General features: G+C 38.1%; 187 protein-coding genes, 6 tRNA genes, 1 pseudogene and 1 riboswitch (2 of these 195 only partly in view). Of the genes and pseudogenes, 101 read left to right on the top strand and 93 right to left on the bottom strand.

What is annotated here, in order from left to right; translation table 11 throughout:
* Positions 1-1209 carry the 5' portion of a pyridoxal phosphate-dependent aminotransferase family protein gene (locus RCC89_11785; protein ID WMJ73836.1) on the bottom strand. 36 nt of this gene lie to the left of the window's left edge, so 1209 of the gene's 1245 nt are visible here — the first part of the coding sequence; it begins with the start codon at positions 1207-1209; the stop codon falls past the left edge of the window.
* 148 nt (positions 1210-1357) lie between these two features.
* On the opposite strand from RCC89_11785, the gene accC reads away from it, so the two are divergent.
* The 5 genes from accC (at position 1358) to RCC89_11760 (ending at position 9287) form a co-directional block, all read left to right on the top strand.
* A complete protein-coding gene (accC, locus tag RCC89_11780; protein ID WMJ73835.1) occupies positions 1358-2845 on the top strand; it encodes an acetyl-CoA carboxylase biotin carboxylase subunit in 1488 nt (495 codons plus the stop codon).
* A gap of 249 nt (positions 2846-3094) precedes the next feature.
* Positions 3095-4888 carry an SLC13 family permease gene (locus RCC89_11775; GenBank protein WMJ73834.1) on the top strand — a complete coding sequence of 598 codons (1794 nt, stop codon included), beginning with the start codon at positions 3095-3097 and terminating at the stop codon, positions 4886-4888.
* Positions 4889-5457: 569 nt separating this feature from the next.
* Positions 5458-7461 carry a hypothetical protein gene (locus RCC89_11770; protein ID WMJ73833.1) on the top strand — a complete coding sequence of 668 codons (2004 nt, stop codon included), beginning with the start codon at positions 5458-5460 and terminating at the stop codon, positions 7459-7461.
* Positions 7462-7474: 13 nt separating this feature from the next.
* Positions 7475-8350: a DUF2490 domain-containing protein gene (locus tag RCC89_11765; GenBank protein ID WMJ73832.1), complete on the top strand. Its 876-nt coding sequence runs from the start codon at positions 7475-7477 to the stop codon at positions 8348-8350.
* 49 nt (positions 8351-8399) lie between these two features.
* Complete coding sequence (locus RCC89_11760) at positions 8400-9287, top strand: hypothetical protein (GenBank protein ID WMJ73831.1); 888 nt, start codon at positions 8400-8402, stop codon at positions 9285-9287.
* Between the two features lie 938 nt (positions 9288-10225).
* Here the strand turns inward: RCC89_11760 and RCC89_11755 are convergent.
* Positions 10226-12211, bottom strand: coding sequence for a hypothetical protein (locus tag RCC89_11755; protein ID WMJ73830.1), 1986 nt, complete (start codon positions 12209-12211; stop codon positions 10226-10228).
* A gap of 177 nt (positions 12212-12388) precedes the next feature.
* Here RCC89_11755 and RCC89_11750 point away from each other — a divergent pair, with 177 nt between their 5' ends.
* The 7 genes from RCC89_11750 to RCC89_11720 all read left to right on the top strand — a co-directional run bounded on the left by RCC89_11750 (position 12389) and on the right by RCC89_11720 (position 20846).
* Positions 12389-13609, top strand: coding sequence for a DUF1015 family protein (locus RCC89_11750; protein ID WMJ73829.1), 1221 nt, complete (start codon positions 12389-12391; stop codon positions 13607-13609).
* Positions 13610-13644: 35 nt separating this feature from the next.
* Entirely contained in the window at positions 13645-14805 is a 1161-nt protein-coding gene (locus tag RCC89_11745) for a tetratricopeptide repeat protein (GenBank protein ID WMJ73828.1), read from the top strand.
* Positions 14805-15386, top strand: coding sequence for a Maf family protein (locus RCC89_11740; GenBank protein ID WMJ73827.1), 582 nt, complete (start codon positions 14805-14807; stop codon positions 15384-15386). The genes RCC89_11745 and RCC89_11740 overlap by 1 nt, the downstream gene beginning before the upstream one ends.
* Positions 15387-15632: 246 nt before the next feature.
* Positions 15633-16409, top strand: a complete 777-nt coding sequence (locus tag RCC89_11735) for a sulfite exporter TauE/SafE family protein (protein WMJ73826.1) — start codon at positions 15633-15635, stop codon at positions 16407-16409.
* Positions 16410-16454: 45 nt separating this feature from the next.
* The gene (locus tag RCC89_11730; protein WMJ73825.1) at positions 16455-17867 is read left to right on the top strand and encodes a hypothetical protein; all 1413 of its coding nucleotides are present in this window, start codon (positions 16455-16457) and stop codon (positions 17865-17867) included.
* Between the two features lie 6 nt (positions 17868-17873).
* Positions 17874-18245 (top strand): response regulator, encoded by a 372-nt coding sequence (locus RCC89_11725; protein WMJ73824.1) that lies wholly within the window; start codon positions 17874-17876, stop codon positions 18243-18245.
* A gap of 9 nt (positions 18246-18254) precedes the next feature.
* Positions 18255-20846 carry an ATP-binding protein gene (locus RCC89_11720; protein ID WMJ73823.1) on the top strand — a complete coding sequence of 864 codons (2592 nt, stop codon included), beginning with the start codon at positions 18255-18257 and terminating at the stop codon, positions 20844-20846.
* 34 nt (positions 20847-20880) lie between these two features.
* Here RCC89_11720 and RCC89_11715 read toward each other — a convergent pair whose 3' ends face one another.
* Together RCC89_11715 and RCC89_11710 are read right to left on the bottom strand one after the other, a co-directional pair.
* The gene (locus RCC89_11715; protein WMJ73822.1) at positions 20881-21264 is read right to left on the bottom strand and encodes a hypothetical protein; all 384 of its coding nucleotides are present in this window, start codon (positions 21262-21264) and stop codon (positions 20881-20883) included.
* A 108-nt stretch (positions 21265-21372) separates the two neighbouring features.
* Positions 21373-22383, bottom strand: coding sequence for an NAD(P)-binding domain-containing protein (locus RCC89_11710; GenBank protein WMJ73821.1), 1011 nt, complete (start codon positions 22381-22383; stop codon positions 21373-21375).
* 82 nt (positions 22384-22465) lie between these two features.
* On the opposite strand from RCC89_11710, the gene RCC89_11705 reads away from it, so the two are divergent.
* Both RCC89_11705 and RCC89_11700 read left to right on the top strand, forming a co-directional pair.
* A complete protein-coding gene (locus RCC89_11705; protein ID WMJ73820.1) occupies positions 22466-23287 on the top strand; it encodes an aminotransferase class IV in 822 nt (273 codons plus the stop codon).
* Between the two features lie 74 nt (positions 23288-23361).
* A complete protein-coding gene (locus RCC89_11700; GenBank protein WMJ73819.1) occupies positions 23362-23784 on the top strand; it encodes a response regulator in 423 nt (140 codons plus the stop codon).
* A gap of 31 nt (positions 23785-23815) precedes the next feature.
* Here RCC89_11700 and RCC89_11695 read toward each other — a convergent pair whose 3' ends face one another.
* Complete coding sequence (locus RCC89_11695) at positions 23816-27910, bottom strand: chemotaxis protein CheB (protein ID WMJ73818.1); 4095 nt, start codon at positions 27908-27910, stop codon at positions 23816-23818.
* A gap of 506 nt (positions 27911-28416) precedes the next feature.
* Between RCC89_11695 and RCC89_11690 the strand changes: the two genes are divergently transcribed.
* A complete protein-coding gene (locus tag RCC89_11690) occupies positions 28417-28785 on the top strand; it encodes a response regulator (GenBank protein WMJ73817.1) in 369 nt (122 codons plus the stop codon).
* 228 nt (positions 28786-29013) lie between these two features.
* On the opposite strand, the gene RCC89_11685 is transcribed toward RCC89_11690, so the two are convergent.
* Positions 29014-29226 carry a hypothetical protein gene (locus RCC89_11685; protein WMJ73816.1) on the bottom strand — a complete coding sequence of 71 codons (213 nt, stop codon included), beginning with the start codon at positions 29224-29226 and terminating at the stop codon, positions 29014-29016.
* Positions 29227-29413: 187 nt separating this feature from the next.
* On the opposite strand from RCC89_11685, the gene RCC89_11680 reads away from it, so the two are divergent.
* A complete protein-coding gene (locus RCC89_11680; protein WMJ73815.1) occupies positions 29414-30643 on the top strand; it encodes an NAD(P)/FAD-dependent oxidoreductase in 1230 nt (409 codons plus the stop codon).
* A gap of 340 nt (positions 30644-30983) precedes the next feature.
* On the opposite strand, the gene RCC89_11675 is transcribed toward RCC89_11680, so the two are convergent.
* Positions 30984-33170: a glutamine synthetase III gene (locus RCC89_11675; GenBank protein WMJ73814.1), complete on the bottom strand. Its 2187-nt coding sequence runs from the start codon at positions 33168-33170 to the stop codon at positions 30984-30986.
* A gap of 371 nt (positions 33171-33541) precedes the next feature.
* Between RCC89_11675 and mtaB the strand changes: the two genes are divergently transcribed.
* Complete coding sequence (gene mtaB, locus RCC89_11670) at positions 33542-34864, top strand: tRNA (N(6)-L-threonylcarbamoyladenosine(37)-C(2))-methylthiotransferase MtaB (protein WMJ73813.1); 1323 nt, start codon at positions 33542-33544, stop codon at positions 34862-34864.
* A gap of 399 nt (positions 34865-35263) precedes the next feature.
* Positions 35264-35800: a DUF4468 domain-containing protein gene (locus RCC89_11665; protein WMJ73812.1), complete on the top strand. Its 537-nt coding sequence runs from the start codon at positions 35264-35266 to the stop codon at positions 35798-35800.
* A gap of 34 nt (positions 35801-35834) precedes the next feature.
* On the opposite strand, the gene RCC89_11660 is transcribed toward RCC89_11665, so the two are convergent.
* Entirely contained in the window at positions 35835-36806 is a 972-nt protein-coding gene (locus tag RCC89_11660; GenBank protein WMJ73811.1) for an aldo/keto reductase, read from the bottom strand.
* A gap of 134 nt (positions 36807-36940) precedes the next feature.
* On the opposite strand from RCC89_11660, the gene RCC89_11655 reads away from it, so the two are divergent.
* Positions 36941-39181, top strand: coding sequence for a glycoside hydrolase family 3 N-terminal domain-containing protein (locus tag RCC89_11655; protein WMJ73810.1), 2241 nt, complete (start codon positions 36941-36943; stop codon positions 39179-39181).
* Between the two features lie 177 nt (positions 39182-39358).
* On the opposite strand, the gene RCC89_11650 is transcribed toward RCC89_11655, so the two are convergent.
* Entirely contained in the window at positions 39359-39736 is a 378-nt protein-coding gene (locus RCC89_11650) for a hypothetical protein (protein ID WMJ73809.1), read from the bottom strand.
* A 130-nt stretch (positions 39737-39866) separates the two neighbouring features.
* Positions 39867-41141: an acetyl-CoA hydrolase/transferase C-terminal domain-containing protein gene (locus RCC89_11645; GenBank protein ID WMJ73808.1), complete on the bottom strand. Its 1275-nt coding sequence runs from the start codon at positions 41139-41141 to the stop codon at positions 39867-39869.
* Positions 41142-41428: 287 nt separating this feature from the next.
* Between RCC89_11645 and RCC89_11640 the strand changes: the two genes are divergently transcribed.
* A complete protein-coding gene (locus RCC89_11640) occupies positions 41429-42565 on the top strand; it encodes an ATP-binding protein (GenBank protein ID WMJ73807.1) in 1137 nt (378 codons plus the stop codon).
* Between the two features lie 127 nt (positions 42566-42692).
* Here RCC89_11640 and RCC89_11635 read toward each other — a convergent pair whose 3' ends face one another.
* The 3 genes from RCC89_11635 to RCC89_11625 form a co-directional block, all read right to left on the bottom strand.
* Positions 42693-43472, bottom strand: coding sequence for a hypothetical protein (locus RCC89_11635; GenBank protein ID WMJ73806.1), 780 nt, complete (start codon positions 43470-43472; stop codon positions 42693-42695).
* A 67-nt stretch (positions 43473-43539) separates the two neighbouring features.
* The gene (locus RCC89_11630; protein WMJ73805.1) at positions 43540-44604 is read right to left on the bottom strand and encodes a type IX secretion system membrane protein PorP/SprF; all 1065 of its coding nucleotides are present in this window, start codon (positions 44602-44604) and stop codon (positions 43540-43542) included.
* Complete coding sequence (locus tag RCC89_11625) at positions 44601-46295, bottom strand: gliding motility-associated C-terminal domain-containing protein (GenBank protein WMJ73804.1); 1695 nt, start codon at positions 46293-46295, stop codon at positions 44601-44603. Before RCC89_11625 ends, RCC89_11630 begins: the two co-directional genes overlap by 4 nt.
* A 175-nt stretch (positions 46296-46470) precedes the next feature.
* Between RCC89_11625 and RCC89_11620 the strand changes: the two genes are divergently transcribed.
* The 4 genes from RCC89_11620 to RCC89_11605 all read left to right on the top strand — a co-directional run bounded on the left by RCC89_11620 (position 46471) and on the right by RCC89_11605 (position 50254).
* The gene (locus RCC89_11620; protein WMJ73803.1) at positions 46471-46950 is read left to right on the top strand and encodes a gluconokinase; all 480 of its coding nucleotides are present in this window, start codon (positions 46471-46473) and stop codon (positions 46948-46950) included.
* Positions 46947-48362 carry an NADP-dependent phosphogluconate dehydrogenase gene (gene gndA, locus RCC89_11615; GenBank protein WMJ73802.1) on the top strand — a complete coding sequence of 472 codons (1416 nt, stop codon included), beginning with the start codon at positions 46947-46949 and terminating at the stop codon, positions 48360-48362. The genes RCC89_11620 and gndA overlap by 4 nt, the downstream gene beginning before the upstream one ends.
* Before the next feature lie 13 nt (positions 48363-48375).
* On the top strand, positions 48376-49719 hold the full coding sequence (locus RCC89_11610; GenBank protein WMJ73801.1) for a gluconate:H+ symporter: 1344 nt from the start codon (positions 48376-48378) through the stop codon (positions 49717-49719).
* 100 nt (positions 49720-49819) lie between these two features.
* Positions 49820-50254 carry a nucleoside deaminase gene (locus tag RCC89_11605; GenBank protein ID WMJ73800.1) on the top strand — a complete coding sequence of 145 codons (435 nt, stop codon included), beginning with the start codon at positions 49820-49822 and terminating at the stop codon, positions 50252-50254.
* A 101-nt stretch (positions 50255-50355) separates the two neighbouring features.
* On the opposite strand, the gene RCC89_11600 is transcribed toward RCC89_11605, so the two are convergent.
* Complete coding sequence (locus RCC89_11600) at positions 50356-50565, bottom strand: hypothetical protein (protein ID WMJ73799.1); 210 nt, start codon at positions 50563-50565, stop codon at positions 50356-50358.
* A gap of 188 nt (positions 50566-50753) precedes the next feature.
* Here RCC89_11600 and RCC89_11595 point away from each other — a divergent pair, with 188 nt between their 5' ends.
* The 4 genes from RCC89_11595 to RCC89_11580 all read left to right on the top strand — a co-directional run bounded on the left by RCC89_11595 (position 50754) and on the right by RCC89_11580 (position 54615).
* The gene (locus RCC89_11595; protein WMJ73798.1) at positions 50754-52058 is read left to right on the top strand and encodes a hypothetical protein; all 1305 of its coding nucleotides are present in this window, start codon (positions 50754-50756) and stop codon (positions 52056-52058) included.
* A gap of 272 nt (positions 52059-52330) precedes the next feature.
* On the top strand, positions 52331-53020 hold the full coding sequence (locus RCC89_11590; protein ID WMJ73797.1) for an NADH-quinone oxidoreductase subunit F: 690 nt from the start codon (positions 52331-52333) through the stop codon (positions 53018-53020).
* A gap of 143 nt (positions 53021-53163) precedes the next feature.
* Positions 53164-54027 carry a rhomboid family intramembrane serine protease gene (locus tag RCC89_11585; GenBank protein ID WMJ73796.1) on the top strand — a complete coding sequence of 288 codons (864 nt, stop codon included), beginning with the start codon at positions 53164-53166 and terminating at the stop codon, positions 54025-54027.
* Positions 54028-54120: 93 nt separating this feature from the next.
* Complete coding sequence (locus RCC89_11580; GenBank protein WMJ73795.1) at positions 54121-54615, top strand: hypothetical protein; 495 nt, start codon at positions 54121-54123, stop codon at positions 54613-54615.
* Between the two features lie 109 nt (positions 54616-54724).
* Here the strand turns inward: RCC89_11580 and RCC89_11575 are convergent, their stop codons facing one another.
* The 7 genes from RCC89_11575 to RCC89_11545 all read right to left on the bottom strand — a co-directional run bounded on the left by RCC89_11575 (position 54725) and on the right by RCC89_11545 (position 61969).
* On the bottom strand, positions 54725-55075 hold the full coding sequence (locus RCC89_11575) for a hypothetical protein (GenBank protein ID WMJ73794.1): 351 nt from the start codon (positions 55073-55075) through the stop codon (positions 54725-54727).
* A gap of 174 nt (positions 55076-55249) precedes the next feature.
* A complete protein-coding gene (locus RCC89_11570) occupies positions 55250-56200 on the bottom strand; it encodes an SH3 domain-containing protein (GenBank protein WMJ73793.1) in 951 nt (316 codons plus the stop codon).
* A gap of 108 nt (positions 56201-56308) precedes the next feature.
* Positions 56309-56908, bottom strand: a complete 600-nt coding sequence (locus RCC89_11565) for a DNA-3-methyladenine glycosylase (GenBank protein WMJ73792.1) — start codon at positions 56906-56908, stop codon at positions 56309-56311.
* Positions 56908-58221, bottom strand: a complete 1314-nt coding sequence (locus tag RCC89_11560) for a nucleoside recognition domain-containing protein (GenBank protein ID WMJ73791.1) — start codon at positions 58219-58221, stop codon at positions 56908-56910. Before RCC89_11560 ends, RCC89_11565 begins: the two co-directional genes overlap by 1 nt.
* Before the next feature lie 80 nt (positions 58222-58301).
* The gene (locus tag RCC89_11555; GenBank protein WMJ73790.1) at positions 58302-60242 is read right to left on the bottom strand and encodes an AAA domain-containing protein; all 1941 of its coding nucleotides are present in this window, start codon (positions 60240-60242) and stop codon (positions 58302-58304) included.
* 18 nt (positions 60243-60260) lie between these two features.
* The gene (locus RCC89_11550; GenBank protein WMJ73789.1) at positions 60261-61313 is read right to left on the bottom strand and encodes a type IX secretion system membrane protein PorP/SprF; all 1053 of its coding nucleotides are present in this window, start codon (positions 61311-61313) and stop codon (positions 60261-60263) included.
* A 143-nt stretch (positions 61314-61456) separates the two neighbouring features.
* Entirely contained in the window at positions 61457-61969 is a 513-nt protein-coding gene (locus tag RCC89_11545; GenBank protein WMJ73788.1) for a peptidylprolyl isomerase, read from the bottom strand.
* A 144-nt stretch (positions 61970-62113) separates the two neighbouring features.
* On the opposite strand from RCC89_11545, the gene RCC89_11540 reads away from it, so the two are divergent.
* Entirely contained in the window at positions 62114-63115 is a 1002-nt protein-coding gene (locus tag RCC89_11540; GenBank protein ID WMJ73787.1) for an enolase C-terminal domain-like protein, read from the top strand.
* Complete coding sequence (locus RCC89_11535) at positions 63112-63573, top strand: hypothetical protein (GenBank protein ID WMJ73786.1); 462 nt, start codon at positions 63112-63114, stop codon at positions 63571-63573. Before RCC89_11540 ends, RCC89_11535 begins: the two co-directional genes overlap by 4 nt.
* Positions 63574-63764: 191 nt before the next feature.
* Here RCC89_11535 and RCC89_11530 read toward each other — a convergent pair whose 3' ends face one another.
* The 3 genes from RCC89_11530 to RCC89_11520 are packed head-to-tail and all read right to left on the bottom strand — an operon-like array spanning position 63765 to position 65726.
* Positions 63765-64457, bottom strand: coding sequence for a hypothetical protein (locus RCC89_11530; GenBank protein WMJ73785.1), 693 nt, complete (start codon positions 64455-64457; stop codon positions 63765-63767).
* A gap of 34 nt (positions 64458-64491) precedes the next feature.
* Positions 64492-64995, bottom strand: a complete 504-nt coding sequence (locus tag RCC89_11525; GenBank protein ID WMJ73784.1) for a TlpA disulfide reductase family protein — start codon at positions 64993-64995, stop codon at positions 64492-64494.
* 11 nt (positions 64996-65006) lie between these two features.
* The gene (locus RCC89_11520; GenBank protein ID WMJ73783.1) at positions 65007-65726 is read right to left on the bottom strand and encodes a phosphatase PAP2 family protein; all 720 of its coding nucleotides are present in this window, start codon (positions 65724-65726) and stop codon (positions 65007-65009) included.
* A 181-nt stretch (positions 65727-65907) separates the two neighbouring features.
* On the opposite strand from RCC89_11520, the gene RCC89_11515 reads away from it, so the two are divergent.
* Positions 65908-67728, top strand: coding sequence for a potassium transporter TrkG (locus tag RCC89_11515; GenBank protein WMJ73782.1), 1821 nt, complete (start codon positions 65908-65910; stop codon positions 67726-67728).
* A gap of 9 nt (positions 67729-67737) precedes the next feature.
* Positions 67738-68412: a TrkA family potassium uptake protein gene (locus RCC89_11510; GenBank protein ID WMJ73781.1), complete on the top strand. Its 675-nt coding sequence runs from the start codon at positions 67738-67740 to the stop codon at positions 68410-68412.
* A 48-nt stretch (positions 68413-68460) separates the two neighbouring features.
* Here the strand turns inward: RCC89_11510 and RCC89_11505 are convergent, their stop codons facing one another.
* The 8 genes from RCC89_11505 to RCC89_11470 all read right to left on the bottom strand — a co-directional run bounded on the left by RCC89_11505 (position 68461) and on the right by RCC89_11470 (position 73368).
* A complete protein-coding gene (locus tag RCC89_11505) occupies positions 68461-68907 on the bottom strand; it encodes a DoxX family protein (protein ID WMJ73780.1) in 447 nt (148 codons plus the stop codon).
* 125 nt (positions 68908-69032) lie between these two features.
* Complete coding sequence (locus tag RCC89_11500; GenBank protein WMJ73779.1) at positions 69033-69860, bottom strand: hypothetical protein; 828 nt, start codon at positions 69858-69860, stop codon at positions 69033-69035.
* Positions 69861-69988: 128 nt separating this feature from the next.
* Positions 69989-70381, bottom strand: a complete 393-nt coding sequence (locus RCC89_11495; GenBank protein WMJ73778.1) for a hypothetical protein — start codon at positions 70379-70381, stop codon at positions 69989-69991.
* A 239-nt stretch (positions 70382-70620) separates the two neighbouring features.
* Entirely contained in the window at positions 70621-71013 is a 393-nt protein-coding gene (locus tag RCC89_11490) for a hypothetical protein (protein WMJ73777.1), read from the bottom strand.
* Between the two features lie 88 nt (positions 71014-71101).
* Positions 71102-72697 (bottom strand): peptide chain release factor 3, encoded by a 1596-nt coding sequence (locus tag RCC89_11485; protein WMJ73776.1) that lies wholly within the window; start codon positions 72695-72697, stop codon positions 71102-71104.
* Between the two features lie 267 nt (positions 72698-72964).
* Positions 72965-73038: transfer RNA gene (locus tag RCC89_11480), tRNA-Arg, on the bottom strand.
* Between the two features lie 24 nt (positions 73039-73062).
* Positions 73063-73137: transfer RNA gene (locus tag RCC89_11475), tRNA-Pro, on the bottom strand.
* Positions 73138-73279: 142 nt separating this feature from the next.
* Positions 73280-73368 (bottom strand) — tRNA-Ser (locus tag RCC89_11470).
* A gap of 769 nt (positions 73369-74137) precedes the next feature.
* Here RCC89_11470 and RCC89_11465 point away from each other — a divergent pair.
* The 6 genes from RCC89_11465 to RCC89_11440 all read left to right on the top strand — a co-directional run bounded on the left by RCC89_11465 (position 74138) and on the right by RCC89_11440 (position 80315).
* Positions 74138-75313, top strand: a complete 1176-nt coding sequence (locus tag RCC89_11465) for an acetyl-CoA C-acyltransferase (GenBank protein WMJ73775.1) — start codon at positions 74138-74140, stop codon at positions 75311-75313.
* Between the two features lie 192 nt (positions 75314-75505).
* Complete coding sequence (locus tag RCC89_11460) at positions 75506-77044, top strand: toxin-antitoxin system YwqK family antitoxin (GenBank protein ID WMJ73774.1); 1539 nt, start codon at positions 75506-75508, stop codon at positions 77042-77044.
* A 144-nt stretch (positions 77045-77188) separates the two neighbouring features.
* Positions 77189-78133 (top strand): phosphoribosylaminoimidazolesuccinocarboxamide synthase, encoded by a 945-nt coding sequence (locus tag RCC89_11455; protein ID WMJ73773.1) that lies wholly within the window; start codon positions 77189-77191, stop codon positions 78131-78133.
* A 39-nt stretch (positions 78134-78172) separates the two neighbouring features.
* On the top strand, positions 78173-78556 hold the full coding sequence (locus RCC89_11450) for an STAS domain-containing protein (protein ID WMJ73772.1): 384 nt from the start codon (positions 78173-78175) through the stop codon (positions 78554-78556).
* Between the two features lie 2 nt (positions 78557-78558).
* Positions 78559-79473, top strand: a complete 915-nt coding sequence (locus RCC89_11445; protein ID WMJ73771.1) for a ribonuclease Z — start codon at positions 78559-78561, stop codon at positions 79471-79473.
* A 17-nt stretch (positions 79474-79490) separates the two neighbouring features.
* Entirely contained in the window at positions 79491-80315 is an 825-nt protein-coding gene (locus tag RCC89_11440; protein ID WMJ73770.1) for a queuosine precursor transporter, read from the top strand.
* Between the two features lie 1772 nt (positions 80316-82087).
* Here the strand turns inward: RCC89_11440 and dacB are convergent.
* Positions 82088-83608: a D-alanyl-D-alanine carboxypeptidase/D-alanyl-D-alanine-endopeptidase gene (dacB, locus tag RCC89_11435; GenBank protein WMJ73769.1), complete on the bottom strand. Its 1521-nt coding sequence runs from the start codon at positions 83606-83608 to the stop codon at positions 82088-82090.
* 14 nt (positions 83609-83622) lie between these two features.
* Between dacB and RCC89_11430 the strand changes: the two genes are divergently transcribed.
* Complete coding sequence (locus RCC89_11430) at positions 83623-85623, top strand: PAS domain S-box protein (GenBank protein ID WMJ73768.1); 2001 nt, start codon at positions 83623-83625, stop codon at positions 85621-85623.
* Between the two features lie 82 nt (positions 85624-85705).
* On the opposite strand, the gene RCC89_11425 is transcribed toward RCC89_11430, so the two are convergent.
* Genes RCC89_11425 through RCC89_11410 form a run of 4 tightly spaced genes read right to left on the bottom strand, consistent with a single transcriptional unit; the run spans position 85706 to position 88503 of the window.
* Positions 85706-86083 (bottom strand): methylglyoxal synthase, encoded by a 378-nt coding sequence (locus RCC89_11425; GenBank protein WMJ73767.1) that lies wholly within the window; start codon positions 86081-86083, stop codon positions 85706-85708.
* 55 nt (positions 86084-86138) lie between these two features.
* Positions 86139-86741, bottom strand: coding sequence for a bifunctional nuclease family protein (locus RCC89_11420; protein WMJ73766.1), 603 nt, complete (start codon positions 86739-86741; stop codon positions 86139-86141).
* Positions 86742-86754: 13 nt separating this feature from the next.
* Complete coding sequence (locus tag RCC89_11415) at positions 86755-87720, bottom strand: electron transfer flavoprotein subunit alpha/FixB family protein (protein WMJ73765.1); 966 nt, start codon at positions 87718-87720, stop codon at positions 86755-86757.
* 45 nt (positions 87721-87765) lie between these two features.
* Entirely contained in the window at positions 87766-88503 is a 738-nt protein-coding gene (locus RCC89_11410; protein ID WMJ73764.1) for an electron transfer flavoprotein subunit beta/FixA family protein, read from the bottom strand.
* Between the two features lie 75 nt (positions 88504-88578).
* Between RCC89_11410 and RCC89_11405 the strand changes: the two genes are divergently transcribed.
* Positions 88579-88914 carry a tetratricopeptide repeat protein gene (locus RCC89_11405; protein ID WMJ73763.1) on the top strand — a complete coding sequence of 112 codons (336 nt, stop codon included), beginning with the start codon at positions 88579-88581 and terminating at the stop codon, positions 88912-88914.
* Between the two features lie 100 nt (positions 88915-89014).
* Here the strand turns inward: RCC89_11405 and dnaB are convergent, their stop codons facing one another.
* A complete protein-coding gene (dnaB, locus tag RCC89_11400; GenBank protein ID WMJ73762.1) occupies positions 89015-90586 on the bottom strand; it encodes a replicative DNA helicase in 1572 nt (523 codons plus the stop codon).
* A 186-nt stretch (positions 90587-90772) separates the two neighbouring features.
* On the opposite strand from dnaB, the gene RCC89_11395 reads away from it, so the two are divergent.
* From RCC89_11395 to RCC89_11380, 4 genes are all read left to right on the top strand, one after another.
* Complete coding sequence (locus tag RCC89_11395) at positions 90773-92107, top strand: Mur ligase family protein (protein ID WMJ73761.1); 1335 nt, start codon at positions 90773-90775, stop codon at positions 92105-92107.
* Between the two features lie 18 nt (positions 92108-92125).
* Positions 92126-92950, top strand: coding sequence for a 3'-5' exonuclease (locus RCC89_11390; protein WMJ73760.1), 825 nt, complete (start codon positions 92126-92128; stop codon positions 92948-92950).
* 50 nt (positions 92951-93000) lie between these two features.
* Complete coding sequence (locus RCC89_11385; protein WMJ73759.1) at positions 93001-93456, top strand: Rrf2 family transcriptional regulator; 456 nt, start codon at positions 93001-93003, stop codon at positions 93454-93456.
* Positions 93457-93955: 499 nt separating this feature from the next.
* Entirely contained in the window at positions 93956-94861 is a 906-nt protein-coding gene (locus tag RCC89_11380; protein WMJ73758.1) for an endonuclease/exonuclease/phosphatase family protein, read from the top strand.
* Between the two features lie 197 nt (positions 94862-95058).
* Here the strand turns inward: RCC89_11380 and RCC89_11375 are convergent, their stop codons facing one another.
* Positions 95059-95499: a hypothetical protein gene (locus RCC89_11375; protein WMJ73757.1), complete on the bottom strand. Its 441-nt coding sequence runs from the start codon at positions 95497-95499 to the stop codon at positions 95059-95061.
* Between the two features lie 264 nt (positions 95500-95763).
* Here RCC89_11375 and RCC89_11370 point away from each other — a divergent pair, with 264 nt between their 5' ends.
* The 11 genes and pseudogenes from RCC89_11370 to RCC89_11320 all read left to right on the top strand — a co-directional run bounded on the left by RCC89_11370 (position 95764) and on the right by RCC89_11320 (position 106345).
* Positions 95764-97059 (top strand): O-acetylhomoserine aminocarboxypropyltransferase/cysteine synthase, encoded by a 1296-nt coding sequence (locus RCC89_11370; GenBank protein ID WMJ73756.1) that lies wholly within the window; start codon positions 95764-95766, stop codon positions 97057-97059.
* 363 nt (positions 97060-97422) lie between these two features.
* Positions 97423-97764, top strand: a complete 342-nt coding sequence (locus RCC89_11365) for a helix-turn-helix transcriptional regulator (GenBank protein ID WMJ73755.1) — start codon at positions 97423-97425, stop codon at positions 97762-97764.
* Positions 97745-98977, top strand: coding sequence for a DNA (cytosine-5-)-methyltransferase (gene dcm / locus RCC89_11360; GenBank protein WMJ73754.1), 1233 nt, complete (start codon positions 97745-97747; stop codon positions 98975-98977). Before RCC89_11365 ends, dcm begins: the two co-directional genes overlap by 20 nt.
* A complete protein-coding gene (locus tag RCC89_11355; GenBank protein WMJ73753.1) occupies positions 98943-100253 on the top strand; it encodes an MvaI/BcnI family restriction endonuclease in 1311 nt (436 codons plus the stop codon). The genes dcm and RCC89_11355 overlap by 35 nt, the downstream gene beginning before the upstream one ends.
* Before the next feature lie 258 nt (positions 100254-100511).
* Positions 100512-100760 (top strand): hypothetical protein, encoded by a 249-nt coding sequence (locus tag RCC89_11350; GenBank protein WMJ73752.1) that lies wholly within the window; start codon positions 100512-100514, stop codon positions 100758-100760.
* Between the two features lie 397 nt (positions 100761-101157).
* A complete protein-coding gene (locus tag RCC89_11345; GenBank protein ID WMJ73751.1) occupies positions 101158-101922 on the top strand; it encodes a hypothetical protein in 765 nt (254 codons plus the stop codon).
* A gap of 305 nt (positions 101923-102227) precedes the next feature.
* Positions 102228-102668, top strand: coding sequence for a hypothetical protein (locus RCC89_11340; protein WMJ73750.1), 441 nt, complete (start codon positions 102228-102230; stop codon positions 102666-102668).
* Between the two features lie 303 nt (positions 102669-102971).
* Complete coding sequence (locus tag RCC89_11335) at positions 102972-103766, top strand: tetratricopeptide repeat protein (protein ID WMJ73749.1); 795 nt, start codon at positions 102972-102974, stop codon at positions 103764-103766.
* A 125-nt stretch (positions 103767-103891) separates the two neighbouring features.
* Positions 103892-104338 (top strand): UPF0158 family protein, encoded by a 447-nt coding sequence (locus tag RCC89_11330; protein ID WMJ73748.1) that lies wholly within the window; start codon positions 103892-103894, stop codon positions 104336-104338.
* Positions 104339-104617: 279 nt separating this feature from the next.
* A pseudogene (locus tag RCC89_11325) lies at positions 104618-105478 on the top strand (Rpn family recombination-promoting nuclease/putative transposase).
* Between the two features lie 198 nt (positions 105479-105676).
* Complete coding sequence (locus tag RCC89_11320; protein WMJ73747.1) at positions 105677-106345, top strand: hypothetical protein; 669 nt, start codon at positions 105677-105679, stop codon at positions 106343-106345.
* Positions 106346-106422: 77 nt separating this feature from the next.
* On the opposite strand, the gene RCC89_11315 is transcribed toward RCC89_11320, so the two are convergent.
* Genes RCC89_11315 through RCC89_11300 form a run of 4 tightly spaced genes read right to left on the bottom strand, consistent with a single transcriptional unit; the run spans position 106423 to position 109686 of the window.
* Positions 106423-107061 carry an outer membrane beta-barrel protein gene (locus RCC89_11315; protein WMJ73746.1) on the bottom strand — a complete coding sequence of 213 codons (639 nt, stop codon included), beginning with the start codon at positions 107059-107061 and terminating at the stop codon, positions 106423-106425.
* A 58-nt stretch (positions 107062-107119) separates the two neighbouring features.
* Positions 107120-107893, bottom strand: a complete 774-nt coding sequence (locus RCC89_11310) for a patatin-like phospholipase family protein (GenBank protein WMJ73745.1) — start codon at positions 107891-107893, stop codon at positions 107120-107122.
* A complete protein-coding gene (locus RCC89_11305) occupies positions 107893-108732 on the bottom strand; it encodes an MBL fold metallo-hydrolase (GenBank protein ID WMJ73744.1) in 840 nt (279 codons plus the stop codon). The genes RCC89_11310 and RCC89_11305 overlap by 1 nt, the downstream gene beginning before the upstream one ends.
* Before the next feature lie 6 nt (positions 108733-108738).
* Positions 108739-109686: an acetyl-CoA carboxylase carboxyltransferase subunit alpha gene (locus tag RCC89_11300; protein WMJ75655.1), complete on the bottom strand. Its 948-nt coding sequence runs from the start codon at positions 109684-109686 to the stop codon at positions 108739-108741.
* Between the two features lie 335 nt (positions 109687-110021).
* Between RCC89_11300 and RCC89_11295 the strand changes: the two genes are divergently transcribed.
* From RCC89_11295 to RCC89_11285, 3 genes are all read left to right on the top strand, one after another.
* A tRNA-Asp gene (locus tag RCC89_11295) sits at positions 110022-110098 on the top strand.
* 75 nt (positions 110099-110173) lie between these two features.
* Positions 110174-110247: transfer RNA gene (locus RCC89_11290), tRNA-Asp, on the top strand.
* Positions 110248-110449: 202 nt separating this feature from the next.
* The gene (locus RCC89_11285; GenBank protein WMJ73743.1) at positions 110450-112231 is read left to right on the top strand and encodes an SLC13 family permease; all 1782 of its coding nucleotides are present in this window, start codon (positions 110450-110452) and stop codon (positions 112229-112231) included.
* Between the two features lie 342 nt (positions 112232-112573).
* On the opposite strand, the gene RCC89_11280 is transcribed toward RCC89_11285, so the two are convergent.
* From RCC89_11280 to RCC89_11265, 4 genes are all read right to left on the bottom strand, one after another.
* Positions 112574-114109, bottom strand: a complete 1536-nt coding sequence (locus RCC89_11280; GenBank protein ID WMJ73742.1) for a bifunctional GNAT family N-acetyltransferase/carbon-nitrogen hydrolase family protein — start codon at positions 114107-114109, stop codon at positions 112574-112576.
* A 64-nt stretch (positions 114110-114173) separates the two neighbouring features.
* Entirely contained in the window at positions 114174-116141 is a 1968-nt protein-coding gene (locus RCC89_11275) for an amylo-alpha-1,6-glucosidase (GenBank protein ID WMJ73741.1), read from the bottom strand.
* Between the two features lie 107 nt (positions 116142-116248).
* Positions 116249-117127 (bottom strand): hypothetical protein, encoded by an 879-nt coding sequence (locus RCC89_11270; GenBank protein WMJ73740.1) that lies wholly within the window; start codon positions 117125-117127, stop codon positions 116249-116251.
* A 321-nt stretch (positions 117128-117448) separates the two neighbouring features.
* Entirely contained in the window at positions 117449-117898 is a 450-nt protein-coding gene (locus RCC89_11265) for a hypothetical protein (protein ID WMJ73739.1), read from the bottom strand.
* A gap of 416 nt (positions 117899-118314) precedes the next feature.
* Here RCC89_11265 and RCC89_11260 point away from each other — a divergent pair, with 416 nt between their 5' ends.
* A complete protein-coding gene (locus RCC89_11260) occupies positions 118315-120528 on the top strand; it encodes a bifunctional alpha,alpha-trehalose-phosphate synthase (UDP-forming)/trehalose-phosphatase (protein ID WMJ73738.1) in 2214 nt (737 codons plus the stop codon).
* A gap of 381 nt (positions 120529-120909) precedes the next feature.
* On the opposite strand, the gene RCC89_11255 is transcribed toward RCC89_11260, so the two are convergent.
* On the bottom strand, positions 120910-122697 hold the full coding sequence (locus RCC89_11255; protein WMJ73737.1) for a glycoside hydrolase family 15 protein: 1788 nt from the start codon (positions 122695-122697) through the stop codon (positions 120910-120912).
* Between the two features lie 352 nt (positions 122698-123049).
* Here RCC89_11255 and RCC89_11250 point away from each other — a divergent pair, with 352 nt between their 5' ends.
* Both RCC89_11250 and RCC89_11245 read left to right on the top strand, forming a co-directional pair.
* On the top strand, positions 123050-124300 hold the full coding sequence (locus tag RCC89_11250) for a competence/damage-inducible protein A (GenBank protein ID WMJ73736.1): 1251 nt from the start codon (positions 123050-123052) through the stop codon (positions 124298-124300).
* Positions 124301-124404: 104 nt separating this feature from the next.
* Positions 124405-125715: a dihydrolipoamide acetyltransferase family protein gene (locus tag RCC89_11245; protein WMJ73735.1), complete on the top strand. Its 1311-nt coding sequence runs from the start codon at positions 124405-124407 to the stop codon at positions 125713-125715.
* A 195-nt stretch (positions 125716-125910) separates the two neighbouring features.
* Here the strand turns inward: RCC89_11245 and RCC89_11240 are convergent, their stop codons facing one another.
* Complete coding sequence (locus RCC89_11240) at positions 125911-126573, bottom strand: hypothetical protein (GenBank protein ID WMJ73734.1); 663 nt, start codon at positions 126571-126573, stop codon at positions 125911-125913.
* Positions 126574-126822: 249 nt separating this feature from the next.
* Between RCC89_11240 and RCC89_11235 the strand changes: the two genes are divergently transcribed.
* The gene (locus tag RCC89_11235; protein ID WMJ73733.1) at positions 126823-127263 is read left to right on the top strand and encodes a DUF2267 domain-containing protein; all 441 of its coding nucleotides are present in this window, start codon (positions 126823-126825) and stop codon (positions 127261-127263) included.
* Positions 127264-127334: 71 nt separating this feature from the next.
* Here RCC89_11235 and RCC89_11230 read toward each other — a convergent pair whose 3' ends face one another.
* The 10 genes from RCC89_11230 to RCC89_11185 form a co-directional block, all read right to left on the bottom strand.
* Entirely contained in the window at positions 127335-128024 is a 690-nt protein-coding gene (locus RCC89_11230) for a T9SS type A sorting domain-containing protein (GenBank protein WMJ73732.1), read from the bottom strand.
* An 848-nt stretch (positions 128025-128872) separates the two neighbouring features.
* Complete coding sequence (locus tag RCC89_11225; protein WMJ73731.1) at positions 128873-129295, bottom strand: response regulator; 423 nt, start codon at positions 129293-129295, stop codon at positions 128873-128875.
* 191 nt (positions 129296-129486) lie between these two features.
* Positions 129487-129966 carry a hypothetical protein gene (locus RCC89_11220; protein WMJ73730.1) on the bottom strand — a complete coding sequence of 160 codons (480 nt, stop codon included), beginning with the start codon at positions 129964-129966 and terminating at the stop codon, positions 129487-129489.
* A 113-nt stretch (positions 129967-130079) separates the two neighbouring features.
* Positions 130080-131888 (bottom strand): glycosyltransferase, encoded by a 1809-nt coding sequence (locus tag RCC89_11215; protein ID WMJ73729.1) that lies wholly within the window; start codon positions 131886-131888, stop codon positions 130080-130082.
* A 479-nt stretch (positions 131889-132367) separates the two neighbouring features.
* Positions 132368-133837, bottom strand: coding sequence for a rubredoxin (locus RCC89_11210; GenBank protein ID WMJ73728.1), 1470 nt, complete (start codon positions 133835-133837; stop codon positions 132368-132370).
* 5 nt (positions 133838-133842) lie between these two features.
* Positions 133843-137349 carry a molybdopterin-dependent oxidoreductase gene (locus RCC89_11205; GenBank protein WMJ73727.1) on the bottom strand — a complete coding sequence of 1169 codons (3507 nt, stop codon included), beginning with the start codon at positions 137347-137349 and terminating at the stop codon, positions 133843-133845.
* Positions 137350-137377: 28 nt separating this feature from the next.
* Positions 137378-138763 carry an MFS transporter gene (locus RCC89_11200; GenBank protein WMJ73726.1) on the bottom strand — a complete coding sequence of 462 codons (1386 nt, stop codon included), beginning with the start codon at positions 138761-138763 and terminating at the stop codon, positions 137378-137380.
* A gap of 434 nt (positions 138764-139197) precedes the next feature.
* Positions 139198-140607, bottom strand: a complete 1410-nt coding sequence (locus tag RCC89_11195; protein WMJ73725.1) for an alginate export family protein — start codon at positions 140605-140607, stop codon at positions 139198-139200.
* A gap of 794 nt (positions 140608-141401) precedes the next feature.
* A complete protein-coding gene (locus tag RCC89_11190) occupies positions 141402-142061 on the bottom strand; it encodes a response regulator transcription factor (GenBank protein WMJ73724.1) in 660 nt (219 codons plus the stop codon).
* Position 142062: 1 nt separating this feature from the next.
* On the bottom strand, positions 142063-143901 hold the full coding sequence (locus RCC89_11185; protein WMJ73723.1) for a PAS domain-containing protein: 1839 nt from the start codon (positions 143899-143901) through the stop codon (positions 142063-142065).
* A gap of 243 nt (positions 143902-144144) precedes the next feature.
* Between RCC89_11185 and RCC89_11180 the strand changes: the two genes are divergently transcribed.
* A complete protein-coding gene (locus RCC89_11180; GenBank protein ID WMJ73722.1) occupies positions 144145-145434 on the top strand; it encodes a hypothetical protein in 1290 nt (429 codons plus the stop codon).
* 103 nt (positions 145435-145537) lie between these two features.
* Entirely contained in the window at positions 145538-146644 is a 1107-nt protein-coding gene (locus RCC89_11175; GenBank protein ID WMJ73721.1) for a glucose 1-dehydrogenase, read from the top strand.
* Positions 146645-147248: 604 nt separating this feature from the next.
* Here the strand turns inward: RCC89_11175 and RCC89_11170 are convergent.
* The 3 genes from RCC89_11170 to RCC89_11160 form a co-directional block, all read right to left on the bottom strand.
* Positions 147249-147602 carry a hypothetical protein gene (locus tag RCC89_11170; GenBank protein WMJ73720.1) on the bottom strand — a complete coding sequence of 118 codons (354 nt, stop codon included), beginning with the start codon at positions 147600-147602 and terminating at the stop codon, positions 147249-147251.
* 326 nt (positions 147603-147928) lie between these two features.
* Positions 147929-149299: a ferric reductase-like transmembrane domain-containing protein gene (locus RCC89_11165; protein ID WMJ73719.1), complete on the bottom strand. Its 1371-nt coding sequence runs from the start codon at positions 149297-149299 to the stop codon at positions 147929-147931.
* Positions 149300-149361: 62 nt separating this feature from the next.
* Positions 149362-150291, bottom strand: coding sequence for a D-2-hydroxyacid dehydrogenase (locus RCC89_11160; GenBank protein ID WMJ73718.1), 930 nt, complete (start codon positions 150289-150291; stop codon positions 149362-149364).
* A gap of 297 nt (positions 150292-150588) precedes the next feature.
* Here RCC89_11160 and RCC89_11155 point away from each other — a divergent pair, with 297 nt between their 5' ends.
* The 3 genes from RCC89_11155 to nirD all read left to right on the top strand — a co-directional run bounded on the left by RCC89_11155 (position 150589) and on the right by nirD (position 154777).
* Positions 150589-151542 carry a glycosyltransferase gene (locus RCC89_11155; protein WMJ73717.1) on the top strand — a complete coding sequence of 318 codons (954 nt, stop codon included), beginning with the start codon at positions 150589-150591 and terminating at the stop codon, positions 151540-151542.
* Between the two features lie 308 nt (positions 151543-151850).
* Entirely contained in the window at positions 151851-154376 is a 2526-nt protein-coding gene (gene nirB, locus RCC89_11150) for a nitrite reductase large subunit NirB (GenBank protein ID WMJ73716.1), read from the top strand.
* A 50-nt stretch (positions 154377-154426) separates the two neighbouring features.
* Positions 154427-154777, top strand: a complete 351-nt coding sequence (gene nirD, locus RCC89_11145; protein ID WMJ73715.1) for a nitrite reductase small subunit NirD — start codon at positions 154427-154429, stop codon at positions 154775-154777.
* Positions 154778-154936: 159 nt separating this feature from the next.
* Here the strand turns inward: nirD and RCC89_11140 are convergent, their stop codons facing one another.
* Positions 154937-156073: a glycosyltransferase gene (locus RCC89_11140; protein ID WMJ73714.1), complete on the bottom strand. Its 1137-nt coding sequence runs from the start codon at positions 156071-156073 to the stop codon at positions 154937-154939.
* Between the two features lie 217 nt (positions 156074-156290).
* On the opposite strand from RCC89_11140, the gene RCC89_11135 reads away from it, so the two are divergent.
* Positions 156291-156698, top strand: a complete 408-nt coding sequence (locus tag RCC89_11135; GenBank protein ID WMJ73713.1) for a response regulator — start codon at positions 156291-156293, stop codon at positions 156696-156698.
* Between the two features lie 18 nt (positions 156699-156716).
* Positions 156717-157229 carry a hypothetical protein gene (locus RCC89_11130; protein WMJ73712.1) on the top strand — a complete coding sequence of 171 codons (513 nt, stop codon included), beginning with the start codon at positions 156717-156719 and terminating at the stop codon, positions 157227-157229.
* Positions 157230-157239: 10 nt separating this feature from the next.
* Here RCC89_11130 and RCC89_11125 read toward each other — a convergent pair whose 3' ends face one another.
* The gene (locus tag RCC89_11125) at positions 157240-158640 is read right to left on the bottom strand and encodes an ATP-binding protein (protein WMJ73711.1); all 1401 of its coding nucleotides are present in this window, start codon (positions 158638-158640) and stop codon (positions 157240-157242) included.
* A 1-nt stretch (position 158641) separates the two neighbouring features.
* On the bottom strand, positions 158642-159313 hold the full coding sequence (locus tag RCC89_11120) for a response regulator transcription factor (protein ID WMJ73710.1): 672 nt from the start codon (positions 159311-159313) through the stop codon (positions 158642-158644).
* Positions 159314-159507: 194 nt separating this feature from the next.
* On the opposite strand from RCC89_11120, the gene RCC89_11115 reads away from it, so the two are divergent.
* Genes RCC89_11115 through RCC89_11105 form a run of 3 tightly spaced genes read left to right on the top strand, consistent with a single transcriptional unit; the run spans position 159508 to position 162506 of the window.
* Positions 159508-161121 carry a DEAD/DEAH box helicase gene (locus RCC89_11115; GenBank protein ID WMJ73709.1) on the top strand — a complete coding sequence of 538 codons (1614 nt, stop codon included), beginning with the start codon at positions 159508-159510 and terminating at the stop codon, positions 161119-161121.
* The gene (locus RCC89_11110) at positions 161122-161835 is read left to right on the top strand and encodes a 16S rRNA (uracil(1498)-N(3))-methyltransferase (GenBank protein WMJ73708.1); all 714 of its coding nucleotides are present in this window, start codon (positions 161122-161124) and stop codon (positions 161833-161835) included.
* 2 nt (positions 161836-161837) lie between these two features.
* Positions 161838-162506 (top strand): DUF4159 domain-containing protein, encoded by a 669-nt coding sequence (locus RCC89_11105; protein ID WMJ73707.1) that lies wholly within the window; start codon positions 161838-161840, stop codon positions 162504-162506.
* 22 nt (positions 162507-162528) lie between these two features.
* On the opposite strand, the gene RCC89_11100 is transcribed toward RCC89_11105, so the two are convergent.
* A complete protein-coding gene (locus RCC89_11100) occupies positions 162529-162855 on the bottom strand; it encodes a hypothetical protein (protein WMJ73706.1) in 327 nt (108 codons plus the stop codon).
* Between the two features lie 211 nt (positions 162856-163066).
* Here RCC89_11100 and RCC89_11095 point away from each other — a divergent pair, with 211 nt between their 5' ends.
* From RCC89_11095 to RCC89_11065, 7 genes are all read left to right on the top strand, one after another.
* Positions 163067-163795 (top strand): acyl-CoA desaturase, encoded by a 729-nt coding sequence (locus RCC89_11095; GenBank protein WMJ73705.1) that lies wholly within the window; start codon positions 163067-163069, stop codon positions 163793-163795.
* Positions 163796-163923: 128 nt separating this feature from the next.
* Positions 163924-165624 (top strand): DUF262 domain-containing HNH endonuclease family protein, encoded by a 1701-nt coding sequence (locus tag RCC89_11090; protein ID WMJ73704.1) that lies wholly within the window; start codon positions 163924-163926, stop codon positions 165622-165624.
* Between the two features lie 302 nt (positions 165625-165926).
* Positions 165927-166388 carry a hypothetical protein gene (locus RCC89_11085; protein ID WMJ73703.1) on the top strand — a complete coding sequence of 154 codons (462 nt, stop codon included), beginning with the start codon at positions 165927-165929 and terminating at the stop codon, positions 166386-166388.
* Between the two features lie 78 nt (positions 166389-166466).
* Positions 166467-167768 carry a TolC family protein gene (locus RCC89_11080; GenBank protein WMJ73702.1) on the top strand — a complete coding sequence of 434 codons (1302 nt, stop codon included), beginning with the start codon at positions 166467-166469 and terminating at the stop codon, positions 167766-167768.
* Between the two features lie 5 nt (positions 167769-167773).
* A complete protein-coding gene (locus tag RCC89_11075; GenBank protein ID WMJ73701.1) occupies positions 167774-168868 on the top strand; it encodes an HlyD family efflux transporter periplasmic adaptor subunit in 1095 nt (364 codons plus the stop codon).
* Between the two features lie 28 nt (positions 168869-168896).
* Positions 168897-170159 carry an ABC transporter permease gene (locus RCC89_11070; protein ID WMJ73700.1) on the top strand — a complete coding sequence of 421 codons (1263 nt, stop codon included), beginning with the start codon at positions 168897-168899 and terminating at the stop codon, positions 170157-170159.
* A 2-nt stretch (positions 170160-170161) separates the two neighbouring features.
* Positions 170162-170830, top strand: a complete 669-nt coding sequence (locus RCC89_11065) for an ABC transporter ATP-binding protein (protein WMJ73699.1) — start codon at positions 170162-170164, stop codon at positions 170828-170830.
* Positions 170831-170938: 108 nt separating this feature from the next.
* Here the strand turns inward: RCC89_11065 and RCC89_11060 are convergent, their stop codons facing one another.
* Entirely contained in the window at positions 170939-172123 is a 1185-nt protein-coding gene (locus RCC89_11060) for a TMEM43 family protein (GenBank protein WMJ73698.1), read from the bottom strand.
* A 370-nt stretch (positions 172124-172493) separates the two neighbouring features.
* Here RCC89_11060 and RCC89_11055 point away from each other — a divergent pair, with 370 nt between their 5' ends.
* Positions 172494-173972 (top strand): carboxypeptidase-like regulatory domain-containing protein, encoded by a 1479-nt coding sequence (locus tag RCC89_11055; GenBank protein ID WMJ73697.1) that lies wholly within the window; start codon positions 172494-172496, stop codon positions 173970-173972.
* Positions 173973-174024: 52 nt separating this feature from the next.
* On the opposite strand, the gene RCC89_11050 is transcribed toward RCC89_11055, so the two are convergent.
* Complete coding sequence (locus RCC89_11050; protein ID WMJ73696.1) at positions 174025-175356, bottom strand: glycosyltransferase; 1332 nt, start codon at positions 175354-175356, stop codon at positions 174025-174027.
* A gap of 174 nt (positions 175357-175530) precedes the next feature.
* Complete coding sequence (locus RCC89_11045; protein WMJ73695.1) at positions 175531-176082, bottom strand: hypothetical protein; 552 nt, start codon at positions 176080-176082, stop codon at positions 175531-175533.
* Between the two features lie 303 nt (positions 176083-176385).
* Here RCC89_11045 and RCC89_11040 point away from each other — a divergent pair, with 303 nt between their 5' ends.
* From RCC89_11040 to RCC89_11030, 3 genes are all read left to right on the top strand, one after another.
* Complete coding sequence (locus RCC89_11040; protein WMJ73694.1) at positions 176386-177141, top strand: hypothetical protein; 756 nt, start codon at positions 176386-176388, stop codon at positions 177139-177141.
* A gap of 122 nt (positions 177142-177263) precedes the next feature.
* Entirely contained in the window at positions 177264-180791 is a 3528-nt protein-coding gene (gene smc / locus RCC89_11035) for a chromosome segregation protein SMC (GenBank protein WMJ73693.1), read from the top strand.
* 90 nt (positions 180792-180881) lie between these two features.
* Complete coding sequence (locus RCC89_11030) at positions 180882-181658, top strand: polysaccharide deacetylase family protein (protein ID WMJ73692.1); 777 nt, start codon at positions 180882-180884, stop codon at positions 181656-181658.
* 73 nt (positions 181659-181731) lie between these two features.
* Here the strand turns inward: RCC89_11030 and RCC89_11025 are convergent, their stop codons facing one another.
* From RCC89_11025 to argS, 3 genes are all read right to left on the bottom strand, one after another.
* Positions 181732-184293: a PAS domain S-box protein gene (locus RCC89_11025; GenBank protein ID WMJ73691.1), complete on the bottom strand. Its 2562-nt coding sequence runs from the start codon at positions 184291-184293 to the stop codon at positions 181732-181734.
* Between the two features lie 113 nt (positions 184294-184406).
* On the bottom strand, positions 184407-184934 hold the full coding sequence (locus RCC89_11020) for a glutathione peroxidase (protein ID WMJ73690.1): 528 nt from the start codon (positions 184932-184934) through the stop codon (positions 184407-184409).
* 99 nt (positions 184935-185033) lie between these two features.
* Entirely contained in the window at positions 185034-186824 is a 1791-nt protein-coding gene (argS, locus tag RCC89_11015) for an arginine--tRNA ligase (protein WMJ73689.1), read from the bottom strand.
* A 271-nt stretch (positions 186825-187095) separates the two neighbouring features.
* On the opposite strand from argS, the gene RCC89_11010 reads away from it, so the two are divergent.
* Both RCC89_11010 and RCC89_11005 read left to right on the top strand, forming a co-directional pair.
* Positions 187096-188490, top strand: a complete 1395-nt coding sequence (locus RCC89_11010; GenBank protein WMJ73688.1) for an arginine decarboxylase — start codon at positions 187096-187098, stop codon at positions 188488-188490.
* 262 nt (positions 188491-188752) lie between these two features.
* Positions 188753-188902 carry a hypothetical protein gene (locus RCC89_11005; protein ID WMJ73687.1) on the top strand — a complete coding sequence of 50 codons (150 nt, stop codon included), beginning with the start codon at positions 188753-188755 and terminating at the stop codon, positions 188900-188902.
* Here the strand turns inward: RCC89_11005 and RCC89_11000 are convergent.
* Entirely contained in the window at positions 188899-189447 is a 549-nt protein-coding gene (locus RCC89_11000) for an HAD-IIIA family hydrolase (GenBank protein ID WMJ73686.1), read from the bottom strand. The genes RCC89_11005 and RCC89_11000 overlap by 4 nt on opposite strands.
* 79 nt (positions 189448-189526) lie before the next feature.
* On the opposite strand from RCC89_11000, the gene hemG (RCC89_10995) reads away from it, so the two are divergent.
* Entirely contained in the window at positions 189527-190816 is a 1290-nt protein-coding gene (gene hemG / locus RCC89_10995; GenBank protein WMJ73685.1) for a protoporphyrinogen oxidase, read from the top strand.
* Between the two features lie 28 nt (positions 190817-190844).
* Positions 190845-191585, top strand: coding sequence for a polyprenol monophosphomannose synthase (locus RCC89_10990; GenBank protein WMJ73684.1), 741 nt, complete (start codon positions 190845-190847; stop codon positions 191583-191585).
* Here the strand turns inward: RCC89_10990 and RCC89_10985 are convergent.
* Entirely contained in the window at positions 191575-192333 is a 759-nt protein-coding gene (locus tag RCC89_10985) for an RNA methyltransferase (protein ID WMJ73683.1), read from the bottom strand. The two genes, RCC89_10990 and RCC89_10985, sit on opposite strands and share 11 nt — an antisense overlap.
* A 16-nt stretch (positions 192334-192349) precedes the next feature.
* Here RCC89_10985 and RCC89_10980 point away from each other — a divergent pair, with 16 nt between their 5' ends.
* Genes RCC89_10980 through RCC89_10965 form a run of 4 tightly spaced genes read left to right on the top strand, consistent with a single transcriptional unit; the run spans position 192350 to position 197680 of the window.
* On the top strand, positions 192350-194743 hold the full coding sequence (locus RCC89_10980; protein ID WMJ73682.1) for a BamA/TamA family outer membrane protein: 2394 nt from the start codon (positions 192350-192352) through the stop codon (positions 194741-194743).
* A 1-nt stretch (position 194744) separates the two neighbouring features.
* Complete coding sequence (locus RCC89_10975; protein WMJ73681.1) at positions 194745-196211, top strand: hypothetical protein; 1467 nt, start codon at positions 194745-194747, stop codon at positions 196209-196211.
* On the top strand, positions 196208-197098 hold the full coding sequence (hemF, locus tag RCC89_10970; protein WMJ73680.1) for an oxygen-dependent coproporphyrinogen oxidase: 891 nt from the start codon (positions 196208-196210) through the stop codon (positions 197096-197098). Before RCC89_10975 ends, hemF begins: the two co-directional genes overlap by 4 nt.
* Positions 197099-197101: 3 nt before the next feature.
* A complete protein-coding gene (locus tag RCC89_10965; GenBank protein WMJ73679.1) occupies positions 197102-197680 on the top strand; it encodes a phosphatase PAP2 family protein in 579 nt (192 codons plus the stop codon).
* Here RCC89_10965 and RCC89_10960 read toward each other — a convergent pair.
* The 3 genes from RCC89_10960 to RCC89_10950 form a co-directional block, all read right to left on the bottom strand.
* Complete coding sequence (locus tag RCC89_10960) at positions 197667-198350, bottom strand: LytTR family DNA-binding domain-containing protein (GenBank protein ID WMJ73678.1); 684 nt, start codon at positions 198348-198350, stop codon at positions 197667-197669. The two genes, RCC89_10965 and RCC89_10960, sit on opposite strands and share 14 nt — an antisense overlap.
* A 180-nt stretch (positions 198351-198530) precedes the next feature.
* A complete protein-coding gene (locus RCC89_10955; protein ID WMJ73677.1) occupies positions 198531-199130 on the bottom strand; it encodes a riboflavin synthase in 600 nt (199 codons plus the stop codon).
* 2 nt (positions 199131-199132) lie between these two features.
* Complete coding sequence (locus tag RCC89_10950; protein WMJ73676.1) at positions 199133-200533, bottom strand: sugar transferase; 1401 nt, start codon at positions 200531-200533, stop codon at positions 199133-199135.
* A 167-nt stretch (positions 200534-200700) separates the two neighbouring features.
* On the opposite strand from RCC89_10950, the gene RCC89_10945 reads away from it, so the two are divergent.
* Positions 200701-201348, top strand: coding sequence for a protein-L-isoaspartate(D-aspartate) O-methyltransferase (locus RCC89_10945; GenBank protein WMJ73675.1), 648 nt, complete (start codon positions 200701-200703; stop codon positions 201346-201348).
* Positions 201349-201437: 89 nt separating this feature from the next.
* Here RCC89_10945 and RCC89_10940 read toward each other — a convergent pair whose 3' ends face one another.
* The 4 genes from RCC89_10940 to RCC89_10925 form a co-directional block, all read right to left on the bottom strand.
* The gene (locus RCC89_10940) at positions 201438-202877 is read right to left on the bottom strand and encodes a hypothetical protein (GenBank protein WMJ73674.1); all 1440 of its coding nucleotides are present in this window, start codon (positions 202875-202877) and stop codon (positions 201438-201440) included.
* Positions 202878-203105: 228 nt separating this feature from the next.
* The gene (locus RCC89_10935; protein ID WMJ73673.1) at positions 203106-205877 is read right to left on the bottom strand and encodes a 7TM diverse intracellular signaling domain-containing protein; all 2772 of its coding nucleotides are present in this window, start codon (positions 205875-205877) and stop codon (positions 203106-203108) included.
* Between the two features lie 280 nt (positions 205878-206157).
* A tRNA-Pro gene (locus RCC89_10930) sits at positions 206158-206231 on the bottom strand.
* Positions 206232-206332: 101 nt separating this feature from the next.
* The gene (locus RCC89_10925; GenBank protein ID WMJ73672.1) at positions 206333-206968 is read right to left on the bottom strand and encodes a YceI family protein; all 636 of its coding nucleotides are present in this window, start codon (positions 206966-206968) and stop codon (positions 206333-206335) included.
* Between the two features lie 385 nt (positions 206969-207353).
* Here RCC89_10925 and nagB point away from each other — a divergent pair, with 385 nt between their 5' ends.
* Entirely contained in the window at positions 207354-209360 is a 2007-nt protein-coding gene (gene nagB / locus RCC89_10920; protein ID WMJ73671.1) for a glucosamine-6-phosphate deaminase, read from the top strand.
* A gap of 74 nt (positions 209361-209434) precedes the next feature.
* On the opposite strand, the gene RCC89_10915 is transcribed toward nagB, so the two are convergent.
* Positions 209435-209848, bottom strand: a complete 414-nt coding sequence (locus RCC89_10915; GenBank protein WMJ73670.1) for a response regulator transcription factor — start codon at positions 209846-209848, stop codon at positions 209435-209437.
* A gap of 500 nt (positions 209849-210348) precedes the next feature.
* Between RCC89_10915 and RCC89_10910 the strand changes: the two genes are divergently transcribed.
* Entirely contained in the window at positions 210349-210843 is a 495-nt protein-coding gene (locus RCC89_10910; protein ID WMJ73669.1) for a DUF892 family protein, read from the top strand.
* A 52-nt stretch (positions 210844-210895) separates the two neighbouring features.
* Here the strand turns inward: RCC89_10910 and RCC89_10905 are convergent, their stop codons facing one another.
* Entirely contained in the window at positions 210896-211384 is a 489-nt protein-coding gene (locus RCC89_10905) for a cytochrome c (protein WMJ73668.1), read from the bottom strand.
* A gap of 233 nt (positions 211385-211617) precedes the next feature.
* Here RCC89_10905 and RCC89_10900 point away from each other — a divergent pair, with 233 nt between their 5' ends.
* The gene (locus RCC89_10900) at positions 211618-211980 is read left to right on the top strand and encodes a putative zinc-binding protein (GenBank protein ID WMJ73667.1); all 363 of its coding nucleotides are present in this window, start codon (positions 211618-211620) and stop codon (positions 211978-211980) included.
* A complete protein-coding gene (locus tag RCC89_10895; protein ID WMJ73666.1) occupies positions 211973-213238 on the top strand; it encodes a hypothetical protein in 1266 nt (421 codons plus the stop codon). The genes RCC89_10900 and RCC89_10895 overlap by 8 nt, the downstream gene beginning before the upstream one ends.
* 152 nt (positions 213239-213390) lie before the next feature.
* On the opposite strand, the gene RCC89_10890 is transcribed toward RCC89_10895, so the two are convergent.
* From RCC89_10890 to hemG (RCC89_10850), 9 genes are all read right to left on the bottom strand, one after another.
* Entirely contained in the window at positions 213391-214740 is a 1350-nt protein-coding gene (locus tag RCC89_10890; protein ID WMJ73665.1) for a voltage-gated chloride channel family protein, read from the bottom strand.
* Positions 214741-214748: 8 nt separating this feature from the next.
* On the bottom strand, positions 214749-215012 hold the full coding sequence (locus tag RCC89_10885) for a hypothetical protein (GenBank protein ID WMJ73664.1): 264 nt from the start codon (positions 215010-215012) through the stop codon (positions 214749-214751).
* A 112-nt stretch (positions 215013-215124) separates the two neighbouring features.
* Positions 215125-215187, bottom strand: a riboswitch (Fluoride riboswitch).
* Between the two features lie 42 nt (positions 215188-215229).
* A complete protein-coding gene (locus RCC89_10880; protein WMJ73663.1) occupies positions 215230-215664 on the bottom strand; it encodes a DUF3995 domain-containing protein in 435 nt (144 codons plus the stop codon).
* A gap of 1 nt (position 215665) precedes the next feature.
* Complete coding sequence (locus RCC89_10875) at positions 215666-216787, bottom strand: FAD-dependent monooxygenase (GenBank protein ID WMJ73662.1); 1122 nt, start codon at positions 216785-216787, stop codon at positions 215666-215668.
* Between the two features lie 91 nt (positions 216788-216878).
* Entirely contained in the window at positions 216879-217472 is a 594-nt protein-coding gene (locus RCC89_10870) for a Crp/Fnr family transcriptional regulator (protein ID WMJ73661.1), read from the bottom strand.
* Positions 217473-217509: 37 nt separating this feature from the next.
* Positions 217510-219603, bottom strand: a complete 2094-nt coding sequence (locus tag RCC89_10865; protein ID WMJ73660.1) for a PAS domain-containing protein — start codon at positions 219601-219603, stop codon at positions 217510-217512.
* A 182-nt stretch (positions 219604-219785) separates the two neighbouring features.
* Positions 219786-220178, bottom strand: a complete 393-nt coding sequence (locus RCC89_10860; protein WMJ73659.1) for a PD-(D/E)XK nuclease family transposase — start codon at positions 220176-220178, stop codon at positions 219786-219788.
* A gap of 82 nt (positions 220179-220260) precedes the next feature.
* Positions 220261-221133, bottom strand: a complete 873-nt coding sequence (locus RCC89_10855; GenBank protein ID WMJ73658.1) for an Rpn family recombination-promoting nuclease/putative transposase — start codon at positions 221131-221133, stop codon at positions 220261-220263.
* Between the two features lie 322 nt (positions 221134-221455).
* A complete protein-coding gene (gene hemG, locus RCC89_10850) occupies positions 221456-222775 on the bottom strand; it encodes a protoporphyrinogen oxidase (GenBank protein ID WMJ73657.1) in 1320 nt (439 codons plus the stop codon).
* 215 nt (positions 222776-222990) lie between these two features.
* On the opposite strand from hemG (RCC89_10850), the gene RCC89_10845 reads away from it, so the two are divergent.
* Genes RCC89_10845 through nadB form a run of 3 tightly spaced genes read left to right on the top strand, consistent with a single transcriptional unit; the run spans position 222991 to position 226027 of the window.
* Positions 222991-223542 carry a cytochrome c gene (locus RCC89_10845; GenBank protein ID WMJ73656.1) on the top strand — a complete coding sequence of 184 codons (552 nt, stop codon included), beginning with the start codon at positions 222991-222993 and terminating at the stop codon, positions 223540-223542.
* Positions 223539-224471, top strand: a complete 933-nt coding sequence (gene nadA, locus RCC89_10840) for a quinolinate synthase NadA (GenBank protein ID WMJ73655.1) — start codon at positions 223539-223541, stop codon at positions 224469-224471. The genes RCC89_10845 and nadA overlap by 4 nt, the downstream gene beginning before the upstream one ends.
* 2 nt (positions 224472-224473) lie before the next feature.
* Complete coding sequence (gene nadB, locus RCC89_10835) at positions 224474-226027, top strand: L-aspartate oxidase (protein ID WMJ73654.1); 1554 nt, start codon at positions 224474-224476, stop codon at positions 226025-226027.
* On the opposite strand, the gene RCC89_10830 is transcribed toward nadB, so the two are convergent.
* The gene (locus RCC89_10830; GenBank protein ID WMJ73653.1) at positions 225994-226455 is read right to left on the bottom strand and encodes a 6-carboxytetrahydropterin synthase; all 462 of its coding nucleotides are present in this window, start codon (positions 226453-226455) and stop codon (positions 225994-225996) included. The genes nadB and RCC89_10830 overlap by 34 nt on opposite strands.
* A 376-nt stretch (positions 226456-226831) precedes the next feature.
* Here RCC89_10830 and RCC89_10825 point away from each other — a divergent pair, with 376 nt between their 5' ends.
* Positions 226832-230128, top strand: a complete 3297-nt coding sequence (locus RCC89_10825; GenBank protein WMJ73652.1) for a vitamin B12-dependent ribonucleotide reductase — start codon at positions 226832-226834, stop codon at positions 230126-230128.
* 12 nt (positions 230129-230140) lie between these two features.
* Positions 230141-230686 carry the 5' portion of a biotin synthase BioB gene (bioB, locus tag RCC89_10820; protein WMJ73651.1) on the top strand. Its footprint extends 423 nt past the window's final position, so only the first 546 of its 969 coding nucleotides appear in the window; its start codon is at positions 230141-230143; its stop codon lies off the right edge, out of view.

Raw genomic sequence — 230686 nt, 5'->3', positions numbered from 1 at the left:
ACCGTTTTTAAGCTTAACAGCCACTTCCTCAAACGCCTTGATCGTTACATTCACATCTTCAAGGGAATGTTCAGCAGTAGGTATAATACGAAGCATCATAACATCCTTAGGAACAACAGGGTAAACAACAATAGAACAAAAGATACTATAATTTTCTCTTAGGTCTATAATCATTTGAGCAGCTTCGCTCTCAGTACCGCTAAGAATAACTGGCGTAACTGGAGACTCGGTACGGCCTATATTAAAGCCCTTCTCCTTTAGGCCTTTCTGAAGTGCATTAACAACAACCCAAAGTTTATCTTTAAGTTCAGGGGACGATTTCAACAATTCAAGCCTTTTTCTTAAACCTATAACAATAGGCATAGGTAAGGTTTTAGCAAAAATTTGAGAGCGTGTATTATATCTTAAGTATTCAATCACTTGCTCATTGCTAGAGATAAAAGCCCCTATACCAGCCATAGACTTAGCAAAGGTAGAAAAGTAAAGATCTATTTCATTTTGCACCCCTTGCTCCTCTCCTGTACCAGCACCAGTTTTTCCCAAAGTTCCAAAACCATGCGCATCATCTACAAGTAACCTAAAGTTAAATTGCTTCTTAAGTTCTACAATTTCCTTAAGTTTACCCATATCACCAGCCATCCCAAACACACCTTCTGTAATTACCAAAATAGCACCATTAGTCTCTTTGACTAATTTAGATGCTCTTTCCAATTGCTTCTTAAGATTATCTATATCATTGTGTGCAAACACAAACCTTTTGCCTTGGTGCAGCCTTACCCCATCCACGATACTTGCATGCGACTCTGCATCATAAACAATAACATCATGCCTTCCTACCAAAGCATCTATTAACGACATGATACCCTGGTAGCCATAATTTAGCAACATGGTATCCTCTTTCCCAACAAATTCAGAAAGTTCAGCTTCAAACTGCTCAATAATGTTTGAATTACCAGACATCATTCTAGCACCCATCGGATAAGCCAATCCATATTCTTTAGCGCCTTCATAATCTGCCTTTCTAACTTCTGGGTGATTGGCTAGCCCCAAGTAATTATTAAGACTCCACGTAAGAACTTCTTTTCCTCTAAATTTCATTTTTGGAGCAATCTCGCCCTCTAGTTTAGGAAAAGCAAAATATCCATGGGCAACCTGAGAGTGTTTACCCAGAGGGCCACGGTCGGTAAGTAATTTGTCAAATAGATCCAATTTTTTAAGCAGTTTTAATGTTCTACTACATTTATTGAAAACAAAGTTACAATTTATTAATGATTTCTTATAAATCTAAATTAAAATTAAGTATCCAAATTCTTATTTTTTTCATACCATTGTAATATAAGGAAACTAAAAAGCGCATATGAAGAAAGTATTAGTTGCTAATAGAGGAGAAATTGCCTTAAGAATTATCAGGTCTTTAAAAGAAATGAAAATTCAAACTGTAGCTGTTTATAGTGAAGCGGATAGAGAAGCGCTACATGTTCGCTTTGCAGACGAGGCATATTTATTGGGACCTGCCCCTTCTTCAGAATCTTATTTGAAAGCGGACAAAATTATTGAGGTTGCCTTAGCTTCGGGTACAGATGCTATCCATCCTGGCTACGGTTTTTTGTCAGAAAATGCAGTATTTGCAGAAAAAGTAAAAAATGCTGGTTTAATATTTATAGGCCCCGATCCAAAATCAATAGAGATCATGGGCAATAAACTTGCTGCCAAAGCCGCAGTCTCCAAATATAACATCCCAATGATTCCGGGAGGCGACAAAGCCATCAGTGATTTGAAAGAAGCTAATAAAATTGCGCAAGCTGCAGGTTACCCCATTCTTATTAAAGCAGCTGCAGGTGGTGGTGGGAAAGGTATGCGCATCGTTGAAAAACCTGAAGACTTGGAAGAGCAAATGAAACGTGCTGTAAGCGAAGCCCAATCTTCTTTTGGAGATGGAGCTGTATTTATTGAAAAATATATTTCTTCGCCTAGGCACATAGAAATACAGATCATGGGAGATCAGCATGGGAACATCGTTCACTTGTTTGAAAGGGAGTGCTCTGTGCAAAGACGCTATCAAAAAGTAGTGGAAGAAGCACCCTCTTCGGTTTTGACACCTGAAGTAAGAGAAGCAATGGGAAAAGCAGCCATAGACGTAGCCCGTTCATGCAATTACTATGGAGCCGGAACTGTAGAATTTATCCTGGATCAAAACCTCGACTTTTATTTTCTTGAAATGAATACCAGGCTACAAGTGGAGCACCCTGTTACAGAAATGATCACCGGTAAAGACTTGGTAAAAGAACAAGTACTTGTTGCCAAAGGAGAAAAGCTCTCATTTTCACAAGAAGACTTGTTCATCAATGGACACGCTATTGAATTAAGGGTATATGCAGAAGATCCAGCCAATGACTTCCTGCCAGACACAGGGACCTTAAACACTTATGTAGTGCCCCAAGGGCCAGGTGTAAGAGTAGACGATGCTTTTCTTCAGGGAATGCCCATTCCCGTGCACTACGATCCAATGATTTCAAAACTCGTTGTATGGGGAAAAGACAGGCAAGAAGCTATTCAAAGAATGATCAGGGCAATTGACGAATACCTTATTACTGGGATAGAAACCACTTTGCCTTTTGGAAAACTGGTCATGAACCATAAGGATTTTACCTCAGGAAAGTTTGACACCCACTTTGTAGCCAAGAACTTTAAACCTCACAACCTCCATCAGGCCAAAGGAGGGCAAGAAATAGAGGTAGCAGCCGCTTTGGCAGGCTTTCTGGTCAGCAGCACAAAGACACAAAAAGAAACATCTCAATTCCTCCAAAAGTCTAGCAAATGGAAGTCGCAGCGTAGAAGAAAATAGGAATACATCTATATCTGGGAACATACCCAATTGCCATAAGCCGTAGCATCTTTGCTACGGCATTTCAAATTACATATAATATCCTGTTTGCATTTAATGCATCATTTCCAGTATATGTCAAAGTTTTATAAGCTCAACAACTACCAGCCATAACACCCCAATGAATAATCAGGGCTAAAAAGTAAACTTTGTATCGTCCAACAGGTTAAGAAGTAAAGTGATTTTTCAAATTAAGTTTCTTGATTTTTTATGACCCCGGATGTCATCATTGTTTTATGTGTAATGGTTGCGGCCATAATACTTTTTGCCACAGAAGTACTTTCTGTGGATTTAGTTGCTGTGCTTATTATGACTTCTTTAATTCTTTCTGGAGTGATTAGTCCAGAAGAAGGGGTTTCGGGCTTTAGCAATGATGCCACTATCACGGTAGCCGTCATGTTTGTCCTGAGCTCTGCCCTCTTTAAAACAGGTGCAGTCAACAAACTGGGAATATATTTGGCGGCAGCTATTAAAGTAAATTTTTGGATGGGGGTAATCGCCTTAATGATCAGTGTAGGTGTAATCTCGGCCTTTATCAACAATACCCCAGTTGTTGCTATTTTTATACCTATAGTGATCAATGCAGCAAGACATTCCCGCTTTCCCCCGAGCCGATTGCTCATGCCACTATCATTTGCTTCTATGTTTGGGGGTGTTTGCACCTTAATTGGAACTTCCACCAATATTCTTGTCAGCAGTATTGCTGTACAATATGGACATGAGCCAATAGGTATGTTTGAAATGACAGGCCTGGGAATAATCTTTTTCTCTATCGGCATTTTATACATGTGGTTGGCAGGAATACGCCTTATCCCAGAAAGAGGCAAGGACAGGGAGCTAACCGAAAAGTTTGGGCTAGGCGATTATTTAACTGAAATAATCATCCTCCCCGACTCCCCTTCTGTCGGAAAACGGATCAATGAGACTCCTCTGAATACCAAATTAGACATGGATGTCATTGAGATACAAAGAGAAGACCAAAAGTTTTTTATGCCCTCCAGTAAAATGACCTTAAAAGCAAATGACGTCTTAAGGGTCAGGTGTAAAGTTGAAAAGATCAATGAAGTAAAAAATAAAGAAGGCTTTGCCTTAAAATCTGACATGAGGTGGAATGATCAAGACCTCAAGAGCAAAGACATGACATTAATGGAGGCGGTGATAGCCCCAAACTCTGAATTTGAAGGAAGAACGCTTAAGCAAATTGGTTTCAAGTATAAATACCACGCCACGGCGTTGGCTATAAGGCATAGAGGGGAACTCATGCGCGAAAGGCTTGCGGATACTCCTTTACGGGCAGGTGACACCTTGCTTCTAGAGGTTAAAAAAGAAAACCTTAAAGAGTTGAAGCGGCAAGGCTATAAAAGGAACAGTCCATTCCTTTTAATTTCCGAACTAGGGCTACCGGAATTCCGAAAGAATAAAATTGTACTGGTACTTGCAATTTTAGCTTGCATTGTAACTGTTGCATCTTTAGAGATCCTTCCTGTCATGGTAGCTGCCATTGCAGGCTTTGCTTTGCTTGTTCTTACTAAATGCATTAGCATGAACGAAGCTTACGAAGCCATAGACTGGAAAGTAATATTTTTATTAGGAGGAGCTTTAAGCTTAGGCATTGCTTTAGAAAATAGTGGGGCGGCCAAATTGCTCTCAAAGTTTTTAATAGACTATGCTGGGCAACTAGGCCCTATAGCCATAGTTTCATTGCTGTACATTATTTCTTCGTTAATGACCGAAACCATGTCTAATAACGCCAGTGCAGTTCTACTTGCCCCCATTGCCATAGCCGCGGCCAATGTCATGGAAGTAGACGCAAGGCCTTTCTTAATGGCAATAACCTTTGCTGCATCTGCCAGCTTTATGACGCCTGTTGGATACCAAACCAATACCATGATTTATGGTGCGGGTGAATTTAAGTTCAGAGACTTTATAAAAGTGGGCGGCCCTCTGAATCTCATATTTTGGGTGCTTGCCACTTTTCTTATACCTGTATTTTTCCCTTTTTAAATTACAACAGACCTAAAAAAACCTTTTAAGGTCAGCTATATGCTACATGGATAATCCTGCCAAAAATATATAGATAAACACAAAAGTCTTCAGGAGAGATTGCAACGTGCCAAACGACAGAAGTCAATTTTAATGTAGGGTATTTATTCTGGGACTAGTAAAAAAACAGCAATTTTCCACTGATTTTAAACAGCTATTGTTAAAATTTAGCCCCGATTTACTTATTAGGTTAAATATTTTTTAGCATATTTGCGTCAAACAGACTAATTGTGACAAACAAAACATAGGAATCCGTCATTTAAAATGACAATTAAAGTCGTGATAATGTACAAGTTAAATATAAAACCACAGATTATAGCATCAAAAAAGTTGTTGAATTAATATAGAATCACCTTGACTTATCGTTAATTTTCAATATACGGCTATTAAAACATTTTGTTTCATTTTAATAAAAAGTCTTGGTTTGGTGTATAAACACATAGGCAATCAATACCTAAAAATTATTTAACCGACCAACCTTAATTTTGTTCAGCAAAAGTCTTAATATTATTTAATCATTAATCAGCTATATGAAGTATAACCTGATATATATATATTCAACTTCTGTTTTTATACTATTAAATCTTTTATTTACGTCCAATACCCAAGCACAAAAACAAAAAGAGTACTCAGGCAACTACCTGAACAAGCTAAAGGAAGAAGGTATTGCAACTTTTCAGTACACTCCAGACAAACAAAGTGACCATAAAATACTTAATGGTTCATTCCATTTTTCCATAAACAAAATAGACTCTACCTTTCCTTTAGGCCTCATAAAAAAATCTTACGAGGGTAATTATAAGGAAAATCTTAAAAATGATTTTTGGAATTACGAATACGCTAACCTGAACCTAATTCTTGGAAAGGTAAAAGGCTATAATGTAACCACATCAACAGAAGGTATTGCAGGAAAACTTCAAGGTTTATATAAAAAAGGTGCACCAGAAGGCATATGGACGCTCAGAGAAGAGTATATGGTGAATGGTGAGAGGAAAAAACCTGTTAAAGAAGGAAATGTACACTTTGACAAAGGTACAATGACCGGAAATTTTGAAATGGAAAAAAATTCCGATCAAGCTTATTCCGTCCTTGGAAGTTTTGATGATCAAGGCTTTATGAATCAAGAGTGGCATTTAGAATATGTGGACTCTGACGACAGCACTAAGGTTATTGAAAACAGACAGTATGAAAATGGTTTTCTTCTGAGCATCCTCAAACAAAACAAGACTACAGGCGATACCATCTCCTTAGTTATTTATCAAGATGTCATAGACCAGCTTGCGCTTGTAAAAGCTGATACCTTTTACTCTATAAGCAATAAAAGATTTGGGATTGACTTTGACAATGGCTACATGCCACACTTCAAAAAGAAAAGTATACAAGAAATTGGCAATACATACATTAAGAACTCCATAGAAGCTTTTTACGGCCCCAGTTCTATTAATAGAGACCTTCCAGGAATTAAAGAAGTAAAATCTGGTGCTACAAGAAGATTTGTATATCCACTTACAGAGAAGGAGGAGCTGCTTGTCCGGGAACTATCAAAAACAGCCGATTCCCTAAGAAAGTCTTTAAACGAAAGCGTATCAGATCCCATATTTAAAATTTACCATCAACAGTCAGATAGCCTTTCCCTTACCTTTAGCTATTTTGAAAAAGCAATTTCAAAGGCTAAACAAATGCAAAGTGTTTTAGAAGACATTAAATCAGAAGAGTTTAGGTTTAAAAATATTGACATCTATTATGAAGGTGGCATTGAGGGGCTTTCCACATTAGATTCTGTTGTATATGAATATGACGGAAGTAAGGAAATGGTGGATTTCAAACCTAGACTCTCTATAGATCCAGAAATAGGAGTCATTAAATCTATTTCTAAGTACCAGGAGGAACTAAAGGCTACTGTTCTAAAACACCAGAAGAACACAGAAACAGCCTTGGCAGAAATCAGAAAGGTAAAATATTCACATGAGCTAGAAAACCTTATCAGTGAAAACATGGATAAGGTTACCAAAGCGTACTTCGGAACCAAAACCGAAAGTAAAGAGCCAAATGCATTGCAAAAGCGTATCTATGAAAACTTTGCCGTAAGGGAACAAAATAGGATGATCCAAACTTACTCGCAACTAACAGATACAGAGGAAAAAAATAAAAAAGGAGAAGAAATAATTGAATTACAAACACAGTTGATCTCCATTCATGATGCATTGGGCAAGCTTCCTAAGTTAAAGAAAGAAATTGACGAAGCTTACTCTTACTACTCTTACAACCCTTATATGGGGAGACATGATATAAAAAATCGATTAAAACCAAGGCTCTACAATATCCTAGTAAATAACTTATGGGCTTGTTTTGAAAAAGACCTTTGGTATGAAGAAGATTACACTATGCTTGATGACCACATAGACATGTTGAAACGCCTTCACCACAGAGCTTTAGAACTAAAAAAGTATGACAAAAAGGAAACACGGAGACTAGAAAAGAAGTTGCGCCGGGAAAAGGACATCGATGTTTTCATTTACGTTTTAAATATTTAAGAAGAAGAATCTCATGTATAAGTATATAGGAATAGTTATAATTCTCCTTAATGGTTTCGTTATATTTCCAACCAAAGCTCAGTTCCAGAACCAGAACTCGGACAGAATGGATCAACGAGTGCTTTATACAAAATATATCGTTCAGGACTTTATGGATAAAGATAAAACATGGTTCTGGATGATGGACATTGTATACAGACGGCAAAGTGATTTTGGAGACGATTTTAATGTAGCAGCAAACCCTCTCAGGCTTAGCGTAAGACCTTATATTGGACGGATGTTTGGTAGATTCCTTGCCATACAAATAAATCCCCTAGGCTATTTTAGAAGTCATGGCAGGTTGGGTAATGAAAATGATCAACTTCTCCCTTTAGAGCATGAGTTAAGAACAACTTTGGAAATTCTAAAATATGGCTATATTCACAGACGAGGCAAAGAGTGGATTAACTATACACACCGGTACCGGTTTGAAAGTCGTTGGCGTGATGTTTGGAACCCTGAAGGAGATGTTGTATGGAACTGGAGGTTTAGGTACCGTATTCGTTTCAGAGTTCCGTTAAACGGTAGGCACTTTTATGAGAATAATGTGTTTTACTTAGTAAACTATCATGAATTACATATTGAGAACGGCCCTGAATTTGGAATAAATAACTTTGCTCAAAACAGGAACTTTATTGGTGTAGGGTACAGGTTCTGGGATTGGGTAAGGGTTGACGTTGGATATGTTCATCAATACAACTGGAGAAATAGCTTTAACCCACAAACAGGCAACCAATGGGTTGACATGTCTCGAGGGCCTATGGTTTATCTCTTTGTAGATTACTTGTCTAAAGTAAGATTGCCTGGCAAGGACAAAAGGCTAATGCCTCAAATCCATCTGCACGATTAAACCAAAAAGTTTTCTTATAACCCAACAAAGGTTTTAAAAAGAATATAGTATGAAGATTAAGCATTTTGTAATTTTTGGAGTAGTTATTGCAGCCTTGGTTGCATTACATTTTTATCGGGTAAATTCTTACAAAGAGTTGCTCAAAAGTGAGCTGACCAGCACAGAATTTACAAGCGATTCATTAAACTACTACCGGTATAAGTCTATAGCAGACTCCTTAACGCTGTATGGTAAAATTGAAGAAGCCAGGAGGTACTACGAGAAGTCTGACAGTGTTTCAGGGATCAAAAGAAACCACCAAGAAAAACTACAACTTGCTGAAAACTATAGAAATAGAGGAAATCTATCGAAGCAATTGCGCAACACATTAGATAAGACCCGAAAAGAATTAAAAGAAAGGCAAGACATGTTGCAAGAGGAAGCACAAAAGAAAGATTCCTTATACAATGCGTCAGAGCTTAAAGTCCAAAACTTGCAAAAAGAGGTTGCACACCTTCAGGAGCAATTAGCAGATACGGAATTAAACGCCAAAAACAGCTCGAAAACCGGAAAGGTCGAGTTTGAATCCCTTAAAGGTGTAAAGGTATATTATGTCGGGGATATGCGAAATGGCAAAGCCCATGGCCAAGGTTATGGTTTGTTTAATACTGGCGGAGTTTATGAAGGAGAGTGGAAAAACAATTTAAGACATGGCAAAGGTGTTTATAGTTGGAAAGACGGAAGCCGTTATGAAGGTGAATATTACGGAGACCAAAGACAAGGAAAAGGAACATACTTCTTCGCATCAGGAGAAAAGTATATAGGAGAGTGGATGAACAACAAAAGAAGTGGAAAAGGAACGATGTACGACAAGGAAGGTGAAGTTATTGTAAGCGGTATATGGAAGGATGATGAAATTAAAGAGGAAAAAGAAATAACCCAGAATAATGTAAACTAGCCTAAGTTATAAAAGATATAAGATAAAAACCCTGAGTTAATAAAACTTAGGGTTTTTATCTTATATATAGCTAGGGCCCTGCTGAAAAAGTCACAATAGCAAAATAGGTAAGTTATTATAAAAAAATTTCAGCAATACACCTGCCCTAGAGCTATTGATTCACCCATAGAAAGAGAAAATGTAGAATGCTGAAGTTTACATTAGGGTCTCCTGAAAAAGTCACAAGTGTGCAAGATACGCATGGCCTTACATGAAGACGTATTGGAATACTTCGAATGTAAGGCCATAAAGTAGATTGTGCGCTTGTGGCTAGCCCAAAAAAGTATTGGGTTAAAAGCTTGTTACTTTAATGTGCACGGAAAAATAAGAAATAACCGGAAAACCCTTGCACCTACACCTCCTAATTTTTATGCAAATTTCAACAGGTCAATGTTTTGGGCGTTTTTCAGCGCGCCCTACATTAGACAGATAGACTTTGTATTTCAGGCGCATTGGGAAACGTATTTTACTTGTAAAGTTTTTCAGGAAATATTAGAAAAAAAAGGCTTCAGTTATTTTATATTTTTTTGCTCAAAAAAATTGGGATAGTATCATCAAACAAAGAAAGCCCTGCTAAGGGCGAAATATCGGTATGGATTTCGATCCAACACCAACTAGCCCCGTTGGGGGCGGAACCAAGTCCAGTGCTAACAAGGAATAAAAGCTGGAATGGTTGCCTTGGCAATGGCTCTAAATCATCAATTGCGTGACAAAATAACTTCAAATCAGACGCTTCGCTCGCATTCTCGCATTTGGTTTTTAACCATAGAACCACTATGCTTTGCAAACCCAATACGCTGATTTTTTGTTCTTATGCCCCTCATAACGAAATCTAATGCATAATCCAGGTAAAATTAGAAAAGAGGAGGAACTTATCCCTCGCCAGTTATTATTGAAAATTAGATATCCAACATTTGTATAATCTTCATAATGTCCCTTTCTCTTCGAATCTTTCGTTCTAGTTTTGAAGCCTCCTTATCATCACGCTTTCTCAATTCTATCGCTTTGTAGTACAGCCTATCAATCATATCAACCCTTTCTTCCAAATTAGTAAAATCATCTTCTGTCAACAAAGCATCTTCAAGACAAGGCCATACATCGTGCACTAATGCATTATACAAACGAGGTTTTACCCTTACCTTGATATCATGTCTATCCATATAAGGATTATAGGCCCATACAGTATAAACGCTGTCTAGTTTTTCACGACGCTCAGGTAAATTGCCCAATGGTCTATGAATATTCTTTAAAGTGGTCTGTAATTCAATAATTGTTTTGGCTTTACTTTTTTTCTTATCAAGTTCCGTCAGCTGTGCATATTCTTGTTTCATCCTGTTCAGTTCACTTACAGCAAACCTATCATATATTTTCCGTTGAAGATAATTTGGTTTGACAGGCATGGTATCCTTGCCCACATACATTTCTTCAATTTCATCAATGTTCTCACTAATAATATTTTCTAATTCTGTAGAATAACGCTGTCTTTCAACATCGTCAAGAGCTGGCAGTAAAACCCTTTCGTAACTTTCAATTTTTGCAATAAGTTCTGAGAAGTAACCATCGATTATCGATAAAGGACTGCTATCAACACTAAATGTTAATTGAGGTTCAAACAAGCGCCTTTCTTCTTGTCCATCAAACTCATAAACCACAGAGTCTTTGGTTGACAATCCGGATATGCCCTCTGAAAAATAATTATTAATATTTTTAAAACGGAAGTCATCTTCCATAATTTGAGCTGAAAGCAGAGAAACTTTTTCAGCTTTACTGACTGCTAAACTATAATAGTTAAATATATAAGCTAAAGAGTCACTCTGCTGGTGATAAATTTTAAAAACAGGATCGTTCAAACGTTGAGTCAACAACTCTTTAATTGAATCTCCTTCTTGTCTAATTTTCTGAAGTAGAAATTCATCCTCCTCAGAAAGCGGATAGTAAAAACGTTTAGTAGCTCCTGTCTTTATTTCCTTCCCTCCTTTTACTTCAAAAGTAAGGGAATCTCTGCCAGAGAAAGACTGCATTGCTTTCACAATAATGTCATTTCCGTCTATTTGTGCATGCGATTTTTTGGAATCGGGTTGATAACCATTATCGAACATAAGCCCAAACCTTTCATCGCTAATAGAGTAGTCATCCTGATTATCTATATTGTCAAGTTGAAGCTTTACATCTTCATACAATACATGGGTCAATGTATCACCCGTAGTCTTGTTTTGCTTCAACAAAAAAAGTAAAAAACCACTCTCATACTGCCTATGTTCTACCACCTGAATACTGTCATTGTCTAAATAAGTAACTGTCCAAAACCCATCAAGAAAACCATACTCATCAAAACCTCCCTTAACTTCATAAGCCTTCTCCCCTTTTGCGCTGACATCAATATTCCCAGTAATAAACCCTTCTCTAAAATTAGCAGAACCAGTTTTTAAAACCTTTTGAATTTCCCCAGCTTTCATCAGATCCTCATGTACTGACCATGCTCCATCTGCAAACCCATTGCTGTATATAGCATTTAAATGACCAACTACCCCTTCTGTGGAAGTAGACACAGTATAATCCTGTACTTCTTTAACTTTGAGAAGCAAGTCAGCATATTCATACCTCCAAGAGCCATGTTTAAAGTTGTTGGAATATTTTCCAGTGTACATTTTTTTAATGACACCAACAGGCAATGACGAGTCTATTTTGTTAATAATAAATTCAAAATCTCCATGAAGGACTATGTCATCTTCATCCTCACCTGGAACCCATTCAAACTTTGCTTTACCAGATTCAGACTTAAGATTATTGTATTTCCCGGAAAAGTGGCGAGGTTGTTGTCCAAAACTTTGAAAAGAAAAACAAAGCAAAACCACTGACCAGATAAACAGTTTGTCAAAACGCATAAATACCATTATTTTTATTTGAGGCATGCAGATAGCAGCTCTACACAATTTACTTACGAACAAAAGTAAATATTTAACACCAAAGAGAAAATTACACTTATATTATAAGTAACGAAATTTTATTGTTTTTTTTCTATATTATTAGGTATAAAAAACACTTTTCATTATAAATAAAGTATGGCCGAAATTGAAGGGTTTAAAGGATGGAGATACAACACTGGCAATGAATTAATTAAGAATATAGCCATAAATCCTGACAAAAATTACCCTAGTCAGATACCTCAGGTACTAAATGATAAAACAGACCTTAGCAAATCAAGCTTCAGGGCCTATTGGGAAGTTCTGAAACATGAAAAATTTATTATTCAAGACACTGAACCAGGTATATATATCTGCAAACAGACTTTTGGGGACTTTGACAATAAACAAAAAGTTACCAGAAACAGCTTTATCTGCTTGGTAAAGCTCCCCTCGTCCAATAGCAATCACATAATGATGCATGAAAATGTGATTGATCGGTATGTACAAGAAAAACTGGACTTTTTGACACTTAATAAAATAGAGGAAAGTCCATTACTTGGTTTATATCAAGATGAAGCACATATAGTCGAGACAGCTATAGAAGATGCCAGAAAAAAGCTTGTCTATGAATTTAAAGACTTGGAGGGTACCTTTACCCAATTATACAATTGCACTGAGTCTAGCGCAATTAAGATTATTAAAGATTTTTTAGTTGATCAAAAGATCATTTTGGCAGATGGACACCATCGTTACAACGCAGCTCTAACAGCTAAAGATGTCTTCAAAGGATCCCACTACCAAAACGCTTCTGAATATGCCATGATCATGTTGACCAACATGGAAGCGCCAGGCTTAACCATAAAACCCATCCATAGGGGCATTTCAAACTTAGAAGGTTTTGACCAAGAAGAAGTTATTACGAAATTACAAAATTTTTTCAACCTCAGGACGTTTGACCATGCTGAAGGCCTTTACCATGAGCTAAAAACTAAGAATAAAGCATTTGGGCTAATGTTTCCTAAAAACTTATATTTGGCAGAACTTAAAGATGGCTTAGAAAAAAATATCCCATGGAATTTTCCGGAGAAAATAAAGTCACTGTCATATACTATCCTGCATTATTATATTTTAGAAAAAGGGTTTGGCATAGAAGGAAAAGAACAAAAAAATTCTAAAAAAATAAAATATATAACTATATTTGATGAATGTAGAAGGTTTCTTGAGACTAATGATTGTCAGGCTGTTGTTTTAGCCAATCCTGTAACAAAAAACGAGCTCAAGGAAGTAGTCGAAAGCGGGTATATATTACCACAAAAATCAACAAATTTCTTTCCCAAAGCACTAGATCGTTTAGTCAACCGTGACTGGGAAAACTAATAAAAAAAAGCATTTAAGAAATAAGCATCCGGAATATGAAAAAAATTGTGTTATTTATGGCTATCCTGCTGTCTACAGCAGTCATATCGCAAGCAAACGGCACAACTCTTACTGATTCAACTTTACAAGAAGGCATAAAAAAGTACAAGGAAGGAAATTTCATTGGGGCCATTAGCATCTACGATCAATTAATTGCTGAAAATAGCCGTTATACCGAAGCCTACCTCGAAAGAGCAAAATGTAGGATAGCCATTGAAGATCATGAAGGTGCCATAGACGATCTGGACAAAGCCTTGGAAAATGAATCTTCTGACTATGATGCCTATTTCATGCGTGGTCAATCTAAAGCTCATACAGGAGACCACAAAGGTGCTATTGAAGATTTTAGTCACGCCATTAAATACAATCCTAAATTTCATGAAGCTTATGTCCAAAGAGCGCATGAAAAATTTTTAATGAGTGATTACGCAGGGGCTATAAAAGACTACTCCACAGCAATTAAACAAAACCCTCCTAACCAAAACAACTTTGAACTTTACCATAAGAGAGGGTTGGCAAGAAATGAGTACGGAAAGTTTAAAGAAGCGATTGATGATTTCTCAAAGGCCATAGAGCTTTACCCAAAATACAATTACGCTTACTTCTATAGAGGTTTCGCCAAAAATCATATCGGTGACTTCAAAGGCGCTATAGATGACTTTACCAAGGTAATCTCGCTAGACCCTAATGACAAAAACTCCTATTTTAACAGAGCATGGTCAAAAAGGGAATTAAAAGATTTTAAAGGAGCTATAGCAGACTATACAAAAAACATTGAAATAGACCCAAAAGATGAAGAGGCTTATTATCAGCGCGCCATTGTCAAGTTTTTAGCTGGAGAAAAAGAGGATGCAAAAAAAGATTATGCCTTAGCCATTGAGCTCTTTCCCGACAATAAAATGTCGTATATGCACAGAGGACTGTTCTTGTTGGAAGTAGGAGACTTTAAAGAGGCTATTGAAGACTTCTCTAAAGTAATAGAATTGAGCAAAAACGACAAAGAAGCCTACTACTACAGAGGTATTGCCAAATCGAGCAGCAAAGATAACGAAGGCGCATGCCTGGACATGAGAAAAGCTGAGCAATTGGGCGAGCAGAGAGCTTCTGATGAAATAAGGAGAGTTTGCAAAAGGGCAACCCCAAACCTTTTAAAATAATGTTTATAGATTACCCATTAATATTAGCCTCGGCATCCCCGAGGAGACAACAAATCCTTGCTGATGCAGGGATTTTTTTTACCATAAAAACTAAGTCGGTGCCTGAAATCTACCCCAAAGACATGCCAGCACCAAAAGTTCCCGAATTTCTGTCAAAGCTTAAAGCAGATTCTTTAAAGGAAGAGCTGAACAACGAAGTAGTCCTTGCAGCAGATACGATTGTTTCTCTCAATGGTCTTATTTTAGAAAAACCCAAGGACAGGCAGCATGCCATAGAAATGTTATCTATGCTATCAGGTAAAATGCATGAAGTTTATACCGGCGTAACCATACTGAATAAAGAAAAATCCCTTTCCTTTTCCGATGTTTCTGAGGTTTATTTTAAAGACTTATCCCAAAAAGACATTGAGCATTATATAGATAACTTCAAACCCTATGACAAAGCTGGTGCATACGGTATTCAAGAATGGATAGGCATGATTGGGATAAGAAAAATAAACGGTTCATTTTACAATGTTATGGGCCTACCGATTCACCTTGTCATTGATGAGTTAGTGAAGTTTAAGGAAGCCACTTATTAAAAATTTCTAAGACGAAAGTTGACGGTTCTTCTAACTTGACAACATTTGATTAATTGCCCAAACAAATAAACACCAGTTGGTTAAATTAGGCGCCCCCATTGGCCGTTACAACCTATACCCTCTCCCCCTTTTATAATGAACCTTTTGCCACCTCTTTTCAAGTAATAAAGGGTCAACACCTGGCAATTTTGGCATGGTTCTAGCGTATAATATAGGAAATAGTATTTTATACCTAAAAAGCACTTAATGCTAAATATCTTTTTACTGGTTATAGGGTCATTTATAGTTTTTGTTCTTAGTACAATTAGTGGAGGCGGAGCCAGTTTGTTGCTAATGCCTCTCATTGCCTTAACAGTCGGTGTAAAATCTGTCGCACCCATCATGACATTAGGCATAGCAATGAGCAGTAGCTCAAAAGTCTACTTTTTCTGGCAGAACATTGACTGGAATTTGTTCAAATGGTTGTTCCCCTCTACTATTATAGGCTCAGTGTTGGGAGCAATGATGTTTGCCTATCTTTCATCGGAGTATCTACAAATAATCATAGGCGTATTTTTGGTGTCAACAATTTTTCAACTTAGAAAAAAAGAAGGGCCGACAAAAAGTAGGATAAAAACCTGGCACTTTGTTCCCATGGGATTTGGCATTTCATTTCTTTCAGGCCTAATTGGAGGTGTGGGCCCTCTTATGAACTCAGCCTACTTAAGCTATGGAATGTCTAAAGAGTCGATGATTGGAACCAGAGCGGCCAATGCAGTGGTTCTACATATTACAAAAATTATCAGCTACGCATGGCTAGGCTATGTTACGCAGGAAGTGTTGTTGTTTGGCTTGCTCATTGGTGCATCAGCGACTTTTGCTACTTACACGGGTAAAGTAATTCTTAAAAAAATATCTGATTTATTTTTCAAAAAGGTAGTAGTAATTACCATGGTGGTAAGTGGCGCTATTATGCTTTGGCGGCATAAAGAAGCCATTAATGGCTTTACAGAATATGTGCTTTCAGTTTGCCAAATACAGTAAGAACGATTCGCAGAAATGCCTTATTAAACCTAAAAAATAGTTTACATGAAGTTATCCATATCAAGAAACATTCATTTAGTAGAACCGGGAGATTTTGAAGCTTCTGACCATTGGTACCCACGGGCATTAAATTCTAACATCCACCCGCTGGTATCTCACTTTTTAAATTTATCCAAAGAGCAGATTATAGAACGGTATCACCGAATAGAACCTCAAGCAGACCCAGCAGAGCTTGAAAGGATCTTAAGCTACCAACCAGTCTACTTTAGGTGGGCGGGGGCAGACCTGATGCACGTAACCAACAACATAGGCCAAAGGAAACTTACTGTCATTGAAACAAATTCATGCCCTTCGGGACAGAAAAGCATGCCCTTGCTCGACATGCACGATGAGCAAGGAGGATATAGGAGGCTGCTTGAACAGACCTTTAAGCCCATGGTTGAACAACATACAGAAGACGGGGTATTGGCAGTTGTTTATGACAAAAACCCTATGGAAAACGTTGGCTATGCAGCAACTATAGCTGATATTTTTGACAAAAATGTGTATCTTGCACAGTATAAGATACATAACGGTGAACCAAATGTAAGGTTTGAGAATAAAAAAATGCAGCTTTATATCGAAGATACAGGTTGGGTAGATGTTAAAGCAGCTTTTAGATATGTTACTCAAGAGCCATGGGATTTGATACCTGAAAACTCAAGGACCTTACTGCTAAACCCTATTGAAGCCTGTTTGGCAGGTGGCAGAAACAAAGAGGTTGCAAGTTCTGCCTATGCCAGGTTTAACAAAGAACATGCTCCAAAAGGACTCGAGATATTTACCCCTGGCACATTTACCAACATAAAATACAAGGATTTACCTGAGTACTTCCTGAAATTATCCGGTTGTATGGTTATAAAGGTACCTGATAGCAATGCTGGCCAAGGTGTATATACCATTACAAGCAATGAGGAACTGGCAAATGCTATGAAAAATTTGGAGGGGTATCAGGATGATGAGTATATAGTGCAACAGCTCATTTACAGCAACCCTTTAAATAGCCACGAGGAGGAAAATGTATGGTACCATGTAGGAACAATACCTGATACAAAAGGCAGAAGCTATGCCTTTGACATAAGAATGATGATCCACCATACTAGCGAAGGGTTTAAACCTTTAGCCGTATACTCCAGAAGGGCCAGACAACCGTTAAACAAACCATTGCCTGAAGGAGTAGATTCATGGGAGGTTTTTGGTACCAACTTATCTGTTAAAAGTGAAGAGGGCTGGTCTTATGATGACAGCAGGTTAATGCTCTATGATATAAGAAATTTTGGCTTACTTGGTATTGGTATAGATGAATTGATAAAAGGTTATATCCAAACGTGCATGTCAGTATATGCAATAGACCAGCAAGGGATAGCAATGTTTGGTGAAAAGACAAAACAAAATGTAGAACAAAGCACTAACTCTTAAAATATTATGAACAATAAAAATATCTTAATTGTAGAAGACGATATCGTTTTTTGCAAAATGCTCAACAAGTTCCTGAACAAGAACAGCTATTTGGCAGATGACGCCCAAACAGCAGAAGAAGCCATAGAGGTCATGCAAAACAAGCATTACGATATTGCCATTATTGACTACAGGCTGCCAGGCAAAAACGGGATTGAACTTCTTGAGTGGATCAAAGACAACCAAAAGTCTACTAAGGTATTCATGGTTTCAAGAACCGACGACAAACAAATAGCAGACAAAGCTTTACAACTAGGTGCCAAGGAATACATCAATAAACCAATTGACCCTGCTGAATTACTTGGTAAAATAAAAAGCTTAAATACCGAAAGCGTTTAAAAGCTTAAGATGGGTTCTGTAAAGTTCAAAATATTGCTCGTATACCTTTTAGCTTCCGCATGTCTAATAGGCCTTGGCTATTATTCATGGAGAAGCTTTCAGGGCTTGCATGGAGAAATTAAGGAACTTTCAAAGCCCAATATAAAGTCTCAGTTGTTTAACAACATCGCAACAGACATTGGCAAGTTAAACACTTTTTATTTAAAGCATTCTGTATCAGAGTCTCTTGATACCATGTCAAACCACCATTCTTTAATTGAAAATATCAAAAACCATGTCGTAAAACTAAAGAGCGAATACAATGAAGAAGATACCAGTAGCATAAACACCTTGGATAAGATTCCTGAACTGCTAGACCAAATTGAAACTGAGTACTTTGATATTCATAAAAAAAAGAAGGAAAATAAGAACAAGTTTATTCAACAACTTGAAAAAGAACTGTCAAAAGCATTAGGAGATTATAACCATATTGACCCTGTCTATGTGATCAAGAGTATTAAATCTGAAATACTCATGAAACATGAACTTGATTCTATTTATTATAGAAGAGAACCGCCACAAAAGAAAAAGAACAGTTTCCTTTCAGATATTTTTAGAAAGAAGGCTGATGCAGAGGAAGAAGAGAAAGAAGGCAGTATGGTTATCACCCAAAGTATAAAAAAAGATACCCTTACAGAGGTTTCTCTTGATACTATTTCACCTGCACCTCCTCCTATAAAATTAGAAGAAACTGTCTATCAAGTAATAAACCGGTTATATAATGATGAAATTTCAAGGGCCAGTTTACTTCAAGATAATGCCAGGAGAGCTTATGCAAAAAACTCTCTTGTTTCACACAAGATCGAAACTGTTATTAACAAGTTTCGTGAAAAGGAAAATGAAAAGAGAGAGACAAAAGCACAAATCCTATACAATCATGCTAAAAAATTTAACTATATAATTTTAGGGACAATTGTATTTTTTGTAATCTTTAGCCTCGTTTTCTTGTATTTGATTTTAAAAGACATTGAAAAAAGTAGGTTTTACCAAAATAAACTATTGCTCAACCAGCAAAGAGTAGAAAGGGAAAGTTCGGCCAAACAAAAATTTCTCACCACTATGAGCCATGAGTTAAGGACTCCTTTAACTTCCATAATTGGTTATGCTGAACTGTTGGACAACAACAACGAATTTGTTAAGGCCATTAAATCTTCATCTAAACACCTGCTACACGTTACCAATGAAGTGCTAGACATGGCCAAAATAGTGGCAGGAAAGATTGAAATACATCCCAAGCCTGTCAATATCACTCAATTATTGAATGAAGTAAGGCAAAACACCATTGTTCTTAAAACTAATGACGAAGTAGAGCTTCTATTTGACCTCCCTTCAAAAGATCACTTAGTAATATCTGACGAGGTGCGTTTCAATCAAATCTTGTATAACCTGCTTCACAATGCTTTAAAATTCACCAACAGGGGCTATATAAGTTTATCGGCAAAGGTAACACCTATTTCAAGCGAAGAGACTAACCTAATAGTTGAGGTTAAAGACACTGGTATAGGTATAAAAAAGGAAGACCAACAAACAATATTTGATGAATATAATCAAGCTGGTACTCATAAAAATGACAACAAAGGAAATGGCCTTGGCTTAGGAATTGTAAAAGAGCTGGTCAAACGACTTGGCGGTACAATAAGTTTGGATTCAGAACCAGAAAAGGGGACTTCTTTTAAACTAGACTTTGTCATGAAAACTGCTCAGAAGCTTAGGGAAGCCAGTGACAAAGAAAATCAAGTAATAAGAGAAGATCTCTTCAACAACAAATCTATTTATATTATAGACGACGATCCGCTGATTGCGAAACTTTACAAAAATATTTTTGAAGGCTATAAAGCAAAGGTTATAACACAAAGCAATTCTACGACAGCATTGGAACACCTTCTCAAAAACCATACTAAATATGATTTAGTGATTACAGACTTAAGGATGCCTTTGCTCTCCGGAATCGAGCTTCTTAACCGTTTAGTAAAGCATGATAAAAGGCCTTCAAAAATTGTTGCATCAACAGCCAATGTCCTTCTTACCAGTGAAGAAAAAACTCAACTGCAAATGTTTGACGAGCTGCTTATCAAACCAGTGAACAAAAGCACATTACTGCTTAAATCTGCAAACGTACTAGGCTTAGAGGATACTATCAGCCAAAGCAACACTAAAGAGGCTGGCATTAAAAGCGACTTTCAAGAAGAAACCACTTCACAAAGCAATAACAATAAGTCCCTATATAACTTAGACACAATAAAAGGCTATGCAATGGGCGATGAAGAACTCTTAGAAGAGTTGATAAACGACTTTATCCATGAGAACGATAAAGACCTGGCAATAGCCAAACGCTTGTTTTCTGAGAATCAAAATAAGGAACTAGGAGAGCTTATTCACAAGCTTTCGTCCAGATACCGCTCTGTTTCTGCTATTCCACCAGTTGATGCTAAAAAGCTTGAAAAAGATTTACTCTCAGCAAACCCTGTAAACAAAGAAGAGGTTCTGCAACTATTTGATTTCTGGGAAAATATCAATAAGGTCATCAACGCTGATTGTAAAGCACAATCTAGCAAACACTAATTAAAAAAGCAGTATTGAACATACTCGTCCCTATCTATTTTTTATGGAACTTATATCCAAAACCTACTGACCAAATCCATTCATTAGTTAAGTCTCTATGAAAAAAAGGAACTATAAAAACAAAATTCTTATAGTCTACTCTTGGAGAAACAGCTAACCTAGCTCCTAATTGCCCTTCTAATAAATATAAAGAAGGCAAAGCTCCTACCCCAATCTTCCAATCTTTATTCAAATTTAAAAATAAGCTCGGCCCCCCTACATTTAAGGAATAAAAATCATTACCTACAGAAAAGCCTATCATTCCTTCTAAACTCACAGAAGCCCTTTTTACTTGGGTAGTATCTTGCCGCTGCCCAAAAGCAGAGCTACCCAAAAAACATAAGGCTATCACAATGGAAATCAAAAAACAACTTTTCATTATATATTTAATTAAGAAACTAAAATAACTTATGATTAAATCGCCAAACTTTTGTCACAAATCAATACCCCCCATGTCTATCCTAAATTACTCAAAGCTATGAATTCTTTAACGCATGAGCTTTTCAAGCTTTTTAAACTCTACCGAAGGACATATTTTCTCATAGAGTATATTATAAACAGCATTAACTACAGGTAAATCAAGGGCATTGTCTTTACTGATCTCATGAATGCTTTTGACTCCAAAGAAACCTTCTGCAATCATTTTCATTTCAATCATTGCCGTTTTTAGAGAATAGCCCCTCCCTATCATATTACCAAGCGTCCTGTTTCTGCTAAATTGGGAATATGAGGTTACCAACAAGTCCCCCAAGTAAGCAGAAGCATATAAGTTTCGTTGTTGAGGACAAAGTGTATCTAAAAACTGCTCGACTTCTTTCATAGAGTTTGAGACTAGAACAGCCTGAAAATTGTCTCCATAATTAAGACCACGAGCCACTCCACACGCAATAGCAATAATATTCTTCATAATAGCGCTATATTCCACACCATAGAGGTCTTCGACAACGGTAGCCTTAACAAATCTACAAGAAAAGAGGCCTGCGACCAATTTACCTACTTCTGGACTCTTTGCCGCAATGGATAAATAAGACTGCTTTTCAAGCGCTACTTCTTCCGAATGGCATGGTCCTCCTATAGCACAAAGACTTTCTTCTTTGACACTAAACCTTCTATTAATATATTCAGAGATTAATAAGTTTTCATCAGGTATCATACCTTTTACGGCAGAAACTACAATTTTTTCACTGACGCTTAAATCAAATTGATCAATAATACTTTTAATAAAGGCTGAAGGTACAGCAAGTATAATAATATCTGATGCTTGAGTAGCCTTTAAAATATCTGATGAAGGAAATACCTTTTGAAGGTTGATGGCAATATCGCTTGCGTAGCTTGGGTTATGGCCAAATTTGAGGATATGCGCCACATCTTTCTCATTCCTTAGCCACCAGTGAATAGCTACGTGCTCCTGCTCACTAAGAATCTTTATTATAGCAGTAGCCCAGCTGCCCCCTCCTATTACGCTAATTACTTTTTTATCTGTATGCTTATTTTCCAATATTCTATGGTTGATTTTTATCAAACATTCAGGCAAATTTACGTATTTCGTGGTTTAAAAAAATCACAAAGTCAAAAAACCTATGTGGAGCTTTTACAATAATGAATTTATACACGAAGAAAATATAGGCATATCTCTAAATGACAGAGCCTTTCAATATGGGGATGGGGTTTTCGAAACAATGAAGGTCAACAACGGGAAGATATTATTTTCCGACGACCATTTTGAACGTTTGACTATAGGACTTAAAGTTTTACAATTAACTTTGCCAATAGACCTGCAAACCATATACCACACAACTACAACGCTATGCAAAAAAAATAAAATAGATAATGCCCGTGCCAAAATAATGATATGGAGAAAGCCTGGAGGGCTTTTTACGCCTACAGCAACAGAAAGCAATATTCTAATAGTTTGCAAACCTTTTTCGCCTGCCCCCTTACAAAAGAAGGATGTATTGTTTGCCAAGAAAAGCAAACTGACATATACACCCACTTCACAATTTAAAACCTTAAGTGCTTTGCCATATATATTGGCTGGACTTGAAAAAAAAGAAAGAAACTCAGAAGATCTTATTTTAACAAACACTTCTGGAGAAATAGCTGAATGCATAAGTTCTAACATCTTTTGGGTCAAAAACGACATTGTCTATACACCCGCTATAAACTCTGGTTGTATAGCAGGAATAGTAAGAAAAAACATTATTAAAACATGTCATGAGAAAGGAATACCTATTCAAGAAGGGCTTTACCAGCCAAAAGACTTATTATCTTCAGATATTGCTTTTTGTAGCAACATAGCAGGGATAAGTATAATAAAAAAAATAGAAGACCGTAGCTTTGAACAAAAAGCCATCATTTCTGATAAAATTATTGCAACGATTAACAAAAAGTTAATTTTTTAAAAAAATATTAATATGTTATAAACATTTTTCTATAATTTTAATTATTAAATCTATCCAATACATTTACCAGACCTATGAAAAAACTCAATTGTGTAATGCTGATAGACGACGATGGTGTTACCAACTTCATAAACCATCGATTAATCAATAGACTCGATGTTGCCGACAGTATAGAAACAGTCATTAATGGAGATGAAGCTTGGCAGTTCTTACAGCACTATACATCAAAAAATAATCAAAACTGTCCAGAGCTAATCTTATTGGACTTAAATATGCCTGTAATGGATGGTTTTGAATTTTTAAACCTTTTCAAAAGTTTTGAATGTAACAATAAAAGCCAAGCCAAAGTGGTCATTTTGACTACCTCTACCCATCAAAAAGATATTAAAGCGATTGTTAAAGACAAAAGCGTTGGGTATATAACCAAACCTTTAACAAAAGAAAAGCTTCAGCCTTACATAAATGAAATTGTAAAGAATCTTAAAGCCCTAGCTTGAAGCATGCTTATCAGAAAAAGTGAACAAGAGATTACAAAGTTTTTCTTGACAAGCTTTTGGTGTTGCCATCTCCATCAATGCTCTTTTTAAAATACATTCTAAACACAGAACCTTCACCAGGAACACTGTCCACTTCTATTTTACCTTCTGCATTTTCAATAATACGTTTTACGATATACAGGCCTATACCAGTCCCTTCTACATGGTCGTGAAACCTTTTAAACATTGAAAATACTTTTTCTTTGCTTGCATCGTCTATACCTAAACCATTATCCTGAACAGAGATCACATCGTACTCTTGTTCTGAATATCCATCAACTTTTATATATGGAGGTCTATTGGGATGCCTGTATTTAATAGCGTTTGACAGCAGGTTATAAAAGATACTTTTTAAATTCTTTTTAGAAAACTTAATTATTCCGCAAGCACTGACATCTACCTCAATTTTGGCTTTGGTATCTAGTATCAAATCCCTAACAGAAAGTTCGATATCTTGAATAAGTTCCTCCAAATTTACATCTTGTACATCTTCTTCAAGGTTTTTTTGGGTTTTGACAATATCCGTTAAGTCTTTAATAGTTTCCTTAAACTTTTCGATTGACTCCTTGATAAGAGCGAGCACATAGTTCACATTGTCATCTTCGTGCTTCAAGTCCTCCTCCAAAGTTAAAACAAGCCCTTCTATATTTGAAACTGGTGCCCGCAAATCATGCGAAGCGGTATAAATAAAGTTATCCAGATCGTTATTGATTTTACGAAGGTTTTTATTGGTAACAATTAAATCATCCTGTACCTTTTTCAAACTAGTGAGGTCAATAAGGGAACTTATAATCCTGATTACTTCTTCATTTTCATCCGTAATAGCAAAACTCCTGTGCATAATATAGGCATAGTCACCATCTTGCTTTTTAAACTTATATTCTCCTGACCACTGAGTCCTTTTATTTTCTACCAATTCATTAAGTCCTTTCAGAACATTATCACGTTCCGATGGGTGAATACGCTTTTGCCAAGAGTTTATAAGCCTTTCTTCGTCCTGAAGCTTGTAGCCAAACAAATTTGTAAACCCGGTATTCCACCATAGAACCCCCGTTTTGAGGTTCCAATCCCAAACCACATCATTGGTTGCTTCAGAAATCAGACGGAACCTTTCTTCGCTAATACCCAAGGCACGCGTTCTTTCCTCTACACGGTTTTCCAGCTCATTGTTTAGTTTCTTTAGGTTCTCCTCAGCTTTTTTCAAGTCGTGGTAAGCCGTAGCTAATTGCTGTTGTGAATTTTTCCTTAATGTAATGTCAGAAAACGTAACAGCAAAACCATCGTCTAATTTGACAGCTACTACATCAAACCATGCTTTCTTAGAGAAAAGAAACTCGGAGTGGTATGTGAACCCCGACTCTGTAACATTTATAAAGGCTTCTAACAAACCACTTTTTTTATAAGCAGGCCAGATTTTAGAAAAAGTCTTCTTTTTAAGCTTGGAAAAGTTTTTGTCAAGAAGTTTCTCAGCAGATTTGTTAGACAAAATAAGGTCAAAGTCCACAATTTCACCCTTAGACCGGACAGCTTTAAAAGCCATAATTCCACTTAAAGAGCTATTTATAACACCCGAAACAAAAGAATTCATTTCTTTTAAAGGTGTAATGTCTACAAATGAAACAATAACCCCGTCTGTGCGCTTATCTTGTCTGATATAAGGAAATATCTTCATCAGGTACCATTTACCAGAATTAATCTCTACTTCCTTATGGATGGTTCTCCCTTCTTCAATAACTTCTTGGATATCTTCTATAAGACTTCCATACTTAATATTGTTGGAAATATGCCCTATAGACCTTCCAATGTCAGATTCTATTAAATTGATTTGTTTGGTTACTTCAGGGGTAAACTTCCTAATGGTCAAATCTTTATCAATAAAAACCTGCCCGATATCCGTACTTGAAAAATAATTAGAAAGGTCGTCGTTTAACTCAATAAGCTCCTTAATCTTGAGCTGATGCTCTGCATTGACAGTATGCAGTTCTTCATTTAAGGACTGAAGCTCTTCATTGGTACTTTGAAGTTCTTCATTTGCAGACAATAGTTCTTCATTCGCTGACTGAAGCTCCTCGTTGGAAGTTTCGAGCTCTTCTATAGCTGACTGCAAGTGTTCTTTTGTATCCTTCAGTTCAGCTTCTAAATCTTTTACCTTTTGATTTTCATTTTTAAAGTGATCCCATTCAGACTCACCACCTTTCAATCGCTCTTGGTGATTGACCTCATGAATCAGCACTAGCAAGAATTTTTGTTGAAGCTTGTTATTTGACAAATAAGGTTTTACAGAAATATTAACAATATAAGATTGCTTTTCTTGCTTCACCCTAATATTTCTTATCACCACCTTTTCTTTATTCTTCAGTGACTTCCTAACCGCCGTTCCCATAGCGATATTTAGATCTTCTGGCACCATCTTTAGCAAGTTTAGCGATAACGATTTGTCGGGCAGGTGCAAATATTTCTTAAAGTTTCCTAATGCATGTAAAAGATCAAAGTTTTCGTCAATGTAAAGTCCTGCATAGCTTACTTCCTCTAATAATGCTTCATTTAAAAGTTCCGCAACATGGTTTTGCAAAGCATTTTTAGTAGATGACACTTGTTGTGATTGTAATGTTTTATGCGAAAACGCCGGAGATATTATTTTATCAAAATTTGAAGTTTTAGAATTTTCTATATTCTTATAGATTTTCCACTTCTTGCTTATATCAGAAAAATTCTTTTTAAATTCTCCAGGAGATTCACTAGAACCTAAAAACAGCGCACCTCCCAAATTTAAAGAAAAGTGGAACCTTGCCATCACCTTTTTTTGTAAAACAGGGTTGAGGTATATCAAAAGGTTGCGACAAGTAATCAAATCCACCTTGCTAAAAGGAGGATCTTTAATTAAGTCATGGTGCGCAAAAATCACCAATTTTCTAATATGCTGATTGATCACAAAATGATCACCTTCTTTATTAAAGTATTTATTTAACAAGTACTCATCTACCTGTTCAGCAATGTTTTCAGAAAACACCCCGCGCGAAGCAAGCTCTACAGCATTTTTATCTATATCTGTAGCAAAAATTTTCACGTCCAGGTTTTTCTTGATTTTCATCAACTTTTCATAAATCAAGATGGCAATACTATAAGCCTCTTCACCGGTACTACAGCCAGCTACCCAGATTTTAATAGGTTCACCAAAACTTTTAGACTCAACTAAAGGTTCAAGCACTTTGGCGTTTAGTGCTTCAAAAGCTTCTTTGTCTCTAAAAAACTGTGTTACACCTATTAAAAACTCTTTTCTTAAATTATCTATTTCATCCGTGTTAAACTTTAAAAATGAATAATAAGCCCCTAAGTCAGGAATACTCAACAGAGCCATCCTTCTTAAAATCCTCCGCGTAATAGTAGGTTTTTTATAAGCAGTAAAATCAACACCAGATGTGTCACGTATAAGCAGTAAAATATTGTTTAGCTCCTGGTCTTTATCACTATAATCAATGGCAAGTGGACTTGTAAAACCATTTCCTTCTTTATAATACAGAAGTTCATCAGCGATCAGGTCTAAAGGGAGAATTTGGTCAACATTACCAGAATTGATAGCATTGTTAGGCATTCCATCAAACTTTGCAGTTACAGGATCCTGTACAATAACCTTACCACCAGCCGCTTGAATAGCACCTATACCTTTAGTCCCATCTGAACCGGTACCAGACAAGATTATACCAATAGCATTCTTACCCGCATCTTTGGCAAGAGATTCAAAAAACACATCAATAGCTGTGTTAGGTGCGGGTGTCAAAACCTTATCACTAAGTTCAAGTTTACCATTTCTAATGGTCATCACTTTTCTGTGAGGCATGACATATATACAACTAGGCTGCACTTCCATATTATCTACAGCTTCATATATTGCCATAGCTGTATGTTTAGAAAGCAGCTCAACCATCAAACTCTTATAGTCAGGGGACAGATGTTGAATAATAACAAAGGAGATACCTGTATCAGATGGTATATGATCAAATAGTTCCTGAATGGCTTCCAGTCCACCTGCCGAAGCTCCTACTCCGACAATGATATGTTTATTAATTTTATTTAAAGAACTAATCATGCAAAGGTGTTAATGCACTCCAAATATATGCAAATCAGAGAAAAATGTTACTATACACAGGTAAAAACAACTAAAACCATGCCTTGGTTTTTAAAAAAAATAATTTCACACAGATTACAACTGTATATCAAACACTTGAAGGGTAAAAAATGTTATTTTTGTACATTAATTTCTTGAATTAATAATAAAAACACATTCTAAAACAGAACTTCTACAAGAAGTCTGACGTAAAATAAAACATGTACCAACATTAAAAACGACTAAAAATTTTATAATATTTTATCGAGAAAGTATTGTTTTATAACCAATTCATTATCTAACTTTATGGTCAGAAAAGAATAAGGTAATTCCTGTTTCCCAAACCGCCAGATCATTCACAGGAAATACCTATGCCCTATTAACATTGTGTGGGCATAGGCGTTGCATGAACAGGGTCCTGGCGGTACCTGGGAAAGAGCAAACCTATGTCCCACACAAATTTTTTTTATAAGTTACCAGCTGGAACTATGCCATATAATGAAGTTTACGTAATAGATGATGATTATATCTACTCCTTTGTAGCATTTAAAATACTGGAAAAATCGAATATTTGTAAGAAAGTTTCCATTTTTAATGACGGGACAAAGGCTATTAACCACCTAAAGTCTTTACCTCCAAACAAATACCCTTCTGCAATTTTTCTCGATATTATTATGCCAACTATGAATGGGAAAGAATTTTATGAAGCCCTAAAGAGCCTCCCTGCTGCTGAAAAAATAACATTATTTATACACTCCGGTACTATGAACGAAAGGGAACTTCAACCCTTTAGGGATGCAAATATTAAAATTTTTCAAAAGCCTCTTAATATGGAAGAGGTAAAAAAACTATTATAAAAAAATAAATCCCGGAACTAAGAGCGGAGAACTCTTGTTAAGGTTCCGGGATCTTTCAACCAGCTATGAAGTACAAATATATGCATCTATATAACCTCTCGCTTATTTTTTAGATTAAATCCACTTCATTATAGATATACTCCAATTACACATTTCTTTGAAATCAATCTTAGACATTGCTTTTGAATGTCTAAGATATTGTATACGAAACGATTACCAAGTCCTTTATTACTTTCTACCCTTTTTAGGCTTTTTGGCTTCATGCTCTATTGGAACAGGTACAGTTTGTTTATCCGTAAGATATCCATTTTCCCACGACACCCTTAATTGATGTAGTTCACTTAACAAATGCTTGGTTTCTTCAATAATCTCACCTGCAGTCTTTGAAATTTGACTCCGCTTCTCAAATACTTCCCTTCTTTTGTCTTCTAATTCTCCCATAGTATTATTGTGATTAAAATTATCTTAACCTTATAAGCAAAACAGGGTAATGAAGATTTTGTTAATGGATAACCCCTATTCTATATAAAAATATTACAAACAAACACATAATAAATAACATATACTTTAACCTTAACATGAAATAAGTTATATTTAAAAAGAAAAAAATATATACTTTAAAAGTACAATGAGCAAAAAAACACGAGTTGCTGTGATCGGAGGTGGGGCCGCTGGCTTTTTTGGAGCAGTAACCTGTGCCCACCTAAACCCTTATCATGAAATATCTATATTTGAAAAGTCTAATAAATTACTATCAAAAGTATTGGTTTCTGGAGGAGGGCGTTGCAATGTTACCAATGCTTGCTTCGACAACAAGCAATTAGTCAAGAACTATCCCAGAGGAGAAAAGTTTCTTCGTAAAGTTTTTGCCACTTTCTCTGTAAAAGATACAGTTAACTGGTTTGAGAATAGAAATGTAGCATTAAAAACCGAGCCAGACAATAGAATATTCCCTAAATCTGACTCGTCCGCTACTATAACAGATTGCTTAATAAGCGAAGCAAGAGTAAATGGTGTAAAAATATACACTGGGTTTGGAGTTAGTGCTATAAAGCCACACGGTGACGAGTTTCAATTGGTTTTGCGGGGCGGAGAACAACTTGTTTTTGACAAAATAGTGATTTCTACAGGAGGTAATCCCAACCCGGCATCATGGCATTGGATTAAAGAGTTAGGACATAACATAAAGCATCCGGTACCTTCGCTTTTTACATTCAATATTCCGAACTCAAGATTGAATGGGTTACAAGGTATTTCGGTACCAGAGGCAAAAGTAAAAATAGACGGTACGCAAATGCATGCCACAGGTCCTTTACTCATTACACACTGGGGCTTTAGCGGTCCGGCAGTATTAAAACTTTCCGCTTTTGCTGCTAGAACCTTGAGCGATAAAAATTACGACTTTTATATCAGTATTAATTGGACTCCTAGCTATAGTGAAGAAGAATTAAGGACTTTATTTATCGACTTTAGGGAGAAACACCCTAAAAAACAAGTCTACTTGCACTCGCCGGTCAATCTGCCAAGGCGCCTATGGGAAAGAATTACTTCTATAAACGGCATTGGCCCAGATTTAAAATGGGGTGACATCAATAATAAGTCAATTAACAAGACAATTGAAGAATTGCTCAGAGGCCGTTTTCATGTAAAAGGGAAAACCACCTTTAAAGAAGAATTTGTGACTTGCGGAGGGGTAGACCTCAATGAAATCAACCCCAATACCATGGAAAGCCTGAAATGTCCAGGCATATATTTTGCAGGAGAAGTAATGGATATAGATGGTATAACAGGCGGGTTTAACTTCCAAGCAGCTTGGTCTACAGGTTATATTGCTGGAAAGTCTATTGCAGGTATATAATCAGCGACCAAGTGGATTTTTCGGAGTCTTCCTGAATCAACTATGCTTATGAGAATAATCAGTGCTCTTAAAAATGGGCTTGTAAACCTGGATTATAAATTATATTTCGTTATGAGGGGCAAAAGAACAAAAAAACAGCATATTGGCTTTGCTAAGCACAGTGGCTCTATGATTAAAAACCAAATGCTATCGAAGCGTCTGATTTGAAGTTATTTTGACACGTAATAGAAAGCTATAATGCATATTTCAGGTTAACCCAAACTCTTGGAGGTTGAGGTTATCAAATAAAAAAAGCTCAGAAATTAATCTGAGCTTTTTTTTTATAGAACATTAACAGGAATTATTTCATGAACAATAACTCTCTGTACTTCACTAGTGGCCAATCTTCGTCATCAACAAGAAGCTCTAACTTGTCTACAGCATAGCGAATAGTTTCAAAGTACTGCTTCACGTCTGAACCGTACAAGAGCGCTCTTTCTCTAACGTCCTCAATCTTGTTTGCTCTTTTTCTGGCTTCCACCATTTGATCTACATCCGTTTGAATAGTCTTAATGAAACGAGACATATCCTTAATAGCATCGATAACAGTAGAACACTCAGCTTCAAGGCCAATATCTTTCATTCCTTTAACATTGTTTATCAATTTGTTTTGATAAGCAATTGCAGTAGGAATTACATGGTTAAGCGCCAAATCGCCCATCACCCTTGATTCAATCTGAATCTTCAGGATATAATTTTCAGCCATGATTTCATATCTAGCCTCAAGCTCCCTCTCTGAAAGCACCTTGTGCTTAGCGAAAACTTCTTTAGCTTTATCAGATAGATAGAAGTCTAACGCTTGGCAAGTAGTCTTAACGTTGTTAAGACCTCTACCTGCTGCCTCCTCTACCCATTCATCAGAATATCCGTTGCCTTCAAATCTGATTTTCTTAGTAGCAATTACATACTCTCTAAGAACATTGATAATAGCAACTTCTTTCTTGTTACCATTCTTTATTTGCTTGTCAACATCCTCTTTAAATTTCACTAAGGTCTCTGCCATAATAGTGTTAAGTACAGTAAGAGGAGCGGCAACGTTTGCATGTGAACCTACAGCTCTAAATTCAAACTTATTACCAGTAAAAGCAAAAGGAGAAGTCCTGTTTCTGTCGGTGTTGTCCAATAAAATTTCAGGTATTTTACTGATACCTAATTTCATGTAAACATTATCACCTTTATCAATTTTAACGTTACCGTTTTTCTCTAGCTCTTCAAGAACACCAGAAAGCTGCTCACCGATAAATACTGACATAATAGCTGGAGGCGCTTCGTTGGCTCCAAGTCTGTGATCATTACCAGCAGAAGCAATAGACGCTCTCAACAAGTCATCATAATCGTGTACAGCCTTAATAGCATTAACAAAGAAAGTAAGGAAAATAAGGTTTTCCTTTGGTTTGCTGCTTGGCCCTAAAAGGTTTTTACCAGTATTGGTGCTAAGAGACCAGTTGCAGTGCTTACCACTACCGTTGATACCAGCAAAAGGCTTTTCATGGAAAAGAACTTTAAGGCTATGTCTTTCCGCAATTTTAGACATCAAGTCCATTAAAAGCTGGTTATGGTCTGCTGCCAAGTTACACTCTTCAAAGGTAGGAGCCACTTCGAACTGACCTGGAGCCACCTCATTGTGACGGGTTCTTACCGGCATACCAAGTTTAAGAGCTTCAATTTCGAAGTCTACCATAAACCTGTGTACCCTTGGAGGGATAGAACCAAAGTAATGGTCTTCAAGCTGCTGACCTCTTGCTGGAGAATGCCCGAAAACAGTCCTTCCAGACATCACGATATCAGGTCTGGCAGCATAAAGTGCTTTATCGATCAAGAAATACTCTTGCTCAGTTCCTAAAGTGGCAGTAACTTTAGTAATATCTTTGTCAAAATACTGACACACATCAACAGCAGCTTTATCAACAGCAGTCAAAGCTTTTAGAAGAGGTGTTTTATAATCTAGCGCTTCTCCGGTATAAGAAACAAATATAGTAGGTATGCAAAGCGTGGCACTTCCTCCACTTGTCATGATAAAAGCAGGAGAAGAAGGATCCCAAGCGGTATATCCTCTAGCTTCGAAAGTATTTCTAATACCACCATTAGGGAAAGAAGAAGCATCAGGCTCTTGTTGAACAAGTGCACTTCCTCTGAATTTTTCTATTGCTTTTCCTTGCTCATCTATTTCAAAGAAAGCATCATGTTTCTCAGCAGTAGCATCTGTCAAAGGTTGGAACCAGTGGGTATAGTGCGTTACTCCTTTTTCCATAGCCCAAGATTTCATAGCAGCAGCAACAGCTTCTGCAGTTGCGCTATCTACTTTCTCTCCTTTAGATATGGCTTGCTGAACTTTCTTAAATATACTTGGCGACAATGTTTTTTTCATTGCATCAATTCCGAAAACATTCTCACCATAATAATCAGAAACCCTTATTGAGGGATGTTTTACTTTAACAGGTTTTCTTCCTGTAGCTGTTTCTAAAGCTTTAAATCTTAAATAAGCCATATTGGTTAAGTTTGGATAATGGTTTTTTAATTTTGAGTAAAAATAGAGATTTTTTATTTAAATCAGCAAACTTTGATCTAAATTTTAATGCAAATTTAAATTATTTACATGTTTTCCCCAACAACCGCCTTATATTTTCACCCTTTGTGCATAAATTACATTTTTAACTAAAAGGTTCATATCTTTTAACAACACAAAAAATATTAATAGAACATTAGATAGTTAACATATTGCAAATTCAAAGAAAAGAAAAACTACCCCGCCTAGCGGTTGTTCAAAAATTCACAAAAGTTTTTAATAAACATCTATTTTTTTCTACGCTCCTACCATAAAATAAGGTAACATTTGCCTAAATTTGCTATATGAATAAAATGGTAGCGTTTTACACACTAGGCTGTAAGCTAAATTTCTCCGAGTCTTCTACGATATCCCGCCTTTTTGAAGAAAAGGGTTACAAAAAGGTAGCATTTCATAAAAAAGCAGACATTTATGTAATCAACACCTGTTCTGTAACGGACAATGCTGACAAGAAATGTAAAAAGGTGGTTAAAGAGGCATTAAAATTTAACCCTAATGCTTTTATTGCTATTATCGGATGTTTTGCACAGCTAAAACCTACAGAAATCGCAGAAATTCCAGGTGTTGATGCCGTATTAGGCGCCTCTGAAAAATTTAAGCTACTGGAACTCATTGACAATTTTGATAAAAAAGACAAAGCACTGGTCTTGGCTAGCGACATCTCTGAAGCCAAAGACTACTACTGCTCTTATTCTGTAAATGACCGTACTCGAACTTTTCTTAAAGTTCAGGATGGTTGTGATTATGTCTGTTCTTTTTGTACCATTCCCCAAGCAAGAGGTAAAAGCCGTAGCGATTCGGTGGACAGTATCCTCAGAACGGCAAAAGAAATTGCCACTCGTGACGTAAAAGAAATTGTTCTTACAGGGGTAAATATTGGAGACTATGGTATAACAAACGGCAAAAGAACCACTTCTTTTTATACTTTGGTCAAAGAGCTTGATAAAATCGAACAGATTCAGAGATTTAGGATTTCTTCTATAGAGCCCAATTTGCTTACCGACGAAATTATCGAATTTACAGCGCAGTCAAAAAAGTTTGTTCCGCACTTTCACATACCATTACAATCTGGCTGCAACAAGATCCTGAAAATGATGCGCAGACGGTATCTCAGAGAGCTTTATGAAGAAAGAATCAGCAAGATTAAAGCAACAATCCCTAACTGTTGCATTGGCGTAGATGTAATTACAGGTTTTCCGGGAGAAACGGACGAAGACTTCAAGGAGACTTACAATTTCCTAAATGAGCTTGACATTACTTATTTGCACGTGTTTACTTATTCTGAACGGGCAAATACGCATGCGCTGTCTATCAAGCCTACTGTTCCCCAAAAAGAAAGAAGCAACAGAACTAAAATGCTTAGAAGCCTTTCTGAAAAAAAGAAAAGGTTCTTTTATGAGCAGTTTGTAGGAACGGAACACAATGTTCTATTTGAGGCTGACAATGAAGACGGAATGATGTTTGGCTTTACAGACAACTATATTAAAGTAGCCATACCTTATGACCCTTTACTTATTAACGAAATAAGAAAAGTGAAAATCAACGGTATTAGCGAAAACTGTATAGCTGAAAGTACCATAACAGGCATGTGCGTAAATGCGCATGAAAAAGTTTAACCTGAACTATGCGATAGATTTCGGCATAAAGAGCAAAATAACATTAAATCAGTACTTTTGCATCGCACAGCACAGCAGCGCTATGGTTAAGGCACAACTGTGAGCAAAGCGACTGAGTTAATTTATTTTGCTACTTAATAGAAAGCTCTATGAAGTATTTCAGATTTAAGCCCCTCCCCTATCTTTTTATAGTGCACATGACTATAAACCTCTCTAAAATTTTTACGTAAGCATAATTAGCCTTGACTACAACAGCAAGGGGAAACAACTGATTTCAAATCAATTACCCATGCATACTAAGTTCTATTGCAATTTATGAGTTTAATTATTTATATTTAAACTTGGAAAATTGCCATACCAAAAACTCTTATTTAATTAACTATATTAAAAGTATCGTTTATGCATTTAAAATACATTGGAATATTTGCCTTATTGCTATTTACCGGCAAAAGCCTTATCGCCCAAACATTTCCGACCGATCCGGATAACCAAAAGATTACCTATCAAGAAACTGTAGAGATAGAAGGTCAAGATCAAAATGAAATATTTGAGAAGACCAGAAAATGGCTAGAAGTATATTTTTCTAATAAAGAAAAAGTAAAAGAAGACAAAGAGAAAAGTGAAGTAAGCAGAAAAGGCTCCTTTGAAGTAATCATCACTTATGATTACAGATACAAACACAAACACACCGTATTGTTTAACATGAGCATAGCACAGAAAGACGGGAAATACCGCTATACTTTGACGGACTTCTCCATTTATGACAATAAAAATGATGAAAAATCAGCCGTGCCTTTAGAAACGTTTTATCAGAAACAACGCCATCAGAACAAAACAGAGCTTTACAAAAACTTTAATAAAGAGATGACCTCGTTATTAGAAGCCCTACAACAAGCAGTAGAGTCTGGAGAAATTAAAGATGAAGATGATTGGTAATAAAAAAAGGCCGGAGAAATCCGGCCCTTTTTATTTATTGAGACCAAGCAGTAGGTTGCCTATCCCACCGGTGCTCCCTAAGCTTATTCAACAAAGCTTGTTCTATAGGTGCAGAATCGCTTACACCAATGTTAGCCCGCACATGTTTTTCCCTTCTCATACCAGGAATAGTTGTACTTACTGTTTTATTGCCAAGAATAAACTTCAGCGCCATTTCAGGCATAGTCATATTTTCTGGCACAACAGGTTTTAACCGATCTGCATGCTCCACACTGCTATGAAGGTTTTCCGGAACAAAATAAGTACTACGCCAGTCATCTTTAGGAAAAGTAGTTTCTTTAGTAAAGGTGCCAGTCAAAGTACCTTCATCAAATGGCACCCTGGCTATTACCCCAATATTTTCCTGTTCACATAGAGGGAAAAGCTTATCTTCTGGTGCTTGATCAAAAATATTGTAAATAACCTGTACAGCATCTATATGGCCATCTTTGATAGTCTCCAAACTGTTTTCAGGTTCCCACCGGTTGATACTGATACCAGCAGCCCTAATTTTACCGTCTTTCTTAAGTTTTTCCAAAGCTTCTTTCCAACGGTCATCATTAACCCAAGCGTCTTCCCAAACATGGAACTGTAGAAGGTCTATGGTTTCAACACCAATATTTTTCAAGCTTTTCTCGGTATACTCAATGATATGTTCAGGCGGGAAACACTCATCAAGCGTATATTCTCTTTTAGAAGGCCATTTAAAATTTGCAGGAGGTACTTTTGTGGCTGTATATAATTTCTTGCCAGGAAACCTTTTTACCAGGTCTCCGAGAATCCGCTCACTGGCTCCCTCTGCATATCCCCAAGCGGTATCAAAGAAGTTACAACCTAACTCAACAGCCAAATCTAAACAATAATCACATTCTTTTCTATCCCAGCCTGTCCATCCTGCCATGCCCCACATGCCATAACCAATTTCACTGATTTTCCAGCCTGTTCTTCCAAAAGTTCTGTATTTCATAAAAAAGGATTTAAAGATTTACTAAAAATTTGAGCAAATATCCCTAAAATCAATCAAAAAGAATGATATTATCCATCTTTTTTAGACTTGATTTATATATTTTTGGAGTTAATACCGTATATATATTATAAAATATGCTCTCCAGAACACTTTTCTTCCTCATAGTACTTTCCACAGGCTTGCTAGTCAGTTGCAGTAGCGAACAAAACAATGACCCTGTGGAAAACTTGCTTTCCCAAATGACCCTTGAAGAGAAAATTGGGCAAATGACCCAATTAAATATTACCACTATCATGTCAGATTCCATACAGGAACACTATGACTCCGTTACCACTTTTGTACTCGACACCAATAAACTTATCGATTTTGTAAAGAACCACCATGTAGGTTCATTTCTCAATGGCCGCGGCGTAGATCCTGAAAACTGGTTTGAATATATAAATGGTCTTCAACGGACCAACATGAAACACTCGAGGCTCAAAATTCCTATTATCTATGGAGTAGATCATGTTCATGGCAGTAGCTATTTAAATGGTGGTACGATTTTCCCTCACAACATTAATTTAGCAGCCACATTCGACACTACATTTGCCTATGAAACCGGTAAAATAACGGTTATAGAAACTGCTGACTTAGGACATAGCTGGTTGTTTGCACCAGTCCTGGACCTAGGAAGAAATAAATTTTGGGGAAGGTATTATGAAACTTTTGGTGAAGATCCAATGGTAACAGCAGAGTTTGGAACTGCATTCGTCAACGGTATCCAAAACTGTCAAGAAGCAGCCCCATATAAGGTAGCAGCCTGCGCCAAACATTTTATAGGATATTCAGACCCTAAGTCAGGCTGGGACCGCTCACCAGCCGAAATTCCGGATCAGGCACTTAGAGAGTTTTTCCTTCCAGCATTTCAAAAAGCTATTAATGCAGGCGTCAAAACTGTTATGATAAACAGCGGGGAAATAAATGGGATTCCCGTACATGCCAATAAAGAAATTTTAACCGGATTGCTTAGAAAAGAGCTGGGCTTCGAAGGGGTGGCGGTTACAGACTGGCTAGACATCATTGCGCTAGAAAAAATGCATTTTGTCGCTGAAAATGAAAAAGAGGCCACTTTTTTGGCTATAGATGCAGGTATTGACATGTCTATGGTGCCTTACTCCACCAGCTTTTGTAAATACTTAAAGGAATTAGTAGAAGAAGGCAGGATATCAGAGGAAAGAATTGATCAGTCGGTCAGGAGAATATTAAAACTAAAGATGGACTTGGGCTTATTCGACAATCCATATCCTAGAAATGACCGTTTTGAAAGAATTGGAGCCGAAGAACACAAAAAAGTAGCCCTTAATGCCGCCAGGGAATCTATTGTTCTGGTGAAAAATGAGAAAAATGTACTACCACTTCAAAAAGATATAAAAAAAATAGTTTTGGCAGGGCCTAATGCCGATAGGAAGGTCCCTCTTTGTGGGGGCTGGACGTACAGATTTGCTCCTCAGAGCGATATATGGTTCCCAAAGGATATGCCCACCATTTATTCTGCCCTAACTAAAGAGTTGGAAAACACTACAGTAGAACTTGCTGAACTTTCAACACTCAGCAATAAGGCCGTAGACGCAGACGTAGTTATACTAGCTTTGGGAGAAGAAACAGCTTATGCAGAAACCGATGGAAGCATAGATGACCTTGAGCTTCCTGAACATCAAATAGCTTTAGCAAAGGAAGCTTTTATGACCGGTAAGCCTGTCATATTATTACTTACCGAAGGGCGTCCTTTAATTATACATAAAATTGCAGACCGTTGCGATGGGATCATCTTTGCCGGTCTACCAGGCAATGAAGGGGCAACAGCCATTGCTGAAATTATTAGCGGCAATATAAACCCTTCGGGAAAAATGTCATTCACTTATCCATGGAAACAAGGCCACGTTATTCCTTATAACCATAAGCGTAGCGAATTTTCGGAGTTACGTCCTGTTAGTGAGGATTTGCAAAGGTATAGCCTCATAGATTTTGGACAGGGCTTAAGCTATACAAACTTTGAATACTCAGACATTACCATAAGCGACACAGTAGTTTCTGTTAATTCTACCGTAAAGTGCCAGGTTACTGTTACGAATACAGGCAACAGAGTTGGTAAAGAGTCTGTCCTTTGGTTTGTAAGTGATGAGGTTGCCAGTATTACACGCCCTATAAAAGAGTTAAAACATTTTGAAAAGCAGCAGCTAAAGCCAGGGGAAAGCAAGACATTTACATTTGCTGTAAACCCATGGAAGCATTTGAGTTTCCCAGACAAACATGGGGACAAGAGATTAGAAGAGGGGTATTTTACAATTTCTACAGGAGAACAAACAAAAAGATTTAAGCTAGAGCTGCAATAAGGCTTGGCCAAAAGAAGTATTGGAGTTGCTCTTTTACGCCCTACCAGCACCAACGGTTGTAAAACATTACTGCCCGAATATATATTCAGGCAGTAATTCTAAATAGCTTGGTGCTTTTTGTATTTTAAGAATCAATCACGATCTACTCATTTTGGTATGGTTGCCACTTACGGAAGTCTAATGCATTACCATTGCCCCTCTCCTTATCCAGGAAACAGCTTCATCCATGCCTGTGAAAACCTTCAAAGGAAGGGCTGGTTTATGGACACGGACAAAGAAGTTAATTAGTAACTTTTGAATGTTACCCTTTACTATAAATGCACTCGACTTAATTCCTCTAACGCCGTCATAAGTGGACAAATACTCCCTTGCTTCTTTGGTGATCACCTTTAGGTTCCTGCAATCAATGACAACAGCATAACACTTTCCCTTAGAAAACCTATGTCTATCAGCAACCACACTTTTTGCAACAGCCAAATCAATTACAAAACCAGGCTTATAAAAACAGAACAAAAGTCCATCCTCTATTTCATATTTTGCATATTCACTTTCCATCTTGAATTATACTGGATAAAAAAGCTTGCGGTATAAAGTTCTATACTAAAAAAGTAGTAGAGAAACTTTTACACTAATTAGAAAGTGCTAAATATACAAAACTTGCAGTATCAAGAACCAATTAACATTATTAAAGTTTTCCAAAACGTTCAAAAACAGCTTTCTCCAAGGCTTCTCTATGGTCAGGGTGTGCAATACTGATAAGTAACTCGGCACGTTGTCTTAACGACTTTCCATATAAATCTACAACTCCGTATTCCGTAACTATATAGTGTACATTAGCCCGTGTAGTAACTACACCTGCCCCTTGTTTCAGATAAGGTACAATTTTACTTACGCCCTTAGAGGTAACAGATGGCATAGCAATAATAGGTTTACCTCCGTCAACATACGATGCACCACGAATAAAGTCTATTTGCCCCCCAACCCCTGAATAATGTTTGGTACCTATAGAGTCAGAACACACCTGGCCAGTAATATCTATTTCAATGGCGCTATTGATAGCTGTCATTTTATGGTTTTTCCTAATGATGGACACGTCATTAACAAAGTTCACTTCCATCATTAACACCTGAGGGTTTTCATTAATAAAGTCATAGGTTTTGTTGGTACCCATGACAAAAGTGCTGACAATTCTATTTGGGTAAACCGTTTTTTCAGAACCAGTAACCACACCTTTCTCCACAAGAGGAATTAATCCATCAGAAAACATTTCTGTATGAATACCCAAGTTTTTATGGTTATCCAAATGGCTAAGGACAGCATTAGGAATAGCACCAATTCCCATTTGCAAGGTAGCACCATCCTCAATGAGTGAAGCTACATGATAACCAATCTGTTTTTCTATATCGGTAGGCGGTGCAGGAGGCACCTCGTGAAGCGGGCACTCATGATCAACTAAAATATCAAAGTTCCTAACATGCATCAATGCATCGCCATAGGTACGTGGCATTTTAGGGTTTACTTGGGCTATAACAACTTTTGCCATTTCTACTGCTGCCTTACTGGCATCAACAGAAGTACCCAATGAACAGTAACCAAATCTGTCAGGCGGGGATATTTGTACAAGTGCAACATCTAAAGGAAGTACGTTTTTCCTAAAAAGGCCAGGTGTCTCAGAAAGAAAGACAGGAATATAGTCTGCACGACCCTCTTGGGTAGCTTTACGAACATTTTCCCCCACAAATAATGAATGAAGCCTAAAAGTATCGGCATTTTCATGTTGAACATAAGGTGCATTCCCTTCTGTATGTAAATGCACAACCTCCACTTTTTCCAACTCATGCGCCCGTGCTGTCATGGCCTCTGTCAAGATTTGTGGTGCTGCAGCAACACTATGAACAAATACCCGGTCTCCAGATTTAATTACTTTTACGGCTTCCTCCGCTGTAATATTCTTAGGCATAACTTTTAAAAATTTATTATATTATATATATGCAAATAACCTTCAAATTGTTAGAAGAAATTATGATATTTCTCAATCAAATAGTTATTCCTGACCGTTGCTATCATCATATTTTTTTTCATTGAAATATTTTTTTCTGACAATAATACCAATTGGTTTATTCTTAGTATACTAGCAGCAAATTTTACCATATCAGAAACTTGAACTTTTATAAAGGCATCTACTTTGTGGAAAGAACAAAAATTTAAACAATTTGTATTATACATAATGTATAATAGTAAAACTTTATGAGTGTAAATAAAAATCCATTTTTTCTAACCGGCTACCATGGCCCAAACTTCTTCTGTGACCGAAAGCAAGAGACAGAAAGGTTAACTTCAAACTTGCTCAATGGAGTGAATTCTACCCTGTTGTCAATAAGGCGAATGGGAAAGACAGGATTGATACACCATTGTTTTCACCTCTTAAACAAAAATTCAAAAGTAAAACCTGTTTACATAGATATTTACTCTACTCAAAACTTTAAAGAATTTACCAATACAGTAGCAGCAGCAGTAGTTCAAGCTTTTCCTGAGTCAAATCCTATAGGGAAGAAATTGATGAAATTAATAAAAAGTTTTCGCCCTATTATAAGTTTTGACCCTCTCACAGGCCTACCGGAAATAAACTTAGAGTTTTCCCGGTCAGGAGACTATGAACAATCTTTAACAGGTATATTAAGTTTTTTAGAACAGCAAAAAATAGAGGTTCTTATTGCTTTTGATGAATTTCAGCAAATTGCAACTTATCCAGAGCGCAATATTGAAGCTTTTCTTAGAACATTGATCCAACCCTTAAAAAATGTCCACTTTATCTTTAGCGGCAGCAACAAACACCTTCTGTCTGAAATGTTCAATGACAGTAAAAGGCCTTTTTTCTCTAGCACACAAGCTGTTTATCTTGAACCTATTCCCCATCAAGAATACTTTGCTTACATACTGGAAAAGTTCAAGCAAAATAAAAGAAAAATAGACGACGATTCAATCAATTTCATATTGGACTTTTCCAAACTACATACATATTATACCCAAGTTATCTGTAACCGTTTGTTTGCATGTGGAGAAAGCAAAATTAATTTGGAAACAACCAAGCTAAAATGCAGTGAAATACTCAAAGAGCAAGAGTATATATTCTACCAATACCGCAGCCTTTTGACCAACATTCAATGGAACTTGTTAAAAGCAATAGCAAAAACAGATAAAGTATACCATCCGACTTCAAGTGATTTTTTAAAGATATTCAAGGTAGGCACAGCCACTAATGTACAAAGGGCATTAGAAGCGCTTTTAAATAAAGAAATGATATACAAAGATATGGATGGACAAGGTCAATATTACAGAGTATATGACTGTTTTTTATCCAGGTGGTTGGAACAACAAAACTAAGAGAACAGAAAGCTCCCAAGTTCTCTTAGCCCCCCTTACTATACTTTTATCATGTGCTTGAATAAATAGAAAATGCCCTAGATTCCTAAAGAACCTAGGGCATTTATTTACACAACTTAATTATGCATTAGTGATTAATTGGAATAGTTATTCCTCCATCACCGTCATCTCCTGATCCACTGTCGCCTGATCCACCATCACCGTCACCATCATCATCTGATCCACCGTCGCCAGATCCAGACCCATCAGAACTTCCAGATCCTCCCCCACTACCAGATCCAGAACCTGTTCCAGAGCCACCAGTTCCAGTACCATCATTAGATCCGGAATCATCATTAGAACTTTCACATATACAATAATCAGAATACGTCGCCCAGCTACCTCCGTCTGAAATTGGACTTCCAGCACTCCAAGCAGTTTCCGCTTGTTTTACTTCACCATTGTCACCTAACAATACAGCTTCTGCATGAGCTGCTATAACAATACATTCATCAGCAGGCAATGAACTTCTTGGAATCGTGTATGTATAATTTGCAACAGCAGGATCATGAGGGGTACTATTTGGGAAGTGACCAATCCTAGGGTTACCAGAACTATTAACAGGCATATCACCACGAGGCCCAACATAAAGGTGCGTATGCTTTACAGCCCAGCCATCTTTAGTATTAAAAGAAACATATATATTTTCCTGATCATTTGAAACCGTAACATCTCCTATAAGGATATGCTGCCCGGCATAAAGGTCAAATACAGAAGCAGGGCAAGAAGGGTCGCCATGATGATCAAATTCAGCAGACGTTCCTGATGCGCTACTTTGGCTAGAGGAAGGCCTCACGTCGTCTCTATCTTTCTTGCAACCTGCAAGAAGAAAAAACAAAAGCATTGATGAGAGTATAATTTTTTTCATATTGTTGTTCCTTTCGTGTAATATTTTATAAAAATAATATAACTAATTTAAAGTTAAAAGTCAAACACTAGAAACCTTTAGAGTTCCATTTATGTTTTTTACTTCTTTTAAAATCTGGACATGATGGTTTTCGCACATGCTTGGGAGGCTTCTTCCCCTTATTGCGTGGCCAATCCATACAAAACTTGTATAACAAGCTTATTTCGTGACTACCCCAGGTATTTCTTATATGTAAACGGGAAATGGTATAATCGTAGCTATAAATTATTGAAAAATCTTCGTATTGAACACCTACCTGCATAGAGATGGCATCATTGTTAGGGATATTCTCATCGACCTTAAAAGGAATCCCCCTGTACCACACACCCGCCATCAAGTAAGATTTTATGACATAAACCCCTAGATCAAATTGATCAAATTCGGCTTGTCTCTTGTACATAAAGGTGGGTATTATATATACCCAATTATCTTTTTGGTATGATCCATTCTTATGTATAAAATTATAGCCGCCATGCACGGAATATTTTATGGGCAACCTGCTTTCCGGCAAAAAAAACGCCTGCTCGGGCCTGGTTAGGTGATGTGCAGAAAAACCTAACCAATAAGTGTCTTCTCCATAAATTAACAATCCAGCAGATACGTCGCCATAGTTTACATTCGTATGGTCCCTGGCAGGGTCATTGGTGGTTGGGTCCACGATAGTCGTACCCCTAAATTGGTCTTCAAAAATAAGTCTGCTATAATCTAAGCCCCTCGAAGCAAATGTCCCTTGTAAGCCGAATCGAAAATTCAAGTTTCGGTTTACAGGAGCCAGAAAACTATAAAAAAGGCTAATTTCACTTGAAGACATTCGCGGTGTACCTATTTGATCATACAGCGCCATTAAACCAAACCCACTTCTTATATCAGGCATATTCATGTCCACAAACATAGAGCCGGTATTAAAAGCGCCACCAGGCAAACCTACCCACTGTGTACGTGCATTGAAGCCAGCACGAATACAATCTCCTGAACCAGCCATGGCAGGGTTTAACAACAAGGGAGCTGCATAATATTGCGAAAACTGTGGATCTTGAGCAAAGGCAGTTTGTTGAATAAACAACAGGACGATATATAATGCTTTTCTACTCATCGTACCAAAGTTACATCGCCTACCCGCTGATGTTTTACCATATTTCCGTTCTCATCAGGGCACTCCCAGTCCAATATAAAGGGATAAACTCCCACAGGCGCTTCAACACCCCGATAGATGCCGTCCCACCTTTTTTCTATTTCGAAAGTCCTAAAAATAACTTCGCCCCACCGGTTAAATATCTTCAGTTCAACCTTCGGGGCATACCCTAGTATTCCTATATCGTCATTAATACCGTCGCCATTAGGGGAAAAAGCATTGGGAAACTCAATACCGCAATCATAACAGTCCTCTACATTAAACAATACAGTGTCCAACACCAAGTCACTGTACCACCACGTATTAATGGTTTCCTGTCTATAGTACGCACTTTCATCATCTATAGCACCTCTGTATTCCCAGCGGTGACAGCCCGTTTCAACAGAGAGGCATCCACTTAAGTTGACCAATGGATCTCCTAAAGTATTCCCATCTACAATATATTCATCATCCCAAAAAAGCAAAGGAGGTTCACTATTTTCAGGCCTAATAATGTTAACTTTATACCCGTTCCGGTTGTGCTCTACATCATATAATGGCTTATGGGTAATTCCAAATCCAAAAGAAGCAATTACCCGGTATTGACCATCATCCACTGGGTTTCCAAAACTATCATTTCCATCCCACTCAATGCAATTTTGTCCACCATCAGGATAATGCTCTCCAAAATATACCTCACCAATACCGGCATCATACACACCATTATTATTAAAGTCAATAAACCCGGATATGTACCCTCCCGTGCTGGTGGTAAATTCCATACAATATTCCGTAGTAGTACACTCCACTCGCTTAACCTCTGCACTCATTTCTGCAAAAACCGGATTGACAGGGTATAAAGACTCGTCAGGAGGATTAAGAAACACCTCAAACTCAGGAAGCATATAGTTTCCAATTTTACTTTTCCTGTCCTCCAAAAAGTCGCCAGTATAATCTGTCCCTACAGAGTTAAGTACTACCACAAAAACAAAAGGCTCCATGCCATTAAAGTCTACTTCATATACAGCACTCCCCCCATCATAAGGGTACATTTTGCCCCAAAAGCCATTATCAAAACGTTCAGTGGTTATTTGCCAAGCCTGACTGTGCAGCCTACCAGGGATAGGATTGTTGTTTGCATCAGCCACAGTAATATCAAAAAGGTGAATATTTAAACGTATCATCCACTCCCCGTTTACCAGCATAGGGTCAGGGTTGAATTCTATATAATAATCGCCGGTTTCCGGCAAGTTATCAAGCATAATGGCATCGAAACCGTCTGGATTTCCTAGTTCGACAGGACCAGCCACCGCCTGTTCATAAGTAGCCACATGCCCTTCCTCGCCTGGTGCAGGTATGACACTTTCATAAATAGTAACATCAGATGGAGTCCTTATCCGGAAAGGAACATTGGGAACAAAAGGGCCATCGTCTAGTGGTATATGAAGCCCCTGTTTGTTATTAAGGCCAATGTAGATTTTCTCATCTAAAGACCCTATCCTGATTTTAATACGATTTTCCACTGGGGCATCATACATACCAAACTCGGTAAACCCGCCTTGGTTGTACAACACAAGGTTTCCATGATGCGATTCATTAGGACGAAGTTCTTTTGTTCCTTCTGCCAACAAAAGACATGGACATAACAACAAAAGAAGTAAGTTTTTGACCATACAGAAGCCTAAATATAAATATTTTAAAGCCTAAAGTTCTACAAATATAAATTAAGAAAGAAAAATTATAATTATTTTTTATTCAAATTCTACGAAAAGCATTAAAACAAGTTCCCCCTATACTGAATTATTTAATCAAATTATCCTCATATCTATATTTTGCATAAATTCGCTTATGATAATCATAGTAATGGGTATATCTGGGTGTGGCAAAAGTACCATCGGCAGGTTATTGGCCCGTCGGCTTCACTTGCCTTTTTATGATGCAGACGACTACCATCCTGAACAGAATATAGCAAAAATGAAGAATGGGATACCTTTGACGGATGAAGACCGGCAACCATGGCTAGAGCAACTGGCTGCCCTTACGGAACAATGGGAGAAAAACAAAGGCGCCATACTAGCTTGTTCTGCCCTAAAGGAAAAGTATCGTCAGTTGTTACAAAAAAACGTAGTAGCGCAGTGGGTATATTTAGAGGGAGACCCTGAAACAATACACTTAAGATGTAAAGACCGCAAGGGACATTTTATGCCTGCCAGTCTCATTCAATCACAATATGACACTTTGGAAAAACCTGCATATGGTATACACCTGGACATAAAACTTTCGCCAGAAGACTTGGTTGAAAAAGTGATTAAAGAATTAAACTTATGAAAAAAACTTCAGCAATTGGCATTATAGGAATGGGCACTATGGGTAAAAGCCTTGCCCTCAATTTAGCCACCAAAAATATTGCTGTTTCTATATATAATAGACATGTAGCAGGTAAAGAAGAAGGTATTGCCCAGAAGGTGCTTGAGGACAACCCAGAGCTTAAAGTACTATCTGGCTTTGACAACCTTGCAAATTTTGTAAGCTCCCTTGAAAGCCCACGAAAAATATTGCTCATGATTCCGGCAGGAAGTGCCGTGGATCAACAGATAGAAGCACTAATCCCCCACCTTTCACCAGGTGATTTGGTTATTGACGGCGGAAATTCATTTTACAAGGACTCTTCAAGAAGGTTCCATATGCTTGCTGAGAAGAAAATTAACTTTATCGGAGCAGGAATCTCTGGTGGCGAAGAAGGTGCCAGGAAAGGCCCCTCCATAATGCCAGGTGGGTCCAGGGAAGGCTTTGAGCTGATAAGTCCATACTTGTACAAGCTATCCGCGACTGACAAAAACGGTATGCCATGCACTGCCTGGATAGGCCCTGAAGGAGCTGGACATTTTGTAAAAATGATCCACAATAGTATAGAGTACAGCGAAATGCAGGCTATAGCAGAGGTTTACTATTTACTTAACAACTATCTTGAACATACGCCTGAAGAAATAGCCAACACTTTTGGTCAATGGTGCAAAAATGGCGCCTCAGGATACTTGCTGGAAATAACGGTAAAGATCCTACAAAAAAGAGAAGGGAACACGTTCTTACTAGACCTTATCTTAGACCAGGCAGAGCAAAAAGGTACCGGTAGCTGGTCTGTAAACACTGCACTGGAAAATGGCGTACCTTACGGACCATTGGCAGAGGCGGTAATGGCAAGAAACTTGTCTGCTATGAAAGCGCAAAGGGTAGCAGCGTCCAACATATATACCCGACAAAAAAAAGTTTTAAGTTCTGAAAAGCAAGCATTCTCCCAACTGTTGTTTGAAGCATATCAATTTACCCGAGTTATTAACCATGCCGTTGGGTTTGGCTTAATCCATGAGGTGTCAAAGAAAAACAAATGGCAGGTAGACTTAAGCGAAGTTGCAAGGATTTGGACCAATGGATGTATTATCCGTTCCTCCTTCATGGAAGACTTAGTAACTATTTTCAAAGAAAGTGATGAACTGTTGCTAGCTCCAGGCTTAGTTCCAAAAGTAAAAATGTGGGAAAAATCTGCCAGAGCGTCTGTAGCACAGGGACTATCCAATGGCTATCCCCTACCGGTAATGTCCGCGGCATTAAACTATTTTCTAGGATACATTACAGCAGACTCACCAGCTAACTTAACTCAAGCGCAAAGGGATTATTTTGGTGCACATACTTACAGACGAAAAGATAAACCTTTAGACCAGTACTTTCATACCCTTTGGTAGACCAATTATTGAAATGGATTACTCCTTACTTTTCGCAGTTCTTACAGGCATTACACTGTTACTCATACTTATCCTGTACTTTAAGTTACAGGCTTTTCTTTCCCTATTAATATCTAGCATAGCAGTTGGCTTATTAGCAGGCATTCCTGGCCCTCAAATCATATCCAGTATGCAAGAAGGTATGGCAGGAACCTTGGGGTTTATAGCCATAGTCGTAGGTCTAGGAGCTTTATTTGGAGGCATTTTAGAAAATTCTGGAGGAGTGCATTCGTTAGCAAACTATTTAATAAACAAGTCTGGTCAAGAAAAAACACCCTTAGTCTTAATGGTAACGGGTTTTCTTATCAGTATTCCAGTATTTTTTGATGTGGCCTTTGTGATTTTAGCCCCTGTGGTGTACGCTCTTCAAAGAAAAACAGGCAAACCCTTACTTTACTTTGGTGTACCCTTACTAGCAGGTCTGGCTGTTACACATGCTTTTATTCCCCCTACACCGGGACCAGTTGCCGTTGCAGACATACTTCAGGCCGACCTAGGTTTGGTAATTATTTCAGGACTTATAGCAGGCATTCCCGCTGCTTTATTAGCAGGCCCGTTGTTTGGAAAGTTTATTGCAAAGAGAATTAAAAACATAGCCCCTCCAACTACATCAACAAGCGTAGACACAGCTACCCTTCCCTCTCCCAAACAGATAACAGTTATTATTGGTCTCCCCATTTTTTTAATCCTTACCAACACCGTAGTAAATACTTTTCAGGACTCTTTACAACTGAGTTCCCTAGCTCTAAACACCCTAACGACTGTAGGACACCCGTTCATAGCACTGCTTTTAGCTAATCTTGCAGCCTGGTATTTTTTAGGAATAAAAAGAGGACAATCCAGAAAACAACTATTACAATTAAGCAACAGGTCTCTTGAACCTGCCGGTATAATAATCCTGATAACTGGTGCAGGAGGTGTGTTCAAACAAATGTTAACAGATACTGGGGCAGGAAAAATGTTAGCTATGACATTGGCTGACCAAGGTTTGTCAATCATGTTTTTTGCCTTCCTCTCTGCCGCTGTCATCAGGATATTACAAGGGTCATCTACAGTGGCCATGATAACGGCTGCCGGATTAACTGCTTCATTGCTGGAAGGTACCATCTATTCTGATATGCAAAAAGCACTATTGGTTATTGCTATAGCTTCAGGAGCTTCCATAATGTCACATGTGAATGATAGTGGCTTTTGGTTGGTAAGCAAGTATTATGGACTCAACGAAAAGCAGACTTTGCAAAGCTGGACAATTATGACAACCATTATCGCTTTTACTGGTTTTACAACAGTATTTATCATTTCTTTAATAATTCAATAAGAATTATGCCATAGTAACTTGTATGAACGGCAATTAAACCTTCGTCAATTGTTTGTCTCAACAGAAAACTTAGGGTATAATTCTGTTAAAAAATATTGGTATGGATGTATTTATGAAAGCGGCCATTGAGCAGGCCAAAAAAAGCCTTAACGAAGGCGGTATCCCTATTGGGTCTGTATTGGTCAAAAACAATGAAATTATATCAAAGGGACATAATAAGCGGGTACAGGAAAACAACCCGATTTTACATGGTGAAATGGACTGCTTGAATAATGCTGGACGTATAGGCAGTTATAAAGACACAGTCATTTACTCTACCTTAATGCCATGCTATATGTGCGCCGGAACCATAGTCCAGTTTAAAATACCCAAAGTTATAGTAGGTGAGTCACAAACATTTTCCGGTGCCAGGGCGTTTATGGAATCTCATGGTGTGGAGGTAGTAGATTTAAACCTTCCAGAATGTATAGACATGATGCAAAAGTTTATAGAAAATAAACCTGCACTATGGAATGAAGACATTATGGAAGATTAGATTCATCAGCCGTGGTAACGTCTGATCCAAGCAACGACCTGACCACAAAAATTGAATTAGCAGGTAACTAATATATACATGGTGGTAGAATTCAAGACAAGTCAAAATCCAATTTTTTGCCTGTCTTCTTTCTTACTCAGAGCAAAACTTACGTACTGAAAGTCTCCGACAACAGTAATCGATGGATTTTTTTCTAAAAGATTATAATCTTGAGAAAGCTCTTCTACCATTTTTGATATATCTATTTGACAAACAGCATTATCGTCAAAAACAAGAGGGAACTTTTTTGTATAAAGTATTATATTTTTCATAGAGTTACAAGTTTAAAATAGCTTCTTAATGAAAATTTAGTCAACAAGGTTTTATAAAAAAGTACATTACTTGACAAAAAGTTATTGAATATTAATATTCTTTGAGTAAATTAGACTCTCTTTAGAATAATATTTATTAAAAAACTAACTATTGTACAAAATTTTACAAAAATTAAATAAGTATAGTTATGGCAAGACCTCCTAAAATAAAAGGTCCAAGACCTGTTGTCAGAAAGGTTGTAAAGAAAACTGTCAAGAAAAACCCAGAAGCTTCTGATTCCGTTGCAAAGAAGCCGGATCCTGCTCCCCAGAGCACCCCAGTTTCTAAACCAGAGGTAAAAAAAGAGCCTCAAGTTGCCAAACCAGCGGAACAACCGGTTCAGGAGTCTAAGGCTACAGAACCGAAGGCACCGGCTCCAGCCACTCCACCAGCAGCAAAGTCAGAACCTATTGCCAAAGCTGAACCTACGCCTGCGGCTGCAAAAACTGAAACAAAAGCAGAAGTCAAAGCAGAACCGAAGGCTCCTACAAAAAAAGAGGAGTTAAAGTCTAAAGCGAAAAAAGAAAGACCTGCAAAACCAGAAAAAGAAAAAACCAAAAGAAGTGGTACCGGAGCCATTATAGTATTAAGTCTATTGGTTCTAGGTTTAGGAGGTGTTATAGGCTTCTTGTTATTTGAAAAACAGGAAACAGAAACAGTACTTGCACAGGAAGAGCAAAAGTCAGCATCATACAAATCTGATGTTAAAAACAAGCTGGATGAAATATCCCGTCTACAGGACAGCATCAAGATGGTTATTAGAGAAAAAGAAGCGCTAGGCATGGAGTTGGCAGAGGAAAGACAGAAATTAGCCCAACTTGATGAGCTAAAAGCTGAAATCCAAAACAAAAACATCTCGATCAGGAGCCTGAACAATAAACTGGCAAACTATCAGAAGAACTACAATGTAGCACAGGCCAACATGTCATCTCTAGAAGAGGAAAACCAAAAACTAAAAGCGTTAAAAGACACTTTAGAAGCTAGAATGGCAGCACAAAATGACTCTATTAAAGCTTTGGCTGAAGTTAAAACAGAACTTTCTGAAAAAGTCGCTGTAGCATCCGCACTAAAGGCTGAAAATATCGATGTTGCTGTTTTTAATACAGCAGGAAAAGAAGTGAAGCCTGGTTCTATCAAATCACAGTATATTAAAAGAGTGAAGGCTTCATTGACATTAGCTGAGAACAAAGTGGCGCAGCCAGGCAAAAAGGACATTTACATGCGACTAATTGAACCAGGAGGAATAACCTTGTTTACCGGTCAAAAGTCCTTCGAAGTTGACGGAAGGGAGTTGGTTTACACAGACAAGCAAACCATTGACTTTGACAACACCAACCAAACCATTACTTTCTACTACGATAAAGGCAGTAAATATAAGCCTGGCACCTACAGAATTGAGTTCTACTCAGAAGGCCAGAAAGTTGGTGACGGGAAAATGGTTCTTAAAAAATAATACATAAACTTGCTTAACTATAAAAAGGCGCACTTTCCAAAGCTGCGCCTTTTTTTTTCTGCATAGGCAATAAATTTCGTCATGAGGAGAAAATAACAATAAATCAGCATTTGAACGGCAAAGCAGCAGCGCTGTGGTTAAGGCACAAATGCGAGCTAGGACGGTTTAAAGATATTTTGAGGTAATAGAATCACTATTGCATATTTCAAACTTATTTTGCCTATGCCCCTAAACCCTGAAGTAAAAGGAGGGTTTTACAAAGAAAAGACTTTATGCGGACAGCAAATATAATCGGAACAACAGGTTTAACCGGCCACTTTCTTCTAAACCAGATACTAGAAGACGAGCATTTCGAAACTGTGAGGGTTTTTACTAGGAGACCGACTGGCACAAAGCACCAAAAGCTAGAAGAACATATCATAAATTTTGATTCGCCAGATGAATGGAAGCATCTTGTTCAAGGCGATGTCCTTTTTTCTACTTTAGGAACTACATTAAAAAAAGCTGGGAGCAAAGAAAATCAGTTTAAGGTAGACTTCCAATATCAGTATGAGTTTGCCAAGGCAGCAGCAGAGAACAAAGTACCGGTTTATGTATTGGTCTCTGCCCCTGGAGCAAACCCCTCCTCCATTTTCTTTTATTCTAAAATCAAAGGAAAACTAGAGCAAAAAGTCATAGATTTAGACTTTAAAAGTATACATATTTTGCATCCCAGCATTCTAGAAGGAGACAGAAAAGAAAATAGGTTCTTTGAAAGCTTGGGCATCAGGTTCATGAAACTAGTCAACAAACTAGGTTTATTAAAAAGCTACCGTCCTATTCATGGCAAAACTCTGGCCAGGGCCATGCTAGAGGCGAGCTTTAAAACCTATACGGTAATGAGGATTTATGAACCTTATAGGTTATTCATAATGGCAGATCAATATCTGGACAGAAAGCGAAAAGGCAATACCGAAGGGTGACTTCGTCTTAAGAGCAACAATTGAATAATTCTTAGAAAAACCGGAACAAGCATTTTTAAGATACGTACATGATAGTAACAAAATATGCGTATAATTCATTATAATTACATATAGTTAACATTTTTAAGCAATTTTTGAATAGCATGTCTGAAGAAGAAAATTACCAGAACCCAGAGCGAGTAAGTGAAGTACGACCAAAAAAATTAGCGGATGTTGTTAAATTTCTGGTAATTATTAACATTTTGGTATTTCTTGCCCAGCTTTACCTTGACAACAATGGCTTTGGGATTACAGAAACATTCGCACTGTTCAGTTTTGAATCCGAACATTTTGCTATTTGGCAATTAGTTACCCATATGTTTCTGCATGGAGGGTATTTGCACTTATTTCTAAACATGTTCATCCTATGGATGTTCGGATCTGCTCTTGAGTATGTATGGAAACCTAAGAAGTTTATATTTTATTACTTTTTCACAGGTATAGGTGCAGCGCTTCTCCATGGTGCAGTAACGATGTTTACAATTAGCCAGCTAGAATCTGAAGTAAACGATTACAAACAAGACCCAAGCTACTCAGCATTTTCAGAGTTTGTCCATGAAGAAATTGGAGAACTGCCAGAAACCGTTCCACAACAGGCACGTGTATTGCAGGAAATGCATGAACTAGAAGAAAAATGGGCTGAAGATCCAGAAAATGAAGCTTACGCCAGACGCTCAGAAGAGCTTATGCAAGGCTACCTTCAATTCCACATTAACAGGCCATCTTTAGGTGCATCAGGTGCTGTTTTTGGTATACTATTGGCTTTTGGATTTCTTTTCCCGAACCAACCAGTCTATATCTATTTCCTATTCCCAATCAAAGCAAAATACTTCGTCATTTTCTTAGGGGCGCTAGAACTTTATGTTGGGGTTTTTGAAGAAAATAATGTGGCAAACTTTGCTCACCTTGGTGGTATGATATTTGGTTTCATACTTGTGAAGATATGGGGTGAAAAACCTAGAATTTAACCAACGAACTATAAAGGATTACAATCTGATAAATTATCCATCAGCGCAAATCATGGCATTTGCGCTGTTTCTGTAAATACAAAACACTAGCCGATGAGTAATACAAACCTGGTAAGAATAATAAACATAACATTACTCCTTACTTTTTCAGGACTGTTTCTGTCAATTTTCTTTCATGAAGCACTATTAAGAAGTATAGCGGGTGTTTCAGGAGCTTTATTCATTCTATCAGGAACTTATGCATTGCTTAAAAATGGTACTTTTATCAAAAGCGAAGCATTTCCTTATGCAGGCATAGGTTTAGTTATATTCATGATAGGCACATCATTTACTGTTCTAAATTGGCCATATGCCGAAATAATTATCGCTATTGGTTTAATAGGCTTTACAAGCGTTTATTTTTTTGAGTTTTTTAAGAGAAGCAATATCAAAAATGTAGAATATGGTAAACCAATATTCCTTCTACTTTTCCTTTCTGGCCTATATGCCAATCTGATGAGATGGCCATATGCTTCTGTTATGACTATTTCTGCTATAATTTGCCTGATTTTGCCAGTTTTTTACTTTGTCAAACAACAGAAGTCATAAACATGAAATATACATTAGAACTTTCTAATGCATAATCTAAGCAAAAAAAAAGCAGGCTGGGAACCACCCCAAACCTGCATCCAGAATTAACCACTTAAAATTAACCACTTTATATATTCACTAGGTGAATCAAAATTAAAGAAAGCATTGCCACTAAATTAAGTCCAAAAACAATCATATTTGTTTTCATTCCCAAGCCTGAGATATTCGTAACCAATACAGCCATAGTTGAGAGCGAAGCTACTAATGCGGTAATATCAGAAATTCCAATACTATAGAACTGAGTCATAAGCAATAGAACTGGAACCAAGATACATCCTTGAAAAAACAATATTCCTGAAACCGCCAGATACCGATAATTCTCAAGCACCTCACATAGTTGAGAAAACTTAGAATTGTTGTGTACTGCCTCAGAAGTGTTGATACTAGTACCGTGCGCTAATCTTGTTGCTGTTGCCATAGTTGTTTGCTTTTATTTGTGTCATTTACTTTATAACATCAAAAGTACAGCATGAAGCGACGATTTATAATGATGATAGTCAGGGCTACAGTTGATCCTAGTCACCCCTCGAAAAAAAAGAAAAGCAGGTTCAGAAACCCCAAACCTGCTTTTTTTATAAGAAAACCCATTAATTTAAAAGTTAAACCGTCCTCCTATTCCAAATTGTCCGATAAAACCAATATCACGGTATAGGACCGTATACAGGTTAGCATCTAAAAAGAAAGATAATGGTATATCTGGAATGGTATATTCAAGACCGATTACAAAGTCCACTCCCAAGTCTACATCATTGACTCGGGACCGCTCATGCACGTATCTTCCTCCTCCATAAGGATAAGGAACCCACCTACGATAATGATAGCTATAACTCCAATTTCTTAATTGTACTCCTCCTCCATAATAAAACTGAAGCCCTTCAATTCCCTCTCCCTCTAATAAATTTTTATGAATTAAATAATGTACCTGTAGCGCTATAGAGAAATGACGTTCAATATCGTCATAATAGTAACTATAATGATGGTGATGATTATAGTTATAATAATCATAATAGTAATCTCTAAAACGATTATGATAATAGCGGTCAGAGTACCACCAACCAGCAGGGCGACCAATGCTAATTTCAATGGCACGATCTCCAAAATACTTTTTCGCAGTTATCCCCGTTGGGTCTCCACCCCGAACTCCAATACCAAGATCTCCATCTCCAGAGCCTCCCCCACCACTATTGCCTGAACCTGAAGAAGAATCGTTCCTATTAGAATTTGAAGACGACCTGTTACTAGACCTAGAAGAGGATTTTCTTCTGCCACTGCCTCTGGGCTTATCCTCGCTTAAATATTGAGAAGAAACATAACCGACTTTAAAACCTTCGCTATCTTCATACTTCACCTTGTACCACTCAGGATTGCTATTATCCAACACTTCCACCTTAGTACCATGAGGCACCTTGCTTACTACATTGTTCCCAACACTGGCATTGCTCCGCAAATTTAGACCATTTTCAGGAGTCACATACAACTCCTGCCCTATACCTTGTTTTATTAAAAACAAAACGAAGAAAAAAGTGAGATAAAGATTTTTCATGTTCCCAGATTAAACCGGAAACAAGTTAATAACAAGCGGAAAATTTTACAAACATTTAAGGAATGAATATAATTATTTCTAGGTAATATTTACGCTAAAAAAATTAAATTACTTTGCTTTGCTAACCCATTTGTTGCCACTAATACTAAACCTCCATGGTTTCAAAGCATACTCTTCTGCATAAGCAATCCCGACTCTGGGGCGTGCTGTGATATCATTGGCATCAACAACTTTGCCTTGGTCTTCAATCCATATAGCATCACCTTGTAAAGACAGGTTATTGTGCGACTTAGTTATTCCTAAAGCCTGAGACAATGCTCCGGGGCCGGCAGTTAAAGTGTAGTCCAGTTTTTTCTTCTTCCTACGTTCCATCATAATATCGAGTCCCTCTATTGGCTCTATGGCCCTTACCAGAACTGCATGGGGCACGTCAACTTTATTAGTTATAATATTAAAAAGGAAATGGATTCCGTAGCACATATAAACATAACTTACCCCACCTGCCTTATAAAAAGTTTCTGTTCGGGAAGTCCTTTTATTTCCAAAGGCGTGCGAAGCCTTATCTTCTGGTGCTTTGTAAGCTTCTGTTTCAACGATAACTCCTCCTGTTACCTTACCGTCAATGCAAGTTAGCAATTGCTTTCCCAGCAAGTCCTGGCTAACCTGTAATACATCGTCACGCTGGTAGAAGTCATTAGAAAGTTTCATTATCTAAAAAAGATATAAGCCACAAATATGGCAGCTATAATTCCAGCAAAGTCAGCGATAAGACCAGCCCCTAATGCGTAGCGTGTTCTTTTTATTCCAACAGAACCGAAATAAACAGCTAGTACAAAAAAAGTGGTTTCTGTACTTCCCTGAAAAGTTGCTGCCAATCTCCCAACAAAAGAGTCTACACCATAAGTTTCCATTGTTTCAGCAAAAAGCCCACGAGCACCACTGCCTGAAAGCGGCTTCATCAGTGCGACAGGCAACCCCGGTATAAAGTCGGTATTGATTTGCCATGTGAAGCCTACTGCTGCTAGCACATAATTCAATCCATTGAAAATTCCTTCTATTCCGGCCAGCAGTAAGTCCATAGCGCCTGAAGCCCTAAAAACACCAATAGCTACTAGCATGGCTACCAGGTAAGGAATAATCTTTATAGCAATCCCAAAACCATCTTTGGCGCCATCTATAAAAGTATTAAATAAATTAATTTTTTTACGCAGCCCCATCAACAGAAAAGCAATGATAATTGAGAAGATAATACCATTGCCCAATAGACTACTAATAGGTCCTACTTGCTCATCGGGAAGATTAACAAAGTAATAAATTATACCGCCCATCAACACTATACCACCTAAAAGGTAAGCCAAAATCACTTTGTCCAGAAGATTTATTTTCTGAATAATTGAAACTGCAACTAAACCAGTGATAGATGAGAAAAAAGTAGTAATCAGAATAGGTATAAAAATATCCGAAGGGTTGACGGATCCCCCTGCCGCACGTAGTGCCATGATGCTTACCGGAATAAGTGTCAGCCCAGAGGTATTAAGTACCAAAAACATGATTTGGGCATTGGAAGCCTTTTCCTTGTCTGGGTTAATTTCCTGAAGCTGGTTCATGGCCTTAAGCCCTAATGGCGTCGCCGCATTGTCCAACCCCAACAAATTGGCTGAAAAATTCATCAACATAGAACCATTGGCTGGGTGTTCCTTGGGAACCTCAGGAAACAAACGGTGAAAAAACGGCCCCATCAGGCGTGCTAACACATTGACCGCGCCACCCTCTTCTCCAATTTTCATGATTCCCAACCACAAAGCCATAGCGCCGATAAGCCCGATAGACAAAGTCACACTGGCTTGTGCCGATGAGAAAACACTGCCAATAATGGTGTTAAAGATATTCAGGTCTTCGGTGGTAAAAACGATATTCCAGTTTTGGAGAAAAAACTCCCGGAAGTAATACCCCACTACCCGAACAACAGCCATTAAAAAGCCTAAAACAAAGAATGAGACCCAAATATAGTTTAATGCCATTTATAAAAACTGCTTATTAAAAACGGATCTTGTTAATCCTGACAATATATAGGAAGAAATCTGAGAGTGCAAAATATGAGTTACATAAATTCCCACGCACTTTTATAAACGCCCTGTTTTTCGGAATATTCAAGAAATTTCCCATAAAAATCATGTTGTCCAATGGTAGCGCTATCGCCTACTACCACTAATTTCTTTTTTGCGCGCGTCATGGCTACATTCATCCGGCGAATATCACTAAGAAAACCTATTTCTCCCCTGTCATTAGAACGAACCAAACTTATAAGCACCAAATCCCTTTCTTGGCCTTGAAACCCATCTACTGTATTTACAGACAAATTCTTCCCAAAAGATTTAAAAAACTCATCATTTTCTTTCATAGATTCGAGCAAATGCACCTGTGCCTTATACGGAGAAATAACCCCTACCCTAAACCTTTGCTGATCTGCTACACTTACATATTGCTTCACTTCATTTAAAATCGTACGAAGGTATGCAAAAAGAATATTCGCCTCCCCCTCATTGATCAGGCTCCTGGTATTTTCTCCAAACGCTTCTTCAAAACCACAGCCTGCAGTATCAATAAATTCAATAGGCGCTGACAAAAGTGGAGATTGGTCAGAAATAGACCAGTCTGCTACTGAATCATGGGCTTTTAAAGCGCCTTTATAAAAAGCTTCACCTGAAAAACCCATTATTCTTTTGTTCATTCTGTATTGCACATCAAGCATTACCCCAACCTCTTGTCTTTCTATGCATTTTTCAAAAAGTGTTACAGACAATCCCCTTCTTGCTGCTTCCTCAGATTTGACAGTGGGAGGCAACTGGCAGTGGTCACCTGCAAGCACTACCCTATTGGCTTTTATAATAGGGATCCAACATGCGGGTTCTGGTGCCTGTGCAGCTTCGTCAATAAAAACAGTTGAAAACTCTTTGCCTTTCAGAAAGTGACCGGCGGCACCCACCAAGGTACAGGTAACCACCTGCGCTTCATTGACCAAAGAGTCTGTAATAAACTTTTCAATTTTTTCAGCGTCGGCTTGTAACCTTCTGGCTTCTGACAAAATTAGCCTGCGTTGTTCCCGCTCTTCCTTACCAAATTTACGCTTATACTTCAAAGCCATATTTCGATATTCTATGGCCGAGCGTTTTAGTTCCTTAATAAGCTTGAAGTCCCGATGTTTAGCTATACGTACATCCAAGGTGTGGCTTAATATCTCTTCTGTGACCCTAGCGGGGTTTCCTAAGCGCAATACATTGACACCTTGCGCATCCAAACGTTCTGTCAAAAGATCAACAGCCGTATTGCTAGGAGCGCAAACCAGCACCTGTTTTTCATCTTGAAGGGTTCGCACGATAGCCTCTACCAAAGTAGTCGTTTTTCCCGTACCAGGAGGGCCATGTATAATGGCTACATCACTAGCAGAAACAACGGAATGTATAGCCTCCTTCTGACGATCGTTCAGTGTGGCAGGGATTTTTTCAGGGTGCACGTCTTCCCTGATGCTTGGCGTCTTATCCCCCAACAGTATATCTCGAAGATCTGCCAAACGACAGTTTCGCGCTTTCCTGACAAGTTGAACGGCTGCTTCCATCTCTCGATAACTACTTTCGTCAAATAGCAAGTCAAGCCCCAGTTTACCATCATCAATCCAGTCTGGAAGCTCATCAACAAAAAGAGTCAGTTTTATTATATCAGGTCTCGATGCAGAAACAACGCCTGATATCCTCGGCAAATCTTTATTATCACTTGAAGTGTTACTGAACAAGGAGGCAACCCGTCCTGCCTGAAACTGATGCGGTATATCAGTATAAGAAGTTCTTTCCAGTTCCAAAATAAGCCGCTGGCCTGTGCCATAAAACGATTCTTTAATTACTACAGGGTAACAAGAAAGCCCAGCTTCTCTACGCTCCTTTAGTGGTGTATTTAAAACATGCTCTTCGTAATACTTCCGGTCTTCTTCCTGCTCTAGCTGTAAAAGTTCAAGTAACAGGTTCAGTTCTTCTACTGCTCCTTGCATAGCATAAAAATTAAGTTTTTAGAATGTTGCAGGTTGATGCAAAAAAGGGAAAGGAGTTCTCGCGCTTTTCCCTGGCTTTCTTCTTTTCCGTTTATTGTAAAGCAACTCCCATGAATAAATGACAGATAGTTCATGCGCCCCACCGCTCGCTGGAGTAAACTTAGAAATTGTCACATCATAACTATACGAGACCATAAGTCCCTCGTGACGAAAGCCTGCCATAAAAACCAAAGATTCATGGTTATGTATAGACTCATTATATTTCTTTACCGGTAGTCCGCGGTACCAAAAACCGAATAAAACCGGATCCATTACTGCATAGGCACCGACATCAAACCTATCAGCCACACCTTGTCTCATATAAAGAAAAGTAGGCGTAATGCTTATTTCTTGAGGGTTATGCCTTTGCGACGGCATCGAATTTGTCAGATTGAATTTGTAGCCACCATGAACAGTATAGCGCATGTCCAAGCGTCCTGATCCGTCAGTAAAAAAAGACAGGTCGGGGCGGTTGAGGTGAAAAGCAGAAAAACCTACCCAAAGGTTAGGGTTATAGACCAAACCACCGGTGGCAAAACTTAGGTTATGGGTATTAAGCCCTCCAAAAGACTCTCCGGTTGGCGCACCAGTATATCCGCGGTCATCTATTTGGTCTCCAAAAGTCATATTTCCGGCATCCACACCTCTAGACATATAAGAAGCCTGTAAAGCAGGCACAAACTTCCATTTGTCTGTAATATTTACATGGTATGAATAAATCAAACCAATATTGTTGGTTCGAAAACCAATATCCCCTTCTTGGTCTCTGCGAAAAACCACCCCAATACCACTGTTATAAGGTTCTATAAAGTGATCAGCCGATGCTGCATAAGAAACAAATGGAGTAGTCACATTAGGCCACTGTACCCTATAGTTCAAGGCAGCCCTGGTATTTTGTGCAGTACCCGCAAAAGCCGGATTTAAAAATAAAGGGGCATTGTAATATTGCGAAAATTGTGGATCCTGAGCCAAGGTTTCCGTGGCTTGCAACACTATCGTTGCCCAAAGCAGTATCTGTAATAATTTTTTCATTCTCAAGGACCACAAAAATAAGAAATAAAGCCACCTAAACAATTACCCTACAGGTAAGGCTTACTGGCTAGAACGCTTTTTTTGTGGAAAGATTATAAAAAAATCCCGCTGGTGTGGCGGGATTATAAGTTTTTCGGTGTTCATTAATGTTGAACGCCTCCAGGCCCATGGGCATGGCCATGAGAAAGCTCTTCTTCAGTAGCCTCTCTAACTTCTTTAACATTTCCTTCAAAGTGAAGGTCATATCCAGCAAGAGGGTGATTGAAGTCCATTTCAACTTCTGTAGGAGTTACTTCTAAAACTCTTCCCCTTAATACATTGCCATCAGGATCAGACATAGGTATGATTGCTCCAGGCTTAAAAGTTTCAGTATCTACTACGCCATCTTGCGCAAATACATTAGATGGAAATTTAACAATAGCATTTTCATCAATATCTCCATAGGCTTCATTTGAAGTCAATGAAAATTCAAAAGCATCACCTTCCTGTTTTCCATCAAGGTTTTCTTCAAATTTTTCAGGAAGTCCACTTTGACCGAAAAGAAAAACCATAGGTTCTTGCCCCTCAGTTTTTTCAACCAGTTCAAGACCTCCACCCTCACTTTTTACTTTGAGCTCATAATCTATGGCTACTACTTTGTCTCTGGTAATTTTCATTAAAAAAAGTATTTATAAGTTATCAGATGTTTAAAGTTAACTAAATAATAACGCAGATGTTTAGATTACACCATTTTTTTTCTACTGACGATAAATATTGATAACTTATAACTCAATAAAAGTCTTACTAAAAAGAAGAACACAATGCTTACCTGGTCTGCCGAAAAAATCAATTTAAAGCTACTCTATAGCTGGAAAATTTCAAGAAATGAATCTTCTGAGAAAACCAATATTATAGTTACTGTCAGCGATGGAAAAATATACGGCCGTGGTGAGGCTGCCCCTAATATCAGGTACGGCGAATCACCGGAAAAGCTCATGGAAGAGTTTTTACAGTTTCAGCAAAACGCTCCTAAAGCCATTAATTCTATAGAACAGTTAGCGGTTGACTTAAAGTTGATGAACATAAGCAATTCATTAAGATTTGCCATAGAGTCAGCTGCCTTACATTTTGAATCATTAAGCCAAGGCAGACCTTTAGAAACTTGGGGACTACGCCCAGCTTCAGGCATCAGAACCTCATACACCCTTCCGATAATGGACCTAGGACAGGTAAGTAGGTTTATTGAAGAATACAAACTTTCAAGATTTGTACCACTAAAATTAAAAGTAAATGCCGAAAATGCCGAAGGGTTGATAAAAGAGGTTAGACGCATTTATGATGGGGATATATGCATTGATGCAAATGAAGCATGGAGAAACCCAGATGACGTTTTAAGGCTTATGGAAAAGGTAAAAAACAGCAAAATTCTATTTTTTGAACAACCTTTTCCCCATGAACTGGTTGTAGAATATAAATACCTGAAGAAAAATTCGGACTTTGACATTATAGCAGATGAATCGATAACTGATAAAGTGGAAGACATTCCAGGCTTTAGCGAAATGTTTCATGGTATCAACATGAAGTTAATGAAAGCTGGTGGATATTTGAATGGGTTGAAGATACTAGATGAAGCGAACAAGCATAACATGAAAACCATGGTCGGTTGTATGATTGAAACCACCTTAGGAATTTCTTCTGCTTTGAACCTCGCATCTGGTTTAGATTATGTTGATCTGGATGGCTTTTTTGTTGTGGGAAATGAGCCTTTTGGTTTGGTTAAAGAAGAAGATGGATTACTTTTTAAAAATGATTTAAAATTATGAAAGTACTTGAGAAAAAAGATATAAAAGTTGGCTTACTGAAAAAATGTGTCGATATGCAGACACAGGTTGTAAAAAATGCAAAAAAAGCAATGGACGAGGCACAAGAAAGTGCCAATGAAGCACAGCATGCCACTGAGGAAATGACAGACTCCTTCCGTGAAACAATGCAAAACACAAGAGACATGTTTGCCAAAAGATACTTTCAGGCACAAAACGAGCTTGATGTACTGAAAAGAATCCCTGTAAATGAAACCGATAAGGTAGAAACCGGTGCTGTAATACATACCAACCAACATAATTACTATGTTTCTATAAGCCTTGGAGCAGTAGATGTGGATGGCACAAAATATTTTGCTATTTCTAGCCAATCTCCAATTTATAAAGTAATGGAAGGCAAGAAAAAAGGTGATGAGTTTACCTTTAGAAACCAAAAAATTAAAATAACTGAAGTTTTCTAAACTTGAACAATAGGGTTTAAGGCATGAAGATCTAAAAAAACTGTAATTTATTTCAGGTAAAAATAACCACAAACAATTAAAAGCCGAGCATCAACAAATGCTTGGCTTTTTTTATCCCTCATGTAAAATAGATTTTAAAAGCTTTTAAAAGTTATTTCCAAGACCCGACTGCCCTATTTCAAATACCAAGTTTAATGTGATTTTAAAGGATTTTCCCCATTCCAGGTCCCCCAAGAATCTACTACTGCAAAACGGGCAAAAAGCTCCTCCTTATACCAGTTGCGTGTTCTAGTCTTTACTACCACATCTTTATGCTGCTCCATCTTATAGGCATATTCCTTTACTGACTCTAAATCCTTCCAGATACTAAGTGTCGCTTGTTTAAACACAGGTACCTCTCCAATGCCTATAGATGCAATAAGCCCTTTGGCATCTAATAACGACTCGCTTACAATGGGCACATGATTCCAAAAATCCCTGATCTTACTAAGCCGTATAGTAGCTCTGGTCAAAACCACTATAGGGCTAGGTTTCAGGTTTGCATTATGTATATTTTCAAAAGGGTTTACACCCGACCAGGCACCCTTACTTTGTATGGTAGCTAATTTGAGGTGATACTGCTCTGAAGATAATTTCTTATAAATGGCATATAAAGTTGAGTTTAGAAATTTGTCAAAAGCTTCGTTGCTTTCCCAAACCGCCATGAGGCCATATCTGCCATAATCAGGTTTAAGGCTAAAACCAATACCTGCACCACAGCCAACCAATTTCCAAAACACCAGCCCCTTCCTAAAGAATAAAAATGGCCTGGCCAGCCCCATCATGCTTAATGCCAAAAATTTGGACCATGAACTTTGGTAGGTAAATAAAGAAAAGGTAACCATTTGGCTACCTTTTATAGTTTGTTCTCGTTCCAACTTAGTTCCTTAATTTATCTATATCTTTGATAATCTTCTTGTCAGATGGGTTTCTAGCATCAAAGTCCACTATTTTTCCCGATTTGTCTACAAGCATAAAACGAGGAATGGCTTCTATACCAAACTTCTGCAACAAATTATCTTCTTTGCCCTCTAAGGATATTAAATGTGTACCTTCTATTCCCTTCTTCTCAACCATTTTCTTCCACTTTTCTTCATCCTTATCTATAGATACATACAAAAAGACCACATCATCTGCATCAGCATAGTGCTCTTTAAGATACTTTGACTTGTTGATTTCAACCAAACAAGGCATACACCAAGTAGCCCAATAGTCTATAAAAACAACTTTCCCCTTAAAATCGCTCAATGAAACGTTTTTACCATCGATATCCCTTAAGGTAAAGCCTTCATCATCTTTACTGTGTTGGGCTTCCAGTACATTGGTAGAAAAAATTACTGCTAGTGCAACTAGCACAGTAAACAACTTTAGTGATAACTTCATATTGTAACAATTTATAATACAGGTTCAATTTTCCTGCCAGAAAACTTTTCAACTTTAACAAGCACAAACAAGGATAGAAAAAGCCATGCGGCCCCCAAAGCCAACCCCGCCACTACATCAGTAGCAAAGTGTACCCTCAAGTATACCCTACTCAGGGCTATCAAATGTATTAAGATAAACAAGAAAATACACGTCAGATACCTTAAAATTTTATTACTGATACTTCTATATGAAATATAAATAAGCAAACCATAGAAAGAAAAAGCCATCATGGCATGTCCGCTAGGGAAACTAAGGCCAAAGGCTTCTATCAGGGGCATAGTAGGCCTGGCCCGCCCTATCATTTCTTTCAGAATAATATTTAAAGTAATACACCCCAGTGCCACCACTGGAATTTTCATACTAAACCATTTGTGCTTTCTAATAAACAAGAAATACAGAATAAGTATAACCGAAGCTGCGATAATAAAATTCCGATTAGCCAGAACTGTAACAATTTCCATAAAAGTAGTCATACCTGGTCCAGACCATGATTCTATCCATTCAAAGACTCTTTTGTCAAAAACTGTATAGCCTTCCAGCTCCTCACCTTGAAAAATCACATACCGCCATACCAGGTAAAATATATATAAGGATACAGAAAAAATAAGAGTGACAAGCGCAAGTTCTAAAGAAAACAAAGCAAGTACGGCAAGACTTTTTCTGTATAACCGCTTAACGTTCTTTTTCATTAATGTTCCAACAGTTAATCCCAAGTTGAAGTTTTCCTTCCTTATAAATAACTCACTATACTGTAATTGTTTAAGCTTATTATAAAGTTAAAACATTTTCACCTTCCCAATATCTGCTAAAGAGGCATTTCATACTTTGATCTTAATCATTAAATTGCACCCCTAAATTTTACCATTATACATGGGATACAAAGTATACTTTGCAAAGCTTGCTGATTTTATTGAAAGGACCAATCAAGTTCTGTTATCTGTTATAAATCGCACCATCTTATATCTCTCGTTAGTAAACCTACTACTTATAGTATACCGCTTTGGTTTTGAAAAACCATTGGCTACAGATCTCAGGTTAATCCGTTTTTTTGAAATTTCTCTGGTCATATTGTTCTTATGCCTGCTATACCGACTATTAACCGGTATTGGCACCCGAACAAACTTGAACAAACTTTTTTCAGAGTATCTGTTAGCCCTATTTGTATTTGCCATACTCAGCGTAAGGTTATTTTTCCCCAATTGGTTTACACAAACCCTTCCATGGATTGATTTCCTAAATGAAAATATCTTTCTCTATATATCCATTACAGCTATATTTTTCATAGAAGTATCTCGGCAAAGTCTCAGTTTTTTCACAAAAAACCTTAACCCTGCAAGGATATTCATCTACAGTTTTCTTCTTTTAATATTTACGGGCACAGGTCTCCTCCTTCTCCCTAGATCTACAGTGGAGGGAATAAGCTTAATTGACGCTTTATTTACTTCGACTAGCGCAGTGTGTGTAACAGGCCTTGTTGTTCTGGACACCGCCAAGGACTTTACTTTAATGGGTAAGATAATTATTATGTTTCTTTTCCAAACTGGGGGATTAGGCATAATGACATTTACAAGTTTCTTTGGTTTCCTTTTTAAAGGAGGGTTTTCTTTTCAAAATGAAATATTTCTCCAAAACATGGTCAATGAAGACAAAATGGGAGAAATATTTAAAACCATATTTAAAATTATTGCAATAACTTTAGGCATAGAGTTTATAGCGGCTATATTCATTTATTTATCAGTAGACCCCTATTTATTTCAAAACAATACAGAAAGAGCCTTTTTTTCTATTTTTCATGCGGTATCAGCTTTTTGCAATGCGGGTTTTTCAATTTTATCTGATGGACTCTATGATATAAACTTCCGCTATAACTACAATATGCAGTTAGTAATAGCTTTTACTATAATTCTGGGAGGTTTGGGTTTTCCAATAGTATTTAACCTTTATAAATACCTAAAACACTATTTTTCCAACAAATACAGGCATTTAATTCTAAAAAAGATTTACAAACATGAGCCAAGAATTATTAATGTAAATACCAAAATAGTAATACTAACAACAAGCAGTTTATTAGCTTTAGGTTTTGTACTATATTTTATAACTGAGTATAATAACACCTTGGTCGAACATTCGTGGTATGGGAAAATAGTTACGGCATTTTTTGGTGCAGTCACTCCAAGAACAGCAGGATTTAACACAGTAGACACAAGCATACTTTTGCCAGGCACTGTACTTATATACATCTTCTTAATGTGGGTTGGAGCTTCTCCTGGGTCTACAGGAGGCGGAATTAAAACCAGTGCTTTTGCAGTAGCAGTATTAAACACTTTAGCTATTGCCAAAGGTCAAAACAGGCTAGATGTTTACAAAAGAGAAATTTCTGATGAATCCGTAAAACGTGCTTTTGCAATTATATTATTATCAGTAATGGTAATTGGCCTTGCGATTCTTTTTGTTACCATAACTGATGCAGAAAAGCCTCTTATTTCCGTAGCATTTGAATGTTTTTCAGCATACAGTACCGTAGGGCTATCTCTTGGTATAACTTCTGAGCTTAACCTATGGGGGAAGATTATTATAATAATTACAATGTTCCTTGGAAGAGTCGGGACACTTACTATAATTATCAGCTTTGTCACCATTACCGGAAGCTTAAGGTATAAATACCCGCAAGAAAATGTATTTATCAACTAAACATATCATATGAAATATATAGTAATTGGATTAGGGAATTTTGGCTCTTCGCTGGCCATGCGCCTAACCGAACTTGGACATGAGGTCATTGCAGTAGACAAAAGCATGCAAAAAGTTGATGCTTATAAGAATAAAATTACCCATACCATCAATATGGACTGCACAGACGAACATGCCATAAGCACCCTACCTCTTAAAGATACAGATGTCGTAATAGTAGGTATAGGTGAAGATATAGGATCGTCTTTGATGGCTACCGCCACTTTAAAACAGTTAAAGGTAAAGCGCCTCATCAGCCGATCCATATCAGCATTGCACAGAACTGTAGTAGAAGCTATTGGAGTAGATGAAATTATCAGTCCTGAAGAGGATTCTGCAGAGCGGTTAGCCAAAAGACTAGAAATGAGAGGAGTCATAGACTCTTTTTACATAACAGAGGACTACAATATTATTGAAGCCAAAGCCCCTACAAGATATATTGGACAAACCATTGCGGAAACGGATTTCCGTGCGCGATATAAAATAAACGTACTTACCATTATACGCATGAATACCACAGCGTCAAAAGACCATCGCAAAGGTGAAGTTTTAGGGGTAGTCACGCCAGATATGAAAATTGAAGAAAATGACATTCTTGTGCTTTTTGGTAGGTTATCTGACCTTGAAAAACTCCTTCATTTTTAAAATAAAGGGTAAAAAAAATAGGGAACCTAGTAAGGAACCCTATTTTTATTAACTATAATAATGTTCATTATATCTTTGCTCTTGCTCAAGCTTAGTCCTGAAGGAGTGTACACCAGATCCATAGTATAAAAAGAACAGTGCGCCTATTAACACAATAAGTGCCAGATACCATTCAGAAACCATTCCTAAAGGGCCTTCTCCAACAAACAAAGCCCCTATCAAAATCGGCAACTGGAACAGTATGGCTACCCGGGTAAGTGCTCCCGCAGCAATTAATAAACCTCCTGCTATATGTACCAAAGCAATATAATGGGCTAAAAACACTGCCCCCCACCTTATTTCGCCTGAAGAAATCAAGGAGGTAATAGCATCTGTATTTGATAGAAAGAACACGCCTTTTACGAGCAATATTACACCTAACAACACCCTAAGTACCGCAAATATGGCAAAAGGGTGCTCTTGAGCGAACTTGTCTCCTCTTCTTGTAAATCCCATAACACAATTTGTTTTAAAGTTTTCGAAACAACCTTACATTTAAAACAAAACCATCAGTAAGTTAGTTTACATGAGGAGCTACTGTAGATCAACAGCTTGCTCTTTCCCAAAAGCCTACCTTGTTATTATTCTGGATTAAAAAGTTTATACAAATAGCTAATCACTTTGTGCTCTGCTTTCTTAGAAGCCATAAAAGCATCCATAGGTTTGCTATACATCTGGTCGAAATAAGGATCGTCAATTCTGCCAAGCTTGACTATATAAGAATTGTAAAGCCTGAGCAAGAACACTTCAGTAAAGTTTATGTTTCGGCCATTCATTAGAGGGTTCTCTGCGACTGCACGTTTATCTGCTCTGAAAACTTTTGCACAATCATAAAAACTAAAACTGGCCACAGGTTCATGAATACCTTTTGGACTGATACTGGCAGGTATGAACAATGTAATGTACTTAGGGTCATAAACAACATCAGATACGATTTTGTCAACCAATAAATCCTCACCATATTCGATCCTAAAAAGTTGAGAAGGCAAGTAATATTGATCTTCAATAGTTTCCCCGGAAGGAGCCTCAGGCAAAACCTCTTCCCAAGCTGATTTTTCTATATCGCTTTCAGCCCAATAGCCGGAATAATCGCTATAGTCGCTTTCTTCTTGGATTTTTAAACGTTCCCAAAATTCATCTACAGAAAGTGCTTTCTCCAAATGTGGTGTTTCATAAGGTTGCAATTTCCCATTTTTAACAGCATCCAATAAAATCTCTACCAAGGCATTAGAGTTGCCGAAAATTTCATTGTTATCAAATTTGCTTAAGTTAATGCTCCTTACAATATGCTTCCGGTAAAGAATGTCATGCTCCCTATATTTTCTTTTAGGGTATGGGTCTGGCGAACCATGCACAACAGAAGAGATACATGCAAAGATGAGAAGAAGAATAAAATATTTACTTTTCATGGCTTAACATATGGGTACAGCCACTTAACGAAAGCGAAGAGGTATAATTATATACTACCCCCTATTACAAAAAAAAGCACCGCCCCATATGGAAGTAGTGCCTAAACCAAACGAACAACTGTTACAACCTAGTTTTTTTCAGTAAAATCCATCACTTTACAAAATGACAGGTTTTCATCAATCACGATAGCATTAAAATTTTTATTTCCTAATTGGAGGCGGGTCTGAGAGATAAGTTCTTCTAACTGCTTGTTAAATATTTTTTGACCATGAAGGCTGCCACTTTGCAAGTCTGCATTGTTAGGCAAATCATTTTTATCAATGGTTCCAATAGTATACTGACTAAACCAAGGTTTGTCTTTTGTGTATATCCAAACCCCATTTACCTGCATTACGGAAGAGTTTTGTCTGTGGGATACTTCGCCAGATGATTTTGACATACCCATTTGATCAACTATTAACACAAACGAGAAGGCTAGAAGAATTCCTACCACTAAATATAATATAGATCTGGATTTCATAGAAGTATTGTTTTCGACATTTAAAGTTCCTAAAATATTAGTGACTTGAATTGAATTTTACGAAACACATCACCCATGGTTACACTACAATCATCTTTTTTTTATACAATTATTTATAAGAAAACCACAAGCTTTTAAAATTAAGCATTTTATAATATCCTGATTCATTTATCACTTTAACCAAAAAAATTTGGGGATAATAAGAGAAGGTAAAAGACAAAAAAATAAACCTTAAAATTTTAGTGTAGCGGCATTGCCAAGCATTGTTCTTCTGTTTGGTAAAAAACATTGAACTTTGACCTCAAAACGGAGTTTTCACTTTTGCTATAAGCTGTCCTTAAAGCTTGTAAAACAATCTCGTCAAAATCATAAGATTCAATTGATTCCCAAAGCTCTTCCAACAACACAAATATACCTTTTTCATCAAAGACTTCTTCTGATTTAGAACTATAGGCTGAAATAAAAAGACTTCCGTTAGTCGCATCAATAAAAATTAATAATTCAGAACTAGCTTCAAATTCATGTCCCTCAATTTCAGAAAAAAGATCTAATAAACCTTCTGCCAGTCCGTCTTCCGAAACTGAATGTATTATATAAGTCTTTTGATTAGAAACTTTGTCTTCCCAAGCCATTTCTGATATTTCTAATGAAATTTACTTTGAATAAATTACCCCGAGAATTAGTATGTTTATAAATCGGAAGTCATTCATTACCGCTATACTAACCATCCAAATGACTATTATGCTCAGAAATAAAAGAAAATTTTAAATTTGGACGGTTTTCCACCACTACATCCAGTGTCCATTTAGAGTCAGCGAGGAATACGTATTTGTTGTCTTTGTCCCTGGCAATGTTAGAAGCTTTAAAAGACACGAACTCTTCAAGTGCTTTTTTATCTTCAGAATCTACCCAACATGCTTTGTACAGGTTTAATGGATAAAAATCACAAGAAGCTCCATACTCATGCAGCAGGCGATACTTGATCACATCAAATTGCAGCTCTCCGACCGTGCCAATAATTTTCCTATTACCTGGCTGTTGTATAAAAAGCTGCGCAACACCTTCATCGGTCAATTGCATCAAACCTTTGTCTAGTTGCTTAGCCTTCATCGGGTCTTTATTGATAACTTCCCGGAATATCTCAGGGGAAAAACTTGGAATACCTTTCACCATTAAATCTTCCCCCTCGGTCAATGTATCTCCTATTTTAAAATTACCTGTATCATACAAACCAACAACATCTCCCGGGTATGCTTCTTCAACAATGCTTTTATCCTGGGCCATGAAGTTTACCGGAGCAGCAAACCGAAGCTTCTTATTTAGCCGAACATGGTGGAAAAACTTGTTACGTTCAAATTTCCCAGAACAAACCCTCACAAAAGCAATCCTATCTCTATGTCTTGGATCAAGGTTAGCGTGAATTTTAAAGACAAAACCCGTAAAAGGTTTTTCTAAAGGTTCTATTTTACGCGTATTGGCTTCCCTTCCCCTTGGTCTAGGGGCAATATCAATAAAGGTTTCGAGCAGTTCCTTAACACCAAAATTATTGATAGCACTACCAAAGAAAACCGGCGCAAGCTTTCCGTTCAAGTAGGCTTCCCTATCAAAAGGTTCATATACACCCTCTACCAGTTCTACATCTTCCCTAAGCTGATCTGCAAATTTATCCAACTTCTCATCAAGCACCTCATCGCTCAGGTCTTTGATAGCCATTACATCTTTCTCTATATTCGTTTTATTTGGGTTGAACAAGTAAAGGCTTTGATTGTACAAATTGTAGACCCCTTTAAAAGTGCTGCCCATGCTTACCGGCCAGCTTAGCGGTCTGGTCTTAATATTCAGCTTTTCTTCTAGCTCATCTAAAAGGTCATAAGGGTCGCGTCCTTCACGGTCCATTTTATTGATAAAAATGATAACAGGTGTATTTCTCATCCTACACACCTCCATCAAGCGTTCAGTCTGCTCCTCCACACCCTTTACACAGTCTATGACAAGAATTACACTGTCCACCGCAGTCAATGTACGGTAGGTATCTTCTGCAAAATCTTTGTGACCTGGCGTATCCAACAAGTTAATTTTAGACCCGTTATACTCAAAACCCATTACAGAAGTCGCCACAGATATACCTCTCTGTCTTTCTATTTCCATAAAGTCAGAGGTTGCCCCTTTGGTAATTTTATTGGATTTTACCGCACCGGCTGTTTGAATGGCGCCTCCAAACAAAAGAAACTTTTCCGTAAGGGTAGTTTTTCCAGCATCAGGGTGACTAATAATTGCAAAGGTTTTCCTTTTTTCAATTTCAGATAAAGTACTCATGTAGGTGTAACAGAAAGAACAAGAGAATAATTTAATATAATAAACCTAAATAGTAATTCAGGCAAAAGCATAAATCAAAGCGACATTAAGCCGAGTTAAAGGCTATGTTTAAGTATGTTTGCCAATCATGACAAATAGGGGTTTTAACCTAGATTATGCATTAGAACTTTCTATTGCATAATCTAGGTTAAAGAAAGTGTTTTTTTAGTTGAAGCTAAATAAAAAAACCACTTATTAAAGAATAAGTGGTTTCAATGTTTTTAATCGTGAACCCGTCTGGATTCGAACCAGAGACCTACTGCTTAGAAGGCAGTTGCTCTATCCAGCTGAGCTACGGGTCCATTACAGCTAAGCTGTAAAATTAGTCGGGGTGGCAGGATTCGAACCTGCGACCTCCACATCCCAAATGTGGCGCGATAACCGGGCTACGCTACACCCCGAACTACTATTTTTTTCTCTTTTTAGAGTCTTTAAAAGCCCTTTTGAAAATTGTTGTGCAAAGGTAGTGATTATTTTTAAACTTGCTACTCTTTTTTTACTTTTTTTTAGAGCTTTTAAAATCAATAAATTATGAAAATTGTGCGGAGAGAGCGGGATTCGAACCCGCGGTCCGGGTTACCCCGGACGACAGTTTAGCAAACTGCTCCTTTCGGCCTCTCAGGCACCTCTCCTTTTTTAGAACATTCCCTTTTCGTTTCCCCGAAAAAGTGCTGCAAAGATAGCATTATTTATTTTTACGAAACAAGCCCTTTTTAAAAAAAATTCTAAAAAATATTCTCCAATAAAGCTAAAAGGACCATTGTCCAATCGCACACCAAATGTAACCGTCTCAGTTGTCAGCCATTAACCGCGTGTCAGCAAAAACGTATATTACTTACTAGTTTCAAAAAATTATTCTTTAGGATTACCCATTTGAGCCTATTAGTTTTTTACTTGTATGATATTATGCCTTTAAGCTGTCTTCTTTAAATGGCGGTATGTGCAATTGTTAGAAAATAAGGCGGCCATTGATGAAATTGCGTTAAGAACTTTCTAAGCATGAAGCGGCCAAAAAATTTGCTGTTTGAGCCCGACGCAAGGAGGGTGAGTTTCATCCCGATAGCTATCGGGATAGCGTAATGGTTATAAAGTTTAGCAAATTTCATCACAGGCCTTGACTTTTTTGCTTACTTTTTTTGTCTAAGAAAAAAAGTAAGGCCCTGCCGGCGAGGCAAAAAGTAACTAAGCGAACCTTGGTCAGCTAATAACATTTAAGATAACTAAATCGGCGCCTCAATTATTCTTTATAGATAATTGTTAGTAAAAACAAAAGAAGGCAACTATATTTCAAAGCGAAAAGTTGTTAATGAAAAACAAGCCAACATATAGAGGTTTGTTTCCAATGGATTATCACCTGCTTCAAAGGGTCTGTCCTATCGTTCACTTTTAAAAAAGACATTTATGAAAGAAGTATATGTAGTTTCAGCCGTCCGTACCCCTATCGGAAGCTTTGGGGGCACACTAGCTGCTTTATCTGCCACTCAACTAGGCGCTGTTGCCATAAAAGGTCTATTAACCAAAGCAGGAATAGACCAATCGGAAATAGAGGAAGTAATTATGGGCAATGTGCTGTCAGCTAACTTAGGCCAGGCACCAGCAAGACAAGCGGCCATATTTGCAGGCCTTAACCCAAGTGTACAATGCACTACCGTAAACAAAGTCTGTGCATCTGGTTCTAAAGCAGTAATGATGGCCGCACAATCTATTATGACAGGCCAAGCGGAGGTAGTTATAGCAGGAGGCATGGAAAGCATGTCAAATGTACCCTACTACCTTGACAAAACCAGGTTTGGGCAAAAGTTAGGACACGGACAAGTTATAGACGGCATCATAAAAGATGGGCTTTGGGATGTTTATAAAGATTTCCATATGGGAAATGCAGCAGAAATTACTGCCAAAGAAATGAGTATTACCCGTGAAATGCAGGATAATTTTGCCATAGAGTCTTACAAAAGAGCAACAAGTGCTTCCTTGGAAGGAAAGTTCAAAAATGAGATCGTCCCTGTAGAAATCACTTCACGTGGCAAGACCAATACTGTTGAAGAAGACGAAGAAATTTCTAAAGTAAACTTTGATAAAATTCCAGCCCTAAAGCCAGTATTTGAAAAAGAAGGAACAGTAACCGCTGCCAATGCTTCTTCTCTGAATGATGGTGCGTCAGCTGTATTGCTGGTCAGCAAAGAAAAAGCTGAACAGCTTGGTTTAAAACCTATTGCTAAAATCATTGGTTTTGCAGATGCCGAACAAAGCCCTGAAAAGTTCACCACCACCCCTGCCCTGGCCATTCCCAAGGCCCTTAAAGTAGCAGGATTAGATAAAAGCGATGTAGACTATTTTGAAATAAACGAGGCTTTTTCTGTAGTTTCCCTTGCCAATAACCAGCTTCTTGACTTACAACCAGACCAAGTCAATATTTGGGGAGGAGCAGTGGCTTTAGGCCATCCAATAGGTTGCTCAGGGGCAAGAATAATCACTACTTTGCTCAATGTACTGGAAAGTAACAAGGGAGCTATAGGCGTTTCAGGCATATGCAATGGCGGAGGCGGCGCATCAGCCCTTGTTTTTGAAAAGGTTTAGTTTTTATTCTCCTGAAAAGCACATAATTAACTGTTTAAGTGACCATTACACTCACTGCATTGCTGGCAAATTAGGGAAGTGCTGGCAATGCAAACCAATAGACAAATAGGGGTTTTTCTTGCAAAATGTCAGTTACACCCCTATTTATAAACTAAAGATCATTTTTTTATCGTTAATCAGAAAATTCAGTTTATGAAGTTTCTACTGTCAATATATTTTATTTTTATATCCACCATAGGCTTTTCACAAGAGGTGGTCCGTACTTATTTCGAAGGAACCGAGCAGGTAAAAGAGGAGTATTCTATCCTTTCTCAAGGAAACCCCATTATGCATGGAGAGTACCGTAAGTTTTCTGCAGAAGGAACAACCGTTGTCTTAGCTTGGTATGAAAACGGACAGTTAGAAGGAGAATATACCGAATATTTCGAAAACGGGCAGGTAAAGACAGAAGGCGCATACAAAAACGGTGTTCAAACTGGGGAGTTTAAATACTTTGACATCTCTGGCAATTTACTGCACCGTGAGCATTTCGACCATAAGCACAAAAATAAGTTTACCAAGTTTTATGCAGACGGGCAATTGGCTGCCGAAGGAACCCTCAAGGAAGGAAATCTTGACGGCACCTATAAAGAGTACTATCCCAATGGCAACACAAAAGCGGAATACACCTACAATGACGGCGTCCGTGATGGAGCCGTGCTTGTTTATGACCAAAATGGCAACCTTTTGCAAAAAGCTAACTATGAGGAAGGTGAGCTGATAGGTGAAATAACAACCTATTTCCCTAATGGGAAAGAAAAAGTAATAGCCAATTATATAGATGGAAATGTGGAAGGAGCTATGAAAGAATTTTTCAAAGACGGAACGTTGAAATCGGAGGCTGAATACAAAAACAACAAGCCCAACGGGATAACACGTACTTTTTACAAAAATGGGAATATAAAAACAGAAGAGAAATACAAAAAAGGTGTACTTCATGAGTACTTCAAAACCTACTACGAAGATGGAGGAATAGAAACAGAATCTTCCATAGTAGAAGGCAAAAAAACAGGTCGGTTTAGAAACTATAACCGCGAAGGAACATTGGTTCTTGAAGGCCATCAAGTAAATGGAAAGCTACACGGCCCCAACACAGGCTGGTATGACGATGGCACCATAAAACATAAACTTAATTATGAACATGGTAAAAAATCCGGCAAGAATTACACATACTTCCCCAACGGAAAGGTTAAGGAACTTCAAGATTTTGGCAAAGAAAAAAGGCTAACCATAAAAAGCTATTATGAAAGTGGCAACCTAAAGGAAGTCCAACATTTTGAAGACGGTAAGAAAAATGGAGAGTGGATATCTTATCATGAAAATAAAAACATCAAGGAGAAAGCTTTTTATATAAAAGATAAATTGCACGAAGAAAAGGAGGTATATCATGAAGATGGTTATTTAACAGAAACCCAAAGCTATTCTCACGGAATAAAAACGGGTATTTGGAAAAAATACTATCCGGACGGAACAGTGAAAACAGAAACCAATTACAAAAACAATACCCCCTATGGAAACTATAAAAAGTTTCACAGCAATGGAACACTGGCCATAGAAGGGCAATATATCAATGGGAAAGAGTCAGGAAAGTGGAACCATTATTCAGAAAATGGAGATCTGATCAAGAAAGAAGTATATAAAAACGGAGAAAAAATCTCAGAAAAAACAATAGAAGAATCTGCTGAAAATTAACCATCTGCTTTTCAGAAGATAGTTATTAATAAAAAAACACCCATCATTTTCTTATATCCTTACATAATTAATAATTATGTTTGCACCAATTAGCTTTGGAGCTTCTCAATAATTGTTAATTTTGTCGATTCTAAAGAAAAAAATATGGATGCAGTAAAGGAAACCAGCTTTAGTTTTCCAGGCCAAACAGGATTTTATAAGGGCAAAGTCAGAGATGTCTACTTTTTTAACGATAAAATCGCTGTAGTAGTAACCGATCGTATATCTGCATTCGATGTGGTACTTCCCCGTGCTATCCCCTACAAAGGACAGGTACTTAACCAAATTGCATTAAAGTTTTTAAAAGCCACTGCCGATATAGTGCCCAATTGGGTAACCGGCGCACCAGACCCATGTGTAACCATAGGTCACAACTGCGAAGGCCAACCCGTTGAAATGGTCATCAGAGGTTATCTGGCAGGTCATGCATGGCGTGAATATAAAGCTGGCAAAAGGACTTTGTGTGGTGTATCTCTGCCAGAAGGTTTAAAAGAAAATGACAGACTTCCCGAACCAATCATTACGCCTACTACAAAAGCAAAAGAAGGACATGATGAGGATATTTCCAGAGAAGAAATCCTAGAAAAAGGGCTGGTTCCTGAAGAAGATTACGTGCTGATGGAAGAATATACCCGAGCTTTATTTAAAAGAGGCACAGAAATGGCCGCAGCACAGGGGCTTATATTGGTAGACACCAAATATGAGTTTGGAAAGAAAAACGGGAGAATCTACTTGATAGATGAAGTACACACCCCAGACTCTTCCAGGTACTTCTATACCGAAGGTTATGAAGAACGTCAAAGTAAAGGTGAAAAACAAAAGCAGCTTTCCAAAGAATTTGTCCGGGAGTGGTTGATTGAAAATAATTTTCAAGGAAAAGAAGGGCAGCAAGTGCCAGAAATGACCGATGAACGGGTACAAATGATTTCTGAAAGGTATATTGAGCTGTATGAAAAAGTAACGGGGGAAACCTTCAAAAAAGACGAAAGCAGTGAACCGCTTTCAAGAATTAACAAAAATATTACAGCCTTTTTGCCAGAGTTGAAATAAAATTTTATATTTAATAAACTATTATCAATATTTATATCAATGCAGTCTTCAGTAGAAAAAAACGAAAAGTATTGTCTCATTAAGTTAAAAGAAGATAAACTGACATCTGTGATTGCACCAGATCTTAAGTCAGAAATTGTAAAACTTAATGCAGAAGGTTGTAAGAACATCATTCTGGATATGGAAGATGTGAAATATGTAGATTCTTCAGGTCTAAGCTCCATCTTAGTTGGAAATAGGTTGTGTGAAAATGAAGAAGGGATGTTTGTGCTAGCTAAAACATCAGACCACGTAATGAAGATGATCAAAATTTCACAGTTGGACTCCATTCTTAACCTACTGCCAACAGTAGAAGAAGGTGTAGACGCCATTTTCATGAATGAACTAGAAAGAAATCTTAGAGCTGAAGATAAAGAGGAGTAAGATTGTCTTTTGAAATAAAAATTTTAGGGTCAAGTTCTGCAACGCCAGTTTACAACCGCAACCAAACTGCACAAATAGTCACTATTAACGGTGAACATTTCCTAATCGATTGCGGAGAATCTACCCAAGTTCAGTTAATGAAGTTCCGCATTAAGTCCGGAAAGATTAACTATATATTCATAAGCCACCTTCATGGCGACCACTTTTTTGGCCTTATAGGCCTTTTAAGTACTTTGCACCTGCACGGCAGGACTAAAGACTTATACATCTTTGGTCCTGCCGGTCTTGATGAAATCATCACATTGCAGCTAAAATACTCTGAGTCCAACCTTAACTACAAAATCATTTTTCAAGTCCTTGATCCAGCTACTCCTGATACTGTTTTGGATCTGGACAAGCTTACTGTCAGTACGATCCCACTGCAACACAGGGTTCACTGCTGTGGCTTTCTGTTCCAAGAAAAGCCTAAGAAAAGGAGGATTGATAAAGAAAAGCTGCCAGAAAACCTCTCTTTGCTCAATATAGCCAACTTAAAAAAAGGCTTAGACCTCCAGCTTGAAGATGGCTCAACGATCAAAAATGAAGAAGTTACTCTTCCCCCTAAAAAAAGCAGGTCTTATGCCTATTGTTCTGATACTATATACAATGAAAGCATAATACCGCTAATCCAAGGCGTGGATGTCCTGTACCACGAAAGCACTTTTCTGCATGACATGTTACAAAGGGCAGAAGCTACTTATCATACCACTGCGCTGCAGGCAGCTACGATTGCCCAAAAAGCAAAGGTAGGCAAACTGCTCTTAGGGCATTACTCTGCCAGATACAAAGACCTCAGGCCTTTCCAAGAAGAAGCAAGGACTGTTTTTCCTAAGTCTTACCTTTCTATAGAAGGAGAATCTCATTATATTGAGGAATAGGCTTAAATCTTATAAAAATGGGGCGACTTATTAACCCGCAAGGTAAAAAAGCAACAAACCTATTTATTATTTTAAGTGGAATATTCCTTACCAATGCCATTATAGCAGAAATCATTGGAGTCAAGATCTTTTCGGCAGAACCACTAGTGGGCGCTGACCCTGAAGGCATAGAGCTTTGGCAAGGTTTCTACCTCAAGTTTACCCTAACAGCAGGTGCGGTAATATGGCCTATCGTTTTTATTACTACAGACATTATCAATGAATATTTTGGAAAGCCAGGAGTTCGAAAAATAAGCTGGATTACCGCATTTTTCATTGCCTACTCCTTTCTGATCATATGGTTTGCCACTTACCTCCCTCCTGCCCAATTCTGGCTGGATGTAAACGCACCAGAAGGCGAATCAAGCCAATATAACATTGATTATTGGTACAATATAATTTTCACACAGGGGCTAGGTATTATTGTAGGATCCATTACCGCTTTTTTACTGGGGCAATTACTAGACATTTATGTTTTTGATATGATAAGGTCTGCAACGGGCAAAAAATACCTGTGGCTCAGAGCTACAGGGTCTACGCTCGTTTCTCAACTGGTGGATAGTTTTGTTGTTCTATATATTGCTTTCAATTTGTTTAGCAGAACAAATCCCTGGAGTATGGACATGATCCTATCAGTAGGTACCAACAACTATTTATTCAAAATATTTATGGCTATACTCCTGTCGCCACTACTTTACATTGCCCATTTTTTAATAGACCGTTACCTGGGTGAAGAAGCTACCAGAAGCAAGAAGGAAATTTTAAACACTACGCCATCAAACCCGGTGGACGCTGAAGGGTAATTATGTAGTGCCGATTTTTTATCGGCACGGCTTGCTATCACTTACGCTGTCAGGTCCAAGGGACGCTGACAGGTAACCAACATATTATCCCTCCCCACCGCATTGCGAGGAGGTAACGACGAAGCAATCTAATCGTAAGGTCTAATATTATTCTCCCACAAACAAAGCCAAACAGCACAGCTTACCCCTAACAGATTGCCGCGGCATTTTTTCATAGAAACGAAAGGCTTAGGTTTTAAACCAAGAACTTAACCGACCACTATCTTGTGCCTCGCAATGACGGTTAAAGTTTTGGTTTTCTGCTAATTACAACCGTTATAAATGTAGTGCCGATTTTTTATCGGCACTGCTTCTTTTTACTTACGCTGTCAGGTCCAAAGGACGCTGACAGGTAACCAACATATTATCCCTCCCCACCGTCATTGCGAGGAAGAACGACGAAGCAATCTCATCGTCAGGTCTAGTATTATACTGTCTGAACCGGGATTCGCAGGATTAAAGGATAGACAGGATTAAAGGGAAGATGTTTTTACAACCTACCAGATAACAACAACCTAATTACAACTCACTCAACCACTTCATTGTGAGTAGGTAACAACGAAGCAATCTCATCGTCAAGTCTAGTATTAACACCCTAAAAATAAACCATTACAGCTTACCGCCAACAGATTGCCGCGGCATTTTTTCTTAGAATCGAAAGGCTTAAATTTTAAACCAAGAACTTAACCGACCACTATCTTGTGCCTCGCAATGACGGTTAAAGTTTTGGTTTTCTGCTAATTACAACCGTTATAAATGTAGTGCCGATTTTTTATCGGCACTGCTTCTTTTTACTTACGCTGTCAGGTCCAAAGGACGCTGACAGGTAACCAACATATTATCCCCCATCGTCATTGCGAGGAGGGACGACGAAGCAATCTCATCGTCAGGTCTAGTATTATACTGTCTGAACCGGGATTCGCAGGATTAAAGGATAGACAGGATTAAAGGGAAGATGTTTTTACAACCTACCAGATAACAACAACCTAATTACAACTCACTCAACCAATTCATTATAAGGAGGTAACGACGAAGCAATCTAATCACCAGGTCTAATATACACTCTACAAATCAACCAACACAGATTGCCGCGGCATTTTTTCATTGAAACGAAAGGCTTAGGTTTTAAACCAAGAAACTTAACCGACCACTATCTTGTGCCTCGCAATGACGGTTAAGTTTTGGGTTTCTGCTAATTACATCCTTCATAATAGCCTGTCACACCGAGGAGCGAAAAATGTAATGCCGATTTTTTATCGGCACACCTTGCTATCACTTACGCTGTCAGGTCCAAGGGACGCTGACAGGTAACCAACATATTATCCCTCCCCACCGCATTGCGAGGAGGAAACGACGAAGCAATCTAATCGTAAGGTCTAATATTATTCTCCCACAAACAAAGCCAAACAGCACAGCTTACCCCTAACAGATTGCCGCGGCATTTTTTAATAGAAACTAAAGGCTTAGGTTTTTAACCAAGAGCTTAACAGACCACTATCTTGTGCCTCGCAATGACGGTTAAGCTTTGGGTTTCTGCTAATTACATCCTTCATAATAGCCTGTCACACCGAGGAGCGAAAAATGTAGTGCCGATTTTTTATCGGCACACCTTGCTATCACTTACGCTGTCAGGTCCAAGGGACGCTGACAGGTAACCAACATATTATCCCTCCACCGTCATTGCGAGGAGGTAACGACGAAGCAATCTCATCGTCAGGTCTAGTATTAACACCTTACAACTCTGCCAATAAGCCCATGATTTCTTCCATCTTTTTACGCATTACGGTATAGGTAATGCCGGAGTAATTGTTTACCATAAAAGAAAAAGCCATCATATTGCCGGATTTATCAGGAACATAGCCGGTATAACAGATAACGCCTTTTAATGTGCCACTTTTTGCCCGTAGCTTTTTCTCTGATGGTGTGCCTTTGCAGACATTCCACAATGTACCTGAAACGCCCGCAACTGGAAGTGATTCTAACAAATCAGGGAAGTAGGTTTCTGAGGATATGGATGCCATAGCATTTGCCAAAAAGGCTGGTGAAGCAATATTAGTAACTGCCAAACCGCTACCATCGGCAGATTTTATACAGCCCACTACTTTATTCATCCCCCAGTATTCATTAACGGCCTGAAGTCCTGCACTAACGCTCCCTTCTTGGTGTACCTTATTGCCGATGGACTTGAGCAATGCTTCTGCATAAAGGTTAATGCTATACATATTGGTTTGGTATACAATGTCTTTAAGCGGAGGAGAAAGATAGCTTGTCAGCTTGGTACGTCTTTCTTTTTTTTCTTTCACAAAAAGTATATTGTCAGCTTTGCCTGTAAACTCAATTCCCGCATCTTTTAAAAACCCTCCAAACGATCTTGCGCAGTATCCGGGTGGGTCTGGAATAGAACCTTTGATGGTAAACTCTTTTTTTCCCGCTGGAATGGTTCCACTGATTTGACGGATATTGGTATAAGGTGAGCCATAAATATAAGCATTATCACCCGTTCCAGCAGGGGCAGTGGTAACTTCATTTATAAACTCAATAGGAAGTGTTGGCTCTATTCTTAATATTTCAGCTTTACTACCGACTTTACCGGGTTTGAAAGTTATGGTATATGTATTATCAAAAACATTCAACCCAAAAGTGCCAGCGCCATAATAATTGCCAATATCAGACCATACCCACCCATCGGGCAAAGGGTTGTTATCAAAACTGGTACCGTCGCCGATAATATTCCCGTTGATTTTTTTTATTTTATTGCTTTTTAAAACCTCTATCCATGAACTGGCTATTTTTTCCCAGTCAGCATCAGAAAAACGGTGACTGCCCAGCGTGGGATCGCCGCTTCCTGTGATATATAGGTTGCCATGAAGAACCCCGTCTTTGATGCTTCCATCGTATTCTAATCGGGTTTCAAACTTGTAATCAGCACCGAGGTATTTTAAGGCCGCCGCTGTGGTAGACAACTTCATGTTGGAGGCGGGTGTCATTCCTTTTTGGCTGTTCAACTCAATCAAAACCTCACCGGTTTTTGCACTAGACAGACAAAAGCCTACCCTTCCATCTTGAAGCACTGGGTCATTCTCAAGGGCTGCAAGCTTTGTTTGGATCCTTGTTAAGACTTCTTGGCATTGGAGCGGTAAAGACTGGATAACGCTAAAAAAGATACTTAAAGCTAGGAATGCTGTCCATTTGTTTGTTTTTCTAAACATTTTCAGATAATATGGATTATATTGTAATACAGGATTTTTTTTCATTTAATCCCTTCTGTATGTCTTTTAAAGAAAACGAATCTAATTCAAATTTCCATAAGCAGGGTTCAAATTTTTCTAATAATCAGTTTGTATCAACTGATACCGAAGAAAAAAAATCCCAGCATAAAAACGATTTATATTCTCTTATTTGTCAAGAAAACTTTACCAGCAGTGATATTGACACCATACTTAGACAAGTTGTCATCAACCTGAAACTGTACTTCGATATAAGCTTTGCTGGCTTTTTCTGCAATATGCGTGATGACAAATTCAAAATTATTGCCGAACAAGGAAGCTTCAGCTCTTTTAGCGGAGAGGACTTAGTACCTAAACCTGCTTTTGGACAAGCAAATTATACCTTCCAAACCGGCACGAGTGTTTTCACTAAAGATTTCCATGATAACGAAGCTTTTGTTTATCCTGAAAAACTCGACACCCTAAAGGTAAAAAGTGTATTGACAGTACAGGTTCCAGGAAAGCCAGAACCCTATGGTGTTTTGTGTATCTGCTGGACAAACCCTGTGGAAGAAAACCCAGAGGTTACTTCATTTGCAGAGTCCATTTGTAATTTATTGTCTGCTGCCATTATAAAAAAGAAATCAGAAGAAGCACTAAAGCAATCGGAGAATCACTATAAAGAGCTTTTCAATAAAAGCTCCGAGATGATTTACATAATTGACGAAAAAGGCTACTTCACAGACATTAATGAAACAGCTTTAAACTTGCACGGGTTTTCTAAAGAGGAGATTATAGGCAATACCGTCAATTTTCTGACAGACACAGACAAACAGCAAGAAAATGCATTGAGCGGCTATTTAGAAAAAGCTTGGAAAAACGATGGAAAGCCGTTTGAATGGTGGGGACGCAAGAAATCGGGGGAGTCTTTCCTTCAAGAATTATATATTAGAAAAGGTTGGTATTTCAATAGTGAAGCCTACATTGTACATGGTAGAGACATTACAGAAAAAAGGCTAGCCGAAGAAAATATAAAGGCAGGGGAAAAACGCTATTTAACACTGCTCCAGACACTGAACGATGGTGTTTTATATACAGACACCTCAGACAAAATCGTCTTTTGCAACAAACGCTTTTCTGAGATGAGCAACTATGACTTAGAAGAGCTCATCAACACGCATGTTTCAGCGCTTTTACCAGAACAAGACATACAGGTTAATGGCAGAAGAGCAGCTTTTGAAACCGTATTGAAGACAAAGGGAGCGGATGAAAAAAATGTATTGGCGAGTGCAGTACCTATAACAAATAATGATGAGAAAGTAAACGGTAGCCTATACACTTTTACTGATATTACAGAAAAGAAATACACCGAAAAAGAACTGGAAGGCAAGAAAAACGAAATCAACCAGTTCCTGTATAAAGTTTCTCATGACATGAAAGGGCCACTAATGTCTATGATGGGCTTGGTCAACTTAGCAAAAGAGGAGGTAGAAGACCCTGTTGCTTCTAGTTATTTTTCAATGATGAGTACACTAGCCGACAAGCTGGACACAATACTGACAGATCTAAAGGATCTAACTACTGTACGTACTACTAAATCTAACCCGGTAGAAATACAAGTCCCAGAGTTTTTTATTGACCTGGCTGAACATATCAAGGACAAGGAAAATGCCGAAAATGTAAAGATCACGGTTAATGTAGATGACACCTTAAAAGTGGTTCAAGACATCAATGTACTTCAAATAGTCTTTGGAAATATAATAGAAAATGCCATAGTCTTTAGAAATAGAAACTTACCAAAACCTGAAGTGGTCATTGAAGCGAAAATAGAGAATGACTTGCTTAAAGTAAGGGTGAAAGATAATGGCTCAGGGATTGAGGAAGAGAAACTCCCTAAAATTTTTGATCTATTTTACAGGGGAAACATGCATAGCAAAGGTTCTGGAATGGGATTATACCTGGTAGAAAATGCTATCCAAAAGCTTCAGGGAAAGCTTAAAGTAGATAGTGCGTTTGGGGCTGGAACAGAAGTAACTGTGAGCATTCCTGCTGAAACTGTATAAGCGCCCATGTTAAAAAGTTGGCTTTTATAGAAAAGTGCAGTAAAGCCAAAACTGTTTTACTGCACTAAAAGACAAGAGCTTCTTAACCCTCCTTCATCCCTTTAAGTAAAAGTTCAGCGGTAGCGCGATTAGTAGCCAATGGCACATTGTGCACATCGCACAAACGCATAAGCATCAACACATCTGGCTCGTGCGGATGTTTTCCTAAAGGATCCCTAAAAAAGATTACGCCATTAAGTTTTCCTTCCGCTACCATGGCAGCAATTTGGGCGTCACCACCCATAGGGCCGGAAAGTTTTGCATCTACCTCCAACCCTGCCTGTGTCAGATAAGAACCTGTAGTCCCTGTGGCTACCAGCTCCATATCACCAAACATTTCTTTCCGGTCTTTTATAAAACCCACCATATCAGCTTTTTTGCCGTCGTGGGCTATAATAGCCAGTCTTTTCGTTTCAGTCATTGTAAAACAATATAGTTAAAACAAAAAAACCTTCTTTCGAAGGCTTTTTTTAAAGTTAATTCCTTTTATTAAGCTCATCCCTAATTCTAGCCGCTTTTTCGTAATCTTCGTTCTCTAACGCCTGCTGAAGCATCGTTTTCAACTGTTCAGAAGAGCTGTTTTTCACAGATTCGCCAAACGAGGCTGTTTTTTCTTCTGTTTGTTTTTTAGGAGCACCACCAGCAGCTTCTTGTTCTTCTTCTCCCAAATCGCTCAAGTCTATACCAGCTTCAGAAAGCAATGATTCATATGTGTAAATTGGCACATCAAATCTCAATCCAATAGCAATAGCATCAGAAGGTCGAGAGTCAACTTCTATCTGCTTAATGCCGTCAGAGCATACGATTTTAGCAAAGAAGACACCTTCTTTAAGATCCGAAATAACAATTTCCTCTACCGTAAAATTAAATCCAGAAGCAAACGATTTAAAAAGATCATGAGTCATAGGACGGTTTGGGATAATCTTTTCAATTTCTATGGCAATAGCCTGAGCTTCGAACATTCCAATAATAATAGGCAATCGTCTATTTCCACTTTCTTCGCCCAAAACAAGAGCGAAAGATCCAGACTGCGACTGACTAGAAGATAATCCTAATATTTCTAATTTAATTTTATCCACGCTGTTAATCTATTTATCTTAAGGCCTTTACAGCTTCTGTCAATTTAGGTACAACATCAAAAACATCCCCCACAATACCATAATCAGCAGCTTTGAAAAACGGGGCTTCAGGGTCTTTATTGATAACTACAATGACCTTTGAAGAGTTTACGCCTGCAAGATGCTGAATGGCGCCAGAAATTCCTAATGCAATGTAAAGATTTGGGGCAACTTTTACACCAGTTTGACCAACGTGCTCATGGTGCGGCCTCCAGTCAAGGTCTGATACAGGCTTAGAGCAACCTGTGGCAGCGCCTAGTGCTTTTGCCAAATCTTCCACAAGGTTCCAGTTTTCTGGCCCTTTAAGTCCTCTACCTCCAGAAACCACTATATCTGCCTCTGTCAACAATATATCACCTGATGCTTTTTCAGTATTGGTTACCTTTACCCTAAAAACAGAATCGTCAAGCTGTGGTTCAAAAGTTTCTACATTTGCTTGTCCACCAGTTTCTGAAGCAGGGAAAGCATTTTTACTAACAGTAAGTACTTTTTTGTCAGACTTGACCTCTGCATGCACAAAAGCCTTACCTGTAAAAATTGATTTCTTCACCTTGAAACCACCATCGGTAGAAGGTAAATCTACCACATTAGTCACCAAACCTGCTTTAAGTTTAGCAGCGACTCTTCCGGCCATAGAGTCAGCCAAAGAAGACTTGGCCATTAAAACTATATCAGCACCAGCTTTTTCAGCAGCCGCTGTTATAACAGAAGCATACGGTTCACCCTGAGCCTGGTCGAGTTTAGCATCTGATGCATGCAATACAACCGAAGCGCCATACTTACCAGCCAATTCAACCTGGTCAGCAGGTAGGCTACCCATTACTAAAGCTGTTACGTCTGTGTTCAAATTTTTTGCCAAAGCAGCAGCATAAGAAACTGCTTCCAGCGAAGACTTTTTAATTTCCCCTTCCGATCCTTCTACATATACTAATATTGCCATAAAAGTAAGATTTAAAAATTGAAATTATTAAAAACAAATATGATACTAAAGAACCTTTGCTTCATTTTTTAGAAGCTCTACAAGTTTTTCTGGTTCTGAAGCATCTATCATCTTACACTCACCTTTTGTCGGAGGAAGCTCATAAGAAGTAAAAGAAACCACATCGTCCGTCCCTACTGGATCTACAACATTTAGAGGCTTCGTTCTGGCAGACATAATCCCTCTCATGTTAGGAATCTTCCATTCAGCTATTGGCTCTTGACAACCTGCAATAAAAGGCATCTCAACTTCTACAGTCTCTTTACCACCTTCAATCTCTCTATTCATCACAGCCTTATTGCCCTCTACATCAAGTTTCATAACAGGTGAAACAGACGGAAGGTTTAACAGCTCCCCTACGATGGCATGAACCATTCCTCCATTATAATCAATAGATTCACGTCCCATGAGTATCATGTCGTAGTTGCCATCTTTTGCGACAGCAGCGATTTGCTGTGCCACAAAGTACCCGTCTTTAGGAGCAGCATTTACCCTAATGGCATCGTCAGCGCCAATGGCAAGTGCTTTTCTTATTGTAGGCTCTGTGTCTGCCTCTCCAACATTTAATACAGTTACCGTTCCTCCTGATCCTTCTTTTAGTTCAATGGCCCTAGACAAAGCATATTCATCATAGGGGCCTATAATAAATTGAACTCCCGAAGTATTTAACTTGGTATCATTATCGGTGAAAGAAATCTTCGAGGTGGTATCTGGCACATGGCTTATACAAACAAGTATTTTCATATATAAAAAAATTTTTTCTTTATAAACTGTAAATTTGCTGTGAAGTTACATATTTCACTAAAAAATCAAAATAAGATGCATCATTCAAGAATAAACCAGCTTCTGGAATTTTTAAAAGAAGATCCTAACGACCCTTTTACAATATATGCCCTTGCTCTTGAATACGAAAAAACCGGTGAATTAGATACAGCCGGCAACTATTTTGAACAATTACTTAAAGAACATGAAGACTATTTAGGCACTTACTACCATGCCGGCAAATATTATGAAAAAACCGGACAAATAACAGAGGCAAAAGCGGCTTTTAATAAAGGTATTTTAAAAGCACGGCAACAAAACAACTTAAAAACCGCATCAGAGCTTCAGAATGCCCTTAATGAACTTCTTTTTGAAAATGACGAAGATTTTTGACCAAACCTAGAAAATATGAGTAGCAGAATCTTAAGTTTTGCTACTCATAGTAAGGTCAACCTTTTAGCGGAACCCCTACTGTCCCGCTAAAACAGATGAGTTAAAATGGAGGATCAAGGTCTTCTTTTCCGCCACTGTCAGATTTTCCTAGATCATTGATCCTACTGCTGAAAGTCTGGGCGCCTCCCCCTCCTGGTACATCTGTTGAGAAACTACTCATTCCTGCATCGAAGGCAAAGTTTCCACCACCTGAATACTCAGGGTCGTCAAGGTCTGTAAACTTGGTATACTTACCAAGGAACCTCAACCTAACATCTTCAAGACTACCATTTCTGTGTTTAGCTATAATAACCTCACCTACCCCTTTCAATGAGTTACCCATTTCATCCTCTTCTATACCATAATAATCAGGTCTGTACAAGAAAACCACCATATCAGCATCCTGCTCAATAGCACCCGATTCCCTAAGGTCAGAAAGTTGAGGACGCTTATCTGGTCTAGATTCCACCGCCCGGCTCAACTGGGAAAGTGCGATTACAGGCACTTCAAGTTCTTTTGCCAAATTCTTCAATGACCTGGAAATTCCTGCAATCTCCTGTTCACGGTTGCCTCCTTTGCCGCCACCATCTCCAGACATCAACTGAAGGTAGTCAATGATAATCATTTGAATATCATGCTTTGCTTTCAGCCTACGGCACTTGGTCCGAAGTTCCCTAATAGAAAGCGCTGCCGTATCATCAATGTATATAGGGGCATCTGTAAGCTTAGGAATCCTGTGGTGAAGTTGCTGCCACTCATATTCTTCAAGGTTACCTTTTCTAAGCTTTTCACTTTCCAGTTCGGCTTCAGCCGAAATTAACCTGGTAGCAAGCTGTACTGAAGACATTTCCAGTGAGAAAATAGCAACAGGTATATCAAAGTTAACAGCAGCGTTTCTCATGGCAGATACAACAAATGCTGTTTTACCCATACCTGGACGAGCTGCCAGGATAACAAGGTCACTTTTTTGCCAACCCGAAGTTACCCGGTCCAAGTTACTAAAACCACTTGGCACACCAGTAAGCATACCGTCGGTATCTTTCTTATCCTGAAGCTCTTTAAGCGCCTGATGCATAATACTGCGCATATCGGCGTAATTTTTACGGATATTGGCCTCTGATACCTTATATATAGATTGCTCCGTCTTATTCAGTAAGTCAAATACATCGGAAGTCTCTTCATAAGCTTCACGATGGATTTCAGTAGCGATATTGATCAGGTCACGCTTGATGGACTGCTGTGCGATAATACGCGAGTGAAACTCTATGTTAGCAGCCGAGTTGACCCGGTTTGTTAGTTCTGTTACATAATATGGTCCTCCAGCTTTTTCCAAAGCACCCATAGCCCTCAGTTCCTGACTAACTGTAATGATGTCTACAGGTTCCGAACGGTCAAATAAGTCAACAATGGCTTTGTAAATAAGCTGATGGGCTTCTTTATAAAAACTTTCTGGCTTTAATATTTCAAGCACGATGTTCAGAGAGTCCTTTTCAAGCATCAGTGCTCCTAGAACAGCTTCTTCAACATCAGTGGCCTGAGGAGGCAGTTTCCCCATTTGTTGGTTCAACTCATAGAAGGTATTTCTACTACGGGTATTATTAGGTTTCCTAGTAGGCGATTTCTCATTATCCATACCCAAATTTACGAAAAAAGTTAAAGTCCGATATACCCGAGGCAGAGAATATTCTAGGTTTATTTATTCACTCTTTATTAACACCACATAAAAATCATTAAAATCAACAAGATACGTGCTAGTTGCCATCCTTTATTTGCTGCTGACAATAATTGTTATATTTTTGCATGGCTAAAATGTGTAAAAATGTCTGACAAATCACCTAAAGTACATTTTATAGCTAATGGCAGCAGTATAGTCCATGATTTGGCCTTGAACCTGCAACAAATAGGCTATAGCGTATCCGTGTCTGATAATTCTCTTAACGAAACAGTTGACCATAAAGGGTTGACTATACATAACGACTGGAATACCAAAAGAATATCTAAAGAACTGGACATGGTTATTCCTGACCAAAAGTTAGGTGCTGATAACCCCGAGCTTCAAGAAGCACAGAAGTTAGGTCTAACGATATGCTCCGTTCCTGAATTTATATTTCAAAAATCCATTAATAAACAACGCATAGTCATTACCGGTACCCATGGCAAGACCACGACCACTGCCATGATTATGCATGTATTAAAGCATTTTAACAAAGACTTTGATTATTTGGTAGGCTCGCTTCCAGAAGGGTTTGAGAGCCACGCAAAATTGACCAAGTCTGCCCCAATCATTATCATTGAAGGAAGTGAATGCCCTGCTACTCCGATAGACCCAACTCCGGAGTTCCTTTATTACAACCACCACATTGGCCTGATCAGTGGTGTGGAATGGAGATATGCAGATATTTATGGCACTTTTGATGAGTATGTAAAGCAATTTGAAAAATTTGCGGATGCTACACCTAAAGCTGGTATACTTGTCTTTAACGAAAATGACGATGTTGCTACTTTAATAGGACGCAAAGAAAGGGAGGATGTACAAAGGGTAGAGTATAAAACTGCGGACTTCGAAATAAACAACAACCAAACTACCTTGATTAACGGCAAAGAGAAAATCGCTCTTAACATTTTTGGAAAGTTAAACATAAAGAACCTAAGCGGAGCAAGGGCTTTGTGCGCTAAAATGGGCATTACCGAAGAGATGTTCAACCAAGCGATTGGCAGCTTTAAAGGTGTAAAAGACAGGTTGGAGGTTCTGGGGAAAACTTCTGAAACTGTAGTAGTGAAAGATGTGGCACACTCCCCTGCCACCTTGAAGGCATCAACCACGGCTGTAAACAAACAGTATCCTGAATACCAGCATGTGGCTGTGTACGAACTAAATCCTGAAGACAAGCAGAACAGTGAGTATTTCAAACAATATAAAGATTGCTTGAAGGGAACTGATTTGCCTGTAATTTTCATTTCTAAAAAAGCAGCTACATCTTCGGATGAATTGAAAAAAGTTTTTAACAAACAGGAGTTAAAAGTTTTCAATGAAGCCAATGCTTTAAAAGAATATTTAGCAAGCCTAAATTGGAAACAGAAGTCTCTGTTACTAATGAGCCCTTCTGATTTTGGCGGAATAAACTCTAAAACCTTAGCACAATCAATTTTATAAAAGTTAAACTTTCTCATCATGACACCATCTGTTCCCGATACCCTGAAACTAAAAAAGCCATTGGTGTTTTTCGACCTGGAAACCACTGGTACCAATATTACCAATGACAGGATAGTGGAACTTTCTTTTATCAAGGTTATGCCCAATGGGGAGCGCATTACCAAAACATCCAGGATCAACCCTACCATTCCTATACCATTGGAATCAAGTTTGATCCATGGCATTTATGATGAAGATGTACAGGACAAACCTACTTTTAAAAGCATTGCAGCTTCTCTAAACAAGTTTTTAGAAGGTTGTGACCTTGCAGGTTTTAATGTCATAAGGTTTGACATTCCAGTATTGGTTGAAGAGTTTTTGAGAGCTGGGGTTGAGTTTGATATCTGCAACCGCAAAATAGTGGATGCGCAAAGGATATTCCACCTTATGGAGCCGAGGACCTTGACCGCAGCTTATAAGTTCTATTGCAACAAAGAACTAGAAGGAGCGCACGGCGCAGAAGCTGATACAAAAGCGACGGTTGATGTATTGTATGCGCAAATTGAAAGATATCAAAACTGCAAAATAAAAGACGGAAAGGGCAAAGAATATGTCCCTATTACCAATGACATTGATGAACTGCACAACCTGACCGCTTCTCAATTTGCAGACCTTGCAGGAAGAATAGCTTTTAACGACAAAGGCGAAGAGATTTTCAATTTTGGAAAATATAAAAACCAACGTGTTTGCGATGTCCTTCAAAGGGATCCTTCCTACTATGACTGGATGATGAAAGGAGACTTCTCCTTAAACACGAAGAAAAAGCTTACAGAAATAAAACTTAGAGGTTTTAATCTCAAATAACAACCTTCAAGTAAAAAATATACTGTAGCACTAGGCAAAGTGAAAAACAGATGCTTTCCAAAAAAACAAAATATGCTATTAAAGCCTTGGTCATGCTCGCAAGAGAATATAACCAAGGCCCTATTCTTATAGGAGACATAGCAAAAAAAGAACGCATACCTAAAAAGTTTCTGGAAGCTATACTGTTAGACCTAAAAAAAGCTGGAATATTAAACAGTAAAAAAGGCAAAGGTGGAGGTTATTACCTGCTTAAATCTCCAGAAACAGTAAACCTAGCCAATGTCATCCGGCTATTTGACGGCCCCATAGCGCTACTTCCCTGCGTCAGCTACAAATATTATGAAAAGTGCGAAGAATGTGTTGATGAAGAAACCTGCGGTATCAGAAACGTCATTAGCGAAGTCAGGGAAGAAACTGTAAAGCTACTTAAAAACAACTCCCTGGCCGATGTGATACAAAAAGAAGAAAAACTGATCAAGCGACAGCAGAAAGACCTGGACCAATAGCTAGAAACCCAGGCTTTACCTCCTTTTCGACACAATCTAGGTTAGACCTGAAATATGTAATAGAACTTTCTATTACGTAGCAAAATAACTCCAAGTCAGTCCCTTCGTTCACGTTTGTATCTTAACCATAGGCTGCTATGCTTGCGACCAAAAGTGTTGATTTATTGGGGCTATGCTCCTCATGACGAAACCTATCGCATAATTCAGCTTCAAATTTTAGAAGGTTGGCATACTTTCCTGTTATATATATAAAGCCCTGCAAGCATAAACAATGCAGTCAACAGGGGTAAAACAAAACCAGAACAAGGAGTGTATGATGAAAGGTTGTGTGAGGGTGTTTTTCTGCTTTGTTATTCCTTTAATAACGTTACTAGTCTCAATCCACCAGCTTTTCTTGCTTTCAAGCCATTGGGCCATAGGTTTTGCCTACCTTCTGACACCGGTTTTATTACTGACCAACCTCATTACCTGCCTCTTTCTCTTTTTAAAGAGATCGGTAATGTCTGTAGTTCCAGTCATTAGCCTTCTGGTATCATACCCACAGATAACAGAAACCATAGGAACCTCATTCAAAAAAACCAACCCAGAAGAAGAAACCCTCAAAGTGACTAGCTATAATGCTGGCACCTTTTACTACTATAGATGGGAAAACAAACAAGACACCTCAACTTCAAAGAAAAGCATACGATGGATTGCGCAAAAGATAGACTCTGACATACTGTGCATTCAAGAATTTTACAATAATGATGCATTATCCGCTGAATCATCTCTTGAAAAAATAAAAAATGCAGGGTACAGCTACTACCACACCTCCCCTGTCAAACTAAGCAACTACGAGGGCTTTTTTGGCTTGATAACCTTTAGCAAACATCCTATCGTAAATGGAGGCTCTATTGAATTCTCAGGCAAAAAAAGCCTCAACAGAGGATTATATAGCGATATCAAGATTGACACTGACACCATCCGGGTAATTAACATGCACCTTGAATCCATGTCAATAAGATTGAACCCAGACATTTCCATACATAAGCCCAAAACCATCCTTGAAAACCAAAAGGACATTTATAAGAAACTAAAAAAAGGATTCATTACCAGAGAAAAGCAAATCAATAAGATAGCGGATTTTGCAGCGAAATCACCGTATCCAATCATCATCTGTTGCGACCTGAATGATACGCCTTATTCATACACTTACAAGCGCCTTAAAAAGTCTTATAACAACGCCTTTGAACAAGCAGGAAAAGGATTTGGCTTTACTTATAATAAGTTTCCATGGCTAATAAGGATAGACCATCAATTTTACAGTAAAAAGTATTTTAAACCGATAGGTTTCAAAGTATATAAAGACAACAAGCATTCAGACCATTACCCAATAGAATCTGAATATTTGATAAAGGAGCGGTAACATAAAAATAGTAGGGAGTGACCCATTTAGATATTGGCACATACAGCCATTTAAAGACGACAACTTAAAAAATATTGCTAGACAAGTAAAAAACTTATACTTCGCTAGAGGCTTAAATGGGTAATCATAAAAATAGTTACAGATACACAGCCAATGCAGCGCTAGTATATCTGTAACTTTGGCATGAAAAACACTTATTATATTTTCCCTTTTAGTTTTTCCAGGGTTTCTGAAAACTCAGATTCCAGTTTTAGTTTTCTAGTCAGATAGAGTCTGTAAACCATTTCATTGTTAAGCTGACCAAAGAGGGACTGAAGATAGTTTACCGCTTCGTCCGCTTTTTCTTCATTATAGCTAAAAAAGAAGTCTTTTGTTCTATTGTTCACAAATATCACAAAGCCATCCGGTCTGCCGCCAAGCGCAAAAAGCCCTTTGAGCAAGGCATAACTAAAATGATTATCCCAAAGCTTAAAGCGAATAAACATTTGCTCTTGTTGCCCCTGTTGATCATAACCAGAAACAACCTCTTCCACCTCTGTTACTAGATTACATTCTTTTATAAAGCTAAGTACAAACCGTTTATTTACTTGACCTAAACCTGTTGGCTTTACATCGGTTTTATTTATTACTGCTTGCATAGTGATAATATTTATAAAGTGGAGCAACTTGTATAGAACAAATATACAAAATTATATTTCGATATTTAATATTTTGCAAAATTATTTTCTACATAAACGAACAACATATATATTTGACAGAATATTTTTTGGCAATACTTAAATAAACATTAACTATAAATATTAGAAGCCGCTAAAAGAATCCGTTATACATTAATTAATAAAAAGGAAAAGAAGAAGGTCTACAGAATTGCTATTTTTGTGCAACAATAAATAATTATTTTTATGTCAACCCATAGATTTGAAACATTACAATTACATGCTGGCCAGGAAATAGATCCGGCCACGCTATCCAGGGCGGTTCCGTTATACCAAACCACCTCATATGGTTTTAAAGACTCAGAACATGGGGCCAATCTTTTTGCGCTGAAAGAGTTTGGGAACATCTACACAAGGATAATGAACCCAACCACCGATGTTTTTGAAAAAAGAGTAGCGGCTTTAGAAGGCGGGGTTGCCGCACTGGCAGTAGCCTCTGGTCAAGCGGCACAGTTCATTGCCCTAAACAATATTTTACAACCTGGAGAAAACTTTGTATCTACCTCTTTTCTGTATGGAGGATCGTACAACCAGTTTAAAGTAGCTTTTAAAAGAATAGGTATCGAAGTTAAGTTTGCAGATGGCGACAAGGCTGAAAGTTTTGACAAACTGGTAGACAGTAAAACAAAAGCATTGTATGTAGAAACCATTGGCAACCCTGGGTTTAACATACCAGACTTTGAAGCGATAGCTCAGGTGGCAAAAAAACATGACCTACCGCTGATTGTAGATAACACTTTTGGTGCAGGAGGTTATTTGTTTCGTCCACTGGAACATGGCGCGCACGTTGTGGTATCATCCGCAACTAAATGGATTGGTGGCCATGGAACAAGCATTGGCGGGGTAATCGTGGATGGCGGTAACTACAATTGGGGCAATGGGAAATTCCCTCAATTTACCGAACCGTCAGAGGGCTACCACGGGATGAAGTTTTGGGAGGTGTTCGGAACCGATGGCCCATTTGGGAACATTGCTTTTAGCATCCGTGCCAGAGTAGAAGGTTTGAGAGATTTTGGCCCTGCCATTAGCCCTTTCAACTCTTTTCTGCTCATACAAGGACTGGAAACTCTGTCATTGAGAATGGACAGACATGTAGAAAACGCCCTGGCACTGGCCAAGTGGCTGGAGTCTCATGAAAAAATAGAGCACGTTAATTACCCTGGACTGGAAAGCAGTCCGTATCATAACCTTGCCAAGAAATACTTAAAAAGGGGTTATGGAGGTGTATTGTCATTTAAAGTAAAAGGTGGTACCGAAAAAGCCGAAAAGATAATCAACAGCTTAAAGCTAATCAGCCATTTGGCAAACGTAGGAGATGCAAAAACATTGATCATCCACCCTGCTACTACCACCCACCAACAGTTAAATGAGCAAGAGCAAATAAAAGCAGGCGTAGAACCAGGGCTTTTAAGAATATCAGTCGGAATTGAGCATATCGATGATATCAAAGAAGACTTAGCGCAAGCACTGGAAAATGTGTAGCCTGAGTGTTGTATGAAAAGCTACTGACGCTAAATCCTAAACCTTTATGGGAAAACCTCTTTCTCCATAAAGGTTGGTTAAGCTCGCATACATAACGCCTTAAGTTATCTGCTTTTGTGGTATATTCTGGGAGTTGAACAAGGATTTGCATATGCCAGAACGGGGGAAGTTTTTGGGGTTTTATGTTTTGCGAGTTATGGTAGTTATGTCTAGAGAATTGTAAGTGAAATTTTGTCTGGTAGGAGGAATTCTTGTTCACGCTATCAAACACACTACTTTTTTCCTACCCCAAAATTAGTTGCAAATATTGACGGTAAGTTCGCAAATTATAATTATTTTTGCTATAAACAGGTCAAGTTAACTATGTCAAGTTTTGGACAGTTTTTAAGAGCAGAGAGGGAAAAACGTAAATGGACACAGTCTGAGTTTGGAGAAAAAATCGGACTCAACATAAGTGCTGTTAGTAGAATTGAAAATGATTCGCAAAGGTTCTCAAAATCAAAACTAAAAGCCTTAAGTGACCTATTTAATATTGATGAGCAATTCATTAAGGACTTGTATTTCGCTGATAAATTTGCAAGAGAAGCCTTTCAGTACCGTTGTTCTGAAACAATTTTCACTGTAGCGGAGCAAAACGTGAAGTACATTAAACAAAAAAGGAAACTCAAGGTCAAATCGAATTCAAATGAAACGGAAATATTCTGAGATACGGGAAAAGCTGAATTTTATCATTGATAAAAAAACAACAGATGAAATGGCTCATTTGACCCATTATTTCCATAATCATAAAAATGGGATTTCACAGTATTTTAAATCTTCTGCTGAAAAATATTTGTCTCACCTACACGAGGAACTTGGTATTGTTGAAGAACCTAATTTCCAATCCTATCTGCCTTTTGAATGGGATATTCCGTTTCCAACACCTAAAAACCCAAAGTTCAAATTTATTGACTTATTCGCAGGTATTGGCGGAATCCGCTTAGCCTACCAAAACATTGGTGGCAAATGCGTCTTTTCTAGTGAGTGGGACTCATTTGCAAAGAAAACTTATGAGGCAAATTTTGGAGAAGTACCTTTTGGAGATATTTCTAAAATTTCAGAAACTGAAATTCCTGACCACGATATTTTGCTTGGCGGATTTCCATGCCAGCCATTCTCAATAGCAGGAGTTTCTAAAAAGAATTCACTTGGCAGGCAGCATGGTTTTTTAGACAAAACTCAAGGGACATTATTCTTTGACATAGCTAGGATTATAGGGCATAAACGGCCAAAAACGTTTATGCTTGAAAACGTAAAAAATCTTGTTTCTCATGATAAGAAAAATACATTTAAAGTAATAACCGAAGCTCTGACAGAATTGGGCTATACGGTTCACTACAAAGTGTTAGATGCAAAATATTACGTTCCTCAACATAGAGAAAGAATCATTATAGTTGGTTTCGCCAAAGAAATATTTAAAGAGCAAGAGCAATTCAAGTTTCCTGAACCTAAAGATGTTAAATTAAGAATTAAAGATATTTTAGAACCTTATGTAGATGACAAATATACACTTTCGGATAAACTTTGGCACTACCTTCAAGACTATAAGAAAAAACATCAAGCCAAAGGAAACGGTTTTGGTTTTGGACTAACTGATTTAAATGGTGTTTCAAGAACTTTAAGCGCTCGTTACTATAAGGATGGCGCTGAAATTTTAATCCCTCAAGAAGGAAAAAATCCAAGAAGGCTAACACCAAGAGAATGTGCTAGACTTCAAGGTTTCCCTGATACTTTCCAAATACCTGTCTCTGATAACCAAGGGTACAAACAATTCGGAAACTCAGTGGCTGTTCCATTAATCCAAGCGGTAGGAAAAAATGTTATAAAGGAATTACAGAGAATAAATGAACCTGAACAATCTAAAGTCGCTTTTTGCTGATAATGGCTGCACTGAAATTTACGTAAAGTCGCTTGCGGCTAATGATAATTCTAAAAACCAAGTTTATTTTGGTGGAAATTTTGAAATAGTCAATGTTCTGCCTATTTTAAGTATCGAGACTGTTGAAGCAGGAGATTGGAAAAGAGAAAGGTTCAAAGCCAAATTAGACTTTGCTTGGCTTAATGATGAAGGCCAAAAATCGATTGCTCCTCATGCTCAATTAATTCTATACCCTAAATATCCAGAAGTTCGATTTTCAGGGTTTCTTCTAAGTTGTCAAAACGCTCCATCTGACTTGATGGCAAACAGAATCGCAGATAGACTTCTGTTCATTTCAGTCGACAAAAGTGGCAGGGTCTTAGGTTATGTCGCTGCCCCAGATTCAGACATTGCGAATGAGTTCAATAAATTAAAGAAACTAGGAGAACATGGAGTTTTCCAAGTAATTGAACTCCCCCAAGTTGAAAATAACAGAAGTATTCTCTTGAATGAACTTTGCAGAATTCATGGTCTTGGTTGGATTGATTCAAAAAGGCTTGATTCAGCAAGTAATATTCTTCCTTGTAAATCTTCTAATTGTGGTGGTTATACTCTAGAAGCTGAACTTGGAGTAACTCCAAATGGGTATTCTGAACCTGACTTTATGGGTTGGGAGATTAAACAGTTTGGAGTAAACAGGTTTGACAAAATTGATGCTTCGGTTATTACCCTTATGACTCCTGAGCCTACAGACGGACTATACAAAACCAAAGGAACTGAATTTTTTATCAGAAACTATGGCTATCCCGATAAAAGAGGTAGATCTGACAGAATGAACTTTGGTGGTGTTCATAAAGTGGGAGAAGTTCATAAAACCACAAGCCTCGAAATGACGCTTTTGGGCTTTGACATTGAATCAGGAAAAATCAGAAATTCCAATGGGCGAATAGCACTTTTAGATACAAAAGGAAATGAAACTGCTTCATGGAGTTTTGCTTCAATGCTACTTCAATGGAATCGTAAACATGACAAAGCTTGTTATGTCCCCTCACTTTCAGAGACAACAGGGAACAGGAAGTATAAATACGGAAATAATGTGGTATTAGGAACAGGCACGGACTTTCAACTTTTCCTTGCAGAATTGGCGAAAGGAAACATCTACTATGACCCAGGCATTAAACTCGAAAACATGTCGACTAAGCCTAAAATAAAGAAAAGAAGTCAGTTCAGAATTAAATCAAAGTTTCTGCCTGACTTGTACAAGAAAAATGAAATAGTAGACGTATGCCAGCCTTAAGTTCAAGCACATTGCAATCCTCGTTCGTGCAGTTGCAAAGAGCTTTCAAGTCAACGCAAGGTCAGAAAAGGAAAGCACGATTGCACAATCGAGCAGACGGCTCTGCCAGCTAGAGAACTGGCAGCGTGCGTCTCAGATGATATAAGCGCGTCTTGTCCTGCCCTACAAGCCGGCTCATCTATCAGGTTTTGCTGTAAATTGAGAAGGAAAGGGGTAATGCAGGGGGCTGAGTACAACACATAGTTGCCAACAATTGAAATGAAGAAAGTATTACTCATATTGACATTATTTTTAACAGGATGTGATTATGGGCTTAAAAAAGAGCTTGATATTAAAAAGGCAGAATTAGTAATTAAAAAATTTAACGAGAGCCGTAAAATAGATTCAATTCTATTAAGGAAGTCAAATGCAGAGCATATCATAAACATAGAAAAGAAATTTCTATTCGTGGTTAACAGCTTTAACAGTGACTTTAATGGTGTGGATATATACAACAGAAAAAGATAGTTCTTACGTGGATTTAAAATTTAATAACTTTATAATAAGTCATGAAGAACCTAATCAAGGGAAATGGACAAAAGTTTACGGTAAATACTAAGTAATGATAAAAAAGATAATCATAGGAACAGGTCTTTCAATCTTGATATTTTTTTCAATATCATTTTTAACCGTATTGTTTCAGATTAACCCTTTGCATTATTACCCAAAAAATGAACTTTATAGATTAGATATAGGATTTCCATATGCATATTATTCCCAATTTTGGTTGAGAGGAAATGAAATTCCGAATTCTGGCTGGAATCTAAAACATTTATTTTATAACTGCTTAAGCATATGGATTACTGTGACTGGCGTATATACTCTGATTAAAAGGAAATGCTGTGTTTAATACCTAATATATGCCATGCTAAAAAAGACCATACATACATTCAAAGACCTTGATAAATGGTTGTCAGATAACTTTCATTTTGAAGACGGACACGTTTTGGCTATCAAGGAAAATCCGTTTGAAATTATTGTTGGTTATAACGTAAAAGCAAATTATAGAGCAAATTCAGAAAGACATATTCTACCTTTTAAAATAATACCATCTAAAATTATTGAATGGCATTTTAACAAAGAAGTGGTAAATATCGGGGACAACAACTACATAGAATATATTGAAGCAATCAAGGTTGAAAGTGGAATTTGCTTGGAGTTCTCCACTCCTGCGATTATTCGACTTGTAGCGGACAATATTGTAATTGAAGAACAAGATATAATAAAAACGACTTTTAAGCCTTGGGCAAGCGAAACAGAAATGCATTTGACAACTAACCTTTCGGAAATTCCAAGACCTGAATTTTGGAAAGAGGAATTAAGCAAGTATGGTCACCAAGTATTGTTTCGCTATTACGCAGGTAGCGAAAGACAACCAGAACAAGTTCCGTATCCTGGCTATGAAGGTTACTACATACAACTTGTAGACAGAATAAACTCAACACAGGAAGGCATTTTTCTAAAGCATCTAAAATTAGAAAACGAGAAACTGAGTCTGCATTTTGAAAACAAAGATGGAGAGTTGAAAAATGTTTGGGACGATTTAACACTGATTCTTTCAGACTTACCTAACGCTAAATTAACAGTGGAAATTGTGAGTGTCCCGGAACAAAGTGGAAACAATATTTAGCGGACAAAATATTAAAAGAATGACAAGAAGCACAGCATATAATCTAAACGGCTCTGCCAGATAGAGGCTGGTAGCGTCCGCCTCAGATGATATAAGAGCGTCATGTCCTCCCCGACATGCCAGTTCATCGCTAAAAATCTCCACCGGAGATTTTCTTAACGCAATACATCAGGTGTAAGCCTTCGATATATAAAAGCTATCCAAAGCCCTGCAAAGTATTTGAACCTATCAGATTTTGCTGTAAATTGAAAAGAAAAAGGGGGAAAAATGAAGGGGGATGGGTTTAACAGATAGTTGTAGCACATATGAAAAAGCTGTTCCTGATAATATTACTTGCTTTTCTTTATTCTTGTGAGCCGAGAATAAAAAATGATACAGAAACTTTTGAAAAAGTATTCAGTATGTCTGAATTTGATATTGAAATCCAGAATTGGGGGTGTTTTGGCGGGACTGCAGATTATTTTACGGTAAAAAAGAAGAATAACGAATACATTTTAAAGTCAAAGGAAACAGGAAAAAGTCATTTAATATCACAAGCTAAAATGGACTCACTGAAAAATTATTTGGAAGCAAAAATCGGAAAAGATGAATACGGAGGTTGTACTTCAAGTGAATATATAAGAGTTGGCTCATTTTTTTATTCTGTTGATTATCATCATAGTTTTTGTAGTGGAATAGAAGCAACAATGATAAATAATTTGCTAAATTATCGAAAATTAATTTCTAAAGAAGAAAAGGATGAATAAAAAAAAACATCTGGTTATCAATAGATAGGGCGCGCTGAAAAACGCCCAAAACATTGATCTGTTGATATTTGTATAAAAATTAGGAGGTATAGGTGCAAGGTTTTTTCGGTTATTTCTTGTTTTTCCGTGCACATTAAAGTGACAAGCTTTTAACCCAATACTTTTTTTGGGCTAGCCACAAGCGCACAATCTACTTTATGGCCTTACATTCGAAGTATTCCAATACGTCTTCATGTAAGGCCATGCGTATCTTGCACACTTGTGACTTTTTCAGCAGGCCCTAGATAAACTTTCAGGAAGTCAATGAAAAACTTAGTTATAATAATTTTAATATTATTTACATCCTGCATAAATAGCGATAACAAAAAATACTATAAATTAGGGTTGTACCACTTTAACAATAAGGATTACCTAAATGCTTTAGTATTTTTCAAAAAAGTAGATTCAGTTTATGAACACTGTAACAGGAATGCTTTTCTTGGAGCAAGTTATCAAAACTTAGGAAATTATAAAAATGCAATTATTCATTTTGAATCCGCAAAAACTAATTGTGACCCTAACGTAGAGCTATTAATTAATTTATCCGACTCATACTATAAGGATGAAAAGTTTGACTCTGCTGTATCCGTTGGCTTATTAGCTTATAAAAAAGACCCTAACTTATTTCAATCATGTTTCAATTTAGGATTGTTCTACTATGATTTAGAAGAGTATGATTATGCTTACCACTATTTAAAGAAAGCTGAACTCCTCAATTCTGAGGATAATGATGTTTATGATTTACTTGCAACTGTTTATAGTGCAGCTGGAGAATATGATTCTTCTTTAATTTATATAAATAAAGCAATTAAAATTGACAAGAGACTAGAATACTTTGTCGAGAGGTCAACTTACTATGCAATGCTAAAGGACTTCGATAGCTGTATAAACGATTTAAATTATGTAATAAGTATTGATTCAATGAATGAAGCAGCTTATTACAATAGATCTCATGCTTTATATAAAATTGGAAAGACAGAAGAAGCATGTAAAGATTTTACTGTGGCAAAAAAAATTAACCCTAATAGCGACTTGGAAAAGTGGGTAAAATGCTATTAAAAACTGGGACTAATCTAGCAAACGGCTCTGCCAGCTAAAAAAACTTGCAGAGTGCTCCTTTGATGGCACAAAGCAAACCGACACTGGCTTAAAACCCATTAACATTATACAAAAGACAACAATACATGAAATTATCGGAAATACAAATACAAGAAATAGCGGGAGATCTTAATATGGGAATGCGTTGTTTGTACCATCTGAAAACTGGTGAAATAGAAGCAATCCCGGATTTTGACGATAGTAGCTGGTATGGTTGTGACATGGAACTATGGCAGGAGAAAATGGACAAGGTAGAGGAAAATTGGGGTTACTATTTCGAATTTGAGAAAATGACCTCACACGAAAGTTTCGAAATAATGGCCGATTTCGTAGAGACAGTTGAAAACCAAGATTTGCAGGAAAGACTTTTTAATGCACTGAATAAACCCAAGCCATTTCGGAACTTCAAATGGGAGATTGATAACTCAGGTCAATACAGACAAAAATGGTTTGAGTTTAAAGATCAAAGATGGATTGAGTTTGTAAAATCCCAGATTGAGCAGTATAACAAAGAGTTTCCAGACAATAACTAATTTAGAAAATAAAATACTACTGTAAAACAATGAGTAGACGGATCTGCTTGCTAAAATTGACAGATCTGAGGGGCGGTATTTCAATAGTCATGCATTGATTCATACCCTCTTCCCTAAGCCTTAACAGGGTTTAGTTCAACCATTTACCCTTTTTACTTTTATTTGCTATCGCATGAAAAGGACTTGACAAACTCCATATACACAAACTTACGTCTCATTATAGAAGAAAAAGAAACAGTCGACCTCAAAAAATAGTATCTTTATAAAAAGTTAGTTAAAATGGCTGATTTTGCAGAAAAATATATAAACCCTTTTACCGATTATGGATTTAAGCGTTTGTTTGGGGAAGAACCCAACAAAGACTTGCTTCTTGACTTTTTAAATGTGCTTTTGCAAGAAGAACAAGGGGAAATTTAAGACTTAACCTATTTAAAAGGAGAACAATTAGGAACAAATGAGGTGGACAGGAAAGCCATCTTTGATCTTTACTGCGAAAATGAAAGAGGTGAAAAGTTTATCGTAGAGCTTCAAAAAACCAAGCAGAATTTTTTCAAGGACAGAACTATCTATTACTCAACTTTCCCTATACGTGAGCAGGCAAAAAGAGCAGATTGGAATTATGAATTAAAAGCTGTTTACACAATAGCCATTCTCGATTTTGTATTTGACGAAGACAAGCATGAGCCTACTAAATATCGTTATGACATAAAGTTATCTGATATTGAAACAAAAAAAATATTTTACGATAAGCTGACCTTCATATACCTTGAAATGCCAAAGTTCAACAAAACCATTGATGAACTTGAAACAAGATTTGACAAATGGCTATTCGTATTAAGGAACCTGAACAAACTTGACAGGATACCAGACAAGCTGCGGGAACATATTTTTGAAAAGCTCTTTGAAACAGCAGAGATAGCAAAATTCACTCCTGCCCAAATACAGTCATATGAAGACAGCTTAAAATATTATCGTGACCTAAAGAACTCTTTGGATACTGCTAAGGAAGAAGGTATTGAGGAAGGAAAAATTGTTGTTGCAAAAAATGCAATTAAAGAAGGCTTGTCTTTGGATGTAATTATGAAAATTACCGGCTTGACAAAAGAACAAATAGAAAAGATCAAGAACAACAAGACGTAATGAAGTTGACGGCTCTGCCAGCTAGAAATGGAAGAATGCACCCATGTCTGCCGTAGGTAGGTTTACCTTCCGTAGGTAGGCCTGCCTGCGTTCACTAAAGTTTGTACCCGTCAACGTCGGAGGACCTGACGGCGTACTAAAGTATATAGTATTTTAACAGTTGACCGTCTGAACTTATGACTTGAAAGCTCCTACCTAATGGGTCATAGAGGCACGATGGAATACATTCAACACATTGACATAAAACGGACAGTGCTAAAAGAAACATTTATAGAACTTTTAACAAACTATACAGACAACACCCGTCTGGTGGATAAACTATGGGTAGAAATCGAGGAAAAACACTCAAGCAAAAAAAGATATTACCACACTTTAAATCACCTTGGCAACCTTTTAGAGCAATTGACAAAAGTTAAAAGAGAAATACAAAATTGGGAAACTATCCTATTTACGCTCTACTACCACGACATAGTTTATAACGCACTTAAATCAGATAATGAAGAAAAAAGTGCTACACTCGCTGAAAAAAGGATGAGACAAGTTTCAGTCCCTAACATCAACATAGAGCTTTGTAAGAAGCAAATATTAGCATCTAAATCACACATCAAGTCAACTGATAGCGATACAAACTATTTTACAGATGCCGACCTTTCTATATTGGGACAAAGTTGGGAAACATACACACAGTATTTCAAAAATGTAAGAAAAGAATATTCCATTTTCCCAGATTTCGTTTACAACTCTGCGCGCAAAAAAGTATTAAACCATTTTTTAACAATAGACAGAATTTTTAAAACTGACTATTTTTACAACACCTTTGAAACCCAAGCAATACAGAACTTAAAAAGAGAAATAGAATTGCTTTAATGACTTTAAACAACCCCCTCGGTCTCCCCTATCTACTGAAAAACTGAACGTCAAGCACCTTTCATAAACATTGAGCATCACTTATCCCTACCAATGCTAAACCCTGCAGACAAAATTAAGCTTTGGTTATACCAGTGTATTGAAATATCGTTTATGCGGTTATACATAGAAGTAAACGGGTGGACATATCTCAGTCCAAAATTCAGCCCGAAATCAGTCTCATACTCTATTCCAGTCATTAACCCAAACTCTAATAGCCTTCTGTGAGGATCTCGCCTTCTATCGGTCTTTACTTTTTCAGCATCGCTATCATATTTCTGGTATGAGTTGAAGAAAAAAGCACTTATGGAAGGACCTGCAAAAAACTGAAAGCCACGAAAGTGAAACGTAGGGCTCAAAGGGTATGCGTCTATATAATGTTCGTTTTGCTGAAGCCGAATATGATCTACTGTATGAATGAACCCTCTGTTGATATACATAAAATCAGTCTTAATCCAGAAGAATTCGGAAAGCATGCTATTAACAAAAATTCCTGCCGCAGGCCCTATTTTAGTAGAAGTGACTCCTTCGCCTTCGAAATCCCGAAAAGCAATCCAATCGCTTCCGCGGTACATGTTATAAGCAGCTCCTATCCGAAAGCCCAATGCAACACGTTGGGCACAGGCAAATTCATAAAAGGTGACTATAAATAAAAAAGAAAGGAATGCGGACTTCATTGTGCTAAAGTTTTTCTCTAAAACTTCATATCACATAAAAGGTTTAAGTCGCAGCAGTCTAAAAATTGTATTTCTGAAGTATATCTTTAGAAGAGCGCAGCATGTTAATGGTGTAGTCATATCCAATCTTATAGATTTCCTCAGCCTTTGAAATCTCAAAAATACCATAATTGATCAAGTCAAGAGGTTCTATAAAGAGGTCGCAGTACTTGATGCGGTCAATAACATTCATTTTAACTGCCAGATGAAAAGTGCGCTCCACCATAGACTTCATAGACATCGTTTGAAAATCGCGGTTGGTCGGATTGCAATGGGAACCTACAATAAAGTCACAGTACCCTAGCAAGGGTTCTACTGGCAAGTTGTTCAACACACCACCATCAATAAGCAATTGCCCTTTGTATTGCATAGGCGCAAAAAGGACGGGCATACATGTAGATGCCAAAAGCGGCTCTAGTATAGGGCCTTCGGAGAAGAAAACGGTTTTTCCTTCTACTATATCGGTTGCAGAAATTACTAGTTTGGTCTTTAATTGGGAAAAGTCCGTGCAAGGCAAATATTTTTCATAAATATTGATAAACCTTTCCATGTTAAGAAAACCGAACTTGCTCCACGCTGGACGTAAATATCTAAAAAGGTTGGTTTTAACTAAGGTGTCAAAAATTTCTTTAGGAGACATCCCACAGGCGTAAAGTGTCCCTATAATAGCACCGGAACTAACCCCTGATATGAGGGTGGGCTTGACACCTACCTCTTCAAGTGCCTGAATAACCCCTAGGTGAGCAACACCACGTGCTCCCCCACCAGAAAGACCTAGTCCTGTTCTTGTCATTAGAGAATTTCTTTAAGCGAAAATGTCTTATCAGCCCTTACACCTTTTTCTGTAACTTTTAATGTACAGCATTCATGTACCGGGTCGTGTTCGAAAAAAACAATGTAATTGTTTTCTACAGCTATATCTAAAAACGTTTTTTTCTCTTTCAAAGTTTCAAGCGGCCTGACATCATAACTCATTATCCACGGAAGCGGTATATGACCTAATGAAGGTAATAGGTCAGCTACATAGGCCAAAACTTTTCCTTTATAGTGGATAATAGGAAGCATTTGCTGTTCTGTATGTCCATCAACATAAAGAATCTCCATACCTTCCCAAGGAGTTTCCCCTTTCTTCAAAAACTTTAATTGTCCACTTTTCTCTAATGGTTCCAGGTTTTCTTTTAGAAAACTTGCTTTTTCACGGGCATTCGGGTATTTGGCCCAATTCCAATGTGCTTCATTAGACCAATAGGTAGCATTTTTAAACCTAGGCACGATTGAAGTTTTATCTTTATCGTACATGGTAGCACCGCCCACATGGTCAAAGTGGAGATGGGTTAAAAAAACATCCGTTATGTCGTCAGGATGAAAGCCAGCATTGCCTAGGGAGGTTTCTAGTGAATCACCAGAAATATAATAATGGCTAAAAAATTTTTCGTCTTGTTTATCTCCAAGACCAGTATCTATCAGCATAAGCCTGTTGCCCTCTTTAAGAAGAAGGCAACGCATGGCCCATGTACACAAGTTATTTTCGTCTGCCGGGTTAAACCGATTCCACAAAGATTTGGGCACCACACCAAACATGGCACCACCATCAAGTTTAAAGAAACCGGTATTTATGACAAACAGCTCCACTCAATACTATTCTACAAATACTCCCATTGAGCCAAACTTCTCAATACGGTTATTGATTCTTTCTTCAGGGGAAAGAGCGCTTAACTCTTTAATATTATCCAAGACAACTTGCCTCATCTTATGTGACATACCTGCAACATCGGTATGGGCACCACCTAATGGCTCTTTGATAATCCCATCGATAAGGCCGGCTTTCAGCATATCGTTTGCAGTAAGTTTTAAAGCCTCTGCTGCCTGCTCTTTATAGTCCCAACTTCTCCACAAAATAGATGAGCAAGACTCCGGCGAAATAACAGAGTACCATGTATTTTCCAACATAAGCACTTTGTCACCGATAGCAATGCCTAAAGCACCTCCAGAAGCGCCTTCACCAATAATGATGCAAATAACAGGCACCGTCAGCATAAACATCTCTTTCAGGTTTCTGGCAATAGCCTCACCTTGACCGCGTTCTTCAGCTTCCAATCCTGGAAATGCGCCTGGGGTATCAATAAAAGTAACAATGGGGATCTGAAACTTTTCTGCAATCTTCATCAAACGAAGGGCTTTCCTATATCCATCAGGGTTAGCCATACCAAAATTACGCATTTGCCTTTGTTTGGTATTCCTTCCTTTTTGCTGACCGATCAACATCACTGTTTGTCCACCTACTTCACCTATACCGCCAACCATGGCTTTGTCATCTTTGACACACCTATCGCCATGTAACTCAATAAACTTATCAGTGATGTCATAGATATAATCTAAGGTATAAGGGCGGTCAGGATGTCTAGAAAGTTGTACCCTTTGCCAACGGGTCAAATTCTCATAAGTGTCCTTTTTCAAGCTATTTATTTTTTCTTCAAGCGATTTAACTGCACTTTCTACATCTACATTGTTATCTTCAGCAAGCTGCTTCATATCAAACAATTTTGCTTCTAACTCAGCAATTGGTTTTTCGAAATCAAGATATATCATTTTACCAGATTGAATATGCTCTTTCACCACAAATTTATGAATTAAAAATTTTCATAAAATAAAAATCCAATAAATCCTCAAATAAATCTATCGAAAGTAGTAAAAAACACCAGTCTGACCATAACTAACCACATGTTTTGCAAATGGTTAGAAAAATACACAAAAAAAATACTTATTAGTATTTGCAAATAATAAAAAACCCGTCTACTTTTGCAGAGCAATTCGGAACAAAAGTATCCGAAAACAGTTCTAAGAAGTATTTAATAGCTTGATTTAACATGATATCTTGAGTAAAATCAAGAGTCGTATTTCAAGTTGCTAATAAAAAAGTTGGTCCGGTAGTTCAGTTGGTTAGAATACATGCCTGTCACGCATGGGGTCGCGGGTTCGAGTCCCGTCCGGACCGCCAACATCTCGAAAAGAGAAAAATACACTTTCAGAAAACGTCTGATGGTAAAAAATATTCATAAATATTATACTTATTGGTCCGGTAGTTCAGTTGGTTAGAATACATGCCTGTCACGCATGGGGTCGCGGGTTCGAGTCCCGTCCGGACCGCAAAAAGCCTAGCAAAGTTAATTTGTTAGGCTTTTTTGTTTTATCAGTGTTTTCCCCCTCTCCTCCACAAAGCATGGCTTGTAGCTACACACACTTATGACTTTTTCAGCAGGCCATATCTAACATTTTTATAAAATATATTTACTCTATCATTTTAATATATTAGTCACGTTCATGATATTTGCCAAATAACCTAGGTTTTATGGATGCCATTATTCTTGCGGTCATTATAGCAGGAGCTTTAATACTTTTTATCAGCGAAATCATTCGTGTCGATGTAATAGCCCTTCTTATTATGTCTTCACTGGTAGCTACAGGGGTTTTATCACCAGCAGAGGCTATTGAAGGCTTTAGCAATAGGGCAACAGTAACAGTTTTGTTTATGTTTATTTTGAGTGCAGCCTTATTGAAAACAGGTGCGCTCACTCAAGTAGGCGTTTTTTTTGCCCGCATGTTCAAAAAAAACTATACCATTGGCCTTATGACTATGATGTTGTTTATAGCTGGGGTTTCGGCTTTCATTAACAATACGCCTGTCGTTGCTTTATTTATCCCTATATTAATCCAAACCGCCAAAGAAGCTAAAATTTCATCGAGCAAACTGCTGATACCTTTGTCTTTTGCCTCTATTTTTGGAGGCATGTGCACCTTGATAGGTTCATCTACCAATATTTTAGTAGATGGCGTTGCCAGGCAACATGGCGAAGAGGGCTTTACAATGTTTACTTTAGCACCTGCCGGTGTCACTTTACTATTTGCAGGCATGCTCTATATGATGTTTGCCGGCAGAAAGCTTTTACCGGACAGAAAAGATTCTGACAGCAACAACTACCACTTACGGGACTACATTATCGAAATAGAGCTTTTTGAAGACGCCCGCTCGTCCAACAAAAGGATCAGAGAGGCACCTCTTGTGACTGAGTATGAAATGGACATTTTGGAGGTAATACGCGGAGAAGATGTATTCTCCCTCCCGTCTGGAGACTTTATCTTAAAGTCTGGCGACATTTTAAAGGTGAGAAGCAATGTGGAAAGGCTTCAAAAACTAAAAGATAAATTAAAAATCAAACTGCACCCTCCTATCAAAGTAAGCAACTACCATTTTGCTTCAAAAGATACATCCCTGGTTGAACTGATCATCACTTCCAACTCCAGGTTTGAAAGCAAAACGATGCAGGAGGTTAACTTTAGGCAGCGGTACCGGGCTATTCCTTTGGCTATAAAGCATAGAGAGGATATTCTTCACGATCGGCTAATGGATACCAAGCTCAGGGCTGGTGATATTGTACTGGTAGAAATCAAAAACAATAGGCTTGACAAATTAAAAGAGGAAGAGTTTCAGCAAAACCAACCATTCCTGTTGCTGACGGAACATAAAACAAACTCAGTAAACTGGAAAAACTTTTCCATCATTGCTGGCTGTTTACTAGGCATAGTCCTTCTTTCTAGCTTCAATATTATGCATGTTCTAGGAGGCACCTTAATAGCAGCCGCCATTATTGTAATAACAGGATGTATTCCCGTGAAGGAGATTTATGATGTGGTAGACTGGAAGGTAATCGTACTTTTAGCAGGGGCTTTAAGCTTGGGGCTAGCCATGGAAAAAACGGGTCTGTCAACGATAGTTGCAGGTACGGTAGTAGAATCGGTAGGCTTTTTAGGCCCCATTGCCATACTATCCGCCCTCTACCTCCTTACGTCACTGCTCACTGAAATCATGTCCAACAACGCCAGTGCCGCACTGATAGCTCCAATAGCCATTTCAACAGCACACCATTTAGAAATGTCTGCCATGCCTTTTCTAATAGCTGTGACGCTGGCTGCTTCGGCGAGTTTTATGACACCGGTAGGGTATCAAACCAATACCATGATTTATGGGGTGGGTGGTTACAAGTTTTCAGACTTTACCAAAGTTGGCATTGGGCTCAACTTAATGTTTTGGATACTAGCAACCATTGTTATCCCATTGCTCTACAACATGTAAATCTATAAATTAGGGCGCGCTGAAAAACGCCCAAAATATTGATCTGTTTATATTTGCATAAAAAACAAGAGGTATTTGTGCAAGGGTTTTTCGGTTATTTCCTGTTTTTCTGTGTATAGTAAATTCAGAAGCTTTTAACCCAATATTTTTTTGGGGCTAGCCACAAGCGCACAATCTGCTTTATGGCCTTACATTCAAAGTATTCCAATACGTCTTTATGTAAGGCCATGCCTATCTAACACACTTGTGACTTTTTCAGCAGGCCCTAAATTATGCGTAGCCACAAGTCATACCTATGGCTACACATAGTTGTGACTTTTTTAGCCGGTCCTAATCAGCTAATCACTTTTTCAACCAGGTAATTTTATACAAGTCTGTTCTCCTGCTTTGGTGGTTAGTAACCGTACCCTGCGTCCTTAGTTTTTTCAAAAGGTCATAATCCAAGTCCACCACCAATGTGGTTTCTGCATTAGGTGTAGACTCTGCCACTATGGCGTCGTGAGGAAATGAGAAGTCTGAAGGAGAAAAAACAGCAGATTGAGAATACTGAATATCCATATTTTCAACACCTGGCAAATTGCCTACACTTCCAGAGACACAAACATAGCACTCGTTTTCAATAGCCCGGGCTTGTGCACAGTACCTGACACGGAGATAAGAATTTTTGGTATCTGTCCAGTAAGGGACAAAGATTATTTGGACACCTTGCTCTGCAAGCACTCTGGCGAGTTCTGGAAATTCAATATCATAACAGATAAGTATGGCGATTTTGCCAGAATCTGTATCAAATATCTTCAAGTTAGTTCCACCTTGCAGCCCCCAATAACTTTGTTCATCAGGAGTAACATGAAGCTTGTACTGAACGTCCCAAGTACCGTCTCTACGGCAAAGGTATGATACGTTGTATAGTCCATCTTCATCATAAGAAGGCATACTACCTGAAATAATATTAATATTGTAGGACAAAGCGAGGTTAATCATTTCCTCCCTAATTTGCTCAGTATATTCGGCCAAGGCACGCACCGCATCAGAAGCTACCTCCTGATTAAACTCAGCCATAAGAGGTGCGTTGAAAAACTCAGGAAAAATAACAAAGTCGGCTTTATATCCAGAAACTGTATCCACAAAAAACTCAATTTGCTGCATAAGCTCTTCCACAGAATTTACGCGGCGCATTTTCCACTGCACGACTCCTACCCTAACTACAGATTTCTCCCCACCTATCAGCTTTTCACCTTCTTCATAGTAAACATTGATCCACTCTAGCAGTGTAGCATAAGATTTTGATTCTTTGTCATCTGGAAGGTAATTGGTCAAAACCTTTCTAACGTGAAAGTCATTTGCCAACTGAAAAGTTAAGATCGGGTCAAAAACCTCTTTGTTCTTTACTTTTTCTATGTATTGCTTAGGGGTATATTCATGGGCATGCTCTTTATACCCCGGAATTCTCCCTCCTGCAATGATAGCACGTAAATTCAAGTTTTCACACAACTCTTTTCGTGCATCATACAGCCTCCTGCCAAGACGCATACCTTGGTAGGCAGGATGCACAAACACATCTATACCATACAAAGTATCGCCTTCTGGGTCATGGTTTTTCAAGGTACCATTGGCCGTAATTTCTTTATATGTATGCTTATCTCCATAGTCAGCATAATTGACAATAAGACTAAAGGCTGCCGCTACCAGCTTCCCATTGTCTTCAATACAAATCTGACCTTCTGGAAAGTATTTTAATTGAGATTTCAACTCTCTTTTAGTCCATGCTCCGCCTGCATTGGAATATACCACTTCCATGATCTCTCGTATTTGATCATAATCATCAATAGTAATATTGCGGAGATGTAATTTGTGTTCTGACTCTTTCTGCTTACTCATTTACTGTGTATAAAAATCTAACTAAACAAATATTAAAAGTTGGGAATAGCAACTCAAACCATTACTACCCTTGTTCAGGCTTAACGTCTTCTATATACGCCCTCAAAACCTCTGCCACGCCCCATGCTTGGGCAATACAGCCTTTTGGTTGATAAGGATATTCGCCATCAAAAATCTCAGAAACATTGCCTACGCCAGCATCAGAAAGGTGTGCAGCAAAAACCTTTAGCAAGTCCTTAACATATTCTTTGCCTTCTTCCCCTTGCAACCTGACCTTAGCGGTCATATAAGGCCCCAATAGCCATGACCACACTGTCCCCTGATGGTAGGCGCCATCTCTAGCAAGCAAATCACCTGTGTATAACCCTTTGTATTGTATATCTTCTGGCGAAAGACTTCTCAACCCAAGAGGGGTAAGCAAATGTTCTTCAACAATTGTCAATATCTGGTTGGCATGGTCGTCTTCTAACAAAGTATATGGAAGACTAAAAGCAAAAATTTGGTTAGGCCTTAAAGATTTGTCTTTTTCTTCACCATTTACATAATCATATAAATAGGGTATTTCGTCTGACACAAACGTATCAAGAAAAGCATTTTTAACTTTATGAGCCTTCTCTTCAAAGACCTTAGCCTCTTCATACTCCCCGTTCCCTAAAGTCAACTCTTCCAAGATCTTTAGTGCATTGTACCAAAGTGCGTTTATTTCCACAGCCTTACCAATACGAGGCGTAACTACCCATCCCCCGATTTTTGCATCCATCCAAGTCAATTGCACGCCGTCTTCGCCAGCATAAAGAAGACCGTCTTTATCTACATAAATGTTATATCTTGTTCCGTTTTCATGATACTGTACAACATCTTTTAATACAGGCAGAAGGTCATTATAAACAAAGTCTTTGTCACCAGTATAGTCAAGGTACTTTTTAATGGCCACAAAAAACCACAACGTGGCATCAACAGTGTTATACTCCGGCTCTTCTCCTGAGTCAGGAAACCTGTTTGGGATCATGCCCTTGTTTACGAACGAAGCAAAAGCTTTCAATATCTTTTTAGCGTCATCATGCCGCCCTGTTACGAGACATAAGCCTGGTAAAGAAATCATAGTATCGCGCCCCCAGTCAGAGAACCAATGATAACCAGCCATAATGGTCATTAAATCAGTCCCTCTTTTAACAAGGAATTGATCTGCTGCAAGTGCTAAGGTATCAGCCAAACTGTCTCGTACTGGCATCTTATCAAGCAGCCCCAACCTTCTTTTCTTTTCTTTTTCAATAAGCTCAAAACCGTCTAAACCTTGGGGTTCTTCTGTAGAAATAATAATGCAAAACTTATCTTTCCCATCTGTTTTATACAGAAAATTCCCATAACTGAAGAGGTCTTCATTATACTGCATCCCCCTATCCTTTTCCTGGCTATACTCAAAATCTACCAACCACCTGGGATCAAATCGGAAATAAGCATTTTTAAGTTGAACATAGGTTGGAGGGCACCCCTGGTACCCTTTCATCATTAAGGTATCATTGCCCACTACAGGGTGTTTGTCAATATGGTCGTTGGCGCGAACCAAGCTGTGGTAATCACGACAAGCTACATAAGGCTTAAGGTCAAATTCTAGATCTTTAGGGGCATTGTGCAGTTCATAAGTAACAACAGCCGTATTTGTTCCATATATGAAAGCTATTGTTTTCTTTATTTCAAAATTATCTATGCGATAATAGAACTCTGGGAAAATATCTTTTTTGAACTTATATAAGTACTGCGTCCCTTCGTCACAAAGTTTACCCGAAAAAAGATTGACATTCAAATCATACTTCTTCCCACCAAAGGAAATAAACTCATCTATTTTAGACAGCAATACTGTTCTTTCAACCGGAGGCTTGGTCGCTACTGTAAAAAGGCCATGATAACTCCTGGTATTGTTTAATGTAATAGAGCTGCTCATGAAGCCACCCAAACCATTAGTTTCTAGCCATTCTATTAAGGAGGATTTCTCGAAATCCTGAATTACATGCTTATCTATTTCAATTGTCATCTCAAAAAAACTATCGTAAAAAAACGTATCTAAAAAAACCACTTCATCTATACGTACGAAATGGTTTTAATGCTGTGAAAATAGGTATTTTTTTAACAATAATAAGTTTATTTATACCATCTTCTGTGCAAAGCTTTTATATCATCTACAAGGTTTTGCTGTAGAGGCAAGTACTGTTCCGAGTACATAATAAAGTCATCTAAGTGACTCAAAGAGCTAGTTCCGCCGATAATAGTTTTACATTTAGGCTGAGTAAGTAAAAAACGAACACTTAACTCCAAGAGGTTTTTGCAATCAGACTTATCTAATACTTTAGTCACTTCTTTCTGGTCATAAGTAACTGTATGCGTACAGGTAACATCATCTCTCATATTGGTTACATAGGGCTCTGGGAACAAACTACCAATTGGGCGGAGCGCAAAAATGCTGGCCTCTTCATATTGCTCAATTTCATCAAAAAGCAAATTGTCAACCTGCCGCTCTACAAGGTTATAATAAAAGACAAAATTTTTAAACAACCTCTTCCTAACTGCATAGACGCCACTTTCTGCAAAAGAAGAAAAAACCTCCATAGCAGCCTCACGAATCAAGCCTTCTCTTTGCAGATCATTGAACTTTTCAGCCACAGGCCCATTTTGTTCAAAGTCCAATACAAATGGGGATTTATCTTCCCTTTCGGTATAAAGCTGTGCAACATTAATAAATTTCAGATTTAGGACTTTAAGAGCTTCATAAACGTCCTGTTCCATAATTTCAGGGTCGTCGGCACGAATGCGCACAATACATCCAGGAATATCGCCTCCCAACCCAGCGAACACCTCTCCTAGCACTTGGAAAGACCGACCCTCCTGAAAGTCTCTGGAAGCATGAATCCACAAGTCATGTTCCAAGGCCGTTTCTATGAGGTTATGGTCATTTGCAGGATTGCTCAACGGCTTGCCCACAGACAATGTTCCGAATGTATAATTTTTAATATTTCCATCCATACTATCTCCATTTCCCAATTGATAAATCCTAAAACACAAACCATTGCAACTTAAATCACAAGACGCTTATATCTATAACAAAAATCTTGTACAGTTTATCCGCAAACGGCGTTAACTACTATCTTAAACTTATAGGATAGTCTATTGTTGGAGTATTTTTAAGCTTTATGGAAAAGAGGGTTAGAAAAACTATGCGAGAACAACAAGACACAAAGAAAATGTCCTAAAAAAACTAGGTTTCACTCAAGACTAAGATTATGAGCTCTTCTAAATTAAAATCAAAAGCCAGCTAAGTTATTATCTGAAGTAGGTTTTAAAAAGCTAAGGAATATGTCCGGCCCTATCGCCAGAATACCAAAAACGGTCTGTAAGTTCCAGCAAAGCTTCATGCGAGATCGTCTCAAACTCCTCTGTATAAATTTTTATATGGTCTGCTTTAAAAAACAAGCTTCCTCCAGTAAAACCATTCAAACAGTTCCCATATATTTTAATGTATCCATCTTCTTCAATCTCTACACTTAATATATCAGGTTTCACCCTGGCGATTTCTTTCATAGAAGTCAAAACAATGCTTTCATCGTCCCAAGGTATAAAATAAATATCCTGGACATTTTTTAAGGTTCCATAAAAGTTTTTAAAACAAGGGTCAATAATATTGGCAAGATATGAACATTCGATCTTGAAGTTTATATCATTATGGTGCACAGAAAGCTCTTCAAATATACCTTCCATAAAAATTGCAAGCACGTCGCGAATGACTTCAGATTTCATATCATAAAAATTGTTTTTAATATTAATCCAAATTGCGAAAAATTGTTATCAAAACCGTATACTTTTTACACAACCCAATATCCATTATAGGAGTATATAAATAAGTAGTTGCGAGGATTTATAGCTGCATAAACCTGAAATAAACAATAGAACTTTCTAATACGTGACGAAACTATCGCATAATTCAGGATAATGAAATTGCCCAAAACTTAGTCTTTTACATCACTACCACCATTACACACTAGTAATCAAAGACATAGTTTTACAGGTTTCATATTTTCTAAAAAATGCTATATTTGCAATAGCTAACTATTCTCATCAAAGCAAAACTATTCTACAGTTTTAGGGTTATTAGCAAGATTAATAACCTAGTAGTTTATTAATAATTTTTACCCGATTTATTATTTTTCTTGAATATGTCAAAAACCATAATTGTTTCAAACCGATTACCTCTGAGTATTCAGAAAAAAGGCGACAAGCTGATTTATGCAACAAGTGCGGGAGGTCTTGCAACTGGTTTGGGTTCTATTTATAAAGAAGGAGATAATGTATGGATTGGATGGCCAGGCATATATTTAAACAAAACCGAAGAAAAAGAGGAGGTACGCAAGGAGTTGGCCAAAGAAAGCATGGCACCTGTTTACCTTACCAAAAACGATATTGAAAAGTTTTATGAAGGTTTTAGCAACAGTACATTATGGCCTCTTTTTCACTATTTCCCATCTTATACTATTTTCAGTGACGATTATTGGGATACCTATAAAAAAGTCAATATTCTTTTCTGCAACGAGGTACTGAAGTATGCCAATGACGATGATGTGATATGGATACACGACTATCAGTTGCTGTTATTGCCTAACCTTATCAGAGAACAGCTCCCCAATGCAACTATTGGCTTTTTTAACCATATACCGTTTCCTTCTTACGAAATTTTCAGGGCACTACCTTGGAGAAAAGAACTTTTGCGCGGAATGATTGGCGCTGACCTTCTTGGGTTCCATACCTATGATGATGTTAGGCACTTTTTAAGTTCTGTAAACCGAATTATAGGGATAGACAATAAAATGGGGCAACTCAGGGTCAACGACCGGGTGTGCCAAGTCGACTCTTTTTCTATGGGTATAGATTATGAAAAGTTTGCCAAAGCTGCAGAATCTGAGGAGTCCATAATAGAAGTAGAAAACTATAGAAAGATCTTAGGCGATAAAAAACTGATTATTTCTATAGACCGCTTGGACTATTCAAAAGGAATTCCTGAGCGCTTAAAAGCTATTGACTTATTTTTTGAGAAATACCCTGAGTACAGAGGAAAAATATCATTTCTAAAGGTAATTGTTCCGTCAAGAGACAAGGTAGATCTTTATAAAAAATTAAAAATAGAAATTGATGAACTGGTAGGGCGAATCAATGGAAAATATGGTCGGATCAACTGGCTACCTATCCACTATTTTTACCGCTCATTCCCTTTCCACACCCTATGTGCATTCTATAACATGTCTGACATTGCACTTGTAACACCATTGAGGGACGGAATGAACCTGGTGTGCAAAGAGTACATTGCCAGTAAAACTGACAAAACCGGGGTTTTAATACTCAGTGAAATGGCTGGGGCTGCCAGGGAGCTTTCCGAAGCTTTGATCATCAACCCTAATGACATTCAGGAAATGGCTGACACCATTCACAAAGCCCTAAAAATGCCGAAGGAAGAGCAAATAAGAAGAAATGACGATTTGCAGCACATCATAGAACGGTATGATATCCATAACTGGGTACAACTATTCATGAAAAGCTTAAGAACGGTAAAAGAGAAACAAAAAGAGATGTCGGTAAAAAGACTTACCGCAGACAAGCAAAAGAACCTCATAGACCATTACATAAGCGCCGATAAACGTATTTTGTTGCTCGACTATGACGGAACGCTAATGCCATTTAGCTCTAACCCTGAAAAAGTAAAGCCAGATGAGGAAATCAAGGCCCTCCTAAAGCGACTGTCTGAGGATGAGAAAAATAAAATCGTTATCGTCAGTGGCCGCAACAAGGATACGCTAGAAAAGTGGTTAGGAGACCTAAATGTAGACATGATCGCAGAGCATGGTGTTTGGCTGAAGGAGAACAGGATGTACTGGAGTTTGTTTGACTACATTACTGACGAATGGAAGCATGAAATACGTCCTATACTAGAACTATATGTCGACAGAACCCCAGGTACTTTTATTGAAGAAAAAGATTACTCGCTAGTTTGGCATTACCGTAAAGCTGACAACACTTTAGGTGAACTAAGGTCTAGGGAACTGGTAAATCACCTTCAATATATAACGACCAATATGCCTATAAGAATCCTCGAAGGCAACAAAGTCATTGAAATCAAGAACGCAAGCATCAATAAAGGCAAAGCGGCCGTACGTTGGCTGCAAGAAGGACACGACTTCATATTTGCAGCAGGCGACGACTGGACGGACGAAGATACTTTTGAAGCAATGCCGGAGTCTTCATTTACACTGAAAGTTGGATTCAGCCCTACCGTGGCAAGAAACAATATTGCCTCTCACCATGAAATGAGAGACTTATTTAAAGAAATGATTATCGCAGGTGATAGTGTGCCTAAGGAGAATGAGGTAGAAGAACAATAGAAGATAAGAGCATGTTAATGAACCTGCTGAAAAACCACAAGTGTGTGTGTAGCCACAAGCCAAGTTTTGTTTTTACACATACTTGTGGTCTTATTTAAAGATTTAAGACTTCAAAAAGTTAGGCATAGCTTGTGACTTTTACTGCTCAAATTACAGAAATAAAGGAATGATAGAAAAAACCTTTCACAACTATACCTTGTAAATTTTTTAATATCAACAAATCGATATTTTGGGATCTTTTGTCCCATCGTATGATAAAAAAGCCATAGTGTATACACATTATGGCTTTTTTATTTTTAGCAGCAAGGTGACCTTACCGCTACCATCTATGAAATCTTAACCTGAAATATGCAACAGGTTTAACTTTGCTATTATTAATCTTTAAGACAAAAATGTAGGGCGGTCAAGCTTTTTCGCTATACGGAAAGCAGCGTTAAGCTGTCCTACGTGACTATAAGCTTGAGGGAAATTACCCCATTGACTACCTGTAGAAGCTTCCACATCTTCTGCCAAAAGACCTAAATGGTTTTGATAAGCTAGAAGTTTCTCAAATTCCTTCATAGCGTCATCTATTCTTCCAACACATGCCAATGCTTCTACATACCAATAAGCACATATCAAGAAGGTTGATTCTGGGGCACCAAAATCATCTTCATGTTTATACCTATAGAACAAGCCTTCAGGGGTTCTCAACTCTTCCTCCATCCTCTTAAGGTGCATTTTGGCCTTTTCAGATGTAGGGTCAAGGTAGTTCATAGTAATGAGCTGCAAGCAACTGGCATCTAAATTAGAAGTACCTATTGCCTGGGTGTACACGCCCCTTTCAGCATCATAGCAAGCTTCAATTTTATCCTCAGCCGCTTTTTTTAACCTGGTAGCTGTTTCAATAATTCTTTCATTCTTGAAATATTTACCAATTTTCAAAGCCGAGCAAGCACCAGCCCAGTGAAACAAGAATGTGTAACAATGCTGTTGCGCAAAGTGACGGAACTCCCATAGACCGGCATCTGGTTCGTCCATCGTATCCTCAATTTTCTTTAAGGTATGGTGAACAAGACGTTGTGAGTAATATTTGCCTCCATCAGAAAAACGGGTATCCACATACAATGGTAACAATGCCACCAGCACTTGTCCGTAAACATCATTTTGGATATGTGTATAAGCATCATTACCGACCCTCACCGGTGTATTGTTCTCCAAATACCCCTTCAAGTCCATCTCTCTTTCAATGAGGTCTTTTTTACCTGTTATTGAATACAGTGGCTGATAACGATCTTCCTCGTTAATGGTAATATTTTCTATATAATGGAAATACCGCTCTAGCTCTTCAAAATGTCCCACATTATGAAAAGCCGTAAGTATATAAAAAGTATCTCTTAACCAGCAGAACCTGTAATCCCAGTTTCTACCTGTACCTGGGTACTCAGGCAAACTGGTAGTTCCTGCCGCAATAATTCCACCGGTATCTTCAAATTGATGAATTTTCAAGCATAAAGCTGATCGGATAATCTGATTTTGATAAAAAGTGCCGATACTGGTACTTTTCACCCAATCTTTCCAGTAACTGGTAGTTTTACGCAAAAACTCTTCAGCCGTCTCTTCCAAAGGAGCTTCTAAAGGTATTCCATAGGTAAGCACAATGTATTTAGGCTCATTCAGCACAAAAGACTGCTCATCCATTATAAAATTTAATGGAATGTTTGTTGTAAGCCTTACCTGCTGATTGAGGCCCATATACCTAATATGACTGCTTCCTTGGTAAACTTCAGGTTTCAAGCTCCCATATTCACCTACAGGGCTACAGTTAACTTTTACCCGTGGAGTTCCAGCCAGTGGTTCAATTTTTCTTACAAGCATTAACGGCTTGTAATTTCTGTTAAACTGAAAAAATCTAGGTGCAAAATCTGTTACCCTAAATTTTCCTTCGGCAGAATCAAATTCTGTATGAAGTATATTTGTATTTTCTTCATAATATTGCTTGTTCTCGTATGTTTCAGAATGAGGCCTAATAGAGAACTCGCCACCTTTTTCCTTATCTAAAAGGCTACCAAAAATGAAACTGCTGTCAAACTGAGGCCAACAACACCAAACTACATTAGCAGTCTTATCTATATGGGCCATATAGGCACAGTTACCGATGATTCCGATATCGTACGTATGCTTACTCACTTCATCAAAAATTTATGTGAAAAATCAGTTTAATATACAAACCACTAAAAAAAGCTTCTGTTTGTCAAATTGCAAATTAATTAAAAACTTTTAAATTTTCCTTTTATTACAGCAAATCTAGGTAATATATTTCATTAAAAACAAAAGTGGCATATTCCATGTTCAACTTGTAATTACCCTATTTGTTTATTAGTAAATTCTCTGACAAAAATGAAAGCATTGGTTTGATCTTGTTTTTTTAAAGCCCTATATATAAACATTAATGGAGTTTCTGGCAAAAGCAAGAAAAGTATTAACATCATAGCATACTTTCACTTTTTCTACATATATTTCCGCATTCAAAAGGTTAACAATGGATTATTCTGCTGAAATAATAACAATAGGTGATGAAATTTTATATGGAGAAATTATAGACACCAATTCTTCATGGCTAGCCTCTGAGTTAAGCAAGTTGGGGCTATCTGTTAGAAAAAAAGTTTCAGTGGGCGATAGCCTAAAAGAAATACTTTCTACTTTAACTGAATCTGTAAAACAGTCAAACCTCATCATTATAACAGGTGGATTAGGCCCTACAAATGATGATGTTACCAAAAAAGCTTTGTGCGACTTTTTTGACACTCGGTTAAAGCCGGATGACCAAACACTTCAAAACCTAGAAACATTTTTCAGCAAAAAAGGCAGGGTATTAACAGAAAGAAACAAAGAGCAAGCATTAGTTCCTGAAAAGAGTCAAGTACTTCACAATCACTGGGGAACAGCACCTGGACTTCTATTTGTTCAAGATCACCATCTGATAGTTGCGCTCCCAGGGGTGCCAATTGAAATGAAGAATATTTTCAACGAACACCTCGTCCCTATTATCAAAAAGAAGTTCAATACCCCATATATTATTCATAAAAATATTAAAACTGCGGGCTTGGGAGAGTCATGGCTTGCGGATCTGCTAAAAGATTGGGAAAAGGCGCTTCCTACAAATATCAGCCTGGCCTACCTGCCGTCACCAGGACAAGTAAAACTTAGGTTGACAGCAAAAGGTGAGGACAAACAGGCATTAGAAAACCATTTAGAAGAAGAAGTGGCTAAATTGAGAGAAATAGCAGGAAAATATATCTTTAGCTACGACTCTGAAAACCTGGAATTGATTGCAGGAAAACACCTACAAAAAAGGGGCTTATCGCTGGCTACAGCAGAAAGCTGTACAGGAGGCTACCTAGGGCACTTGATTACCAGCGTACCCGGGAGTTCAGAATGGTACAAAGGCGGTGTTATTGCTTATGAAAACACCATCAAAAATGCTATTTTGAGCGTCGACAACAAAACTTTAAACATTTTTGGCGCCGTTAGTGAGCAAACGGTAAAAGAAATGGCCGAAGGGGTACGAAAAATAACCAATGCAGATATCGGTATTTCGAGCAGTGGCATTGCTGGACCTGGCGGAGGCACCATAGAAAAACCTGTCGGAACTGTTTGGCTATCTATAGCCGGCCCCAAAGGAACTATTTCAAAAAAGTTGACGCTTGGTACAGATAGAATTTATAATATTGAAGCTTCTGGAACTGCTGCCTTAACTTTGCTTTTAGAAAACTTGAAAAAAATAACCTAATCATATTTTATAGGTTTCTTTGAAAAAGATCAAAACAGTAATAAGGCTTTTTTAGGAAGAAACATTATTTTTGCTAATCATATAAAAAGACAATATTTTAAAAAATGGCATTAATCGAAATGGTAATGCCCAAAATGGGCGAAAGTATAATGGAGGGCACCATCCTTAACTGGCTAAAAAAACCAGGTGACAGGATTGAGCAGGACGAGTCAGTACTTGAAGTTGCTACCGACAAAGTAGATACAGATGTCCCTGCCACTCATGCCGGAGTACTTAAGGAAATTCTTGTAGAAAAAGGACAAGTCGCTCAGGTAGGCGCACCCATAGCCATTATTGCCACTGAAGGAGAAGAAGAGGTTGCTCCTAAGCCAAAAGCCACTGAAGATATTGTTCAAGAAGAAAAGCAGCCCACTGCCAGCACTAATGTACCTACCAAAGCCGCTGAACCTGTCAAAGCCAGTGGAAGATTTTACTCCCCGCTCGTCTTAAACATTGCACGTCAGGAAAATATTAGCATGATGGAACTGGAAAAAATTCCAGGAACGGGTAAAGAAGGAAGGGTTACCAAAAACGACATTTTCAAATACTTGCAAGACCGTAAAGCGCCACAAGTAGAAAAGCCAGCTTCGACCTCTACACAAACTGCTGCTCCTAAAGAATATGTTCAGGAGCAAATAAAGCCCGCTACATCTCTTAACGGAAATGTGGAAATAATAGAAATGGACCGCATGCGCAAAATGATTGCGGAAAGGATGCTTGAGTCTAAAAAAGTTTCTCCACATGTAACCTCGTTTGTAGAAGCAGATGTTACCAATATTGTTTATTGGAGAAATAGAGCCAAGAGTGAATTTGCGGAAAAAGAAAGTGTAGCATTAACATATACCCCGATTTTTATAGAGGCGGTGGTAAAGGCCATCAAAGACTACCCAATGATTAACGTCTCGGTTGAAGGCGACAAGATTATTGTCAAAAAAGATATTAACGTTGGTATGGCTGTGGCCCTACCTTCTGGAAACCTTATAGTTCCGGTCATAAAAAATGCAGACCAGTTAAACATTATCGGCCTTACTAAAAAAGTAAATGAGCTGGCTAAAAAAGCCAGAGAAAACAAATTAAGTGCCGACGAACTCTCAGGCGGCACTTATACAGTTTCTAATGTTGGCTCTTTTGGCAACATGATGGGCACTCCAATCATTGTGCAGCCACAAGTTGGAATTCTTGCTTTAGGCGCTGTAGTCAAAAAACCTGCCGTAGTCGAAACGCCTCTAGGAGACACTATCGGTATCAGACATATGATGTTTTTATCACACTCTTATGACCATAGAGTGGTGGATGGTTCTTTAGGTGGTATGTTTGTACGAAGGGTAGCCGATTACCTAGAAAAGTTCGACATTAACCGGAAAGTTTTCTCTTAATGCAAAAGATATAAAACTAGAAACACTAAACTTAAAAAAGGACGGTTTGCGCCGTCCTTTTTTAGTTATAGCCTATAAGATATCAGTTTTCTCAATTTATGGTGTACTGAAACGCAAGAAAACGCTCGAAAGCCTTTTTCCTATACCTTATTGTTATTTTGCCCCTCATAACGAAATATATCGCATAATTCAGGTTTAGTGGGTGCAGTTGTTCCTAAACACTTTCTTGCCCTCTCCCCTACATATCCTGCACAATGAGGAACTTTCGCCAGTACCTGTACAGTGTCGACATTCGGCAATACCGGTAGCGTTACACTTCGTACACGAAAGGAACTTTTCATTAAACCCGGAGCCACTTCTTGTAATGCCACTTCCATTGCAAGATCGGCAATAGTTTTTTCCAATCCCGCCACAGTGCTTACATGTAACAGCATTTTTCCCTGAGCCGTCACACTCAAAACATGCACTGTTTTCATATACTATGTTAGTATTGTTGCATTTATTACAAATAGCGGCTTCTGCTTTCTGAATATACTCCTTGGCAGAGTAATAGTATTCGCCTTTCTCTCCTTTGAGGTCAACATACTTTTCGAGGGCTTCTTTTCCCTTAACAGGACTTCCCTGTTCTACCAAAAGAAGGCCATAATAATAGGCTACTTCATCAGGAAGGGTAATCCCAAGTTTAAAAACTTTTTTGATCTCACCCATAGCAGTCCTATAGTCATTTCTTTCAATGTTTTCTCTTACTCCATGCAAAGAAAGCTTCAAAAGAGAGTCAGACGATACCTGAGCACTGCTTTCAAAGCAAAAACATGCTGATGTACACAAAAAAACTACTATAAAAAAGATAATCTTCATTTCTAATCAAACGCTTTGCAACAAGTATTATTTAGACACGCCGGCACAAAAATCATTATATTAAAATGTCTGGTAAACTTTGGCCACAGTTGCAAGTCTCAAAAATGTAAAATGAAAGTAAAATTAACATAATGCACAGATAAAACAGAAACAATACCATTTTTTGTTATACCAATAGAAAAACGTACTGATAACAACCAACGGAACATTTATATATAGGGATTGTTGATTAATAAAAGGAGGTTTGGTATGATAAACTTTGAAAAATTCGTAAACGAAGGACATAGGATTCTAAACGAGCTATCGGTAGAGCTTGGACATCCTGAGGAGAAAGAAAGGACGGGTATTGTTTTACGTGCTGTTTTGCATACGCTCAGAAACCATATATCAATACCACAGTCGCTAAACTTATTGGCACAATTGCCTATGTTCCTAAAGGGAATATACGTAGAGCAATGGAAATACCATGAGAAGCCAATAAGAATCAAATCTCTTGAGCATTTTGCTGAAGAGGTTGAAAAAGAGCAGAGCAACTTTGGTGAATCAAGGTTTGATTGGGATCAATCAACTATAGATATTTCAAAAACAGTTCTTAACTACCTGCGCAAGTATATATCAGAAGGTGAAATAGAAGACATAACTGCTGAGTTGCCTAAAGAGCTTAAAGAGCTGTTTTACGAACATGCTTAATAGCTGATGTAAAGTAGTTTCGATAGATGATAAAAAAAGAGTCGCCAGTGAAAACCACTGGCGACTCTTTTTTATCTGTTCACAATAAATTTTCCAGAAACTTTACTTTGATTATCGATCTCTAAGGTATATATGTATATTCCCTCCGGATAAGCAGAAACATTTACTTTGGTATCTTCAGAGTCATTAACTACTACCGATTCCATTTCTTCACCAATAATGTTTGTAACCCTAAGTGTACCACCGTGCCCTTCTTTGCTTATGCGAAATTGAGCAACATCAGATGCAGGGTTAGGGTAAACCGACTCAATATACTTTTTCTGGTTGTTCTGAGAGGTATTGACACTCGTAACTTCCTCATCATCCTCCACCACGATAACACCCGTCATTATATCTGGGTAGTTCATGGAATGGTAATGATATTCGCCAGGCGTGGTCAATTGCATCAGCCAAGAAGTTTGTTGAGCATTTATATGCTGATGCCATGGTCCTGTTCCTGGCGGCTGGTCATGGGAAGAGGTAGTATGATCTCCAGACTCCCAATAAAAAACCACACTATCCCCTACACTGATTGTTAAAGAGTCGGGTTCAAATTCATGATTGCGAACAAATATGGTATCTACTTCAGAAAACGCCCCAGGTTGCCCAATTTCACCAGAATCATCTGGTGGATGATGGTCTTCCTGACCAAATGCACTATTAATGCTTAATGAACTTTGAAGTAAAAAACAAAAAATAAATACAAAGTTAATATTTCTCATAGGCATATTTTTCAAATGGATTATATAATAATTACATAAACCACGTCTAATTGTTTGAATCCGGAAATGTGTTTTTAATAATAGGGTTACCCATTTAGATATCTGATGCTTTATTAGCTTACATAGGCTAGCTAAGTTACTTTTTGCCTCGCCGGCAAGGCCTTACTTTTTTTCTTGGACAAAAAAAGTAAGCAAAAAAGTCAAGGCCTGTGATGAAATTTGCTAAACTTTATAACCATTACGCTAAAAAATTTGAAACTCACCCTCCTTGCGTCGGGCTCAGACAGCAAATTTTTTGGCCGCTCCATGGTTATAAAGTTCTTAACGCAATTTCATCAATGGCCATCTTATTGTCTAACTATGGCACGTACCGTCACTTAAGGAAGACCGTTTAAAGCATTTTATCATGCAAAAAACTTATTACTTCTAGAGACTTAAATGGGTAATCCTATTTAATAATTGTTGAAGTACAAAATTTAGGTCAACAAAACCGTTTTTTCAGACAGCTTAGGGTAAGCGTCAGACACTCCCCTTTCCTAAGCCATAATGTGATTTACCTGTTATAAAAAAAGACAACCTTCAACAGTCAGAGGATTTTTTTAACCTGGATTATGCATTAGATTTCGTTATGAGGCGCATAAGAACAAAAAATCAGCGTATTTGATTTGCAAAGCATATTTGTTCTATGGTTAAAAGCCAAATGCGAGTAAAGGTCTGTTTTGAAGTTATTTTGCCACTTAGTAGAAAGTTCTAAAGCATATTTCAGGTTTAAGAATTCAGATCGCAAAAAAAATAAGAGACAGAACCTTGAAACTCATAAAACTATTTGCAACAACAAATGGGAAAACCTACAGTTCTTCTATGACCTCTTTCACTTTTTCTTCAGTCAAAGGTTTATTAAGAAAACCTTTTATCTGATAACTTTCAAGGTTTTTAATATCCTTAGGATTAGATGAAGTAGTGAGGACAATAACATTTACATCCTTATTAACATCCATGCCTTCAAAAGCTTTCAAGAAGCCAAAGCCATCTGTAACTGGCATATTAATATCAAGAAAGATAACATCAGGGCACTCAACCTCTTCCTTCTGGCATTTTTTTATCAAATTCAACGCCTCTTCGCCATTTAAAGCTACTTGAATGTCGTCGGCTACTTCTAGTTTTTTTATAAGCCGCTTATTGATAAAATTAGTTATCTGATCGTCATCTACCAGCAAAATTGCATTTAACTTTCTCATCCTAAACCCCATAAGAAAAACAATCTGTTTCATATATACAACCTCCTACCCTACCAAATAGTTTAAAAAATAAAGGCTGTAGCTTAAACATATATTAAAGAGGCTACAATAATATAGCTACCATACTGGAAATGGGTTAAAAAAACACCTATCCCGGAATTTATCTATTCTTCCAGGATAGGTGTTTAAAATATTTTCAGCCGACTTTCCTCTACCGTTCTGGTTTATACTTTAACTGGTTGGTTTGGCTGTTCAATAACTTCTTTAATTTCGCTGATCTCGATTTCTTTGTATAGGGCCTCTTCCATCATGTCTGCCCAGGTGTTCAAATACAAAACAACATCATCCTTTCTATCCCTTTTAAGGAATTTTGTTTCAGGGATTCTACTAAGAATCTTTCGATCGCTAAGGTTCTCCAGATGGACCAGATCATCAAGAATAAATCCAATATTAAGCATCTCGGTAATGATATCATCTATCTTATACCCGCTGTCTTTCTTATATAGTCTTACCAGCATTTCCCAGTCACCATGCTTCTTAATACCGTAATTGGAAATCTCTTTTTTATTAAGATCTGTTACAACCTGGACAAGATTACCACAATTACACGCTCCGATATCTTTCCACTCGTAATTGGATTTTACAGAAACTCTTTTCGCTGTTTTACGAAGCGCATCAATCAGTTCAACACTTGGTTTGGCCATAACACACAAATTTTACATTCTACCTTTATACCTCTAATTAATAAAGCGTAGGAAAAGCCAAAATGTTCACTACTAATTTTCCCGCATAGAAACAACAGCGTTAAAAACGAGTTTTATTGGAAGCTAAGCGCCTTTTCATAAGCTTGATCATAAAACGCAGCTAAGTGTTTCCAGTCAAATCCTTCAGATGCAGCTTCTACCATATTTCTTTGCTGAATCCTGTCACGTCGGGTTTGTTTAACAAACTCAAACAACATGTCTGTAAGCTGGTTTGCCGCATCGTCAAAGCTCCTGTCTTTTCGTTGCACTACATAAAGGCCATTATCATTATGGTCTGGCATAGCCTTCTTCACATAGTCACCAAATCCTGTAAGGTCACTTGTAACAGCAGGCACTCCACTAGCAATAGACTCTAAAGGTGTATACCCCCAAGGTTCGTAGTAACTAGGGAAAACACCTAGGTGACAGCCACGAATAAACTGACCGTATTCCATTCCAAACAGCGGATTTGTAGGAGAAATAAAATCTGGATGGTAAACGATTTTAACCCTATCATGCTCATTGTTCACCAAATTGGCCATTCTAAGGAAATTGAGGATTTCATCTTTCTGGTCATTGATAAGGTTATGGGTAACAATAAGTGGAAGACCTGCAGATTTCCACGACTGTATAGTCCTTCTTAGACGCAACCTCCAATAATCGTCTACAAAATGATTTAAGTCGGGTACTTTGGCATCACTAGAAGCCGCTGCGGCACAGAACAGCCGGTTACCTACTTGCTTTTCTATAGCTTCACAAGTTTCCCGGATTTCCTCCATGATGGCCCGCGACTGCAATGCACTAGGATTGATAGAGTGATAAGGCTGCTTTGTAATAAAGAACATAACCACCGTGGTGTCCATATTAGCCTCTCTCATGCGCCAGTTCAGCCTGGCCAGCGCTTCCAGTGTTAGGTCATACCCTTTATTTCTATATTCATATCTTCCTGAAGTGAAAAAATATAAGGTTTTATCAAGGTCAAAAGAATAGCTCTGGAAGAAATGTCCCATGACAAATTGATGGATCTGCTCTTTATATTCAAGATGCAGGTTCTGAAACTCATGGAGTGCTATAAACCGTTGGATATTTAATCCATTTGGCAAAATAAGGTCAACATCCCTGCCAAGTAAATGGGTACACTCTTTTGCAGTGACATCACTCACTGTAGAAAACACATCAGCACCATGGGCTGCGGCCCTCTCAATACGCACTTGAGGCTCAATGTTAAAGTACTGTGCTTCTTTTAGCCAGTCCAGCCAAGGCAAATGATCATAGAAATATGGGTTGTTCATGGCCAGATACCTCCCAAGCAAGGTGGCATGGGTAGTAAAAACAGTAGATACTTTGATGCCGTCATGCTTGATGCCCGGTATAGCAGTACCAACCATCCACTCGTGAAAATGTGCAAGCACTTTCTTTTCATTGGCCTGAGCATTTGACAACTCTGCCAGATATACTTTCACCAAATATCCAAAAGAAACTACCTGATCATAAAGCTCGTCAAGGTCTTTAGAAGTCAACTGGTGGTGCTCCCACAGGTAATATTTTATTTCATTCAATTTATGAAAGGCACTGTATGGGTTAATAAGAACCACCCTTGGCCTCCCCGAAACAAGCCATTTTCCATAAAAGACTTCAAAACCCATATCCCGCATTTTCAGCACAGCCTGCCCAAAAGGATCCGAATAGTCCTCTATGGGGTCAAATTCAGCTTGTGCCTTGTTATGGAAATATGGACCTATTAAACAATAATTACCCCCCCACTTTTCACACATTGCAGGAACTTTAGATCTAATTACAGTGTAGATCCCACCTACTTGGTTACATACCTCCCAAGCTACTTCCAGCAATAATGCATCCGAAAATTGTTTTGAAGACTTCATCCAGTTCAAAATTAAAAATTACCTTAAATAAAAAACCTTTAAATTAAAATAGTATTATAAAGAAAATGTTTGCCTAAAAAGAAATTCTCTATGAAAAATACGCTTTTCGCCTCCATTGAAATCAAATTGAAGCAGCAATCAATCATTTTCCACTAATAAAATCAGAAGTAATAAAAAAAATAGGTTAAATACAAACGCCTCTTTGATCATTAATTCTAAAATAATCAAAACGATGCACTAATATTCTAAAAATGAACAATAAGCAAAAAGACATTTTTTTCATATGGGAAAGAGGGAAAAAAGCAAGACATAACCTTTAGGCAAACTATGCTTTAGCTTGTTATAGTAGAAAAACAGAACAAGAGAGCATTGATCTTGCCCTCACATACAAAAAAAGACCAGGTTATTAAAAACCTGATCTATTTAAAAAGCACCCGTTGCCCGAAAGAACTTAACGTACCACCATAACCAATCGATTATTATTCTAACTCGGGAACATGGTTGCCTGATAAAATCCTTATATCTGCCGGAACAAACTTGTCCTTTCCAGAACCGCAAACGCTGCAACCATAATTATCTGGCAAAGCTTTGAAGGAAGTCCCAGCCGGAACAGAAGCACTTTCATCTCCAAGAGATTCATCATATAAAGTCATACAGCAACTGCACATGTACATGGTATTGCCAGTTGTTTTATCACTCGATGTTTTTTCTTTTGGCCGAACTGCTTCCTTGGTCTTCTGCACAGGCTTTCTCAAATCATCATAATGCTTTTCAACCAGCCAACATAAAATAGAAGCAATGTCTCTTTTCGGTATATTTCCTGAGAAAGGGATCAACTCTTCACTAAAAGGGTTAAAGTCTTTCCTATACCAGATATTGTAGCTGTTAAACAGGTTCAATTGAGGTATGGCGCATTTGTTTTCAATAATAATTGAAGCCATAGCGCTATGGCAGTCCTCTGTGATGGCAAAACTTAAATTACCGACACGTAAACCCTGGTCTTTAACTTTGGAAATGATTTCTTTTTTCAGCTTAAGAAACTTCTCTTTTCCCACAGGCAAAGTCCAACAAAGGTCAAGTGATGAGTGTTGAGAAAGTATACCATGCTTGCCTAAGATAATTTCCCAATCCGGAACGGACTTTTTATTTATGTTCTTTATAATAAAGGAGTTTCTGGTTGATAGTAATATACTCCCTATGTTATTACTAACACATTGGATGCACAAGTCTTCAAGCAACTTTATAGAGTACTTGTTGCTGTTCTGAAAGATCCCCAACCAATACTTTTCGCCAGAGGACTGAAAGCCATCAAGGTAAGAAAAGTGAGGTCTATCTAAAGCGAGCTCCCGGTCAATTACCCTAAAATGCCATTTTTCATAAGCGTACACTTGATCGATAACAGATGAAAAAGGCACCTTTTCACCAGTCAATATGATATTTTGCAAAACTTCCGTCAGTTCAGCAATATCTGTACTGGCGACCAAAGCAGGAAAGGTTTCTGTTTTGTTGGACCCAGGCATCCTGATTTTCAGAAACCAATACTCATCGTGTTCAGAGGCAATAAAATTAAGGTCTCCGTTAATAATTGGCACCATACCTTGGGCTGGATCACATAGAGACACCTTCAAAACAGGACTAAAGTCGAAAGACTCTAATATTTCTAGATATGCACCCTCGGACAACCATCGAGTGGAAGGCAAAATATCAGCATAAGGAAAAGATGATATTATGTTATGATAAATTCCAGGATCTTCAACTTTATCATAGATAATATTACTTAAACGAGAGTTTAAATCGGACAGGTACTTTTCATCAACACGAAATAGCAGTTCCTGCCTGTTTCCCACTTGGATATCAGAGACACCAAAATGATTGGCCGCCATAATAATCCTTCGGAGTTCACCCACAGAAACATTTCCTCCACGGGTCAATATTTTGATGGTCTTCATTTTTTTCATGCAGTCACCTCCAATTTCTGAAGAATATTAATAATTTCTGGTTTGCAACTTCCACACCCAGTGCCAGCTGCAGTCTTACTGCACACACTTTGCAATGTACTACAGCCTTGCTTAATAGCTTCTTCAATATTTCCTTCACCCACATTGTTGCACGAGCAAACCAGTTTGCCTATAACAGGTTTAGAATCTGAAGCACCAAGGATAAGCTCTTGTCTCTTTGCCCCAACTTCAATCTGGTTTTTGATCATTTCCCTAAAGTCATTGAACTTGGATTTATCGCCATACATGATTGCCCCCACAAGCTTATCCTTGTACAAAATACACTTTTTGTAATACCTAGAAGCTTTATCAACATAAGTTATTTCTTCGTAGTCAGGGTCACCGTCAGGTATTTCTACCACACCTAAAGAACATAAGTTAAGATCAGAAACTTTTAAGATGTTCATAAACAACGAACCAGAATATGTGGCAAAGTTATCGCCGGATAGGTACCGAGCAAGTAGCCCGGCCTGTTCTTCCGCGGCTGCTGTGATCCCGTATAGCATCTGGCGGTGCTCTGCTATTTCTCCTAAAGCGAAAATAGAAGGGTCACTGGTCTGCATGTAGTCATTTACTACCACTCCCCTATTGCATTTTAGTCCTGCCTCTCTGGCTATACCTATATTAGGAATAGTACCAATGGCATATACCAAGGCATCGCAATCTACACGACGTCCACTTCGTAACCTTACCCCTTTTATGCTTTCGTTTCCGATATGACTACAGACTTCGTCATTATAAAATATCTCTATCCCCCGTTCCTGCAACTCTTCATTTAAAAGGTTGCTGGCAAACTTATCCAGCTGCCGGTCCATAAGTCTCGAGGAACGCTGAACTACTTTGACAGGAATTGAAAGCTCATAAAGAGAGTCAGCCAATTCAAGCCCAAGAAGGCCACCGCCAACCACCACAACTTTACTACCAGGCTTAAGAGAATTCCTGAAAGCATCAGCATCTTCTTTGCGTCTCATAGTAAATATACCTCTCATTTCTTTAGGCACATCCTTCGGAACAGCAGGTCGGCTACCTGTACCCAATATCAGTATATCGTACGAATGCAACTTTCCATTTCCATCTTTAATACATTTAAGTTTAGGGTCTACTTTATCAATGCCTACACCTTTATGTACATAAATATTATATTCCTCAAACATGTGGTCCGGCATTTTCACTAAGCTATCCCACATTTTCTTGCCACTAATAAACTCAGGCAGTAAAACCCTATTATAAAATGGGTTATCCTCTTTACTAAACACATGAATTTCGTCAGCAGCATTTTGCTTTCTATAGCTCTCTATAAACCCGAAGGCCGCAGCTCCTGCACCGGCAATGACAATTTTTCTTGGGCTGTGGCGAATTTTACGAACCTCTACAGCCGAATATTTAAAATCTGGCTCTTTTGAAACTGGATCCAACAAAGGGTTCGTAAGGTTATTTGCCCTTCCAGAATCATCATCAAGTACTTTGCCCCAATGCATAGGCATAAACACCGTGCCTTTCTTGATTCCATGGTTTAGCTTGGCTATTACTTTTACATTGCCACGCTTGCTAAAAATTTCAACGCACTCATTCTCTCTAAGTCCCCTCTGCTCAGCATCAGCAGGGTTGATTTCAAGGTAAGGTCTATCAATATGCTGGTTCAGTTTTCCTACTTTCCCTGTCCTTGTCATTGTATGCCATTGGTCACGTATACGGCCTGTAGTCAGGACAAGAGGATAGCTTTCAGATACCGTTTCAGAAGTATTTTCATCAGCGACCGCATGTAGTTTGGCCTTACTATTTTCCGTATAAAATTTATGATCAGTAAACAGTCTATCAGTACCGACTTGATTTCCCTCAGGGAAAGGCCACTGTACAGACCTCTGTTCTTTCAAGATGTCATAAGAAAGGCCACTGATATCTATATTGGTTCCTTTAGTCAATGCGCAATGTTCTGCATAGACATCACTCGCCGATTTAAAATCAAAAGCTTTTTCAAAGCCCATTTTCTTTGCAAAGCGGCACAATATTTCACTGTCAGGCAAGGCTTCTCCAGGAGCATCAATAATTTTAGGTAGGTAAGTTATACGCCTTTCTGAATTAGTCATAGTCCCTTCTTTTTCCATAAAGCCTGCGGCTGGCAAAACTAAATCTGCATAAGGAACTGTCGCAGATGCCGAAGAAATATCTTGAACAATAACAAAAGACGCCTTTCTCAAAGCCATTTCAACCTTACGGGCATCGGGAAGACTTACTACAGGGTTGGTACATATAACCCATACGGCTTTCATCTTACCGGAGAGCAAGTTATCAAACATTTCGGTAGCGGTAAGGCCAGGCTTGTCAGGAACAGAAGGCACGTCCCAGAAATCAGCAACTTCTTGTCTGTGTTGTGGATTTTGTAAATTTCTATGGGCAGGCAATAGATTGGACAGTCCACCAACCTCACGACCGCCCATAGCATTAGGTTGGCCGGTCAATGAAAAAGGCCCACTACCAGGCTTGCCGATTTTTCCAGTAATTAAATTCAGGTTTATCAGTGCAAGATTCTTATTTACCCCAACCGAACTCTGGTTAAGTCCCATAGTCCACATAGTGATAAACCCTTTGGAGCGACCAATCAATTCAGCAGCCCTATGAATCTCTTTTACAGACAATCCACAGATATTTGCAGCTTCATCAATAGTTTTTTCATATGCTTTAGCTTTTAGTGCTTCAAATCCATCAGTATGGCCTAAAATAAAATCCATATCAATTTTATCCGCCTCTATAAGGCATCTGGCAATAGCATTAAAAAGCACAATATCAGTACCTGGGTTTAATTGCAAGTGAAGGTCTGCAATAGCACAGGTCTGGGTTTCCCTAGGGTCAGCGACTATAATCTTTACATCAGGGTTTTTCTCCTTGTGCGCCTCAAGCCTGCGAAACAAAATGGGATGACACCAAGCAGGGTTTGCTCCAGCAATGAAAAAGCAATCGGCAAGTTCTATATCTTCATAACTTACAGGAACGGCATCCTCCCCTAAAGTCATTTTATAGCCCGCTACTGCGGAACTCATACACAACCTGGAGTTGGTATCAATATTATTGGTACCAATAAAACCTTTGGTCAATTTATTTACAATGTAGTATTCCTCTGTCAAACATTGTCCAGAAACATAAAAGCCGACAGCATCTGGGCCATACCGATCAATAATACTTTTAAATACCGCTGCCGCCCTCTCCATAGCCACATCCCAGCTTACACGTTTACGCTGCATATTCCTGTTCCACCGCATTTCAGGATATAAAATCCTATCGCTCTTGTCCATTACGGTATAGTGCAGGTTCATACCTTTAGAGCAAAGCATACCTTTATTGACAGGGTAGTCAGGGTCCCCTTTCAAGTCAAGCATTCCCCTACTGTCTTTTTTAACTTCTATTCCACATCCCACACCACAATAAGAGCATACTGTTTTATAGCTATTGTTACAATCAGAAGGCATAAGTCAAATAGTTCAGAAGGTTAATTTTTTATACAACTGCCGGCTCTTTGCTCAACTCCGGCTTCACTTGCTCTTTTTGAGCTTCTAAAGATTTAGCTATATTTTTCATTTCTATCCTAACAGCTTCTTCGTCAGATTCAGAGAACCTAATTAAAAAGCAGCTAAAGGAAATGACAGAAACAATTACCCCTAACATAAGCAAACCTTCTTGATAAGTCATACTCTCGGTTTTCAATAAAAAACCAGCCAAAACGGCTCCCGCATTACCACCGGCACCAACGATTCCTGCAATGGTACCGACAGCTTTCCGGTTAACAAAAGGCACCACAGAAAATGTAGCTCCTTCAGCCATTTGCGTAAAAAGACTGAAAACAATCATAGCCAAAATCGCAGGGAGGAGAATATCGATAGAGGCAAACATTACAAGTGCAATACCTTCTAAAAACAAAATAGCCCCTAAAAACAGCACCCTGCCCTTTAAACCGCCAGTTTTACCTGCCCGGTCACCAAAAAAACCTCCCAATGTACGTGCAAAAAGGTTCATTAAACCAAACAGTCCAGCTATCAATCCTGCACTGGTTATACTAAGGCTAAAATTATCGACAAAATATATAGCCGCTATATTATTAATAGTGAGTTCTACACCAAAGCAAGCACCATAAATAAGGAAAAGCGCCCATACCCTTATATCTTTTATAGCGGTCAAAAAAGAAGAGCTTTCACCCTTTTCCTTTTTTCTGTATTTTAATGGATGGTTTTCAGGCAGGTCTTTAAAATTTCCTTCTGGGGTATCCTTGGTATAACGAAGGTATACAATACCCATTATTAACATGATCAAACCTGGAACAACCATGGCGAGACGCCACGCAATAGCATCGGCATATCCAATTAACACAAAGAAGCTGAACACAAGTGGCATAACCATTTGTGTAATTCCACCACCTAAATTACCCCAGCCGGCAGTAGTAGCATTGGCCGTACCTACTACATTGGAGGCAAACATAGCGGTGGTATGGTATTGAGTAATAACAAATGCGGCGCCTATTACACCTATGGCCAAACGGAAAATCATAAAACTTTCATAACTATTGCTTAGCCCTATCGACATTACAGGTATTGAACCAAGAATAAGCAAAAAAGCATAAGAAACCCTTGGCCCAATCCTATCACAGAGCCAACCAAAGAGCAATCTGGAAAAAACGGTTATAGCTACCGAACAGATAATTACATTGCCAATCTCAGGTTTAGTTAAATTCAACTCCTCTCTGACAATGGCCATAAGGGGAGCTATACCAAACCACCCGAAGAAACAAAGGAAAAATGCCAACCAAGTAAGGTGGAACACACGCATATGTGGTGCCTTAAGCGAAAAAAGGTTAATCTTAGTAGCTTTAGCACTGATTATCTGATTCATGAGTTTATTTACTTAAGTTACGTACCGTAAATATACGTAATCATTATATAAAATTAAGTAATTTTACGTAATAATTTCAAACAATATGTTTTAAGTACAACTCATTCTAAGAATACCATAAAAAAACGTATCCATAAATACTCAATCAACCGAACATTGACTCACCAAGCCAAAGCGGAATACGGTTTCCATAAAAAAACCTGCATGTACCTATTGGAAACATGCAGGCCCTAACCATATGAAGGCGCCAACATTGTCAACCCTTCACAAGCAACCATTGCTTATCAACCTATATTAACCATATAGATGGTCAACAAGATTATTTTTATCCCAGTCAAAACATTAGAACCCAAACGAAAAACAATATTCTTTGCTCGACATGCTGATAATTGGTATGTTCAAACCTTAAGGGACCTATGACTAAACACCCTAGATCAGTTTAAAAAACTAGGTGTCATATTGATCATTAAGTATGCCCACTGTCCGAATAGACGCTGGTCTGTACCCGCCGCAAAAGGTGTAGTTCCACTGTCTATCCTAGCGGCTGTTGGATGTTTGACCCTGTTCATTGTTTCTGTTCCAAACATCATGCAATAAGCCCCTTGGACAGTCACATTTTTAGCGATTGTATAATTAAATACCAAGTCAATTTCTGTACCTAACCTACTATCCATAGCCTCGCCATCAGGCCCTGCTACTGGTGCAGCCGCGCTAAAGTTGTGAACATGTACCAGCGCATTAAACTTGCTGTTAACTTTATAACTAGCTTTAGCATATACATCCAACAATCCTGGAGAAGTAGCCATACCTGTTCCAGGAAGGCCATAAGGTGTAGCAACATAAAAGTAGTCCATAAAACCCCAGAAAAGGTGCGGTGTACCATAAAGAGGGTCAAACCTTGTGTTTCTACCTTCTGGATCAACTGAATTTTGACCTGACAACAAGTCAAACCCTCCAGTAAATGTAAACTTTTTTACGTTATAGGAAACATTAGCCAATAGATTATAAGCATCCAACGTATTGCCAAGCGGATCGTTATTACCTTGATAGTATCCTCCTAGTTGAAACTTAACAGGGGATATATTCCCAAAGAAGGTACCACCTGCTGTAATCCTGCTATTGGTACCACGTCCGCCAATTTCTTGAAAGTCATCTTTAAACACCAAAGCTGTCGCACGGCCTATATTAGTTTTTTTAGCCAAGTACAAATATTGCATTGATTTATAATTCAAAGGAAGCGCATTTGTTCCTGGAGGAAAGCCCACAGGATTTCCTGGATGAATAGTAGCTGCGGGCACTCCCGGGTAATAGTTACCATGACCTAGCACATCTACCATATGTCCTTGATTGTACGCAGCACCTAAGTCCGCTTCAAACCCATTATACCTATACTTTAAAATTGCAGCATCGTGCCTTCTGGCTTGTTGCAACCAGTCAAGGTTACCCAAAAGCCTTGCATCATCATACTTAATTTCCTGTCTACCTAACTTAAAGTAGAGATCCCCCATGTTAGATGCAGTGTCAGTCAAGGTAATTTCCCCCCACCCTTCATGAAGAAAAGTCCAAGAGCCAACCGCATTGGCAATAGTAGACATATCGGCACCCCAAACCCTAATATCTTGAGCAGCTATAAAAAAATTTAACCGGTCCATCTTATAACCGACATTAAGGCGAGTACGTTGGGAGGTGAAGAAGTTAGGGCTTGCCCCCTCTACGGGAAGTGTCCCCCACCCATCACGGAATTCCGTCCGGGTTCGAACCTGACCACTTATAGTGAATTGAGCATATACACTTGCAGTCATGCAAGACAAAAGCACGAATAATATGATTCTTATTGATTTCATTGGTATTGGTATTTTAGGTTTAAAAAGTAGAAATGGTTAATAATTAATGGTAATGGTCAGGTTGTTACTTAAAATAGTATAAAATATAGTGGTGCGGCACCTCCTTTCTTTACTAGGCTAATTACTTATTCAAATATAAGGATAATTACGTACACATCAAGAAAAATTTACGTATTTACCCTTAAAGAAAGAAAGTTCTTTGTATAGGAAAACTACATACTAAAAAAGTACAATTAACAAAACCGACCGAAAGTTATAGAAGGTACAATACAGGCACTGCCTTACTTGAACCTGGATTGTGCATTAGATTTCGTTATGAGAGGCAAAAGAAAAAAAATAAGCTATTTTGTCTGCAAAGCATAGTGGATCTATAGTTAAAAACAAAATGCGAGAGAAGCACCTGATTATAAGTTATTTTACCACGTAATAGAAGTTCTAATGCATATTTCAGGTTGAATAGGATTGGAAACATTGAACACAAGATTGCGAGCGCTTGTACCAAGGAAAGAAACTATAGGTTAAATTTTGAACAAAAAAAATAGAACACCAAACAACTTTTTTCCTACAAATAATTAATTAATTGTAGGAGAAAAAGTATTATTAGGCGTTTAAGAAAAAAAACTAATATGCAAACAACAGAAAACAGCAGCAGCGTTAGGCCACGCCACTGCCCTTAAGCTTGGATAATTAGATTTCGTTATGAGGGGCAAAAGAACAAAAAACAACCACTTTTGAATCGCTAAAATATAAAGTATTCTGGGAAAGAAAGTCCCATTTGCATATTTCAGGTTAAACTAAACCAGGTTATCAGAAATTGCAATTTTCACTAGATCTATAGCATTTCGTGCGTTGACCTTGCGCATCATGTTTGAGCGGTGTGTCTCTATAGTCCGAATGCTGATGTTTAGCTTTTCTGCAATCTCCCTATTGTTCATGCCCTCCACAATAAATTTCAAAATTCCTCTTTCTCTTTTTGTCAAGGTGTTTGTTTCATCTTTGTAAGGCTGGACATCAACATCCTGATTAACCTTCTTCAAATAACTTGAAATCAACACTTCTGAAACGGCTCCAGTAAAATGGCGACCACCTTTAGATACGGTATTTATAGCACGAATAATTTCTTCCCTACCAGTATCCTTAAGGAGATATCCAAACGCGCCTGCTTCTAATGACTGGAGCACATACTCTTCTTTGTCATGCATTGAAAAAATAACACAGCGTGTTTCAGGGTATTTCTTTGAAACAACCTCTACCGCTTCTAGGCCATTCATTTCTGGCATAGTAATGTCTATTAAGAGAATATCTGGCCCAATAAGTTTAACTAGCTCAACTGCTTCAATACCATTAGAAGCCTCCCCTATTATCTTAAAGTTTCTTTCTTCACTTAAGGTAGACCGTATGCCATCTCTAACAATTGCATGGTCGTCCGCAATGATTATTTTAATTGGTTTCATATTACGATATATAGGTGCGATTATTTATAATTTCATCCTTTAGAAGCGGCACAGTTATAGTAATCTTGGTTCCCTCTCCTGGTGCAGTTTGAATTTTAAAGTCACCACCCATCATACTACACCGTTCTTGTATATTGGCAATCCCATTTCCCGAGCTGCTACCATTAGCACCCAAGCCCCCTTTTCTCAACCCATCCGATGGGAACCCCCTACCGTTATCCATTACAGACAGTTTCACATTCCCACTGCTGACCACTACATCCACTACAACCTTATCAGCCCCAGAGTACTTTACAGCATTGTTCAAGGCTTCTTGCAAAATCCTGTAAAGGTTAACTTCTACAGACTTGCTCAACCTCAACTTATCCTGATTATGCGAAAAACTAACTACCGTATCGGAATGCTTGGACACAAGCTCACATAAATGCTTACAAGCTGGTATTACGCCAAAATCATTTAAAACACTAGGCATAAGATTAAACGAAATCCTACGAACCTCTTGAATAGTATCCGTAAGCATCTTTTTAATATCATCAAGACGCGCTTTTTCCTTTTTTGTATTGACACCTTTAACCCCCTCTACATTGAATTTCAGCGCCGTCAACATTTGACCAAGCCCGTCATGCAGCTCCCTTGCCGTCTTTTTCCTTTCTTTTTCCTGACCCTCTATCAAAGAAGCTGATCGAATTTTTTGTTCTATAATCCGCTGTTTAAACTTTTGTGTCACATCGGTGTAAATAGCGATATACCTCTCTGGTATATTATTTTTGCCTAATACAGGGACAATGGTGGTGTCTAACCAAAAATACGACCCGTCCTTAGCCCGGTTTTTGATTTCTTTATTCCAGATTTCTCCAGAAGAGATCGTATCCCAGAGGTTGTCAAAAAAGGCACGAGAATGGTACAATCCACTAATGGCATTAAAACGCTTCCCTATCAACTCTTCCCTGCTATATCCTGAAATGTGGCTAAACTTCTCATTGACATAGGTTATAAGCCCATATTTATCAGTTTTTGCCAAAATAGTAGATTTATCTAGTGCAAAATTCACATCATTTAAGTCTTTAAGAGAACGCTCCAATGAAGCATTAAGCACTTTAAGTTTTGCAGCTAGTTGAGTAGCCCTGGCTTCAGACTTAATAAGCTCGACAATAGTAGCGGTTATCCTTTTTGCTGCCGGCCTAAAAATAAAAACTCCTTCCAACAACAAAATGAACAAGGTAACAGTCATGACCACAGCCTCTACCTTTTTTAAAAAGGCAACACGCTCCTGTGCTTCACGGTCATACTGGTGCACAATAGCATCCATTCCCTCAAAAAAAGCATTTTCATTGGCTATAATTTTCTCTACATAATAATTGATCTTTTCCTGCACATCCTCCTCTCCTCCTCGCTTTAAATCGATAATGGCCAGTGCACTTCCAGCAACATTTTGGTGATAAGGGTCAATTTGCTGAAACATTCGCTGAACTGCTTCACTATTATTGCCGGGCAGGTTCAAGTCCTTGTCCCCTTCCTGCAACCCTTTATGCCCTTTTTTCCATTTTATCACATACTCCTCCAGCTTTGTCACTTTATCGTCAAAGTCTTGATGAACCATATCATCCCGAATCATAAGAGCAAACTTTACAATCTGCTGACTCATGTACCTTTGACATCCCGACAGGTTCACCACGTGCGCATCATCGTTCTGCTCCTTAATAGCATGTTGTATAATAAACTGCCCCGCAATAGTTAAAAGAGCGACAGCAGAAAGCGCCAAGATATACAACCTCGTCAACTTTGAAGAAGCTTTCATCCCCTCTATATGACGAGGATCTGAACTTATTCCATCTTGCATACTATACTAAGCAAACTTGCGATTTTAATTAAGTATAAATATACGTACAATTACGTACAAACACCTACAACTAAGCAATTTTTTTTTAAAACAGCTTAGAAAAAACCAGAAAGTTACTTCACCATAGAAAAGAGAAACCAGCCATTGTACAAAAAAAGTACTATTTTATCTCTATGAAATATCCACAGATAAAAAATTATTACGTATATTCACAGAGCAATACTTAGTTCAAAATTTGCTTATATGTATCAGGAAAGACTTGAAGAGTTACTAAAAAAGAAAGGTATTGGACCATCGGGTAGCAAGAGCCTTAAAAAAGAAGAACTTAAAGAATTAGAACAGCTCTTCAAGAACACCTATGTCAGCCTCACCACCAAAGCGACTATGCTTACCGCTTTATTGACCCTACCTCCTACACCAGAAGAGGAAGAATGGATACATGCAGTTAAGCATTCAAGCTTAGACCTCCTCCCGCTTCCCTTGCAAGATTTTTTATCCAACACGCCCAACCACCCTTTTGCATCCACAATCCAAAAACTTATAGCTCATGAAGAATTGTCTGATGCTGAATGCCGTGAAGGAATAGACTTTATTTTAGACAACAATAATCCTGATTATTTAAAAGGTGCTTTTCTTGAAGGAGAACGTTTAAAAAGGGAATCATTCAATGAAAATAAAGCGTTTTTGGAGTCCCTGTGGAATCATTCTGAAAGAGTAGAAATAAACACCCCTATACTTTTAGATATTTGCGACAGTTATGACGGAAGCAACAGAACTCCTCTGTACAGCCCCTTTCTGGCAGCCTTGCTAGCCTCTTTAGGATACCCTACTGTTTTGCATGGCTTAGATACTGTAGCCCCAAAAATGGGCACTACTTCACACCAAATCCTAAAAGCAGCTGGTAAAAATCCTTTAAAAAACCTATCCGAGCTAGCCAATGATGTAGTTCAAGCCGATATTGCATGGGGATACGCCGACCAGTCAACCTTTTTCCCAAGACTTCATTCATTAAAAAAAATGCGTAAAGAAATGGTAAAAAGACCTTTTCTGGCTACATTTGAAAAGCTACTCCAACCTATACATAACAAAGGAGGAAACCATATAATAACAGGTTACACACATACGCACTACAGAGAAGAGCTGGTAAAACAACTTCAAGCCCAAAAAAAGTGTGCGAAAGCCATTGTTCTAAAAGGAGCGGAAGGTTCTACACACACCAGCATGACAAGGGATACTGTTTGTGTCAAGTATGACGGCAAAGACATTTATGACTCAACCGTGTCTCCTGAAAAATATAGGTTAAAAGCACTAGAACGAAAAATAGACACCTCACTTACGGCTGAAGACTCTGCTAATGAAGCCATAGAAGCTTTTGCAGGAAAAGACAATTATGCCAAACATCACATGGTATGGTCTGCCACACTTATTATACATGAACTAACAGGAGCCCCAGCGGAAGATATTGCTCAAGCTGCCCGAGCATCACTTGCTTCTGGTACGGCATTGAAGCACTGGGACAAAGGATGTAGTTAAACATCCAAGCATAAGGATCCATACACCCAAACCAAACATTTAACATCATATCATGTTGGTTACTATTGTATACCTATAATGTATAATAAAAAATAGTAAATACATGAAAGCTGTAGCTGTTAATCCAGGCAAAGAAGGGTCTTTGCATATGCGGGAAATCTCTAAACCTGCTGTAGAAAATATCCCTAACGGAAAAGGAGTGCTCGTAAAAATCTTAAAAGTCGCCCTTGACGGAACAGACAAAGATATAACAAAAGGAAAATATGGAACAAGTCCCAAAGAAGACGACTTTCTCGTAATTGGCCATGAAGCTTTGGGGGTTGTTGAAGATACGGGCTATAATGTTGATGACCTTAAAAAGGGCGATTATGTCGTACCTATTGTCAGAAGACCAGGCTCTTCCTTTTATGACAAAATCGACCTGTATGATATGACTACCGACAAGACTTTTTACGAAAGAGGCATCAGCAAAAGGCATGGCTTTCTCACTGAGTATTTTGTCGAAGAACCAGATTACCTGGTAAGAGTTCCCGAAAACTATGGAAAGCTTTCCGTACTGCTTGAGCCTGCTTCCATTATAGAAAAAGGTTATGAGCAAATGATGGAGGCACAGCGACGCATGAAAATCTGGAGGCCACAAAAAGCTATAGTCATGGGATTAGGCCCTTTAGGCTTATTAGCGGCATGGAAATTAAGGCTTGAAGGTATAGAAGTATTAGGCTTTGACAGAAAAGAAAAGCCCTTCAAAAGAGCGTTGCTCGAGGAAATCGGAGGGAAATATTATGCTTCAGAAGACACCCCGCTCAGCGAAGTATGCAAAAAAGAAGGATATGCGGACATTGTAATAGAAGCCACAGGAGTACCCAATGTGTTAGTAGAAGCAGCACAAGCCGTTGCTACCAATGGCGTACTGATGCTCACCAGCATTACACCAGGGAACGAAAAACAGGAAGTTCCTTTAAGCACTATTAACATGGAATTTGTACTAGGGAATAAGCTGATGTTCGGAACAGTAAATTCAAACAGAGAGCATTTTGAAATGGCAAAAAAAGACATTGGTTATAGCAAGGACAAGTTCCCAGGATGGCTGGAAAAGATAATCACGCATGAGTTTTCCTCTATTGAAAAGTATGAAGAAGCAATGGATATTCTAATGAATGCAAGCCAAAAACAGGCTATCAAAGTCATCTTGGACAATAATAGTAACTGAAAGCCCTAATAAATAACTGGAAGTCAAAAAGGGGCGATATAGCTCCTTTTTGTTTATGATACGCCTAACAACCCTCAATTAATAAACTTTTAGGATTACCCATTTAAGCCTTTAGGAAGTAATAAGTTTTTTTATACGACAAAATGCTTTAAATTGACTGTATGTGCAATTGTTAGAAAATAAGGCGGCCATTGATGAAATTGCGCCTGCCTGCCGAAGGTAAATTAAAACTTTATAATCATGAAGCGGCCAAAAATTTGCTGTTTGACCCCGACGCAAGGAGGGTGAGTTTCAATTTTTTTGGGCTCTATGTAGAATACTGTGAGGAAATAAAGTAAATCATGTCGATGAAATTTGTAATATTCAGATATCCACGTACTCTTCTTTCAGCTAGTTGTATTTTGCTGTTAATCCCTTCCATGATACCATTGGCAACTGAGACTCGATGTAATTAGTAATTCCTTTCTATTGGGATTTGATTGTGCTTACAACCTCTTGAAGACATACAAGCCGTCCTCTTCAACAAGATCACACCAGTAAGCCAAGAAAGCTGAACCCTCTTCTTTTGTTTTAAATTCCCAAGAGCTCTGCAATAGGGTCTTTATTAGATATGCCTTTCCAATAGTTGGCAAAAGCTCAATAAGTACTTGCCGATCCTCCTTCTGTTTAGCGCTAAGCTTGTGTGTGTATACTTAAAAAACTTATATTTGAATACTTTAAGTATTGAATGTTCCCCGGACTTCTCGCTTACGTACATTCTACATAGCTTCATTAAGCACTTTGCTTTTAAATGATCTTTAATTCTTCCGATAGTGTGCCACCCCTTACTTGGAGCAACATGAATCACACGCCGAGTAGCCAAATCTGCTGCTACGGTCACATAATCATGTCCTTTTCTTACATAAGTCTCACCAATACCCAATTGAGTCACCGTACTTTGGTTTCCACAGTAAATCATATAGACCCAATTTTTTAGTGTAATGGTTCTAAAGTTTAGCAAACTTCATCACAAGCCATGACTTTTTTGCTTACTTTTTTTGCCTAAGAAAAAAGTAAGACCTTGCCGAGGAGGCAAAAAGCAACTAAGCGAGCCTCAATAAGCTAATAAAATATATGATACCTAAATGGGTAATCCTACTTCAAACTAAAAGACAACGCATTAAAAGTTTGAATAAGCTTAGTTTAAAACACCTAATGATTGCCACAAAGCAAACAAAACCACAACAAGCATCAACAAAGATCCAGTTAAAATAACATATACAATAAGAAGTCTATGACGCATAATTACACAAGGTTAAATTCTTCCTGTTCAATATTTTCATAAGGCACTTTCACCTTCAAAAGTGCCCTTTCTACAGCATTCATCATGACCGGAGGGCCACACAAGAAATACATCCTTTGCTCTTTATCTTCAGGAAAATGCCGGTCAAGTAAATCAGGAGTAACAAAACCAGTTTCACCTTCCCATCCTTCTGGAGGTGTCGTCAATACATGCACAACCGTAAGGTCAAGCTTTTTCTTCAACTCCTCGAGTTCCTCATAAAAAGTAATATCTTCTATAGTATTGTTGGCATATATAAGTAAAATATTTCGCTGAAATTTAATATCTGCAAAAGTCCTGAGCATGCTCATTACAGGAGTAATACCGACCCCACCTACAATAAAAACAAAACTCTTGGCTTCATAATGTCTGTTAGGAACAAAAGCGCCATGAGGTCCTTCAAGATACGCAGGCATTCCAGGCTTCACATATTTAATTGTAGAAGTAAAATCACCAAGTTCCTTAATAGTGACAGCAACTTTATCCCTTCGCTCCGCACTGGAAGATAAAGAAAAAGGATGATCTTCAATAGCAAAAGGAGAATTCCCCAAAGTCAACCAAACAAACTGCCCTGGACGGAACTTCATACCAGAATGCCCATCAGGCCTAAACACCAGTGTCCAGCATTTGCCTTTTTCAGGAATCACTTCATCTACAATATATACACGCTTAATTAATTGTAAAGGCTTCCCAATTCGTATATAAAAAAGCAAACTTAGTGTTGCCATAAACATTCCACCCCAAAAAAACTGTTTCCATGGAAGAGCAAGGTAATACCCCACCCCCAGCACATGTCCCAAAGCACCTATCAGCGCTATTACGGCAAGTATCCCATGAGAAATTTTCCACGTTTCGTATTTAATGTTCAACTGCTTTCTGTACAATGAAAGAACAGCAAGTAAAATCAACGAAACAGTTGCCAATACAGCCATTTGCGCTCTCAAAGGTGCTTCCCAAAAAAGCAACAACCTAAGGTTTTCTGAATTTTTTATAAATAAAATTAAAGGGTGTACAATAATAAAACCAATAGCAACTAAAGAAATGTACCTGTGAAACTCCAAAATCACATCAATTCCGTAAGGTCCTGTGATTCTCCGGTACCTTGCAGTTAACAAAAACTGCAAACTTAACATGGTAAGACCAACAAAACCCAAGGCTACAGATAGTTCCATCCAAAAACCACGGGCAGGAAGATCTGTATAGGCCATAGCTATAAACAAAGGCGTGATGCAGATAACTATATATAAAAGCATATAAAAAGCCCCACGCAGGTGATAATTCTTTATCTTTCCAAACACAGGTATTATTCCCGGTACACTTTTCCCCTTTAGCATATTAAAAATATTTGTATCAGGAAAATATAACCTATATAATGCTAAATGGTTTATTCAGAGACTTAAAAAAAACTTTGAATATTATCCACAATCCTTTGAACAAGCGTCTCCCTTGCTTCTTTTCCAGCCCATGCAATGTGAGGACTCATGATCAGCTTATCCTTATCAGATATATGCAAAAGCGGATTGTCAGCCTTAACTGGCTCTTCTGTAAACACATCAATAGCCGCCCCAGCCAAAACGCCATTATCTAAGGCTGTAGCCAATGCCTGCTCATTAACAATTCCTCCCCTACCGACATTAATAACAATTGCAGTACGTTTGAACTCAGAAAGTTCTTTATCCCCTATTAGATCAAAAGTATCATCATTTAAGGCCGCATGGATAGAAATAACATCAGAGGTGGCAAGCAGTTCTTTTAACCCCAAGTGCTTGTATGGCTGGTCGAGGTTCTTGCCAGAAGTAGAGTGATAAACAACTTCAGCACCAAAAACAGCAGCAACTTCTGCCACCTTGCGTCCAATTTCCCCCATTCCAATTATACCATACCTTTTTCCTTGTAAAGCAAAATACTCATGCTCTATACATGTAAAAATCTCACTTTTGGAATACTCCCCACTTTTGACATACTGATCATACCAGTTTACCCGGTGAATCAATGCGAGCAGAAGAGCAAAAGTGTGCTGTGCCACACTATCAGTAGAATAGCCTTTTACATTCTTTACAGTAACCCCCAAGCGTTCGGCAGCCTGTAGATCTATATTATTTGTACCTGTGGCAGCCACACAAATAAGGCGAAGGTTACCACAACACTCCATTAAAACACCGTCTATTACCACTTTATTAGTAATAACCACATCTGCACCCTTTACTCTTTCATACACTTGTTCCGGGCAAGTAGTATCATACTGTACATATTCTCCAAGTTTGGCAAAAGCATCAACTGCTGGTATATTGCCAATTGTTTTAGCATCTAAAAAAACTATCTTCATATTTGTTTATAATTTTAATTTCAAAACCCAAGGACATACAACTTCTTTTGTTTTTCCACGCACGACAAACCCTATGGTAAGGTCTGAGTTAAACCTAAATTACGCGACAGATTTTGTCATGAGAAGCAAAATAGCAATAAATCAGCACTTTTGAGCCGACAAGCATAGCAGGGAAATGGTTAAAACACAAATGTGAGCAAAGCGACTGATTTGATCTATTTTTCCTCTTGATAGAAAGTTCTATTTCATAGTTACAGGTTAAAAATAAAAGCATACTTTACATACCCCAAACAGCTCATGAACATACTATTTTTAACAGACAACAAATTACACCCTTCAGACTACCAGAAGAACCCTTTTATATGGTCACTGGGAAAGCGCCTAAAAGAAAAAGGACATAACATTTCCATATTGGCACCCAAAGGTTCTGTATGTCCTTTTGCAAAAGTACATATATATAATAATCAAAATGACATTAACCAACAAATACCAGAGCGTACAGACTTATTGCACTCTTTAATTTCACTACCCGTCCCTCCCCAAATACCGTGGCTTGAAACTGTACAAACCAATGGACTCAAAGAACAAAAATACCACCTTAACACAGTGTTTTTGTCAGCAAACCATGCCAAAAGACACCAATCTACTACCTATGTTCACCCAAGTCTACACCCTGGCAATTACCCAAAGGTAAAATGGCATACAGACAGAACACACCTATTGTTTATAGGTCAGGCATACAACAAAAAGCAAAATGTAGCAGATTGTAAATTATTAGCTAATGTAGCAGAGCAAACACTTGCCATTGTCGGAAGCTACGGTTACTCATTTAGTAAATACATAAACTACAAAGGTGTTCCGACTGGAGATGCCAAAGCAAAATTACTTAACAAAGGCAAAGCCCTGCTCATGCCATCGCGCTGGCATATACCCTTTGATATGTCTATAATAGAAAGTATGTATTATGGGTGTCCTGTTTTCGGTTCGCCCTACGGGTGCCTTCCAGAAATAATACGCCCAGAAGTAGGCACACTAAGCACCTCAAGGTCTGACTTACTGGAAGCTATTGACAACATTAAAAGGTTTGACAGAAAAAGAGTCCATGAATATGTCTTAGAAATGTTCTCAGCAGAAAAAATGGCCACCGAATACCTAGAGCTGTATGAAAAAGTATTACAAGGACAGTACCTCAACAAGCATACCCCTATTAGCAAAAGACCTCAAAAAAGCCTGCTCCCTTTTTATGATTAACTAAACAAGCCCTCATAAAGCTATCAAGGTCGCTATGAAACAAGACGCCACAACCCTCCAAAGTAGTTACTGACTAACCCCAACCCGCATACCTAACCAATATACGTATACACGCATAACAACTACGTATACGTTAATATACCTACTCATTAAAGCCTAAATCATGCATTTTATATAATCAATCTAATTTAACATGTAAATATTTAAAGAAAATACAGGTTTTTGAGAAATTTTATACGTAATTTTACGTACTTTTAAATTATTTACTTACCTTTACAATACGTACTCACCATAAGTAATCTACGTATATGAAAAAGAACCAGATTATAGTAATAGGCAACGGAATGGCAGGATATAAGTTCTGCGAAAAAATGATAGCAGCCAATGGACTAGAAGAGAATGATATAAAGATATTTGGAGACGAACCACGTCCGGCGTATGACAGAGTCCACCTCTCTGAGTATTTTTCTGGAAAATCTGCAGATGATTTGTTACTGGCCTCTGCCGCTTGGTATGCAGAAAACAATATAGAATTAAGAACCGGTGAGAAAGTAACAGCGATAGACCGGGAAAAGAAAGAAATTACCACAGATAAATCAGTCACATACAGCTACGACAAACTTGTTTTGGCAACAGGATCTTCTTGCTTCTTTCCTCCTGTTAAAGGCATAGACAAAAAAGGTGTCATTGGCTACCGCACCATAGAAGACCTGGAAGATATAAAAGCATATGCGAGCAAATCAAAAACAGGAGCTGTTATAGGTGGCGGGCTTTTGGGGCTAGAAGCTGCAAAAGCATTGAATGATCTGGGACTAGAAACACATGTTATAGAATTCGCTCCACGCCTTATGCCAAGGCAGCTAGACGAAAAAGGTGCGGAAATACTAAAAGATAAAATAGAAGCTTTAGGTATACAGGTACATTTAAACAAAAACACACAAGACATAGCCGGAGATGGCAAAGTAGAAAAGATGGTCTTTGCTGACGGGACAGAACTAGAAGTTGACATGATTGTCGTTTCGGCAGGGATCAAACCAAGAGACGAGCTGGCTGATGTATGCGGACTTTCGAAAGGCCCTAGGGGTGGCATCGTTGTAAACGACCGTTTAGAAACAAATGACCCCGATATTTATGCCATTGGCGAGTCGGCTTTGCACAAGGGCATGATTTATGGACTGGTCGCTCCTGCATATGAAATGGCAGATGTCGTATGCTCGCTAATCACCGGCAAGGAAAAGACCTTCACAAGTTTTGACATGTCCACTAAATTAAAGCTTTTAGGTGTAGATGTTGCCAGCTTTGGAGACGCCATGGGCGATTTAAACCCTGGTAAAAGTAGGGCTATTGTTTATGAGGACAGATCTAAAGGAATTTACAAGAGAATCAATATCACCGAAGATGGTAAGTTTTTGATTGGCGGTATACTAGTGGGCGATGCTCAAGATTATAACATGCTTCTTCAAACAGCTAAAAACCACATGGTACTCCCTCCTGATCCAGAGGATTTGATCTTAGGGGCTCGTGGTGGAGAAGCAAACAACAGTAGCGTACTGGACTTGCCTGACGCCGCTCTTATCTGTTCTTGTGAGAACGTATCGAAAGGGGATATCTGCAATGCCATCACCTACAATGAAATTGCAGACACAGAAGGAATAAAGCAGTGTACCAAGGCTGGTACAGGTTGTGGTGGCTGCATGCCGATGGTCAACGACATATTAACTGCACAGTTGAAGTCATCTGGAAAAGAAGTTAAAAAAGACCTTTGCGAGCATTTTGAATATAGTCGCCAGGAATTGTTTGACATCATTAAAACCAAAAAGGTAAAATCGTACGAAGAGCTGCTTGACAAATACGGGAAAGGCGATGGCTGCGAAATTTGCAAACCAGCAGTTGCATCTTTAATGGCAAGTATCTGGAACGACATGATACTTCAGCAAGCTACGATCCAAGATACCAACGACAGGTTCTTGGCCAATATCCAAAAAGGTGGCTCATACTCAATTGTGCCAAGAGTAGCAGGTGGAGAAATCACACCAGAAAAACTAATTGTTCTAGGAAAAGTGGCCCAGAAATATGACCTGTATTGCAAGATTACAGGTGGCCAAAGAATTGACCTGTTTGGTGCTAAAGTTCATGAACTACCTATTATCTGGGAAGAGCTCATTGCTGCTGGCTTTGAAAGCGGCCATGCTTACGGAAAGTCTTTGAGAACGGTAAAAAGCTGCGTAGGGTCAAGTTGGTGCCGTTACGGACTACACGATTCAGTAACCTTTGCCATAGACATAGAAAATAGATATAAAGGCCTAAGAGCTCCTCACAAACTAAAAAGTGCTGTATCTGGCTGTGTCCGCGAATGCGCCGAAGCCCAATCGAAAGACTTTGGCATTATTGCCACTGACAAAGGGTGGAACTTATATGTTTGCGGAAACGGTGGAGCCAAGCCACAACATGCCAAATTGCTAGCTTCGGACATAGACTCTGAAACATGTATAAAATACATAGATAGGTTCTTAATGTTCTATATCCGCACAGCTGAACCACTAAACAGAACCTCTACTTGGCTAAATAAATTAGACGGCGGCATAGAGTACCTAAAAGATGTTGTAGTAAATGATTCTTTAGGCATTTGTGAAGAGCTTGAAAAAGACATGCAAAGCATAGTAGAAACCTACAAGTGTGAGTGGAAAGATGCCGTTGAAGATACTGAGAAAAGAAAGCGGTTTGCTCACTTTATCAATACAGACGAAGCAGACCCAACTGTAAACTACATCAGAAAACGTGGTCAAAAAATGCCTGTTGACTGGAACAAACCTGAAGAAGTAAATAATATTTAAACCGGATTGGCCAGTAGGCAGAATCCTTCATTAACCAAAATTATATTACCATGTTACTAGCTGAAGAAAAAGTTACCTGGACTAAAGCAGCACCAGTTTCTGAATTTGCAGAAAACTCAGGTGCATGTGTAAAGATTAACGGTGAACAAGTAGCTGTTTTTAACTTTACCCGACGTAATGAATGGTTTGCTACCCAAAACATGTGTCCACACAAGATGCAAATGATCTTATCCAGAGGCATGTTGGGAGACTGTAATGGTGAGCCTAAAGTGGCTTGCCCATTTCACAAAAAGACTTTTTCTCTGAAAACTGGTGAAAACCTGAACGGAGATTGTGGAACTATTAAAACATATCCAGTAAAAATAGAAGATGGCTATGTTTATATAGGGGTCAATGAATAAGTAAAACCGGCTGCCGCTTATCCGACTTTCCCTCATTATCCATAGGATGTAGTGGCAGCCTTATTACTGTTTTTCTGACAAACAACTGTCGCTTTTCCCGGGCTTCCCCTCATTTATTCCCGGGATTTGTGGCAGTTTGTTTTTTTATACCCAAACACATCAGGCCGCATATTGTTCTCGTCTTCCCCCTAACTCATCTTGTATTTCCATGCCAAGTTGACGGCAAATTTTAAAAAGGGTTTTTAGTCTATGCCAACAAGTGTGTTTTTTGTTAATAACCCTCAGGCCATTTCGAGCTGTTTCTGCTGCACGCTCCTTGTCTAGCAGTAGTTCTTGAATTTTACTTTCAATTTCACGAGCATCTGCCACAATGTAATCTAAACCCTGAGCAAACAAACCATCCGTATCCTCCCAAGGAGCTGATACAACAGGAATACCGCAAGCCATCGCTTCAAATATTCCATTAGCAGGTTTACCGGGTACAGATTCCAAATAAGATTTTTTCGGGATATGTACAGCTACAGAATGCCCCGCAAAAACATGTGGAATTTTATACGCTGCAATCCACTCTTTAAATGTGATATTACAGGAATCACACTTCTTGATAAAATCCTCAGGATACCCCACCCCATATAAAGTACTGGATACCTGAAGGCGTTCTGCAGGCTTCAGAAAAAAGTTTTTCAACCCATCAAACCTTTCTCCATTGCCCCAATTACCTACACATACCAAGTCCCCTTCTTTGGACTCACTTTCACGAGGGTAAAAAATCCGGCTATCTACAGCTTCGTGCCACACCCAAGCCTTGTCGGCCCAGCCATTTTTCAAATACATTTCACGCAAATAATTGCACCCGGCCAACACGCCATCATAATTTTGCAAACTAGCAATCACCGAACCTTCTTTTTCGGTCATTACCTTATGGCTTGAGTCGTGAAACAACAGCTTGTAAAAAGGGTTTGCCTTACGGTGTTCGCCTATTTTCCTAATGATTTCAGGATCTGTCCTCACATGGACAATGACCAGGTCGCAATCATCCAAAATCTCTTCTGGCTGAAATTTCTCGGTTTCATAAAAATTACTTATAAGTCGGTTATTATAAAAGCTTTTAAACTCCTTAACCGGAGCGTCGCCATAACAAGCCACTAGGTTCTCAATGCATTCCGATCTGACAGGTTCAAAAACTTTGACATCTTCGCCCCTGTGCAAAAACTCAGAAACCATCCCTCTTAAAAAGCCAGCTCCCGCAAAGTTCCACTCAGAAACCATAGAAGGATAAAACATTCTGATTTTCATATCCAGCCCCCTTTCCTGCTTTTAAAATTTTAGATCAAAAAAATGACTAATGTCAAAATTAAAACCACATATATAGAAAACAGGAGAAAGACTAGGAATGTTTGTTTCTATAACAAATCTAACAAACTAATAAAAGCATTTTTACCGTTTTTTTACAAACATTTTATAAACAATTGAGAATCTGATAAGTTAATTTAGTACATTAAACCAAGCCGATATGTCACAGTTTAAAACGGTATTGCTTATTGATGACGACAACATCAATAACTTTATAAATCAGAGACTGATAAAAAAAGCAGGTTTAGCACAAAAGGTAGAAGTTAGCACCAATGGCGAAGAAGGCCTCAAATTTATCAGAGAGACTTATAAATCAGGAAAAAATTGTCCAGACCTCATACTTTTAGATATAAATATGCCTGTAATGGATGGGTTTGACTTCATTAGGGTTTTTGAAAATATGGATTATATCAATAAAGACAAAACCAAAATTATAGTTCTTACGACATCTTCCAATAAAAAAGACATTCAGACTTTAAAAAAATTGGGGTGTATTAACTATATTAACAAACCTTTAACGGCCGAGAAACTATCAAGCTGTTTAGAAGGAAGTATAAGTTTAATTTAAGGAAACCTGTTATTAAGCATGTTTAAAGCATTTTTATATTTTTTATCTGTACTTTTCATTATAAAAACTTTCATTGGCTGTCAAACATTAGAAGGAGATAGCGAAAACAATTCACAAAGCACTGCATGGTTGTCTGGTACAGAAGAAGAGAAGTTTGTGCAAATTGAAAACCACCTTCGTGGTTTTGATGTTGCCATGGCTGAAACTGGATACAGGTATACGGAACTATACTGGGCGGGTAAAGATTTAAATTGGGAGTATGCAGATTACCAAGCAGGCAAAATTGAGCGTACCATAGAACTGGCCATGGAAAGAAGGCCAAGAAGGGCAAATACGGCGGAAGCTTTCTTAAGTACTTCTTTAGAGGAAGTAAAAGAAGCCATTGCCCAGGAAGACAGTGCTGTATTTGCAGAATCTTTTCAGTCCCTGACCCAAGGATGCAATAATTGTCATAGTATGGAAGGCATGGACTTTGTTAACATAGAAATCCCGAACAAACGTACCACACCAGTCAGGAAGAACAAAAATTAGCGTGTAATATTTAACCTATAACAGGCGGAGCACTGGCAGTCTCTGTATCATAAACAGGTATGGTAATTAAAACTTCCGTACCGTGTCCAAGCTTTGACTTGATATCAATACTTCCTTGGTGAAGTTCTAGTATCTTTTTTGCCAAAGCTAACCCTATGCCATGCCCATCAATGTTTCTTACTTCACTGGATCTAAAAAATGTCACAAAAACCTTTTCTAGGTCTTCAGATGAAATACCAACTCCACTATCCTTGATAGATATGCATAACCTTTGTCCATCCCGTAAGATGTCCAAAATTACTTTCTCTGTATGGCCTGAAAATTTCAAGGCATTTTCCAGAATATTTTTAAAGACTATAACCATTAGTTGTGCATTAGCCTTCACATACAGTGCTCTTTCACCTATATCCTTGGAAAGGTTTAATGTGATTTTTCTTCCGGCATACGCCTTTTCAAGCAATTCAATAGAAAGCTGAATCAATTCATCAATACGTTCTTTTTTAAAAGTAATTTTAGAGACGTCAAAACTGGCTTTGGCATAATTCAGCAAGCTTTCAGTAATAATCGAAAGCTTATCTATTTCTTCCTTCATACTTTCTAGCGCCGCCCGGTACTCTTCAGCACTCCTATTTTTCATGAGGGCAAATTGCAGCTCCCCTGAAATACTGGTTATAGGTGTCCTTAACTCATGCGAAGCATTGGATACAAAAGTTTTTTGCATATCAAATGCCTGTTGTAAACGGTCCAGCATTTGGTTAAAAGAGCTTGCCAGTTCACTGATTTCGTCATTCCCATTCCCTTCATTGACACGCTTGAACATATTGTTGGCATTGATCTCGGACATCTGACAAATGACCCCTTTGATTGGGAGCAAGCCTTGATAAACAAATATTCGACCAGCAATAAAGGTAACAAAAACAGACACAATAAAAGTAACAAGAAGAATAGCCAACAAATGATCTATTTTCTTTAGACCTGACACATCAACAGCAGATGCCACAATAACAAAATCGCCTTGATTGTCCTTGTAAAAAATTCCGGTAAACTGCCTGTCCCCTTCTGCATATTGAATCTTCTTTTTTGAACGAATTGTATTAATGACCTCATCTGGAACAACAAATTGGGGATCTTCCTTAACAAATACAGGCTGATTGTTCAGGTCATATATCTTAATAATTTCTTCAGGCAGGTTTTGGATATACTTTTTCTGATACCTCTCCAAGGCAGCAGCACTTAGTTCATCTGCTTCAAGGAAAATGTTGGCTGTGATATAAGCTCTTTTTTCCAATAAGTCATAAAAGTCATTTTTGATAAACTTTCCCGAAAAAAACAAAACGACAAAACAAAAAACCAACAAAATAAGCGAAAGAATACCAGTAAACTGAAGAGTGAGCCTGTCCTGTATTTTCATATTATTTTACTTTCAGTACATACCCCATGCCTTTCATAGTGTGAATTAGCTTGACAGGGTATTTTTTGTCTATTTTAGAACGCAAAAAATTGATATACACCTCTACAATATTACTGTCATAGTCATAATCCGTACCCCATATAACTTCTATTATCCTAGATTTTGAAAGAACCCTCCCTTTATTTTTCATCAAAAGCTCCAGTAAAGAAAATTCTTTTGCAGTAAGTTCCACTAAATTTCCATCACGACGGGCTTCTCGGGTTGCTGTATTTATTTCGAGACCATTAAACTGATAAACAATATCCTCAACCGGCTGCTTTATGCGCCCCAATGCTCTTATCCGCGCTAAAAATTCCTCAAGGCTAAAAGGTTTGGTAAGATAATCGTTAGCCCCAGAATCCAGCCCAGTAACAATATCTTCTGTAGTATCAAGGGCCGTAAGCATCAGCACAGGAGTCCGCACTTGTTCTTCCCTAATTATCCTGCAAAGGTCAATTCCATTGATTCCAGGCAAGATTAAATCCAGGATCATTACGTCATATTCATTGTTAACAGCCAAACGTTTTCCCATCGTCCCGTCATAGGCCACATCACAATCATAACCATTTTCGAGAAGCACCTTTTTGATCAGGTCTGAAACCTTCTGTTCATCTTCAACTATAAGAATTTTCATGCACTACTTTAACTCATTCAAAAAAAAGCAGGTTCCCGCCCATCAATAAATATGGAAAAATACATATAAAAAAGTACGATTTGGAGAAAACTACATAAAAATTTAAAAAAAACGAACATAAAAAAGTCAAACAGGTAAAATTTGCAGGAAAAGCCCTTACCTTTGCTATGTAAATAAAAATTATAATGGAAGAAATGACATTTCATGAACTTGGGATTTCACAGGAAGTATTGAAAGCCATAGATGATGCAGGGTATACCACTGCAACTCCTATCCAGGCCAAATCAATACCGGCAATTTTGCAAGGAGGTGATATCTTAGGGCAGGCTCAAACAGGAACGGGAAAAACAGCTGCGTTTACTATACCGGCTATAGAAAATATAGATCCTGACATTAAAGGTCTGCAAGTGATGGTAATGTGCCCTACCAGAGAGTTAGCGCTACAGGTTGCGGGCGAGGCACAAAAGTTATCAAAGTACAGAAAAGTAAAAGTGCTTTCTGTTTATGGAGGAGAGTCTATTGACTTTCAAATAAGGTCTCTACAAAGAGGTGCCCAAATGGTAGTAGGAACACCAGGAAGGATCATTGACCACCTAAACAGAAGGACGCTTGACTTAAGCAACCTAAAAATGATCATACTGGATGAGGCTGATGAAATGCTCAACATGGGATTCCGGGAAGACATTGAGACCATTTTAGATCACATGCCTGCCAAACGGCAAACGTTGCTATTTTCAGCAACCATGCCTGATGCTATTATGGCCATTACCCATAAGTACCAGAAAAACCCTTCGCTCATCAAAATCACAAGGGGACAATTAACGGTTTCTACCATAGAGCAGATCTACTTTGATATCAGAAGCTCAGTAAAAATGGAAATCATGACCCGGCTGATTGAGCTTTACGACTTCAAGCTTATGCTGGTATTTTGTAATCAAAAAACCAAAGTAGACGAAGTAACCGAAGAGCTAAAGTCCAAAGGGTTCAGTGCTGAAGGTCTACATGGAGATATGCGACAAGGCCAACGAACTATTACCATGAATATGTTTCGCAAAGGCGACATTAACATATTGGTCGCTACAGATGTAGCAGCCAGAGGTATAGACGTAGAAGGTGTAGATGCTGTGTTTAACTTTGACCTACCGCAAGATGTCGAGTATTATGTTCACAGAATCGGACGTACTGGCCGTGCGGGCAAAACTGGTAAAGCATTTAGCTTCATTACAGGACGTAAAGAAGCAGACCGCTTAAGAAGTATTGAAAGACATACTAAAGTAAAACTACAGAAAGGCACTATTCCTGGCCGTGAAGAACTGGAAGCAGTACGCCATAAGAAAGTAATCACTTTGGTAGGTAAACAAAAATCTTCCGGTGAACTTGACTCATACTATAAACTAATAGAAAAATTCACCGCCGAAGGGTTTTCTCTAGAAGATCTTGCGGCCGCATTTCTCCTCAAACATTTTCCTCCAGAAAGCGAAACTGAAGAAATCACCCAATTTAGCAGCGACAAAGGCGGAAGCAGAAGTAAAGAAAAAAGAGGGAAAAATGGAAGAAGAAGATCCGGAAATGTTGGAATGACCAGACTGTTTTTAAATGTAGGTACCAAAGACAGGGTCAGGCCTGGAGATATCGTAGGCGCACTGGCAGGTGAAACTAAAATAGCAGGAAGAGATATCGGTGTTATTGAAATATTTGATAAATTTTCTTTTGTTGAAGTTCCCAAAAAAGATGCAGATGGTGTCTTAAGAGGAATGGGCGGTGCCAAAATAAAAGGAAAAACTGTAAATATTGAAGTAGCCAAATAAATGCAAATCTTCTACCTTCCGGATTTCTCTGAAGGAAACAATATATTATCTGAAGAAGAATCCAGACACTGTATAAATGTACTCAGGCATAAAAAAGATGACCTGATCCACGTAACAGATGGTAAAGGAAACTTATTTTCTGCATTAATAACTACTGCACACAGTAAAAAATGTGCTATAAGCATAAAAGAATCCCTACCGGTCAACAACCGGAGGGATTTTTCTATTGAAATTGCCTTAGCCCCCGTAAAAAGTGCAGACAGAAATGAATGGTTTGTAGAAAAGTGCGTAGAGCTGGGAGTTGACAAAATCCATTTCATCCATTGCGAAAACTCCGAAAGAAGGCACTTGAACCCCGCTCGGATGGAAAGGATTGCAATAAGTGCCATGAAGCAATCGTTAAACTTTAACCTGCCCAAAATTTCCGAGCTACAGAAGTTTAATAACTTCTTAGCATCTTTAAACGATATGGACATTCAGAAGTTTATAGCTTGGGTAGATAAAGAACAAAGGAACAAGCATTTGTTCAATGTAGCAGAAAAAAAAGGAAAATACCTAGTACTGATCGGCCCAGAAGGCGATTTTTCTGAAAAAGAAATAAATCTAGCTATTGAGTGCGGCTTTACTCCTATAAGTTTGGGAAACAGCCGACTCAGAACCGAAACAGCAGGCATTGCTACATGTCATATACTTAATCTTGTAAATGATATTTAAACATGAAGAAAAGCATTTTTCTTTTAATTTTTTCACTACAATTGGTTTTAACGGGGGGCGCCTGTGCACAAAACCACGCTTTCAAAATTGCAAAACTAAAATATGGCGGCGGCGGCGACTGGTATGCCAATAAAACCTCCTTGCCTAACCTTATAGAATTTTGCAACAAAAACCTTAACACCAATATTGCGCCTGAAGAGGATGTTGTTGAAGTAGGAAGCCCAGACCTCTTTACGTATCCATTTGTTCACATGACAGGTCACGGAAATGTTGTTTTTACAGAAGAGGATGCAAGAAACCTGCGAAACTACCTAACAAGTGGAGGTTTTCTACATATAGATGACAACTATGGGATGGATCAATTTATAAGATTGGAACTAAAAAAGGTTTTTCCTGAACATGAGTTAGTGGAACTGCCGTTTGACCATCCAATTTATCATCAAAAATACCCATTCCCCAAAGGACTCCCTAAAGTTCATGAGCATGACAACAAACCGCCTCAGGGTTTTGGCATTATACACGAAGGCCGTTTGGTACTTTTCTATTCTTACGAAACAGACCTAGGGAACGGCTGGGAAGACCAGTCTGTACACAATGATCCGGAAGAGATCAGGCAAAAAGCGCTGCAAATGGGAGCAAACTTAGTATCTTTTGCCCTTACTTCTTTCTAACAGGTCCCTGCACTGCTTAATACTAGCTAAAGAAATGATAAATATAAATAGCTGACAAAGCACTGGTAACAGTAATAAAAGAAATTAACGCAGCTCTCACTACCCTTTGCTTATAAGTAAGCCCAACATGCGGAAAAAGCCCAAATACGAAACCTGTCAATAATGCTATACACCCATAGAGCAAAGCTCCGGCAAAAAACGTGTACAAATAGAGCTTAACCAAGTCACTCATGAGCGAAAGCTTCTTACCTTCTATAGATACAGCCAAAGAAGTATTGACCAAAAGCGATACAAAAGAAAAAACAACTAATTTACTCCAATTATTTACTCCTAATGATAATGTTTTCATTGCAGCATTTTTTAAAAATGACTAGTACGCAAAATTAGATAAAAAGTATGTTTAAAATGGTTTAAAAAGTAATACTTTTTATAAAGTATAGATAAATTTTATTAATTTTGAACCGATTATATATAAAAGAAGTTCCATACTTTATCCTCTACAAAACAATTACCGGAAATACCGGTTTTAGTGAAGGATCAAATTTTAAATCAGATAAAAAGTGGCAGTTTTAATTTTCTTTGTGGCTCATTGGTATTTAAGCCTATTTAGCCAAACATTTTTCCTTCACCGATATGGTGCTCATAAGATGTTTCACATGTCCCCATTTTGGGAGAAGTTTTTTTATGTAGTTCTATATGTAACCCAAGGGTCGTCATATCTAAACCCAAGAGCTTATGCCATCCTCCACAGGATGCATCATGCCTATAGTGATACGGAAAAAGACCCGCACTCCCCACACTTCTATCAGAATCCATTTTCAATGATGTGGGTAACCAAGAGTATTTATAACGATTACCTAAAGAGAAGGAAGTCCGCAGAAGACAGATTCTCTAAAGATGTTCCTGAGTGGAGGCTAATTGACAGAATGGGTGACACTTGGACTTCCAGAATAGTATTTGGAACTCTCTATGTATTGTTCTATGTAGCTTTTGCTACCCAATGGTGGATGTACTTATTGCTACCTGTACACTTTTTGATGGGGCCTGTGCATGGTGCTATTGTAAACTGGTGTGGTCATAAGTACGGATATTCAAATTTTGACAACAATGACAAGTCAAAAAACTCACTCATCTTTGATTTTCTGATGGGTGGCGAATTGTTTCAAAACAACCACCACAAATACGGTGACAGGCCAAACTTTGCCATGAAGTGGTTTGAACTAGACCCGACTTATCCGGTCATAAAAATCTTGAACTTGTTTAGAATTATCAGGCTCAACAAAAGTTGACCAATAAACAGATACAAATCAAAAAGCGACAATTTATAGTTGTCGCTTTTTTTATGCTATCAAATAGCTTTCGGTTTAAAATGAAGAAAGCATTTATACAATTCCCCAAAAGACTGTAAATTTACGCTATGAACTTAGACACTTCAAATAGAACCTATAGGCAATTGATGGGAAACGGGTTAATTTACTCAGTTCCTCGTTTCCAAAGAGATTATAGCTGGACCCCTTCAGAATGGGATGACCTGTGGAGGGACATTGAGCTATTATTTGAAGAAGATGGAGAGCAAGAACACTATATGGGCTATTTAGTCCTGCAGTCTAAAGACAGTAAAAACTTTGATGTCATTGATGGTCAGCAAAGGCTAACCACATTAAGCATGCTGGTTTTAGCGATATTAGGAAACATCCAAAAGCTAATAGACAATGATAATGAAAAGGATAAAAATCAGCAAAGATTAATTCAGTTAAGGAATTCATTTATCGGGTATTTAGACCCAGTCACCCTTATCCCCAAAAGCAAGCTCAATTTAAACCGAAACAACGATAATTTGTACCAGCGGTATTTAGTACCGCTAGAGCCCACTCCTAAAAGAAACCTTAAAGCCACTGAGCATTTGATGAGAAAGGCATATGACTGGTTTTTTGATGCTATTCGAGAAAGGTTCAAAACTAACAACAAGGGAGAAGTGTATGCTCAATTCATCGATTCGCTTTCCGACAAACTTTTTTTTACTGTTATTACGGTAAATGATGAATTAAACGCATATAAAGTTTTTGAGACTTTAAATGCAAGAGGCGTCAAACTGTCTTCTACAGATTTATTAAAAAATTACCTTTTTTCAGTTGTACACAACCAAGGAACAGATGAACACGAAATGAGTGAACTGGACAACAGATGGGAAAGACTAGTAGGGCTAATAGGTAGTGGAAGCTTACCTGATTTTCTTCGTGCATATTGGAACAGCCAAAACCGTTTTGTAAGGCATTCAGAACTGTTTAAGAGAGTAAGAGAAAAAATCACTACAAAAGGTAAAGTATTCGCTTTGGTTAGAGACATTGAGAAAAATGCAGATGTTTATGCCGCACTGCCTAACCCAGAAGACAGTTTATGGAATCCAGAACAAGGAGGTTATATCAAAAATCTCAAAATGTTTAATGTAAGGCAACTCTACCCGTTATTGCTTGCAGCCTTTCAAAAATTAGATAACCAAGGTTTTACAAAGCTCCTCAAAGCTTGTTGTGTGATTTCTTTCCGCTACAACGTTATCGGAAACCTTGCAACAAATGAACAAGAAAGGGTCTACAACAAAGTAGCAGTAAGTATTTCAGAAGGAAAAATTTCTAGTATTCAAGAGATGTTGGAGGCGTTAAAACCTCTTTATGTATCTGATGATAAATTTAAAAATGACTTTTCTGACAAAGAACTACGAACAACACAAACCAGAAATAAACGAATCGTCAGATATATACTCTTTGAAATAGAAAAATACACTTCAGGTAATTCCTATGACTTTGAAAGTGACTCTTACAATATTGAACACATAATGCCTGAAGCTTTAGGAGACGAATGGACGCATATTGATGAAAAAGATCATGAGCAGTTTATCTACCGCTTAGGGAACATGACGATATTAAATAAATCAGAAAACAGGTCAATTGGTAATGCTTCTTTTAAAAATAAAATGAGGAGCTACGAAACCAGTGAGTTTCAAATTACCAACAGAATAGCCAGAGAGAACAGCGACTGGAACCCTTCCCGAATAAAGGTTCATCAAAAATGGCTAGCCAGGCAGGCTTCCGCTATCTGGAGGATATCACAGCTTGATTAAACCTTAATTACGCGACAGGTTTTATCATGAGGATCAAAGTAACAGTAAATTAGCTCTTTGGCTCGCAAAACATAGAAGTACTAGGGTTAAGACACAAATGTGAGCGAAGCGACTGATTTCAGAAAGTTCTATTGCATATTTCAGGTTAAAACTATAGCAACATGTTACGTTATCATGCCTATCACAAAAAAATCAGATATACATGATAACTTACCCACCTTGTGTGACGTTTTAGAGAAAACTTTTAGTTCTTTTGTTGTAGAACTAAAAAAACTAATTACCTTTACCAAACAATAATTAATGTGGAGCAGCATAGAGAGAAAATAGAGCATTATGGAGTAATAATGGAAGGGATGGGATTAAGTCCTGTGGCAGCTAGGGTATTTGTATACCTACTGCTATCTCCAAACCAATTAGTAACTTTTGATGACTTGGTAAATTACTTCAATGTAAGCAAAAGTGCAATTTCTAATGCCATCAAATGGTTAACAACATCTCAAATGATAGAGGCTAAAACCATTGGAGGACAAAGAAAACGCTACTTTTCTGCAGATTTCAAGGTATTTTACAACGAGCAGCAAATGTCACAAAAATTTTCATTAATGCATACGCTACTCGATGATGTACGCGCAACAAGAGGACTTGACGATGAGTTTGGTAAAGAACTTGACAACATCTCTACCTTATATAAAATGCTGATGGTAGAAATACCAATTATCATTGAAAGATGGAAACGAATGACAGACTTCGATAAAGAAAAATAAGTTTTTTTACCCTTTTAGTTCTTATTGTAAAGAACTAAAAGAATAATCATAAACCAAGATGATTTAAATCATAATATAATGACCAAAGCCATATACCTACTCACAGGATTAATCTTCCTGATTTATTTACCAGCAAGGGCAGATAAATGGACATTGGAAAAATGTCTTGAATATGCGGAAAAACATAACAAAGACTTAATTGCAAAAGCCAATAGTGTAACCATTTCAGACAAGGAAAGAAAGGCCGCAATAGCAAATTTGCTCCCAGAAATAGAAGGTAGAGCAGGCACTGACTATTACTGGCAAATTCCGGTACAAGTCTTACCAGGTGAACTTGTAGGACAACCGGGAACCTTTGTACCTGTTCGAATGGGAACACCTTGGATGGGAAATATTGGAGTAGAGGCAAGCTTGGGGCTGTTAAATGCAGCCAGTTGGCAAAACATACGGCTAGCAAGGTTACAGCAACAAGTAACGAAACAAGAATACAGTTCTTTAATAAAAGCTCTAAAGAAAAATGTACAGATGTCTTTTTACAATGTACAGCACCAAAGAAAATCTGTTGAGACAGCTAAGGCTATACACCAAAACTATGAGGAAATACATCGTTTAATCCGTTCACAATTTGAACGCGGACACACAGACCAAATTGCCTTAAACCAATCATCTACTATTTTGAAAGATAGGGAAAATGAGCTAGAGCAGGCAGAACACACATACCAAGCGGCATTGCTTGATCTTAAGTTCTGGATGGGCTTTCCGCTGGATGAAGCGCTTGAAATAGCAGAAACCGAAAGACCTAGATTATACAATCAGGACACATATGATCCCAGTCTGCTACCAGATTTTGAGATGAGGCAGTTCAATGTCGCATTGATGAGGCAAAGGTACCGTTCTACCCTATCGCACTTAGTACCTTCTATAAGTATAAATAGCAGCTATAGGCGATTAGGTTTCGGAGAATCTGCTGATTTCATTACACAAAGCCAGTGGTTTACCTCGGCATTTATTGGTGTACAGCTACGAGTACCAATTTTTTCCCTCAACAATATGGTTTACCAAACTTCTATCCATAAAAACAGGTGGGAACAAGCGCAAGATGAATTTGATGCTTATCAAGAGCAACAAAAAAAGAGGTTCTTACAAGAAGAAATTAAGCTACAACAAGCTCAGGGAAACATAAAGAGGCAGAAAGAAAAACTGGAGCTGGCTCAACAAAATGAACATCTTTCTATACTAAAAATTGAAAGGGGCATTATTGACATGATCCAGCTTAGACAAATACAGCAAGATTTAACAATGGCAAGCGAGCAACTCAACCAGGCTGAGCTACAGTATTTACAACACTATGTAGAAATAAGTTATTTACAAAACCAATAATACCCATGTATAAATATATAATTATACTAGCAGTAATCCTTCTATACTCCTGCGGCAGTAAAACACAAACCTACGTGGTAGGTGAAGAAGCATTGAACGAAGCGGTATATGCTTCTGGAGAAGTTATGCCCGCAGAGTATTACTTCTTAAGAACAAGCTCTGCCGACCGTATCTTAAGGTCTTTGGTCAAGGAAGGTGACACGATAAAGCAAGGAGATGTCATTTCAGTGATAGGTACTTCTAGCGAAAACAAGCAATTGGACATCCTTACCAGACAAGTGATCCTGGCACAGCAAAATGTGAGTGAGAATTCGGCTCAGCTAAACGAACTCCAAGGGAGAATAAGGCTAGCCAGGCAGAAATACAAACAAGACTCCCTTTCTGCTGAAAGATACAAAGAGTTAGCTGAAGAACGGGCTGTCTCTCAAAGGGAATACGAACAGGCCAAATTACAAGCAGAAGGAAGCCGTACAGAGTATAAAAACCTCCAACTCCAATATAAAACTCAGAAAATCCAGTTGGAAGACAGGCTTTTGAATGCCGAACAACAATTGGCCGTGCTCAAACAGTCTAGGGAAGGAAAAGTTCTCACAACCCCCATAAACGGCATTGTTTATAGATTATATTTGGAGGAAGGGGAACTCGTACAGCCACATGAGCCGGTCGCGATGGTAGGTTTACAAAATCAATACAAGCTGGAGCTGTTGGTTGATGAAAGAGATATCAACAGAATAAGAGTAGGTCAAAAGGTATATTTCGAAACAGATGCGTATGCAAATCAACATTTTGAAGCCAAGATAAAAAAGATCATTTCAGTACTACAGAGAGAAACAAGAAGTTTTGCTGTAGAGGCAGAGGTGCTTTCGAAAGAACTTTTTTATCCAAAGTCATCGGTGGAAGCGAATATCCTAATCAGGGAAAACGCAAAAGTATTAGTTATCCCGAACGAATACCTATTCCCAGGGGATTCAGTGGCAGTGAAGCATACAGATGGCACTATTACCAAGCAAAAGGTTTCTACCGGTATTACAGCAAAAAGAATGACAGAAATAACACAAGGCTTGAACAAAGGTGAGGTAATTGTAAAACCTGAACAGTGAGTTTCGTAAACACTAAAACTTAAGAAACGTGAAGTTTATAAAAGATTTCAGGCTTGCGGCATCTATTGCTTTTACCCATATGCAGGCCAAGCTCAAGCAAACAATTATTGCTACCATAGGTGTTACCTTCGGCATTACCGTTTTTATATTTATGGTAAGCTTTATTACCGGAACAAATCAGTATATGGAGGACATTGCTTTTGAGCAATCTCCACACCTCCGCTTATATAATGAAACTGAAATAGCGGACAAGAGTATCCTTGATCATATAAACCCCAACGCACTGAACATTGTGCACCACATGAAGCCCAAAGATATCATGCTAAACCTCAAAGATGGTAAACAAATAGCACAAGATATCAAGGGAGATGCCCAGGTGGAAGTAGTATCTGCATCGGTAAACTCCCAAGTGTTTTATAGATTTGGATCCAGTTCGATCAATGGCATGGTCAATGGGATAGAATTTGAAAAAGAAGATGCCATGTTCAACCTATCTGAAAAACTCGTAGATGGCAGTTTCAGAGAGTTATCGACCCGACCTAACAGTATGGTCATGGGGGTAGGTTTGGCAGAAAGGTTAAACGTAAAAACAGGTGACCGCATAAGGGTTACAACAGAAAAAGGCAACAACTTTTTGGTCACCGTAGTTGGAACCTTTAAAACCGGTTTAACAGAAGTTGATCGAAGGCAAAGTTATGCCAACATCAATACTGTTCAACGTTTCTTAAATGTACCAGCCTCATATGTTACCGATATAAAAGTAAAGCTTTATGATCGTGAACTAGCCCCTTCTATTTCAAAAGAGTTACAAAAAACATATGGATTTCAAGGTTCTGATTGGAGGCAAGACAATGCAGCCTTGCTGGATGGACAGGGGCTGAGAAACATGATTACTTATGGAACCGCCATCACGATTTTATTAGTAGCAGGTTTTGGCATATACAACATTCTCACCATGATGATTTATGAGAAAATGAAAGACATAGCCATACTTAAGGCCATGGGTTTTTCCGATTCTGACATACGCTGGGTATTCATGACTCAAGCATTGGTAATAGGTGCCGCAGGAGCCATTGTCGGGCTACTGTTTGGCTTTTTGGCTGCATATGGGCTTTCTCAGGTTCCATTCGAAAGCGATGTAATGGTCACCATAGATCATATGCCCGTAAATTTTGATATTATTTTCTACATTACTGGATTTACATTTGGTATAGTAACTACCACACTTTCAGGGTTCATACCTTCCCGAAAAGCAGCCAATGTAGATCCAATAAGCATATTAAGAGGATAAGTATGAACCTACTTGAAGCACAAAAAGTAAATAAGTATTTCTATGAACCTACAAAGTTCCACGTCCTTAAGGACCTAACTTTTGGAATAGAAAAAGGCAAGTTTGTATCTATAACAGGAAAATCTGGAAGTGGAAAATCTACACTTATGTATTTGTTATCTACTATGGATACAGACTTTGAAGGAAGTATTAAAATTAATGGTGAAGAGATAAAAGGCAAAAGCAACAACTGGCTAGCAAACTTCAGAAACTCAAACATAGGGTTTGTTTTTCAGTTCCACTACCTCTTACCGGAGTTTACAGCTTTGCAAAATGTTATGTTACCAGCATTAAAGTTGAACGCATATTCTAAAACAGAAGTCGAAAGCCGCGCCTTTGATTTACTGAAACTACTTGGTGTGGAGGATCAGGCAAAAAAAAGGGCATCGCTCCTATCTGGTGGCCAACAACAAAGAGTAGCCATTGCCAGGGCATTGATCAATGACCCGCTGATTGTTATGGGTGATGAACCAACAGGAAACCTAGACACTTATAATGCTGGCATTGTGCTTGACCTTTTTAGAAAACTATCTTCTGAAAAAGGACAAACTATGCTCATGGTTACCCATGATGATGAGTTTGCAGAGCAATCGGATCAAATTATACACCTAACCGATGGACAATTGCTATAAGTCTTATATCAAAATAATAAAATAAAAAATAAGCCCGAAATTGAGAAGTAGGAATTCCTACTTCTCAATTTCGGGCTTTAAAGAACCTTTATAAAACATCAAATAGCATTATACCGCCGGAGCGCTTTCTGACGCTTTCTGAGCTTCTTTAAGCTTTTTCTTTTCATTAATTTTTTGGATAGCAAAAAATGCTGCAGCTCCCCCTACTACTAATAAAGTAATACCCAACACTGGCCTGTAATAAATCCATGCCAAAGAAATAGTAACAAATGAAATAGAGAATGAGGCAAGTCCAGAAATAATCCCAATTCCTACAGCTAAAATATTGCCTATAAAAGGAACAACATCTCCAATGACAGAAATAGGCTTTAATACCATTCCAAAACCAGCATACATAATAAACAGGCCAACAAAACGCAACAACCAAGTAGTAGTAGTATTTGTAGACTTAGCGCTATCAAACATACTTTCTGCAGATACATTACCCATAGAAAGCATAAACACATTTCCCCCTGCCTTTGCTTTATATGGCTCAAAACTATTGCTTACCTGTCTCGCAATTAAACTAACGTCTGAAGGGCTCACCACTTGAAAACTTACCTTCATATCTCCCACCTGTGGGTTACTTATGTCGTCACCTATAAATATTACGTTTTCAGACAGCTTGGCATTAGGAACCTTGGTAGTATCTACCGACTCAAGTTCAAGCGTCTTAAAGGCATTAATTTGGTCTACAAGACCAGAAGAGAGTTTAAATGCCCCTAACTCAACATTTGACGCAGTCCTGGAAGTAGCTTTGTATTTAAATTCAGAAGGGTTCTCATGTCCTTCAGTTTTTTTAAAATTATTAGAATTTACAGGTGAAGAAGCCCAAGACTTTTCATAAGAATAAGTAGTAGTAGTCTCTTCTGAACCACCTAGCTTCTTCTCGCTTTTACTGTCGCGCTTCTCTACCCACTGATACATTTCTACATTTCTCCTAAGCTTAATCCCATTTACAGAAACATCAAACAAGTTATCTTCTAAAATTTCCTCTGTATTGGCTTTCCCTGTCAAATGTACCAATGCTCCTTCATGGTCAGGGTTAACATTGTCGTTATCAATACTGACTACCGCACCTGCACCTTCCTCCAAGGTTTTGGCTGTTTTCACCGCTCTCCCCTCGTTCCACCAAAGAAGGTATACCGAACCAACTACACAGACAATTCCAAATAAAATTCCTTTAAATGCTCCTCCTAGCCTTGAAAGCCAAGATTGAGAAGTAACTTCTGTAAAAGAGTCGTTGTTTCCCATAGTTTAATTTTTTACAAAGTTTAATACAGTTTAAGTAAGAAAAGAATAATAAATAAAGATAGACAGATAAAATGTTTTAAAAAAATATTACACAAATAATAACTCGATAAAATCTATACTGAACAGGATAAATACCGCTACAAACTAAACTAGCTAAGCAAACAGTTTACGATCAAAAAAAATATCATTTAGGATAATTTGATTGCCTGTAGAACACCTTAATGAATATGGCCCTTGTTCTAAAACAAAACATTTAACCAAATTTCAACAAAGAGAAAAAAACATACATAATTTGACCTCTAATATTCAAAAAACCTTATCTTACCAATTAGCGAAAACTACACGGGGTATTTAAGCGTTATTTGCTACAATGAAATATCGGCTGACCATATTAGCACTCTTTTTTGTTCTGAAGCTATTCGCCTCCGGCAATCCCATTTCAGGTGTACTGCTGGATGCTGTCAGCAAAGAGCCTCTTGCTTATGCCAATATCGATATTTCAGGAAAAGGAAGAACTTATACGACAGACAGCCTCGGCCGATTTGTAATAAAAAATATTGCCCCAGAAGACACATTAGAATTTTCCCTCCTTGGATATGAAACGCTAAAAATGGCAGCCAATCAGGACGTAAGCAATGTATTCTTACAGCCTAGTGACATGCTTTTAGACGAGGTACAGGTACTTGCCAATTCACTAACAGCGAAAGAGGTGGTACAGATAGCCCAACAAAACTTTATAAAAAACCTATCATCAGGACCAGCTAAAAAGCGTTTATTCTTTCACACCTATGAAAAAATACCATTTCCCGAAGATAATCAAATCAATCTAAAGAGGTCAAACTTTGCTGGGATGGATAAGAAAACATTCTTAGACCTATACAGAAAACTACCCAATGAATTTGTAGAATACCAAAATGCTATAGTTGACCTATACACTTACAATCAAGAAGCCAAACTGGTACCAATCGATGGTATTTCTTTAGAGAGTGCGTCCGAGCAGAAATTAATGAAAGAATTTGGCATTGAATTGTCAGATTTTTTCAAAGACATTGAAGAAACCATTGACAATGAAGAAGTTTATTATAAAATACGTACTGGAATATTAAGTCGAAAGTTTCATGGAAACAGTGAGCATAAGGCAGCATGGGAATCTAACAAGACAGATACGGTACACATAACAGCACCAACAAAATATGTTAAAGCTGATATTATGCTTTTGATAAGAGACTATGCCAACATCGAAAGCAAGAACTGGGAATTCTTAAACAACCCTAAGAAATACAATTACACACTGGAGTTGACGCACCTCAACAATCAACAAACTTATAAAATTGATTTCTCGCCTAAGAAAAAGGGTTTATTTGAAGGTAAAATGTACGTCTCAACGTCTGATTATGCTATTCTTCAGCTAGATTTTGCCTATGCCCAGGACAAACAAACAGAAAAGTTTCAAATGTTTGGAGTAGGCCATTCTATGGATTTTAAACAAGCTCGTGTGGTCTTTGAAAAAGATACTTCTGGCTATTACGTAAAGTACATAGCTGCCAGGGAACATGAAACAGCTTCTATAGAGCGGACAATATCAATTACGAAAAATCAAAAACGTTTTCTTATTGATAAAAAGTTGAGTGAAATAAAAATGGACCTTCAGCTAACTTTTCATGCTGACAGTTACTGGGAATTACTGGTTCTTGAAAAATCGCCTATCGACCAACAACAATTTAATAATGCAGAGCAACCAGAAGCAGTAAAGTACAGGAAAGAACTAACAGCAAATCCTATTACACGGGAAAACATCACAGATTTGACCCCATTGAAAGACTTAAAAAAACTCCGTCAAAGGAAATAAGTAAAAAAGCCGACTGGGAGTCCAAGCCGGCTTTAAAGGTTGTTAAAAAAAATTAATTTACGATAACTTCTTCATGTCTTCCTTTTGTTTGGGAAGCCGATATTACATCATTAATATATTTCTCACATACTTGGTAAGCATCATACTCTTGGAACTCTTTGCTTAACTTTTCTACATTTTGTGCATATACTTTATTAGACAACACATCCCTAACCGCTTTGCCCAACTGCGCTGATGTAGGCGTATCTGTACCCAAATTCACTCCTAGTTTAAAATAACCTATCCTAGCAGTAATTTCATTTTTACCTTCATTCAACCCAGCAGCGACCAAAGGAACACCATGCGACAAGGCCATAAGCGTGCTACCATAACCTCCGTTGGTTATATACAAGTCACATTTAGGCATGATATAATCAAAGTCAACAAAATCTTCTACAATAATATTATCTTTACCATACTTGTTCCGTATTTCTTCAGTGTTAGCCCCTCCTGTTGCAACAATTACCAAACTATTTGAGTCTTTTAAAGCTTCTAAAGCAGGTATCATCAACTTTTCAGGCTCTTTGTTGTCTACTGTCCCCTGAGAAACCAAAATTACCTTGTCGTATTTTGACAACTTCTCTTCATGCTCAAAAGTATTTTCAGCAGTAGGTTTCTTATAAGGTAGCAAAGGCCCAACAAATTTAACTTTATGGCTCATATCGCTCCTCTTATATTCAAACCCTAGCACACCACTTTGAAGAAAAAGGCTAGGGTACCTGACGGCAACATCAAAAATCACATCATTAACCGGCTCCAGCCCATACTTTTTTAATATTTTATTGAACTCTACCGTCCCCTCTTTGAAAATCATATTCTTGGACATAAACCTCATAAGCCCTTGTTTAATTTTGGCTACGGCACCTTCTTCAGGCGCAATGCCCAATCCATAAGGGGCTAGGTCCTTTGAGGACTCCATGAGAGGCATTACCCCTACACATATTACTGGTATGTTGAGTAAATTTTTTATCAGATAATTAGCTGCAAATCCAGAGTCACAAACAACCAAATCAAAATCATACGATTCTTTGATTTCTTTAACATCCTCATAGTACTCCGGCGACCGTCCAATAAACACGTTCTTAATATCGAACTTGATCTTTTTTACAGTACTTTTAAGCTTTGCTCTTTCTGGAAAGACATCATCGAGGGTATCTTGAGTTAACTCTTTAGCCCTTTTTGTAGCATAATGGGAAATATCAAGCTTACGTAACTTGTCTGCATAATGACTACCAGTGTACCAGCGCACTTCAAACCCCTGCTCCTTAAGGTGCATTGCCAAACCAGTCAAAGGGTTAAAGTGTCCATCAAAAGGAGCGGTAGCAAAAAGTAATTTCTTAGACATATGAAAGTATTTTTATTAAGCGGATATGAGTTTTGATTAAATACAAAACTAAAAAAACATTAGAGAAAAGACTGCTTTTACAGCTATGATAATATAGACAGGCACATATGCCCCACAATGTAAGGCTTCTTTAACTACCAAAGAAAGCCACAACGACAAAATAGAGGCCGTGCGTTAGTCTTTATATTTTCTGTTGAACACCTCGCTTAAAATAAAAGCTTCTTTGGCACTCTGTGGATTTTTCAGCATTTCCAGTACATGGCCATAAGCAAGTGGCTTTTTACTTTCTTCTGTTGACTCAGGTTCTCTTCTTTTTTGCTCTGCCTGTGACTTATACTGACGACGTGAACTTTTATATTGCTCGCTTAAATTTTCTGTTTTTTTAAGCTTCTCAGCCTTTAGTTTAGGTATTTGCTTTGGAGTTTCCTCAGTGCTCTCTTGGCTACTCTTTTGAGGTTTAGGTCTTGGCTCTTCTACCCTTTCCCTCCCCCTTTCGATTTCCTGAAGAATGTCTTCAAAAGAAAAAACAGGTTTAGGTTCAGGAGCTTTATCCTGTCGTTCTTCCCAGTGTTGTGGACGCTGTTCCACTGGACGCTGTGGCTGCTGTTGAGGCTCTTCTTCAGGAAGCGGGGTTTCCTTACTTTTCTTGGTGCCTTTCATAAACTGATAAATAAAGTATATGATCAGCAACACCACATATACATAAAGCTTTATATCTTCTCCCATATGCAAATCTAAAAAATTTCAGTGATTTGCCTACAAAAAAATATGACAAACACACGCACCTTTTAACCCTGAAGGTCTTTGAGGGTTCACTATAAATGGAAAAAGATTATAGGCAAGAACTTAAATAATTAATATACAACACATTGCACCATTAAAAAAAACTATATCCAATCAAATTTTAAGCGTTTTTCGTAACGCCCTATGCTATATATCATAGAGAACTCATATTTCAAAAATAGAATACTTAATTATGTAAATTTGCGCTTCCTACATGTAAACCAAAGAGTTTAGACCAAGTATAGAATGTCAAAGATTTTCGTTTCAGCTATCTTCTATCTATCATTCTTTTATAGTCTGCCAGGGCAAACTATAAACAGCGATAAAGCCATTTATCAATATGCAAAAGATTGTAACTTCAGGGGGGGTGAAGAGGATAAATGCAAAAAAGGTATTCAGAAGGCTGACTCTATGTCAAAAACAAAAGATTATTACCTAAGAATAGGATATACTACCTTCAGTCCTACTATTATTAAAACTTATCACTATTTGCTACAAAAAAAGTATGGGTTAACTCCATATAGCACAGGATGCAAAATACTAAACACAGAAAGTTGTTGTTTTATAAAACGGTCAGAAGATATCCTTGATCAAAGGTTCGGAGAAAACTTCTTAAAAAAGATAGAGCAGGAAGCTGATAGTTTAGACGCAAAAAAACTTGGGTATTTACCACCCAAATATTTGGGTAAGGAAAGGGTTCTTGAAAAACACCTATATGCGAAACTAAAAAAGTCTTTTTCTAAAGCCGAACCCAAAGGCGAACTATCTTTTATAGTCCGTTTTGAAATTGATAGCACAGGAAAGGTAAAGCAGGTAAAACCTGATCATGTTGAGGAGCATGAAAAGCAGTTGCTAAAAAAGACGGTCAGATTAATAAAAAAGAAAGGACTTTTTAAGCCAGCACAATTTAACAGCAAGGATGTATCCGTTTGGTATAGGCTCCAGGTAGACCATTTTTTTCTGAAAGAAATATATTATTATGATTTTACCGAAGATGAATAAAATGTACAAAAACCCTAGCCCATAAGTATTTTTCAGAACTCCTTAAACAAACTTATCCTTACATATACCAATCAATAGAAATTAATATTTAAATTTGTATTCTCTCTCAATTTTAAATAAGCATGCAACTCAGTAAACTTGAGATAAAAGGATTTAAAAGTTTTGGCGACAGAATTGTTATAAACTTCAATGAAGGAATAACTGGTATAGTTGGCCCCAATGGATGCGGAAAATCCAATGTAGTGGATGCCATTAGATGGGTGCTGGGGGAGCAGAAAACACGAGCCCTCCGTTCTGAAAAGATGGAAAACATCATCTTTAATGGGACAAAAACACGAAAGCCTACCCAAATGGCTGAGGTTAGCTTGACTTTTAACAACACTAAAAACCTACTTCCTACCGAATACTCCCAAGTAACCATCTCAAGGCGGTACTACAGGTCTGGTGAAGGCGAATATCTTTTAAATGGTGTAACATGCAGGCTTAAAGACATAACTAATTTATTCCTGGACACTGGTGTTGGGTCAGACAGTTATGCCATCATTGAATTAAAAATGGTGGACGATATCCTCAACGATAAAGAAAACTCAAGAAGAGGGCTTTTTGAAGAAGCGGCTGGGATATCTAAGTTTAAAATAAGGAAAAAAGAGACCATCAGAAAGCTAGAGGACACAGACAAAGACCTGGAAAGGGTTGAAGACCTGCTTTTTGAAATAGGAAAAAACCTCAAAAGCCTTGAAAAACAAGCAAAACAAACAGAGAAATACTTTAGGATCAAAGAAGAATACAAAACAGCTAGTATACAGTTTGCCAGAGCAACAGTAAACCAACAGCAAGAAGCTTTGTCAGCCTTAAAGAAACAGTTTGAGAAAGAAAGCGATTTAAGGCTGTCTATCCAATCTAAAATTGCTGAGAAAGAAAGTGAAGCAGAGAAACTGAAATCTGACCTGGTCAATAAAGAAAAACTACTTTCCAGTAGACAAAAAACACTGAATGAACATGTCAACAAGATTAGGCATTACGAAAGTGAGAAAAAGATAAAGAATGAGCGCCTTAACTTTCTAAACGAAAAGCTTGCGACTGTATATGAGCAAATAGAACAAGACAGAAAAAGCAATGAAAGGGCTGAATTCAGCATGCGAAGCTTGGAAAAAGAGCTGGAGGTACAGGAAAAGCAGTTTGCTGAAATAGAGGCACGTATTCAAATATTTCAGCAAGAAGCTGAGGATCAAAAGCAACTCACTAATACGCTGCGTGAAGAGGTAACGGTCTTAAATAATCAGGTAAGGAGAAAGCAAGAAGAAGTTTATCAGCTAAATAAATCTATAGAGATAAACAACATTCAACTTTCTTCATTAAAGCAAGAGCTAGAAAAGACCGCTACTGACACTTCAAACAATGAGGGCAAACTCAATGATTTTGCCGAGAAGATTAAAGAAAAAGAAAGTTTACTGGCAGAGAAAAACGCCGCCTTTTCATCTCTTCAAAAGCAAGAAGAGGACATTAAAGAGCAGATTAAGAACCTAGAAGACCACTTGACCCTCATTCGTGATGAACTTAATGACACATCACGGAAAACAGATGCAAGGCAGAATGAATTTAACCTGACCAAGTCAATGGTCGAAAATTTGGAAGGGTTTCCAGACGCAATCAAGTTCCTAAAAAAGCAAGCTTCTTGGGGAAAAGAAAGCCTTTTGCTCTCTGATATCCTGACCTGTGATGAAAGTTATAGAATAGCTTTCGAAAATTACCTAGAACCCTACATGAACTACTATGTAGTGGAAACTCCCGACCAAGCTTATCAGGCTGTAAACCTCCTAAGTGACTCGGCAAAAGGGAAAGCCAATTTCTTTGTACTCTCCTATTTTGACAAATACCAGTCAAGTCCACTGCTCCAGTATGAAAACTGCATGGCAGCGCTGGACATTGCAGAATATGACAGTAAGTACAAAGGCTTGGTAAACTACTTACTGGACAATGTCTATATCGTAACTCGGCAACAGGAGAAAATGCCGGAATCAGAGGACAGTACCTTTATCACCCAAAGCGGAAAAATCATTAAGCGGCGCTACAGCATTTCTGGTGGTTCGGTGGGTCTTTTTGAAGGAAAAAGGATCGGTAGGGCAAAAAATCTGGAAAACCTGGAAAAAGAAATTAAAGAACTTAAGTCCAAACAAGAAAAAACAAAAACAGCTTTAAAACAAAAGCAGAGCGAGCTTGAAAAACTTAAACAGAACTCCCTTTCGGAACAAATTGATAAACTTAGGAGAGAAATTAGCCAAATAAACGAAGAATATGTTACCCTGAAAACCCGCAAGGAGCAGTTTGAGGAGTTGATTAATACTAATACTTTACGCCGGGAAGACATACTTGAAAAAATCAATCAACTGGAAGAGTCTATAAAGGAAAGTTCTCCTAAAGCACAAGAAGAAAAATCCTTGCTTCAAGACTTAGAAGAACGTTTGGCAGAGGCAAACCAAAACCTTCAAGCTGAAACAGATAATCAGAATAAAAAAACGGCTAAGTTTAACGAAGAAAACATTCTATATCATCAACATCAAAATAAAGTAAACAGCACCACACAGGAGATATCCTATAAGAAAAATGCTTTTGAAGCAAGCAAAGCTAGAATAGAAAAGAATCAGGAGGAAGCCAAAAAGACGGACCAGGAAATTAAAGCATTACTGGAAAGGGCTGACCTCAATGACGACGAGCTGGTTTCCATGTATCAAGAAAAGGAAAACATTGAACAAGGTGTCAATGAAGCCGAAAAAGAATATTATGCCTCAAGAAACGATATAGAAGAACTGGAAAATATATCTCGTGAACTGCGCAAGCAAAAAGAGTCTTCAGATAACTTGGTGCAAGATATCCAGGGCCAACTAAACGAAAACAAACTTGCCCTTACTTCTGTAAAGGAACGGTTAAGCGTAGAATTCAATGTGGATTTAGATGAAGTATTGAAAGAAGAAGTAAGCGAAGAACTGCCACCAGAACAGGAACTAAGGGAAAAGGTTGAAAAAATAAAAGGCCAAATGGACAGAATTGGCCCAATCAACCCTATGGCCATGGAAGCTTACAATGAAATTCAGGAGAGGTTCCAGTTTATCACCACCCAAAAAGAAGACCTTACCAATGCTAAAAAGTCTCTATTGGACACGATTTCTGAAATTGACCAAGTAGCCAAAGAGACTTTCATGGAAGCCTACAACAATATCCGTGAAAACTTTATCCTTGTATTCCGGTCATTGTTTTCTGAAGAAGATAGTTGCGACCTACGTCTAACAAACCCTGACAATCCGTTAGACTCATCGATAGAAATTATAGCAAAACCAAAAGGCAAACGCCCTTTGACCATCAACCAGTTATCAGGAGGTGAAAAAACACTGACCGCTATTTCGCTTTTGTTTGCTATTTACCTTATCAAACCTGCGCCTTTCTGTATTTTTGATGAGGTTGACGCTCCTCTGGACGATGCAAACATAGATAAGTTCAACAACATCATCCGAAAGTTCTCTGCTGACTCACAATTTATTATTGTTACTCATAACAAAAGAACAATGGCTAGCACGGATGTGATATATGGGATTACGATGGTTGAGCAAGGCGTGTCGAGGGTTGTGCCGGTTGACTTAAGGTCTCTGGTTTAATCCCCCCCTGATTAGCCATTTTCGTAAATGAAAGCCTATAACAAGGTTCTGTAAAATGCGTTATTAAGTTACAATTATTTTTAAAAACACATGCGCCACGGGATCACGTCTCTTTTATGTTTGATTGTTTTGTTTTTGTGCAACTGTAACAAGCACCAAACAGACCGACAACCAGGTGTATGTATTTCCTTTGATGACCGATTTGTCGATGAGTGGTACGAGATAAAGGACTTACTCGACACCTACGATGCAAAAGTCACTTTCTTTGTCACGCAGTTTGACTCACTAAGCCCTTCTGAAATAGACAAATTAAAAGCACTCCAAGACGCAGGCCATGAAATAGCAAGCCATGGAGCGCTCCATGTAATCTCAGAACACTACATTAAAGAACATTCCTATAAAAAGTATTTGGATGACGAAATAAACCATAACATTGCTACAATGGAAAAGCATGGTTTTCCCCCTAAAACTTTCGCCTATCCGTATGGTGCCAAATATTGGTTTACAGATTATCTGTTAAAGAATAGATTCAATTTGCTAAGAGGGGTAGCTTCGCACAATAAAGAAAAAGATCTAAGTGCTGTCAGTAAAGCCTACTATAGGTTTGAAGGAAACAGAGTCCTTGACGCCCTTGGAATAGATCATTTAAACAACATACCAAAAGACATGATGTCCAAAGCACTACAAAGAGCAGCGGCGCATCATGAAGTATTACTTCTCTTTGGCCATAAACCAACACATAACCCTTCTAGTGATTCCTATGAAGTCGATATTGAATTCCTAACTTTTATTCTTAAAGAGGCCCAACAGAAAGGTTTAAAGTTTTACAGGTTTAATGAACTGTACTTGCAAAAAGCTAAAGACTAAAAAATAGGATTAAACCTAAACTGTGCGATAGATTGCGTAATAAAAAGTTCTATTGCATCTTTCAGGTTTAATTTCAGGTATCTAATAAGCGCAGATAAACTTTAAACAAAGCACCTTCATCAGGTTTACTTTCTACCAGAACCTTTCCACCATTGTTCTCTACTATTCTTTTGACAATATAAAGGCCGACCCCGCTACCCTCTACATGATCATGCAACCTTTTAAACATAGAGAATATCTTCTTATGATGGGCAGGGTCAATACCCAAACCGTTATCCTTGACCTGTAGCAAATAATACTCACCTTCAACGCCACCCTTTATATCCACCTGTAAGGGACGTTCAGAAGACCTGTATTTTAAGGCATTGCTTACGAGGTTAAATATCACACTTCGAAGGTCTTTTTTGGAAAACTTTAGTGTACTTTTAGAAAACTCAAGGTTTATATTCGCACCAGAGCGGTGGACTAAATCTTTAAGACTAGCCAAAACCTCTTCAGTCAATGCTTTAACATCAATTTCGTCTATGTCTTCATGAATTCCTTTTTGTATTTTAGATATTTCAGTCAATTCATCTAAAGTATCTTTAAACTTGCCTATAGAAATATTAATCATGCCAATAATTTCCTGCAAATATTCATCGGCACATTCAGAGGACTCAATGGCTAAGGCATTTACCAAACCTTCCATATTGGAAACAGGCGCTTTTAAATCATGAGACGCCGTATACACAAAGTTATCGAGGTCATTATTGATTTTCACCAGCTCATAATTTTTTTCTCGCAAGGTTTTTTCTATCTTTTCCCTTTCAGAAATTTCCTTTTTTAAATTAAGATTGATCTCGTTAAGCTTTTGAGTCCGCTTACTAACTTTGTGTTCTAACAGGTTGTTGGTTGCCTGCAACTCCTGCTGAGCATTTTTCAGGTTGTTATAAGCTTCATTTAGGGCTTTGTTCTTTTGCGTAAGCTCTTTTTCTGCATATTTGATACTTGTAATATCATGCATAACAACCAAAGCTCCTACTTTCTCTTGTTGCTTGTTATATATTGGCTGACCACTAGTAACAAAAAAACGCACCTCTCCAGAAGCTGCCTGGCTGGCAATTTCTACATTTTTTAAAGTTTCTCCACGAAAAGCCCGCATAAGAGGTATTTCGTCTTCGTGTAAAGGTGTACTTCCATCCTCCTGCAACAGTTTATAGGTTTCAGACCATTGGTTAGGGTCAGCAAAATCATTCGTATCACCTACACCATGAAGTTCTCTAGCGGCCTTATTAAAGAACATAATTTTCCCTTCCCCATTACAAGCAATAATGGGATCGTATATGTTGTCAAGAATGACTTTCAAAAACTGCCTTTCTTTATCAAGCTTCTGCTCAACAACCTTCCTGTCGACTATACTACGGGCAGCAACCTGAACCTCAACAACCTGCTCCTCTTCTCCTTTAATAGAGTGCCCTGTAGACTCCAACCAAACCAATTCCCCAGATTTACTCCTAAATTTATGCTCCACTACCTGAATATCATCGGTCAAAAAGCACCGTGCAAAAGCTTGCTGCACTAAGTCCTTAAAATCTGACGGAATATAGTTAAACAAATTAGTATCGATTAGTTCCCTTGGGGTAAACCCAATAATTGCTTCAGAAGATGGCGATACATATAAAAAACTACCATCAGGGGCAATTCTCGCTATTATATCAGACGAGTTCTCAGCTAAAAGCCGGAAAGTCTGTTCTCTCTCCCTTAAAACATCTTCAAGCTCTTCCCTTTCGAGCATCTGTTTTGTAAGCTGGTCATTAGAAGCTTGAAGTTCCTCTTTATGATTTTTTAAATTTTCTTCAATCTTCTTCAAGTGCGAGATGTCCCTCACAATGAAAACCTCAGCGCTTTTTCCTTTATACCTTGCTTGGCGTTTTTTTATTTCTGCATAAAAGCTCTTTCCACCTTTACATAAGCCTTTATAAACTGTTGGCTCTGCTTCCAAGAAGGTATCCATTTCATAAAAACCTTCTCCAAGATCCTCTACTAAATCAAACACTCGGAGATTGGCAAATTCTTCCGCAGAATACCCAAATATTTTTTCAGCAGCTGAATTCGCCAATAAGATCTTCCCGTTCTCATGAATAAAGATAGCCTCATAAGAAGACTCAGACAGTGCTTTAAACCGCATCCTGCTTTCTTCTATTTCTAGTTGTCTAACTCGATGGAAAATGTCAAGAAGCTCTTTCTCAAGCCGGCTATAAAAAACCTCTAATTCTGATGCTATGGAAGTAATCAGGTAAGGGTCATTGGTATATTCTGGAAGAAATTTGAAAAGAACTTGTTTTCTAACGGAATGTATTATTGTTACTTCTTTGTGAGAAAGCTCTTCTCTAGACACATTATCCAATTCATCTTTTTCCCACTTTTTTATCTTTTCCATAGAAGCCTCCCATAGGCTATCATCCATAATACCTGAAAGGAAAACAGCCAAATCTTTTATGGTAGCTTCTATTAAAACCTCTTCGGGATAAGATTTATACTGTTCGGGCACACGAAAACTGTTTGCTTTGAAAAGCTCAAAGGCTTCTTTGCCCAAACTTTCCATGTGGTATTTCAATAAATATCCAGCATAAGGTTTTGCGTGTACGAATTGCATATTTTCCGACATTGAACAACTTAAAAATTAATAAGAGAACTTATCAAATTTGTTATTGTTTGCCAGAAAAAATAGATTTTATATAATTAAAGTAAGCAATAGGAAAGCCTGTACTAGATCTCGAGGGCTTTCATAAATTTTTCACTAAAAGGAGTAACAGAAGACCCGAAAAAATGCGTAAGCTTGCCATCCTCGTTTATTATGTATTTACAAAAGTTCCACTTAGGTTCCTGATCATTCCATCCATTTTGTTTAGGATCGGTCAACCATTGGTACAAAGGAGACTTTTCTTTTCCTTTAACAGGTAATTTTTCCAACATGAGAAAAGATACACCATAGTTAAGCCGGCAAAACTCCTGAATGTCTTTTTCTCCACCAGGCTCTTGGTTGCCAAAGTCATTAGAGGGCACACCAATCAACACTACCTTATCGCCATGTTTTTCATGAAGCTTCTGCAAATCATCGTATTGGTTGGTAAAACCACATTTAGAAGCTGTATTTACAATAACCAATTTCTTTCCCTTGAAATCGGACAAAGCCACCTTTTCCCCAGATAGGCTTGTTACTTCTAATTCGTATAAAGACATTGCCCCTGCGGGAGCGTCTGAAAAGTTTGATGGTGCTTTTTTGACAGTACCCATTCCAAAGCATGAGCTTAAAAAAATCAAGAGAGAATAAGGGAGTTTCATATGGCTTATAGGTATTAGCAAGGGCAGCACAAAACATGCTGCCCAAAATATTTACATTCGTTCTGGTACTTCAATACCCAGTAACAACATAGCTCTTCTAATAGTTTTGGCCACTGCCGCAGAAAAAGCAATTCTAAAAGCTAAGGCTGACTTGTTTTCTTCCCCAAAAATGGAAACATCAGCATAAAAGCGGTTATATTCTTTAGCCAGGTCATAGGCATACTGGGCAATTTCTGCAGGTGAATAGTTTTCAGCCGCTTCTTTAATTTTATCTGGATATTTGCTCAACAATACGATAACCTCCTTTTCAGAATCTTTAAGTTTATCAAGATCAGAAAAAGATTCTGGGTCAGCGTTGATATTGAGCTGTGCAGCCCGACGAAGAATAGCAGAAATCCTTGCGTGGGTATATTGGATAAAAGGCCCGGTATTTCCCTGAAATTCAATACTCTCTTTAGGGTTAAACAACATACGTTTTTTAGGATCAACCCGTAACAAAAAGTATTTCAATGCCCCAAGCGCCAACACCCTGAACAATTTTGCAGACTCCTCCTCATTAAATTCATCAACCTTCCCTAGCTCTTTAGTCTGCGCTTCCGCCGTTTGGAGCATTTCTTTAATTAGATCATCAGCGTCAACCACTGTTCCTTCCCTAGATTTCATTTTTCCAGAAGGAAGGTCTACCATGCCATATGACAAATGATAAATGCCACTGGCGTAACTCCGTCCTAGCTTTTTAAGGATAATCTTTAAAACATTAAAATGATAATCCTGCTCATTGCCCACCACATAGACGGATTTATCGATAGCATAATCTCTAAACTTCAAATCTGCCGTTCCCATATCTTGGGTAATATAAACAGAAGTTCCGTCAGAGCGCAGCAGCAGTTTTTCGTCTAACCCTTCATTACTCAGGTCAATCCAAACAGAACCATTGTCTTTTTTATAAAAAGTACCGTTTTTGAGACCCTCCTCCACAACAGACTTACCTAAAAGATAGGTATCAGATTCATAATAATATTCATCAAAATCCACGCCTATCATCTTATAGGTTTCTTCAAATCCCTGGTATACCCAGTTATTCATTTTTTCCCAAAGGGCACGGACTTCTTTGTCTCCATTTTCCCATTTAACCAGCATTTCCTGCGCCTCTTTCATCAATGGAGCTTCTTTTTTTGCAGCTTCCTCTTCAACCCCTTCCGACTTTAAGGTTTCTACCTCCTTTTTATACTCCTTATCAAACACCACATAATACTTTCCAATAAGGTGATCGCCCTTTATACCAGAAGACTCTGGAGTTTCACCATTGCCAAACTTTTCGTAAGCCAGCATAGACTTACAAATATGAATCCCCCTATCATTGATCAGGTTGGCTTTCACCACTTCATAACCGTTAGCTTTTAAGATTTCTGAAACAGAATATCCTAAAAAGTTATTACGGAGGTGACCAAGATGCAATGGTTTATTGGTATTCGGAGAGGAATATTCAACCATTACTTTTTCAGATTTCTTATCAAAAACCGCAAAGTCCTCGGCCAATATGGTATTTTTGAATAAATTGAGATAAGCGGAATCCGAAACTTCAAGGTTGAGAAACCCTTTGATAACGTTATAACCCACTATATCCGGCAAGTGCTCCTCTAAGTAAGCGCCTATTAGTTTACCGGATTCTTCAGGAGATTTTTTTGTATACCTTAAATAAGGAAACATGACAAAAGTCAAACTCCCTTCAAAATCTTTACTAGTATCCTGCAGAGATAGTGATTCGGCAGAAACTTCGTATTGAAAAATTTCCTTAAAAGCTTGTGCTATACCTCCTTTTATCGATTCTTCTAAATTCATCCTCGTGCTGTTAAAAAAGAAAACTATACCCTATCAGTAAAAGGGATTGTTGTTTATATAAACTTTGAGCCGCAAAAATAACCAATGTTCAAATTTAATATAAGATTTTCAGGAATTTTAGAACAAAAAATATTGAATATGCTCAAATGGAGCATGCAAAAGAATTAATTATTCAGTGAAAGTGTTTAGCTCATGCCGTTGCACTATTAATAAATTGTGTGCAATATTGTATAAATAACATAACTAACCATTTTATACTAACACAAAATATATGGATAGGTATATAGACCTAATAGAACAAACATTCTTTTTTCCTACAGATGAATTTAAAGTTCATGACTCAGAACTCCATTTTAATGGGGTCCCGCTCATGGATATTGTAAAAAAGTACGGAACACCATTAAAATTGACATACCTTCCGAAAATAAGCAGTCAGATCCAGAAAGCTAAAAAACTTTTTAATGAGGCCATTAAGAACAACAACTATAATGGTTCATATACTTATTGCTATTGCACAAAATCTTCCCACTTTCAATTTGTTATGGAAGAGGCCCTAAAAAATGACATTCATATAGAAACATCCTCTACCTATGACATAGAAATTGTAAAAAATCTATATCAAACAGGCCTAATAACCAAAGACACCTATATCATTTGCAATGGTTTTAAGCGCCCCCAATATACAGACAACATTTCTGAAATTGTAAACGAGGGCTTCAATTGCATCCCGATCTTGGACAATCTTTCCGAAATTGACATTTATGACAAACAAATTAACAAACCTTGCAACCTGGGCATACGAATAGCCGCAGACGAAGAGCCAAAATTCGAGTTTTATACCTCAAGGTTAGGTGTAAGGTACGGTGATATTATAAGCTTGTACAACGAGAAAATTAAGGAGAACCCAAAATTCTCTTTAAAAATGCTCCATTTCTTTATAAATACCGGCATTAAAGATTCTACCTATTATTGGAGTGAACTGAGCAGGTTTGTCCACAAATATTGTGAACTTAAAAAAATATGCCCTGAACTAGACTCAATAGACATTGGAGGAGGCTGGCCTATTAAAACATCCATACATTTTGATTATAACTACGCTTATATGGCAGACCAGATTGTAAAGACCATACAGCGAATTTGCAATGAACAAGGCGTGGACACACCAAACTTGTTTACAGAGTTTGGAAGCTATACTGTGGGTGAAAGTGGTGCGGCAATTTATTCTATCTTGGGAAGCAAATTACAAAATGACAAAGAGCTTTGGTATATGATCGACAGTTCATTTATCACCACGCTACCGGACACTTGGGGGCTGAGCCAAAAATATATTCTTTTGGCGGTAAACAATTGGAACAAACCTTATAACAAAATAAAGCTTGGTGGTGTAACTTGCGATAGTATGGATTATTACAATTCAGAAGCACATACTTCTGAGGTATTTTTGCCAAAAGCAACTCCAGAAAAAGAGCAAATTATTGGGTTCTTTCATACAGGCGCCTATCAAGAATCCCTAGGAGGCTATGGCGGGATACAGCACTGTCTGATACCTGCCCCTAAACATGTCCTAATCAACAGAGACGAAAACGGGGACATTGTAACTGAGCTTTTTGCCCCGGAACAAGACCAGGAGTCAATGATGAAAATTTTGGGATATAAAAAGCAATAGGCATCCCCTTTCTTCAACTTCAAAATTAAACCTTCAGGCTGTAAATAGTTTGAAGGTTTTTATTTTTTACCCTCAGAGGCAAACAAGTTCCATTACCGACCATACCTAAAGCACTGATTTATGCTACTTTTATCCTCATAATAAAACCTTTCGCATCATTCAGGATTAAAAAATTAGGCAACAATATATACCCTTAGTCACTTTAACAAAAATATATTAAGCCAGTTATTTATAAATAAGACGAATTTAGGGAGGGAAAGAAATGAAGTACTTACTATTGACAACCGTCACATTAGGGATGTTATTTTCATCATGCGCTAGGCAAAGAACATGTCCCGCCTATATGGAGCTAAATGATGTTAAACAGCAAGAATATACCGAGAAAGGCTTTAAGGAAGTAAGGGAAGTTTAAACCTTTACTTCCTTTCTTATTTCTGCATCTTTTAACAAAACAAACTTGGCAGCATCGAGTAAGTTATCTTTCACGTAATCTGCATAAGAACAAATTCCTTCATTCACTTCATCTTCTAACAAAATAGTCTGTAGTCCCAGTTTACGGGCAGGAATCAGATCACGTTCTCTGTCACCAATCATCCACGACCTGTCCATATCTATATCAAACTTTGCGGCCGCCCTTTCAAACATAAGGGTACCTGGTTTACGAGATAGTGAATTGGTATAATTTTGGTGCCACGGAGAATAATAAAAAGCATCAATTAAGTGGCCACATTCCCGCTGAAAATATTCATGGCATTTCTTGACATCATCGTGACCATATATGCCTTTGACTATACCAGATTGATTAGTAATCACCACCAAACGATATCCACTAGCCTTAAAGCAGTTTAGCGCTTCTATCACACCATCGAGAATTTCGAACCGCTCAACAGTATAGGTATAATCTACATAATCTTTATTAATGACACCGTCCCGATCAAGAAAAATACATTTATTCATTAGCAGGTAATTTTATCTTAACAAATTTAACCTTTAATTAGCACTTATTAAAAATAAATAAGTCATTAAAGGTACAAACATGACTATTATCATTGGAGCGGGCATTTCCGGCTTGGCTTTGGCCTGGTACATGCAAAAAGCAGATAAGCCATATATACTACTCGAAGCAGAAGATAACCCTGGTGGTTATATTCGAACAAAACAGCAAAATGGTTACATCCTAGAGTTAGGCCCTAACTCTCTTATATGCGATGAGCATACGCTGAGCTTTCTGAAAGAAACAGGCCTGTATGAGGAAATAGTTCCTGCTAATGAGGTGAGCAAAAGCCGTTTTATATATAAAAATGGCAAATATCAAAAGCTACCAGACAACCCAATATCACTACTTTCGAGCTCCTTTTTCAGCATGTCTAGCAAAATGTCAATACTGGGTGAATTTTTTAAAAAGCCCAACATTGACCCCAATGAAAGTGTAGCAACTTTTTTCAGGCGCCGTTTTTCACAGGAAGTGGTAGAGTATGCGGTTAAGCCGTTTATTGCAGGCATTTACTCAGGCGACGCGGAAGACTTACTGATCAGCGAAACGTTCCCTACGTTACATCAAATGGAAAAAGACCACGGTTCTATATTGAAAGGGTTTATTAAAAATAAGACTGGACGCAAGCAGTCCATAACCTTCCGCAAAGGCATGCAAATGCTTACCGACAAGGTCGCATCTCAACTTAAAGGCTTAAGGTGTAATGCCAAAGCAGAAGCCATATACAAAGAAGGCCAAGGCTATAAAGTGTGCTGGGATGAAAAAGGAAACAAAGAAGACGCAACCTGTAAAAATGTGGTACTGGCACTTCCAGCCATGCATGCTTCCCAATTATTTAGGTTTAACTCTCCACTACCCGATGTACTGAAAAAAATTGACTATGTGCCAGTAACAGTTGTTCATTCAGTATATGAAAAAGCATCAGTACAGTCCGATTTGAACGGTTTTGGAGCCCTTCACCCTCAAAAAGAAAATTTATTTACAAGTGGTACCATTTGGAGCAGCTCTTTATTTGCAGAAAGATGTCCCAAAGACAAAGTGTTGCTTACTTCTTTCATAAGACAATGTACCGATAAGGAAAAAGAAAAAGAAGTATTACAAAAAGTACATAAAGAACTGTCAAACAACTTGCTAATTAACAAAGAACCTATTTTTAAAAACATAAAAGTTTGGGAAAAAGCAATTCCTCAATACAACATAAATTATAAAAACGCCCGTTATGAAATAGAAAAAGCCGCTGGTGAAAATATGTTTATAGCAACCAATTGGTACAAGGGTGTATCCATACCAGATTGCATAAAAAAAGCAGCAGATTTAGCTGGTAATTTGTAATTGATTTTTTTTGAAATATTTTTGGGGCGTGAAAAAGACATTAGTAATCATACCGACCTATAATGAAAAGGAAAATATTGAAAAAATGGTCAGGAAAATATTTTCCTTGCCACTGCCTTTCCATCTTTTGATTATTGATGACAATTCACCAGACGGTACAGCAAATATTATAGAAAACCTTCAGAAAGAATTCCCTGAACGGCTACATCTGGAGAAAAGAGCTGGGAAACTGGGGCTAGGGACAGCTTACATACATGGCTTTAACTATGCACTGCAAAGAGATTATGAGTATGTATGTGAAATGGATGCTGATTTTAGCCACAACCCAGAAGACTTAATCAAACTCTATAATACCTGCGAAGAAACTGGAATCGATCTGGCTATTGGCTCCAGGTATGTCAATGGGATAACTGTAATAAACTGGCCTATAGGCAGGGTACTTATGTCATATTTTGCCAGTACCTATGTTCGCTTTATAACCGGCATGCCCATACAAGACACTACTGCGGGGTTTAAGTGCTACCATAGAAAGGTCTTGGAAACTTTAGACTTTGACAGAATACAATTCCAAGGCTATGCTTTTCAAATCCAAATGAAATTTGAAACATGGAAATTTGGCTTTAAAATAAAAGAAGTCCCAATAATATTTACCGACAGAGAACATGGCACTTCCAAAATGTCTGGAAACATATTTAGAGAAGCTATTTTTGGCGTGTTAGGCATGAAATTAAAAAGCTTTTTCAGGCACTATAATAGACCTAACCTTTAGAGTGTAAGCTTCTGGCAATGTTGTCGCAAATAATTCCTGTGGCAACGCCTACATTTAACGATTCAGCTCCCCCCCTGCCAGGAATGGCAATTTCTGTGGTAATATGCTTTTTGAGTTCGTCGCTAATACCTGCCGACTCGCTGCCCATTACCAAAATACCCTTAGAGGAGAAGTCAACAGAATATATATTCTCCCCTCCTAACATGGCCCCATATACAGGCAAATCAGGATGTTCTTTTAAGTACTTTACTAGATCTCCATACCAAACATTGACTCTTGTAAAAGAACCCATGGTAGACGAAATTACTTTAGGGTTGTAAAGCTCTGCGGTATTTTCAGAACAAAGCACTTTTTTGATGCCATACCAGTCAGCAATTCGGATAATTGTACCAAGGTTTCCAGGATCTTTCACCTCGTCTAACATCAATAAATACTCATTTTCGTGAGGAGCCAAACTTTTTTGGCTTTTCATATGTACAATAGCTATTCCTGCGTTATTAGAGGAAAACGACCCAGCTCTTTGAAGGTCTTCCTCTGAAACAATATTGACAGGCATGTTTCTGTGTTTTAACTCACCGGCACATAACTGTTCAAATTCTTTGGTGAGGAATAAAGAAGAAATCTCAAAATCTGATTTAAGAAGTTCAGCAATATTTTTAGCTCCTTCTACCAGGAACTGATTATAAATGCGTCTGAACTTTTTTATTTGTAAAGATTTGATGAATTTTAGGTGTTTTTTGGCAATCATACAGGAAACCACAATTTTGAAGGTAATATATAATATTTTTCTTTATGTTGCTTGTATTGTTTTGATCTGCTCCTGCCGGGTAAGCAAACATCTAGGTGAGGGAGAATACCTTGCATACAAACAACAAATAGAAGGAAATTCAGAGGTTCCTCGACATCAACTTGCGAACCTTTACAGGCAAGAAACCAACCGGAGGGTACTCGGCACCCTTCCCAACCTTAGTATGTACTATTTTGGGAAGTCATTTTATAGCGCCCAACATTTTAAAAACAAAATTGCTTCTACCGAAGAGCGGTTTAACAAAAAACTACAAGATCCAGATATCAGCGAAGGTAGAGAACACCGTCTAAACCTAAGAAAAGAAAAAAGGTTAGAAAAATACAAGACACGGCTGGAAGAAGGCAACTGGATTATGCGTAACCTAGGTGAACCTCCTGCCATTTTCGACTCTGTACTTGTTAACGAAACTGCCAGACAAATGACCTTTTTCCTGCATTCAAAGGGACACCTGCATGGCCATGTCAAACCTAAGATTGACACCTCGGGAAGACGCGTAAGCATTACCTATCAAGTAGTAGAAAAAAGGCCTTTTAAAATTTCAAAAGTAAATTATGTCATAGGGACAAAATCTATAGACACACTGGTCAGAGAAAACCAACACAGGTCTTTAATAAAAGTTGGAGAAAACTATAACGAACAAGCCATTTCTGGGGAGCGCGAACGCCTGAACCGCCTCATGAAGAACAATGGCTATTATGATTTCACCAGGCAGTTCATACATTTTGAAGTAGACACCTCTATTAATGCTTATGAAACTGAAATTGATGTTATCATTCAAAACCCTAGAGGTCAAGAGCATAAAAAGTATACTATTAGCAATGTTTATTACAATACAGATATAAGCACCCCCCCCGACATGAAAGATACTATAGTTCATGAAGGTGTACATTATATCTATAACAATAAGAACTTCTCAAAAAGGATACTGAACAATAAGTTGCAGATTCATGCGGGAGACGTGTTTTCTCAAGAAAAAATTCAGCAGACCCAAAGACAGTTGGCAATGCTGGACAACTATCGATTCATTAATATCAACTTTGAAAAAGACAGGGATACCACCACGTTGACCGCCTTTATCAATACAAGTCCGCTGAAACGTTTTCAGCTAACAGACGAAGTTGGGGTAAATGTAGTAACACAGGCATTTATACCAGGGCCTTTCGGAAATGTCAGTTTTAGGCAAAGAAATGTTTTTGGGGGCTTTGAAATACTAGAATTTAATGTTCGCGGTTCAATAGATGGGCAAGCGAGTGTTTTGGACCCAACCAACATTCTCAGAACTTTGGAGTACGGCGGAAACGTTTCTTTAAGTTTTCCAGAGATATACTTTCCGACAAAGATCCGGCACAGGTTTCACCCATATAGCCCAAGAACAAGGTTTTTGACCGGTTATACCATGACCGACAGGCCTGAGTTTACCAGAGGAAATCTTAAAGCCTCTATGACCTATGATTGGTTTCCTAGCATCAACAGAAGCTGGTCGATAGCCATAGCAGACCTTAACATTATCAACACCATCAGGCAAGATGATGACTTTATAAGATATCTTGAAGACTTAGAAGCACAAGGCAACCCATTGCATGTAGCTTTCAGACGAGCTTTTGTTTCCTCTATGCACGCTTCTTATGTTTTCAATAACCAGCAGATGGGAGAAAACAAAAAGTCTAGGTTTATAAGGTTATTCGCTGAATCCGGAGGTACCCTAACCAATTTTTATAACCAGTTTACACCTACCGAAGATGGAATATTAGGCTTGCAGTCTTATAGGTTTTTAAAAGGAAGCGCTGATTTCCGTTACAATTTTCCAATAAGAAGCAAAAGTTCCTTTGCAATGCGCTTCCATGGTGGAATGGCAGGAGCCTATAGCGAAGAAGGTGTGCTGCCTTATGAAAAGTTCTTCTTTGGAGGAGGTAGTAACAGTGTAAGAGCATGGCACCCCAGACGTTTAGGACCTGGTTCATTTGCTGACAGAGACGGCGATGGTGTCCGTAGGTTCACGTTCGAGCAGCCAGCAGAAATTATTTTCGAGACAAGTTTTGAATACCGTTTCAATATGATCGGCTTTCTTGACGGTGCTGTTTTCATAGACGCAGGTAATACCTGGATGATAAAAGAAGATGAAACAAGGCCTGGTTCAGGGTTTAACCCAAGTGAAATAGCCGTAGGTACAGGCTTTGGTTTACGATTCAACTTTAGCTTCCTGATCGCTAGGCTAGATTTAGGTATCAAAGCTTGGGATCCGGCTGAAGCAGGAACAGACCGCTTTGTCTTAAAACAACTTGTACAATCGCCACCACTTGGAAGAAGAGACCAGATCGTTTTGAACATTGGTATCGGATACCCTTTCTAATATGGCTAATGATAATACTTCTATCAGGCCATTTATTTTATATAGTGGCCTAGTAACACTTGTATTTCTCCTCCTCACCAGAAACTTTGGTTTAGGTATAGAAATTGACGCTGTGCACTTTTTATACGCAGCACAAAATATTCCAACTAAATTCACTAAACCCAACAATGATTTTTTTATAGACTGGCCACCACTATACCCCTTGGTACTTTCCATCTATCAATTGGGGGCGCCAAAAATTCCCATTTTAGATTTCACAAAGTACTTACATTTATTTTTGATATTAGTCAGCGGCTTGTCGTCTTTATACCTGCTCGCAACTTTTGTTAAAGAAAAAGCTTACCTCTATCTGGCATCCCTAGTTTTTGCTTTTTCGTTTCCTTTATTGCTTGTCCATATCTTTGCATGGTCAGAACCTTTGTTCATTACCATACTAATGCTAATTATGGTTTGTATAGTTAGGCTGCAAAAAAGTACAAACCATCTACCATTCTGTTTTCTTCTTCCCCTAATATTCCTATTGATCATGCAGCGAAAGTCAGGGATTATGTTCGTTCCAGGCATAGCCTTGGTTCTGCTTACTTTGCCAAACAAAGCATTTAAAACTAAAATCATCTATTCAGGATTTGCTGCTCTTACAGGTGTAGTATCCTATGGCTTATGGCAGTATTACAGAAAAAAATTTACCGGTCACATGTTCGGTGAAGCATACTGGGACCTTGAAAGACTATACCTTAACCCATTAGAGACTATTGACCAACTTAGCACCTGGTTTTTACCACATCAAATACCTGCTTATGTAAGAGTTAGCACCCTAATAGTCCTAGCATTCTTCCTATATAAATCAAACATTGTTAAAGGTATATTCTCAGAAGTCAATAAGTCAACAGTATTAAAAACTGCCCTATTCTTGTCAGGCTCATACCTAATCGTACTGAACTTGGTTTTGGTATATGTACACATAGCAGATGATTTTGATGACAGAATTTTAGCTCCTGCCTACTTACCAATTTTTATACTTCTTATAGGTATGGCCTACCTAATAGACCAAAAGAAGTTTACTATTAAAATCAGGAATATTTCCATACCCATCCTACTTGTTTTTGCTTGCTGGATGCTCTACCCTACAATGCGCACTGCAAAACATATTATTTACCTCAACCAAGATGGTACAGGAGGGTATAACCATCAAACTTGGAACAAAAACCTTGTGGTTCAAAAAGCAAAAACCTTGGAGTCCGGTGTTCCTATAATATCCACGGACAACTATGCTTTACTTTACCAAATTAATATAAAAGAGCAAAACAACAGAGATATACGGTTTTCTATTCCAGAATCCCCCTTTTATTTCATAGACTTTTTCAACAATTCAGACCTTCCACCGGAAATTATTGAAAAAATAAATAACTTGCCATCTAGAATAGTTTACCAAAACAAAGAAGGGAAAATACTCCTGATATCACCATGAAAAAAGAAGATTGCGCCTCTTGGTTTAGACAGTTACAAGAAGAGATATGTCAAGCATTAGAACAAGCCGACGGTAAAGGTAAGTTTAAAGAAGACACTTGGGAAAGAGATGGTGGAGGAGGCGGATTTTCGCGCGTCATCACCAATGGCAAAGTAATTGAAAAAGGGGGAGTCAACTTTTCGGCAGTACACGGAAAAATGCCTGAAAAAATACTCAATGCATTAAAAGTAGAGGCTTCTGACTTTTATGCTACAGGTATTTCCATTGTCCTGCACCCCGTTAACCCGCATGTGCCAATTATTCACATGAACACCCGTTACTTTGAAATGAGCAATGGCACCCGTTGGTTTGGTGGAGGAATAGACCTTACCCCCCACTATATAAACAGGGAGGATGCTTCCTACTTTCACAGAAAGTTAAAAAATGTTTGCGATCAATATGATCCAAACTATTACAGTAAATATAAAAAATGGGCTGACGATTACTTTTACATCCCGCACAGAAATGAAACAAGGGGTATAGGGGGAATATTTTTTGACAGGCTTACATCCAATGATAATAATGAGCTAGGGAAAATATTTAATTTTGTAAAAGATACAGGAAAGACTTTTGCGCCAGTTTATACAGAATTAATGAACAGGCATAAAGAAAAAAGCTTTACAGAACAGGAAAAAACATGGCAGCTCTTACGCCGAGGAAGGTATGTAGAGTTTAACTTAGTCTACGACAAAGGGACAAAGTTTGGCCTTGACACCAATGGGCGGACAGAGTCTATTCTTATGAGCTTACCACCTTTAGTTTCGTGGGAATACAACCATCAGCCAGAAAAAGACAGTCCAGAAGAAAAAACACTTTTACTGCTTAAAAAAGGAATAGATTGGGCCTAAGCCATGCTTGAAATACTAAAAGAAATCGATGTTCAGATACTGTTTTTCATAAACAGTTTACACCATCCAATAATGGATGAGATTATGATATTTTTTACCAAAAGATTTACGTGGATACCGTTCTACGCATTTTTAGTATTTCTCATCATTAGGAAAGAAAAATTTAACAGTTGGTTGCCACTGGTGTTTATAACTTTAATAATCATTATGGCAGACCAATTTGCTTCGGGCTTAATGAAACCTTTAACAGAACGTTTGCGCCCATGCCACAATGCATCCCTTCAGGACATGCTTCACCTACCGTACGGATGTGGGGGGAGATATGGATTCTTTTCTTCCCACGCAGCAAACACTTTTGCAGTAGCAGCCTTTTTAACAGGCTTTTTTAGAAAGAAGGTGTTTTATTTAATGTTTGTGTGGGCAGCCGCAGTTTCTCTGAGTAGAGTTTATTTGGGCGTTCATTATCCATCAGATATAACCGCAGGTGCCCTTTCGGGCACCCTTATCGGATATATCATGGTAATGCTATATTTTTACTGTAAAAATAAACTACAAAAGCAGTCTGTTATTAAAGCATATTAAGACGCTTCATAAACGATTCTTTATAGAAAGCACCTATTGGGATATACTTCTTTTGAATAACCACATTCAGGTTTTCAATAGTTTCTATCTTATCCAAGTTTACAATATAAGATCTATGCACACGTGCAAATTTCTCTTCAGGAAGCCTGCTCTGGAAACCTTTCATGGTAGAGTGAACGATATGCTTACCTGTAGAAGTAATGATCATAATGTAATCTGCAAGGGCTTCAATATATAGCACGTCAGCAAGGTTGATCTTAACGATCTTAGCATCCGAGCGCACATAAAGATCCTTCAGGTCATTGTTACCAAAAGCTTCTTTGTTCTTTTTAAGCGCTTTGTTGATCGCTTTTAAGAAACGCGGGTATGTAATAGGCTTAACCAAATAATCTGTTACATCATAATCAAACGCTTCCGCTGCATGATCTTTCTTGGCAGTAATTAAAATGATTTCCGGAGAAGTTGAAAGCGACTGAATTAGGTCATAGCCTGACATTTCTGGCATTTCAACATCCAGAAAAATAAGGTCTACTTTTCCTTTGGAAAGTATATTTCCAGCTTCTATCGCATTAGAACATACTCCAACAAGATTAAGCGCATCTGTCTGCTCAACAAAGTGCTTAACTATATTCCGTGACATTTCCTCGTCATCAATTATAAGACAATCCATATTTTATGATTATTTCTACATTTACTTTAAACAAAACTATAAAAAAAACTATTATTATACAGTATTAGTACGCCAAAATCAGATTTGCTTACCAAATAAGCACTTAAGCAAACTATTGTTGTCGACCAAACGATTATAGCTAATTAATTTTTAACATCAATAATCCATCGACATCATTACCTACCGGTCCAAATACCCACCTTTCAGCATACGCTGAATATACTTGCCCACAATATCAAACTCAAGGTTCACTACATCACCTTTTTGGAGATCTTTGAAGTTTGTATGTGTCAATGTAAATGGTATAATATGTACTGAAAAAAAACCTGGTTTAGAGTCGACAACAGTCAAACTTACCCCATTGACGCATATTGACCCTTTCTCTACTGTTAGGTTTCCCTTATCAGGGTCATATTCAAAGTTGAAAACAGTACTTCCATCCCGCGCTTCTATACCAGAACAAATACCAGTCTGATCTACATGTCCTTGAACAATATGTCCGTCAAACCTGCCCGAAGCAGGCATAGCTCGTTCAATATTCAAAAAGTCCCCTACTCCTACTTTGCCAAGACATGTTTTATTTAAGGTTTCTTCGATTAATGTTACGGTATAGCAACTGTCAAAAACCTGGGTAACAGTTAAACAAGCGCCATTATGGGACACACTTTGATCAGGCTTTAATTCTGAAGTGAAAGGCGCTTCTATATAAAAATGAATATTTCCCTTTTCTGGTTCAATTTTTACGACTTTTCCTAACCCTTCTATTATTCCGGTAAACATAGTTATTTGCCCCTCCCTTGAATCATTATTATAATAGTGTAAAAAATAATCTGTAAATCTAATGCCAGGGACATATTTTCAATGTACAAGACGTCATATTTCAAACGGTTTACCATTTGATCTACATTTTCGGCATACCCATATTTCACCTGTCCGAGAGAGGTTATTCCCGGCCTAACTCTTTGCAGGTGTTTATAATGCGGTGCCAACTTAACTATTTGATCTATAAAATACTGTCTTTCAGGTCTAGGGCCTACCAAAGACATGTCCCCAATTAAAACGTTATAGAACTGAGGCAATTCATCAAGCCTTGTTTTTCTCATAAACCTGCCCCATGGTGTAACTCTAGGATCATCATCGCAAGCCAAAGCTGGCCCATTTTGCTCAGACCCTATGTACATACTCCTATATTTCACAATATTAAATGGGATACCGTCCCTGCCAATCCTTTCTTGAGTATAAAATATAGGGCCTTTAGAAGATAGCTTGGTAACAAGGGCTAAAACAACAAAAACAGGCATTCCGATTAAAAGAACGGAAAAAGAAATGAAAATGTCAATAGCTCTTTTAGTCGCCTTTTGCCAAACAGGTATAATATCTTGGTTTATCTGAATCAGCGGAAGCCCAAAAATCTGCTTAACCTTTACCGATCCTACGATCAACTGATAGATATCAGGGATAATATGAACTTTCACATTTGTACTGTTGAGCATAGAAAGAATCTGAGAAATTTTTCCATGCTCAGACGGCTCAAGCGCTATAACTATGTGTTCTACATTACATCGCCTAATCACCTTTTCCAAATGGTCGTAGTGCCCAAAATGCCGTAACCGATCTTTAAGAAAGTGTGAATTGTTATCGAACACATGCATGTACCCAATAAAGTGCATCCCTAAAGTTTCAATGCTTTTCTCTACTTCATTAAGAATTTCTAAAGCATTTTGGTCTGACCCTATCAATAATGTATTAAAACATACCCGCTTGCTTTTCAAAAGCCATTGAGTATACGATATAATAGATATTTTCTCGATAGCAGTAAAAGTGAACTGCAAAAGAAAATAGGCAGAAAAAGTTTTATAATAAGCCGTATAATTGTCAACCCCTTCATCGTCAAGCAATAGAACAAAAAAGATAAATACGGCACCTAAGAAGGTAGTCGTAAACAACCAAAAGAATTCTTTGATACGGGACTTGTTATATATATTGCTGTACAAGCCAAAAAAAGCGTAAAATATAATCCAGAAACTTCCTATTATCATAGAGTTTCCGATCAGTTCAGCATCCAGTCGCTGTGGCTCCTCCCCCAGCAAGTGCCTACGAATGGTATAAAAGCATATCCAGGCTAATGCAGCAGCAAGAAAATCCCCAACTAAAAACCTGAGAATATGGAGTGTTTTTTTCAAGTTATTATCTCCCTTAAAAATTATACCTGCCGTTTGAATTCATTTCACAGGTCAAGGCACAAAATATTTATTTTTTTATCTAACGCAAGAAGACACAAAAGTGGTTTAACTTCCTTAAATTTGATTTCACAAAATTATAGCTTTTTTAAATATAAAACACATAAAGAATGTCAGAAGACAGCTATAAACATATGGGTATGAGAAATCAGCTTGTAAGAAAGCTGAGACAAAAAGGGGTAAATGACGAAAATGTATTAAAGGCCATCGGCAACGTTCCCCGTCATTTTTTCTTTGACAAGGCTTTTGAATCTCACGCTTATCAAGATAAAGCTTTTCCCATAGGAGAAGGCCAAACTATTTCTCAACCCTTTACGGTTGCTGTCCAAACACATTTGCTAAGCGTAAAACCAGGTGATAAAATATTAGAAATAGGCACAGGTTCTGGGTACCAATGCTGCGTACTGCTAGAACTCGGCGCTAGGGTATATACGATAGAATATAAAAAAGCCCTTTATGAACGTGCCAAGCAATTTCTACCATCATTTGGCTATAAGGCGCACTTTTTTCATGGAGATGGAACCCTAGGTATGCCTACCCATGCCCCATATGACAAAATCATTGTTACTGCCGGAGCGCCTGCAATACCTGAAACCTTGTTATCACAATTAAACCCTGGTGGCATTATGGTAATCCCAGTAGGGAATGCAGATCAACAAAAAATGCTCAGAGTTGTCAAAAAAGAGGACAATACCATTGAGCAACAGGATTATGGTTTGTTTAGGTTTGTCCCTCTGTTAGGCAAAGAAGGTTGGTAAACACACCTTAATCAGTTTGAGCCCGCATGGCTTTTTTTAACAAAAACAGGTTTAGTCATAGACATAACTTCTGTTCTGTTTAATTCCTCTTACAAGGACAACCACTCGATTGAAGCTCCTATAACATGAGCAAGAGGGCCTGACGAACCCTGATAGCTAGGCTTGGGAACCATCTTAATAGTAACAGTTCCTGCGCTTGTATCTTGATATAACTCTGGAATGTAAGCATTTCTAGCACCGCTACACAATGGACAACCTAGAAAATCAATACCCCAACAGCCATTCTTCGTAAAAACTTCTGAGAATGTGCTGGCATTTTTACTCTTATAAGTTATTTCAAATATTGGATGCTGACCTATTACAAAGGAAGAAAGGAACCCATATTTTCCTCTACCTGTTCTAGGTACTTTAAAACTCAGTCCTGACCCTGACACACTCTTTAGCGCATGATGAATAAGCCTTGGATTCCACCACCCGGTTTTCTTCAGGGGATCATATTGCAAAGGCTCTGGTGTTATTTCCGTCAAACCTTGGTAAGTAACCTTAATACTGGCCTCTTTAAGTGCTTTTGAAAAAGAAAAGGGGGTGTAAACTTCATTATTACCTGTATACATGGTAATCCATGTATCATTCCCATGGGCTACTCCACTACCTGGCACTGTAGTTTTAACAGAACCGGACAAATTCTTCTGCATATGCAAGGTAATAGTGGAGTTTTGAGGTGGGTAAAACAAGCTTTTTTGGATATCAGTTACCGACTCTTTGATGTTAATACGGGGCACCACATGCATCCCATCCTGCCCTTTAACTAGCATCCAGCCTTCTGAGAGATAAGAAGGGACTTGTTGAATATTCCTGATACAGTTTAGAACAAGTTCACACCCGGACAAACAAGCATTTTGGAGAGACCTCACCGATTTTGTCACATGTAAATAGGCAACAAATTTGAATATCACTTTCTCAGAGTATGCTGGGCGGTTTGAAAGTTGAACTAATGCACTCTTATAATCTACAAGATCATCCAACACAATTGGGTTATTGCCCCAACTAAGTATCTGACAAGAAATGTAATTTAATTTGGAAACAATACTTTCTGAAAACCCTGACGGAATAGCCCCAAAAAGAGCCATAAAACTATTAATAACCTCTTCTGCATGATCTCTATTCCTTTGGACTACTGTCTCAAGTCTATGTTGCTCATCATTTGACAGTGCATAATCAATTGATAGCAATGTTTCATAGTAAGCCGACAATAAACTGTTATTGTCGGCTTGGAGATAACCGTCAGGGTTTAAGAAAAAAAAATGGTTTAGCCAGTTGTAAGATCCCTTATTAAATGCGATATCAGAATTCCAGCTCCAAGGAAACTCCCCTATACCGGTCAAGTCGAGCATTTGTAAATCGGAAGAGGAAAAATAACCATCATTTTGCAGTCGTTTAAGAAGTCCTGCATAAAAAACTTTCTTAATTGAATCAAAGCTTTCTTTTCTAAAGTTCTTTGACTGTTTTTGACTTTCTATTACAAACATGATCTTAACCGGAAAGTGTTTTAACCTTTCACTATCTGATATGACCAAAGATTTGAAAAAGTGCTAAAAAACACACTAACATTTGGGACAATGCGTTACAAGTTTTGAGACACAAAACATAAACCGCTTAAAATCAGATAATTTAAACAAAAAAATTATTCTTTAAAAAAGAAATAAATAAAAAAACCTAAAAGGTGATTGGTAAGCGCTCAGATAAAACCGCCCTGTTTACACTGCCGACTCTTCTTTACCTATAAATTCGGTTGGAGTCATTCCATACAAAGCCTTAAAACACTGGCCAAAATAAAAAGGGCTCGAAAAGCCAGTTTGATAGGCAGTATCAGTAACACTATAGCCTGATTTAAGCATAACCGAAGCCCTTTTCAGCCTATAGTTCCTAATAACCTCATTTGCATTGACACCTATTACGGCAGAAAGTTTACGGTTGAGGGTTTTTGAGCTTACAGACATGTGGTGAGCAAGCTCTGAAACAGAAAGCTTAGAGTCGTCCAAACGCTTGTCTAGGAAAGCATATATTTCATTCAAGAAAGGATCTGCACCTTTAACTGCATGTTTCTTTTGAATTATAGGGCTGTTTAACTCATTTTTCAGATGTTCCTTTAGCAAAAGCTTATTAGAGAAAAAGTTTCTAATCCTTAGTTTTAACTCTTCAAACAAAAATGGCTTGGTAAGGTAATCGTCTGCAAAACTTCCCAACCCTTGCAGGACGTCATTAGGAGTAGCCTTGGCCGTTAATAAAATCACTCCTATATGTGAGGTTAGTTTTTCAGTCTTCACCCTTCGGCACAGCTCAAAGCCATCTATTTCAGGCATCATTACATCAGAAATAATAAATTCAGGAAATTTGTCCTGTACCATAGCCCAAGCTTCACTCCCTGTACGTGCGCATATCACAGTGCAAAATTCACGTAATTGTTCTGCAAGCACTGTAAGCAAGGCTTCATTGTCTTCTGCAAGTAATACCAAAGGCTTGTTTGGAGCATAAAGAGAAGGTGCTAGATCCGCCGCCTGCTCTTCTTTGGTAGTAGGCAACAAATTTGATTCCGGTACGTGTTCCTCAAAAATCAATGGAATGTCAACAGTAAAAGTACTGCCTTTCCCCAAGGTGCTTTCTAAGGAGACGGTTCCGTGCATACTTTCTACACACTCCTTGACAAGGGCAAGACCTATACCCGTCCCCTTCTTTACTTTTTGGCCAGCATCTTGAACCTGATAAAAACGATCGAAAACCTTTTGCTTCTCTTCCTCACTGATTCCTCTCCCACTATCAGACACAACAAGTTTAAGATGCGACCGTTGATCGACAGTTGCCGAAACTTCAACTAAACCACCAGGAGGAGTAAATTTAAGAGCATTTGACAATAAATTATTTAATACCTTCTCAAACTTATCTAAGTCAACGATAAAACTTGCATCTGAAAGCTTGTTATGCAAAACCAATTTTATATGAGCATTTTCTGCCACAGTAGAAAAGCCCACTATTGCGTTTTTAACAACCTCGTTTAAATTTACAGGTTTTAGCTGGATAGCTCCAGAATCTGCCTTTCCCATATCCAGCAACTGATTGACTAAACCCAAGAGTTGATTAGAGCTGTTGCGAATTCCTGCCAAGACTTTTTGATCAACATTATACTTTTCCAACTTTCCAGCTAAAAGGCTAATAACAGTCAAAGGAGTCCTAAACTCATGGGTAACATTTGAAAAGAACCGGTTTTTAAAGGCTTCTATTTCTTTAAGCTTCTCAGCTGTTTTGGTTTGTTCGACCTGTTTTTCATAAGCTGCCCTTGTATCCAATAAATCTTTGGCCATTGCTTCAGTCTGCTTGAATACAAAAGCATACCTTTGGGCAAGGTTAAGACTTTGTAAGACGACAAAAGCAAAAAATGCCACTGGCAAGAAATAAGCACTCTCAATAAATTGAAGTTCATTAAGAATATCATTAAAGGCCGTCACAAAGATCAAGACCATCCCAACAAGCACAAAATTACTTCCGGGTGCCTTGTCTTTACTCGCTTTTAATACTATCCCAAAAATATAGATACAAGAACTAGCAAAAAGCACAAATATTACTCCCAAAAATTTTCCATAAACAGCATTGGGAGAAACCAACACCAATAGCACATAAGCCATTCCTGTTATAACCACAGCATGCTTCACTTTACGAGAGAACCTATCAGGAAACAAACTACTTATAAACAAAGAAAAGCATATATAAGCAAAGGGAAATGTCAAGTATAAACCTTGAAGTGAAAGATGCCAGTCCGCCTCTGGCCAAAGCAGAAAAAACACTGTGCTGCCAGCAAAGGACTCGCGTATGGCACTAAACAAACAAATCAATGAGAAAAACAGAAAACTACACTCAGAGGTCTTGAGGACAAACATACCCAAATAGTAAACCCCTATAATAAGAAGGCCTCCAATAATAAGGGCAGAATAAATTACCTGTGCATGAACTTTTCCCTCCACCACACTACTATGTCCCAAAACAGGAGCAACATTAATGCCTCCTGTAACAAAGTCATGGTTAGAAACATGAAAGACCAACCAAGTAGTGTCTTTATTAGGTCTAAAGGAAAATTTACGAGGTACCGTTTGTGGCACCATATCACCACCCATAGTTGGTTTCCCAACTTGCCCTACCAAGACGTCGTCAATGTATATCTTATATGCAGAATGTACGGAAGGGATATAAATGGTATAATTTTTCCCAGTATCAGGAACCACCACTTTCAACCCATAGGTACAAAAACCGACAGCACTTTCTTTCCACTCCCCAGGTACGGTGGCAAACTCTCCCTCCTTCTCCAGTTGCTGTGAAGAGACAAATTTCCCCCATGAGAAATACCACGTGCCACTGAGCGAAGCTGTTTCTTCGCACGATTGCTCGGAAAGCTTTAATGTTCCATTAGAAATATTAACTGCCGAAACATAATCGTAAAGAAAAAGCAGCAATAAGATAAGGAATAGCTTTCTCAGCATGAACATATTAGCCAAACAAGGTCAACCTTGTTCCTAAAATAAGGAATAAAGCTGTTAACCTCTTAGTTATTTGAATTTCTATCTCAAAGATAAGCATATAACAAAAGTAGAACAACAAATATTACATTTAGGCACCCTTAAAAACTCCGCCTGTGCTATTTGTAGTATTTGCGCCTAACTAATCACTACATCCGTTTCACTTAAAAAGTAGTATTAGACATCTAGCAATCCAGAGGTAAAAAAATCACAAACCTGATAGGCCAATAAACAGAAAAAAATGTCGGAGTGGCAGGATTTGAACCTGCGACCTCTTGCACCCCATGCAAGCGCGCTACCGGGCTACGCTACACCCCGATATATGTGTTATGCAAATTTATAAAAGAATTAGAAGCATAAAAAAAGACCGACAGAATTGCCGGCCCTTTTTTCACTTATTCGTTAACCACTTTCGAATATTATTTTTTAGATACTAAGCTAATTTCAAGTTCAATATCATCAGCAAGTACAACATCTTTCATCCCACTTGACCAAGCTACTTCATAGTCCTGACGGTCAAAAACAAGTTTTCCAGAAGCAGTTACAACACCATCAACTTCTTCTACTACTACATCTGTTACTTTTTCTTCATTGGTAATACCACGTACAGTTAAGTCTCCTACCAATGTATTTCCTTCAACTTCATTTATTACAAATGTTGCTTCAGGATAATTTTCTACATCAAAAAAGTCATCAGAAGACAAATGACCTACTAGTTTAGATGGAGTATTTTCTTCATCGTAATTATCATCAGTAGGTTTGATAGAAGAAAGATCGGCAGTAAAAGAGCCACCGGTAACAGAGTTGCCTTTAACTACAAGATTGCCTTCTTTAAGTTTTAAATCTCCTGCATGGTGCTTTATTTTAATCATAGTACCTTTCCACTTCACATTAGAAGCCTCTGTATCTACAACCAATGATAATTCTTCAGCACCTTCATTTTCTTCAACAACTGCCTTTTTTGCTGAAGATTGTTCTGTATTATCCTGTGAGCCACCGCAAGAGTAAAGCGCAACAGAAGCCATAAGGCCAAAAACGATGTGTCTTACTTTCATAGATTTTTATACATTAATTGTTCATACATTTAATACTGCGATTATAAAAAAAGTTCATTAAAAACCCTAACATAAATCATTTTTTCTAACAAAAAACGAACAAAACAAGTATTAGTATATACATTTTACGCTAAGTCTCGTAGAAAATACAAAAACCCCAATATGTTTAACCTGAAATATGCAATAGAACTTTTCCTCATGACGAAATCTATTGCATAATTCAGGTTTAATAGGGACTTTTATTATGGTGGCAAACAACATAATCTCTATCCATTGGCATGTTGTTCTTTTAGAACTCTTCAACAAACTCTATTAACAGTTGCGGGTTTATTAAAGGGGCTTAATCACCCTAAGACTTTTCAAGAAATAAAAATTTTTAGCAATCATGGCAGTTAACTCAGATAACGCGATCAAAGAATTAAACGCTTCCCTAAACTATACTCCTCCTTGTAGCGACAATAGAACTATCAACTATAATGAAGGGAAAGGATTATTAGGAAGGTTTGAAAAAATTCCAGTCATTATCCATGATGATGCTGGAAAAGCCTCTATTGAAATAGCAAAAGAAATAGGAAGGATAATAAAAAGCAAGCAGATACTAGACCAACACTGTGTACTGGGCTTAGCCACAGGATCCTCTCCTAAAGCTGTATACAAGGAGTTGGTAAGAATGCATAAAGAAGAAGGGCTGAGTTTTGGGAATGTCTACTCCTTTAACCTCGACGAATATTATCCAATGGAGCCTGATTCCCTGCAAAGCTACGTCAGGTACATGAAGGAGCATTTATTTGATCATGTTGATATACCAAAAGAAAATTATTTTATCCCTGATGGCACTATAGCACCTGAAAAAATCTCCTCCTATTGTCAATATTACGAAAACAAAATAAAAGAATTAGGAGGAATAGATTTACAATTACTAGGCATTGGAGGCAATGGCCATATCGGCTTTAACGAATCAGGCTCATTAAAATCAAGTGTAACAAGACTGATAGCATTAGACAGCTCAACACGGGCGGCAGCTTCAGAAGACTTTAACGGCATCCAGAATGTTCCAAGAAAGGCGATAACGATGGGTATTCAGACTATTCTGGAAGCAAAAAAAATAATTATAATGGCCTGGGGAGAAAGAAAATCTGCGGTAGTAAAAGATGCCGTGGAAGGACCAGTTACTGAGTATGTCCCTGCATCTTTTTTACAAACTCATAACGAAGTAAGCTTTTATCTTGACTTGGCTGCTTCGTCAAAATTAACAAAAGTTAAAACTCCATGGCTGGTAGATTCTTGCATATGGGATGAAAAGTTAATCAAAAAGGCTGTAACAGATTTAGCTATTACATTAAAAAAGCCAGTTTTAAAACTCACTGACAAGGATTATAACGACAATGGTATGGGCGAGCTGTTGGCTTTGCACGGCCCCGCTTATGATATTAATTTAAAAGTATTTAACCAAATACAACATACCATTACTGGCTGGCCGGGAGGCAAACCCAACGCAGACGATACTTATCGCCCAGAAAGAGCAAAACCTGCGAGCAAACGTGTTTTAATCTTCAGCCCACACCCTGACGATGATATTATTTCTATGGGTGGCACTTTTATGCGATTGCACGACCAAGGTCACGAGGTCCATGTTGCCTATCAAACCTCTGGGAACATTGCTGTTTCAGATGATGAGGCATTACGATTTGCAGACTTCATGTCGGATATGAATAAAAATTTTGGGTTTGGCAATGATGAAATTGAAAACATCTATAAACAAGCCAAGAATTTTCTAAAAAAGAAAAAAAGCAGTGAGAAGGACAGCCCCGAAGTAAGAAAAATTAAAGGGTTGATAAGGAAAAGCGAAGCTAAGGCAACCTGTCGTTTTGTGGGGGTACCAGAGAAAAACGTCCATTTCATGGATCTTCCTTTCTATGAAACTGGACTTATAGAAAAAAAGCCCTTGGGAGAGGAAGACATACAAATGACCATAGATAAAATAAATGAGATAAAGCCCCATCAAATATATGCGGCAGGTGACCTTGCTGACCCTCACGGAACCCATAAAGTATGTTTAGATGCCATCATGTTCGCCCTTAAAAACATAAAAGAGAATAAGCCAAAGTGGATAGAAGAATGCTGGCTATGGTTGTACAGAGGAGCTTGGCAAGAATGGGATATAGACCAAATAGAAATGGCTGTCCCGATGAGCCCAGACCAACTGTTAAAAAAACGTTTAGGAATATTTAAGCACCAATCGCAAAAGGACGGAGTGGTATTTCAGGGGTCAGACTCCAGAGAGTTTTGGCAAAGGGCCGAAGAAAGAAACCGTGGAACTGCAGACTTGTACAACAAATTAGGACTTCCAGAATATGAAGCTATAGAAGCTTTTGTAAGGTTTCACTATTGAAACAGTATTAATCCTATTAAAAAACAAGGGGCTTCGAAAAGCCCCTTTCATAACACTTACCTCAACCACAGCAGTTAACTTATTGAAGTTTCTGCCAAATCAATTACAGAGGCATGACGCTTACGCCCCAACAAATTCGTAGCACGCATCATTAACTCTTCAGGGTTAAATGGTTTGCTCATATAATCATCTGCGCCAAGCTTAAAGCACTTTACTTTATCAGTGGATCTATCGGAGCCACTTAATACAAAAATAGGTATTTTACAAAAAGCTTCCGCACAACGCACCCGTTCAATAAAGTCAAACCCATCTACTTCAGGCATTTTCAAATCAGTGATTATTAAATCAGGGAAAAGTCCATCATACAGTTTAAGCATGGCTTCTGCACCGTTTCGTGCCTTGACAACAGTATGCCCCGGTCCAAAAATAACTGGCATTAACGAGAGGATTGACGTAGAGTCATCCACTGTTAAAATAACTTTCTTCATAGCTAGATTTAGTTAAGTTAAAAAATAGTAAAAAAGCAGGTTCATGGCTGAACATACTTAAAAACAGTTAGATATCTGCACAATATATAAATTTAAAAACTAAACCTACAAACCTAGCCATGTAAGTTATGAACATTTTAATCAATAATACCAACATCCATTTTATTAAAACTAAAACTTGCATCAATCAATATCACATATAAAGCGTGTAATTTTTACCGTAAGATTATCAAATTGTCTGAGACTAAAAAAGCAAAAAGGAACTGCTGATTTTTAATAAAAAACAGCACCATCTAAGTGCAAGGCAGCAACATTTGACTAAAGAAACTTAAACACTGCTAAACCCTGTCTAAAACCTAAAAATCACATTAGGAACCTTTCAAAAGAAATGCTGTAACCTTGATGTTTAATACAATTAGTGTTGTCCTTATATACAAGACTAATCCATGTTAAACATTTCTAAAATATTACAGGTTTTGCATAAAAACAGAAATAGAAATATGAAAGTAAAGAATCCAGAAGACCTGTTTGCTAACATAATAAAAAACCTGTATAGTGCAGAAACTATGTTAGAAAGAGAATTGCCAAAGATAGCGAAAAAGGCTACCAATAAAGATCTTGCGAAAGGTTTGGAAGCTCATGTTCAAGTGACCAGCAAGCAAAAAGAAAGGTTAGAGCAAATTGCGGACACCTTAGGCATTACACCTAGAGGGAAGAAAAGCATCGCAATGGAAGGGATCCTTCAAGAACTTGAATCCGATTTACAAGAAGTTCCTCAGGGAGAACTATTGGATCCTGATTTAATAATTGCAGCACAAAAAGCGGAACATTATGAAATAGCTGCCTATGGATCTGCGTGTGCCATGGCCAAAGCAATGGGAAATGAAAAAGTTTTGAACCTTTTGCTAAAGACGCTAGAAGAAGAAAAAGCACAAGATATGAAGTTGTCAGAATTAGCCGAAAGCTATATCAATCAAAAAGCACTTCACATGTAAAAAAATAAATGGGTTGTTTAAAAACAACCCATTTAAACTATAGCGCATACTATTATTGGTCTTTGGAACGGAAAAACTCCAAGAGTGCTCTTGCACCTTCCTCTGACACATCCTGATAAACCATCTGAACATTATACTCAGCCAATAGCTTTTTCGCAATTGGGTCTTTTTGTGTCATTTCTACCGGATTGAGAATAATATTCATAATCCATTCCGGTGTTCTTCTTTCAGTGATTCCTTTAAGAGCAGGCCCTACTACCTTGGTATCCATTTGATGACATGCGCTACAGTCACTGTTAAAGATACTTTCACCTTTGGCTATTAAATCCGCGTCAAGCTCATCCGAGAGCTCAACCGAAGAAATAGGCCCTACTCCTTTGTCAGAACCAGGTGGGTTGGCATTGGTACTGCTAGTACTTTCAGCAGTATTACTCTTCTTGCTTCCACTGTCTGACGCGGGTTTGTCATCGCCTGAACAGCTAAAAAAGGAGACCATTGCAAACACCAAAGAAGCATTGATAACTTTTGAGATTTTTCTCATAAATACGCTTTTTTAGTTGGAAATAGTTATAAATATAAAGCTTTAAAATTAACCCTCCCCTATTTCATTTAAAATGATATAGTTTAGTTAAGATAATGACCTAGATCAACTTTTATAAATTTATTTATTTGTAAATTTAAAACAAAACAAACATACACAAAACTCTAACAAACAACACATTAAATAAATAAATAGCACCTAAAATTAAAGATATAAAGATCTTAAATGATTTTATGACACCTAAAAACAAGATAAAAAAGCCAGTGGTATTCGCCTGCTCAGGATGCTCTGACGCAGGCAAAACTTCTTATAACCTGGCACAATACTTAAACGAAAAAGGAACTGCCGAAATGTCTTGCTTAGCTGGAATTTCTGCAGAAATTCCGGTGTTCTTAAAGAAAGTTATAAACCGCCCTATCTGGATTATTGACGGATGTCCCATCCAGTGCGCAAAAAGTGTAATGGAAAAATTACAACTTCAGGAAAACTATCATATCCAATTGAGGGATTTCGGGATAAAAAAGTATGACAACAAGGACACAGACCTAGAAGACTTGTCAGCAGAAGTCATAAGAAAAGCGCCAAACCATGAATAAGAAATATTTCTTAATAACACTAGTAAACCTCCTGATAGCAGGTTCTCTTGGTGTACTTTTACGGTACATGAGCATTGCACCAACAGGTTTAAACTTTAGGTATATTGTTCATGCGCACTCGCATGTGGCTTTTTTGGGATGGGCTTACATGGCCTTTTTCTTGTTAATATTATACTTGTTTTTGCCCGAGAAATTTAGCTCTGACAAAAGCTACAAATGGATGTTTTGGCTAAACCAAATATCTGTGGTAGGCATGCTGGTTGCTTTCCCTCTTCAAGGTTATGCACTATACTCTATCGCATTTTCTACTTTACATATTTTTTTAAGTTACTGGTTTGCTTTCAAACTGAACAAAGATTTAAAAACATCGCCAGTAAAAAGCAAAACAGCTATAAACTTTATTAAAGGGGCATTACTATTCCTCGTCATTTCTTCTATAGGTCCTTTTGGACTAGGTATCATTATGGCCAAAGGGTTGGCAGACAGCCCCATTTATGACTTGGCCATTTACTACTACCTCCACTTCCAGTACAATGGGTGGTTTATTTTTTCCGCATTAGGCATACTTTTCAAACTCTTTGAACAGCATGCGATTACTTTCCCAGAACGAAAAAGTAACTTGTTTTTCAAAACATATTTCTATTCAAATTTCCCAGCTTTTTTGTTGTCGGCATTATGGCTAGAAACTTCTGCAGCCGTAAATGTTACAGCATTTGTATCAGCACTAGTTCAACTATTAGGTACTTTTTGGTTGGTACACATGGTTCAAAAATTTTGGAAACCTATGTTGGCAAAACTTAACAACAACGAAACATTGTTGCTAAAAATAGCTCTGGCATCATTTATCCTAAAGAACGCCCTACAATTTTTGTCATCCTTTGTTATCATTTTCCAGATAAGACATTTTATCATCGGCTACTTACACTTGACCTTAATAGGTTGCATAAGCCTATTTCTAATATCAGTGGCCTCAAACTTAAAATTCAATACCTTGAAGGGGTATTGGGCAAATGCTGCAGTATGGCTAATCGCAAGTGGTTATATTTTAAGTGAAATCATGCTATTTGCACAGGGGACAAGTTTTTGGCTTCAAAGTGGCATAATACCTTTTTACGACCAATCAATAATTATTTCAAGCTTATTGATGCCCGTTGGCTTTTTAATCATTTGCATTGCAGGTGTTTTCAAATTATTTTATAGTAAGCCCTGTCAACCTACACCTAACTTTCAACATGAAATAGATTATGTAAATAAATAAGCAGAGAAAACTCAAGCGTTTTTCCTGCTCACCATTTCGTTAATCCAAATAGGAGCATATGGCGAGGTACACCCTTTTGAAACAGGATAATCACAGTAAACTCCAAGCTTTCCCCTTTTATTGCATATATCAGGTTTAATAAAGATTACATACTATAAATTGACCACCTCACTGCCACAAGCACTATTATTATCCTTCTTTTTCTTTTTTCGTATTTCGGCAACACTACCTAACCTTTCACCTTTCTCCCTACCAAAGAAAATATGCTTAGTACTCCCAATGACCTGAGAGTTATAAATCCCACTATGTCCCGAAAACAAATAACTAACCACACAAGCCACCCCTATGTAAATACCGGCATCCATACCAAAAAGCTCCAGCCCCATCATCATACAAGCCAAAGGGGTATTAGAAGCTCCTGCAAAAACAGCCACAAATCCCATAGCAGCCAACAATGCCATAGGTAAAGGAATGAATAAATGCAGCGCATTACCTAAAGTAGCTCCAAGGAAAAACAACGGTGTCACTTCTCCACCTTTAAAGCCTGCTCCAAGTGTAACCACAGTAAAAGCAAGCTTCACCAAAAAATCATATGGGGGAAGCTGATCATGAAAAGATTGCTCAATGACAGGCACTCCTAAACCGATATACTTAGTAGTACCAATGGCATATACAGCTACAGCCACAATGACACCACCTAAGACAGGACGAAGTGGCGGAAACTTGATCTTCTTGAACATTTTGCTGCAAAAATGCATAGACAAGGAAAAAAGCCTTCCACAGAACCCAAAAGCTACACCCGCAATTATTGCATACAAAAGTGTACCAGGGTCAAGCAAAAGCAGTTCAGGAACAGCATAGTGGGTATGATGAGCACCCCATAGGGTAGTAACATAGTCGGCTATAATAGCGGCAAAAAAACTTGGCACCAATGCTTCATAGCGCATCCGGCCAATCAAAATAAACTCAAGCCCAAAAATAGCTCCTGCTAAAGGCGTTCCGAACACAGAAGCAAAGCCAGCACTGACACCACAAACTAGAAGTATTTTACGGTCTCTTGGCCGCAACCGAAAAAGTTTGGTAAACTGGTCAGCCAAAGCCCCACCCATTTGAACCGCAGTTCCTTCCCTACCAGCAGAACCTCCAAAGAAATGCGTAACTATAGTTCCGAACAACACAAGGGGCGCCATAATAAATTGAATCGGCTTTTTCGGGGTTTGTATTTGCTCAATAATTAAGTTATTCCCAGCTTCCACTTCCCTCCCAAAATGATAGTACAACATACCTACAGCAAAACCACCAAGAGGAAGCAAACTGATAATCCATATATTATTTTCACGCCAATTTCCAGCCCATTCAAGTGAATACAAGAAAAAAGCAGACGCCGACCCTGCTAGTATTCCTACAAGAACACATATCACGACCCACTTTACTACAAAAACTGTTAATGGATAAAACTCTGAATATTTAATTGGCTTTGGGACAAAATCAAACTTTGACATAAGTAGATTTAGTTATTTAATAATAATGATTGAACACACCAGCAAACGTTTAATATTACATTTCCCAGTGGACTAATTTCCATTTCATTTTCAACCAACTGGTACAGAAAATCAGTCACAGCAATAGAGTTAGCCACAACAAGGCTCTCATAAGAGAAACGATCCAGCAAGGTAGAGCCTACATCATCGGGAATAGGTTCTGCCAATTCAGGCTGACGTAAGTGCTGCTCCCTAAAACAGTCTGATTGAAGCGCACTATTTTGGACATGCATGGTTTGATTTGTAATGCATGAGCTTAATCCCAGAAAAATAGAAAACCAAAGAATTGAAAATTGGCTAATTTTGAAGAAGTACATACTGATAACTTGTAATTGTTTTAAAATTACTAAAGTAGGAGTTATCAGCTTTTGAAGGCGGTTCCAGGCAAACCCCATTGCCTTTTAAATAACATACAAAACAAATAAATTTATTTCATAAATAAAACAATTATCATTTAAAAAGTGCAATTGCCATTGTTAACAATGATATGCCTAAGCACAAAGGAGAGTAATACTTAGTGTCCATCTTCCCAAACGGTGTATTTTTATATTTTTTATAAAAACCTACATAACGAAAGTCCCCCACAGCCCTTAAAAGAAAAATAACTACAATTCCCCAGATACTTTTCCTAAAAATAACATCTAGCCACAAAGGAAACTGTACACCTAGTTCAAAAACACTATTCAGGATTATAAACCCAAAACATAATAAACCAAATGCTACGGCAAATGTAGGCAGAGGCCCAGGCATTATAGCTTTCGTTCGATTGTCTTTAGTTGGCAAAACAGCATCGCTCCCCCACTTTCCACCGACCGCCCAATAAATATGGAGGCTTGCCAAAAACAGAAAAACTAGACACAAAATTACCGCAATTATAATAACCATATCAATCCAGTTTAAAAATCATATCTAATTGTTTCTTATTGGCAGATTTAGGCATCACCTTCATCAGGTTATTCCTCAACCATACCCCCAAGTTATTATCTATATGTGCCAATTTCCCAATTGTCCAACTAGTATTTACCACTGCATGGGCCTTTTTACGTCTAATAAGCTCCAGCCCTTTAAAAGCTGCTTCAAGCCCACCATCAATTAGTTTTCCCAATACATAAGCATCCTCTATGGCTTGGCAAGCGCCTTGTCCCATATTAGGGGTAGTAGCATGGGCTGCATCACCAATTAGGCAAGCATTACCGATATGCCATTTGTCCATGGGTTTTAAATCAAAAATCATATCTTTAAAAATGTGTTCATTGGGCGTTGCTGAAATAAGGGCTAAAATATCCGGATGAAAACCTTTAAAAAGCTCATTCAATGTTAAATGACCATGTTCTATTTTTTCCGCATTGGCCAATGCATACCAGTAATTTTTGCTTTCGCTAATTTTAACAAAGCCGAAACGTCTTCCCTTACCCCAAGCTTCATTAAGTTCATTATGGTATTTTTTTGGCAACTCCATATCACAAACACCTCTCCAACAAATTTGCCCAGCATCTCTCAAGGTAGTTTTCGGGAACAACTGCTTTCTAACAACCGAGTGAATTCCATCAGCACCTATAAGCCAATCACTTTCTACTGTTGATTGATCGTTAAAAGTCAAACGAAAGTTTTGGGCTTGCTCAACTTTAACCAGTCGCTTATTTAGTACTACATGCTCCAGACCGACTGCATCCAATAAAATTTTCTGGAGGTTCCCCCTATGAATTGCAGTATTTTGGACTCCATAGGTTCTTTTGTACTCCAACAGATCAACAACAGAGAGGCTTTTAAGGTGAGCATCGGTAATCTTCATGCATGAAATTTCATTTCCCGCTTGTTCAATGCTACTATGCAACCCCAACTCCTTGAATACTTGCATAGCATTATTGGCCATAATTATACCTGCTCCTACTGGCTTTAATTCACTTGAACCCTCATAAACCCTCACTCGAAAACCTTTCTGCTTAAGAACGAGTGCGGTTGTCAACCCACCAATTCCTGCACCGATTATGTCAATTGATTCTTGCATTTGTTTTTTTTAACAAAAGTACCAATGCAAAAAGTCAAAATCGTTCACTTAAGTTAATTAAAGTTAGTTGTTAGGTAATTTTTGATGTCGCCTAATTAACAGCTATCCGTTTCCTGATTCTACTTAATGATTGAGGGGTAATGCCCAAATAGCTTGCAATATACTTTTGCGGAAATATTTGAAAAACAAGAGGGTTTTCTTGAAGAAGCTTTTGATACCGGCTTTCAGGTGAGTAATACAACAAGTCTTCAACCCTCCTTTTAGCAGCCAGAAAGACCTTTTCGGTCATTCTTTTAGAAAACTCTTGCCAATAAGCACCCGAGCTGAGCAAAGCCTGCCAATCATTGTAATAGATAAAATAAACAGTGGAATCTTCTAGTGCTTGAATATTTAACCGAGAACTATTTCGCATCAAAAAACTTTCATAATCTGTAAAAACAAAGTCTTCCAGTTCATGATTGAAATGAAACAAAAATGTCGTTTCGTCACCATTTTCATTTACATAAAAAGTCCGTAAGGAACCCTTGGACACCAAGCCAATACAATTACAAACCTCATTCTCCTGTAAAACATACTCATGCTTACTTAATTCTTGAGGTTCTAGCCTAGAATATAGATCTCCAAATGCTTCCTTGCCTATTCCTAAGAACTTAATCAGCTTATCGCAAAAAGCTTTATCTTTCATAAAAGATTGTATTTCATTCCTTATTTGAAGCTGTAATTTAAAATTTATCTACTTCATCCAACACAAAATTGTATTTATCTTTAATTACAGCAAACACTTCTTCTAGGTGTTTATAGTCTGTAATATCCCTAAAGTCTACAACTGCTGCAGAAATATTTCCTGATTCATCTTTAACAGGCCGTCCGGTGATACTGATGATTCTCCCTTCTTCATATTCCGGTGCCTTTATTAAAACTTCCACATCATCGCTAGCCTCTCCTTTCAATGCCCTAGCCAATGGAAGGTTTTTCCAGGCAAATTCCTTTCCTGTTTCAGGGTCATAGACGTGATACTTCTTTGTCCATTGGCTTGGTTCAATATCCATTGCCCCTTTGCCTAAGATCTCTTCCGCCCTTTTGTTAAAAAGGATAAACTCTCCCTTGTTGTTAGCAACCACTACCCCTTCCCCAAGGCTAGCCAAAATAGCCTTTAAACGTTTTTCATTCTCAACAATTGCTTGCCTTAGCTTATATCTATTCGTAATATCCTTAAATATAACTACTGCTGCTATTGCTTTATCTTCTTTAATAATCGGCCTTCCCGTTACCAAAAGCCTTCTTGGTTCATCATAGTTAGGGTTTTTAATAACCAGCTCCATATCGTCAACTTTTTCCCCACGAAGACAACGAGCTGCCGGCCTTTGATCCCACGGAATGGGTTCCTCTGTATCTGGGTAGTACACCTGATACTCCCGCAAAACAACCTCCAAAGGCTTCGTAACACCTGCGATTTTCGCTGCCTTGTCATTAAAAAGATCGATATCGCCATTAGGATCTATTAACAATATTCCTTGTCCAGCATTGTCTACAATTGCCTTGAGCTTCTTCTTTTCTTCAATAATTTCCAATTCATACGCTTTTTGTTTTGATATGTCCGTCGATATGCTGCACTCAGCATAGATCTTACCACTTAGATCAATTAATGGAAAACGTACCGTAACGAAAGTATATACTTTCTCCCCTACTTTCACACGTTCTTCCGTACTAGTACTGACACCTTTCAAAATCACTTCTTGATCCTTGTCCGGAAGCTCCAGATCATCTCTTTGGGCATTAACTTCTGCAATACTTTTCCCATATACCTCATCTTTTCTTAAACCATAAACTTTCTGAAACTGATTATTTACCAAAGCAAAGCGATCTTCTTTATCTTTTATGTACATAACTGTCGTACTATTATTGAAAATACTCTTTAAGCGCCGAGCATCCTCTTTCATGGTCCTTTGTGTTTTCCTTTTCTCTTTTTTCAGCCTATGCTTCACTACCGCTTTCCGCCCTAACAAAAACATAGCAATCGAATAAGAAAATAAAGCAGTTAAGGCTGCACCAAATTGTGCAGAAAAAATATTGTTTTTCTCCCCAGCCAAACGGATGTAGCCAAAAATTAAAGGAAGAAACAAGGCCAAAAATCGCCAAAAAATAATTTCTCCAGGACTTTCCCCAATCAATAAAGCCATGGATCCTTTATAAGGTCGACAAAATAAAACAGAGAGAGACATCATTAAGAACAACAAAGTAGCAATAAATGACATAGGAATAAACGAAGCGATCCCATACAAGTACGTCACTCCATATACATAGCCATAAAAACTTAAAAAAGAAATTAATGTAATAGCTATGCAAAAAGGCTCCGCAGGCCTTCGGGATTTATGATAATCAACGAAGTAAATAGCAAAAGAAAGAAGTATAAAGTTAAAGGCGGCATTTGGGGCAATTAAAGTAAGTTCTTGCCTTCTTTCATCATACAGTTGATCATAAAACAGTAACTCCCCGATATGAAAATCAAAATCTGCTAGGGTTTCAATTAAAGCTTCAAATCCAACTATACCTACTAAAACAGCAATACCCTGAGATAAACGTTTTATCCTTTTAGAATACCCCCTTCGCACTATTATAAAAACAGCAAAACTTGAAAGCATAAATAATATACTTTCAACAGGGTTGATCATAGGACTATTGGAAATTAACCTTTTCAACCTATCGATTTCAAGAAACCAACCAACTAAAGTCAAGCCTGATAAAAAAAAGCCTGCTATACTTAAATAGCGAGAAACTACAATTATTGTAGAAATTAATGAAGAAGGAGATCTCATTGTATTACCCAGTTTACACCTGTCTCGGTAACTTTGAAAATGTGATCTTGTTATAAACGGAGATACAAAACTCAAACTTAACCACCTAACATTGTGCATGGTATTATCCAATATTGTTAGGTTCAAGGAGTTTTAGGAGATCATAAAAAAGCTTGTCTTTTGGTCGAAAGGATACAGCCTATTCAGTATTGACTGTTCTTTATCTTAATAATTTGCTCTTTTGTCAGACCTGTATATTTAATAATTTTATCTATACTCTCTTGCTCTTTTAACATTTCCTTAGCTATCTCAAGCGCTCTTTCTTCTCTACCAATTTCTCTGCCTTCTTCTCTACCTTCCTCTTTGGCTGTGTCCAGAGAATTTTTCAGGTCACGGTAATACTTTAGACTGTCCTCGTAAGACTGGACTTGTTCTGGTGTAAACTTTGCAATTTCGGCCGTTTCAAAGAGTTTTTCAAATATATGTTCTCGCAATCTATCTGGCACTCGATCTAGTTTGTTGAGGTTTCTTAATACAAACAGCCATTTGTCAAACCTTGTTTCCAGTTCATCAATGGTCTTGTTGAACTTTGGCATTTCGAGGTCTTCGTTTAATAATTTAGCACACACGTAAAGCTAGCATAACAAAAACAAATTAAATAGATGTCACCAGCTTGAGTCAAACCTGACTATTTTTCAACTTAACAATTTGCTCTTTTGTCAGACCTGTATATTTAATGATTTTATCTATACCCTCTTGCTCTTTTATCATTTCCTTAGCTATTTCAAGCGCTCTTTCTTCTCTACCAATTTCTCTACCTTCTTCTTTAGCTGTGTCCAGAGAATTTTTTAGGTCACGGTAATACTTTAGACTGTCCTCGTAAGACTGGACTTGTTCAGGTGTAAACTTTGCAATTTCAGCTGTTTCAAAGAGTTTTTCAAATATATGTTCTCGCAATCTATCAGGCACTCGATCTAGTTTGTTGAGGTTTCTTAATACAAACAGCCATTTATCAAACCTTGTTTCCAGTTCATCAATGGTCTTGTTGAACTTTGGCATTTCGAGATATATGAAGGTCAGCTTATCATAAAATACTTTCTTGGTCTCTATGTCAGATAGCTTGATATCATAACGATATTTATTAGGCTCATGCTTGTCTTCGTCAAACACAAAATCGAGAATGGCTATTGTATAAACAGCCTTTAATTCATAGTTCCAATCTGCACGTTTTGCCTGCTCACGTATAGGGAAAGTTGAGTAATAGACAGTTCTGTCCTTGAAAAAATTCTGCTTGGTTTTTTGAAGCTCTACGATAAATTTTTCACCTCTCTCATTTTCACAGTAAAGGTCAAAAATAGCTTTTCTGTCCACTTCGTTTGCGCCTAACTGTTCTCCTTTAAGATAGGTCAAGTCTATTATTTCTCCTTGTTCTTCTTTTAAAAGCACATTTAAAAAGTCAAGAAGCAAGTCTTTATTGGGTTCTTCCCCAAACAGACGCTTAAAACCATAATCGGTAAAAGGGTTTATATATTTTTCTGCAAAATCAGCCATTTATTTACTTTTGAAGCAATGAAAAGTATGTTCAGTGGGCAATCCATTTAAATATACTCTTAAAGTTTAACAAAAGTAAATATAAATAAAATGGATTATTATATTAACCCTTAACATTTTAATTGGTAAGGCAAATACAAGAACAGGCCACAGATTTGCTACTTTTTATACTAAAGTCTAGACCAAACCTCCAACTTCATCAAAAAAACATTGCTCTATTAATTCTACCTTCAGCAAATGGTGGCAATACTCCTATAGACTTCACTGTTTAGCTGTTTTATTTAGGTCTTTTGCCATTCAATACGAGTGGCAAAAGACACCCCTACAATTGCTTGGCAAGTACCACAGCTTTTCTCATACAATCAGTAAGCGACGGGCCGCCATGCCAATTGGCACAAACAAACATGTCTTCACCTTCCAACTCTTTAACCAACTGATCTATTTTGTTCATCTCTTTATCATATTGAGGTATAGCTTTTTCCAGTCTAAGCACTTTGCTTACTACAGGACCACCTTTTATTTGGTATGTTTCTTTTATTAAAGCCAATACCTTATCCATTATCTCCTCGTCAGATTCATTAATCACTCTTGGATCTAAAACACCTCCTGCAATACTTGTCATAAGCACTTCATCACTAGAACTTGAAACAGGGTAAACAGATGAGTTCCAAAGTGTTCCAAGCAAGGGCTTGTTTTCTACCTTAGGGTATAAAACCCCATAACCATTGATAGGAACACCAATGTCTGACTTTTTGAAGGTGTGAAAAACTTTAACAATGGCGGGGTAGTTGATTTTATTCAAATCTTCCGCTACCGAAGGATAAGATTCAAAAAGAAATGTACTGGCTGCAAAAGCCGGAAGGGCCAGAACAATTTTATCAGCTGAAACTGTTTGTGAAGTTTCATTTAAAATATATTCGACCTGAAAACGATTATCTCTTTTCTGTATGCCTTTAACCTTTGCATTGTACTTTATATTGTCAAGTTTATCCGCAATAGTTACAGGCAAGCTAGCCATCCCACTTTTAAAGTATAAGGGTACTTTGGCCACCTTTTTCCCTTTTTTACCAGACTTCATTATCCCCTTAATAATAGAGCCATGTTCAGTTTCAAATTTCTTCAAAAAAGGGAAAGTTTTATTTATCAATAAACGATAAGGATCGCCTGCGTAAATACCTGATACAAACGGTGCCACTGCATAATCAACAATCTCTTTATTAAAGCGGCGTTCAAAAAATTCACCTACCGTCTCTTCATTGTTACGGGGCTGTTTTCTATTTAATAGCTCTCCCACCAATGCTGCTTTAGTGCCCCAGCTAAAAAAGTTGCTCTTAAAAAAGCTTTTAGGAGAGTCAGGCATTTGCCGAACCTTTCCATTTTTAAATATATACCTGACTTTTCCTGCGCTTTCAGGATAAACCAGCTCTGCTTTCAAGCCGAGCTCTTCAAGGTAAGCTACCGTCTCCGGATCTGCCAATATAGAACCTGGACCATGCTCTAGTATAGTTTTCTGATGGTAGGATGTTTGAATATAACCTCCAGCCCTATCTCTAGCTTCTAATAAAGTATATGCTTTTCCTTGTTTTTGTAACTCATAAGCCAAAGTAAGCCCAGAAATACCTGCACCAATAATCACTATCATAATAGTACTTTTTTAATAATCCTAAAAATACAGCCAAGTCCCTTAAAAAATAATGACCCAGGTCATAAAAGGGTCTGACATTAAAAGATAAAAAGACATAGCAGTATTTTATTATCAACTTTATTCAACTGATATACAGTAAAATAAAAACACATTGATATATATCATTTTCTACGAAGACAAATCTTCATTACTTGCACAAAAAAAGCACAACCATGAAAACATTAGCAACAGCCACCGGAATTTTAATGCTGATATTTACAGTAAAATTATCAGCTCAAGATTTAGCCAATGGTCAAAAGATTTTTGACACAAGATGTAAATCATGCCATAAAATAGGCGGAGGTGATTTTGTAGGCCCCGACCTGAAAGATGTGCATACTAACAGAAAAGAAGAATGGCTAATCCAATTTATACAATCGCCAGCCAGTTTGATAGAAGCAGGAGACGAGGAAGCAGTGGCATTATATGAAAAGTTCAACAAGGTAATGATGCCAGACCATAAAGACCTAGATGATGAGAGTGTTAAGGATCTCATTGCTTATATAGGCGACAAAAGTGCTCCCGCAAAAGAAGAAACCAAAGAGGCTACAGTAGACAAAGCAGAAGAAAAAGCTGCTGTTGTAGCTCCTCAGAACCAATCTGCCTCACCCCTACAAATCTTTATTTACAGTTTGATAGGCGTAGCTTTTATACTTATTGCAGTAATTATGTATATGCTCATGACGACTATGAGATTAATCAAAGCTAATTCAGGGAAGCAATGAACTGGCAAAAAAAGATAGAAAAGCTTAAGGCTGAAAAGAATGCAGTGATCCTGGCACACTACTACCAGGATCCTGCCATTCAAGATATAGCAGACTTTATCGGCGATAGTTTAGCTTTATCTTATGAATCCGCAAAGTCCAGTGCGGATATTATTGTTTTTGCGGGCGTCGCTTTTATGGCCGAAACCGCTAAAATACTGGCACCAAACAAAAAAGTTTTACTACCAGATCCAGAAGCTGGGTGTTCGTTGGCAGATCATTGCACAGAAGCGGCTTTTAGTAAATTTGTAGCCAACCACCCTGATCACCTGGTAATCACCTATATCAATTGTTCGGCAGATATCAAGGCCATGAGTGACATTATCTGCACGTCTTCCAATGCGCTAGGTATTGTCAATTCGCTCCCTCCTGAACAGAAAATCATATTTGCCCCAGATAAGAACTTGGGTAATTACATTAATATAAAGACGGGCAGGGACATGCTACTTTGGGATGGAAGCTGTTTTATTCACGAAACCTTTTCTGCCAAAAAGATTCTAGAACTCAAAAAGGAGCATCCTGAAGCCAAAATCTTGGCACACCCAGAGTGTGCACACATAGTAATAGAGATAGCAGACCATATCGGGTCTACCAACTCTATAATCAATTATGCTGTACAGGACAAAGAAACTGACACTTACATCATAGTGACTGAGTCAGGCATTCTTCACCAAATGCAAAAACTGATTCCTGACAAAAAATTAATACCCGCACCACCAGAGTTTTACACTTCATGTAATTGCGGAGAATGCCCTTATATGAAAATGAACACCTTAGAAAAGCTTTACAACTGCCTATACATGGAAACGCCAGAAATTTCGCTCAAAGAAGACACCCGTGCAAAAGCAGAGAAAGCTTTGAAAAAGATGTTCGATTTAAGCAATGTATAAAAATGATAAAGACGGATTTTGTAATTGTAGGATCTGGTATCGCAGGTTTATTTCTAGCCCAGAAACTAAGTGAGGACTTTCCTGACAAGGAAGTTATAGTGCTTACAAAAAAAGGGTCACTGGAAACCAATACAAGATATGCCCAAGGGGGCATAGCCTGCGTAACAGACCTTGTTACAGATTCCAGCCAGCATCATATCAAAGATACAATCATTGCAGGAGATGGGCTTTGTGACCCCGAAATTGTGCGCATGGTCGTTGAAACTGCTCCCTTACGTATAAAGGAGTTAATAAATGAAGGGATAGAATTTGACAGAACAGACCAGGGTTTTCTACATTTGGCTAAAGAAGGGGGACACTCAGCCCATCGAGTCCTGCACCACAAGGATGCTACAGGGTTTGAAATTCAGAAAAAGCTAATCCGACAAACAGGAAAGTCAAAAAACATCAAGGTGTTTACCTTTAGCTTTGCTTTAGATCTGATCATCAACGAACAAAATGAATGTTCTGGTCTTTGGGCTGTTGATACTGCAACCGGTAAAATGCAAACTATTACGGCAAGTAAAACCATTCTTGCTACTGGCGGAACAGGCCAAGTGTTCCGTTACACCACCAATCCTGCCATTGCTACTGGCGATGGTATAGCCATGGCCATAAGGGCGGGAGCCGAAACTAAAGACATGGAGTTCATACAGTTTCATCCAACTGCACTATATGAAGAAAACAGGAATCCTCTTTTCCTAATATCAGAAGCAGTGAGAGGTATGGGCGCTATTTTAAGAAATGAATCAAGGGAAGACTTCATGCCCAAATATGATACAAGGGGAAGCCTTGCGCCACGCGATATTGTTTCTAGGGCCATTGACAATGAGATCAACAACAGCACACTTCGTCATGTTTGGCTAGACTGCAGAAAAATAGACAAAGACTTATTTATAGAGCATTTCCCGAACATTACCAATGCCTGCCTATCAAAAAGTATCGATCCTTCTGTCGACCTCATACCTGTAGTCCCGGCAGCACATTACATGTGCGGAGGTATCAAAACTGATATTCACGGTCAAACAAGCATCAAAAACTTATATGCTTGCGGAGAATCCGCTTGCACAGGCCTACATGGCGCTAACAGACTGGCGTCCAACTCACTTTTAGAAGCCTTGGTATTCGCTCACAACATTTGTGAACATTTTAAGACAGAGGGTACCCTTACCATGAGCAAATTGCCTACAAAATTAAAACCTATACCGCCTTTTGTAGATGAAGAAACCTCTGTTTACATAGAACAGATTAAAGATATTATGACCTTCTCTGCATCTATTCTCAGGTCCTCCAAAAAAATGGAACATGCAGCAATGGTACTAAGCAACATAAAAAGCCGTATAGAGGAAAACCTAAAAAACATAACCTCCCTACCATTATGTGAAGCTTACAATATGGCCACCATATCTGAAACAATTATAAAATCTGCTTTGGACAGGAAAGAAAATGCAGGCGCACACTTCAACATCGATTTGACAGCTACTCAAAAATTGTCTTCTATAAGCCATTCGGCATAAGAGGTTTCCGTCTCATACAACTTTAACGACTTCAGCACTACCTCCTCAGGCAAATGCTCCTGAACCACCTTAGCAATATAGCCTATCAAGTTTTCACATGTCGGCTGAAAAGGAAACAAGTTCACTTTCACCCCCAAAGATTCAATAGCCTCCAAGTGTTTTTTCGGCATGGCTTCGTTCAAAACAAGCGCATGATCCAGCAAGTCTATCACATGTCGCTGAACAATTGTTTTGAGAAGTTTAAAATCAACGAGCATACCGTCATTAGGCTGCGCAGGTAGTTGTGCGGCCTTACCCCCTACAGTTACGTAAAGTTTATAAGAATGTCCGTGAATATTTCTACATGCACCCTCATAATTAAAAAGACAGTGGGCAGTTTGAAATTCAAAGATTTTAGTTAGGCGAATAAAACTATGCTTTGTACTCATCTTGAATAGGTAAATTGTTACCGGCTACTGTTCTTCAGGCATTATATTATAATGTGATAATAGAGTATCCTTTAGGCAAACCTGAGCCCGGCAGTAATCAGCACCTGCCGGGCAACCAGATTTTTTAACAGAACCGATAAAGCTTACTAGAAGTAGCTACCTGTGTGGCAGTGGTCAGAAAAGGCAACCGACTTCTGAGATCAGCTTTATATTTAGCAAATGTACTGTCCCTTTCCCCCGCCGACAATGAGATAGATCATTTTAATGTCGAAAACAATAAGATACCTTTGTTTATATGGGCAGAGAAAAGGATAAAAAACTCCTTTAATCCTAATTTAAAACCAAAATATGGTAAAAATTTACTAAGGTTTTTTTTATGACAAAAACAGCAAACAACCACAAAAACAAGTCTAAAGGAATCCGAATCAAAAGATTTTTTACCCAACCGGGAAAAAATGTATACGATTCCTTTTCGTATGAAAATCGAAAATCATCCATAAGGAACCCTACTGGTGAACTTGTATTCGAAATGCAGAATATTGAAGTCCCTAAAGGGTGGTCGCAAGTTGCCACAGACATTCTTGCCCAAAAGTACTTTAGGAAAACGGGTGTTACCGAGAAACATGGAGGCAAGGGCGGTGCCGAGCATTCTGCAAAACAAGTGGTCCACCGTATGGCAAATTGCTGGAGGGCTTGGGGAGAGAAATACGGCTATTTTAACAGCAAAGCGGACGCTGATGCTTTTTATGAAGAAATTGCCTATTCGCTGCTAAACCAAATGGCCGCTCCAAACTCACCGCAATGGTTCAATACAGGATTACACAGCTCCTATGGTATAAAAGGCGCATCACAAGGCCACTACTATACAGATCCTGAAACCGAAACTTTAAAAACATCAGGATCGGCTTATGAAAGACCTCAGACCCACGCATGCTTTATCCTTTCTGTAGAAGATGACTTAGTGAATGAAGGTGGGATAATGGATTTAATGGTCAAAGAAGCCAGAATATTCAAATATGGGTCTGGTGCCGGCACAAATTATTCACGCATTCGCTCAGTCAATGAAAAACTTTCTGGTGGCGGATACTCCTCTGGACTGATGTCATTTCTGAAAGTTTCTGACAGAGCCGCCGGCGCAATTAAATCTGGGGGGACTACAAGAAGAGCTGCCAAAATGGTATGCATTGACCTAGATCATCCTGAAGTATCGGATTTAATAAACTGGAAACCTGAGGAAGAAAAGAAAGTCGCGGCGCTGGTAGCAGCAGGATATTCGGCAGACTATGAAGGAGAAGCTTATCAAACTGTTTCAGGTCAAAATGCAAATATATCGGTAAGAATTCCCGACAGCTTTTTTAGAGCGCTCCACAATTCAGAAGACTGGGAATTAAAATCAAGAAGCACCGGAGAATGTACTGATAAGATTAAAGCATCTGAACTATGGAGCCAAATAGCTTCTGCTGCCTGGAAGTGTGGAGATCCCGGCGTTCAGTTTGACACAACAATAAATCAATGGCATACCTGTCCAGAAGGTGGCCCAATTAAGGCTTCCAACCCCTGCTCAGAATACATGTTTCTGGACAATACCGGATGCAACTTAGCCTCTATAAACCTAAGAAAGTTTTGGAACGAAACCACCAATGAGTTTCAGGTAGAAAATTTCCAGCACGTATGTAAGCTCTGGACTATCGTACTTGAAATTACCACATTGATGGCACAATATCCAACAAAAGAAATTGCCCAGCTATCTTACGAATACCGTCCTGTGGGTCTAGGGTTTGCCAATTTAGGTGGTCTGCTGATGTCGGCAGGCATTCCATATGACAGCGACCAGGGCAGAGCTGTGGCAGGAGCTATAACTTCAATTATGACTGGGTCGGCTTACAAGACTTCTGCTGAAATTGCATCCGTTCTTGGGCCATTTAAGCGGTATGAGGAAAATAAAAAACATATGCTCAGGGTGCTCCGAAACCATCGGGCTGCTTCTTATGCAAGTAAGACCTTTGAGGGGCTAAGCATTACCCCCATGGCAATTGACAACAATTATTGCCCAGATTATCTTCTTAAAGCCAGCCGTCAGGTGTGGGACGAAGCATTAGAAAGTGGTCAGGAGTATGGATTCAGAAATGCCCAAGCTACTGTACTGGCACCTACCGGAACTATTGGGTTACTTATGGACTGCGACACAACAGGAATTGAGCCGGACTTTGCATTGGTCAAGTTCAAAAAACTTTCTGGAGGTGGCTATTTTAAAATCATAAATTCAGCAGTACCTGCTGCGCTTAAGTCTTTAGGGTATAGCAAAGCCGAAGCAGACGCCATTATAACATATGCAACTGGTTCTGCAAGCTTCACAAAAGCTCCCCATATTAACAAAGAAACCTTGCTTCAAAAAGGATTTACCCTTGAAGAGATAAGCACATTAGAAGCATCGTTAAAATCAGCGTTTCACCTAAACTTCGTCTTTACAAGTAGTATGTTGGGAGCGTCGTGCATGGACCGGCTAGGTTTCGACAAAGCTATTTACCAAAAGCCAGATTTTAACTTACTGCAAGCACTTGGCTTTACCAACAAGCAAATAGAAGAGGCAAATAACTTTATCTGTGGTACCATGACATTAGAGGGTGCGCCATATTTAAAGAAAGAACACCTTCCTGTATTTGACTGCGCAAATAAATGCGGTAACAAAGGCACCCGCTTTTTACAACCCAAAGCACATATAAAAATGATGGCGGCTGCCCAAGCATTCATTACTGGGGCAATCTCTAAAACCATCAACTTCCCTAACGAAGCAACTGAAGACGAAATTAAAGAAAACCTAGAGCTCTGTTGGAAGCTTGGCTTAAAAGCCTGTACAGTTTACCGCGATGGCAGCAAAATGTCTCAACCGCTTTCAACCTCATCGGACAAGAAAGAAGACTCCGCAAAGGAGGAAGCAAAAACAGAGGAAAAGCAGACATTGGAGCCGCTCTTAGTAGATAACCTCACGCCGGAAATTGTTTTAGAAGCTGCGCACAAAATTTTATCTGAGTCAGACGACACCAAATTTAAACAGCAGTTGTCTAGGGTCATGGTAAGAAAAACCCTTCCAGACAAAAGGGGCGGATTCACCCAAAAAGCAAAAATAGGTGGGCATGCGGTATTTATCCGAACAGGAGAATATGAAGATGGCACCTTAGGGGAAATCTTTATTGATATGTACAAAGAGGGCGCATCGTATCGGTCACTGCTAAACTGTTTTGCCATTGCTGTTTCTGTAGGTCTTCAATATGGAGTTCCGCTGGAAGAGTATGTGGACAAATTCACCTTTACCCGCTTTGAGCCATCTGGCTCTGTAGAAGGGCAGCCTTATATCAAGTTTGCTACCTCCTTACCAGATTTCATATTTAGGATGCTAGCTTGGGAGTACCTAGACCGTAAGGATTTATTACATATAGAACCTGACAAAGCACCCTCAAACAACGGTGCAACGGCAAAGGCAAAGCTTTCACCGCAGGTGTTAAAGCCGGCAAATATACCAGAAAAAGCAGAAACGGCAGCAGACCAGACACAGGAATACCTTAGTTCTATGATGGGTGATGCACCCATATGTGACGTATGCGGACATATTACTATCAGAAACGGCACATGCTATAAGTGCTTAAACTGTGGAAACAGTCTTGGGTGCAGTTAACCAAATACTATTATGACAAGAACTAACTGGAAAATTTCTGAAATAGAAAAAATATACCATAAGCCCCTAATGGAATTAATGAGCGAGGCTGTGAGTGTGCACAAGCAGCATTTTAAGCCGGGAGAAATTCTGGTTTGCTCATTAATCTCCATTAAAACCGGCGGATGCAGTGAAGACTGTTCATATTGCTCCCAATCAGCAAAATACGACACTTCACTAAAACCACACAAACTGTTGGATACAGAAGAAGTGGTCAATGCGGCTGCCGAGGCGAAAACAAAAGGGGCGAACAGGTTTTGTATGGGCGCCGCCTGGAGAGAATTGCGTGACAATCGCGATCTCGAAAAAATCACAACTATGGTAGAAGCCATAGCCGGTATGGGCATGGAAGTATGCTGTTCTCTTGGAATGGTCTCAAAGGAATTAGCTATAAAGCTAAAAAAAGCAGGTTTGACAGCATACAACCACAACCTAGACACAAGCGCCGAATATTATGAAAATGTAGTGTCGACCCGTAACTATATGGACAGGTTGGAAACGCTAAAAAATATTCGGGAA

The sequence above is a fragment of the Cytophagaceae bacterium ABcell3 genome, assembly GCA_030913385.1.
In the GTDB taxonomy this organism is placed as follows: domain Bacteria; phylum Bacteroidota; class Bacteroidia; order Cytophagales; family Cytophagaceae; genus ABcell3.
Note: the sequence above shows the minus strand (reverse complement) of the source record. Positions and strands in the feature narration are given on the sequence as shown.

What these genes read in the sequence shown, in the direction of transcription:
- RCC89_11135 (WMJ73713.1), top strand. Translation starts at nt 156,291, where the DNA reads ATGTCACAGTTTAAAACGGTATTGCTTATTGATGACGACAACATCAAT.
- dcm (WMJ73754.1), top strand. Translation starts at nt 97,745, where the DNA reads ATGAAACGGAAATATTCTGAGATACGGGAAAAGCTGAATTTTATCATT.
- RCC89_11585 (WMJ73796.1), top strand. Translation starts at nt 53,164, where the DNA reads ATGTCTGAAGAAGAAAATTACCAGAACCCAGAGCGAGTAAGTGAAGTA.
- RCC89_11235 (WMJ73733.1), top strand. Translation starts at nt 126,823, where the DNA reads ATGATAAACTTTGAAAAATTCGTAAACGAAGGACATAGGATTCTAAAC.
- RCC89_11355 (WMJ73753.1), top strand. Translation starts at nt 98,943, where the DNA reads ATGAACCTGAACAATCTAAAGTCGCTTTTTGCTGATAATGGCTGCACT.
- RCC89_11380 (WMJ73758.1), top strand. Translation starts at nt 93,956, where the DNA reads ATGTCTGTAGTTCCAGTCATTAGCCTTCTGGTATCATACCCACAGATA.
- RCC89_10940 (WMJ73674.1), bottom strand. Translation starts at nt 202,877, where the DNA reads ATGTTTGTAATAGAAAGTCAAAAACAGTCAAAGAACTTTAGAAAAGAA.
- RCC89_10945 (WMJ73675.1), top strand. Translation starts at nt 200,701, where the DNA reads ATGTCAGAAGACAGCTATAAACATATGGGTATGAGAAATCAGCTTGTA.
- RCC89_11635 (WMJ73806.1), bottom strand. Translation starts at nt 43,472, where the DNA reads ATGAAAAAAATTATACTCTCATCAATGCTTTTGTTTTTTCTTCTTGCA.
- RCC89_11770 (WMJ73833.1), top strand. Translation starts at nt 5,458, where the DNA reads ATGAAGTATAACCTGATATATATATATTCAACTTCTGTTTTTATACTA.
- RCC89_11745 (WMJ73828.1), top strand. Translation starts at nt 13,645, where the DNA reads ATGAAAAAAATTGTGTTATTTATGGCTATCCTGCTGTCTACAGCAGTC.
- RCC89_11200 (WMJ73726.1), bottom strand. Translation starts at nt 138,763, where the DNA reads ATGAATCAGATAATCAGTGCTAAAGCTACTAAGATTAACCTTTTTTCG.
- RCC89_11080 (WMJ73702.1), top strand. Translation starts at nt 166,467, where the DNA reads ATGACCAAAGCCATATACCTACTCACAGGATTAATCTTCCTGATTTAT.
- RCC89_11600 (WMJ73799.1), bottom strand. Translation starts at nt 50,565, where the DNA reads ATGAAAAATATAATACTTTATACAAAAAAGTTCCCTCTTGTTTTTGAC.
- RCC89_11275 (WMJ73741.1), bottom strand. Translation starts at nt 116,141, where the DNA reads ATGACAATTGAAATAGATAAGCATGTAATTCAGGATTTCGAGAAATCC.
- nirB (WMJ73716.1), top strand. Translation starts at nt 151,851, where the DNA reads ATGAAAAAGAACCAGATTATAGTAATAGGCAACGGAATGGCAGGATAT.
- RCC89_11575 (WMJ73794.1), bottom strand. Translation starts at nt 55,075, where the DNA reads ATGGCAACAGCAACAAGATTAGCGCACGGTACTAGTATCAACACTTCT.
- RCC89_11405 (WMJ73763.1), top strand. Translation starts at nt 88,579, where the DNA reads ATGCATCATTCAAGAATAAACCAGCTTCTGGAATTTTTAAAAGAAGAT.
- RCC89_10825 (WMJ73652.1), top strand. Translation starts at nt 226,832, where the DNA reads ATGACAAAAACAGCAAACAACCACAAAAACAAGTCTAAAGGAATCCGA.
- argS (WMJ73689.1), bottom strand. Translation starts at nt 186,824, where the DNA reads ATGAATTTAGAAGAATCGATAAAAGGAGGTATAGCACAAGCTTTTAAG.
- RCC89_11090 (WMJ73704.1), top strand. Translation starts at nt 163,924, where the DNA reads ATGAACTTAGACACTTCAAATAGAACCTATAGGCAATTGATGGGAAAC.
- RCC89_11605 (WMJ73800.1), top strand. Translation starts at nt 49,820, where the DNA reads ATGGATGTATTTATGAAAGCGGCCATTGAGCAGGCCAAAAAAAGCCTT.
- hemG (WMJ73657.1), bottom strand. Translation starts at nt 222,775, where the DNA reads ATGATAGTGATTATTGGTGCAGGTATTTCTGGGCTTACTTTGGCTTAT.
- RCC89_11370 (WMJ73756.1), top strand. Translation starts at nt 95,764, where the DNA reads ATGTCAACCCATAGATTTGAAACATTACAATTACATGCTGGCCAGGAA.
- RCC89_11665 (WMJ73812.1), top strand. Translation starts at nt 35,264, where the DNA reads ATGCATTTAAAATACATTGGAATATTTGCCTTATTGCTATTTACCGGC.
- smc (WMJ73693.1), top strand. Translation starts at nt 177,264, where the DNA reads ATGCAACTCAGTAAACTTGAGATAAAAGGATTTAAAAGTTTTGGCGAC.
- RCC89_11765 (WMJ73832.1), top strand. Translation starts at nt 7,475, where the DNA reads ATGTATAAGTATATAGGAATAGTTATAATTCTCCTTAATGGTTTCGTT.
- RCC89_11725 (WMJ73824.1), top strand. Translation starts at nt 17,874, where the DNA reads ATGAACAATAAAAATATCTTAATTGTAGAAGACGATATCGTTTTTTGC.
- RCC89_10900 (WMJ73667.1), top strand. Translation starts at nt 211,618, where the DNA reads ATGACACCTAAAAACAAGATAAAAAAGCCAGTGGTATTCGCCTGCTCA.
- RCC89_11465 (WMJ73775.1), top strand. Translation starts at nt 74,138, where the DNA reads ATGAAAGAAGTATATGTAGTTTCAGCCGTCCGTACCCCTATCGGAAGC.
- RCC89_11065 (WMJ73699.1), top strand. Translation starts at nt 170,162, where the DNA reads ATGAACCTACTTGAAGCACAAAAAGTAAATAAGTATTTCTATGAACCT.
- RCC89_11675 (WMJ73814.1), bottom strand. Translation starts at nt 33,170, where the DNA reads ATGGCTTATTTAAGATTTAAAGCTTTAGAAACAGCTACAGGAAGAAAA.
- RCC89_11580 (WMJ73795.1), top strand. Translation starts at nt 54,121, where the DNA reads ATGAGTAATACAAACCTGGTAAGAATAATAAACATAACATTACTCCTT.
- RCC89_10855 (WMJ73658.1), bottom strand. Translation starts at nt 221,133, where the DNA reads ATGGCTGATTTTGCAGAAAAATATATAAACCCTTTTACCGATTATGGT.
- RCC89_11570 (WMJ73793.1), bottom strand. Translation starts at nt 56,200, where the DNA reads ATGAAAAATCTTTATCTCACTTTTTTCTTCGTTTTGTTTTTAATAAAA.
- RCC89_11755 (WMJ73830.1), bottom strand. Translation starts at nt 12,211, where the DNA reads ATGCGTTTTGACAAACTGTTTATCTGGTCAGTGGTTTTGCTTTGTTTT.
- RCC89_11385 (WMJ73759.1), top strand. Translation starts at nt 93,001, where the DNA reads ATGCTTTCCAAAAAAACAAAATATGCTATTAAAGCCTTGGTCATGCTC.
- RCC89_11750 (WMJ73829.1), top strand. Translation starts at nt 12,389, where the DNA reads ATGGCCGAAATTGAAGGGTTTAAAGGATGGAGATACAACACTGGCAAT.
- RCC89_11120 (WMJ73710.1), bottom strand. Translation starts at nt 159,313, where the DNA reads ATGAAAATTCTTATAGTTGAAGATGAACAGAAGGTTTCAGACCTGATC.
- nirD (WMJ73715.1), top strand. Translation starts at nt 154,427, where the DNA reads ATGTTACTAGCTGAAGAAAAAGTTACCTGGACTAAAGCAGCACCAGTT.
- RCC89_11695 (WMJ73818.1), bottom strand. Translation starts at nt 27,910, where the DNA reads ATGATTAGTTCTTTAAATAAAATTAATAAACATATCATTGTCGGAGTA.
- RCC89_11320 (WMJ73747.1), top strand. Translation starts at nt 105,677, where the DNA reads ATGGGTCATAGAGGCACGATGGAATACATTCAACACATTGACATAAAA.
- RCC89_11170 (WMJ73720.1), bottom strand. Translation starts at nt 147,602, where the DNA reads ATGATTTACTGTGGAAACCAAAGTACGGTGACTCAATTGGGTATTGGT.
- RCC89_10880 (WMJ73663.1), bottom strand. Translation starts at nt 215,664, where the DNA reads ATGGTTATTATAATTGCGGTAATTTTGTGTCTAGTTTTTCTGTTTTTG.
- RCC89_11350 (WMJ73752.1), top strand. Translation starts at nt 100,512, where the DNA reads ATGAAGAAAGTATTACTCATATTGACATTATTTTTAACAGGATGTGAT.
- RCC89_11460 (WMJ73774.1), top strand. Translation starts at nt 75,506, where the DNA reads ATGAAGTTTCTACTGTCAATATATTTTATTTTTATATCCACCATAGGC.
- RCC89_11040 (WMJ73694.1), top strand. Translation starts at nt 176,386, where the DNA reads ATGTCAAAGATTTTCGTTTCAGCTATCTTCTATCTATCATTCTTTTAT.
- RCC89_11030 (WMJ73692.1), top strand. Translation starts at nt 180,882, where the DNA reads ATGCGCCACGGGATCACGTCTCTTTTATGTTTGATTGTTTTGTTTTTG.
- RCC89_11310 (WMJ73745.1), bottom strand. Translation starts at nt 107,893, where the DNA reads ATGACAAGAACAGGACTAGGTCTTTCTGGTGGGGGAGCACGTGGTGTT.
- RCC89_11215 (WMJ73729.1), bottom strand. Translation starts at nt 131,888, where the DNA reads ATGAAGTCTTCAAAACAATTTTCGGATGCATTATTGCTGGAAGTAGCT.
- RCC89_11700 (WMJ73819.1), top strand. Translation starts at nt 23,362, where the DNA reads ATGAAAAAACTCAATTGTGTAATGCTGATAGACGACGATGGTGTTACC.
- RCC89_11730 (WMJ73825.1), top strand. Translation starts at nt 16,455, where the DNA reads ATGAAGTTATCCATATCAAGAAACATTCATTTAGTAGAACCGGGAGAT.
- RCC89_11655 (WMJ73810.1), top strand. Translation starts at nt 36,941, where the DNA reads ATGCTCTCCAGAACACTTTTCTTCCTCATAGTACTTTCCACAGGCTTG.
- RCC89_11020 (WMJ73690.1), bottom strand. Translation starts at nt 184,934, where the DNA reads ATGGGTACTGTCAAAAAAGCACCATCAAACTTTTCAGACGCTCCCGCA.
- RCC89_11540 (WMJ73787.1), top strand. Translation starts at nt 62,114, where the DNA reads ATGCTTACCTGGTCTGCCGAAAAAATCAATTTAAAGCTACTCTATAGC.
- RCC89_10915 (WMJ73670.1), bottom strand. Translation starts at nt 209,848, where the DNA reads ATGAAGAAAGTTATTTTAACAGTGGATGACTCTACGTCAATCCTCTCG.
- RCC89_10975 (WMJ73681.1), top strand. Translation starts at nt 194,745, where the DNA reads ATGGCTAATGATAATACTTCTATCAGGCCATTTATTTTATATAGTGGC.
- RCC89_11155 (WMJ73717.1), top strand. Translation starts at nt 150,589, where the DNA reads ATGAACATACTATTTTTAACAGACAACAAATTACACCCTTCAGACTAC.
- RCC89_10830 (WMJ73653.1), bottom strand. Translation starts at nt 226,455, where the DNA reads ATGAGTACAAAGCATAGTTTTATTCGCCTAACTAAAATCTTTGAATTT.
- dacB (WMJ73769.1), bottom strand. Translation starts at nt 83,608, where the DNA reads ATGAAAAAAAATCCTGTATTACAATATAATCCATATTATCTGAAAATG.
- gndA (WMJ73802.1), top strand. Translation starts at nt 46,947, where the DNA reads ATGAAAAAAACTTCAGCAATTGGCATTATAGGAATGGGCACTATGGGT.
- RCC89_11365 (WMJ73755.1), top strand. Translation starts at nt 97,423, where the DNA reads ATGTCAAGTTTTGGACAGTTTTTAAGAGCAGAGAGGGAAAAACGTAAA.
- nadA (WMJ73655.1), top strand. Translation starts at nt 223,539, where the DNA reads ATGAACTGGCAAAAAAAGATAGAAAAGCTTAAGGCTGAAAAGAATGCA.
- RCC89_11375 (WMJ73757.1), bottom strand. Translation starts at nt 95,499, where the DNA reads ATGCAAGCAGTAATAAATAAAACCGATGTAAAGCCAACAGGTTTAGGT.
- RCC89_11645 (WMJ73808.1), bottom strand. Translation starts at nt 41,141, where the DNA reads ATGCCTAAGAATATTACAGCGGAGGAAGCCGTAAAAGTAATTAAATCT.
- RCC89_11330 (WMJ73748.1), top strand. Translation starts at nt 103,892, where the DNA reads ATGAAATTATCGGAAATACAAATACAAGAAATAGCGGGAGATCTTAAT.
- RCC89_11425 (WMJ73767.1), bottom strand. Translation starts at nt 86,083, where the DNA reads ATGACTGAAACGAAAAGACTGGCTATTATAGCCCACGACGGCAAAAAA.
- RCC89_10960 (WMJ73678.1), bottom strand. Translation starts at nt 198,350, where the DNA reads ATGGATTGTCTTATAATTGATGACGAGGAAATGTCACGGAATATAGTT.
- RCC89_11250 (WMJ73736.1), top strand. Translation starts at nt 123,050, where the DNA reads ATGGATTATTCTGCTGAAATAATAACAATAGGTGATGAAATTTTATAT.
- RCC89_11535 (WMJ73786.1), top strand. Translation starts at nt 63,112, where the DNA reads ATGAAAGTACTTGAGAAAAAAGATATAAAAGTTGGCTTACTGAAAAAA.
- RCC89_11455 (WMJ73773.1), top strand. Translation starts at nt 77,189, where the DNA reads ATGGATGCAGTAAAGGAAACCAGCTTTAGTTTTCCAGGCCAAACAGGA.
- RCC89_11760 (WMJ73831.1), top strand. Translation starts at nt 8,400, where the DNA reads ATGAAGATTAAGCATTTTGTAATTTTTGGAGTAGTTATTGCAGCCTTG.
- RCC89_11705 (WMJ73820.1), top strand. Translation starts at nt 22,466, where the DNA reads ATGTGGAGCTTTTACAATAATGAATTTATACACGAAGAAAATATAGGC.
- RCC89_11495 (WMJ73778.1), bottom strand. Translation starts at nt 70,381, where the DNA reads ATGAAATCCAGATCTATATTATATTTAGTGGTAGGAATTCTTCTAGCC.
- RCC89_10935 (WMJ73673.1), bottom strand. Translation starts at nt 205,877, where the DNA reads ATGCTGAGAAAGCTATTCCTTATCTTATTGCTGCTTTTTCTTTACGAT.
- RCC89_11175 (WMJ73721.1), top strand. Translation starts at nt 145,538, where the DNA reads ATGAAAGCTGTAGCTGTTAATCCAGGCAAAGAAGGGTCTTTGCATATG.
- RCC89_11220 (WMJ73730.1), bottom strand. Translation starts at nt 129,966, where the DNA reads ATGGCCAAACCAAGTGTTGAACTGATTGATGCGCTTCGTAAAACAGCG.
- RCC89_10905 (WMJ73668.1), bottom strand. Translation starts at nt 211,384, where the DNA reads ATGAGAAAAATCTCAAAAGTTATCAATGCTTCTTTGGTGTTTGCAATG.
- RCC89_11270 (WMJ73740.1), bottom strand. Translation starts at nt 117,127, where the DNA reads ATGGATGGAAATATTAAAAATTATACATTCGGAACATTGTCTGTGGGC.
- RCC89_11265 (WMJ73739.1), bottom strand. Translation starts at nt 117,898, where the DNA reads ATGAAATCTGAAGTCATTCGCGACGTGCTTGCAATTTTTATGGAAGGT.
- nagB (WMJ73671.1), top strand. Translation starts at nt 207,354, where the DNA reads ATGGCAGTTAACTCAGATAACGCGATCAAAGAATTAAACGCTTCCCTA.
- RCC89_11450 (WMJ73772.1), top strand. Translation starts at nt 78,173, where the DNA reads ATGCAGTCTTCAGTAGAAAAAAACGAAAAGTATTGTCTCATTAAGTTA.
- RCC89_11045 (WMJ73695.1), bottom strand. Translation starts at nt 176,082, where the DNA reads ATGGGAGAAGATATAAAGCTTTATGTATATGTGGTGTTGCTGATCATA.
- RCC89_11245 (WMJ73735.1), top strand. Translation starts at nt 124,405, where the DNA reads ATGGCATTAATCGAAATGGTAATGCCCAAAATGGGCGAAAGTATAATG.
- RCC89_11625 (WMJ73804.1), bottom strand. Translation starts at nt 46,295, where the DNA reads ATGGTCAAAAACTTACTTCTTTTGTTGTTATGTCCATGTCTTTTGTTG.
- RCC89_11720 (WMJ73823.1), top strand. Translation starts at nt 18,255, where the DNA reads ATGGGTTCTGTAAAGTTCAAAATATTGCTCGTATACCTTTTAGCTTCC.
- RCC89_11010 (WMJ73688.1), top strand. Translation starts at nt 187,096, where the DNA reads ATGGATAGGTATATAGACCTAATAGAACAAACATTCTTTTTTCCTACA.
- RCC89_11525 (WMJ73784.1), bottom strand. Translation starts at nt 64,995, where the DNA reads ATGAAGTTATCACTAAAGTTGTTTACTGTGCTAGTTGCACTAGCAGTA.
- RCC89_11740 (WMJ73827.1), top strand. Translation starts at nt 14,805, where the DNA reads ATGTTTATAGATTACCCATTAATATTAGCCTCGGCATCCCCGAGGAGA.
- RCC89_10925 (WMJ73672.1), bottom strand. Translation starts at nt 206,968, where the DNA reads ATGAAAGTAAGACACATCGTTTTTGGCCTTATGGCTTCTGTTGCGCTT.
- RCC89_11180 (WMJ73722.1), top strand. Translation starts at nt 144,145, where the DNA reads ATGTATCAGGAAAGACTTGAAGAGTTACTAAAAAAGAAAGGTATTGGA.
- RCC89_11125 (WMJ73711.1), bottom strand. Translation starts at nt 158,640, where the DNA reads ATGAAAATACAGGACAGGCTCACTCTTCAGTTTACTGGTATTCTTTCG.
- RCC89_11520 (WMJ73783.1), bottom strand. Translation starts at nt 65,726, where the DNA reads ATGAAAAAGAACGTTAAGCGGTTATACAGAAAAAGTCTTGCCGTACTT.
- RCC89_11410 (WMJ73764.1), bottom strand. Translation starts at nt 88,503, where the DNA reads ATGAAAATACTTGTTTGTATAAGCCATGTGCCAGATACCACCTCGAAG.
- RCC89_10890 (WMJ73665.1), bottom strand. Translation starts at nt 214,740, where the DNA reads ATGTCAAAGTTTGATTTTGTCCCAAAGCCAATTAAATATTCAGAGTTT.
- RCC89_11775 (WMJ73834.1), top strand. Translation starts at nt 3,095, where the DNA reads ATGACCCCGGATGTCATCATTGTTTTATGTGTAATGGTTGCGGCCATA.
- RCC89_11025 (WMJ73691.1), bottom strand. Translation starts at nt 184,293, where the DNA reads ATGCAATTCGTACACGCAAAACCTTATGCTGGATATTTATTGAAATAC.
- RCC89_11715 (WMJ73822.1), bottom strand. Translation starts at nt 21,264, where the DNA reads ATGAAAAGTTGTTTTTTGATTTCCATTGTGATAGCCTTATGTTTTTTG.
- RCC89_11560 (WMJ73791.1), bottom strand. Translation starts at nt 58,221, where the DNA reads ATGGCATTAAACTATATTTGGGTCTCATTCTTTGTTTTAGGCTTTTTA.
- mtaB (WMJ73813.1), top strand. Translation starts at nt 33,542, where the DNA reads ATGGTAGCGTTTTACACACTAGGCTGTAAGCTAAATTTCTCCGAGTCT.
- RCC89_11005 (WMJ73687.1), top strand. Translation starts at nt 188,753, where the DNA reads ATGAAGTACTTACTATTGACAACCGTCACATTAGGGATGTTATTTTCA.
- RCC89_10985 (WMJ73683.1), bottom strand. Translation starts at nt 192,333, where the DNA reads ATGATTGCCAAAAAACACCTAAAATTCATCAAATCTTTACAAATAAAA.
- accC (WMJ73835.1), top strand. Translation starts at nt 1,358, where the DNA reads ATGAAGAAAGTATTAGTTGCTAATAGAGGAGAAATTGCCTTAAGAATT.
- RCC89_11430 (WMJ73768.1), top strand. Translation starts at nt 83,623, where the DNA reads ATGTCTTTTAAAGAAAACGAATCTAATTCAAATTTCCATAAGCAGGGT.
- RCC89_11050 (WMJ73696.1), bottom strand. Translation starts at nt 175,356, where the DNA reads ATGTCTAAGAAATTACTTTTTGCTACCGCTCCTTTTGATGGACACTTT.
- RCC89_11105 (WMJ73707.1), top strand. Translation starts at nt 161,838, where the DNA reads ATGAAGAAAAGCATTTTTCTTTTAATTTTTTCACTACAATTGGTTTTA.
- RCC89_11160 (WMJ73718.1), bottom strand. Translation starts at nt 150,291, where the DNA reads ATGAAGATAGTTTTTTTAGATGCTAAAACAATTGGCAATATACCAGCA.
- RCC89_11590 (WMJ73797.1), top strand. Translation starts at nt 52,331, where the DNA reads ATGCGGACAGCAAATATAATCGGAACAACAGGTTTAACCGGCCACTTT.
- RCC89_11505 (WMJ73780.1), bottom strand. Translation starts at nt 68,907, where the DNA reads ATGGGATTTACAAGAAGAGGAGACAAGTTCGCTCAAGAGCACCCTTTT.
- RCC89_11530 (WMJ73785.1), bottom strand. Translation starts at nt 64,457, where the DNA reads ATGGTTACCTTTTCTTTATTTACCTACCAAAGTTCATGGTCCAAATTT.
- RCC89_11345 (WMJ73751.1), top strand. Translation starts at nt 101,158, where the DNA reads ATGCTAAAAAAGACCATACATACATTCAAAGACCTTGATAAATGGTTG.
- RCC89_11690 (WMJ73817.1), top strand. Translation starts at nt 28,417, where the DNA reads ATGCCATATAATGAAGTTTACGTAATAGATGATGATTATATCTACTCC.
- RCC89_11195 (WMJ73725.1), bottom strand. Translation starts at nt 140,607, where the DNA reads ATGAAATCAATAAGAATCATATTATTCGTGCTTTTGTCTTGCATGACT.
- RCC89_10965 (WMJ73679.1), top strand. Translation starts at nt 197,102, where the DNA reads ATGCTTGAAATACTAAAAGAAATCGATGTTCAGATACTGTTTTTCATA.
- RCC89_11240 (WMJ73734.1), bottom strand. Translation starts at nt 126,573, where the DNA reads ATGAAGATTATCTTTTTTATAGTAGTTTTTTTGTGTACATCAGCATGT.
- RCC89_11555 (WMJ73790.1), bottom strand. Translation starts at nt 60,242, where the DNA reads ATGCAAGGAGCAGTAGAAGAACTGAACCTGTTACTTGAACTTTTACAG.
- RCC89_11210 (WMJ73728.1), bottom strand. Translation starts at nt 133,837, where the DNA reads ATGAAGACCATCAAAATATTGACCCGTGGAGGAAATGTTTCTGTGGGT.
- RCC89_11165 (WMJ73719.1), bottom strand. Translation starts at nt 149,299, where the DNA reads ATGCTAAAGGGGAAAAGTGTACCGGGAATAATACCTGTGTTTGGAAAG.
- RCC89_11055 (WMJ73697.1), top strand. Translation starts at nt 172,494, where the DNA reads ATGAAATATCGGCTGACCATATTAGCACTCTTTTTTGTTCTGAAGCTA.
- RCC89_11440 (WMJ73770.1), top strand. Translation starts at nt 79,491, where the DNA reads ATGGGGCGACTTATTAACCCGCAAGGTAAAAAAGCAACAAACCTATTT.
- nadB (WMJ73654.1), top strand. Translation starts at nt 224,474, where the DNA reads ATGATAAAGACGGATTTTGTAATTGTAGGATCTGGTATCGCAGGTTTA.
- RCC89_11315 (WMJ73746.1), bottom strand. Translation starts at nt 107,061, where the DNA reads ATGAAGTCCGCATTCCTTTCTTTTTTATTTATAGTCACCTTTTATGAA.
- RCC89_11280 (WMJ73742.1), bottom strand. Translation starts at nt 114,109, where the DNA reads ATGAGTAAGCAGAAAGAGTCAGAACACAAATTACATCTCCGCAATATT.
- RCC89_11395 (WMJ73761.1), top strand. Translation starts at nt 90,773, where the DNA reads ATGTCTGACAAATCACCTAAAGTACATTTTATAGCTAATGGCAGCAGT.
- RCC89_11060 (WMJ73698.1), bottom strand. Translation starts at nt 172,123, where the DNA reads ATGGGAAACAACGACTCTTTTACAGAAGTTACTTCTCAATCTTGGCTT.
- RCC89_11285 (WMJ73743.1), top strand. Translation starts at nt 110,450, where the DNA reads ATGGATGCCATTATTCTTGCGGTCATTATAGCAGGAGCTTTAATACTT.
- RCC89_10865 (WMJ73660.1), bottom strand. Translation starts at nt 219,603, where the DNA reads ATGAGATCTCCTTCTTCATTAATTTCTACAATAATTGTAGTTTCTCGC.
- RCC89_11490 (WMJ73777.1), bottom strand. Translation starts at nt 71,013, where the DNA reads ATGGCTTGGGAAGACAAAGTTTCTAATCAAAAGACTTATATAATACAT.
- RCC89_11545 (WMJ73788.1), bottom strand. Translation starts at nt 61,969, where the DNA reads ATGAAAATTACCAGAGACAAAGTAGTAGCCATAGATTATGAGCTCAAA.
- RCC89_10870 (WMJ73661.1), bottom strand. Translation starts at nt 217,472, where the DNA reads ATGAAAGATAAAGCTTTTTGCGATAAGCTGATTAAGTTCTTAGGAATA.
- RCC89_11680 (WMJ73815.1), top strand. Translation starts at nt 29,414, where the DNA reads ATGAGCAAAAAAACACGAGTTGCTGTGATCGGAGGTGGGGCCGCTGGC.
- RCC89_11190 (WMJ73724.1), bottom strand. Translation starts at nt 142,061, where the DNA reads ATGAAACCAATTAAAATAATCATTGCGGACGACCATGCAATTGTTAGA.
- RCC89_10845 (WMJ73656.1), top strand. Translation starts at nt 222,991, where the DNA reads ATGAAAACATTAGCAACAGCCACCGGAATTTTAATGCTGATATTTACA.
- RCC89_11620 (WMJ73803.1), top strand. Translation starts at nt 46,471, where the DNA reads ATGATAATCATAGTAATGGGTATATCTGGGTGTGGCAAAAGTACCATC.
- RCC89_11515 (WMJ73782.1), top strand. Translation starts at nt 65,908, where the DNA reads ATGGGATACAAAGTATACTTTGCAAAGCTTGCTGATTTTATTGAAAGG.
- RCC89_11335 (WMJ73749.1), top strand. Translation starts at nt 102,972, where the DNA reads ATGAAAAACTTAGTTATAATAATTTTAATATTATTTACATCCTGCATA.
- RCC89_11550 (WMJ73789.1), bottom strand. Translation starts at nt 61,313, where the DNA reads ATGAAAAAATTATTACAGATACTGCTTTGGGCAACGATAGTGTTGCAA.
- RCC89_10910 (WMJ73669.1), top strand. Translation starts at nt 210,349, where the DNA reads ATGAAAGTAAAGAATCCAGAAGACCTGTTTGCTAACATAATAAAAAAC.
- RCC89_11230 (WMJ73732.1), bottom strand. Translation starts at nt 128,024, where the DNA reads ATGAGAAATATTAACTTTGTATTTATTTTTTGTTTTTTACTTCAAAGT.
- RCC89_10895 (WMJ73666.1), top strand. Translation starts at nt 211,973, where the DNA reads ATGAATAAGAAATATTTCTTAATAACACTAGTAAACCTCCTGATAGCA.
- RCC89_11140 (WMJ73714.1), bottom strand. Translation starts at nt 156,073, where the DNA reads ATGAAAATCAGAATGTTTTATCCTTCTATGGTTTCTGAGTGGAACTTT.
- RCC89_11075 (WMJ73701.1), top strand. Translation starts at nt 167,774, where the DNA reads ATGTATAAATATATAATTATACTAGCAGTAATCCTTCTATACTCCTGC.
- RCC89_11500 (WMJ73779.1), bottom strand. Translation starts at nt 69,860, where the DNA reads ATGAAAAGTAAATATTTTATTCTTCTTCTCATCTTTGCATGTATCTCT.
- RCC89_11595 (WMJ73798.1), top strand. Translation starts at nt 50,754, where the DNA reads ATGGCAAGACCTCCTAAAATAAAAGGTCCAAGACCTGTTGTCAGAAAG.
- RCC89_11130 (WMJ73712.1), top strand. Translation starts at nt 156,717, where the DNA reads ATGTTTAAAGCATTTTTATATTTTTTATCTGTACTTTTCATTATAAAA.
- RCC89_11110 (WMJ73708.1), top strand. Translation starts at nt 161,122, where the DNA reads ATGCAAATCTTCTACCTTCCGGATTTCTCTGAAGGAAACAATATATTA.
- RCC89_10860 (WMJ73659.1), bottom strand. Translation starts at nt 220,178, where the DNA reads ATGCCAAAGTTCAACAAGACCATTGATGAACTGGAAACAAGGTTTGAC.
- RCC89_11735 (WMJ73826.1), top strand. Translation starts at nt 15,633, where the DNA reads ATGCTAAATATCTTTTTACTGGTTATAGGGTCATTTATAGTTTTTGTT.
- RCC89_10875 (WMJ73662.1), bottom strand. Translation starts at nt 216,787, where the DNA reads ATGCAAGAATCAATTGACATAATCGGTGCAGGAATTGGTGGGTTGACA.
- RCC89_11485 (WMJ73776.1), bottom strand. Translation starts at nt 72,697, where the DNA reads ATGAGTACTTTATCTGAAATTGAAAAAAGGAAAACCTTTGCAATTATT.
- RCC89_11640 (WMJ73807.1), top strand. Translation starts at nt 41,429, where the DNA reads ATGAGTGTAAATAAAAATCCATTTTTTCTAACCGGCTACCATGGCCCA.
- RCC89_11565 (WMJ73792.1), bottom strand. Translation starts at nt 56,908, where the DNA reads ATGAAACTTTCTAATGACTTCTACCAGCGTGACGATGTATTACAGGTT.
- RCC89_11000 (WMJ73686.1), bottom strand. Translation starts at nt 189,447, where the DNA reads ATGAATAAATGTATTTTTCTTGATCGGGACGGTGTCATTAATAAAGAT.
- RCC89_11650 (WMJ73809.1), bottom strand. Translation starts at nt 39,736, where the DNA reads ATGGAAAGTGAATATGCAAAATATGAAATAGAGGATGGACTTTTGTTC.
- RCC89_11225 (WMJ73731.1), bottom strand. Translation starts at nt 129,295, where the DNA reads ATGAAACAGATTGTTTTTCTTATGGGGTTTAGGATGAGAAAGTTAAAT.
- RCC89_10955 (WMJ73677.1), bottom strand. Translation starts at nt 199,130, where the DNA reads ATGTTTACCGGAATAATAGAAGGGTTAGGAAAAGTCGTAAAAATTGAA.
- RCC89_11340 (WMJ73750.1), top strand. Translation starts at nt 102,228, where the DNA reads ATGAAAAAGCTGTTCCTGATAATATTACTTGCTTTTCTTTATTCTTGT.
- hemG (WMJ73685.1), top strand. Translation starts at nt 189,527, where the DNA reads ATGACTATTATCATTGGAGCGGGCATTTCCGGCTTGGCTTTGGCCTGG.
- RCC89_11185 (WMJ73723.1), bottom strand. Translation starts at nt 143,901, where the DNA reads ATGCAAGATGGAATAAGTTCAGATCCTCGTCATATAGAGGGGATGAAA.
- RCC89_11390 (WMJ73760.1), top strand. Translation starts at nt 92,126, where the DNA reads ATGACACCATCTGTTCCCGATACCCTGAAACTAAAAAAGCCATTGGTG.
- RCC89_11205 (WMJ73727.1), bottom strand. Translation starts at nt 137,349, where the DNA reads ATGCCTTCTGATTGTAACAATAGCTATAAAACAGTATGCTCTTATTGT.
- RCC89_11415 (WMJ73765.1), bottom strand. Translation starts at nt 87,720, where the DNA reads ATGGCAATATTAGTATATGTAGAAGGATCGGAAGGGGAAATTAAAAAG.
- dnaB (WMJ73762.1), bottom strand. Translation starts at nt 90,586, where the DNA reads ATGGATAATGAGAAATCGCCTACTAGGAAACCTAATAATACCCGTAGT.
- RCC89_10885 (WMJ73664.1), bottom strand. Translation starts at nt 215,012, where the DNA reads ATGCATGTCCAAAATAGTGCGCTTCAATCAGACTGTTTTAGGGAGCAG.
- RCC89_11660 (WMJ73811.1), bottom strand. Translation starts at nt 36,806, where the DNA reads ATGAAATACAGAACTTTTGGAAGAACAGGCTGGAAAATCAGTGAAATT.
- RCC89_11510 (WMJ73781.1), top strand. Translation starts at nt 67,738, where the DNA reads ATGAAATATATAGTAATTGGATTAGGGAATTTTGGCTCTTCGCTGGCC.
- RCC89_11610 (WMJ73801.1), top strand. Translation starts at nt 48,376, where the DNA reads ATGGATTACTCCTTACTTTTCGCAGTTCTTACAGGCATTACACTGTTA.
- RCC89_11115 (WMJ73709.1), top strand. Translation starts at nt 159,508, where the DNA reads ATGACATTTCATGAACTTGGGATTTCACAGGAAGTATTGAAAGCCATA.
- RCC89_11630 (WMJ73805.1), bottom strand. Translation starts at nt 44,604, where the DNA reads ATGAGTAGAAAAGCATTATATATCGTCCTGTTGTTTATTCAACAAACT.
- hemF (WMJ73680.1), top strand. Translation starts at nt 196,208, where the DNA reads ATGAAAAAAGAAGATTGCGCCTCTTGGTTTAGACAGTTACAAGAAGAG.
- RCC89_11685 (WMJ73816.1), bottom strand. Translation starts at nt 29,226, where the DNA reads ATGGGAGAATTAGAAGACAAAAGAAGGGAAGTATTTGAGAAGCGGAGT.
- RCC89_11260 (WMJ73738.1), top strand. Translation starts at nt 118,315, where the DNA reads ATGTCAAAAACCATAATTGTTTCAAACCGATTACCTCTGAGTATTCAG.
- RCC89_11100 (WMJ73706.1), bottom strand. Translation starts at nt 162,855, where the DNA reads ATGAAAACATTATCATTAGGAGTAAATAATTGGAGTAAATTAGTTGTT.